The sequence below is a fragment of the Aerococcus sanguinicola genome (assembly GCF_008726925.1).
Lineage (GTDB): Bacteria > Bacillota > Bacilli > Lactobacillales > Aerococcaceae > Aerococcus.
Map to the genome: position 1 here is coordinate 57,672 of NZ_VYWO01000004.1, position 189,846 is coordinate 247,517.

156 protein-coding genes, 2 tRNA genes, 1 other RNA gene, 2 pseudogenes, 2 CRISPR repeat arrays, 1 riboswitch and 1 other annotated feature (1 of these 165 cut by a window edge) are annotated in these 189,846 nt (G+C 48.8%); of the genes and pseudogenes, 45 read left to right on the forward strand and 116 right to left on the reverse strand.

The genetic code is table 11. From position 1 onward, the window contains the following. Positions 1 to 143, forward strand: the 3' portion of a protein-coding gene (gene proB, locus F6I03_RS06695; RefSeq protein ID WP_070431358.1) for a glutamate 5-kinase. 685 nt of this gene lie to the left of the window's left edge; 143 of the gene's 828 nt are visible here — the last part of the coding sequence; its start codon lies beyond the left edge, outside the window; its stop codon occupies positions 141 to 143. Between the two features lies 1 nt (position 144). After that, entirely contained in the window at positions 145 to 1,398 is a 1,254-nt protein-coding gene (locus F6I03_RS06700) for a glutamate-5-semialdehyde dehydrogenase (RefSeq protein ID WP_070431359.1), read from the forward strand. Positions 1,399 to 1,483: 85 nt separating this feature from the next. Here F6I03_RS06700 and F6I03_RS06705 read toward each other — a convergent pair whose 3' ends face one another. Both F6I03_RS06705 and F6I03_RS06710 read right to left on the reverse strand, forming a co-directional pair. Then, positions 1,484 to 2,494, reverse strand: coding sequence for a bile acid:sodium symporter family protein (locus tag F6I03_RS06705; protein WP_070431360.1), 1,011 nt, complete (start codon positions 2,492 to 2,494; stop codon positions 1,484 to 1,486). A 185-nt stretch (positions 2,495 to 2,679) separates the two neighbouring features. Next, positions 2,680 to 3,513: a CPBP family intramembrane glutamic endopeptidase gene (locus tag F6I03_RS06710; RefSeq protein ID WP_070431361.1), complete on the reverse strand. Its 834-nt coding sequence runs from the start codon at positions 3,511 to 3,513 to the stop codon at positions 2,680 to 2,682. A gap of 167 nt (positions 3,514 to 3,680) precedes the next feature. Here F6I03_RS06710 and F6I03_RS06715 point away from each other — a divergent pair, with 167 nt between their 5' ends. Both F6I03_RS06715 and F6I03_RS06720 read left to right on the forward strand, forming a co-directional pair. Beyond that, complete coding sequence (locus F6I03_RS06715) at positions 3,681 to 4,499, forward strand: ZIP family metal transporter (protein ID WP_070431362.1); 819 nt, start codon at positions 3,681 to 3,683, stop codon at positions 4,497 to 4,499. Between the two features lie 106 nt (positions 4,500 to 4,605). After that, complete coding sequence (locus F6I03_RS06720) at positions 4,606 to 4,905, forward strand: rhodanese-like domain-containing protein (protein WP_070431363.1); 300 nt, start codon at positions 4,606 to 4,608, stop codon at positions 4,903 to 4,905. An 89-nt stretch (positions 4,906 to 4,994) separates the two neighbouring features. On the opposite strand, the gene F6I03_RS06725 is transcribed toward F6I03_RS06720, so the two are convergent. The 6 genes from F6I03_RS06725 to F6I03_RS06750 form a co-directional block, all read right to left on the reverse strand. Beyond that, the gene (locus F6I03_RS06725) at positions 4,995 to 5,558 is read right to left on the reverse strand and encodes an anthranilate synthase component II (RefSeq protein WP_070431364.1); all 564 of its coding nucleotides are present in this window, start codon (positions 5,556 to 5,558) and stop codon (positions 4,995 to 4,997) included. Further along, positions 5,555 to 7,021, reverse strand: coding sequence for an anthranilate synthase component I family protein (locus F6I03_RS06730; RefSeq protein ID WP_070431365.1), 1,467 nt, complete (start codon positions 7,019 to 7,021; stop codon positions 5,555 to 5,557). The genes F6I03_RS06725 and F6I03_RS06730 overlap by 4 nt, the downstream gene beginning before the upstream one ends. Positions 7,022 to 7,665: 644 nt before the next feature. Continuing rightward, entirely contained in the window at positions 7,666 to 8,811 is a 1,146-nt protein-coding gene (locus tag F6I03_RS06735; RefSeq protein ID WP_224788502.1) for a hypothetical protein, read from the reverse strand. Between the two features lie 121 nt (positions 8,812 to 8,932). Continuing rightward, complete coding sequence (locus F6I03_RS06740; RefSeq protein WP_224788503.1) at positions 8,933 to 9,508, reverse strand: hypothetical protein; 576 nt, start codon at positions 9,506 to 9,508, stop codon at positions 8,933 to 8,935. 27 nt (positions 9,509 to 9,535) lie between these two features. Then, positions 9,536 to 10,015 (reverse strand): GNAT family N-acetyltransferase, encoded by a 480-nt coding sequence (locus tag F6I03_RS06745; RefSeq protein WP_224788504.1) that lies wholly within the window; start codon positions 10,013 to 10,015, stop codon positions 9,536 to 9,538. Positions 10,016 to 10,136: 121 nt separating this feature from the next. Further along, entirely contained in the window at positions 10,137 to 11,321 is a 1,185-nt protein-coding gene (locus F6I03_RS06750) for a 5-methyltetrahydropteroyltriglutamate--homocysteine methyltransferase (protein ID WP_070431367.1), read from the reverse strand. Positions 11,322 to 11,445: 124 nt separating this feature from the next. Here F6I03_RS06750 and F6I03_RS06755 point away from each other — a divergent pair, with 124 nt between their 5' ends. Continuing rightward, on the forward strand, positions 11,446 to 12,372 hold the full coding sequence (locus F6I03_RS06755; RefSeq protein ID WP_070431368.1) for a LysR family transcriptional regulator: 927 nt from the start codon (positions 11,446 to 11,448) through the stop codon (positions 12,370 to 12,372). Positions 12,373 to 12,854: 482 nt separating this feature from the next. Here the strand turns inward: F6I03_RS06755 and F6I03_RS06760 are convergent, their stop codons facing one another. From F6I03_RS06760 to F6I03_RS06775, 4 genes are all read right to left on the reverse strand, one after another. Further along, positions 12,855 to 13,598, reverse strand: coding sequence for a cyclase family protein (locus F6I03_RS06760; RefSeq protein ID WP_070431369.1), 744 nt, complete (start codon positions 13,596 to 13,598; stop codon positions 12,855 to 12,857). After that, complete coding sequence (locus F6I03_RS06765; protein ID WP_070431370.1) at positions 13,598 to 14,161, reverse strand: DUF4256 domain-containing protein; 564 nt, start codon at positions 14,159 to 14,161, stop codon at positions 13,598 to 13,600. The genes F6I03_RS06760 and F6I03_RS06765 overlap by 1 nt, the downstream gene beginning before the upstream one ends. Positions 14,162 to 14,328: 167 nt before the next feature. Continuing rightward, positions 14,329 to 22,521: a G5 domain-containing protein gene (locus F6I03_RS06770; RefSeq protein WP_070626299.1), complete on the reverse strand. Its 8,193-nt coding sequence runs from the start codon at positions 22,519 to 22,521 to the stop codon at positions 14,329 to 14,331. 318 nt (positions 22,522 to 22,839) lie between these two features. Continuing rightward, positions 22,840 to 23,310 carry a nuclear transport factor 2 family protein gene (locus F6I03_RS06775; protein WP_070431372.1) on the reverse strand — a complete coding sequence of 157 codons (471 nt, stop codon included), beginning with the start codon at positions 23,308 to 23,310 and terminating at the stop codon, positions 22,840 to 22,842. 173 nt (positions 23,311 to 23,483) lie between these two features. Here F6I03_RS06775 and F6I03_RS06780 point away from each other — a divergent pair, with 173 nt between their 5' ends. Together F6I03_RS06780 and F6I03_RS06785 are read left to right on the forward strand one after the other, a co-directional pair. Continuing rightward, a complete protein-coding gene (locus F6I03_RS06780; RefSeq protein WP_150983093.1) occupies positions 23,484 to 24,458 on the forward strand; it encodes a rhodanese-related sulfurtransferase in 975 nt (324 codons plus the stop codon). A 375-nt stretch (positions 24,459 to 24,833) separates the two neighbouring features. Next, positions 24,834 to 24,907: transfer RNA gene (locus F6I03_RS06785), tRNA-Pro, on the forward strand. A gap of 317 nt (positions 24,908 to 25,224) precedes the next feature. Here F6I03_RS06785 and F6I03_RS06790 read toward each other — a convergent pair. From F6I03_RS06790 to F6I03_RS06810, 5 genes are all read right to left on the reverse strand, one after another. Next, positions 25,225 to 26,595: a DUF4767 domain-containing protein gene (locus F6I03_RS06790; RefSeq protein ID WP_070431374.1), complete on the reverse strand. Its 1,371-nt coding sequence runs from the start codon at positions 26,593 to 26,595 to the stop codon at positions 25,225 to 25,227. Positions 26,596 to 26,628: 33 nt separating this feature from the next. Further along, a complete protein-coding gene (locus tag F6I03_RS06795; RefSeq protein WP_070431375.1) occupies positions 26,629 to 27,084 on the reverse strand; it encodes a GNAT family N-acetyltransferase in 456 nt (151 codons plus the stop codon). A gap of 2 nt (positions 27,085 to 27,086) precedes the next feature. Continuing rightward, entirely contained in the window at positions 27,087 to 27,569 is a 483-nt protein-coding gene (locus F6I03_RS06800; protein ID WP_070431376.1) for a cupin domain-containing protein, read from the reverse strand. Positions 27,570 to 27,719: 150 nt separating this feature from the next. Next, positions 27,720 to 28,043 carry a hypothetical protein gene (locus tag F6I03_RS06805; protein ID WP_070431377.1) on the reverse strand — a complete coding sequence of 108 codons (324 nt, stop codon included), beginning with the start codon at positions 28,041 to 28,043 and terminating at the stop codon, positions 27,720 to 27,722. Positions 28,044 to 28,066: 23 nt separating this feature from the next. Next, positions 28,067 to 29,611 (reverse strand): hypothetical protein, encoded by a 1,545-nt coding sequence (locus F6I03_RS06810; RefSeq protein WP_070431378.1) that lies wholly within the window; start codon positions 29,609 to 29,611, stop codon positions 28,067 to 28,069. Positions 29,612 to 29,817: 206 nt separating this feature from the next. Here F6I03_RS06810 and F6I03_RS06815 point away from each other — a divergent pair, with 206 nt between their 5' ends. Both F6I03_RS06815 and brnQ read left to right on the forward strand, forming a co-directional pair. After that, a complete protein-coding gene (locus tag F6I03_RS06815; RefSeq protein ID WP_070431379.1) occupies positions 29,818 to 30,312 on the forward strand; it encodes a beta-class carbonic anhydrase in 495 nt (164 codons plus the stop codon). A 130-nt stretch (positions 30,313 to 30,442) separates the two neighbouring features. Beyond that, positions 30,443 to 30,670: a binding site (T-box leader), on the forward strand. Positions 30,671 to 30,751: 81 nt separating this feature from the next. Continuing rightward, positions 30,752 to 32,098 carry a branched-chain amino acid transport system II carrier protein gene (brnQ, locus tag F6I03_RS06820; RefSeq protein WP_070431380.1) on the forward strand — a complete coding sequence of 449 codons (1,347 nt, stop codon included), beginning with the start codon at positions 30,752 to 30,754 and terminating at the stop codon, positions 32,096 to 32,098. 366 nt (positions 32,099 to 32,464) lie between these two features. Here brnQ and F6I03_RS06825 read toward each other — a convergent pair whose 3' ends face one another. The 8 genes from F6I03_RS06825 to F6I03_RS06860 form a co-directional block, all read right to left on the reverse strand. Further along, entirely contained in the window at positions 32,465 to 33,823 is a 1,359-nt protein-coding gene (locus tag F6I03_RS06825) for an oligosaccharide flippase family protein (RefSeq protein WP_070626301.1), read from the reverse strand. A gap of 18 nt (positions 33,824 to 33,841) precedes the next feature. Next, on the reverse strand, positions 33,842 to 35,494 hold the full coding sequence (locus F6I03_RS06830) for an ArnT family glycosyltransferase (RefSeq protein ID WP_070431382.1): 1,653 nt from the start codon (positions 35,492 to 35,494) through the stop codon (positions 33,842 to 33,844). Positions 35,495 to 35,533: 39 nt separating this feature from the next. After that, positions 35,534 to 35,606 (reverse strand) — tRNA-Arg (locus F6I03_RS06835). 47 nt (positions 35,607 to 35,653) lie between these two features. After that, positions 35,654 to 36,409, reverse strand: a complete 756-nt coding sequence (locus F6I03_RS06840) for a glycosyltransferase family 2 protein (RefSeq protein WP_070431383.1) — start codon at positions 36,407 to 36,409, stop codon at positions 35,654 to 35,656. A 10-nt stretch (positions 36,410 to 36,419) separates the two neighbouring features. Continuing rightward, positions 36,420 to 37,487: a hypothetical protein gene (locus F6I03_RS06845; protein ID WP_070431384.1), complete on the reverse strand. Its 1,068-nt coding sequence runs from the start codon at positions 37,485 to 37,487 to the stop codon at positions 36,420 to 36,422. After that, positions 37,465 to 38,778, reverse strand: a complete 1,314-nt coding sequence (locus tag F6I03_RS06850; RefSeq protein ID WP_224788505.1) for an O-antigen ligase family protein — start codon at positions 38,776 to 38,778, stop codon at positions 37,465 to 37,467. Before F6I03_RS06850 ends, F6I03_RS06845 begins: the two co-directional genes overlap by 23 nt. Then, positions 38,765 to 39,958 (reverse strand): glycosyltransferase, encoded by a 1,194-nt coding sequence (locus F6I03_RS06855; RefSeq protein WP_070431385.1) that lies wholly within the window; start codon positions 39,956 to 39,958, stop codon positions 38,765 to 38,767. Before F6I03_RS06855 ends, F6I03_RS06850 begins: the two co-directional genes overlap by 14 nt. An 85-nt stretch (positions 39,959 to 40,043) precedes the next feature. Next, positions 40,044 to 41,210, reverse strand: coding sequence for a nucleotide sugar dehydrogenase (locus tag F6I03_RS06860; protein ID WP_070431386.1), 1,167 nt, complete (start codon positions 41,208 to 41,210; stop codon positions 40,044 to 40,046). 186 nt (positions 41,211 to 41,396) lie between these two features. Between F6I03_RS06860 and F6I03_RS06865 the strand changes: the two genes are divergently transcribed. After that, on the forward strand, positions 41,397 to 42,512 hold the full coding sequence (locus F6I03_RS06865; protein WP_070431387.1) for a glycosyltransferase family 4 protein: 1,116 nt from the start codon (positions 41,397 to 41,399) through the stop codon (positions 42,510 to 42,512). A 125-nt stretch (positions 42,513 to 42,637) separates the two neighbouring features. On the opposite strand, the gene F6I03_RS06870 is transcribed toward F6I03_RS06865, so the two are convergent. Beyond that, the gene (locus tag F6I03_RS06870) at positions 42,638 to 43,000 is read right to left on the reverse strand and encodes a hypothetical protein (protein WP_070431388.1); all 363 of its coding nucleotides are present in this window, start codon (positions 42,998 to 43,000) and stop codon (positions 42,638 to 42,640) included. Positions 43,001 to 43,125: 125 nt separating this feature from the next. Further along, complete coding sequence (locus F6I03_RS06875; protein WP_070431389.1) at positions 43,126 to 44,205, reverse strand: DUF6287 domain-containing protein; 1,080 nt, start codon at positions 44,203 to 44,205, stop codon at positions 43,126 to 43,128. Between the two features lie 127 nt (positions 44,206 to 44,332). Between F6I03_RS06875 and F6I03_RS06880 the strand changes: the two genes are divergently transcribed. Genes F6I03_RS06880 through arsB form a run of 4 tightly spaced genes read left to right on the forward strand, consistent with a single transcriptional unit; the run spans position 44,333 to position 47,844 of the window. Further along, positions 44,333 to 44,689, forward strand: a complete 357-nt coding sequence (locus tag F6I03_RS06880; protein WP_083290607.1) for an ArsR/SmtB family transcription factor — start codon at positions 44,333 to 44,335, stop codon at positions 44,687 to 44,689. A 6-nt stretch (positions 44,690 to 44,695) separates the two neighbouring features. After that, entirely contained in the window at positions 44,696 to 45,007 is a 312-nt protein-coding gene (gene arsD / locus F6I03_RS06885) for an arsenite efflux transporter metallochaperone ArsD (RefSeq protein ID WP_070431390.1), read from the forward strand. A 28-nt stretch (positions 45,008 to 45,035) separates the two neighbouring features. Next, positions 45,036 to 46,772, forward strand: a complete 1,737-nt coding sequence (arsA, locus tag F6I03_RS06890) for an arsenical pump-driving ATPase (RefSeq protein WP_070431391.1) — start codon at positions 45,036 to 45,038, stop codon at positions 46,770 to 46,772. A 22-nt stretch (positions 46,773 to 46,794) separates the two neighbouring features. Further along, positions 46,795 to 47,844, forward strand: a complete 1,050-nt coding sequence (arsB, locus tag F6I03_RS06895; RefSeq protein WP_070431392.1) for an ACR3 family arsenite efflux transporter — start codon at positions 46,795 to 46,797, stop codon at positions 47,842 to 47,844. 253 nt (positions 47,845 to 48,097) lie between these two features. On the opposite strand, the gene F6I03_RS06900 is transcribed toward arsB, so the two are convergent. The 5 genes from F6I03_RS06900 to rlmD all read right to left on the reverse strand — a co-directional run bounded on the left by F6I03_RS06900 (position 48,098) and on the right by rlmD (position 54,354). Next, positions 48,098 to 48,817, reverse strand: coding sequence for a DUF554 domain-containing protein (locus F6I03_RS06900; RefSeq protein WP_070431393.1), 720 nt, complete (start codon positions 48,815 to 48,817; stop codon positions 48,098 to 48,100). Between the two features lie 316 nt (positions 48,818 to 49,133). After that, positions 49,134 to 49,952: a TPM domain-containing protein gene (locus tag F6I03_RS06905; protein WP_168160480.1), complete on the reverse strand. Its 819-nt coding sequence runs from the start codon at positions 49,950 to 49,952 to the stop codon at positions 49,134 to 49,136. Between the two features lie 631 nt (positions 49,953 to 50,583). Beyond that, positions 50,584 to 51,309 carry a MerR family transcriptional regulator gene (locus tag F6I03_RS06910; protein ID WP_070431395.1) on the reverse strand — a complete coding sequence of 242 codons (726 nt, stop codon included), beginning with the start codon at positions 51,307 to 51,309 and terminating at the stop codon, positions 50,584 to 50,586. Between the two features lie 427 nt (positions 51,310 to 51,736). Then, a complete protein-coding gene (locus F6I03_RS06915) occupies positions 51,737 to 52,669 on the reverse strand; it encodes a DMT family transporter (protein ID WP_070431396.1) in 933 nt (310 codons plus the stop codon). A 299-nt stretch (positions 52,670 to 52,968) separates the two neighbouring features. Then, complete coding sequence (gene rlmD, locus F6I03_RS06920; RefSeq protein ID WP_318174217.1) at positions 52,969 to 54,354, reverse strand: 23S rRNA (uracil(1939)-C(5))-methyltransferase RlmD; 1,386 nt, start codon at positions 54,352 to 54,354, stop codon at positions 52,969 to 52,971. Positions 54,355 to 54,530: 176 nt separating this feature from the next. Here rlmD and F6I03_RS06925 point away from each other — a divergent pair, with 176 nt between their 5' ends. After that, the gene (locus tag F6I03_RS06925; protein ID WP_070431398.1) at positions 54,531 to 55,088 is read left to right on the forward strand and encodes a nitroreductase family protein; all 558 of its coding nucleotides are present in this window, start codon (positions 54,531 to 54,533) and stop codon (positions 55,086 to 55,088) included. 250 nt (positions 55,089 to 55,338) lie between these two features. Then, complete coding sequence (locus F6I03_RS06930) at positions 55,339 to 56,079, forward strand: alpha/beta fold hydrolase (RefSeq protein ID WP_070431399.1); 741 nt, start codon at positions 55,339 to 55,341, stop codon at positions 56,077 to 56,079. A 151-nt stretch (positions 56,080 to 56,230) separates the two neighbouring features. Here the strand turns inward: F6I03_RS06930 and F6I03_RS06935 are convergent, their stop codons facing one another. Then, entirely contained in the window at positions 56,231 to 56,713 is a 483-nt protein-coding gene (locus tag F6I03_RS06935; protein ID WP_070431400.1) for an S-ribosylhomocysteine lyase, read from the reverse strand. A 197-nt stretch (positions 56,714 to 56,910) separates the two neighbouring features. On the opposite strand from F6I03_RS06935, the gene F6I03_RS06940 reads away from it, so the two are divergent. The 4 genes from F6I03_RS06940 to F6I03_RS06955 all read left to right on the forward strand — a co-directional run bounded on the left by F6I03_RS06940 (position 56,911) and on the right by F6I03_RS06955 (position 60,225). After that, positions 56,911 to 57,753 carry an aldo/keto reductase gene (locus F6I03_RS06940; RefSeq protein WP_070431401.1) on the forward strand — a complete coding sequence of 281 codons (843 nt, stop codon included), beginning with the start codon at positions 56,911 to 56,913 and terminating at the stop codon, positions 57,751 to 57,753. Between the two features lie 180 nt (positions 57,754 to 57,933). Then, entirely contained in the window at positions 57,934 to 58,863 is a 930-nt protein-coding gene (locus F6I03_RS06945) for an AEC family transporter (RefSeq protein ID WP_070698493.1), read from the forward strand. Between the two features lie 24 nt (positions 58,864 to 58,887). Beyond that, positions 58,888 to 59,652, forward strand: coding sequence for a threonine/serine exporter family protein (locus F6I03_RS06950; protein ID WP_083290610.1), 765 nt, complete (start codon positions 58,888 to 58,890; stop codon positions 59,650 to 59,652). Positions 59,653 to 59,664: 12 nt separating this feature from the next. Then, positions 59,665 to 60,225: a threonine/serine exporter family protein gene (locus F6I03_RS06955; RefSeq protein ID WP_070431403.1), complete on the forward strand. Its 561-nt coding sequence runs from the start codon at positions 59,665 to 59,667 to the stop codon at positions 60,223 to 60,225. Between the two features lie 128 nt (positions 60,226 to 60,353). On the opposite strand, the gene thiT is transcribed toward F6I03_RS06955, so the two are convergent. From thiT to F6I03_RS06975, 4 genes are all read right to left on the reverse strand, one after another. Continuing rightward, entirely contained in the window at positions 60,354 to 60,914 is a 561-nt protein-coding gene (gene thiT, locus F6I03_RS06960) for an energy-coupled thiamine transporter ThiT (protein ID WP_070431404.1), read from the reverse strand. 105 nt (positions 60,915 to 61,019) lie between these two features. Continuing rightward, positions 61,020 to 61,116: riboswitch (TPP riboswitch) on the reverse strand. A gap of 37 nt (positions 61,117 to 61,153) precedes the next feature. Further along, positions 61,154 to 61,621, reverse strand: a complete 468-nt coding sequence (locus F6I03_RS06965; protein WP_070431405.1) for a hypothetical protein — start codon at positions 61,619 to 61,621, stop codon at positions 61,154 to 61,156. Positions 61,622 to 61,716: 95 nt separating this feature from the next. Next, positions 61,717 to 62,031, reverse strand: a complete 315-nt coding sequence (locus F6I03_RS06970) for a type II toxin-antitoxin system HicB family antitoxin (protein ID WP_070431406.1) — start codon at positions 62,029 to 62,031, stop codon at positions 61,717 to 61,719. Positions 62,032 to 62,131: 100 nt separating this feature from the next. Further along, positions 62,132 to 62,464: direct repeats of the CRISPR family, unit length 28 nt; unit sequence GGATCACCCCCGCGTGTGCGGGAAGAAG. Positions 62,465 to 62,609: 145 nt separating this feature from the next. After that, positions 62,610 to 62,993, reverse strand: a complete 384-nt coding sequence (locus F6I03_RS06975; RefSeq protein WP_070431407.1) for a GtrA family protein — start codon at positions 62,991 to 62,993, stop codon at positions 62,610 to 62,612. A 137-nt stretch (positions 62,994 to 63,130) separates the two neighbouring features. Between F6I03_RS06975 and F6I03_RS06980 the strand changes: the two genes are divergently transcribed. The 3 genes from F6I03_RS06980 (at position 63,131) to F6I03_RS06990 (ending at position 68,599) form a co-directional block, all read left to right on the forward strand. Beyond that, positions 63,131 to 65,698 carry a YfhO family protein gene (locus tag F6I03_RS06980; protein WP_070431408.1) on the forward strand — a complete coding sequence of 856 codons (2,568 nt, stop codon included), beginning with the start codon at positions 63,131 to 63,133 and terminating at the stop codon, positions 65,696 to 65,698. A 68-nt stretch (positions 65,699 to 65,766) separates the two neighbouring features. Continuing rightward, a complete protein-coding gene (locus F6I03_RS06985) occupies positions 65,767 to 66,840 on the forward strand; it encodes a bifunctional glycosyltransferase family 2/GtrA family protein (RefSeq protein WP_070431409.1) in 1,074 nt (357 codons plus the stop codon). Next, entirely contained in the window at positions 66,830 to 68,599 is a 1,770-nt protein-coding gene (locus tag F6I03_RS06990) for a hypothetical protein (RefSeq protein ID WP_070431410.1), read from the forward strand. The genes F6I03_RS06985 and F6I03_RS06990 overlap by 11 nt, the downstream gene beginning before the upstream one ends. Before the next feature lie 193 nt (positions 68,600 to 68,792). Here the strand turns inward: F6I03_RS06990 and rihC are convergent, their stop codons facing one another. Continuing rightward, a complete protein-coding gene (rihC, locus tag F6I03_RS06995) occupies positions 68,793 to 69,710 on the reverse strand; it encodes a ribonucleoside hydrolase RihC (protein WP_070431411.1) in 918 nt (305 codons plus the stop codon). Positions 69,711 to 69,835: 125 nt separating this feature from the next. Further along, positions 69,836 to 71,317, reverse strand: coding sequence for an aldehyde dehydrogenase family protein (locus tag F6I03_RS07000; RefSeq protein ID WP_070431412.1), 1,482 nt, complete (start codon positions 71,315 to 71,317; stop codon positions 69,836 to 69,838). Between the two features lie 417 nt (positions 71,318 to 71,734). Here F6I03_RS07000 and F6I03_RS07005 point away from each other — a divergent pair, with 417 nt between their 5' ends. Then, positions 71,735 to 73,240, forward strand: a complete 1,506-nt coding sequence (locus F6I03_RS07005) for an ABC transporter substrate-binding protein/permease (RefSeq protein WP_070431413.1) — start codon at positions 71,735 to 71,737, stop codon at positions 73,238 to 73,240. 362 nt (positions 73,241 to 73,602) lie between these two features. Here the strand turns inward: F6I03_RS07005 and secA are convergent, their stop codons facing one another. The 5 genes from secA to F6I03_RS07025 all read right to left on the reverse strand — a co-directional run bounded on the left by secA (position 73,603) and on the right by F6I03_RS07025 (position 81,241). Then, complete coding sequence (gene secA, locus F6I03_RS07010; protein WP_070431414.1) at positions 73,603 to 75,984, reverse strand: preprotein translocase subunit SecA; 2,382 nt, start codon at positions 75,982 to 75,984, stop codon at positions 73,603 to 73,605. 257 nt (positions 75,985 to 76,241) lie between these two features. Next, positions 76,242 to 76,466 (reverse strand): type II toxin-antitoxin system HicB family antitoxin, encoded by a 225-nt coding sequence (locus tag F6I03_RS07015; protein ID WP_141737874.1) that lies wholly within the window; start codon positions 76,464 to 76,466, stop codon positions 76,242 to 76,244. 180 nt (positions 76,467 to 76,646) lie between these two features. After that, on the reverse strand, positions 76,647 to 76,772 hold the full coding sequence (locus F6I03_RS09935) for a hypothetical protein (protein ID WP_256365978.1): 126 nt from the start codon (positions 76,770 to 76,772) through the stop codon (positions 76,647 to 76,649). 791 nt (positions 76,773 to 77,563) lie between these two features. Then, positions 77,564 to 78,628: a CRISPR direct-repeat array (repeat unit 28 nt; unit sequence GGATCACCCCCGCGTATGCGGGAAGAAG). Positions 78,629 to 78,800: 172 nt separating this feature from the next. After that, entirely contained in the window at positions 78,801 to 79,622 is an 822-nt protein-coding gene (gene purR, locus F6I03_RS07020; RefSeq protein ID WP_070431415.1) for a pur operon repressor, read from the reverse strand. A 74-nt stretch (positions 79,623 to 79,696) separates the two neighbouring features. Continuing rightward, entirely contained in the window at positions 79,697 to 81,241 is a 1,545-nt protein-coding gene (locus tag F6I03_RS07025; RefSeq protein WP_070431416.1) for a glycosyltransferase family 39 protein, read from the reverse strand. Between the two features lie 198 nt (positions 81,242 to 81,439). Between F6I03_RS07025 and rpiB the strand changes: the two genes are divergently transcribed. Further along, positions 81,440 to 81,889 carry a ribose 5-phosphate isomerase B gene (gene rpiB, locus F6I03_RS07030; RefSeq protein WP_070431417.1) on the forward strand — a complete coding sequence of 150 codons (450 nt, stop codon included), beginning with the start codon at positions 81,440 to 81,442 and terminating at the stop codon, positions 81,887 to 81,889. A 63-nt stretch (positions 81,890 to 81,952) separates the two neighbouring features. On the opposite strand, the gene F6I03_RS07035 is transcribed toward rpiB, so the two are convergent. The 3 genes and pseudogenes from F6I03_RS07035 to F6I03_RS07045 all read right to left on the reverse strand — a co-directional run bounded on the left by F6I03_RS07035 (position 81,953) and on the right by F6I03_RS07045 (position 86,032). Next, a complete protein-coding gene (locus tag F6I03_RS07035) occupies positions 81,953 to 82,777 on the reverse strand; it encodes an endonuclease/exonuclease/phosphatase family protein (RefSeq protein ID WP_070431418.1) in 825 nt (274 codons plus the stop codon). 76 nt (positions 82,778 to 82,853) lie between these two features. Further along, a pseudogene (locus tag F6I03_RS07040) lies at positions 82,854 to 84,536 on the reverse strand (PTS transporter subunit IIBC); the annotation flags it as partial. 491 nt (positions 84,537 to 85,027) lie between these two features. Beyond that, positions 85,028 to 86,032: a LacI family DNA-binding transcriptional regulator gene (locus tag F6I03_RS07045; RefSeq protein ID WP_070431419.1), complete on the reverse strand. Its 1,005-nt coding sequence runs from the start codon at positions 86,030 to 86,032 to the stop codon at positions 85,028 to 85,030. Between the two features lie 120 nt (positions 86,033 to 86,152). On the opposite strand from F6I03_RS07045, the gene malQ reads away from it, so the two are divergent. From malQ to F6I03_RS07065, 4 genes are all read left to right on the forward strand, one after another. Then, entirely contained in the window at positions 86,153 to 87,688 is a 1,536-nt protein-coding gene (gene malQ / locus F6I03_RS07050; RefSeq protein WP_070431420.1) for a 4-alpha-glucanotransferase, read from the forward strand. A 1-nt stretch (position 87,689) separates the two neighbouring features. After that, positions 87,690 to 89,957, forward strand: a complete 2,268-nt coding sequence (gene glgP / locus F6I03_RS07055; protein WP_070431421.1) for a glycogen/starch/alpha-glucan family phosphorylase — start codon at positions 87,690 to 87,692, stop codon at positions 89,955 to 89,957. A gap of 194 nt (positions 89,958 to 90,151) precedes the next feature. Continuing rightward, complete coding sequence (locus F6I03_RS07060) at positions 90,152 to 90,616, forward strand: LytTR family DNA-binding domain-containing protein (RefSeq protein WP_070431422.1); 465 nt, start codon at positions 90,152 to 90,154, stop codon at positions 90,614 to 90,616. A gap of 13 nt (positions 90,617 to 90,629) precedes the next feature. Continuing rightward, complete coding sequence (locus F6I03_RS07065; RefSeq protein WP_070431423.1) at positions 90,630 to 91,016, forward strand: DUF3021 domain-containing protein; 387 nt, start codon at positions 90,630 to 90,632, stop codon at positions 91,014 to 91,016. Between the two features lie 72 nt (positions 91,017 to 91,088). On the opposite strand, the gene nadE is transcribed toward F6I03_RS07065, so the two are convergent. The 11 genes from nadE to F6I03_RS07120 all read right to left on the reverse strand — a co-directional run bounded on the left by nadE (position 91,089) and on the right by F6I03_RS07120 (position 106,223). After that, positions 91,089 to 91,916, reverse strand: coding sequence for an ammonia-dependent NAD(+) synthetase (gene nadE / locus F6I03_RS07070; protein WP_070431424.1), 828 nt, complete (start codon positions 91,914 to 91,916; stop codon positions 91,089 to 91,091). After that, on the reverse strand, positions 91,916 to 93,394 hold the full coding sequence (locus F6I03_RS07075) for a nicotinate phosphoribosyltransferase (RefSeq protein ID WP_070431425.1): 1,479 nt from the start codon (positions 93,392 to 93,394) through the stop codon (positions 91,916 to 91,918). The genes nadE and F6I03_RS07075 overlap by 1 nt, the downstream gene beginning before the upstream one ends. Positions 93,395 to 93,870: 476 nt before the next feature. Beyond that, complete coding sequence (locus F6I03_RS07080; protein WP_070431426.1) at positions 93,871 to 95,265, reverse strand: sugar transferase; 1,395 nt, start codon at positions 95,263 to 95,265, stop codon at positions 93,871 to 93,873. A 131-nt stretch (positions 95,266 to 95,396) separates the two neighbouring features. Beyond that, complete coding sequence (locus F6I03_RS07085) at positions 95,397 to 96,749, reverse strand: hypothetical protein (RefSeq protein ID WP_070431427.1); 1,353 nt, start codon at positions 96,747 to 96,749, stop codon at positions 95,397 to 95,399. Between the two features lie 164 nt (positions 96,750 to 96,913). Continuing rightward, positions 96,914 to 98,425 (reverse strand): ABC transporter substrate-binding protein/permease, encoded by a 1,512-nt coding sequence (locus tag F6I03_RS07090; protein WP_070431428.1) that lies wholly within the window; start codon positions 98,423 to 98,425, stop codon positions 96,914 to 96,916. Continuing rightward, positions 98,425 to 99,663, reverse strand: a complete 1,239-nt coding sequence (locus tag F6I03_RS07095; protein ID WP_070431429.1) for an argininosuccinate synthase — start codon at positions 99,661 to 99,663, stop codon at positions 98,425 to 98,427. The genes F6I03_RS07090 and F6I03_RS07095 overlap by 1 nt, the downstream gene beginning before the upstream one ends. A gap of 322 nt (positions 99,664 to 99,985) precedes the next feature. Beyond that, the gene (gene argH / locus F6I03_RS07100; RefSeq protein WP_070431489.1) at positions 99,986 to 101,377 is read right to left on the reverse strand and encodes an argininosuccinate lyase; all 1,392 of its coding nucleotides are present in this window, start codon (positions 101,375 to 101,377) and stop codon (positions 99,986 to 99,988) included. Between the two features lie 586 nt (positions 101,378 to 101,963). Further along, a complete protein-coding gene (locus F6I03_RS07105; RefSeq protein WP_070431430.1) occupies positions 101,964 to 103,376 on the reverse strand; it encodes an aldehyde dehydrogenase family protein in 1,413 nt (470 codons plus the stop codon). 134 nt (positions 103,377 to 103,510) lie between these two features. Beyond that, positions 103,511 to 104,062, reverse strand: coding sequence for an NADPH-dependent FMN reductase (locus F6I03_RS07110; RefSeq protein ID WP_070431431.1), 552 nt, complete (start codon positions 104,060 to 104,062; stop codon positions 103,511 to 103,513). Positions 104,063 to 104,262: 200 nt separating this feature from the next. Further along, positions 104,263 to 105,891 carry a chaperonin GroEL gene (gene groL, locus F6I03_RS07115; protein ID WP_070431432.1) on the reverse strand — a complete coding sequence of 543 codons (1,629 nt, stop codon included), beginning with the start codon at positions 105,889 to 105,891 and terminating at the stop codon, positions 104,263 to 104,265. A gap of 59 nt (positions 105,892 to 105,950) precedes the next feature. Then, positions 105,951 to 106,223, reverse strand: a complete 273-nt coding sequence (locus F6I03_RS07120) for a co-chaperone GroES (RefSeq protein ID WP_070431433.1) — start codon at positions 106,221 to 106,223, stop codon at positions 105,951 to 105,953. 249 nt (positions 106,224 to 106,472) lie between these two features. Here F6I03_RS07120 and F6I03_RS07125 point away from each other — a divergent pair, with 249 nt between their 5' ends. Then, positions 106,473 to 106,673, forward strand: a complete 201-nt coding sequence (locus F6I03_RS07125; RefSeq protein WP_070431434.1) for a hypothetical protein — start codon at positions 106,473 to 106,475, stop codon at positions 106,671 to 106,673. A gap of 75 nt (positions 106,674 to 106,748) precedes the next feature. On the opposite strand, the gene F6I03_RS07130 is transcribed toward F6I03_RS07125, so the two are convergent. Together F6I03_RS07130 and F6I03_RS07135 are read right to left on the reverse strand one after the other, a co-directional pair. Continuing rightward, positions 106,749 to 107,375, reverse strand: a complete 627-nt coding sequence (locus F6I03_RS07130) for a redox-sensing transcriptional repressor Rex (RefSeq protein ID WP_141737876.1) — start codon at positions 107,373 to 107,375, stop codon at positions 106,749 to 106,751. A gap of 78 nt (positions 107,376 to 107,453) precedes the next feature. Next, on the reverse strand, positions 107,454 to 109,520 hold the full coding sequence (locus tag F6I03_RS07135) for a glycoside hydrolase family 3 protein (protein WP_070431436.1): 2,067 nt from the start codon (positions 109,518 to 109,520) through the stop codon (positions 107,454 to 107,456). A gap of 168 nt (positions 109,521 to 109,688) precedes the next feature. Here F6I03_RS07135 and F6I03_RS07140 point away from each other — a divergent pair, with 168 nt between their 5' ends. Next, positions 109,689 to 111,620, forward strand: coding sequence for an ABC-F family ATP-binding cassette domain-containing protein (locus tag F6I03_RS07140; RefSeq protein WP_070431437.1), 1,932 nt, complete (start codon positions 109,689 to 109,691; stop codon positions 111,618 to 111,620). 122 nt (positions 111,621 to 111,742) lie between these two features. Here F6I03_RS07140 and tsaD read toward each other — a convergent pair whose 3' ends face one another. From tsaD to F6I03_RS07175, 7 genes are all read right to left on the reverse strand, one after another. Further along, a complete protein-coding gene (gene tsaD, locus F6I03_RS07145; RefSeq protein WP_070431438.1) occupies positions 111,743 to 112,759 on the reverse strand; it encodes a tRNA (adenosine(37)-N6)-threonylcarbamoyltransferase complex transferase subunit TsaD in 1,017 nt (338 codons plus the stop codon). 17 nt (positions 112,760 to 112,776) lie between these two features. Then, positions 112,777 to 113,211, reverse strand: a complete 435-nt coding sequence (rimI, locus tag F6I03_RS07150) for a ribosomal protein S18-alanine N-acetyltransferase (RefSeq protein WP_070431439.1) — start codon at positions 113,209 to 113,211, stop codon at positions 112,777 to 112,779. After that, positions 113,204 to 113,809: a ribosomal protein S18-alanine N-acetyltransferase gene (gene rimI, locus F6I03_RS07155; protein WP_168163694.1), complete on the reverse strand. Its 606-nt coding sequence runs from the start codon at positions 113,807 to 113,809 to the stop codon at positions 113,204 to 113,206. The genes rimI (F6I03_RS07150) and rimI (F6I03_RS07155) overlap by 8 nt, the downstream gene beginning before the upstream one ends. Next, the gene (gene tsaB, locus F6I03_RS07160) at positions 113,775 to 114,509 is read right to left on the reverse strand and encodes a tRNA (adenosine(37)-N6)-threonylcarbamoyltransferase complex dimerization subunit type 1 TsaB (protein ID WP_070431441.1); all 735 of its coding nucleotides are present in this window, start codon (positions 114,507 to 114,509) and stop codon (positions 113,775 to 113,777) included. The genes rimI (F6I03_RS07155) and tsaB overlap by 35 nt, the downstream gene beginning before the upstream one ends. A gap of 577 nt (positions 114,510 to 115,086) precedes the next feature. Next, complete coding sequence (locus F6I03_RS07165; RefSeq protein ID WP_150983094.1) at positions 115,087 to 116,307, reverse strand: ABC transporter permease; 1,221 nt, start codon at positions 116,305 to 116,307, stop codon at positions 115,087 to 115,089. Beyond that, entirely contained in the window at positions 116,308 to 117,099 is a 792-nt protein-coding gene (locus tag F6I03_RS07170; RefSeq protein WP_070431443.1) for an ABC transporter ATP-binding protein, read from the reverse strand. It lies immediately after the preceding gene. Between the two features lie 12 nt (positions 117,100 to 117,111). Continuing rightward, complete coding sequence (locus F6I03_RS07175; protein ID WP_070431444.1) at positions 117,112 to 118,551, reverse strand: biotin/lipoyl-binding protein; 1,440 nt, start codon at positions 118,549 to 118,551, stop codon at positions 117,112 to 117,114. A 143-nt stretch (positions 118,552 to 118,694) separates the two neighbouring features. Between F6I03_RS07175 and F6I03_RS07180 the strand changes: the two genes are divergently transcribed. The 4 genes from F6I03_RS07180 to F6I03_RS07195 all read left to right on the forward strand — a co-directional run bounded on the left by F6I03_RS07180 (position 118,695) and on the right by F6I03_RS07195 (position 123,794). After that, the gene (locus F6I03_RS07180; protein ID WP_070431445.1) at positions 118,695 to 118,931 is read left to right on the forward strand and encodes a DUF896 domain-containing protein; all 237 of its coding nucleotides are present in this window, start codon (positions 118,695 to 118,697) and stop codon (positions 118,929 to 118,931) included. 622 nt (positions 118,932 to 119,553) lie between these two features. Next, positions 119,554 to 120,930, forward strand: a complete 1,377-nt coding sequence (locus F6I03_RS07185) for an MFS transporter (RefSeq protein ID WP_083290615.1) — start codon at positions 119,554 to 119,556, stop codon at positions 120,928 to 120,930. A 368-nt stretch (positions 120,931 to 121,298) separates the two neighbouring features. Continuing rightward, positions 121,299 to 122,678 carry an MFS transporter gene (locus tag F6I03_RS07190; RefSeq protein ID WP_210383797.1) on the forward strand — a complete coding sequence of 460 codons (1,380 nt, stop codon included), beginning with the start codon at positions 121,299 to 121,301 and terminating at the stop codon, positions 122,676 to 122,678. Positions 122,679 to 122,915: 237 nt separating this feature from the next. Then, positions 122,916 to 123,794, forward strand: a complete 879-nt coding sequence (locus F6I03_RS07195; RefSeq protein ID WP_168160482.1) for a MetQ/NlpA family ABC transporter substrate-binding protein — start codon at positions 122,916 to 122,918, stop codon at positions 123,792 to 123,794. A 94-nt stretch (positions 123,795 to 123,888) separates the two neighbouring features. Here the strand turns inward: F6I03_RS07195 and F6I03_RS07200 are convergent, their stop codons facing one another. From F6I03_RS07200 to F6I03_RS07250, 11 genes are all read right to left on the reverse strand, one after another. Next, a complete protein-coding gene (locus tag F6I03_RS07200; protein ID WP_070431447.1) occupies positions 123,889 to 124,395 on the reverse strand; it encodes a QueT transporter family protein in 507 nt (168 codons plus the stop codon). 145 nt (positions 124,396 to 124,540) lie between these two features. Continuing rightward, on the reverse strand, positions 124,541 to 125,161 hold the full coding sequence (locus F6I03_RS07205; RefSeq protein ID WP_070431448.1) for a DUF2179 domain-containing protein: 621 nt from the start codon (positions 125,159 to 125,161) through the stop codon (positions 124,541 to 124,543). 8 nt (positions 125,162 to 125,169) lie between these two features. Then, entirely contained in the window at positions 125,170 to 125,832 is a 663-nt protein-coding gene (locus F6I03_RS07210) for an ABC transporter permease (RefSeq protein ID WP_083290616.1), read from the reverse strand. Between the two features lies 1 nt (position 125,833). After that, positions 125,834 to 126,796, reverse strand: coding sequence for an osmoprotectant ABC transporter substrate-binding protein (locus F6I03_RS07215; RefSeq protein WP_070431449.1), 963 nt, complete (start codon positions 126,794 to 126,796; stop codon positions 125,834 to 125,836). Next, positions 126,789 to 127,436, reverse strand: coding sequence for an ABC transporter permease (locus F6I03_RS07220; RefSeq protein WP_070431450.1), 648 nt, complete (start codon positions 127,434 to 127,436; stop codon positions 126,789 to 126,791). Before F6I03_RS07220 ends, F6I03_RS07215 begins: the two co-directional genes overlap by 8 nt. After that, positions 127,436 to 128,578, reverse strand: a complete 1,143-nt coding sequence (locus F6I03_RS07225; RefSeq protein ID WP_070431451.1) for an ABC transporter ATP-binding protein — start codon at positions 128,576 to 128,578, stop codon at positions 127,436 to 127,438. Before F6I03_RS07225 ends, F6I03_RS07220 begins: the two co-directional genes overlap by 1 nt. A 203-nt stretch (positions 128,579 to 128,781) precedes the next feature. Next, positions 128,782 to 129,150, reverse strand: coding sequence for a holo-ACP synthase (gene acpS / locus F6I03_RS07230; protein WP_070431452.1), 369 nt, complete (start codon positions 129,148 to 129,150; stop codon positions 128,782 to 128,784). 12 nt (positions 129,151 to 129,162) lie between these two features. Continuing rightward, positions 129,163 to 130,644 (reverse strand): DEAD/DEAH box helicase, encoded by a 1,482-nt coding sequence (locus tag F6I03_RS07235; RefSeq protein WP_070431453.1) that lies wholly within the window; start codon positions 130,642 to 130,644, stop codon positions 129,163 to 129,165. Between the two features lie 139 nt (positions 130,645 to 130,783). Then, positions 130,784 to 132,214 (reverse strand): UDP-N-acetylmuramoyl-tripeptide--D-alanyl-D-alanine ligase, encoded by a 1,431-nt coding sequence (locus tag F6I03_RS07240; RefSeq protein ID WP_070431454.1) that lies wholly within the window; start codon positions 132,212 to 132,214, stop codon positions 130,784 to 130,786. Positions 132,215 to 132,224: 10 nt separating this feature from the next. Further along, positions 132,225 to 133,313: a D-alanine--D-alanine ligase gene (locus F6I03_RS07245; protein ID WP_070431455.1), complete on the reverse strand. Its 1,089-nt coding sequence runs from the start codon at positions 133,311 to 133,313 to the stop codon at positions 132,225 to 132,227. A 3-nt stretch (positions 133,314 to 133,316) separates the two neighbouring features. Further along, positions 133,317 to 134,105, reverse strand: a complete 789-nt coding sequence (locus tag F6I03_RS07250; protein ID WP_070431456.1) for a hypothetical protein — start codon at positions 134,103 to 134,105, stop codon at positions 133,317 to 133,319. 172 nt (positions 134,106 to 134,277) lie between these two features. Here F6I03_RS07250 and F6I03_RS07255 point away from each other — a divergent pair, with 172 nt between their 5' ends. After that, on the forward strand, positions 134,278 to 135,039 hold the full coding sequence (locus tag F6I03_RS07255) for an SMI1/KNR4 family protein (RefSeq protein ID WP_070431457.1): 762 nt from the start codon (positions 134,278 to 134,280) through the stop codon (positions 135,037 to 135,039). A gap of 430 nt (positions 135,040 to 135,469) precedes the next feature. On the opposite strand, the gene F6I03_RS07260 is transcribed toward F6I03_RS07255, so the two are convergent. Both F6I03_RS07260 and F6I03_RS07265 read right to left on the reverse strand, forming a co-directional pair. After that, positions 135,470 to 136,186 carry a class A sortase gene (locus F6I03_RS07260; protein WP_070431458.1) on the reverse strand — a complete coding sequence of 239 codons (717 nt, stop codon included), beginning with the start codon at positions 136,184 to 136,186 and terminating at the stop codon, positions 135,470 to 135,472. 89 nt (positions 136,187 to 136,275) lie between these two features. Then, positions 136,276 to 137,214 carry a LysR family transcriptional regulator gene (locus F6I03_RS07265; protein WP_083290617.1) on the reverse strand — a complete coding sequence of 313 codons (939 nt, stop codon included), beginning with the start codon at positions 137,212 to 137,214 and terminating at the stop codon, positions 136,276 to 136,278. Positions 137,215 to 137,697: 483 nt separating this feature from the next. Between F6I03_RS07265 and F6I03_RS07270 the strand changes: the two genes are divergently transcribed. Further along, on the forward strand, positions 137,698 to 138,618 hold the full coding sequence (locus tag F6I03_RS07270) for a LysR family transcriptional regulator (protein ID WP_070431459.1): 921 nt from the start codon (positions 137,698 to 137,700) through the stop codon (positions 138,616 to 138,618). A gap of 118 nt (positions 138,619 to 138,736) precedes the next feature. Here the strand turns inward: F6I03_RS07270 and F6I03_RS07275 are convergent, their stop codons facing one another. From F6I03_RS07275 to F6I03_RS07295, 5 genes are all read right to left on the reverse strand, one after another. Beyond that, on the reverse strand, positions 138,737 to 138,994 hold the full coding sequence (locus F6I03_RS07275) for a type B 50S ribosomal protein L31 (RefSeq protein ID WP_070431460.1): 258 nt from the start codon (positions 138,992 to 138,994) through the stop codon (positions 138,737 to 138,739). Positions 138,995 to 139,106: 112 nt separating this feature from the next. Then, the gene (locus tag F6I03_RS07280) at positions 139,107 to 140,366 is read right to left on the reverse strand and encodes a UDP-N-acetylglucosamine 1-carboxyvinyltransferase (RefSeq protein ID WP_070431461.1); all 1,260 of its coding nucleotides are present in this window, start codon (positions 140,364 to 140,366) and stop codon (positions 139,107 to 139,109) included. Positions 140,367 to 140,559: 193 nt separating this feature from the next. Further along, positions 140,560 to 142,170: a CTP synthase gene (locus F6I03_RS07285; RefSeq protein WP_070431462.1), complete on the reverse strand. Its 1,611-nt coding sequence runs from the start codon at positions 142,168 to 142,170 to the stop codon at positions 140,560 to 140,562. Positions 142,171 to 142,415: 245 nt separating this feature from the next. Further along, positions 142,416 to 143,012 carry a DNA-directed RNA polymerase subunit delta gene (gene rpoE, locus F6I03_RS07290; RefSeq protein WP_070431463.1) on the reverse strand — a complete coding sequence of 199 codons (597 nt, stop codon included), beginning with the start codon at positions 143,010 to 143,012 and terminating at the stop codon, positions 142,416 to 142,418. A 65-nt stretch (positions 143,013 to 143,077) separates the two neighbouring features. Continuing rightward, positions 143,078 to 143,518, reverse strand: a complete 441-nt coding sequence (locus F6I03_RS07295) for a DUF1934 domain-containing protein (protein WP_070431464.1) — start codon at positions 143,516 to 143,518, stop codon at positions 143,078 to 143,080. Positions 143,519 to 143,647: 129 nt separating this feature from the next. On the opposite strand from F6I03_RS07295, the gene F6I03_RS07300 reads away from it, so the two are divergent. Continuing rightward, positions 143,648 to 144,469 (forward strand): lipoate--protein ligase family protein, encoded by an 822-nt coding sequence (locus tag F6I03_RS07300; RefSeq protein ID WP_070431465.1) that lies wholly within the window; start codon positions 143,648 to 143,650, stop codon positions 144,467 to 144,469. Positions 144,470 to 144,487: 18 nt separating this feature from the next. Continuing rightward, positions 144,488 to 145,855, forward strand: coding sequence for an HD domain-containing protein (locus F6I03_RS07305; RefSeq protein WP_070431466.1), 1,368 nt, complete (start codon positions 144,488 to 144,490; stop codon positions 145,853 to 145,855). Positions 145,856 to 146,050: 195 nt separating this feature from the next. On the opposite strand, the gene F6I03_RS07310 is transcribed toward F6I03_RS07305, so the two are convergent. Together F6I03_RS07310 and F6I03_RS07315 are read right to left on the reverse strand one after the other, a co-directional pair. Continuing rightward, positions 146,051 to 147,517, reverse strand: coding sequence for an MFS transporter (locus tag F6I03_RS07310; protein WP_070431467.1), 1,467 nt, complete (start codon positions 147,515 to 147,517; stop codon positions 146,051 to 146,053). 426 nt (positions 147,518 to 147,943) lie between these two features. Beyond that, positions 147,944 to 149,092 (reverse strand): pyridoxal phosphate-dependent aminotransferase, encoded by a 1,149-nt coding sequence (locus F6I03_RS07315; protein WP_070431468.1) that lies wholly within the window; start codon positions 149,090 to 149,092, stop codon positions 147,944 to 147,946. A 169-nt stretch (positions 149,093 to 149,261) separates the two neighbouring features. On the opposite strand from F6I03_RS07315, the gene F6I03_RS07320 reads away from it, so the two are divergent. After that, a complete protein-coding gene (locus F6I03_RS07320) occupies positions 149,262 to 150,152 on the forward strand; it encodes a hypothetical protein (protein ID WP_070431469.1) in 891 nt (296 codons plus the stop codon). Further along, entirely contained in the window at positions 150,153 to 151,268 is a 1,116-nt protein-coding gene (locus tag F6I03_RS07325) for an NAD(P)/FAD-dependent oxidoreductase (protein WP_070431470.1), read from the forward strand. A 56-nt stretch (positions 151,269 to 151,324) separates the two neighbouring features. Here F6I03_RS07325 and mscL read toward each other — a convergent pair whose 3' ends face one another. The 6 genes from mscL to F6I03_RS07355 form a co-directional block, all read right to left on the reverse strand. Then, positions 151,325 to 151,714 (reverse strand): large conductance mechanosensitive channel protein MscL, encoded by a 390-nt coding sequence (gene mscL, locus F6I03_RS07330; RefSeq protein ID WP_070431471.1) that lies wholly within the window; start codon positions 151,712 to 151,714, stop codon positions 151,325 to 151,327. Positions 151,715 to 151,790: 76 nt separating this feature from the next. Next, positions 151,791 to 152,828: a YdcF family protein gene (locus F6I03_RS07335; RefSeq protein WP_070431472.1), complete on the reverse strand. Its 1,038-nt coding sequence runs from the start codon at positions 152,826 to 152,828 to the stop codon at positions 151,791 to 151,793. Then, positions 152,825 to 153,727, reverse strand: coding sequence for a 16S rRNA (cytidine(1402)-2'-O)-methyltransferase (rsmI, locus tag F6I03_RS07340; RefSeq protein WP_070431473.1), 903 nt, complete (start codon positions 153,725 to 153,727; stop codon positions 152,825 to 152,827). Before rsmI ends, F6I03_RS07335 begins: the two co-directional genes overlap by 4 nt. 11 nt (positions 153,728 to 153,738) lie before the next feature. After that, positions 153,739 to 154,047, reverse strand: a complete 309-nt coding sequence (locus F6I03_RS07345) for a GIY-YIG nuclease family protein (protein WP_070431474.1) — start codon at positions 154,045 to 154,047, stop codon at positions 153,739 to 153,741. Next, a complete protein-coding gene (locus tag F6I03_RS07350) occupies positions 154,040 to 154,783 on the reverse strand; it encodes a tRNA1(Val) (adenine(37)-N6)-methyltransferase (RefSeq protein ID WP_070431475.1) in 744 nt (247 codons plus the stop codon). Before F6I03_RS07350 ends, F6I03_RS07345 begins: the two co-directional genes overlap by 8 nt. A gap of 24 nt (positions 154,784 to 154,807) precedes the next feature. Continuing rightward, positions 154,808 to 155,170: a DNA replication initiation control protein YabA gene (locus F6I03_RS07355; protein WP_070431476.1), complete on the reverse strand. Its 363-nt coding sequence runs from the start codon at positions 155,168 to 155,170 to the stop codon at positions 154,808 to 154,810. A 606-nt stretch (positions 155,171 to 155,776) separates the two neighbouring features. Here F6I03_RS07355 and F6I03_RS07360 point away from each other — a divergent pair. Next, positions 155,777 to 156,529, forward strand: a complete 753-nt coding sequence (locus tag F6I03_RS07360; protein WP_070431477.1) for a GNAT family N-acetyltransferase — start codon at positions 155,777 to 155,779, stop codon at positions 156,527 to 156,529. Between the two features lie 117 nt (positions 156,530 to 156,646). Here F6I03_RS07360 and holB read toward each other — a convergent pair whose 3' ends face one another. From holB to nrdD, 7 genes are all read right to left on the reverse strand, one after another. Next, positions 156,647 to 157,621 (reverse strand): DNA polymerase III subunit delta', encoded by a 975-nt coding sequence (gene holB / locus F6I03_RS07365; RefSeq protein ID WP_168160483.1) that lies wholly within the window; start codon positions 157,619 to 157,621, stop codon positions 156,647 to 156,649. Positions 157,622 to 157,631: 10 nt separating this feature from the next. Continuing rightward, positions 157,632 to 158,282, reverse strand: a complete 651-nt coding sequence (gene tmk, locus F6I03_RS07370) for a dTMP kinase (RefSeq protein ID WP_070431479.1) — start codon at positions 158,280 to 158,282, stop codon at positions 157,632 to 157,634. Continuing rightward, positions 158,282 to 158,899: a recombination mediator RecR gene (recR, locus tag F6I03_RS07375; protein WP_070431480.1), complete on the reverse strand. Its 618-nt coding sequence runs from the start codon at positions 158,897 to 158,899 to the stop codon at positions 158,282 to 158,284. Before recR ends, tmk begins: the two co-directional genes overlap by 1 nt. Positions 158,900 to 158,979: 80 nt before the next feature. Continuing rightward, positions 158,980 to 159,288 (reverse strand): YbaB/EbfC family nucleoid-associated protein, encoded by a 309-nt coding sequence (locus F6I03_RS07380; protein WP_070431494.1) that lies wholly within the window; start codon positions 159,286 to 159,288, stop codon positions 158,980 to 158,982. A gap of 191 nt (positions 159,289 to 159,479) precedes the next feature. Continuing rightward, on the reverse strand, positions 159,480 to 161,279 hold the full coding sequence (gene dnaX / locus F6I03_RS07385; protein ID WP_070431481.1) for a DNA polymerase III subunit gamma/tau: 1,800 nt from the start codon (positions 161,277 to 161,279) through the stop codon (positions 159,480 to 159,482). Between the two features lie 286 nt (positions 161,280 to 161,565). After that, positions 161,566 to 162,135, reverse strand: coding sequence for an anaerobic ribonucleoside-triphosphate reductase activating protein (gene nrdG, locus F6I03_RS07390; protein WP_070431482.1), 570 nt, complete (start codon positions 162,133 to 162,135; stop codon positions 161,566 to 161,568). After that, positions 162,135 to 164,387, reverse strand: coding sequence for an anaerobic ribonucleoside-triphosphate reductase (nrdD, locus tag F6I03_RS07395; RefSeq protein WP_083290620.1), 2,253 nt, complete (start codon positions 164,385 to 164,387; stop codon positions 162,135 to 162,137). The genes nrdG and nrdD overlap by 1 nt, the downstream gene beginning before the upstream one ends. Positions 164,388 to 165,226: 839 nt before the next feature. Between nrdD and F6I03_RS07400 the strand changes: the two genes are divergently transcribed. Then, positions 165,227 to 166,120, forward strand: a complete 894-nt coding sequence (locus F6I03_RS07400; protein WP_070431483.1) for a nuclease-related domain-containing protein — start codon at positions 165,227 to 165,229, stop codon at positions 166,118 to 166,120. A 797-nt stretch (positions 166,121 to 166,917) separates the two neighbouring features. Here F6I03_RS07400 and gorA read toward each other — a convergent pair. The 5 genes from gorA to mprF all read right to left on the reverse strand — a co-directional run bounded on the left by gorA (position 166,918) and on the right by mprF (position 173,875). Continuing rightward, positions 166,918 to 168,267, reverse strand: a complete 1,350-nt coding sequence (gorA, locus tag F6I03_RS07405) for a glutathione-disulfide reductase (RefSeq protein ID WP_070430243.1) — start codon at positions 168,265 to 168,267, stop codon at positions 166,918 to 166,920. 218 nt (positions 168,268 to 168,485) lie between these two features. After that, positions 168,486 to 169,781, reverse strand: a complete 1,296-nt coding sequence (locus F6I03_RS07410) for an O-acetylhomoserine aminocarboxypropyltransferase/cysteine synthase family protein (RefSeq protein WP_070430244.1) — start codon at positions 169,779 to 169,781, stop codon at positions 168,486 to 168,488. Positions 169,782 to 169,899: 118 nt separating this feature from the next. Then, a complete protein-coding gene (locus F6I03_RS07415; protein WP_070430245.1) occupies positions 169,900 to 170,559 on the reverse strand; it encodes a YczE/YyaS/YitT family protein in 660 nt (219 codons plus the stop codon). Positions 170,560 to 170,882: 323 nt separating this feature from the next. Beyond that, positions 170,883 to 171,380 carry an LURP-one-related/scramblase family protein gene (locus F6I03_RS07420; RefSeq protein WP_070430246.1) on the reverse strand — a complete coding sequence of 166 codons (498 nt, stop codon included), beginning with the start codon at positions 171,378 to 171,380 and terminating at the stop codon, positions 170,883 to 170,885. A 2-nt stretch (positions 171,381 to 171,382) separates the two neighbouring features. Beyond that, entirely contained in the window at positions 171,383 to 173,875 is a 2,493-nt protein-coding gene (gene mprF / locus F6I03_RS07425) for a bifunctional lysylphosphatidylglycerol flippase/synthetase MprF (RefSeq protein ID WP_070430247.1), read from the reverse strand. 939 nt (positions 173,876 to 174,814) lie between these two features. Here mprF and F6I03_RS07430 point away from each other — a divergent pair. Next, positions 174,815 to 175,777 carry an ABC transporter substrate-binding protein gene (locus F6I03_RS07430; RefSeq protein WP_070430248.1) on the forward strand — a complete coding sequence of 321 codons (963 nt, stop codon included), beginning with the start codon at positions 174,815 to 174,817 and terminating at the stop codon, positions 175,775 to 175,777. A 186-nt stretch (positions 175,778 to 175,963) separates the two neighbouring features. Here F6I03_RS07430 and ffs read toward each other — a convergent pair. The 11 genes from ffs to F6I03_RS07485 all read right to left on the reverse strand — a co-directional run bounded on the left by ffs (position 175,964) and on the right by F6I03_RS07485 (position 189,530). Then, positions 175,964 to 176,060, reverse strand: an RNA gene (ffs, locus tag F6I03_RS07435) — signal recognition particle sRNA small type. 75 nt (positions 176,061 to 176,135) lie between these two features. Next, positions 176,136 to 177,137, reverse strand: a complete 1,002-nt coding sequence (gene argF / locus F6I03_RS07440) for an ornithine carbamoyltransferase (protein WP_070430249.1) — start codon at positions 177,135 to 177,137, stop codon at positions 176,136 to 176,138. Positions 177,138 to 178,008: 871 nt separating this feature from the next. Further along, positions 178,009 to 178,863, reverse strand: a complete 855-nt coding sequence (locus tag F6I03_RS07445) for a MetQ/NlpA family ABC transporter substrate-binding protein (protein WP_070431571.1) — start codon at positions 178,861 to 178,863, stop codon at positions 178,009 to 178,011. 156 nt (positions 178,864 to 179,019) lie between these two features. Then, the gene (locus tag F6I03_RS07450) at positions 179,020 to 179,928 is read right to left on the reverse strand and encodes a ZinT/AdcA family metal-binding protein (protein WP_070431572.1); all 909 of its coding nucleotides are present in this window, start codon (positions 179,926 to 179,928) and stop codon (positions 179,020 to 179,022) included. A gap of 126 nt (positions 179,929 to 180,054) precedes the next feature. Next, entirely contained in the window at positions 180,055 to 180,819 is a 765-nt protein-coding gene (locus tag F6I03_RS07455; protein ID WP_070431573.1) for an ATP-binding cassette domain-containing protein, read from the reverse strand. Continuing rightward, complete coding sequence (locus tag F6I03_RS07460) at positions 180,804 to 181,700, reverse strand: ABC transporter ATP-binding protein (RefSeq protein WP_070431574.1); 897 nt, start codon at positions 181,698 to 181,700, stop codon at positions 180,804 to 180,806. Before F6I03_RS07460 ends, F6I03_RS07455 begins: the two co-directional genes overlap by 16 nt. Position 181,701: 1 nt before the next feature. Further along, positions 181,702 to 182,529 (reverse strand): ABC transporter permease, encoded by an 828-nt coding sequence (locus tag F6I03_RS07465; protein ID WP_141737883.1) that lies wholly within the window; start codon positions 182,527 to 182,529, stop codon positions 181,702 to 181,704. Beyond that, complete coding sequence (locus F6I03_RS07470; RefSeq protein ID WP_070431575.1) at positions 182,526 to 183,485, reverse strand: ABC transporter permease; 960 nt, start codon at positions 183,483 to 183,485, stop codon at positions 182,526 to 182,528. The genes F6I03_RS07465 and F6I03_RS07470 overlap by 4 nt, the downstream gene beginning before the upstream one ends. Then, positions 183,478 to 185,055 carry an ABC transporter substrate-binding protein gene (locus tag F6I03_RS07475; RefSeq protein WP_150983095.1) on the reverse strand — a complete coding sequence of 526 codons (1,578 nt, stop codon included), beginning with the start codon at positions 185,053 to 185,055 and terminating at the stop codon, positions 183,478 to 183,480. The genes F6I03_RS07470 and F6I03_RS07475 overlap by 8 nt, the downstream gene beginning before the upstream one ends. A gap of 274 nt (positions 185,056 to 185,329) precedes the next feature. Then, a complete protein-coding gene (locus F6I03_RS07480) occupies positions 185,330 to 186,262 on the reverse strand; it encodes an Abi family protein (RefSeq protein WP_070431577.1) in 933 nt (310 codons plus the stop codon). A gap of 211 nt (positions 186,263 to 186,473) precedes the next feature. Then, the gene (locus F6I03_RS07485) at positions 186,474 to 189,530 is read right to left on the reverse strand and encodes a type I restriction endonuclease subunit R (protein WP_150983096.1); all 3,057 of its coding nucleotides are present in this window, start codon (positions 189,528 to 189,530) and stop codon (positions 186,474 to 186,476) included. Positions 189,531 to 189,631: 101 nt separating this feature from the next. Here F6I03_RS07485 and F6I03_RS07490 point away from each other — a divergent pair. After that, positions 189,632 to 189,846: pseudogene (locus tag F6I03_RS07490) on the forward strand (hypothetical protein); the annotation flags it as partial.

Sequence of the window (189,846 nt, forward strand, 5' to 3'; positions counted from 1 at the left end):
CCGGCAAACTGGTCCTCGACCAAGGCCGGAGCATGGTCATCATGGGCAGCCAGGAGCCAGCTGATATTTTCAAACTGCTAGCGGGGCAAGAGATCGGAAGCCTGGTCTCTGCCGCCACCGAATCCTTAAAGGAGGAAGAATAACATGGACATCAAAGAACTCGGACAGCTCTGCGAGCAAGCTAAAGCCGCTTCCCGCCACTTGGCCCAGGCCCATAGCCAGACCAAAGAAAAGGCCCTCTTCGCTATGGCCGACCAAATCCGCCAGGCCCAAGCCAGCATCCTCGAAGCCAATGCCCAAGACATTGCCCAAACCCGGGACCAAGGGCGTCCCGACAGCTTTATTGAGCGGATGACCTTAACCGAAGACCGGATAGAAGCCATGGCCCTGGGCTTAGAAGATGTGGCCCGGCAGCCCGACCCCATCAATGAAGTCATCACGGGTTGGACCAGCCCCCAAGGCCTCAATATCGTACAGAAACGGGTCCCACTAGGGGTTATCGGCATTATCTATGAATCCCGGCCCAATGTCACTGCGGACGCGGCTGGCCTCTGCTTCAAAGCGGGCAACAGCGCGATCCTCCGCGGAGGCAAGGAGACCCTCCAAACAAACCGGGCCATTGTCACAGCCCTCCAAGCCGGTCTAGCAGACGCTGACCTGCCCCAGGCTGCCATCCAATATATCGATGATCCCAACCGGGCCCTGGCTACTGCCTTTATGCAGATGGACCGCTATGTGGACTGCCTCATCCCCCGGGGAAGCGGCAATTTAATCCAAAGTGTGGTTCAAAATGCTACCATCCCGACCATCGAAACTGGAGTGGGTAACTGCCACCTCTATGTCCACCAATCCGCCGACTTAGACCAAGCTGTCCAACTCTTTATCAATGGCAAGGCCCAGCGCGTCTCTGTCTGCAATGCCCTGGAGACCCTGGTCCTCGACCAAGCCATTGCCAAGGACTTCCTGGACAAGGCCCGGCCTGAAATTGACCGCAATGGTATCCGCCTCCACGGTGACCAGCGGACCTGTGCTTTGGTCAAAGACGCCAGCCCAGCCGAAGAGCTCGACTATGCCGAGGAATACCTGGACTATGACATTGCTGTGAAGATTGTTGACTCCTACCAGGAAGCCATCGACCACATCCAGACCTATTCCAGCCAGCACTCCGAAGTCATTGCCACTGAGGACTACCGAGTGGCCCAAGACTTCATGAACGATATCGACGCGGCCTGCGTCTATGTCAATGCCTCCTCCCGCTTCTCAGATGGGGGAATCTTCGGTTTTGGTGGTGAGATCGGCATCTCCACCCAAAAACTCCACGCCCGCGGCCCCATGGGACTTGAGGCCCTCACCTCTTACAAGTACCTGATCCAAGGCCAAGGCCAGATCCGGGAATAAAGAATGATCAATCCAAACCATAACAAAAGGCATCACTTGACTAAAGTCGAGGTGATGCCTTTTTATCGATTAAACTTAATCCGTCTTAAATCTTTTCTTCGGCTAAGACTGTAGCTTCCTCTTCTGATTCCGCAGCTTGAGCATAGAATTCAGAGTCAGGAACCGGCGCTTTCTGGTCTTTGCGCTGGCAGGCACTGGCATAGAGGGTGCCGACCAGGGTATGGAGGACGGTGGTGGCGGCCCCAGCCAGGGCAACATTAGGGTTGAAGTGTTGGAGAGCCAGGGTCGAGGCCAGCCCCCCATTTTGCATACCGATCTCGATGGCAATGGCCCGGGTGGATGGGATGTCGTAGTGGCGGAACTTGCAGACCAAGTAACCCGCCAAGTAGCCGCTGATATTGTGAATCAAGACCGCAGCCACGATGACCCAACCGCTGGCCTTCAAAGTCTCCGCATTAATAGCGACAGACCCCGCTAAGACCAGGAGGACCGCTAAGGAGGACAGGCTAGGCAGGAAGTCCTGGGCCCCCTTCAAATGCTCACCGGCAAAATAATTAATCACAATCCCTAAGACAATCGGCAAGAGAACAATCCGAACAATGGAGAGGAACATGGGCCAAAAGGCGATATCAATATAGGCTCCCCCATAGGCCGCCAAGAGCAAGGGGGTCATAAAGGGTGATAAGAGGGTCGACACGGAGGTTGCGGACACCGATAAGGCCACATTACCGTTTGCCAGGAAGGTAATCACATTAGAAGAAGTTCCCCCTGGCGCACAGCCGACAAAGATCAGGCCCAAGGCAATTTCTTGGGGCAGGTTTAAGAGGTTGGCCACGACATAGGCAGCAGCCGGCATGAAGCCGAACTGGACCACAGCCACCAATAAGACTTGGAGGGGGTGTTTGAAGACCTCGGAGAAGTCATGGGGCTTCATCGTCAACCCCATGGTAAACATCACCAAGCCTAGAAAAATCGACGTATAAGCACTGGCCCAAACAAAGGCCTGGGGTGCAAGCAAGGCCCCCAAACCCACTAGCAGGACAATGACCGCCAAATAGCGGTTAAAATAGCCATTCAGCCGAGCAAAAAATCCCATCACTAAAACTTCCTTTCTTGTTTCTCATCTTTTTCTCATTTATTTATCATTGTTATCCAGTCTATACCTTCTCCCTTGATTTTTCAAGTCCTTTAGCGGAATATTCTGTCATTTTAAATAGAGGATAAAAAACCACCTGCCCCGGATAAGACCGCATCGGCAAGTGGCTAGCCAGCGGACCTGTCCTAGAATTTCCCCCGGGACTGGCCGCGCTTATAATAGTAGATGATCAGTAAGGCATAGAGGCAGCAGGCCCAACCGGAGCTGAGGATGCTGTAGCCCCCGCCCGTAAAGAAGAGGGGGCCGCCTTGGTAGACGTAATAAGCTGGTGCTAGGCTCAGTCCGCCCTCTTCCAAGGCAGGATCAACAAAGTAAAGCACCGAGGACAGGCCATTCAGGGCCACATGGAAGGCCATACTGGACCAGACATTCCCCTCCACATAGGCGACCAGGGAGAAGAGCACGCTCGCTAAGAAGCCCGCTAAGACTAAGATCAGCTGGGAAGGCCCATCCAAGGGCTTGTTGAGGAGGTGCATCAGGGCAAAGAGGCTGGCTGGCAGGAAGATCCCCCAATAGACCGACCTCGCGCGACCTAGCAGCTTCAAGGCAAGGGACCGGAAGACCAATTCCTCTTGGACCGCCCCATTGAGGCCATCCGCTAAGACCAGGTAGGCCAGACTATAAAAAGAGACTTCCCCGGCTTGGACCTGGCCCGGCAAGGCCAGGGCCGTTCCTAGAACCAGGACCAGGGGCAGGGCTAAGGCCAGAAGCCCCGTTGACTTAGCGACCGCCCGGGGCTTGAGTCCCAGACTCTCATCATCTAGGGCTAAGACCTTCACTTGGTAGGGTTTGAAGAAGCCCACAAAGATGACAAGGTCCAGCACCGGATTGACCAGGCTAGCCAGGCCCTCATAGGGGATTAAATTGGTCAAGAGCGTAGCCAGGATTTGGGCTAGGATCATTAGGCAGAAGGCCAGCAGGCTATAGATTAAGGCGAGGGGTAGAGATTTAGTTTTCATCCGATCAGCTCCTTGCTTAAGCAGTCATTTTATCGGAAAATTTTAGCATAAAAGTTCCCGCTAGGCAATAGCTTTTTAGGAGAGGGGCAGCTTATGATTAGGCATTCCTAATTGTTTGCGTTATACTGGGTATTGCTTGGATAAATTATTGAGATAAGGAGATTTTTATGTTTGATTGGTTTTTAAACTTACACCCTGTCGCGCAAGCTGGCCTAGCTGGAATCGTCACCTGGTTCTTCACCGCTCTCGGCTCCTCCTTGGTCTTCTTCATGGGGGAGATCAACCGTAAATTACTGGACGCCATGAACGGCTTCGCAGCGGGGGTCATGATTGCTGCCAGCTTCTGGTCCCTCCTGGCGCCTTCCATTGACTATGCGGAAGCGGGAGGTTACGGCAAGTGGGCCTTCTTCCCTGCCCTGGTAGGCTTTGTGGCAGGAGGGCTCTTCCTCAGCCTCTTGGACAAGATTATCCCCCACATGCACATGGACAAAAGCCGGTCTGAAGCAGAGGGGGTCCCCACCCAGCTCTCGTCAACCTTCCTCCTCTTCCTCGCCATCACCATCCACAATATCCCCGAAGGCCTCTCAGTCGGCGTGGCATACGGGGCCGTGGGGTCTGGGATAGCCAATGCCAGTATGGCTAGCGCCATCTCCCTGACCCTGGGGATTGCTCTCCAGAACTTCCCTGAAGGCTCAGCTCTGGCCATGCCCATCCGCGCCAATGGCAACAGCCGCTGGCGGGCCTTCAACCTCGGCCAGGCCTCGGCCTTAGTTGAGATCATCGGGGCTATCCTCGGGGCCTGGTTGGTCACCCAGATGACTATCATCCTCCCCTACGCCCTGGCCTTCGCTGCAGGTGCCATGATCTTTGTCTGCGTGGAAGAACTCATTCCCGAGTCCCAGAGCAATGGCAACGAAGACCTGGCGACCCTGGCTTTGATTGCTGGTTTTGCCGTGATGATGGTTCTCGACGTGGCCCTCGGCTAGCTTTTAGCCTCTCTTCCCCGAGTAAACGAAACTTGTAAACGCTTTGAGCATATAAGTTGTATCTGGCCTACTTTCTGTTATGATTAAGTCATAGGAGGTAGATATTATGAACCAAGTAACGATTGAAGAATTTTACGACATTGTAAAAGCAGACGAACCCGTTAACATTCTTGATGTTCGCCCACGTGACTTATACGAAGAAGGCCACGTCCCAGGCGCCGTTCACTTCCCTCTCTCACAGATCGAAGACCACTTAGATGAATTAGACAAGGACAAGGTCTACTATGTCATCTGCCATGACGGCAAAGGGTCCAAAAAAGGTACCGAAATCTTAGAAAAGAATGGTTTCAATGCCGTTAACGTTGAAAAAGGAACCCCTGACTACCCTGGCGAATTAGAAAAATAAGTCGTCTGACTTGACCAAAAGGCACCGTATCGATTGGAGATACGGTGCCTTTTTTTCTATTTAATATCATAAGCAAACGATGAGTTATTTTATTCAAGAAAGTTAGCCAGGATCTGCCGGCCGTCTGGGGTCATGATGGATTCAGGGTGGAATTGGACGCCGTAGATGGGGTAGTCCCGGTGCTCTAAAGCCATGATTTCCCCGCTAGCGGTCTGGCCAGTCACCCTGAGGCAGTCGGGCAGGCTCTCCGTCTCAGCAATCAAGGAGTGGTAGCGGGCCACGGGAAAGACTTCCGGGCAGCCAGTGAAGAGCCGACTAGCGGTATCGACCTTAATCTCTGACTGCTTGCCATGCATCATCCGGTCAGCATAAGTCACCACCCCACCAAAAGCCTGGCAGATGGCTTGGTGGCCCAGGCAGACCCCGAGGATGGGAATCTTTGGCCCCAGTTCGCGGACCAGGTCCACAATCACCCCGGCATCTTCTGGCCGACCGGGGCCGGGCGAGATTACAATGGCTGTTGGCGCTAGGGCTTCAATTTCTTCCAGGCTCAACTCATCATTGCGGATGACCTGGATGTCGGGATTCAATTCCCCAAGCAATTGATAGAGGTTATAAGAGAAACTATCGTAATTATCAATCATTAAAATCATTCGTCTACCTCCTGGGCGAGTTCAAGCGCGCTTAGGGATGCCTTGGCCTTGTTCAGGCATTCCTGGTATTCCTTATCGGCTTGGGAATCCGCAACAATCCCTGCCCCACTGCGGACAAAGACCTTGCCATTCTTGGCGTAGATCAAGCGGATACCGATACAGCTTTCCATATTACCGGTAAAGTCAATATAACCAATGGCCCCACCGTAGATCCCCCGCTTGCTTCCTTCCAATTCTGCAATCAACTGGCAGGCCCGAATCTTCGGCGCCCCTGACAAGGTCCCTGCTGGCAGAACCGAACCAATGGCATCCAGGGCATCACAGTCCGACCGCAATTGGCTGCCCACCACCGAACCAATATGCATGACATGGGAGAAGCGTTCGATCGCATGCAGTGCTTCCACCTCCACACTGCCGAATTCACTGATCCGACCCAGGTCATTGCGGCCCAGGTCCACTAGCATATTGTGCTCGGCCAATTCCTTACTATCCGAAAGCAGGTCTTCTTCCAAGGCCTGGTCTTCTTCAGGTGTTTTCCCCCGGGGCCGGGTCCCCGCCAGAGGGAAGGTGTGGAGCCGGCCATCTTTTAGCTTGACCAAGGTTTCGGGCGAAGCACCAGCTAATTCGACATCCGTTCCCGCGAAGTAGAACATATAAGGCGAGGGATTCACTGTCCGCAAGAGCCGGTAGGTGTTGAAGAGGCTGCCGGAGAAGGGGGCTGATAAATAATTCGAGAGGACAATCTGGAAGATATCCCCTTCCCGGATATAGGCCTTGGCCCGGTCCACGATGTCACAGAATTCCGCCTGGTTGAAGTAAGGGGTCACTGGGCCTTGGATCCTGCCGGCTTCTTCCTGAACCTTGTCGCCGTGGCGGAGGAGGTCCTCCATCGCATCCAGGGCCTGGACTGCTTCCCGGTAATTCTTTTCCACTTGGTCCAGGCGCACATTTACGATCAGAATGATTTTTTGTTTCAAATGATCGAAAGCAATCACCTGGTCAAAGAGCATCAGGTCCAGATCCTTGAAGTTCTCGTGGTCAGCGACGGGGCGCTTGGCTGCAGGCTCCACATAGTTGAAATAATCATAGGCGAAGTAACCCACCAGGCCCCCAGTAAAAGTCGGCAAGTCCGGCAAGCGTGGGCTCCGATAGTCCGCCAGTAATTGGCGGAGGTAGGCCGCGGGGTCTTCCGTCTCATAGACCTGGTCCCCGATTTCTAAACGGCCATCCTTACAGGTCACTTCCAACTTAGGCTCATAGCCAAGGAAGCTATAGCGGCCCCAGGTCTCATTAGCTTGAGCCGATTCCAGCATATAACAATGACTAGAAGCCTGCTTCAAGATCCGCATGGCTTCGATGGGTGTGATAAAGTCTGATAGAATTTCGCGCGCTAGGGGCACAATGGTATAGTCCGGGTCTTGGGCGAAGGCTTGGACCTCCTCCAGGCTTAGCTTTAACGGCATATTCTTTCCTCCAAATTCTAAAAACCGCCTGCCAAGAAAAAAAGTCCTTGACAGAAGTACACATCTGTCAAGGACGAATCGTTACTTTGAGTAAATAATCCGCGGTGCCACCTTGAATTTACGCTCGCGCGCACACTTGGCTAGGATACCAACATATCCCTGGTTCGTCACGCCAACCTTCACGTCGCAGGCTACTCGACTCCGTCTTTCACTGCGCCCTCTGCGGTCCATTTGACAACTTGTTTCTGGTCCGGCTCTCATCTCCCCGGGCTCTCTGTGCAGGCATCGTTGCCGTTATCTCCGCTTCATCGGTTTAATTGCAACTAGTCTAGCATGGCGGATCACACTTGTCAACAAGAAAAATACAAAAACCGGTCCCAGATCAGGACCGGCCGGAAATTCATATCAGTCATTGGGTCAGCTCTCGGTGTGCTTGCCCCTAGCCACCGGTCTCTTAGAACACCACTTGGCCCAAGGCGGGATGGTGCAAGGAAAATTTTTGATTAAAAAGCGGGACCGATTGTTTGAAAAATTTGAAGGGGCGTTTTGTGCATAGGCCGTTCGAAGGAAAATTGGAGAGCCCGTTTTGTGCTCAGAGCTGTCGACCGCAATTATCTGAGTCTAAACGCGCGCCCTCACACCCTTTACATGACCAAAATATAGATAAAGTGGGCGGCGGCTCCGGCGACTAGGCCGCCGATGGTGTGGCTGAGGAGGGCGTAGCCGGTGACTTCTTGGGTGTCTAGGGCATCCATCATGGCGATGTGGGTCGATAGGTAACCTGACCAACACATGCACATGGCGGTGAAGACAGCCAGGTCATTGCCATTGGCGAGGCCCGATTCGACCAGTTTGGCTGCCATCCCCACGGCAGCGCCCGCTGCTCCCAGGGCAGTGATGGGCACAGAGACGGCTTCAGGGTTGGAGAAGCCGAAGATTGGGGTCAGGATAAAGGATAGTTTCTCCCCTAACCAAGGCAAGAAGGGAACGCCCTGGCCGAGCTCTCCGGTGTAAGTTCCGTCTGGTCCGGGGCCGTGGGTCAAGAGCATCACCATGGTGCAGACCACCAGGACACCAGGAATAATGGCCAGACCCATTTCTACCCCGTTCTTGCCCCCATCTAGAAGAGAGCCCAGGATACGAGCACCGACTCCTCCCGAGCGGACCACTCGCGATCCTGTTGGCAGGTTTTCGCCATGTTCCGTCTCCACATAGTCTGTCGTCCCATAGACCTTCTTGGTGAAGTGCAGCATGAGGCGGACACTGACCACACTCCCAATTACTGCACCCGAGTTCCCGATCAAGGCTGCCATCGCCGCCCCCTCTAGCGGAATGGCGAGAACCGTTGCCGTCACAATCAAGCCCATCCCAAAAGACGTGCCGATATTGGTCAAGGCAGGCAACTGGTATTTCTTGAATAAACGTTTGAAATTATCTTCCTTGGCCAGGGTCAAGACCGCTGGATTATCTGACATGTAGCAGTTGAGCACGCCTAAGGAGGAAGCCCCCGGCATGTCATAGATGGGGCCAATCAAGCGGGACAAGAGCTTATCAATCAAAGCCACAAAACCAAATTCAGAGAAGAGGGAAGACAGGGCCCCCGTTATGACCGATATAGCCATCAAAAAGAAGCAGGTATTCATGAGGAGGTCATTAGCCGTTGCCATAATGGTCGACAGCATATTGACTACCCCCATCCGACTGCCAATCGCTCCAAATATCCCAAAGAAAACCACCACAAAAACAATAGGTTCGAGGCCAATTGCTTTTTTATATCGATATTGTTTCACCCAATCCACTCCTTAACACATCACTCATTCGATAAAACTTTTCCCATTATAGCACAAAAAGCAGCAAGCAATCGATAAGAAAAGGCGCCCCCTAGTTTCTGGCGCCCTTTTCCTTGACTACTTATTTATTAAAGAAGGAAACCACTCGGGCCTTGTCTAAGGCGCGTGCGGTTTGATAGCCTAGCTCAAAGTCCACCATGCCGTGGATAATCCCACCCAAACCGACGAAGACAAAGAGCGTGGTAAAGTAGCCCGCTGCTAAGTTGCCAGTGCCGAGCCCCGTCACCAGGTAGACCACAATCACTTCGGCCAAGGCATGGATAAAGGCAAGTACGAAGGAAAAAATAGTCCGTGTGCTCACTTTTTTGACCACGCTAGGATGTTTCTTAAAATAATAAGCCCCAAAAGTCGCAAAGAAGACGTGGCTGAGCCCGCGCAAGCCAATAACAAAGGGAAAGCCCGCCAAGAAAAAACCGATACCAGAAGCCAAGGCCACAAAGGCTGCTGACGCAGGCCCCATGAAGATGGCCAAGACAATGGGCAGATGGCTGGCCAGGGTATAGGAAGCCGGCCCGAGGACCACTTTGATGGGCATGACCATGGGAATCAAGATGGCCAAAGCCGTTAACAAGGCGGTTAAAGTTAAGCGTTGGATGGACTGTTTATTCTGACTGAGAGACATGGAATCACCTTTCATTTATTTTTTCTAATTATTACAAGCTATCTACAGGGGCCGGTACATGATATAGATATTGGAATAAGTCCCATTCTTCAAGAGGAAGCCATCAGGAATGGTGCCGACAATTTGGAAACCTTGCTGGGTATAGACCTTAATGGCAGCATAGTTGATGGCGACCACGGCATTGAACTGCATCCCCTTGAAACCTAATGATTTCGCTTCTTCCAGCGAGGCTTCCACCAGGCTAGCAAAAAGCCCCCGCCCGCGGAAGGCCTTGTTCATGCAGTAGGAAGCATTGGCCACATGCCCGCAACGGCCGATATTATTGGGTGATAGGGTATAAAAACCGGCTAGCTCGCCGTCAATCTTCATGCAGGTCACGCCCGCTTTATGGGCTAAATAATCAGCAAAGTCTTCCGGACTGTAGAGCGCCGTCCCTGGAAAGGCCAGACCATCTTCCAACACATCATTCCAGATCGCCGTCATTTGCTCAAGATCTTTCGGCTGATAGGTTAACAATTCCACTTTCTTACCTCTTTCTCATCTTTTACTCATTTATTATAGAGGAGAATGTGGCCTTTGCCTAGGGGGATTTTGACCCTTTCCATACAAAAAGCCCCCCTCACGAGGAGCTTGAAATGATTCCCTATTCACCAAAGAATTGGTAGGCAATCTCATGACCCTGGTCGATCTTGGCCCATTGCTGGTCTTCGGTCAATTCATTCCCACAGTCGCAAGAAGCGAAACCACATTGGTGGGAGAGGTATAAGTTGTCTTTTGAAACATAGTGGCTGGCTTCCTCTAAGAGGCGGAGGGCGCGGTCAGCGTCATCCAAACCAGCTGTCTTGGAAGATAGGGCACCGACAACGACTTCAACGTCTGGGCGGTCTTCGAAGACTTTGAGCGCAGACAAGCTCCCGGCCCGTTCGTCATCCCATTCTAAGTAGAAGCGGTCATAGTGTTGGCGGGCGAGGAAGTATTTAGCGACTTCGGTATAGGCCCCATCCGTGAAGGCGCGTGAGGCGTAGTTGCCGCGGCAGTTATGGCCGTAGACCTTGAGCCCCAATTCATGGGCATAGTCAGCCACTGCATTGTTCAAGTCAATCAATTGATTGGCCAGTTCTTCCTTGGAGAAGCTGGACCCGTCAAAGTCTAAGGAGTCGAGGCGGATCTCATCCTCATCACCGACAAAGCTGGCCCAGATGCAGTCATCAATCTGCAGGACGCTGGCACCGGCTGCCGCATATTCTTTGACGAATTCCTTATAGGCTTGGGTCAGGTCATGGCGGAATTCAGCTAGGTCAGAATAGAACTTGCCCTCGCCAATCTCACCTAAAGCCAAGAGCTCGAAGTAGAGGTGGCCCGGCGCAAAGATGGTGTGCTTCACAGCAACATCATCGGGCGCTAGAGACTTCACCAATTTGAAGTGGTCGACGAAGGGGTGGTTCTTGCCCGATAACTTACCGGTCACATGGAGACCAATATCGCGGCGGGTTTCATAGTCCTGCTTGTTGCCGTCCGCATCTTCTTCGTAGAAGTGGTAGCCAGAGTCATTGATGTAGCGGTCAATCCCGCTCAGGCCCCAGGCGAAGTCCAAGTGCCAGAGAGAGCGTTGGAATTCCCCGTCCGAGATCTCAGTCAAGCCATGGGCCACTTGCTTAGCCACGATGTCTTTAACCGCTGCTTCTTCGGCTTCCTTGTAGCCAGGCAGGTCATCGTAGAAGGGATAAGTAATGTCGTCACGTTTTTCAATTTCATTTTTATAAGTCAAGAGTTCTTTGGGGCGTAAGAGAGAGCCTACTGTTAAGAATCGTTTGGAAAAAGTTGTCATGTCAATCACTCGCTTTCTTGACTCTAACTATACGCGAAGGGCGGAAAAATTTGAAATATCTATTTACAAGAGCTAGCTATAGCGGTAGACTATAGCCAATCTTTTAGAAGAAAGGAGCCCAAGCATGCGCCTCGAAGACTTTAAATACTTCCAAACCATTGCCAGCGAGCTGTCACTCAGCCAGGCCGCTAACAAACTCTACATCTCCCAGCCCTCCCTGTCCAATGCCATGACCAAGCTCGAAAAGGAATTGGACGTGACCCTCTTCACCCGGAGTTCGCGGGGGATTTCCCTCACCACAGATGGCGAAGAATTCCTCCAATATGCCAACCAGATCCTGGAACAGATGCAGTTAGTCGAACGCCGCTACTTCGACAAGGAACCCCCTGCTCTCCCCATCTTCTCCGTGGTCTGCCACCACTATGCCTTCGTCGTCGACGCCTTCTCCCGCCTGCTCAAGCGCCACCAGGACAAAGCCTTCCAAGCCTCGGTGAAGGAGGTCCGAACCTATGAGGTCATCGAAGAGGTCTACCAATTGCGGAGCGAACTGGGCGTCATCTACCGCAGCCACTACAACCAGAAGATCATTGACCGGGTCCTCTCTGACAAGCACCTCAGCTTCACCCCCCTAGTCACCGCCAAGCCCCATATCTTCACCTACAAGGGCCACCCCCTGGCCAAGAAGAAACGCCTGACCTTCGAGGACCTGGCCCCCTACCCCCGGCTCAACTTCGACCAGGGCAAGCACAATTCCTTCTACTTCTGGGAAGAAGTCCACGCTGACCAAGGCGTCAAACAATCCATCGTCGTCAGCGACCGGGCCACCATCTTCAACCTCATGATCGGCCTCAACGGCTACACCATCTCCTCCGGCATCATCAACGCCAACCTCAACGGCGAAGACATCATCGCCATCCCCCTCGACTCCAGCGAAGAAATCGAAATCGGCTACCTCACCAACGACAGCCACACCCCCAACCCCATCGCCAAAGAATTCATCAGCATCTTAGAAGACTGCCTCAAAGAAGGAATAGAAAAACAAAGGGTGTGAGGGCGCGCGATCAGAAGTGGGCCTCTGGAGCAAAGAGCCAGAGAAGACTGAAAGTCTTCGAAGAATCTTTGTGAAGAGGAGCCACTTCTGCGCGACCGAACCCGACTACAAAGGGTGTGAGCAAAGGCGATTAGAAAGGGATGACTGGAGGCAACTTGCTAATGGTAGCCTTGTTCGCGAGTTGGTGCGACCCTACTTGCTAAGCAGAGGCCCATTTGCGAGTTGGCGCAGCACTACTTGCTAAGTAGAGCTCCGTTTGCGAGTTGACGCGACTCTACTTGCTAAGCAGAGCTCCGTTTGCGAGTTGGCACAGCGCTACTTGCTAATGGTAGCTCCGTTTGCGAGTTGGCACGACTCTACTTATAAACCGTGGAACCATTTGAAAGTTCGCCAAGCAACCAGCAGAAGAAGAAAAACCAGCAGAGCCCACATTCTGCTGGTTTTTTCATAGATTTAATTAGGGGCAACTCACCGTCTTCTAATTAGGCTTCCTCATCCAAAACCGCAATCACTTCAGCGGGGAAGGCTACAGCGTCCTTGATATGGGGCGCATTGATCATAATGATGCTGCCCGTTGCGGGTACTTGGTCCAAATTGGCCATAACTTCAATTTGAAATTTATTTTCATTGAGCCAGAAGCGTTGGGCGACCAGGTCTCCGGCTGCGGCGGCTTCAGGTCCGGCGTCGGTATTCAGGGTTTCGTGGCCAATGGCGGTAATCCCTCGGTTGCGGCTCAAGTATTCCAAAGCCTCAACGGACCAACCTGGCGTGACTTCTACCCCATCCGCATTGGTGTTGATGAAGGCTTCCTGGGAGTAGATCCGCTTGTACCAACCGGAAGAGAAGGCAACAAAGGCTTCAGCTGGAATTTGCCCATAGCGGTCTTCGAAGGCCTTGATGTCCTCTACCGTCACCGCATAGCCAGGATTAGCGGCCACCTTGTCTTCCAGGTGCAAAACATAGAGGGGCAGGTAGCGTTCCTTCTGGGGAATGTCTGCCATGATCCGTCCGCCTGCCATGAAGTGGGCAGGGGCATCAATATGAGTCCCGTGGGAAGTTCCCAGAGTGTACTCCCGGTTGTCCGAGCCCGTCTCCTCCAAGGTCGTCAACACCCGCTCCTGGAGGGGGTTAAAGGCCTGGTAGATGGCCATATCTTTGGTCACTTCATGGGTTAGGTTGACCCATTTCTTTGCTTTCAAATGAGCGAGTAGGTCCTGTGTTGTCATTAGTTTTCATCCTCCAAATCATCTAAATCGGGCAAGTAAAGAAAGGTCCGAAAGCCCCTCGACTTATAGTAGGCATCAGCTCCATTGTGGTAGACAAAGGGCTCCCCATAGCGGTAGTCGCCAAAGAGCGCGCCTCCTCGTTGCCGCATAGGCTCTGGCGTCTTCAACCAAGAAGAAGTCTTTGAGTCCAGGGGCCCTAGAAGCTGCAAAGTAAGGTACATATCGATAGGCATCAATTTGGTTCCCATGGCCTGGCACATCTCTTCAACACTGGTTTCAGGTGGAAACTTCTTGCGTCCCAAGCGCGCCTCCCGGTCATAGCAGACACTCCGCCGGCCTTCCGGACTCTCTGGACTCATATCGGCAAAGAAGGCCCTAGTGAAAGGCTCGCAATGAATCAAGTCCGGCTGTCCGCCAGTCTCCTCCATGGCAATGATACTGTCCAAAAAGTCGCTATCAGCTTCCAAATAAAGCAAGAGCTCGTCCCAGTCCCAATCCGAATGGCGGTCCGGGTGTGCCTTAAAACGCTCCTCCAATATCTGCAAGGCTTCTTTAGCTTCCATAGCCTCTCCTCCTTCTATAATTTAAGCTTAGCATAGCATGTTTTTTCTTGAACTTTTAATAATTCGCCCTCATCACCTCAAAAAAGCGCACCAAGAACATCTTGATGCGCTCTGACTTGCCTTCATTGAGCTAAACTACAGCTTAAAGACAGCTTTGGCTCAGCTCATTAAGCTTTTTTCTTCTTCGTAGAGAAGGTCAAGAGGCCGAGTCCTAGCATGAGGGTCAATACTGCCGGGTGGAAGCGGTTGGCGCTGTCTTCTGCCCCAGTCTGAGGTAATTGGGTCAGCGGGGTATAGGCCTTGGCTTGTCCAGCAGATGAATGGCCTGCTTTTAGAACTTTAACTTGGTCAAAGCTAGTCTCTTGACTTCTTTCTTCTGTCGAAGGTCGTTTCTCTACAGGACTTGGGTCTTTGTGACCTGGTGTCGGATCTTTAGAAATGATTGTCTGCTTGTCATGGTCCGCACTTTCTGGATCCTTAGACGGCAACTTATCCTGGTCCGAAGGTTGAGGATCCTTAGTTGGCAATTTATCCTTGTCTGAATGTTGAGGAGTTTTGTCAGTTTCTGGATCTTTCTCATTGGATTGAGGATCTTTATGGCCAGTTTCTGGATCTTTTGGATCTTTCGATTGGTCCTTATCGCCCTGTGGATCTTGAGGGTCCTTAGACTGGTCTTTAGCACCCTGTGGATCTTGAGGGTCCTTAGACTGGTCTTTAGCACCCTGTGGATCTTGAGGGTCCTTAGACTGGTCCTTGTCGCTTTCTGGATCGTTAGGGATGACAGCTGGTTTATCGGTCTTGGCACAGCCAACTTCAACGATCATCTTGCGGCCTTCCTGTTTGACCACCGTCTGGCCGTCCCGTGTTTCGGTGATGCGTTTCTCACCTGGATCGACCACTTTGACTTGGCCAGGTTTGAGATTTTTATTGTAGACCACTTCGATGCCTGGGCAGTCCTTGATGATTTCAACCGGAACTTCCTTGATCACTTCGACCGGAACTTCTTTGATGACCTCAACAGGAACTTCCTTGACCACTTCGACGACTTTTTCAACCGGAACTTCTTTGATGATCTCAACGATCTTCTCAACTGGTACTTCCTTGATCACTTCGACCGGAACTTCCTTGATAACCTCAACAGGGACTTCCTTGACCACTTCGACGACTTTCTCAACGGGAACTTCCTTGACGATTTCAACAATCTTCTCAACTGGAACTTCCTTGATCAATTGCTTGACGCCGACACGGAGGATGCGTTTTTGCGGTTCGCGGAGGACTTCCTGGTTGACTTGCTTGTCTTGGCGAACGCCGTTAACGATCGACTGGGTCACGGTTTCCTTGACTTGTCCTGGCTGACCGGCTTGGATTTCTTCGACCTTGCCTGAATCGAGCTGGTCGTCATAGATCACTTCTGTTGCAAAAGGCGTTTCATGGACACTTTCATGGTTGAACTGACCGTCATAGCCCTTGGTACCCACCTTCACAATATGCTTGGCTGGGGTCACCACTGGAACTTCTTCCGTGACTACCTGGCCATCAACCACCTTATTGACAATTTGAGTGGTCACATGGCCTGGTACAACTTGGACAGTTTCCACCTTGCCCTTGTCGAGACTTGGGTCATATTCAAAGATGGTTTCAACAGGAACATCCTTGTTGACTTCATGGGTGTTGCCTTGAACTGGCTTGGTGCCCACTTCAATAATCTGCGCTTTTGGTGCAGTGTAGGCGCCGTCTTGGCTGACTGGTGCGCCCTCAGCCTGGCCGTTCTTGATGGCTTGGGTGTAGTCCGTAGTCTTGGAACCCGGAACACCCTTTTGAATGACCTTGCTGGTGCCAGCTGCTAGATCAGAGTTTTCTCTAATTTCAACTGGGAATGGCACAGGACAGGTATTGGAGAACCTGTAGTCGCCGGTAAAGTCCTTAGAGCCAATGCGGACAATTTGTTTAGCAGGGGTCACTACCGTTTCTTCCGTATTGACTACCTTGCCGTCCACCACCTTGGAAACGACCTTGCTTTCCGTCTTGCCTGGGATTAATTGTCCCGTTTCGACTTGACCTTTTTCAAGGCTGTCATCAAAGACGTATTCAATTTCAACAGGAATTTCCTTGTTGATGGCTGTTTCGGTACCAGCAACAACCTGGGTGCCCACTTCAATGATGTGCGGTTTCGGTTCGACTGGATTAGAGATTGCACGTTCCAGTTCCCCATCGGCTTGGCCATTCTTGATGGCTTGAGTATAGGTCACGTCATAAGAACCAGGTTGACCTTGTTGAACCAGCTTGGTCTCGCCCGCCTTGAGATTTGGATTCTCACGGACTTCAACCTTGTAAGGGACTTCGAAGCGTTCAGTGTGGTTCACTTGACCGGTAAAGTCTTGGTTGCCAACTTTGATCACTTGAGTCACAGGTTCTTTGGTCACTTTGGACACGGGTTGGCCAACAATTTGAGAGTTTTCAATCGTAACGGTCGTTTCCTTAGTACCGGGTTGACCTGGTGTCAGCACTTGGTAGTCACCCTTAGGCAAGCTTGGATCAACTTCAACCTTGACATCAAATGGAATTTCTTCTGTAGACGTATGACTGCCATTCGTTTGGCCACCGATGCGAACGATCCGGTTTTCCGGCGCGATCACTTCTCGGGTCGCCCCAAAGACCTTATCTGCCATTGTGCCATTGGAGTATTTCTGACTAACATCGCGTTCAATTAAACCGAGTTTACCTTCTTTTTCAACGACCTCTTCACCTGCTTTCAGGCTTGGGTCGAGAATATATTCGGTCTTGAATGGTGCCAAGCTTTGTTCGGTATGCTTGAATTCACCAGAGAAGTCCTTGGTGCCCACCACAATGACTTGTTTGGCTGGGGTCACGACTTCTTCCGTAATGGTTTCAATCTTGCCGGTTTGAGGGTTGAAGACATTCTTAATCTTAGTCTCAACCTTACCTGGGGTGTAGGCACCCTTTTCAACGATGCCCTTGTCCTTAGTATTATCGTAAACATATTCAATCTCAGCTGGCACTTCCTTGACTCTGTTTTCAGTATTTTCCGGTGCCTTGGTGCCGACCTTGATGATATGAGTCTTCGGTTCCGTCCGCGCGATTTCTTCCGTCTTCAGCTGGCCATCAGCCGAACCATTCTTAATGGCTTGACTGTACTTGGTGGTCTTGGACCCGTTTTCACCCTTTTGAACTTCTTGAATTTCAAAGAGTGGGAGATTTGGATCTTCTTGGATGTCGACTGGGTAAGGAATACTTTCGGTAACATCGTGGGAAACTTCGCCGGTAAAGTCTTGGTCGCCGACTTCGATAATATGTTTGACCGGTGCCTTGGTCGTTGTCGTGCTTGGTGTGCCGACAACTTGAGAGTTCTCAATCGTGACAGTGGTTGTTTGTTCACCGGCTTGACCTTCTTGGGCCACTCTCGTTTCGCCCTTCTTGAGGTCCTTGACTTTCCGTACTTCCACTTCAAATGGGAGCTCTTCCTTGTGGGTGTAGGTACCGTCTGTCTTGGCCCCAATGCGGACAATCTTCTTGACTGGCGCCTTGGTTTGCTTGGTCTCACCTGGTGTGGATGCCGTCACTTGACCGTTGACGATCTTATGGGTGCTTGGAGTTTCTTCTTCACCGAGAACCCCTTCTTGGTCAACGACTTCCGTACCTGGCGCTAGACTTGGGTCGACCTTGTATTCCACTTCGAATGGAATTGGGTTCTTATCGACGGTTGTAAATGTGCCTTCAAAGTCCTTGTTGCCGACCTTGATGAGGGCATTTGTAGCCGGAGTCTCTTGGGTCACCTTGCCTTGGCCGACCACAGAGTTCGTAATTGGCCATTCGGTGGTCCGTGAACCTACTTTACCTGGGGTCACGATTTCGTACTTGCCGGCTTCGATGGCTGGGTCATATTCCACCGTGTAGGTAAATGGTAGCTCTTCGGTGTAAGTATGAACACCTTCTGTCTTGGCGCCGACTTTAAGCTTGCGATTAACCGGAGCCTTAGTTTGAACAGGATCAGAAACCACTTTTTCTCCTGGCACACCGTTCGTGATGGTTTGGGTTACCGTGGTGGTCGTTTCGCCTAACTGGCCTTTTTGTACTTCAACCACTTCGTTAGGTGCCAGGCTTGGGTCGACTTCGACTTCGGTTTCAAAAGGCAGGACATTGGTGTATTCATGGCTGAATTGGCCATTGTAGCCTTGGGTACCCACAATAATCTTCTTATTGACGGGTGCCTTGGTTTCCGTTGTCGTGGTGGCCCCTGCTGTCACCGTGCCATCTGCAGCAGTTACCGGTGTGGTCTGACTTTCTTCACCTGGGATACCTGTGTTCGGAACAATTTCTACCGTTCCGGCAGGCTTGGTGTTGTCGTATTCAATGTCCACATCGAATGGTTTTTGGTTGGTTGTTGTGACCGTCGTTGAACCAGCTAAAGGCTTCGTCCCCACACGGATGATCTGTTCTTTTGCTGGCGTTTCGGCTGTCACAGCTGACGTCATGGCCCCATCAGCGGCCCCATTCTTGATGGCTTGGGTGTAAGTGGTGGTCTTAGACCCAGGCACACCTTCTTGGGCCACATGGTAAGTGCCCTTGTCTAGGCTTGGGTCTTCAATGACCTTGACTGGGAATGGTACTTTCTCAGTGACCTCGTGGGAAACTGTACCCGTGAAGTCTTGGTCACCGACTAATACCACAGCGTTTCTTGCTTGTTCATTAATGGTTGGTTCAGAAGTGGCCGTGACTTGCGAGTTTTCGATGGTCAGGGTCTTGGTCTGGCTGCCTGCCTTACCCGGATTTTCAATCTTGTATTCACCCTTCTTAAGTGACGGATCTTTCTTGACTTCGACCACAAATGGGATGGGGGCGGTCACTTGGTGGGTGCCATTGGTTTTAGCCCCAATGCGGACGACGCGTTTAACCGGTTCTTTCGTTCGTGTGGCTTGCCCTGGTGTGGAGGCTGTCACTTGACCATTCTGGATGGTATGAGTGGTTGTTGTCGTTTGTTCACCAAGTTCCCCTGGATTTTCCACGACTTCAGCGCCTGGTTCTAAGGTCTTGTCCACGATATATTCGGTTTCATAAGGAATTGGATCCTTGTCTACTGTTTCAAAGCTGCCTTGGTAGTCTTTTTGACCGACCTTGATCACGGCATTAACTGGAGCGACTGTTTCAACGACAGGGTCGCCCACAATCTTGGAGTTTTCAATGGTCCAGGTCTTCTTGTTGGAACCGGCTTGGCCTGGTGTAACGACCTTGTAGTTTTCGGTCGCGTCCGGGTAATTGGTGTAGAAGTTCGGATCGAATTCCACGGTATAGTTAAATGGAATCGCGTCAGTATCGACTACCGTGCCGGTAGTCTTGGTTCCTACCTTAATGACTTGGTCTTGCTTAGGCTGCAGGGTCTTGGTCTGGACAGAAGATGGGATGAGGATGTCCCCAACATAAATATTCTTCGGATCCATTGGAATGATCTCATCGATTGGCACGCCGTTATAGAGATAGCTTGGCTCGCCGTATTCATCGACACCCTTCGTATAGAGGCTTCTGTCCCAATAGCCCTGGTTCACCATAAAGTCAACGACCTTATCGAAGTTCAGGCGTGAATCAATAAAGGCTGGGCCATCCCCATTTTGGAGGTAGTCGACTAGGGGCTTGGAATCAATCAGATAAGCCGGCACATACTTGCTTTGGGTCTTACCTACAACCCCTTCTTTGACCACTTGCTTGCTTCCGGATGGCAAGCTATCGTCAAATTCAACTGTGGTCTCATAAGGAATATCGTTGGTGTGCTCGTAACTCGCAATCTTGATCTTACGCGGCATCATCGGTGTGTCAACCGTCTTGTTTAAGCTAATGCCTCCAGTCTCAGCATTACGCGTGGACGTGATCGTCACATGACCATCCTGACCCTCTTCAACGATTTGATCCTGTCCCGGCTTCAGGCTAGGATCAAGGATGTATTCAGTGGTCATTGGAATATCCACACCCGTTTGAACGGGTTTAACACCAATCCGAATCTCAGCATCCTTCTTCGGTTTGAGGATGCTTTCTTCAATCTTAGAAATTACCGGTTGTTCCACCATCCGGCCATCACGGTTAACCCGTCTACGGTTGTCGAAGTTCCAGTCATAGACGGTGCGTTTAGAACCTAGTTCCCCATCCGTCTTCTTGATCACGCCCACATCGAGGGTGTCATCATAGACCACATGGGTGTCAAAAGGAATTTCTTCCACGACGGCATGCCCGCCTTGCGCCACGTTAGTTGGACGGGCAATAAATTGGGCCTTAACCGTCTCTGAACGCACTTCCTTAGTGACCGGGTCAATATAATTGGCCTTAACAGGGATGTAAACATTCTCGCCCCCTACGATATCCGCATCTTCAGGAACAACGGCGGTTACTTCACCCGTTGTAGGATTCACACTAACATCGGACCAGACATTGCCCCGGTCATCGGTATAGGTTCCCGGCACCAATTCAAAGGAGTCTGGCTTCAATTTATTGGGATCATCTGGGATCTCTGGTAATTGTTTTAGGGTGTCACCTTGGTAGCCGATTTCGGCGTGGTAGGCGGGGACATTATTATCAGAATCTTGAACCACGAAATAGAAGGCATGGGTATCCTTGGAGCCGTTGGTATAGGTGTACTCAATCGGCAAGTACATGGTATCCCCAGGTTGGGCATCGACTGGCGCCATCACTGTGAACTCGGACGGATTACCAGGGGTGGTTTCCACCTTCCAGCCCTTAGCTTCAGCCTTCTTCTTGAATTCTTCTACCAAGTCTCCATTGGTCCGCCCCTCAGCTTGGGCATTCTTCATGTCATCATAGGACTTAGAAGGGTTGGAGCCTACACCATGCGGTGAGTTAATCTTTAAGGTAATGGACTTACCGGGTCTCAGAGCATTGGAATAATCGGTATCCTTAGGCCCTTGGATACGGTTAAAGGTCTGGTCATAGTAACGGGTATCGTCCAAATTGATGGTGATTTCCCCGACCTTGTTGTAGTGGTCGTAGCGGGCAATCCCTTGCTTGTCGATGGTGACGGGTTGGCCATTGTGCGTGATGGTTTCAGTTCCCGCACCGGTTTCAACGTAATACTTATCTGTATAACCTTGATTAGTATTAATTTCATTAACTATGTTCTTAAATTCATCCGCCGTCCGCGGTCTGGCAAAGAAGCGTGCCCTTAGGTTTTGGATGCCTCTAAATTTATTATTATTAAAGATGGAATTAGGGTCTTGGAGAGCCCCCTCTGGCATCTTGAAGACAATCTCACCTGGCTTCACGGCTCCAACTTGAGCTGTGAGCTCCGCTTGATTGTCAGGCGTTACTAAAATGGCCCGAGCTTCCTTGGGATCAACGACGGTACCATCTGGATGGTAGACCTCGCTAGTAATCCGAGTGTAGTCTTCTGGCAGCAGGTTCTCAATCCGCGCTCCGGTCTTCAGGTATTGGCCTTTGACTGGAACTTTGGCAACATTTGTCTCCCCTACTACTGAAATAATGGATAAGTTCTTGTTCTCATTAGGATAGGGGTTGACGGAAAAACCTGTTGCAAAGTCTTTACCAGTAAACATCTTGGTATTAGGGTTATCCCGAGTGTATTCTGATTTCCAAGCGAAGGTCGTATTCTTATTGTCTACAGCATTGAGGTCTCTAAGAAATTCCTCCCCAGTACTAATGCCAATTTCAACTTGTCTACCAGTAGAGACCGTAGCATCGATTTTGCCCTCTTCTTCAGGCGACCTTGGATAGTTAACCCCTGCAAAATCTGGATCTTGACCAGGTTTTATGATTTCTCCGTTTCCACGCTTAACCTGAGCTCCTCTTTTATTGTCAGTCACATAGACATTGGTATAGGTACGGTCAGAATTGGCCCGATCAATTTCAACCTGGATCCCAAATTTTTTCTTATCCGTAGAGGTAGGGGATGGATTAAGGACGCTTGCGGTAACCCCTTCCCTAGTCGTGCCCACATCTTCTGTTGTGAAGCTTGAAGAAACCCCATTATTGGCCAAGTCCGAATCCCGGTAATGGCGGACCTGGTTCTCATCCGCTGACACCGAATTCTGGGTATCCGTTTTAACTTCTCCTGCATCAGTTTTAGCCACACCCTCACGTGGCTTAGCTTCTTCAGGCGCCGCCTGATAAGCAACTGGCGCTGGATTTACGGGCTCAGTAGCTTCTGGATTACTTTCATTACTGACAGCTGGCCCCGCAGGTTGGTTGACCGTGATAGCCGAGGGGTCAACTGCTTCTGCCGCTTCGACCCCCTGGACCTGACCAGCTAAAAAAGCTGCGATCGCCACACTTCCCACACCAAGCGTGGTCTTGCGGATCGCATAACGATAATTCTTCTCCATACAAATCCTCCTAGCTTAACGGCTTATCTCCAGGAAAAGAAGAGACAAGCCTTCCACTAAAGTGTTTATTTTTTTGTTTTATTCTAAATGATATTTTAATTAAATCAATATATTGTATCTTAGCATTTCCTTGCCAGACTGGCAATTTCTAAGTATTTTTTGCTTTTTAATAAAGTTTAAATGCAGACAAATACTTGATTTAACAAGCCTTTTTGCTTTTTCGCTTTTATTAAGAGGTACAAAATAAAAACTTTACTCTCTAAGATTTTAATGAAGAGAAAAGACTGAAATGTATTGTTTAGAGCATCCGCTTCTTGATTAATCTACAGAATCGACGATTAAGCGGTAGCGGTAGATCTTGGTCTTGACAATCAACCACTGGCCGTCAATCTTTTCAAATTTATCTTTATAATAACCATAGCCGTTAAAGGCCGCAAAGTCCTTAAAGAGGACCCGGTCCTCGAAAGGAAAATAGGCGCTGGCTGTCCGGTCCGATTCGATGCTGATCTCTGGAATGTGACCCATGTGGGCGCTCTGGGTACCTTCTCCCATAATCTTTCGGGCATTGCCCATCACTTCTGTCAGGGACCGGGAAGGCTCTTCTTTAGCTGGAAGCAAGGGGTGCTGGCCCTTGATGGGGTCCCAAGTCGACAGCGAGGTGTCGAAGACCACCTGTTCCGCCATAACAGTCGCTAAAAGGTCAAAGTCCTTACTGTCAATGGCGCGCCAGTAGCGGGCCTTGCACTGCTTAATGGCCTCAATCGCTTCTAATCTTTCCAATCTGTCCATAGTCTGTGCCTACTTTCTTTTTTGTCATCATTCTATACCCTGACTCCTATTTTGACTCGACCAATTTGCCAGAAACTAGCTCTGAGCATAAGATTCGCCCTCGCTAAGCTGTGCGCGTATAATGGCTAATGTAAGAATTTGTAGCTTGCAACTACAAAGGAGGAATAAAACTTATGTCAAAAGACTACCGCGTCTTATTATTTTATAAATACGAACACATTGAAGATCCTGAGGCTTTTGCCAAGGACCACCTCGCTTTCTGCAAGGGTATTGGCCTGAGAGGCCGGGTGCTTGTGGGCGAGGAAGGCATTAACGGGACGGTCTCTGGCACCATCGACCAGACCGACCAGTACATGGCTTACGTCCACAGCCTGCCTGGTTTTGAGGATGTCTGGTTCAAGATCGACGAGGCGGACGACTACGCCCACAAGAAGATGTTCGTCCGTCCCCGCAAGGAAATTGTCTCCCTCAACTTAAATGACGACCTGGATCCCCTAGAAACCACCGGCGACTACCTCAAACCAAAAGACTTCCGGGAAGCCCTTCTGGACGAGGACACCATTGTCTTGGACACCCGAAACGATTATGAGTACGACCTCGGCCACTTCCAGGGCGCCATCCGGCCAGATATCCGCAACTTCCGCGAACTGCCACAATGGGTCATCGACAACAAAGAAGAATTCATGGATAAGAAGGTTGTGGTCTACTGCACGGGCGGTATCCGCTGCGAAAAATTCTCTGGCTGGTTGGTCCGTGAAGGCATTGGGGAGAAAGTCGGTCAATTAGAAGGCGGCATCGACACCTACGGCAAGGATCCCGACACACAGGGTGACCTCTGGGAAGGCAAGATGTATGTCTTCGACGAACGGATCTCCGTTCCGATCAACCACGTCAACCCGAGCGTTGTCGGCCGCGACCACTTCGACGGCCAGCCTTGCGAACGCTATGTCAACTGCGCTAATCCTGAATGTAACGAACAAATCTTCGCTTCCGAAGCCAACGAAGCCAAGTACCTGCGTGGCTGTTCCCCTGAATGCCGCCGCCATCCCCGCAACCGCTATGTGGCTGAACACGGCCTCAGCAAGGCCCAGTGGGAAGAGCGCTTGAATGCTATTGGTGAAAGCCTGCAGGTTTCAGAAGGAATTTAAGCCATTCTAAAGAGCAAAACGAAAGTGAGCATCCGTTGCGTTTTTGAATTTGGGCCTTAAAAAGCCATGGCACCGGCTCGAGCCAATGTCTCTCGCCTAGCAAGAGTCAAACGGATCGTACGGCTAATGCCTACGATCCGTAATTCCCTTTGCTTGCTTATTCATGGCTAAGGCCCAACTTCAACACTCCACTCCTGCTCAGAATGATAGAGCAAAGTACATACATCTAAACTCTGCTTTAACCACCACTAGCATAAAAAATATGGTTTGTAATTGAAAAAGTAGCCTGTTTCATTCATGCAGGGACGGTTTTTCATAACTTCCCTAGCATCTTTCCCCAATCTGTGCTATAATACATTCTATCAGCACTGATATCGAGATGTAGCGCAGTCTGGTAGCGCACTAGCATGGGGTGCTAGGGGTCGCAGGTTCAATTCCTGTCATCTCGATCATTAAAAAAACGAGCGATGTATTAGCGTCGCTCGTTTTTTTATGCCTGCAGCCATTTAAAGTGAAGCCAGCAGTTAAAAAAGAAGAGTTTGGGACAAAAGTTCCGGCCTCTTTATCAAATACGAATTATTCTTTAAAAACGTGCTCCAAAAGTCAGCCCTGACATCCACTTCACGAATTATGGAAGATCCTTTGACAAGGTTCTTCCATAATTCGCTCCAGTGATTCAGGGCTAACCGACTTTTGTCACACTCTCTTCTTTTTGGCTTGTCTGTATCTGTCTGTGATGCTAGCTTACAGCCTTAAGAAGGATCAACTAGGCGCCATAAATCTCCAAGAAGCCCTGGCGGAGTTCCTGGTTGGCGGTGTCCTTGAAGTGGACCCGGCCCTCGCTATCTGGGCCCTCTTCTGCTACTAAGACCCGGGGACGCCCCTTGTCTTCCACAAAGAGATAGAAGTGGCGTTCCGAACTTGATTGTGTCTTGTCTTCGATATCACTATAGGCCGCCAGCAAGCGCAGATCGTCTGCCTCGCCTCCAGTTTGGACTTGGCGGGTCTGGCCATCCAAGGCAATGCCGAAGTCCTCCTGGGGTAGCTTGGCTCCATAGAAATCAGCTGGCTGGTCGGGCGTGTAGGCTTCATAGTCCTGATTCATCACTCTGCCCCAATTCTCCTTGATAAAGAAATCAAGACTTGACGCTCTATGGCCGGACCAAGCGCCGGCGTTTGAGCCATTAGCTGGCCGATCGGGATAGTGGTTGGTCACCGTGACACCGTAGCGGGCACTATAGTCGACGGCTGGTTTGGGCCCCATATCCCCTGTCAGTGGCACGCCGAACCAGATCTCACCCGTTGCTGGATCTTGGGCCTGGGCCCGGGTCGAGCCGATATCCGTCGAATAAGGCCAAACAATATGGGAATAAAGGTCTGCCTGGAAGGGAATTTCATCCTTAAAGTTGGGATAGTTAACCAGGGTCTGATAAGCTTCCATGGCGACGCCGGTATGGACAGCCAAGCGGTTGACCTCGTCAAAGGCTTCATCCGTCATCGCCGCCACATCCGCCATCTGCTTAGAAAAGTCCAAGTGATCTAAAACATACTGGCTCATCCGCCATTTAGCATCCAAGCGATTTTGGTACTCTTCATAAACCAAGCCCGTCAACCATTCCCGCATCTGATCCAGGGCTTCCTGGTCCGCTACATCGAGTTCTGGCAAGAGCATCTTCTCCAGGACAAAAGTATCCGAGTACAGGACCCGGTAGTTCTCTTGGTGGTCCTCCTTCGTCAGTTCTTGGTCCAATTTCTGATAGAGGGCGGCAATGGCCGGATGAACATCACCGGGATCACGATCGGCGGCTTGAACACTTTGGGCTGTGGGTAAGCCCGAGGCCAGTGCTTGGTCCAAACGCTTAGACCAGCGTGCATTGGCCTGGCGGAGGCCTTGAATATAGCTTGACCGGTCCTTATCTTTCGTCTCAGAAGCAGTCCCAAGGGATTCCTTGGTCAGGTCAGGGCTTGAACTCTCCACCTGACGGGACGCTTCACTCACTCGCGTCAACTGGTCGGCCGCCTGGCTCTGCCCCTGGTCTGGGCTTTGCTTGGGGCTAGCTACCTCCTGGCCACAAGCAGCCAAAGCCAACTGGCAAGCCAAGACCAAGCCCCCTAGTCTGATCCATCCTTTTCTCATCATCAGTCCTCCATCCTAATTCTTACACCATCTTTAACCGACATAGCGCATATAAAGCAAGGGATAGGGCCTGCCCGCCTCATCCTGCTCGGTCCGCCGGTAAGGCCTAAAGCCCATATGCTGGTAGAAGGCCACCGCCTGGGGATTCTGCTCGTTAACGGTGAGCTGGCGCAAGCCGTAAGCCGTCAAGCCTTCCTCGATTAGGGCCCTGCCGAGTCCCAGCCTCCAAGCATTCGGATGGAGGAAAAGCATCTCCAAGTTCTCCCCATCGATCCCCATAAAACCAACAAGTTCGCCCGCCGCTGACCAGGCCAAGACCAGCTGGGCTACCCCCATCAGACCACCAGGGACCTCTGCTTTGATGGCCTGGATAGCCGCTTCCGAGAGAAAATCGTGGCTGGCTCGGACCGACGCCTCCCAGATTCCCAGCAGGTCTGCTAGATAGTCTTCACGCTTAGTCAGTTCACGGATTTGAAAGTGTCTGGCCATGCTTAGACCTCATCTTCCCGCGTCAAACGCTCAATAATCGCCGCATGGTCCGGGTACTGGTCCAGCAAGTCCTGGCGGCTAAAGAGCTCGAAATCATCATACTCAAAACCAGGGGCACACAAGCAGCTCACCAGGGCATAGCCTTCTTCTACCGTCGAACCGAAGATAGTCCCCTGGGGCACCACATAAGATAAGCGTTGGCCCGCCTCAGGATCTAAGCCCAAGTCCACCCTTTCATAGCGACCATCCGGATAAATCATGTGAACCGTCAGAGGCTGGCCGGCATGGTAGTACCAGATCTCATCACAAGTCAAACGGTGGAAGTGGGACGGATTATCCGCTTCCAACACAAAATAAATCGATGTGTAGAGGGCCCGCTCGCCATCCCGAACCCTCTCCGAACTCTTGACCACTTGCCGGTAATAGCCCCCTTCAACATGGGGCTCTAGGTTGAGGGCCTTAGCCCATTCAGCACTTGTCTTCATTTACAAGACCTCCTTTGCCTCCAGTTTACCATCTTCCCTAGATGCCGCCTAGTCTTTCCAGTAAGGAAGTTTATTTCCGCACCAACAGACAAACAAAAAGCCTCCCGACAAAGCGATAAGCGTCGGAGGCTTTTGCATGCTAAAGGAAAGCTAAAAGAGGCCATGGTAGCGCTGGTTGGTCCGAATGACCCAAGCAAGGCCCAGGACAAAGCCCAGGATAAAGAAGGCCCAGGACCAGAGCGACTGGGTCAGGAGAAGGCCAAGACCTGTCAAGGCGAGGCCTCCTCCGATTAGTGCCAGGCCTTGGCCCATCCCCCGGGCAAAATAAGATCGCTTGTCAGCGCTCAGACGCCCAGGCTGATAGCCATTGAGCAGGTCCAAGCGCTCCTTATAGGCGATCAGCCAGGCCTGGTAAATAATCATCAGGCCGCAGAAGACCATGACTAGGGCCATAAAGCTAGCGATTTTGGGCATGGGAGGCTCCTTTCTCGATTGTTTTAATCCAATTGATAGAGTTCAAAGTGGCGGTTGCGCCCTAGCCAAGTATTCTGACTGAAGCCGAACTTGTCGTAGAGTGTGCTGAGAACTTCAGGGTTCTGGTTGAGGACATCACGGTGGATGAGGAGGATGGCTCGGTCCTCGACAGGGCCCCTTGCCATCTGCTGGATTTTATCCCCATAGTCCCCCTGGCGTGCCTCGATAGGATAGATAGCTGGGAAGTGGAGCAGTTCTTCCGTATGCCAAAGAATCCGTTGCGGTTCACTGGCCTGGGGAATGACGATGACTGGCGACTGACTATTGGCTGCCACTAATGCCGTGAAGTCATCTGCTTCAGGGTAGAGATAGTCGATGGAGTAGTCCCGCTGTCCGACATAAAGTAAAGTGCCCAAGACTCCAAGAGTCAAAACGAGCTTAGTCCCCCTTAAATGCGGGATAGGCCGCAGGAGATTTCGCCATAAGAGACCAGCACAGGCAATGACCAAGGGATAGAAAGCAAAGATGTACCGGGCAGAAGGGTAGGGCGAAACGAGTGCGATCAAAGCGACCCCTAAAGTCGTGGGCAAGGCTAGGAGGAGGAAGCTGGCCAGGGCGTCTCGATACCAGGCCAAAATAATGACCGCTAGAAGTGCTAAGCCAAGAACCACATGGCCATAGCCCGCAAAGAGCTGGTCCATGATAAGCTGGTAGAAGGCGCGCACTTGGTCTACTTGCTGGGCCCCTAGCAAGTTACCGACAACCTCATTCCCCCGGCCACTATTGAGCAGGTGGTCGAGCGTACTTGGGAAAATGGCGACACAGGCTAGGACGCTCAAAGCCTGGCCGAGCGCAAATTGCCAAGCCGCCTTCACTTCTTTGCCCAAGCTTTGTAAGGCAAAGAGACCCGCCGTCAGGATCCCAGCAAAAATATAATAATAGTACTGGGTGAGCCCTCCGAGGACAGTCGTCGCCATAGCCGCTAGCAGGAGCTTTCGGCTGGGTGCTTTCAGATACTTGTAAGCGACATAGGCGAAGACAAGTTGAAGAAGAGCCAATAAGAGATACATGCGAATATAGACAAAGGAGCTCAGGCCACCCACACTCAGGCCATAGAAGCTCGCAAAAGCAAGGGCCAGCCACTGGTTCGCTAATAAGTCCCTCAAGAAGAAATAAAGAACCAGCAAGATTAAAGTGTAGATAAGGAAATTAAGTCCCAAGCCCAACCACTTAGAGAAACTGCCTGGAAAGAAAGAAGACACCGTGTGGAGGAGCATATAGTAAAAGGGCGGATGGACATCCTGGGTCTGATTATAATAAACCGAGCCGTAGCTAAAGCGCTCCTCCTCTGACGTGGTTAAATAGTCCCTATAGTAATCAGGGCTCAGCCACTGGTTATAATCATCGGGGAAGGGCTTATAGTAAGAATTGGCCAAGCCATAGGAATAATACTCATCCACATGGTAGCCCCTCTTAGCTTGCCCCGTTCTAAAGGCCGCTAGTAAGCAGACAGCCAGGGCCACGACGGCGACCAGTTTAAAAGCTAGCGAATGTTTTGTCTCTGTCACAGCACATGTTCCTTTCAGTTAAATGACTTTTGCTTTATATTATAACAAAAAAACGGTGGCTTCTAGACCTAAGCCCTGCCTTCGTCAATTTCTTCCTCCTTCCCTACCCATCCTGACGCCAAGGCCAGTGACTGATCAAGGACAAGCCCCCTAAAAAGTGATAAGATAATTCCAACTTAATTGACAGCGCCAAGAGGAGGATACCCATGTCTTACTTTGAAAAATTCTTAAAAACCAACCAAGCCTATGCCGACCTGCATGAAGAGGCCCACCTGCCCCTCCCGCCAAAGACCCGGGTGGCTATTATCACTTGTATGGATTCCCGGCTCCATGTCGCCCAAGCCCTGGGACTCGCCCTGGGGGATGCCCATATCTTGCGCAATGCGGGCGGACGGGTGACTGAGGACATGATCCGCTCTCTGGTCATCTCCCAGCAACAACTCGGCACCCGTGAAATTATTGTCATCCACCATACCGACTGCGGGGCCCAGACCTTCACCAATGAAGGCTTCGCCCAACAATTGAAGGAGGACCTCGGTGTCGACGTTGAGGGCCAAGATTTCCTCCCCTTCACCGATGTGGAGGACAGCGTCCGCGAAGATATCCAGCGTCTCAAAGCCTCGCCCCTCATCCCAGAAGACATCATCATTTCCGGAGCCGTTTACGATGTGGATACCGGGCGGATGCAGCGGGTGGATTAGTATTTTTCCTTAGATGGCTTCATCCGACCAAGTTTTATGGGAGCTTAAATAAAATTTATTTAAGAAATCTGAGAAAAACATTTGACAATTATTAGAATCCGTCTTACAATAGGTTTAACTTTTAAAGACCAGAAAAAACATAGAAAAACGAGTAGACTTATGAAAGTTTATAGAGAGTAAGCGTTTGGTGGAAGCTTATAGCGGCAGTAAGTTCGAAAATCATTTTCTTGATTGCAAGGCTGAAGACAAGTAAGCTTTGTCGCAGTGGTGTGCGTTATCCTCCCCCGGCATTGTTGGATGCTTGAGCGCTTATTTCGATAAGAATAAAGGTGGTACCGCGGACTATTTCGCCCTTTGTCTATAGGACAAGGGGCGTTTTTTGGTTTTTAGAGTCGTTAATGTTGCTGGTTAAGTTATGGTAAATTAAGGAGGAATTATGATGAACAAGTTATCACGAAGTCAATTTTTACAAACTTCTATCATGCTGTTTGGTTTATTTTTTGGGGCTGGGAACTTAATTTTCCCTCCCTTGCTCGGTAATCAAGCGGGGAGCCAGACTTGGTTGGCCCTAGTCAGTTTTGCGGTGACAGCTGTCATCTTCCCTGTCTTAGGAACCATTGTTGTCGGTAAGTCAGAGGGCCTCTCCCAACTCGCTAACCGCGTCGGGCCTAAGTTTTCTATCATCTTCACCACAGCTATTTATTTATCCATCGGGCCTGGTTTAGGGATTCCCCGGGCAGGCTCTGTGCCCTTCGAGATGGCGGTCGCCCCTTATATCCCTGAAGCCATGAGCCTGGGTCTGGCACGCCTGGTCTATACCTTGGTCTTCTTCGCTTTGGCCCTCTGGCTCTGCCTCAAGCCCAACCAATTGGTCAAGCGCGTGGGCAAGTACCTCACGCCCATGCTGCTCCTAATGATCGTCCTCATGTTTGCCCGGGTCATGTTCATGCCTAAGGGCGTTGCGGAACCTGTCGATGCCTATGCCACAAGTCCTGTTGTCCAAGGCTTCCTCGAAGGCTACAATACTATGGACGCTGTCGCTGCCTTAAACTTTGGCTTCGTCATCTCCATGGCCATCCGCCGCTTTGGCGTCCAAGACAAGAAGGAAGTGGCCAAGTATACCATGAAGTCTGGCCTCCTCGCCGGTCTGGTCCTCTTCCTCGTCTATGCCATGCTGGCTGCCATCGGTATGGTCTCTTCGCAAAAACTCGCTGGAGCCGATAATGGGGCCTTCATCTTAACCCAAGCCGTCCAAGCCTCTCTTGGCAACTTCGGCCTCGTCTTCCTCGCCGGTATCTTCACCCTGGCCTGCCTCACCACCTGCGTAGGCCTCATCACTTCCGGCGCTGAATATTTCAACCAATTATTCAAAGAAAAACTTTCCTACCGGGCTTGGGTCTTCATCTGGGCAGGCTTCTCCTTCCTCGTTGCCAACTTCGGCTTAAACAACCTGCTTGCCTTCTCTGTCCCTGTTCTCACCGTGATCTACCCGGTTGCTCTGGTTCTCATCCTCATGGGCATCAGCCAGGAAGTCTTCAACTTCGGCTCCCTCTCCTATCTGGTCGCTGCGACTGTTTCTGTCACCCTCCCCTTCATCGACATGCTGCAAGCTAGCTTCAACGTCAGTCTGCCTGGCCTCACTCCCCTCGTCGCCAACCTCCCCTTGGCCAGTCAGGGCCTCGGCTGGTTGCTCCCCACCCTGGTCAGCCTCCTCATCAGTCTAAGCTGTGAGAAAGTTCTGCTCCACCGCTATGCCGGCAGCCCAGCTAACGAATGGACCCGTTAATTCTGCTGGAACACACTCCCCTGGAAACCCCAGGGGAGTTTTTTTGTCTCTTTATATCAGTCGACTTTAAGCATCCGCTCCGCTTTTGAATTTGGTCCTTAAAGAGCCATGGCACCGGCTCGAGCCACGGTCTCTCGCCTAGCAAGTCTCAAACGGCTAGTACGGCTAATCGCCTACTAGCCATAATTCGCTTTGCTTGCTTGTTCATGGCTAAGGACCAACTTCAACGCTCCACTCCTGCTTAAAGTCGACTGATACGAGGATGATTTTAAACAGAAAGATTTTAAAAAATTCTTTCAAAGAAAAAAGTGTTGGTTAGCATCGAAACACTAACCAACACCTATATAATATAAACTACTAGCAAAACTAATCCGCTAACAGGGCCTTGGCTTCAAAGAGCCAATCGCGGTAAAAGAAGAGTACAACTGCTAAATAGAGGAGGTAGACCAGAGCACCAGCGATAAAGGGCATGAAATTAGCCACCCCATAGAAGCACAGGGCATGGCTAAGCAAGAGGAAGACCTCCCGCCAATTGTTCTTCAGATAAGTAAAGCGGATTTGGCTGGTATAGAAGAACCAGCAGATATAGCACAGGGTCGTCGCTATGGCTACCGTTAGAGTATCATGCCAGACAAAGGAAAGCCCTGCGACAAAGACAAAAGAGAGGCCCGCATAAAGCACACTGTCGCGGAAGTACCGGCGCTCAGGCACCGTCGCCTTATAAATGTTGGCTACCAAGATCCGCGACAACATAATATAAGGAATGGCAATGAAGGTCACCGACAAGAGCACCGTCGCCGGTTCATACTTGGGCAGGAAGGTTAAGATAATCCATTTAAAGATAAAGAAGGCAAAACCACTCAAGATCCCCAAGAAAATGCAGGCTCTTTTGATAACATTCAAGAGCATCTGGTCCTTGCGCTTGGCAATCACATTGTAGAAGACCATACCCACCGCATTGACAATCAACAGAATAACATTGAGGACAGAATTCTGGAAGGAATATTGGGCGAATTCTTCAATCGCATACCACCACTTGGTCACCCAACCGCCAATCAGGCCAACAAAGGTCAGTGACATGTTGGCAAAGAGGATAAAGAAGCCGACCCGGAAGAGCCCCAGGTGTTTCTTCCAAGAAAAAATAAAGTTTAAGCCCTGGTTCTTGATAAAACGATATTCATAGAAGACCGTCAAGAAGAGATAGGACAAGATATTTAACACAATATAGAGGTAGTAATTATCACTCCGCATGAGGAAGATAGCGACCAGCAGGGTGATGATATAGAAGATACTCTTGGAAATATTGGCCCGGGAAAAGGTCGCAAACTGCCCCGTTGCCTGCAAGAAATTCTGGTGGTACATGTTAATCGTATCGAAGAGGGTAACGGTTGAGAAGAGGGCTAAGATCGGATTCTTAACGACTAAAGAGTAAGTCAGCATCAAGGCAAACACACAGAGCTGGTAGACCACAATGAAATTATGTTCAGAGCGGATTTCGATGGGGTCTAAGTCCTCCAGGCGCTTGCCCCCATACTTGATATAGATCCCATCATTATAACCGAAGTTAAACAAGTAGGTGATGGAGGTATACATAATATACTCCCGGTAGTTCCCATAATCTGCAACAGTTAGAATGGCTGGAAGAAGGAAATTAATAATGAAACTCGTTCCAAATCCAATGATATTTGACAAGGCGACGTTAAAGATATTCTTCAATAATTTCATTTCTAACTCCTTTCACGCTTAGTGCCCGGCCGGTAATTTCTTATAGAGACAGAACTCTCCGATCTGGTCAATTTCTTCATAGTTCTTCTGGATCCAAGCCAGGAAGTCTGTCTCCACTTGGGACCGGTCCAGGGGAGACCGCTCCTTCAGCTTATCTTCGATAACTAGCATCTGGGGTGGTCGCTGGGTCAAGTCCGAGCGAAACTCTTGAGCTACGGCTTCTGCCTGGTCTAAATCGACCGCCGGCAAGTTAAAGTAACGGCTGGGAGCTTGGCGGTCGGTCATAAGATAGAAGGCTCCGCCAATCCGGTGGCTATAGAGGGTCTCGTCCGGCTGGCTCTCAGCGACAATCAGCTGACTGGCTTCTTCGTATTTGTTCTCGGTCGAACTCCGCTTCAAGGCCCAGACATAGCGCTCATCCGTTCCAAGCTCCCATTGCCAGTCGCCAGGCCCTTTGAGCTGGCCATTGAAGTCAGGTCCCAACTGGTCGACTTTGGCCACTAGGGTCGGATGGTCCTCCGGCAGGTTCACACTGTAGACCCGGTTGTAGAAGATATCAGCCGGATATTTAAAAAGATAGGCAAGAAGAACGACCAGGCCCAAGTTAACCAGGCCCTGCCCCCGTTTGAGATCAAAAAGGCGGAGCGCTTGGATCACTAATAGACTAAAGAAGGGCACGAGAACCATAAAATAGTGGGGGTAGAAACGCCCCGATAAGAGCGTCGAATAGAAGGTCGCTCCAAAGGCTAGGAGGACACCCGCTAGACGCCAGTAAGTCTTCCTATGTCCCCTATCCTTGACCAGCCAAAGCAAGAGCCCGAAAATTCCTATGCTTGGAATATGGTAGAAGGCTAACTTCTCTTCCAGCTTCGTAAGGATTTCTTCTGTCGTGAGTTTGCTATCGCTAAGGTATTGGAGGTTGAAGCGAATCGAGAAATTAACCATCTCAGCAAAAGCCCCTTGGTAGAGCAAATATAAGGAAACTGGCAGGACAAAGCTAAGTATTCCTAGACTGGTCCAAGCCACTGCACGCTTCAGCTCTGCAAGATGCTTGTAGACCAGCAAATGAACAAAGATCAAAGCAATCAGGGGCAACCAGCTGATGATTAGGTTGGCCCTCAAGTTAAAAGCAAAAGCCCCAGACAAGCCGACCAAGAAGTAAGACCAAGCCGGTAAGCGGTTAGCTTCAAAATAACGCAGGTAAGCGCTCAGCGTCAGCATAATCCCAGCTAGGGCATAGACTTCCGTCAAATTGCCCGATTCAATCAGAGGGTCCAAAAGCAGTAAGCTCACAGCCACCGCTAAGAGAGCCCGCGGTCGGTCTAAGACCTGGCGACCCAAAGCATAGAGCACAGCCGTGAAGGCCAAGAGAGCCAGGAATTCAACAAAATAAATCCCCCCAAAAGGATTGACATGGGGCATCAGCCAGCCCAGGGCATTGGCTAGGATAATACTGATCCCCTTGTGGTCGGTAAAGTCCAGGTAGGGCACCCCTCCCCTAGCCATCTCCCGCCCCATATAAATAAACATGGAACTGTCGTGACCAGGAATGGCCTGGGCCCAAGGGCTTGATGTGAGCGACAGTGAGAAAATAAAAGTTAGACCGAGGACCAGGCAAGCACTTAAAGCCGCTAAGGCCCAGTCCCGGTAGTTTTTTTGACTGTTTTCCATCCAGCTTTCCTCTTTTCATAGATTTTAGGCATAAAAAAACGACCCCGAGAAGAATCGAACTTCCGACACATCGTTTAGGAAACGAATGCTCTATCCGCTGAGCTACGGGGCCATACAAGAATTTTAACATACTTGTTAAGCTTCTTGTAACTTTATTTGTTAAATTCGACGCTTAATGGCATTTAAGGCATAGGAAATAAACACCGAAGACGCCTTCCAGAGCGGGAGCCCTTCCAATACCCGGTAAGTATGCCAGGTCCGTTTGAGAGCTCCCAAGCGGTTACTGGATATGGAACCAGGCACTTGCCGGTAGTGGTTGAGGACCTCATCTAAGAGATAGGCCTGGCACCCCCGTTCCCGCATCAACATCAACCAAGTGGCCGTGTCCTGCCCCTTGCGCACTAGGGGCATGCGGAAGTCGCCGACCAGTTGACGGTCAATCATTACCGTAGAACAAGCAATGGCCGTGTTCCTCAATAGGCCATCATAGTCCAAGTGCTGGGGCAGGTCGGCCCTTGCTTTGAGCACTCTTCCCGTCTCATCCACCTGGGCAAAGTTGGTATAAGTAAAGCCGTAAGCCCGGTCTTGCATAAAGGCGAGCTGCTTGGTTAATTTATCACTTGTCCAATAATCATCACTATCCACGAAGGCAACATAGCGTCCCTGGGCAGCCTCCAAGCCGCGGTTGCGGGCGACAGCTGCTCCGCTATTTTCTTCTAATTTTAAGTATTTAATCCGCGCATCCTCTGCCTGGTAGGCCTTGATAATCTTCGCACTCTGGTCAGGGCTGCAGTCATCCACCAAGAGCATCTCCCAATTCGAATAGTCCTGGGCCTGGACGCTCTCAATGGTATGGGCCAAATACTTCTCTGCCTGGTAAACCGGTGTAATAATTGAAACCAAGTCGTCTTGCATGATTTCCTCCTTAAGCTTGAGTCAAGTGGACAATCTTAATCGGCACATGGTAAAGCTTAGCTAAGCGGTATTGGGCCTGGTACCAGTGCTTATGGCTCTGACCCGCTTTGAGAAGAATTACAATCTCATCCGCCTGGCCGCTAAAGCCTTCCAAAGTCTGCTGAGTTGCTAGGGGTAAGGCCTGGCCTTCTTCTTCAGTCAAGAGCAGGCGGTCCTTACCATAAGGCTGGTTAATAAAGTGTTGGACCCCTTCATCCAAGCCCTTAGCCAATAAGTGCTCATCTTCAAATGCCCACACATATTCAAAGGCATAGCGGATCTTCCTATCGAAGAGCCGCCAGATAAAGAGAAGGAAGGCCGTCATCAGGAGGGCCACAATATAGGCAGCCACTCCTAAGAGCCAGCCAGGAAGGGAGTTCCCCCCCACAATGCTCGCAATGGTATTCGGAGTCGCTACCATCTCATACTGAGACAAGTCCAAGCGCTCGCCAACTTCAGGTCGGCCCAACATAATCAGGTTAAGGTCGCGGGTAAAGGGCAAGGGCTCTTGGAGAATATCATAGTAAGCCTGGGCAATCTTCTGATTCTCTTCCGGAGTCTGGCCCAAGAGCACACGGAGGGTGATGACCCCACTCGAGGTATCACGGACAGCGGCCAATCCCCCGCGGAAGTCCCCATTCTTGTATAAGCCTAGGTTTTGTTCAGCTGCTAGGCTGTCTGCAAATTCTACACCACTCTTGGCTTCCGCCTCTTTGACCATGTCTGGGCGGGCCAAGTATTCATCAATTAAGAAGGAGTTGCTGAAGACATTCCCATCTTCGACTAAGGCGCTGAACTGGAACTCAGCAGGCTCTTGGCCATAGACCGTTTTAAGACGTTCCTTAGACGCTTCCAAGGTCGCCTTATCTGCTTGGACAGTCTGGTCCGCAGTCGCGGTCAGTGCCTCCTCCGGGTGGTCGGTCAGCAGGAGGCGTAAGCCGAAGATTAAGGCTGTCAGAACAGCTGCTCCCCCTATAATTTTTAATAGATTTTCTTTACAAAAACGCCACAATTCACTAATGATTGTTGCTAAGCTCATAAATCCTACCTCGTTCTTTCTCTATAATCCTTGGGGAGTTCTCGACTAAGGCTAGGTAGCTAATCAGTAAGCCAAAGAATACCCAGTGCCACTCAATATACATGTTGTTTGCGCTCGTTACACTCGCTGGAATAAATATGACCAGGAAGGCGATGACTTGGTTGCTGACTTGCCGCCACTTGGGATCCTGAACTAGGCGCACGCGGTTGAGCTTGTAGAGCATTAAAGCATAGGCCACAAGATAAGCGATAAAGACCAAGACCCCATAAGCTACCATAATCTCCAGCCACCAATTGTGCATGTTGACGATATTCTTAGTCGGTAACAAGGGAAAGTCAGCCATCCAAGTCTCGATGTTGCCTGCCCCAACCCCTAGGCCCAGGGTCGTTCCAAGGAAGATCAAGCCATTGCGCCAGAGGTTCACCCGGCCCGTATCGCCAGAGATATAGCCTTCCCTGCCCGTATAAATCAAGGCATCCAGAGCCTCTCGGACAGGAGGCACGCCCAAGTAAAGGACAAGCCCCCCGCCGATCAGGGCTAACAAGCCAATAACATAATAGCGCCGCTTCAAGTCCCACTTGAATTGCAGGATAAAGAGGGCAAGAAAATAAAGCAAGGAGCACAGGAGGCTCATCCGCGACCCGGACCTGAAGATAAGGTATTCTGCCAAGACCATGGCGCCAAGATAGGCAATTTTTTGCCAGCTGATACGCGATAGAACCATCAGAATGGCGCTGACTGCGAGATAGGCCAAGAGCATGGTCGCATAGTCGTTTTGATTCTCAAAGTGGGTAATCGGCAGACGGGTCAAAGGCTGGCTCGCAAAGGTCCCGTACTTATCCAGCTTGGCCATATCGGCAAAGAGGTAAATATTGCTGATGATTTCAAAGTAACCCCAAAGCATGAGGCCGGACATCATCCACCAGGCTGTCTGAACCAGGCGCTTCCACTGGCGCAAGCTATCCGTCCATAGATAGAGAGCCAGGGCACTGGAAATCCCAAGGGTTAAGAGAAACATGGCCTGGGCCCAAGGACCTAAAGCCCGGGCCCAGAGCACTGAAATCAGGGCCCAGAGCCACCAAAAGCCATAGACCCCGATCATCAAGAGGCCATAACCTGGACGCTTAATCTTTAGGCTAGGCCCTTTCAACGAACAGCGGTAAGCAATCAGCGGAAGGACTCCCAGGGCTAGGAGCCGGTAGAGGGTCATCTGGGCAAAGGGGGTTGGGATGGCCAGTAATTCCGTACCTAAGAAGACACTAGCGAGTAATACCAGACTATAGATGGCCATGGGACTGCCCCCCTTCAAAGTTAAAATGCTGGCGGTCACCTTCTAGGAATTCAACGAAGAGCCGGGCAGAGGCCTCATTGCTGAAAGCCTTGGCATGGACGGCTTGTTCACGTTGGCCTAGCTCAGGCCGGTCTTTAGCTGCCAAGCGGCAAAGGGCCTGGAGCCATTCTTCCGGTCCAGCTTGGAGGGACAGGGACTCGACTAAGCCTAAGCCCAAGTCCACCTCATCCGTCACACGGTTGGACATCAAGACAGGGATACCTAAAGCTTGGGCTTCAACGACCACTGTCGGCAAGCCTTCAGAATAGGACGGCAGGACCACCGCATCCAAGAGCGGATAAAAGGCTGAAATCGGGTTGATCCGGCCCGTAAAATCCACCACATCCTCTAAGTCCTGGGCGCGCACAGCCTCCTTGAGCTCCTGGTCTCGTTCCCCCGCCCCAATAATTAAGAGCTTGGCATCTAGTCCCTGGTCCTTAATCACTCGGGCAATGGCCAGGCTCTGCTCATGGTTCTTAACCGCTGTTAAGCGACCAATATGGCCAATCAAGAGGGTCTTCTCCCCATAAGCATAAGTTTGCCTTAACTGCTTCTTCTGGTCTTCAATCCAATCATTGGAACGTAGGTAGCGGTCGGTATGGATGCTGTTAGGGATGATCATCATCTCATCGAGAGCAACATTAGACCCAAAGATTGCCCAGATAGCCCGCTTACCACAACCCAGTGGGCAGTCAGACAAGCGACGGTTCAGGCGCTGAGACAGGGCGACTTGAGCGCGACTCCTCAGACTACTTCCTTGATTATCATTTGAATTATGGGCGTGGATATAGAAAGGCGCCTGACTCTGGCGCCGGCAGAGATAGTAATAAGGAAGCGCACGATAACCATTGATATGGCAGTAAAAGGCATCATAAGTGTGATGGTCGAGAGCCTGTCTTAAACTCGCTTCAAAAGCCTTGAATCCTTCTTTCTTCGGATTCTTAAGCGGATAAAGCTTACCCCCAGTCGCTTCAATGGCTTCACGGAAGTCAGCCGGACACTCGTCATAGGTCGTCACATCGAAGGCAATCCCATACTGTGGCATTTCCTTAGCCTTATTCTTTATAAATGATGAAATGCCACCGCCATAGCCACTCATCAAGTGGAGGACACGATGGACTTTGCCTGAGTCTTTTGGCATTCCCTATTTCCTCATTTCTCTTCCAAGCACACAAAGACTTCCAGCCAAGAAAAGAACGCTCAGCTTGGAAGTTATGTGGGCTTGCTTAATTTTCGTTATAGATGTCGCGGGTATAGACCTTGTCTGTGACATCTTCTAAGTCTTCAGCGCGTCGGTTGGAAATAATCAAATCTGACTGGTCTTTGAAGGCTTGCAGGTCATTCTCTAAGCGGTAACCTTGGAAGTCATCTCCATCCAGGCTCGGTTCATAGACGATCACTTCAACCCCTTCGCCGCGTAATTTCTTCATAACATCTTGGATCGCCGATTGACGGAAGTTATCAGAGGCCTGCTTCATAGTCAAGCGATAAACGCCAACGGTTTCAGGTTGCCGGCGTAAGACAGAATCCGCAATAAATTGCTTGCGGGTGTCATTGGCATCCACAATGGCCCGGATAATATTATTTGGAATATCTTCAAAGTTGGCCAACATCTGCTTGGTATCCTTAGGCAGGCAGTAACCGCCATAGCCAAAGGAAGGGTTGTTGTAGTGGAGACCAATCCGCGGATCGAGGCCAATCCCTTCGATAATTGACTTGGAGTCAAGCCCTCTCACTTCAGCATAGGTATCCAGTTCATTAAAGAAGGAGACACGCAGGGCCAAGTAAGTATTGGCAAACAATTTGACCGCTTCGGCCTCAGTCGGTGCCATGAAGCGAACCGGGATTTCTTCCTTTTCCGCTCCTTCAATTAAGAGTTCGGCGAAAAGATGACCTGCTTGCCCGTCATCCCCGACAATAATTCGGGAAGGATAGAGGTTATCATAGAGGGCCTTCCCTTCACGCAGGAATTCGGGCGAGAAGATAATCCGGTCGCACTGCTTTTCCTGGCGAATTTGTTCGGTATAGCCAACTGGTATGGTTGATTTAATCACAATCGGGCAGTCCGTATCGTGGGCCAAGATATCATCGAGAACTGACTCCACAGCTGAGGTATCGAAGGAATTTGTCACTTCATCATAATTAGTTGGTGCAGCAATAATAATGAGGTCTGGCTCTGCATAGGCTAAGTCAGTATCTGTTGTTGCTGTTAAATCCAAATCCTTATTGGCCATATATTCTTCCATCTCAGGATCCTTAATATGAGCTTTGCCTGAGTTGATAATATTAACCACATTCTCATTAATATCCAGTGCGGTCACTTGGTGGTTTTGTGCAAGCAAGATCGCATTCGCTAAACCCACATAGCCGACACCGACAACTGTTATTTTCATATGATTCGCTCTCCTCTTCCAGTTCAATTACTTCATATAGGGCTAATTATAGCATACTGCCCTCATAATTAAGCCCCCTCCCCTAGAAAAAAAGCAATTTTATAACTTTTTTATCTTCTGTTAGAGCGTTGTTCTTTTTGCTATAATGATAGGGAATGCCTGATTTCATAAGAAAGGAAGACCTTTGTGCACATCCTCCATATTAATTCCTATTATTCAACCACCCCCCTCTACCAAAACCTCTACGACCGGCAAGTGGCCGCGGGAATGGATCTCGATGTCTATGTCCCCATTGCCAAAGAATTCCCCAAAGATCGTCTAGCGGCTAAGGGAGACTACTGTCAGATTGTGGAAGCCTTCCACCAGATGGACCGCTATGTCTTCCACCTCAAACACTATAAGATCTGGCAAGACCTCAAGAAGCGCTACCCCTTCGAGCAAATCGACCTCGTCCATGCCCACTCCCTCTTCTCCAACGGCTGGCTAGCACACAAAGTCTATCTCAGTCATCAGATTCCTTATATTGTCGCCGTTCGAAGTGCCGATATCCGCACCTTCTTCCAGAAGATGCCCTGGCTCCGCCAACTGGGCTTGCGCATTCTTGCAGATGCTGACCAGGTTGTTTTTATCTCCGAGAACTCCAGGCAGGAAGTCTTTGCCAAGTATATCCCCCAAAATATGCAGGCTGAGCTTGCAGCCAAGACCCAAGTCATCGCTAATGGCATCGACGACTACTGGCACGCCAACCGCTACGTGGATAAAAGCCCCGACCTCCACCAGCCCCTGCGCTTCGTCTGTACAGCTAAGCTCCTAAAAGAAAAACAAATCCCCAAGCTCATCCGTCTCGTCGACCATTACCGCCAGCAGGTTCAAGAGGCTGAACTCCACCTCATCGGTCCTGCCTGGGATGAAAGCATCCTCGCCCAAGTCAAAGACCATCCCCTAGTGACCTACCACGGCCCCAAAGACAAGGACGGCATGCGCGACCTCTACCGGGAGATGGATATTTTTGCTTTGGTCTCGTCCAGAGAGACTTTCGGCCTGGTCTATGTGGAAGCCATGAGCCAGGGCCTGCCCGTTATCTATACCCAGGGCGAGGGCTTCGATAGCTACTATCCGAATTATGAAGTGGGTGTCAGCCTGAATCCTGACCAGCCCGAAGACTTTGCCCGTGCTGTCCAAGCTATTCTCGCCAACTATCCAAGCTTCTGCCAGCGCGCCCTTAAGCATTCCAAAGACTTCTCCTGGGACAAGATCAGTGGGCGGTATGACCAGCTTTACCAGGACATCTTGAATAGCTAAACAAGGCTAAGCGAACCTTATCTTCATTAGCTTAGATTACTTATCAAACCAATAAAAAAGGAAATCATTACGGCGTCCACCGCCTAATGATTTCCTTTTTAGTTTAATAAAGCTAACATTATTGACTAAGAGATATCGTCATAACCCAATTCCTTGAGGGACTGGGTAATCAGTTCCACCATCTCAAACAGCGTATCCACGGTCGACTGAACGAGGAAGGCTGTCCGGGCCTTGTAAGTGACCTGATCCCCTTCCACTCTGACATTCTGTAAGTTTTTATGCTTGGGCAGGTTGAGAATCAATTCCTGCCGGTCAGGCGCCTGGCCATCCTTGGTCAAGTGAAAAATAATATCATACTGCTGGCCAAAGTGCATCATATCCACTAGGAGCGTGTAGCCATTGACCCTGCCGTGGATTAAGCCCGTGTCCTTCTCCACCGTATAGTGTTCATCCTTGGCAATCCGCTTCAAAACCTTTCCTAAGCGCATAGAAAATCATCCTTTCAAGGCACAATCAATAAAAGTGACAGCGACGATGATCTCAAAAACTGCGTCCAAACTTTCCAGTTCTATTTTACCAAGAAAAGTTAGATTTATCTAAACAATGCACTTGATTAATTGACTTTATATAAAAAGGCATTAGGGTCCCTAAAGTCTAGACTCTGGCCGGCCCACAAGCGGTCTTGGCTCATATCAGAACCGTCATAAGCCTCTTCAAATATGGATTGGCCGTTAGGGGTCTGGCCAGCAGGAATAACGATGAGGAGGAAGCTGCCGCCCCGAACTTCATGTTTAGGCCCTACTCCTAGGCTCAATGTACCATCATCATTAGCATCGGCCCTAAAAACTCCTGTGTCATCAGACACAATCCCATCCGCATTAAATTCAATAGTCGTGCCATTGCCATCCTGCCAAGTCCCAGCCAGGCTAGAATAGTCGCCTTCCAGGATGGCGGATAGGTCAAAGCTGGTTGGCTGAGCAGTTTCTTCCTTTGCTGCTTGGTCGACAAAGACTTGGTCGATTCGCTGCCAGTCCAATTGCTCATAATCAATCGGAGTGCGGCCAGCGGTAAAGGCATCCAGTGTGCTCATATCCCCTACAGAATAGGCCCCTTCCTCGACCACTTCTTCCGTCTGGGTCTCAGGGTTGATACGGAGGATTTGGGCTTCGCCCTCTCCAGCTGTAGAGTAGTGGTAGGAATCCAGAACCGTGCCATCTTGGAAGATGTCACTAGCTTGGCGCAGACCGCCTCTTTCGGCTACATAATTTCTTGCTAGGAGAGTGGGCTCTTGGCCACCCTTTAGGTAATAGAGGTCGCTGTAGTGGAGCTTGCCATCGTAGTCCGTAGCCGTCAGCAATTCGTCCACGCCGTTGCCATCGATATCATAGAAGACAAAGTAGTCAGGACGATTCTCTTCGGCCTGGGCTAGTTCTTGGAGGACCGGGCCGTAAGCCGTCATATTGTCGACTTCTTGCTTAACCGGGGCTTGTTTTTGTTGAGAAGATGCGATTTGGCTAGAGTCTTTTTGACTGGAAGTTTTTTGCTTCTTGTCGCTTGACTCAGCCTTAGAAACTTCTTCCGAAGCCGGCGTAGAAGAGGCTTGGTCATTGTTTGACTGGTTCGTGTTATTTTGGCAGGCGGCGAGCACCAGGCCAGCGGATAGGGCGAGGGCCCATTGGCTAAATTTTTTCATAGCTAGACTCCTTTATGATATTAATTTGATTTTATTTTAGCAATAATTAATTTCTTGACTTCATATAGATATTCATCTATTATAAACGTATAATACATATAGATATGTATCTATATGTAAATTAAAAATGTTAAGAGAGGGGGGATTTGCTATAAATTATGATGAATTAGCTTTAGTGATGAAAGCAATGTCTGATCCCAATCGATTAAAAATTCTAGATTTGATTTCATGTGATGGAAAAAGAGCATGCGAAATATTATATTTTTTTAATTTTACTCAACCAACACTCTCCCATCATATGAAATCTTTGTGTGAAGCAAATTTAGTAGAAAAATCACGAGATGGTAAGTGGGTTTTTTACACACTTAACAGAAAAACTATCGGCCAAATTAATGAGCAAATAAGCAAACTACTTGCAGATGACGAGTCAGATTGTTTATGTCATTTAATGACAAATTATGATGAAATAGACGAAAGGAAGTAATAATTAATGAAACGAATTGAATTATATGAACCCGCTATGTGTTGTCAAACAGGAATTTGCGGACCGTCTGTAGACCCTCAACTGCTTGAAGTCTCCGGTATATATGAACGTATAAATAACTCTGATACTTGCGAGGCTGTACGCTATAATTTAGCACAAAATCCACAAGCTTTTGTTGATAACGGCACAGCAATTCAGTTAATTCATAAAAATGGAAAGAAAATTTTACCCATAACTTTAGTAGATGGAGAAATTGTAAAAACAGGTGACTATCCTTCACGTGAAGAATTCCGAGAATATACAGGTATCGAATTATAATGAAAGAATAATCATAAGGAGAGTTGGCATGAAAAAATATATTCCCAAAAATTTAAACCTTACGAAATATTTATTCTTTACCGGTAAAGGGGGAGTTGGTAAAACAACATTAGCTTCTGCTACAGCTACACATTTAGCAGATGAAGGATTCAAAGTAACGCTAGTTTCGACAGATCCCGCATCTAATCTGCAAGATGTTTTTGAAACCGAACTATCCAACAAACCAAAAGCCATATCCGGTATGGAAAACTTAAGAGTTGCTAACTTCGATCCCAATACTGCAGTAGCTGACTATATCCACAAAAGCGTTGACCCATATAGGGAACTGCTTCCGAAAGAAGCAATTGATAATATGATCGAGCAGTTATCAGGCTCTTGTACTCAGGAAGTAGCTTCTTTCAATGAATTTGCATATTTCCTAACAGATCCGGAAGAATCCGAAAATAATGATTATATTATATTTGATACTGCTCCTACCGGTCATACACTTCGTATGCTTGAATTACCTTCAGCCTGGACAAACTTTTTTGATGAAAACACAACTGGAGCATCTTGCATGGGCCAATTGTCCGGCCTAACAGACGAAAGAGACCGAATCAAAAAGGCTATGAAGCTGCTAACTGATACTAGTCTAACTACTTTATGTTTAGTGACCCGCCCTCAAGAAGCTGCTATTTTTGAAGCAAATAGAGCTGCCCTTGAGCTCAAAGATTTAGGAATTCGTAACCAATTGCTAATAGTCAACGGTATATTAGAACAAGCCACAGACCGACTTTCTCGACAATTCTTGAATCTTCAAATGGAAGCCTTGGAAAATATGTCCCCAGAATTAAAAGCTTATTCTAGCTATTTTGTTCCCCTAAGAGCTTATAATGTTACTGGCTTAGATAAATTACGAATTCTTTTAGAGGAATATCAACCCGTAATTAGTTCCCCTGCTATTCAGCCTAATGACCTACCAGATGCAAAGATCGATCAATTGATTGACGCACTCATCGATGCTGATAAGCATATCGTATTTACCATGGGTAAAGGAGGTGTCGGCAAAACTACTGTAGCAGTACAGATTGCACAAAAGCTCGCTGAAAGAGGTAAGGAAGTTCGATTGGCAACTACCGACCCAGCTGATCATTTACATCTTTTCCTACAAGAAGAACATGGCATCAAAGTTGACCATATTGATGAGAAAAAGGAATTAGAACGATACTCTAACAAAGTTCTTAACAATGCACGAAAAACAATGGAAGAAGAAGACCTAGAGTATATAAAAGAAGATTTAAGTTCACCTTGTACTCAAGAAATCGCTGTCTTTAGACGATTTGCCGAAATTGTGGATTACGCTAGTAAAGATGAAATAGTAGTAATTGATACGGCACCAACAGGACACACCTTACTACTACTCCATTCCTCAAACGCATACAATAAAGAGATTGAAAGATCTTCGGGGCAGGTTGAACAGGCCATTGAACAATTATTGCCAAGGCTTCAAGATAAAAATGAAACAGAAGTTGTAATGGTCACCTTAGCTGAAACTACTCCAGTCTATGAAACATTACGTCTAGCTGAGGATCTCGATCGAGCCGCAATCCCCCATAATTGGTGGCTAATTAATCAAGTTATCCTTACTTCAGAAACTTCGAACCCCATTTTGAAAGCAAGAGCACAATCAGAATCGCAATGGATAAATTACATCAATGAACTGAGTCATGGTCATTTTGTTATTAAAGAATGGGCTCCGAAAAATAGAAAAAATATTTCGTATTAGTATTGTGTGCAGGAGGTCTCTTATGTCAAAAACAAAAGCTCAACGACCAATGTCATTTTTCTCTCAGTACTTAACGTTTTGGGTATTAATCTGTATGGTGATAGGTATTATAATAGGCTATGGATTTCCAACAGTCCCTGAATTCCTTCGCCAATTTGAATTTTATAATGTATCTATCCCAACCACGATTCTTCTATGGATTATGATCTTCCCAATGTTTTTAACTATTGATTTCTCTAGTATTAAAAAAGTTAAAGAACACCCTAAAGGTCTTTGGATTACTTGGATAGTAAACTGGTTGATAAAACCTTTGACAATGTATGGTTTAGCCTACCTATTTTTCTTTATCTTTTATCAAGATATTCTGTCAACAAATGAAGCAGTGGAATACTTAGCAGGTGCTGTCTTATTAGGAGCTGCTCCATGCACAGCGATGACACTCGTATGGAGTAAATTATCTGGGGGGAATCCATCTTATACCTTAGTACAAGTAGCAACTAACGATTTAATTATCCTGATTGCTTATATTCCAATCGTATCTTTTCTACTTGGCTTTGGGGATATCCATATTCCATGGGAAACTTTACTACTCTCAATCACTTTGTTCATTATCACCCCCTTAATTGCTGCAATTCTAATAAGAAATGTTGTCATTAAGTCAAAAGGTCAATACTACTTGGATCAAAAATTGATTCCTAGCCTAGATAAATTTACAAATATTGGCTTACTATTGACCTTAATCTTTATATTTACAGTACAGGCTGAAAAAATTATCCAACAGCCTATGAGTGTTCTTCTTATCGCAATTCCCCTGATTTTACAAAATATTATGGTGTTTGCTCTAGCTTATTCTTGGGCTTATTTTGCCAATCTTCCTTACACGATAGCTGCTCCATGTGGATTGATTGGTTCTTCTAATTTCTTTGAACTTGCGGTTGCTGTAGCCATTTCAGTATTTGGTATCGAATCAGGTGCAACACTGACAACAGTTGTAGGCGTATTGGTCGAAGTTCCGGTAATGTTAATGTTAGTTCGTATCGCGAACTCTACAGAAAAATATTTCCAATATTAGAATGATTAACATGAACAATAAGATAATTCCTCTACTCTTATTACTAATGAATACGCTAATTAACTCATTAAGGAAAATAAAATTATTCCTCGCTCCAAAGTCTCAAAAAGAATACTTTGGAGCGTTTCTCATTTTATAAATGATTCACCAGATAAAATATTAGAATTGGCCACCAATTTTTTCTACCAAATCTTTATCCCTATACATTGAAACAAAGTCATTAACAACAGTAACAGCTTCATTTTTCATAACTTTAAACCGGCAAGAAAGCAGCTAGGACAGCTAGGACGACAGCCGGGAGCATATTGGCGACATTCAGCTTCTTCTCCCAGAGCAGGTTGATCCCGATGCAGAAGATGAGGATGGAGCCAATCAGGGAGAGATAGGCCAGGGCTAGGTCCGTCATGATGGGGGCTAGTAAGCGGGCTAACAGGGTCACCCCACCCTCCAGGACGAGGACCGGGATGACAGAGAAGACCGCTCCCTTGCCCATCGCTGACGTGAGAACCGCAATAATAATAGCATCCAAGACCGACTTCACAGCCAACATGGAATAGTCCCCCAGTAAGCCATCCTGGATGGCCCCGACAATCGCCATAGCTCCAATAGACACCGTCAGCGAAGCCGTAATAAAAGCCTCGACAAAGAGTGGATCCATCCCATTGCCCGTCTTCTGGTGGAGGAAGCGGCCGAGCTTCTCAAAGCCACGATCAATCCCTAGCACTTCCCCAATCAGGCTACCCAGAGCCAGGCAGAGAACGACCAGCATGGACCGGCCGCTGACTAGGTCCCCAGACGCAATGGACAGCATCCCTTCCATAGCGCCGGCAATGGCAATGAAGATCACACTTACTGCGCAAGCCTTCTGAAGGGCATCTTGTTGCTTAGCCGTAAATAAATGACCAGCCAAGCTGCCAACCAGTCCCCCCAATAGGATTCCCACACAATTAATCACAGTCCCAAGCCCAATCATCACGCATCCTCATTTCTTTCATATGTTTTCAATAGATTTATTCTAACATATTTTTAATCGAATACTCATTTTTTATTAAGCTTGATAGGATCTGGGTCAAAGCTAAGAGGACGGAAGCAAGTTTATAAAAGAAGTATAGCATTAAAATGCTTCCATTCGACCAATCCTACCTAAACAGTCGAATTGACCTCCTGAACTGCAAAAAATCGACTTCTTCCTAAGTTGACACCCTCCCTAGACGAGAAAAAATCCCAGCTAAATTGCTGAGCCTAGTCGCTCAAACAATCTAACTGGGATTTTTAATCGGATGTTGTTTTCAATCCAGGTCTTCATAGCCAAAGACTTTCCTAATAAAGTAATAGAGCATGCCAAGGCCAAATATGAGATAGTATAGAGCCATGCAGATGAGAAAGACGGCGACCAGTACGCCGACCGCAACCAGGAAGGCCTTGCCGAGCTGAATAGGCAGAGGCTCTGGGTTCAAACGGACCTCTGACTCGGCTTGCTTTAATTCAGTTTGCATCTGCTGACGCTTAAGCAAAGCTTGGTTCTCGGGGGCTTTAAGGGCTTCTTCATAAGGGAGAGTTAAAGATTCGGGCACCGGCAGTTGGTTCGCTTGGTAGAGCTCACGGGCCAGTGCATTGAAGCCGTCATAGGCGGCCTGGTCATAGTTATTCTGACCATCTTTAATATCGCCTGCGTAAGTCTCTATGGTCTGCCCAGCTTTTCCGGGAAGCTTTAAGCCACTCGCCAAATCCTCTGCCAGCTCCAGGTGCATGTAGGGGTCTTCATTTAGGTGGGGTTCGCTACTATAATGGCTGTTCGTCTTAAATAAGAGGAGGGCCCAACGACCGGGCTTGTCCTTGTCGATCCCCCACCGGTCCATCAGCTCTTGGCTATAGCGCTCCTTCCTTAGCTTCTCCGTTGTCGGCAGGCTAACCACCAGAACAGCCGTATCGGTCGCTTGGTCCAACTTCTCCCCTTCAGAGATAATGTGCGTCTTGGTGAAGTCACTCAAAGCATGGCTATAGTCCGACACATAATATTCCTGGCTGATCTCGGGATAAGCCGGTTCCTTGTAGGTCCGATCCCAAAAATAGAATTGGCCTGTTATAAAGGCTAATACTAAAGTCACAGCAAACACATCAAAGCAGCCAGACTTTTTACCCTTACCCACCATATGGCTCGCCCCGCCCTTTCTTTCATTCGATCAAAACTCAGTGATGCTTGACTGTAAATAAGAGCAAACTTTCACCGACTTAAACTCTTAACTTATTCCTATTATAGCAGCTAGCTTAAGAGTAAAGAATAGAAAAAAGCCCCTCTCTGGAGCTTCTTTCCTGGCCGGTAAAAAAACTAGAAAATCCCTTTAAAGAAACAGCGCTCGCTCCAGGAAGGACAGCTCTCCCTAGCCATCACCATGCCCACGTTTTTTCCGATTTAATCCAGCAATTCCTAGCCAAGGCCCCAGATAGTCTGGCTTACCTCCCCATCATGCCCCAGAAGCCCTTCCGCCAAGTCAGCCTCGTCTATCGGTCAGAAGCCTATCCCAATCCCGTCCTCTAGGATTTTCTAGACTTTATTAGCCAGTTAGCATTGGAAGAAAGTACGCCTAGCTTCCGGCCAATTGAGCGCTGATCACTCATCAAAAAAGCTTTAACAGAGACCTTTATTGCCCTGTCAAAGCCTTTTAATATTTCTTACTTTGTCTTAATTGGTCATTCAGGCGACAGCTTGCATCATCCAAATTCAAAGGAGCAAAACTACTACTGGCAGTAAAGCTCAATGGCCCGATTAACAAAGGCTGCCGTACCATCTCCTGCTTCTTTATCGATAGTAATGGAAATATCGCCGCCTCCCGCATAGAGCTGACCCAAATTTACCAACATATCATCTGAGCACTGATAGAAATGATTGGAAATAAAATCTTGCAGGTGTTCGATCAATAATTGAACATCAGCTGCCTGGGGATCAGCTTCCTTATGCTGACCAAATGCTTTAAAAATATCCATCATTTTTTCTTCTAATTCTTTACTTTCTTCCTGCGTACGGCCTCGGTTCTTAACTTCAAATTCTTTAAAGGCAGCTGTACTTCCCCAAAGCTCTTTGGCTTGACGCGCATAATCATCAATCGCCTGACGATTAAAAACTTCATCATTCATTGCTTTCACTCCTAACAATTTAACTTCCTTTGCAAAAAGAATTAATCGCTCCAAACGCTCTTTTTCGAGTTCTAACAGTTGGATCTGCTGGTCTAAAGCGAGTTGCTTATCGAAACTCGGATGATCGATAATGCCTTTAATTTCCTTCAAGGAGAAGCGCAATTCTCTGAAGAGAAGTATTTGCTGCAGGCGCTCTAAATCTTCATCGCTATATAAACGATAACCGGCCTCACTATATTGCGATGGCTTTAGCAGGCCAATCTTATCGTAATGATAGAGCGTCTTAGCGGTAACGCCAGCCAATTTACTCACTTCATTCACTGTTTTCATTTGATCACTCCCTTTCTCTATGACTTACTATAAAGCCTGCCCCAAGGTAAGGGTCAAGACAAAATCAAAAGGATTTTATTTATCGCTTCTTTTACTTATTTTAACAATCGACCGCTTTCTGAGGCCTTTATACATATTGACACTACTTGCCTTCCCCACAGAAAAAAGCCTCAATTCTGGAGCTTTTCTCAATTTCTTAAAATTTATAAAGCTTATTTTCAACTAACATACCTTCTAATAGATAGCCTGAGTGTCGTGATGGATACGCACTAATTAAAATGAAAGCTAATTCTCATCTTTGACAGACGAATTCATGCGAGATCACTATCTTGATGACTAGCTTGTACAGCAAGACTCAAAACAGCAACCAATACCACACAGTTGATCAATTGTTAGACTAATTACAATCTAAAATAAACTTGTCAAATCATATTTTCTGCTTACTTTCACCATCTCCGTGGTCTAATATATTGGCAATATAAACACCGCACAAAATAACTATCGCCCCAACGATTTGATAAAATGTCATATTTTCATGAAGAACGGTTGCTCCCACTATGATCGATGTAACCGTAGCAAGCCCAATAAAAGATGACGTTTTGTTTACCCCAATTTTTGAAATGGCAATATTCGATAAAAAGAAAGCTAGAACGGAACAGCCTATTCCTTGATATAGAATTGCTATTAGAAAATTAATTTCCTGGGTAGGAAGAAGCACTAATGTTTTGACATCTCCTTTTAAAACAGCCTCAATTAAAGCTAATGTCGTAAACAATATGAAGCCCGATAACAACATAGCATAAGTTATCTCAAAATCTGTATAGCTCGACGCCTTTTCCACACAAACACTATATAGTGCATAGGAAACAACAGCTAAAACTAAGAAAAAATATCCCAACCAAGAGAAAGTAGTTGTTTGTCCTACTGCAAATACTGTTAACATAACGCCAAAAAAAGTAACTAATATACCTGCCGTTTGAAATTTATTTGGCTTGTTCTTCAAAACAATAGTAGATGCTAACAACGAAGCAACAGGTATGCAAGCCAAAAAAATTCCACTTTCAGATGAGCTTGTTTCACTTATTCCTATAGTTTCTGCAATAAAATAAATGCATGGGCTAAATAAAGCAATGAGAATGAGCGGTTTTAGCGACCGACTCTTAAAATCGCCTTTTATGTTCCAAAATTTTGCAATCAATGTCATGACCAGAATAGCAACTAAAAAACGCCAACCTAGAAGAGCAAATGGGCTAGCTAGTTCAGTAGCTTGTTTAGTAAACATGTAACTTAATCCATATAAAATTTCACACGCCATAGCGCATAAGCTACCAACCATCAGTTCATTCTGTTTTCCCTTCATTACTTCTCTCCTCTTAAAATAGACTAATAACTAAATATGAAATAATAAACATTACCGAAGGATCACGTGAAGGTCATTATATTAACCTTTCAACGATCGATCAGTCCCCTCGTACGCCGTCATCATTCTAGCATACTCTACCTATTTTCTCCTCTAAAAAAAATAGAGAGGTTCCAAAGAAGGTGACACTTCTCAAGAACCCCGCTGTTAAGCTATCTATATCCCTTCTTTTTCAAGCAATAGGACCGCACTCAGCGGTTCGCTGTTACCGCATCACTTCGTCGCTTTGCTTCCAATGGCTATAGCATTCTTGTCATCAAAACGACTGATTCAACATGGGTCGTCTGCGGGAAGAGGTCAACCGGTTGGACGGATTGGATCTGGTAGCCAGCTGCTGTGTACTTGGCCAGGTCTCGGGCCAGGCTGGCTGGATTGCAGGAGACATAGACGATCCGGTCAGCGTCAAGTTCTAGGGAAGCTTCGATAAAAGCGTCGCTGAGCCCCTTGCGTGGGGGATCGACCACCAAGACGTCACAGGGAATGCCGGCCTTGACCCAGTTTGGCATCACCTCACCTGCATCCCCCGCTTGGAAGCTGGTATTCTCTAGACCGTTAGCAGCTGCATTCTCCCGGGCCATGTCAATAGCGTCTTCCACAATTTCCACCCCATAGACATGCTTGGCTTTTTGGGCCAGGCAGAGGGAGATAGACCCAATCCCGCAATAGGCGTCCATGACATACTCATGGCCCTGTAAGTCAGCTGCTTCTAGGGCAGCCTGGTAGAGTTTCTCGGCTTGGTTGGTATTGACCTGGAAGAAACTATGGCTTGAAATCGCAAAGTCCAGGCCCAGGATCTGGTCGTGGTAGCGGTCTTCACCATAGAGGATACGGTTCTCCTTGCCCATAATGACATTGGTCCGCTCTTCGTTGGAATTAAGGACCAGACTCACTAGACCGGGAACTTCTTCACGAATGGCGGCTACAATTTCTTCCTCATGGGGGAGGGCTTGGCCATTAATTATGAGAATCACCATCACTTCTCCCGTATGCTCACCTTGGCGGACGCAGAGGAAACGCAGGAGACCGCGGTGGGCCTGCTCCTGGTAGGCTGTTAGCTGGTAGCGGTTGAGGATCTCAATCACTGTCTGCAGGGTCTCATCGATCCTCTTGAGTTGGATCTGATAGTCCTTAACCGGTATAATCTCATGGGACCGGCGCTTGTAGAAGCCAGTATAGAGCTGACCCGGCTCCCCCGCTACCGGTACCTGGGCCTTGTTGCGGTAGGCCCAAGGCTCTTCCATGCCAATCGTGTCTTTAACCTCTAGATTTTGGTCCAGGCCAAATTTGTGGAGGGAGTTAATAACCTGCTGGCGCTTGAAGCTAAGTTGAGCAGGATAGGCCAGGTGTTGGAGGGGCATAGTCCCCGTCCGCAAGCCATCCTTATCGCGCAGGGGTACGCGGTCTGGTGAGCTCTGGTGACGCGCCTTAACAATGGCGAAGGCAAATTTTTTGAGGACCTTGACTACCCGGATCGCACAGGATTCACCCGGCAAGGCATCGTGAACGAAGACAGGGAAGCCATCCACTTTGGCCACCCCCAAGCCTTCATAGGTCAAGTCTTCAATCGTGACCTCATAATTCGCATTCTTTTTGACTGGTGCTTGTCGTTTTCCTTTTACCATCATCGTTTCCTTTCTTCATGGTTGTGGGATCATCTTTTTTATCATAGCATAATTTCGCCCATAACTCACAAGCTTGGCCGCTTTTTAGGGCAAAAGTTAAAAGCCTTAATTTTGCTTCTTCCGCTGCCCCTTGATACAATAAGTATAAACTCGACCAGAGACAAGAAAGGATGTTTAACATGACCTACCAAGACTTACTTCACAAGCGTCGGTCCCACCGCCAACTCAGTGCTGACCTTGACGTGTCTAATGACGCGATCAGCCAAGCCCTAAAGACTGCCCTTGACGCGAGTCCCATGGCCTTCGGTGAACAGACCCCACGTGTGGCGGTCCTCCTCGATGACGAAAGCCGGTCCTACTGGCAAGCGGTCACTGCGCTGAACCCAGACTATGCGGACCGCTATGAGCCATTAAGCCAGGCTAAGGGGACGGTCCTCTTCTTCGAAGACCGCAACCATGTCTACAGCCTGACCGATAAGTATGCCATTGACGAATCACTAGCTGACCGCTATTCCGGTGAAAACCACGCCATCGCGGCTGTCTTAAGCTGGCTCGCTCTAACCGACCTCGGACTGGACGCTAGCCTCCACCATCCCCGCCAACAAGATACCAGCAAGTGGGCCATTCCTGACCACTGGACCTTCAAAGGCGCCCTAGTCTTCGGCAAGGGCCAAGATGAGGTCTCAGAAGCTAAAGAAAGCCTCTATGATAAGAAGGGCTTCACCGTTTACCAATAAGAGCTTTCCTTCATTCACTGAATAAAAAAAGTGCCTGCACAGTCGCGGCACTTTTTCCATCTCTTCTCGATTTATAAGAAGGAGAGGTATGAAGAATATGGTTAGGTCAACTAACCTTTTGGGTATACTGATACTATAGACCTTAAATGTTAATTTTTTGTGAATTATAAGCAATTCTTTCAGTCTTTTTATGAATTTTTTGTTATTTCAAATCTTCCAACAAGCCACACCATAGAAAGGAGCCATCCAAGTGAAGATCAGCATTCGTCGTCGACTCCTCGGACAGATTCCTATCCTAGAGCTCGTCCAAGAAGACCAAAAGAACGACTGCTTACCGACAGTCATCTATTATCATGGCTGGCAGTCGCGTAAAGAGCTTAACTTGACAGCCGGCCGGCGTTTAGCTAAAGCTGGCTACCGGGCCCTCTTGCCCGATGCTGAAAACCACGGGGAGCGCTACCGCCCCTATTCCAAGATCCCTTCCATGACCTTCTGGCAGAGTATCCAGACCAATCTCTTTGAGTTTGGCTATATTGTGGACCACTTCCAGCAACTCGGCCTGGCTGACCAACGCCTGGCCGTGGCCGGTGTATCCATGGGAGGGATTAGCACCTGTGCCCTCCTCTGCCAACACCCTGAGATCCAAGCGGCGGCCTGCCTAATGGGGACACCCATGCCGGTCCACTATGCCCAACGGATTGGCCGACATGCCCGGGCGGCTGGACGTTACTTCCCTGCTGATGCGAAGACACTGCTCGGTTGGCTAGAGGCTTACGACCTCTCCCAGCAAGCCCAGGCTCTCGGCGGCCGGCCCCTCTTTATCTGGCACGGCCGGCAAGATGACCGCATTCCCTTCCAAGAAGCCGAAAGCTTCGTTCAAGCCAATCCCCAACTTTCCCTCCACTTCCAAGCTGCTGACGAAGGCCACCTGGTCCGGGTAGAAACCATCAAGACCATGGTCGACTTCTTCACCGAGTATTTTCCCATTTAATCACACCAGTGTCTGGAAGCCCCCAAAAGGCCTTCAGACTTTTTGTTTGCTACAAAAAGAAGCAGAGTCTTAGGCCCTGCTTCTTCCCTACTTGTATTAATTGTTAGATGAGGAGCTCCTCGTCAGACAGAGTCATCCAGCAAGTGGACACTTATTCCGCTACTTCAACCACTTGGCGGTCAAAGGGATCCTTGGAGAAACCTTGGGCTAAGACATGCTTGGCCCATTCTTGAGCCCCAAACAAGGAATGGTCCTTGTAATTGCCGCAGCCCTTACGTTCAACCCCTTGGACATCGTCCCAAGTGGAGTCCACAATATCTCTAAGCACCTTGGTATAGGCAATCGCAATCTCTTCGGGGGTCTTCTCTCCCCAAACGAGCAGGTAGAAGCCTGTCCGACAGCCCATGGGTGAAAGGTCAATCACTCCATCTACATAGTCGCGGATGAGACCGGCTGACATGTGTTCAATAGTATGTAAGGCTGCTGTTGGCACCGCTTCTTGGTTGGGTTGGGTCAAGCGGATATCAAATTTCGTGATGACATCCCCCTTGGCGCCTTCTTCACGGCCCGCTAGACGGACATAAGGTGCTTTGACTGCATCATGGTCGAGTTCAAAACTTTCAACTTTTGCCATTTTATTTCCTCCTTCGAAATACATCGTCGTCACTAGCATTATCCCATATTTGAAGGGCAGAAACAATATTTAGGACTTAGACAAAAAATACCAGCAGTGATCACCTTCTCCCCTTAACGGCTGAAGGGCTTTCACTACCTTTCAAGCCAGCTTCTTGGTATGATAGGCTTATACTGATAGCAGAGGAGTGACCCCAAATGGAAACTTATCAATTAGTCAATGGTCAAACAATTCCTAAAATCGGCTTTGGCACCTGGCAGCTGGAAGATGGTGAACCCGTCATCCAAGCCGTCAAGAATGCTCTCAATGCCGGCTACCGCCACATTGATACCGCCCAGACTTACGGTAATGAAGCGGGAGTAGGCCAGGCCATCCAAGCCAGTGATGTCCCCCGTGAGGAAATCTTTTTGACCACTAAAATCTGGAACGATAAGGGCACTTATGAAGATACCCTGGCTTCTTTCGAGGAATCCCTCAATAAGTTACAAACAAACTATGTGGACCTCTTACTGATCCACTGGCCCAATCCCAAGCCCTTCCGCCAAGAGCCGGGCTTCGAGGTTCGGAACCGGGAAGTTTGGCGGGCCTTAGAGACCCTCTATAAGGAAGGCAAGGCCAAGGCTATTGGTGTTTCGAACTTCCTTGAGAAACACCTCGAGCCCTTATTCCAGACGGCGGAAATCAAGCCCATGGTTAATCAAATTAAATTGGCCCCGGGACTGAGTCAGGACGAACTGGTGGCCTATTGCCGGGACCACGATATTCTAGTGGAAGCTTATAGTCCCTTAGGCAGTGGTCAGATCTTCGACAACCAAGAACTCCAAGCCATTGCCGACAAGCATGACCGCTCGCTTGCCCAGATTGCTTTGGCCTGGTCCTTGGCCCACGATTTCTTGCCCCTGCCTCGGTCTAAGACGCCTAAGCATATCCTCTCCAACTATGAGGTCTTCGATATCGACTTGACCCCAGAGGAAGTCCGCCAGATCGACCAAATCAAAGACTTGACCGAAGCTCCCGATCCAGATACCAAGGACTTCTAGGCAGCTTCATCAAAATAATTATCAAAAGCAGCGTATCCCCTGCCAAGTTGCTTGCCGGATGCGCTGCCTTCTTGTCCTCTAGGCTAATCGAAGCAGGCTGGAAAGCGAGCCCAGCCCGCATGATGTCTTCGATTATTTCATGCTATAATGGGGGCAAGTATACATTATGGAGGGATTTTATTGTCAGCTATTATACCCATGCTTATCCTACTGGCCACCCTATTTCTGGGTTATTGGGGCCAGAAGCGGCAACTTTTTACCCCAAATGCCCAGTATGATTTCTCAACCATGATTACCTATGTCTCCTCGCCTGCCCTGATCTTATCCACCATCAATAGTGCTGGCGAACTGGGAACTAAGGAAGAGGCTCTGACCTTCTTGGCCATTGCCTTTATTATTTACCTGTTTTACATGGCCTTTTCTTTTATTGTGCCTAAGTTTATTCCCGTTGATAAAGAATCTGAAGGGACCCTGCAGTTCTTGATGACCTTCCAGAACAACGGCTTCATGGGCCTGCCTGTCATCCAAGCCCTCTACGGCGCAGGGGCCATGTTCTATGCCTCGCTCATGAATGTGCCCTCCAATATCCTGGTTTATTCCTTCGGGGTCTGGGTTATGAGTCGCTACAGTCAGAAGGGCGAAGGCCAACTGAGCTTGCGCAAGATCTTCTTCTCGCCTGGCTTTGCAGCTTCCTTGATTGCCCTTGCCTTCTTTATCCTCGATTGGAAGATCCCCCAGGCAGCCGAATCCTTCCTCAGCATGGTTGGTAATATGACCACTCCCTTGGCTATGATTGTTATCGGGATGTCCATGACGGAGATCAAGTTCAGAGACTGCTTCAACGATTGGCGGATTTATCTCTTAATGCTGATTAAGATGGTCCTCCTGCCTATTATCATTTATTATCTCTTTGGATCCTTCCTCAGCCATCCAATTATCATTAGTGTCTTAGTAGTGACAGCCGCCATGCCGGGCCCCTCATCCGCCACCGCTTATGCGACGATCTTCGACGGGGATGTCACTTTGGCGACCCGCTATGTCTTTGTTTCTACGCTCTTTTCTGTGTTGATTATTCCACTGATTATTTCCCTACTTAACTTAGCTGGATAAGCCAGTAATTAAAGGAGGAATTCGATGTCAATGACTGAAGAAGAAAAGAACCACCTCTTGCTTTCCACCTGCCTCTTGGCGGGACGCATCATGATGGAGTCCGGGTCCGAATCTTACCGGGTGGAAGACACCATGCAGCGGATCGCCCAGAACACCCACCGCTTCGATACGGAGGCCTATGTCACCAATACCGCCATCTTCATGAGCCTCAACCAGCGGTCCAAGACCCAAATGACCCAGGTCCGCAAATTATCCACTAATCTCGCCAAGATTGACGAAACCAACGAACTCTCCCGGGCCTATGAAGCCGGCAAGCTAGACCTGGCTGGGCTCAAAAGCGAGCTCCAACGGGTGGATAAGGAACCCAAGAACTTTAGCTTCCCTATCCAGGTCATTGCCGCCGGTTTTGCGAGTGCGGCCTTCATGTTGCTCTTAGATAACAATAATTACCGGGACATTCTGCTGGCCTTCCTTATCGCGACTATTGGCTTCTCGGTTTCTGAATTATGCAAGGAAAAGTTCGAAGTGATCTTCCTCAGTGACTTCTTCGCTTCAACCGTTATCGGCGTCCTGGCCCTTTCCTTTAACCGTTTGGGCTGGGTCAGCCACCTGGACTCCATGATCACGGGCTGTATCATGCCCCTCCTACCTGGTCTGGCCATCACGGGCGCCCTGCGCGACCTCTTCGCCCGGCAACTGGTTTCCGGTATGGTGGAGGCCGTGAACGCCATCCTGATTGCCATTGTCCTCGGTATCGGTATTGCCCTCACCCTGCAGTGGTTGGGCTAGGAAGGAGGAAGTATGCTGATCAGTATCCTTGAGCAAGCTTTGTTAAGTTTCTTCGGCACCATCGCCTTCTCGACCATCCTGAACGTCCCCAAGCGCGCCCTCGTCTACTGTGGGCTAACAGGGACTAGCGGCTGGATGACCTATAAGTTCTTTATGTTCCTCTTCAATGAAATCATTGTGGCCAACTTCATGGCGGCTATCGTCATTGGGCTCATCTACATGCAGCTCTCCCGCCGGCTAAGGATTCCCGTGATTATCCTAAATACCCCGGCTATCCTGCCTCTGGTTCCAGGGAATGCTGCCTACCTCTTCGTCCGCTATGCCGTTGAGGGCGATTATGTAGCCAGCGTCCAGCACCTCATGACCGTCTTTAAGGTATCCGGTGCCATTGTCTTTGGCTTCATGTTCATCAGCTTGGCCGAGCAACAGATCCGCCGCCAGCGCCAAGAACGTGCCCGCCGCCTGCTCAAGAAGAAAGCCGCCAAAGCTGCCAAAGGTGAACAAGAGAAGAAACGCCTGCCCCTACCCAAGGCCCCTAAATTCAAAAGCAAAGCGAAGCCGCCGAAAAACTAAAAAATACGCTCACATCGACCGAATTTAGATCGAAGTGAGCGTATTTTTTAATGGCTAGGGCCCCAGAGAGTGAGGGCCCTCACCGCTTCCCAGTTGAGGGCTGGGGGAAGCGGATAGCCAGCCGGATATTAGGCCTTGACCCTTAACAAGTGGGGAGCCGCCCGGCAGATCAACATCACGAGAAGGCCGTCCACGATAAAGGTGGCCAGGGCACTCGACCCATTCACGAGGAAGGAATACCAGTAGATATTCATCCCATCTGGGGCATAGCTTGACCAATAAACCACCCCAGCAATGAAGTGGATAAAGTACTTCACAAAGACAGCTAGGCCCACACTCCAAGTGATGGTCGCATAGGGACTTGCTTTTTGGGCGAGCTTGCTCTGAATGGTCCGTGCGCCGAAGCCAGCCAAGCCCGTCACCGCAAAGGCGAAGACATATTCGACAAAGACTTGGAGGAAGGAGAGGACCACAATATCTCCTGAAACCAGTTTGAGGATCCCCCAGAGGAAGCCGGCCAGGATACCGAACTTAGGCCCCCTGCGGAAGGCAAAGACCATAATCGGAATCATACCGAGCTCAATCTCAAAAATATTCCCTAGGTCTAAGGGGATCAAGGCGATGATAAAGGCCAAGACAGCCATTAAAGCCGCCTCGATCATCCCTAATAATTGCTGACGTTGTGCCATTTCACATTTTCCTTTCTTTAACTAAGAAAGAAACAAAACCCGTTTGCATCACACAAACGGGCTTAAAACTTGTATTCAAGTAAGTTAAACAACTGGCCAGCTCAAAAGCTGCCATGTACACTTCCTTACGCTAGTCTTAACTAGTTCAAGTTTTAAGGGTCTACTGACGTATCTCAACCTTTTGGTTCCCCTAGTGTTCTATAGTATTATCTTAACTGCTTTATATCAAAAATGCAAGGCTAGTATTCCATGACGGTAACATCGCTGACCTCGAGCTCTAAATCGTTCAGGTTATAAGAAGGCTTGGTCGCCATCCCTTCCATTGGCACTTCATCAACAATCATAATAGCAATGTCGTTGGCCCAATTGCCTAAGAAATCACTATCAATCTCCCATTCGATAGGGGCAAAGTTCACATTGAAGTCAGAAACCTTGAGTTGTAAGTTAGCCTTCAATTCCGTGATGGTCTTCCCTGTGAGGTTGACTAAGGCAAAAGCCGTTTGGGCCGTCTTAGTCCGCCGATTAGGATAGGCTTCCAAAGCAAAAATGTTCAAGGAACCTTCCTCAAAGTAAGGCTCATACTGGTCAACAAAGTTCTGAAGCGTCGTCATCACTTCATTCACATCATTCTTAGCAAAGGGTACATCTAATTCTTGAAGTTGGGTATTCTGAGCATGGGTCAGGGCTGCACGTACTTTCTCGGCCATATTATCATCCTTCACTTACTTATTTTAATCTTATTGTATCAAAACTTGGACCGCTTTAAAATAAAAGCTCTTCACTTCCGAGAAGAAATCCTCTCTTAGCTCCTGTAGTCATCGAGGTCGACCAAAACCATGGAGACAAAGGAGCGGTCAGGATCAAAGCGAAAGCCCTCGTCGTCAGGCAAGAAGGCTTCTAAGGATAAGGTATTGATTGAAGTCGGCTCAGGTAAAGCTTGCCCACGATCTAAATAATCTACTAAATGAAGGCCCAGGCAGTCGCTCGCCATATAGAGCGCATCAGGAATATCCGCCCCTTGAGTGATCGCTCTGGGAATATCGGGAAATACAATTGAAAAGGGAATATTGCTTTCATCAGGACTATAGTAAAACAAGGCAGGATAGGCTCGTAACATATGGGCTCCCTTCTTAAACTTACAGGGTCAAATTTAATACATATAGCCGGTAAAGAGGGAAGAAGCTGGCAAAAATTTTCCACACTTTGTTAGCTGGTTAGGATCACCCCCGCGTATGCGGGAAGAAGCACCTTATCCGTTGAGCGGTAGTTGCCCAAAGAGGATCACCCCCGCGTGTGCGGGAAGAAGGTAAGAGTGGCAGTTTGAGAATCCAAACGATTGGGATCACCCCCGCGTGTGCGGGAAGAAGGCTGAAGGGTACTGCTCTACGATAGTCCGCACAGGATCACCCCCGCGTGTGCGGGAAGAAGGCTGAAGGGTACTGCTCTACGATAGTCCGCACAGGATCACCCCCGCGTGTGCGGGAAGAAGCTAGTTTTCTCATCGCTATTTCTCCTTCTTAAGGGATCACCCCCGCGTGTGCGGGAAGAAGACTAAAAGAAGTTGATAAAATCAAATTTTTTATTCGATCCCTGGACCGTTTTCATTCACTTTATCATTTCCCCTACACTTACTATAAGGCATTTCCCCACTTTTATCCAAGATAAGCCATGCCTAGTGACTGATTTCCTAGCGTCTTATTCGATCCACAATTTTCGGGAGATAAAGTTCCAGGCCATCACGAGGACAGTCGCAAGGACTTTGGCTAGGAGGTAGAAGAGGCCTAGTTTCTCAACGAAGGCCCACATAAAGACCTGGTTGAGGATGAGCCCGACAACTGACAAGGTCACAAACAAGACTAATTCCTGGATTCGCTCTTCCTTGGAAAACCGGCTCACGAAAACATAGCGCATGGAGGCCAAATAATTAAAGATCGTGGCGACCACGAAAGCAATCCCGGCTGATAGCAGGTAGTGGACATGGCCCCACTCGGTGAGGGCAGTTAACAAGGCAAAGTCGATCATCGTCGCGATGACACCGATCAAGCCAAAACGAATGATCTGTTGAATAATTTTTTGCACGTTAGATCCTCTTTTCTCAATCTTTTACAATAGAGCTATTTTAGCACAAAGGCCTGGGATTCTTATGGCTTTTAGGAAAGTTTAAAATAAAATTTGCTATACTTATTCTTATAGACTAAGTTGGAGGCCGAACGTTCATGATAATTTCTTCACTCAAAAAACATCAGACCCTTATCCTAAGTTTTCTTTTAGCCCTGCTGGTGCAAGTTGCGATTTACTACCGGCTAGACATCACCCCTTTTGGTGACCAGTCCCTGTTGGTCACGGATATGAATGGTCAGTATGTGGCTTACTTCGCCTATCTCAAGAATGCCTTGCTAGGCCAGGATAGCCTCCTCTATTCCTTCTCTAAAACTATGTCCGGGAATATGATTGGACTGACCAATTATTACCTGCTCAGTCCCTTTAACCTGGTCTTCCTCTTCTTTCCGCTTCAGGCCTTTCCTCTGGCTATTACAGTCGTCACTAGCCTGAAGCTCGCCACAGCCAGCGCCGCCATGACCTGGCTATTGACCAAGCGCAAGCTACAAGCTTGGGCGGCACTCGCCCTGGGACTGGCTTACGGCCTATCTGCCTATCTCATGGCCTACCAGCAAAATATTATGTGGCTAGAAGCTTGCATCCTCTTTCCTTTCTTAATTTTTGCCTTAGACCGCTTATTCAAGGAAGATAAATGGCAGGCTTACACCCTGGTCTTGGCCTTAGCCCTCCTCAACAATTATTATATGGGAGCTATCCTCTGCCTCTTCTCCCTCATCTACTTTATCTGCTGGTGCCTCAGCGCTTTCACCTGTCCTGGGTCTTGGCAGGCAATCAAGAGGGCTTTTAAAGCGTTCGTCCCTGCCTCCCTCCTTGCTGGCGCTATGGCCTGTCTAACACTCATCCCCAGTCTCCTCTCCCTCCAAGGGGGTAAGGCTGGCTTTGATCCAAGCCAACTGGTCGATTTTCATTCACAATTTTCTTTTTTAGATTTTTCCAGCAAGCTTGTGATTGGCGCCTTCCAAGCCGGGGATACCAAGTCCGGTTTGGCTAATATTTTTGTGCCGAGCCTCATTCTTTTAGTTAGCCTGGCGGGTCTCTTCAACCCCGCCATGAGCCGGGCAAAGAAAGTCAGAGGAGGGCTCCTCCTGCTCAGCCTCTACCTCTCGATGAAGTTTTTCAATCTCAATTTAATCTGGCATGGCTTCAATGAGCCCACCTGGTTTCCCTTCCGCTACAGCTTCCTCTTCAGTGGGCTTTTAGTCCTGATGGCAGGGGAAGAGCTAAAGGCCCGTCACTTCTCTTTGTGGTGCTATGGCCTGGCTTTCGCCCTCCTTACTGGCCTGGCATGGCGCATTGGCCAAGCCCACTATCCTTATTTGGGACGGACGGATATCCTAACGAGTCTCGCTTGTTTGGGCCTCGGCCTGGTCCTCCTCTCTGCTCGAAACTTGCTGCGCCAGCCTTCAAGCCAGCAGGTTTTCGGCCTCGGTCTGGTCCTTCTCGTCGCTTATGAGACCTTCACTAATGGCTACTACACCCTCAATAAGATGGGCTACCAACCAGCCCAGGCCTTTAGTCAATTTGTGAGTCGCTACCAGGCCCCCATCCAAGACTTGAAGGCCAAGCATCCTGGCCCCTACCGCCTGGAGAAGAACCAACACTATGCCAATAACGACCCCCTCCTCCTCAACTATCCGGGGCTTTCCCACTATAGTTCCAATGAAAGGGCTGAGGTCATCGAGGTCATGGGCAAGCTCGGCTTCCACGACAATGGGAACTGGGCCCGCTTTGCCTATGGGTCGACCTTAGCAGCCAACCAGTGGATGGGCCTGCGCTATCTCCTGAGCGACCACCCCCTCCTCGGCCTCAGCCTGGGCCAAAAGCAAGGAGACCTCTATCTCTATGAGAACCCCCTCGCCTTCCCCTTGGCTTATGAAATCACCCCAGACAGAAGCTTCCGCAACCCCAGTCAAAGCTTCGCCTTCCAGAATGAGCTCTTTGCCTATACCACTGGCCTTGAGGATTACTACCAGCCCTTAGCAGCCAATGCCTTGACGGTCCGCTTGGAAAATGTTCGCGCCAGTGAAAGCAAGGGCCAAATCCGCTACAGCCGCTTAGATCCCAAGAAGCCTGGGCGGATCCACTATCAGATCCGAAAGTCCCCCGACCAAATCGTCAATTACCAATTCCAAGCCAAGCCTGTTGGTCCAGGCCTAGAGATCTACCACGACCAGGTCTTTAGCCATATCAACCTAGGCAAGAAGAACCACACCCTCCACAGCTATGACCAGAATACGGACAGGGTGGACATCACGGTCAGCTTCCACGAAGACAAGCTGGCAGATCCCCAACCGAACTTCTACCTCTCCAGCCGGCAACAGACACAGGAAATGGCCCAGGTCGCCCAAGCCAATGCCCTAACTATTGAAGACTTCTCGCCGACCGCTATCCGAGGCCGGACCAAGGGGCAAGCCCAGGGATCCCGGCTCTTCTTCAGTCTCCCCTATGACAAGGGCTGGCATGCCTTTGTCGATGGGCGCTACACCCCCGTCCACCGTGAAGCCCAATACTTCTTGGGCCTTGACCTCGGCCCAGGCCCCCACCAGGTCCAATTGATCTTTATCCCCAGAGGGCTTATCTTAGGAGGAGCTATCAGCCTGGTCTCGATCTTTATCTTCCTAAAAAGCCTCAATAAGAAAAAAGGTCTTAAAAGCAGCAAATAATTAACCTATTTCAACCATTCATTGTATAATAGAACAAATTCACTGTACTTATGGAAGGAGATTTATTCATGGTAAATGCTCACGAGCAAGCAATTATCATTCCCTCGCTCGATCCCGACCAACGTTTATTAGACCTGGTGGCTAATATCCGCCAAGGCCACGATAGCCAGCTCTTTATTGTTGTCGTCAATGATGGGAGTGATCCGTCCTATGACACATACTTTGACCAGCTCAAAGCCTATCCCCGCCTTAAAATTTTAAAGCACGATCAAAACTACGGGAAGGGCCGGGCCCTTAAGACAGCCTTTCGTTATTTACTCGATGAACAAAAGCAAATCCAGTCAGCCGTCACCATCGATTCGGATGGCCAGCATACCTTTGAAGATATGATGGCCTGTCTGAAAAGAGCCCAAGAAGAACCTGAAGCCTTTATTTTTGGTGCGCGTCACTTTGGCGAAGATGTGCCCTTAAGAAGCAAGTTTGGCAACATTATGACCCGCAAGCTGCTCAAGTTCCTCACCGGCATGAATCTGGAAGACACCCAGACCGGTCTGCGCGTTATTCCTAGCCAGTATTTTGAGCCCTTGCTAGCAGTCGAAGGCGACCGTTTCGAATATGAGATGAACATGATCCTCTTCGCTAAGAAGCACCAGATTCCTATCATTGAGGTAGCCATTTCAACGATTTACCTGGACGACAATGCTTCGTCTCACTTTAAGGTGCTGAGAGATTCTTTTGCCATCTATTCGGTCTTTTTGAAGTATGTGGCAGCCTCCCTGGTCTCTTTTTTGATTGATCTGGCCTGCTTTGCTATCTGCTTAGCTCTAATTGGTAAGCAAGATTTCACTGCAATTACCACAGCGACCGTCATCGCCCGCTGTATCTCCGCCCTGGCAAATTATGTGATGAACCGACTGGTGGTTTTCCGTGCGAATTCGCGGCAGAGCCTGCTCAAGTACGGCCTTTTGGTAATGTTTCAAATGTTATCTTCCAGCTTACTGGTGACAGCCTTCACCCATTGGATCAGCTTCCTTCCCACCACGCTCATTAAGGTATTCGTCGACTCTTTCCTTTTTATCTTGAATTACTATATCCAGAAGCATTTTATTTTCCATACAAAGGAGCACTCAGATGGCCTTTAGTTTCTTTATCCTAGCAAGTTTTGGCGTGTGTTTAAGCCTGAAACGTTGGGCAGGTTTGGCCCTTGAGACGACGCTTATTCTAACCATTAGCCTAGAGACCTGCCTCTTATTTCTCCTGGCACTCGGCCAAGAGCTCAGTCTAGGCTTCTACCTGGTCAATGTTCTAGGCTGCCTCTTGTTATTGGTCCACTTGAGCCAATTCATCCTCAAGCCCTCATTCCATTGGCCCAAAAACCTGACCCCACAGTTTATCTTCTGGGGGCTTTTTCTTATGTATGCCATCGTCCTCATCGGGACCCACTTTACCCATTATGATAATTTCTCCCACTGGGCCCGCATCGTTAAGTTTTTGACCCTAGAAGGCCGGCTGGTCCAGGAGGGGGATTCCTTCATCAGCTTTACCTCCTATCCCCCTGGCAGCGCCCTCTATCTGAGCTATTGGATGCAGGGCCTCCCCCTCCGCGATGACCTCATGTTAATCGGACAGAACCTGATCAACTTTGCCTGTGTCTGGCCCCTGGTCGGCTTAGTCAAGGGCTCCCAGGCGAAGCAACACCTAGCAAGCGGCATGGCCCTCGTCTTTATCGGGATCCTGAACCTGCTCGATTATGGCGCAGGCAAGATCCTATACACTTCCCTCTTAGTGGACTTCCTCCTCCCCCTCCTGGCTTTGGCTGCTGTCACTTCCCTCTACCGCCACCGCCAGAACTTTGGCCAGCTGAGCTTTATTACGGCCGTGATGACCAGCTTTCTCATCCTTATCAAAAACAGCGGCATCTTCTTTGTGCTCCTTATTATCGGCTACTATGCTTATCTGGTCTGGACCAAGCACCGGTCCAGGTTTAAAGTCGGACTGCTGGCAGGCGCCTGCCCCTTGCTCACGCTCAGTCTATGGAACCAGTATGTGAGCCAGACCTTCAGCCAAGTCAGTAAGCACAGCATGAACCTGGCCTCCTATGAAAAAATCCTGGGCGAGAAGAGCCTAGCTGACATCCAGGCCATCAGCAGCCGCTTCCTCCAACATTTCTTAAAAGAAGACCTCCCAAGTAACCAAGCCCTCTATCTCTTCCTCGCCCTCTGCCTAGCTGGCTTCCTCCTTAACCACTTTGCCCAAGCAAAACGGGCAAAAGTAAGCCAGGGCCTTGCCATCATGTTAGGGATTCTTTTGGCTTATATCCTGAGTCTCTATGCCATGTACCTCTTCTCCATGCCCCTAAACGAGGCCCTGCGCCTGGCCAGCATCCACCGCTACATGGGAAGCATCCTCTGCTTCCTCTATGGCCTCCTCTGCCTCGGACTCCTGGTGGTCTGGGACCATCGCTTAGAGCCTCTGCCCAAGCGGCCGCTACAAGCTCTGACCCTCCTCTTAGCCCTCCTGACCCTCGCAAGCCACAGCTACAAGCTCAGCCAGGTCTATCACTGGGATGACCAGATAGTTGCGGAAACAGTGGCTGTGGTCGGTCAAGAGACCCACTACCATGACGGAAACTACCTCCTGGTAGATGACCGCCAGGATACCACCTATTTACAATTGATGATCTCTTATTATTTCTATTGTGATCAGACAAAGATTAAACGGCCCTATGACTATCCTGAACAAGTGACCCCCTTCATTCAAAGCGTGGAAGAAGCTGACGCAATGATCTACCTCACTAACCTGGATCAATTTGCTAAGAAATTCACGGCAATCTACGGTTTCTCACCCCAACCACAAATTTATTCCCGCCAAGAACTGATCCAAGCCCGCCAAGCGAGTTAACAAAGAAGAGAGTGTGACAAAAGTCGGTTAGCCCTGAATCACTGGAGCGAACTATGAAAGAACCTTGTCAAAGGTTCTTCCATAGTTCGTGAAGTGGATGTCAGGGCTGACTTTTGGAGCACGTTTTTAAAGAATAGTTCGTATTTTATAAAAAGGCCGGGACTTTTGTCCTAGCCGTTTTCTTTGTTAAGAATTAGCGACAAGCACGGATGCTGTCCTTAAACCAGGCTTTGAAACGGTCCCGGTCAATCCATGTCGGTACGGTGCAATTCACCGGTCGGTCCGTCTTATGGTCCAAGTCAACCACTGTTTGCCCATAAGTCAGAGGACTGGCCAATTCCACTTCTACATTGCAATCCACGGTCTCAAACATATCCGGGCAGACCAGGTAAGCCACTGCCGTAGGATCATACATGGCTAATTCCCCATCCCGCTCCTGTGACCGGTAGGCTTTTAACATGCCATAGACCATGCGCCCGGTTTCATTGACTTGGGCGAGTTCCTCGGCTTCCGCCACCCCAATCGTTGCGATATAGCCGATATCTAAGCCGACCATGGTCTTTTTAATCGGCGCATTGAAGACAATCTGGGCGGCTTCTGGGTCTGTCCCTATGTTGAATTCATCCATGACATGCTTGTTTCCCCGGGTGAAAGACCCGCCCATGATAATTAATTCAGCAATCTTATCGCGCACTTCAGGGAACATGGTCAAGAGCAGAGCGATATTCGTCTGCGGGCCCACAGCTACTATCGTCATAGGCTCCTCAGCTGCCAACAGGGTATCGCGCATGGCAAGAACCGCATGTTCCTCTAGCAGATCATCCAAGCTCACCTCAGGAAAGTCGTAACCGTCCATCCCGGACTCCCCGTGGACTTCCGAGGCGTCAGTGAAAGCTGTCAATAGGGGGCCCTTGTTGCCAGCTGCTACTGGAATCTGCCGGTCAAAGAAGTGAAGCAGCTTCAGGGCATTGCGGGCTGTCTTCTCCCAAGCCACATTCCCACCAACTGTCGTAATCAGGTCCACTTGAACAGCTTCGGCATTGAGCAGAATGGATAAAGCAATGGCATCATCAATCCCAGGGTCCGTATCAAAAATCACATGTTTAACCATAATAAACCTCCTCTTAACTAATGGTCAGCCCTATTATACCCCATACAGGAAGCGTTTTCATCGATTAGAGCAAAAAAAGCAGCCAAACTTAGGCTGAAGTTTAGCTGCTCCTTACTTACTGATTTCTAAAACATACCTGTCCGTCCTTGGCCCAGGTTGACATAAATATTCTTAGCCTGGGTATAGGCATTGAGGATCATCTTGTGGGTTTCGCGGCCAATCCCTGAATCCTTGTAGCCACCGAATGGCGCGCCGGCTTCGAAGGAGTTGTAAGTGTTCACCCAAACACGGCCGGTCCGAACACCGCGGGCCACCTTGAAGGCCGTATTGAGGTTAGTGGTGAAGACCCCACCGCCTAGGCCATAGTCCGAATCATTGGCGATTTGGATAGCTTCATCGACATCCTTAAATTTAATCACTGTCGCAACAGGCCCAAAGATCTCTTCTTGGGCTACCCGCATGTCATTCTTAGCTAGTAAAAGGGTAGGTTCATAATAGTAGCCCTTGTCTAAGTCACCTGTTGTCAAGGCTTGACCACCTGTTAAGAGCTCAGCCCCTTCATCTAAGCCGATTTGGACATATTCATCCACCTTCTTATGTTGGGAAGGATTGGCTTGGGCGCCCAATTGGGTCTCTTTCTCCCATGGTAAGCCAACTTTAACTTGTTTGAATTCTTCAATCAAGCGTTCAATGAATTCATCATAGATGCTCTCTTGGACTAGGATCCGTGAGCCTGCAGAGCAGACTTCCCCTTGGTTGAAGAGGATCCCTAATTGAGCCCCTTCTAAGGCTTGTTCCATATCCATGTCTTCAAAGAAGATATTGGCAGACTTGCCGCCAAGTTCGAGGGTTGCAGGGATCAAGTTTTCAGCTGCAGCAATGCCAATATCCCGGCCCACAGCAGTTGATCCTGTAAAGGCTAATTTATCTAAGCCCTTGTGGTGTTTGAGATAGTCCCCAGCCTTAGAGCCGCGGCCAGTGATGACATTCAAGACACCCTTAGGCAAGATCGGATTGACCAATTTAGCTAATTCTAATAAGCTGAGTGAGGTATCCGAAGCTGGTTTAATGACAACCACGCAGCCAGCTGCAAGAGCAGGAGCCAATTTCCAAGCGGCCATCAGGAAGGGGAAGTTCCAAGGAATAATCTGGCCTACCACACCAATCGGTTCGCGAATAATCATCGACATCGTGTCTTTGGTCAGGAATTTCACTTGGTCTTCCTCGCTGCGGATCACTGAAGCAAAGTAGCGGAAGTGGTCTGCAGCTAGTGGAATATCTGCAGCGGAAGTTTCACGGATAGGTTTCCCATTATCCAGAGTCTCGATCAAAGCTAAACGGTCTGCATTATCATCAATTAAATCAGCAATTTGATTCAAGATAGCTGCCCGTTCCTTAACATCGGTTTGGGACCAGGTCTTAAAGGCTTCTTGGGCGGCTTCGACAGCCCGGTCCACGTCTTCATTGACCGCATCTGTAATCGTAGCCAAATGTTCCCCATTCGCTGGACTGATGACATCGATTCGGTCAGAACCTGCCCCCTTTGTCCATTCGCCATTAATGAGTAAGCTATAATCTTTTTCTAAGTTTAAATCCTTAATCTCCATAAACTACCTCCATCTTCAAAATAAAAGCACGAGTTAATCTAAGTATAAAATAAGAGCGCTTTCTTTTCAATCTTTATGCTTCAACTTGGAATAGCTCTTAAATTTTTACCCAGCTAGGATTGACAAATGATAAAACAGCCCCTATAATATTAAAAAATAGTTACATTCTAATTATTTTATCATTTTAGGGAGAGTAGTTCTTTTCAAAGGTCCAAGCGAGCAGGAGTTGGTGGAAGTCCTGCCCTTTAGCAGAATGAACGCGCCTGAAATTACTGGCTCATAAGATAAAGAGCCCGCCCTAGAGCGTTATCTATTTAAGTTGGTTAGGCCGAGAACCTGACCAAGTAGAGTGGTACCGTGGATTAGCTCCGCCTCTTTTTAGAGGCGGTTTTTTTATTATACGAGGAGGAAGAAAGAATGAAGGATACCTATTATTGGCTCAAGTGGAGCCTGAAAGTCTGTCTGGCACTAGTCCTCTTAATGGGCCCCGTTTTTGCCCAAGAAGTAAGCCCTGTGCAAGCCAGCGAGAGCCAATCCAGCACAGTTGCGGACGATGCCTTACTCCAAGAGATCAAGGAACGTGGGGTCATCCGGATGGGTGTCAACCCCCACTACCCGCCTTTTGAATTCTTGACCCGGGAGAATGGACAGAATAAGACGGTTGGTGTCGATGTCTCCCTGGGTGAGAAGATTGCTGAAGATCTCGGCGTTAAACTCGAAGTCGTCAACATGGAATTCACCAGTCTGATGTCGTCATTGGAAGCGGGTAATATTGATATGATTATCTCAGGGATGACCTATACCGAAGAACGGGATAAGTCCGTGGACTTCTCTGAGCCCTATGAGAATGACCGCCAAGCGATTATGTTCCGTAAAGAAGACGAAGGCAAGATCAAGAATAAGGATAGCTTCACCGACCAAATGACAATCGGGGTCCAACAAGCCACCTATCAAGAAGACCTGGCCAAGGAATTCATGCCCCAAGCCAAGCTATTGACTATGCAGCGGGTCCCTGACCTGCTCGGTGCCCTGACCACCAAGCAAATTGACGGGATCTTAGTGGATGAATTAGTTGCCTATAGCCATGCCAATGCCCAATCCGATATTGCTTATGTCGATGCCGGCTTGCCCAGTGGAGACAAAGATGGCAAGGCCGTCGTCATCCCCGAGCGCCAACCCAGCCTTCAAAAGGCCATCAACCAAACAGTAGCAGAAGTTAAAGACCAACACTTAGTCGAAAAATGGGCCGATGACCTGGCCCCCCTCCTGATTGAAGGGGAATCCATCAACTGGCTATCTTACTGGCCCTTCTACTGGGATGGAATCAAGCTCACCTTCGTGATCTCCGCTGTTGCGATTATCTGTGGCCTCATCCTGGGCGCTATCCTGGCCCTCATGCGGCTTTCAAATATTGCCATACTTAGTTCCCTAGCAACCGCCTATGTCGAATTCCTCCGGGGCACCCCGCTGATGATCCAAGTCCTCTTTATCTTCTTAGGTATCGGCGGGCTCCTAGGAATCGGACCTCTGGCAGCTGGCCTAATCGCTGTCTCCCTCAATTCCGGCGCCTATATCTGCGAAATTATCCGGGGCGGCCTCCAGTCCGTTCCCAAGGGGCAAATGGAAGCCGCACGTTCCCTCGGTCTGAGCTACGGTACAACCATGAAGAAAGTGATCTTCCCCCAATCCTTGCGGGCAATTTGGCCTTCACTAGGCAATGAATTCATCACCTTGATCAAAGAGTCCTCGATTGTCTCAACTATTGGGGTCGCTGAGCTGACCTTCCAAACCCGGGCAGTCACCAGCCAAACCTACCAAGGGATCATCCCCCTCTTAATCTCCATGGTGATCTACTTCATCCTGACCTTTGCCCTGAGCAATCTGCTCAATTACTATGAAAAGAAAATGCAGGCTAAATATTAAGCTCTGCTAGTCAAAAAGCGTCTCCCAGCCTAATCCGGAGACGCTTTTTATCATCTTAAATTTTCAAATTAACGGGTGCTGGCAAAGTGGAACGGCTAGCTAAAGCTAGTCTTGCTTACACCCTTAGTTGGGTTCGACTTGGCAGACTCGGAGTGATTTCACAAGTCTGAAACGAGCGAATGCTTCGCTCTTATTCTGACTTGCTCCAATCATCCGAGTCTAATCGCCAAGTCTCACACCCTTATAGTCGGGTTCGAGGATGCAGAAAGGGCTCCTCTTCGTAAAATCCCATCGAAGTCCTTCAGCCTTCTCTGGTCTTTTACTCCAGAGGTCCCTTTCTCCCGCATCCTCTCACACCCTTACTACACTTGTTGGCGTTGGAGGTTTTGGCGGATTTGTGAGTTCATGAAGAGTAGGGTGGCATCGTATTCAATGCCTGCTACCATTTCATTGAAGCGTTCAAAGCCTTCTGTTTGGTATTCGACCAGTGGGTTATTTTGGGCATAAGCGCGTAGACCTACCCCTTGGCGCAATTGGTCCATGGCGTCAATGTGGTCGGTCCAGCGGCTATCGACGGCACGCAGGATAACCACCTTTTCGAATTCCAATATCAAGTCTGGATTTGAGATATCATTCAGTTTTCCTTGGAAGCGGTCTCGGGCCCGGTCCTTGAGCTCTTCTTTCATCTCATCAGGGTCCAATTCTTCTAGGTCACGTTGGGACATATCATTCTCAGTGAGAAGAACGGTATGGACAAAGTCAGTCAATGCTTCATAATTCCAATCGGATTCATCACCAGCGGTGTATTGGTCAACCACCCGGTCAATGGTCCGGTCGATCATTTGCCACATAATCTCATCGAGGGAATCTTCTTCCTCAATGATTTGTTGGCGTTGGTCGTAGATAATTTCCCGTTGTTCCCGCATGACCTCATCGTATTCCAAGACATTCTTCCGTGTATCGTAGTTGTTCCCTTCCACACGTTTTTGGGCTGATTCCACTTGTTTAGAGATCATCCGGCTTTCGATGGCGACATCATCCTCGCCGTCGCCGTCAATATTTAGACTTTCCCAAACAGCCTTCACCCGGTCGGAACCAAAGCGACGCATCAGGTCATCTTCTAAGGATAGGTAGAAGCGAGAATAGCCAGGGTCCCCTTGCCGGCCTGACCGACCCCGTAACTGGTCATCGATCCGGCGAGATTCGTGGCGTTCGGTCCCGATAACAGCCAAGCCACCAGCCTCTTTCACACCAGGCCCTAACTTAATGTCAGTCCCCCGGCCGGCCATGTTGGTTGCGATAGTTACCGCGCCTTTTTGCCCCGCTTGGGCGACGATTTCAGCTTCCTTAGCGTGGTTCTTGGCATTCAAGATATTGTGCGGAACACCCCGCTTAGTCAGCAAGTTAGATAAGAGTTCCGATGTCTCTACAGCCACCGTCCCGACAAGGACAGGTTGCCCATCTTGGTAGCGTTCCTGGATTTCATCCGCAACCGCCTCGAATTTAGATTCCAAGTTTGGATAAATAATGTCTGGCGCATCGATCCGTTGCACTGGTCGGTTGGTTGGGATTTGGACCACATTCATGTTGTAAATTTCACGGAATTCTTCTTCTTCCGTCTTGGCAGTCCCGGTCATTCCCGCTAATTTATCATACATACGGAAGTAGTTCTGGAAGGTGATGGTTGCCATTGTCTTCGATTCATTTTGAATTTCGACATTTTCCTTGGCTTCGATCGCTTGGTGGAGGCCATCAGAATAGCGGCGTCCATCCATAATCCGGCCAGTGAAGCCGTCAACAATCTTCACTTCACCCTCTTGGACCACATAGTCAATATCCAGGAGCATGATATAGTTAGCGCGTAAGGCGGTATCGATATGGTGGATCAAGCGACCATTCTCCACATCATAGAGGTTATCCAGGTGGAAGACTTCTTCTGCCTTCTCAATCCCTTCCTCCGTTAGGCTGATGGTTTTAGAACTCACATCAATCACATAGTCTTCATCTTCTTGTAAGCTCTTAACAAAATAATCGGCCCGTTGATAGAGTGCTGTGGACTGCTCAGCCTGACCTGAAATAATCAGAGGGGTCCGGGCTTCATCAATCAAGATGGAATCCACTTCATCGACAACGGCATAGTGGAGCGGACGTTGCACCATTTGACTCTTGTAGACCACCATATTATCCCGGAGGTAGTCGAAGCCCAGCTCATTATTGGTCGAATAAGTGATATCACAGTTGTAGGCCTCACGCTTCTGGTCAGAAGACATATCATTAGTGTTCAAACCAACTGTCAGACCTAGGAATTCATAGAGTTCACCCATCTCAACCGAGTCCCGGCGTGCCAAATAGTCATTGACTGTAACCACATGGACCCCCTTGCCGGATAGGGCGTTCAAATACACCGGCATGGTCTCCGTCAGGGTCTTCCCTTCCCCTGTCTTCATTTCGGCGATATTCCCGTAATGCAAGGCCAGGCCACCCATGATCTGTACATGGAAAGGATACAAGCCTAGAACCCGACGTGCCCCTTCGCGAACGGTCGCAAAGGCTTCAACCAACACATCTTCCTCGGTTTCACCATTCTGCAAACGTTCCTTGAAGGATTCCGTCTTGGCCCGTAATTGGTCATCTGAATACTCAGCGAACTTATCCCCTAAGGCCTCTACTTTCTTCGCTTGTTTATTGAAGCGACGTAATTCTTTTCGGTCATTTTCAAATATTTGTTTCAAAAGGCTAGCCATTCTATTCTCCTTATCTGGTCAATTGCGGCTATCACGTGTTAACCCAATTGATTATCTTCATATATCTCATAATTTTAGCATGCTTTATTCTAAAATTGAACCTTCTACCCTATTCTAAGAGGCAAAGGCACACTTATTTCTATTTTAACACAGTTAGCCACTTAAATGGAAGATAGTGGAAAATGGGCAGGTAAAATAGGAAAAAATTAAACAGTGACCCCTCTTTAAAGAGTCACTGCTTGATAGAAAGATGAAAATTAGCAATTAATAACAAGCTCACGCTTGCTTCCCTGCTGACAAATGTTTCCGCTTGGCTTGCTCAAGATCTCCTTAGCTATGATTAGCCAGCCTTCTAGAAGGTCTTTAGCCATATACAAGGCCTCCTCCATATCCTCCCCACAAGTGTAGGCCCCATCTAGGTCGGGAAAGTCAACCGCCCATATGCCGTCTGAAGGGGCAAAAATAGCATAGTAGCTAAACATCTTTCGACTTCCTTTCTTTTATTTAGTAGGATTGCCCCCTGCATATGCGAGAAGAAACATTATTTAGGTTATTTAGATTCATCTCGTTTTTCTTTCCAAGAGTCATAAGCAGTACTTCCAACAGTGAAGATAACTACCCCGACAAATAGAATTAACAAAACTAACGTGAGTGCTGACATATTAATTGTACCCCCTATAAGATCCTCCCACGTATGTGGAAAGAAGAATTCCAGCCTCTTTAGAAATTCGATACTCACTTTCAGTTGTAATAAGTTGATAAAGTTGTTCTTTTGATAAAACTTCCATAGTTGTCCCCTCCTACAAAAATAAATTAATGATATTTAATATAAGCATGATGATTAACAAAATGATTGTCAGGTTGTCTTTATTATTTTTATTCATTTGCTTTTCTTCGCCCTTTTTCATATAATAAAGGGGAAGGAAGATAAACTTTCCCAATTATTCTAGTTAGTCAGTGATTGGACTATTTGAATTATTAGAGAAATGATATTGAGTATTGTGAGTACGTCTTTTATCATTTCTCTTTTTTCGTGTTCTCGTATTGCTGAATGATATTCTTTTCTTGGAGTCTTCCCCGCTTGCGTGGGAAGAAGCTTGAACTTGTATCTGATCTTGTGCGCCTTGTGAGATCACCCGCGTATGCGGGAAGAAACCTGACGTCATATTTTCAACTTTACATTCTCTATTGGCAAGACGATTGATCAGAGCGGAGTAGCACCGATATTCTTCCCAATGCTAAATCCCATATTAGAGACGATAATGAATGGCAGGACTAAGATAAAGTTATTTTCTTCCATATTTCTTTTCATCTCTAATTGTTGAGTAAACGGTTAATCCTAAACCGACAACAGTAGCTAAAACCAATAATGCGAGTAAGACAATTGTAACTGCTGACATAATTTGAACCTCCTATGAATGTGCTATAATAGAAGTACCGAGGGGAGCTGTTACCTCCCCTGGTACAGAAGAAGCTTTAATCGTTGGATTGGGCTTCTTTTTCTTTTTGGTCGTTATCTAAGATCCCCCACGTATGCGAGAAGAAGGACAGGATCTTCGTAATCTTGAAAAATGCTTGAGGATCACCCCCGCGTATGCGGGAAAAAGATCATGGGGCAACTTGGAAAGCTCAACAAACCAGGATCACTCCCGCGTATGCGGGAAGAAGGCTGATGAGCTTTCGCTTGCTAAAGCGGATGTAGGATCACCCCCGCGTATGCGGGAAGAAGTACATGGCGGCCCAACCTTTTTTCACTTTCATGGGATCACCCCCGCGTATGCGGGAAGAAGGTACTCCTCAATCTCTCCGGCCATAGCTGACGAGGATCACCCCCGCGTATGCGGGAAGAAGTGCTTGACGTAGTCATTCAAGTCGCCGAAGCCGGGATCACCCCCGCGTATGCGGGAAGAAGCTATTTATTTGTCTTCTGATTTAGATACAACTGGGATCACCCCCGCGTATGCGGGAAGAAGAATAATATTTTATCCATTCAGTGCCGCCTGCAAGGATCACCCCCGCGTATGCGGGAAGAAGCACACAATAGATGTGCGTCTTTTGCATATCCTAGGATCACCCCCGCGTATGCGGGAAGAAGACGATAGCCTTCTCCGTACAGGTCATATATTGAGGATCACCCCCGCGTATGCGGGAAGAAGCTAGTGACTAAAGTATTAGTCGCACACTTAGAAGGATCACCCCCGCGTATGCGGGAAGAAGTTTCGTGTATTTTTTTATTGAAACACTTAATAAGGATCACCCCCGCGTATGCGGGAAGAAGATCTATGACAGAAATGCAAAAACACGTCTTAGGGGATCACCCCCGCGTATGCGGGAAGAAGAAGAAGTACGAAAAAGGTAAAGGGCAGCTCAGGGGATCACCCCCGCGTATGCGGGAAGAAGTTCTTTGGATAAGCTGATTCGACCATGCTCCCAGGATCACCCCCGCGTATGCGGGAAGAAGCTCGCACGATAAACATTTCCTTGTGGTCAATAAGGATCACCCCCGCGTATGCGGGAAGAAGCTGAGCGCTTCCACTGGCCATCACGAAACTCCAGGATCACCCCCGCGTATGCGGGAAGAAGACCAAGCTTGAAAAGCTTGTCGGCAAGTCCAAAGGATCACCCCCGCGTATGCGGGAAGAAGACTAAAAAAAGCTGATTAAATCAAGCTTCTTATTCGATCCCTCGGCCGTTTTCATTCACTTTGAAATAATTTGCTTGCTACAATCACTATAAATGATTCTTATCATTTTATCTAGGAAAAACCCTCAAAAAAACTCCTCAGTGCTTGCGACTCAGGAGCTTCGATTAATTTATTATTTATCATCAAAGATACTACCAGGTAGGACTTCGACGAGTTGGGTGTTATCTTGTGATTTGACGACTTGCATGAGGGATTGGTAGTCGAAGGGCACTTGTCGCTCAGGGTTTTGAACTTCAGCTAGGACACAAATGCCCACACAGGTCGCATTGAATTCTCTGGTCATGCTCAACATGCCTGTGATTGTCCCGCCACCATTCAAGAAATCATCAATAATTAAGACTTTCTCTCCTTCGCCTAAGCTGTTCTTAGTGAGTTCCATTTTCTCAACCCGGCTCTGACCTTGGCTGGCATAGTTGATTGAGACTGTGGCGCCTTCTGTCACTTTGGAATCCCGGCGCACCATCACGAAGGGAATATTTAAGTACATGGAGACAGCCTGGGCGAGTGGTACCCCCTTGGTCGCAATCGTCATGATAGCTGTCGCCCCGGCCTCCCGGTAGCGGCTGGCAATAATCTGCCCGATCAGCCGCAAGTGGTCAGGGTCTCCCAGGATGTCGGTTAGATAGAAGTAACCCCCCGGTAAGATACGGTCATTATCGGTTAATTCTTGGCAGAGGGCCTGGACTTGTTCCAAGGCCTGGTCAGGGGCGATGCTCGGACGGAAGATCACCCCTCCGCTCGCACCAGCAAGGGTCTCAATATGTCCGATATTAGAATTAGGGAATTCTTTCTTCAAAATGCTGACATCTTCTGAAATAGAAGAACGTGCGGCTTGGAAACGGTCAACAAAATAAGAGAAAGACACTAAAGTATGTGGGTGGGCAAGTAAGTAATGGGTCATCGCAATCAAGCGATGGCTTCGATTGAGTTTCATATCAACCCTCCTTTCCGGTCAAGTGAGCAGCTCGCTTTGGACTTCTTATTTTACCATAAACACGATCAGATTCGTTAAGATTTCAGAAAATATTTTTCCTGGAGCTTGTTGATGCCAACCCCTATTGCCTTAAAGATTTGCCCTAAAGAAGCAGCCAGGAGGGGCACAAGGAGGATGACATAGGGATAGACATACTGGCTCTTGCCTTCCCAGAAGGTATGGAAGAGCACCCCACCAATAAAGAATATAAGGACCACACTGGCCTGGGGATACCTGCGCAGGAAGAAGAGGACAAAGATTAGACTCCCCCCATAAATTAAGAAGAGCATGCCCTTCATATAGTGGAAGGAAGCAAAATATAGCTTGCCAAAGCGGTAAAGGGACAACATAGGACCCTTGGCTGTCGGCACTTGGTCATCTTTAATCTGCGGTCCTGACCAAATCCCCTGGAAAGTCGGTTCTGCCCAGATACTGATCCATTTGTAAGTAAAGAAAGTCTTCGCATAGTCGGGATGATTCTTAAAGTAGTCAAGATTAGCTTGGATCCTCTGCCGGCCAATCGCCTTGGTCTTCTCTTGGTTAAAACCTGTACGCTTGAATGGCTTGAGAGCATTATCATCATACCAACCCGGGGCTTTTTCCGTGTTCAAGGGATCGGTCCCCATAGCGAGCCATAATTCCGTTGGTGAGCCTGATCCCAAGTCGAAGCCGTGGACCTGGCGATAGTAAGTTGGAATCGCTTCTTGACCGACTGGGATACTCAGGGCTAAGACAGCGACTGCCAAGAGATAGCGCCAGTTTCTTTTCTTAAAGAAGAGAACGGTTTGGCCGAGGATGATAGCAATCACCCAAATTAAATAATTTAATCGTAAGATCAAGGCCAAGGCCGTGAAAATAAAGGTCAAAATTAAATAAAGCGGCTGTTTTTTCTCATAGTACTGGATAAGGGCCCAGTAGCCTGCCAATAAGCAGAAGAGACCAGGGATTTCGCCATAAGCAAAGCGGATAAAGAAAAGCTGGGGCAGAAACATAAAAGATAAGACCAAAGTCATCAGAACCATCCCTTGGTCCTGCTTAAAATAATAGGCGCTGATCCGGTAGATGCAGTAATTAATGCCCAGAACCTGGAATAAATTAGCCGCAAAGAGAAAAGTGACCTGGTTAGAGTAAGCCCCCAGAATTCGCTCATAAAGGGCTAGGCCCATCTGATAAGGGTAGGTATACATGTATGACCCGAGCATGGTGTAGGCATAGTTCTGGTCAGCCATCATTAAGCTCGCATCATAGACCGCTCGAGTATCTGCCCGCAGGTAGAGAGGGCCATTCAAGATTAAGTAAAAACCTAGGATTAAATAAATAATTGCGAGAAATTTAAAGACCTGTTCCGCCCGCAAGCGCTCTCTCAGTAGGTAAACAATTACGAGGATCACTAGGACTAGACCAATATAAGGCCAATAGAGCGGGCTAGCTGGATAGAAACGAACAATTTCACGATTGTACTCCTCTACCTGGGCACTGTATTGGCTATTCAAGAAGAAAATACCCAGCAATAAAAGACCGGCAATGAGCTGGAGACCTGACAGCGATAGTTGATAAATCATCTGACTCAATTTTTTCACAAAAGAACCACCCTTAGTTTCGTATTTCGCTAAGCAGCATAGACCTATTATAGCTAGTTTTCCCAGACCAAGCCTCCTTTTTTCTTTAAAAAACTTTAAAGTTAGAATTTTTACCAGATCCTTACAAAAAACTTGCATCTTCAAACAAAGTGCGTTATAAAAGAAGCAGATTATATCAGTAAAGGAGCTTTTCAAAAAATGAAAATTGCAATTGGTGCTGACCATGGCGGCGTAGAGCTCAAAGCTTTAATCACCGACCACTTAGAAGAACGCGGGATTGAAGTGGTGAATTACGGAACAGACAGTAGTGAATCTGTCGACTATCCTGACTTCGCCCATGCGGTCACCCATGCCGTCCAAGAAGAACGTGTAGACTATGGAATTCTGATCTGCGGTACCGGTATCGGGATGTCCATTACCGCTAACAAGGAAAAAGGTATCCGCGCTGCCCTCTGCGGCGATGTCTTCTCTGCCCAAGCTACCAAGGCTCATAACAATGCCAATGTGCTCTGCCTGGGTGCCCGCGTGGTTGGCCCTGGTCTCGCTCTCATGATCGTTGACGCTTGGTTAGATGCTAACTACGAAGGTGGCCGCCACCAAAAACGTCTCGACAAAATTGCAGCTATCGAAAATGCTCAAGATAACTAGATAGGGCAGATTGCCCAAACAAAACACCCACTGCTTGCAAGTAGCCAGTGGGTGTTTTCGTCTCTAATGGGGGTTAAGCACAGCGCTGACGCCATAATGGTCAGAAACAATGGGGCCCCTGACCCCATCGAATTGGCTCTGGTAGCTAGCCACCTCGAAATCATCCGTCATTAAGATCAGGTCAATACGTTGGGATTGGTCCGTCTCCGACCAACCGGCAATACCTGGCCCCATGCTGTAGTCCCCTTGGCAGACAGGGGCCAGATGGTAGGCATCTTGGAGGCCAGAAGCCCTAGCTAAGCTATAAGATTCCCCCTCAATATGGCTGGGAGCATTGAAGTCTCCCATGAGTAGGCTAGGACGGTCAAAGTCTTGGCAAACCGACCGGATGCGAGACCATTCATATTGGAAGCCTTCGTCAGCCTGGTCCGACCACCAAGACAGGTGGAGAGAAGCGGCTTGCAGGTTAATCTCTGGGAAGTCCGCCAAAATCATCGCCCGGGTCCGATAATCCTCAGGGGCATCTTTGGCTGAGAGCAGGCAACGTTGTGGGCTGAAAGGACGCTTAGACAGGAGGGCCACCCCCTCTTCATAGCGATCATAGCCAATATGGTTGAAGGCCCAGGCCCAAAAATAAGTCAAGCCCCGTTCCTCTAAGCCTTTCACAAGAAGGTAAGCAAAATTATCTGCTCGAATCGGGTACTGGTCTGAGCATGGGAAGAAGGTATCCCCCACTTGGTCCAGCAAGGGGCCCTCGCGCAACTGATTTACCTCCTGTAAGGCGACCAGGTCATAGCCAATCTCGGCAATATGGTCAATAATTTGTTCAATCTTAGCTTCTTGTTGGTCTTCTATCCAGGAATGGCAGTTAAGGCTGAGTAATTTCAAAACGATTTCCTCCTAACAAGAGCAGAAGGACTGGCTAAGCCAATCCTTAAGCATCCTATTCTTTGTCAATGGCATCCAGGTGGACATTGCGGTCAAGGGCATCTTGAACATCATTTTTGAGGTTATCAGCTTTTGGTCCATAAACCGCTTGAACCCCCTGTTCCTTGATAATCAGGCCCATTGCCCCGGCATCTTTCCATTGTTTTTCACTCCCTACTAAGTCTGTATCCTTAACCGAGACTCTCAACCGGGTCATGCAGGCATCCACATTATCAATATTATCCGATCCCCCTAGGAGGCGAATAACTTGGTCGATTTGTGCATCACCAGATCCCTTAGCGTCAGTAGTTGGTTCTTGCTCACTCGCTTTGTCCTCTTGGTTAGCATTTTCGTAGTTACCCATACGGCCTGGCGTTGCATAGCCGAAGCGCTTGATCATGAAGCTCGCGATAAAGTAAGTCAAAACGCCAAAGACCAAACAGCAGATGATGAAATTAACCAAGTCTCCTAAGAGACCCGCATTAATAATCAGCGGCGTCCGGGTGAGCAACTCAATGACCCCAAAAGAATGCACCCGCAGATTGATCAAGTCTGCCATAGCGAAGGCAGCCCCTTGGATCAGGGCATAAACAATATAGAGGGGCATCGCAGCAAACATGAACATGTATTCCAAGGGTTCAGTCACTCCAGTGAGGAAGACCGCAATAGCTGCTGATAGGAACATGGACTTATACTTGTCTCGTTTATCCTTATCCACATTGCGGTACATAGCAAAGGTGAGCCCCATCAAGATCCCCATCGATCCAATCATTTGGCCGACCTTGAAGCGAGCAGGCACAAAGTTTTCGAGGAGGTAGTGAATCTGAGACGTGTCCCCTGCCCGACGCAAGTTCATCAGGTCAGAGGCCCAGGCTAACCAGAGCGGGTCTTGGCCAAGAACTTCCTGTCCAGCTTGAGCACCAGTTAAGATCTCATAAGTCCCACCTAGTTGGGTATAGTTAATCGGAATGGTCAACATGTGGTGGAGACCAAATGGCAAGAGCAGACGTTCCAAGGTCCCAAAGAGGAAGGGAGCAAGGACTGGTGCCGTGTCTTGAGAATTGGCAATCCACTGACCAAATGAGTTAATCCCCGTTTGGATAACTGGCCAAATGAAGGCAAGGATAATCGAAACGATGGCTGACCAGAGAATCACCACAAAGGGAACAAAACGCTTCCCATTGAAGAAGGACAAGGCATCTGGTAACTTGCGGTAATTGTAGTACTTATTATAGGCATTAGCACCAAGGAAACCTGCGATAATGCCGACGAATACCCCTAAGTTAAGGGCAGGGGCGCCGAGGACATTAACAAAATAGCCATTCACCGGAATCTCTTGTCCAAATAAAGTGTGGGTGACTGCCTGGCTATTCGGATCCACCAGCATATCTGTCGTCACCCCAAAGATGGAACCCGTAATACGGTTGATCAGGATAAAAGCAGTGACGGCTGCAAAGGCTCCACCTGCCCGTTCCTTAGCCCAGGACCCACCAATCGCTACAGCGAACAAAAGGTGGAGGTTGGAAATAATCGCCCAACCAATATTCTCGACCACTCCACTCGTCGTCACCAACCAGGCCCAATCCGGATTGATTAAGGGCAATGCCTTACCCAAACTAATCATCAAGCCAGCAGCAGGCATCACGGCAATAACGACCATCAGCGCCTTACCAAATTGTTGCCAAAAATCAAAAGAGAAAATTCTCTTGATACGATTCATCATCATCCAACTCCTTATTTAAAATTTTTGCCAAGTAACGAAATCGTTTTCATTGTTCGACCAAAGTATAACACTCCCCTAAATTTTTGTAAAGTTCTTTTTAAAGCGATTACATAATAAGGGTGCGAGCAAAGGCGGTTAGAAGCTTACCACTGGAGCACGAACGAAAAAGGGCAAGCTCTGCTTGCACGTTCCCAACTTGCGAAAGCACTTCAAAGCTGCTCTTGCGAACCCGACTAAGGGTGCGAGAGGATGCGGGAGAAAGGGACCTCTGGAGCTAAAGGACAGAGAAGGCTGTAGGCCTTCGACGGACTTTTGCGAAGAGGAGCCCTTTCTGCATCCTCGAACCCGACTAAAGGGTGTGAGCAAGAGCGGTTAGACTTCCTTTGGCTAGGACAAGTCAGCAGCGCAATCTAACATGCATTTAAAGGCTCCGAGTGTGGGTTAACAGAGCAAAACTCCTCTATCAGCTGTAAGGCTTACCTCCTATTTTATTGCTTAGTCACAAAATCACTGGTCACGCATTGGTAGATATAGCGCTGAGACCTGGTCGCTTCAGACTGGGATAAGACTTCTAGGAGCACCTGCATGGCCTGGTAACCCAGTTCTTGACTGTGGAGGTCAAAGTAAGGGTAACCTTCGATTTGACCGAGTTCAGCATCACTATAAGCTTTGAAAGTTACCAGCCAGGAAGGGTCTCCCCCGGCTTGGCGTATCGCCTGGTAGGCGCCTTCCGCCAATAACTGGTCCGCAAAGACAAAGCCATCAAAGTCTTGTTTGAGCAAGTCCTCCTGGGCCAGCACATAACCTGCTGCTTGCAAGAAGGGCAAGTCATTGAAAATCGCCTCTTCTGCCAATTCCAAGCCTGCTTCTTCCAAAGCCTGTTTAAAGCCTGCCAAGCGCTCTTTAACGAATTGCTGCTTAGGATCCCCTCCAATAAAAGCCAGCCGACTTGCCCCCCGGTCGATCAAATGACGGGTCGCTTGGTAAGCAATCCTTGGATTGTCATTATCGACCCGGTTAACATCCAGACCCGGCAGATGACCAATTACAACGAGGGGACAATCTTGACTCATCGCGAACCGCAAGAGGGGATCTTCCCGGCTAGCATAAAGAAAGATCAGGCCCTCCACCTGCTTACCGAGAATCATATTTTGAAGGTGGTCTAAACGAGCCTGGTCCCCTTCTCCAGTTGACAGCAAGAGGGCATACTGGTCTTGACTTGCAGCTTCATTAATCCCCCTGAGAACAGTTGGAAAGAAGGGATTGCGATAAAAAGCATCGCTAGCAGCCGGAAGGACGATCCCTACCGTTCGCGACCTGCGACTTGCTAAACGCCGGGCATTATAATTGGGATAGTAATGGAGGTCAGCCATGACTTGGCGGACCTTCTCCTTGGTCGCTTGGCTAATAGAGGGGTTGTCTGCGATGACACGCGAAACCGTCGAGGGAGCAACCCCTGCCTCCTTGGCAACATCTTTAATGGTTACAGTCATAATGACCATCCTTTCTCTGATGATTTTATCTAAGAAAACGTTTGCGCTTATGTTATAATTTTACTATAATTAAATTGTAAACGCCATCATAATGATGAAAATAGATTTGGAGGCTCTTTTATGGAAAGAACAAGCGGGGTTTTACTACATATCACATCCTTAGCTAGCCCCTATGGCATCGGCACTTTTGGTCGAGCTGCCTATCAATTTGTCGATTTTTTAAGTGCATGCAAGCAGACCTATTGGCAAATCCTTCCTCTAACCACTACCAGCTATGGGGACTCGCCCTATCAATCCTTTTCCGCCTTCGCTGGAAATACCCATCTCATTGACTTTGACCGCTTGGTAGAAGCCGGTTACCTTAAAGCCTCTGATCTCGAAGGCCTAGATTTCGGCGAAGACCCTGAGAAGGTAGACTTCGGACGTATCTTCCAGGTCCGCCGTCCCCTCTTAGAGAAAGCAGTCACGGCCTTCAAAAAAAATAAAAAAGACCAAAGCAGAGACTTCAAGACTTTTGTCCAAGCCAACCAAGACTGGTTGGAAGCCTTCTGCCAATATATGACGGTTAAAGAATCCTTCGACCTCAAGGCCTGGTATGATTGGCCAGAAGCTTACCGGACCTACCAAGTAGACCAAGTGAAAGCGCTCTGCCGCGACCATGCCGACCGCTATGACTACCACCTCATCAGCCAGTACTTCTTCTTCAAGCAATGGGAAGCCCTCAAAGATTACGCCAACCAAAAAAACATCCAAATTATTGGGGACATGCCCATCTATGTGGCCCGGGACAGCGTTGAAATGTGGACCCAAGCTGAGATGTTTAAGGTGGACCGGGAGAAGAATCCCTTAACCGTTGCAGGAACGCCACCAGATAATTTCTCCGATACGGGCCAGTACTGGGGCAATCCAATTTATGACTGGGATTATATGTCAGACCAAGGCTATCAATGGTGGATTAAGCGCATGGCCAAGAGCTTTGAAATGTACGATATTGTTCGCATTGACCACTTCCGCGGTTTTGAGTCCTACTGGGAGGTGCCTTACGGTTCTGAGACAGCCGCCTCGGGTCATTGGACCAAGGGACCGGGCTTAGACCTCTTCAAAGCCTTAAAGGACGCCCTTGGTGAGCTCGCCATCATTGCGGAAGATTTAGGCTTTATGACGGATGAAGTGATTAACATGCGGGAAGCGACGGGCTATCCCGGAATGAAAATTTTACAATTTGCTTTTAACGGCAAAACAGACAGTTTAGACTTGCCACACCACTATTCTGCCAATACAATAGCTTATGTAGGAACCCACGATAATGAGACCGCCCGCGGTTGGTATGAAGAAAGTGCCAACCAAGCCCAGCGCGATCAAGTGGATGCTTACTTAAATCGAAGAAAAGGCGAAGCAGCCTCCCAAGCCCTCAACCGGGGAATTGCTGCTTCAAGCAGTCAAATCGCTATCTACACCATGCAGGACCTATTGAATCTGGGCAATCGGGCTCGGATGAATACGCCCTCTACCATCGGTTGCAATTGGCAATGGCGCATGGCAGAAGATGCCCTAACAGCTGATGTTTATGAACAATTGACAGACTTTACGGAAACCTACTTCCGTGCAAATCCCAAGTTTAAGTCAGGCACAAGTATTACAAATAAAGGAGACTAACATGCACGCATTAGAACAACACGCCAAAGAGCTCTTCAAGACCAATCTTGCTGACCTCTCAGACGCAGAAACTTACAAAGTCCTACTTGACTATGTTCAAGACCAAATGCTTGAATCCCCTGTTAATCAAGGGAAGAAGAAGCTCTACTATATCTCAGCTGAATTCCTGCTAGGCAAATTGCTGACGACTAACCTCATCAACCTTGGCCTCTACGATGAAGTCAGCCAAGTCCTCGAAGCCAATGGCAAATCCCTCCATGATGTAGAGAAAGCTGAAACAGAACCCTCCCTTGGTAACGGGGGACTGGGTCGTCTCGCCGCCTGCTTCCTCGATTCCATTGCCTCTTTAGGCATTAATGGTGACGGTGTGGGCCTGAACTATCACTTTGGCCTCTTCCGCCAGGTCTTCCGTGACAACCAACAAGGCTCTGTCCCTGACGAATGGCTCAACCATCCGAACTGGTTGGTAAAGACCGACAACTCTTATGAGATTCCTTTCCGTCATTTTAACTTCAAGTCGAGCCTCTACGAGATTGAAATTCCTGGCTTCCAACAAGAAGCCCACAACCGTCTCCGCCTCTTCGACTTAGAATCTGTCACTTCCGATATTATTGAAGCAGACAGCATCAACTTCGATAAGATGAATATCCCACAGAACCTCACTCTCTTCCTTTATCCGGATGACTCTGACTATGTGGGTAACCTCTTACGGATCTACCAACAATACTTCATGGTATCCAATGCCGCCCAGCTGATTATTGAAGAAGCCCAGGCTAAGGGGAGCGACTTGCACGACCTCTACGACTATGCTGTCGTTCAAATCAACGATACCCACCCTGCCTTCATTATCCCAGAATTCGTCCGTCTTTTAACCAACTACCATGGTTTTGACTTCAAAGAAGCTCTAGACGTTATCGAGAAAACAGTGGCCTTCACCAACCATACCATCCTGGCTGAAGCCCTAGAGAAGTGGCCCATGGCTTATATTGATGAAGTCGTCCCAGAAATCGCCAAAATCATTCGCCAACTAGACGAAGAGATTAAATCGCGCTATCCTGGCCAAGAAGCTGTTTATATCATTGACCAAGATGACCGCGCGCATATGGCTCATATTGCCATCCACTTCTCCTTCTCAACAAATGGCGTGGCCAAGCTTCATACGGAAATCTTGAAGAATTCTGAGCTCAAAGCCTTCTATGAGCTCTATCCCGACAAGTTCAATAACAAGACAAATGGGATTTCCTTCCGTCGCTGGATTATGGCAGCTAACCCTGAATTGACCCAATTATTGGATGAAAAGATTGGTGACGACTGGCATACCGATGCCGACCTGACGGCTTTTGCCCAAGAAATCGACCAGCCTGAGACCCTTGCGCGCTTACAAGAGATTAAGCACCATAATAAACTCCAGCTCCAAGAATACTTATCAGACCAACAAGGGATAACATTACACGATAATGCGATTATTGATGTTCAAATCAAGCGTCTCCATGAATACAAACGTCAACAGATGCTTGCCCTCTACATTATCCATAAATACCTGGATATCAAAGCCGGCAATGTGCCAAGTACCCCGATCACCATTCTCTTTGGCGGTAAGGCAGCACCTGCCTATACCATTGCCCAAGACATTATCCACTTAATTCTCTGCCTATCTGAACTCATCGCCAAGGATGATGACGTGAGCCCTCACCTCCAAGTCATCATGGTGGAGAACTACAATGTGACCTCTGCAGAGAAGCTCATCACAGCAGCTGATATTTCAGAACAAATCTCCCTCGCTTCTAAAGAAGCCAGTGGGACCGGTAATATGAAATTCATGCTGAACGGCGCCCTCACCATTTGTACTTTAGATGGAGCCAACGTGGAAATTGCTGAACGTGTAGGCGAAGAGAATATTTATATCTTCGGTCAAGACAGTGAAACCATCGTCAAGCTTTACGAAACAGGCGACTACCACCGCCACCTAGCTGACTACTACCACCGTGACCGCATCAAACCGCTAGTCGACTTCATTGTGAGCGATGACCTATTAGCACTCGGCAAACACGACCGCCTCTACCGTCTCCACGAAGACATCAAATATAAGGACTGGTTCATGGCCCTCATCGACCTTGAAGAATTCATCGACATCAAGGAAAAAGCCTATGCCGACTACGAAGACCAAGACAGCTGGACTAAGAAGGCCCTCATCAACATCGCCCAAGCCGGCTACTTCTCCTCCGACCGCACCATCCAAGACTATAACGAAGACATTTGGAAAATATAAGGGTGTGAGCAAGCCCCTATTTCAAAAGTCAAATAAGCAAAACCCCAAAGCTAAACTCCCCCAGGGCCATTTGTCCTGGGGGAGTTTAGTCGTTTTTTTGACCGGTCAGGCCCTAAAAACCACCGCTTAGCCAAAAAGAGGCGACATTTAGCCACTACTAGCCTATACTAGGGTCAGAAAGGAGGAACAGCCCAATGCCAAAAGAAAAATTGATCATCCAACGTATTCTTGATCAAGACGAAAGCAGTCACCAGGTCATCCTACGTGCCAATGATTCCAAATGGTTAGATCACACGGCAGACCTACTCTACAGGTTCGAAGGAAAGCGTCCGGCTGACCGTTTAACTATAAAAACTCAGGATAGTTACCAAGTCTTGACCATCCAAGACATCTTCTATGCCGAAATCAACCAAGGCCAACTGACCATCTGGACCAAGGACAAAAGCTATACTTGCCGGCTTAGTCTAAAGAAAATGGAAAGCCTCCTGCCAGAAGAGGATTATCTACGAGCCAGTCGCTATAGCCTCGTCCGCCTAGACGCTATTCAAAGCTTGGAACTGGCCTTCTCTGGCAATATGTATGCCAGACTCAGTAACCAGAAGAAAATTCTGATTAGTCGTCGCTTCCTCCATCAGTTTAAAGAAAGACTCGGTCTATGAAAGGAGTTCCATTATGAAAGATTTTATACGGCGAAGCTTCCAAGGCATCTGTCTCAGCATGCTTATTTTTGCTGTGATGGGGGCTATCTATTCCCCCTCGCCTGTCTACCTTAAACTATTGATCAGCTGGTCCCTTATCGGTTGTGTCTGTGGCGGTGGGTCGCTTCTCTATCAAGTAGACACGCTCAGTCCCATCCTGGCCGGTGCCTGCCATCTCACTCTGAGTCTTCTGACCTTCCTTGGTCTAGCCGCCTGGAATCAGTGGTTCCCCCTCACTTGGGGAATTATCCTCTCTGCCAGCCTGCAATTTAGCTTCATCTTTATCCTGATTGCCCTAGCTTACTATCTCTACTACAAGAAGCAAATTAAGGCAATCAACCGCAAACTAAAGCAAGAATAAGCTGAAACCCGCTAGGTCTAAGGACAGCCTAGCGGGTTTTATTTAATCGACAAATTCATTTTTAGCTTGACCTTAGCGCCACCACTGGTCATAGACATTGACCGGGAGTTCGCGTTTGTGTTGGCTGGCTTGGTAGAGGACTTCGATCCGTTCAGCATCAGCTTCTGGCACATCTTTTCCTTCCAGGTAATCATCAATGGCCTGGTAGGAGACTCCCAGGGCCTCTTCATCCGCTTGTCCCGGCTTATCATCTTCTAGGTCCGCCGTTGGTACTTTCTCATAGAGGCGGGGTTCAGCCCCCAGAGCTTGGAGCAAGGCCGCGCCCTGGCGTTTATTGAGCCGCCAGATAGGCATGATATCTGCTGCCCCATCGCCAAACTTGGTATAAAAACCTGTGACCGCTTCAGCTGCATGGTCCGAGCCAGCTACAATCCCACTATCCGCTCCCGCAATAGCGAACTGGCTGACCATCCGCTGCCGGGCCTTGATATTGCCTTTATTGAAGTCTGTGATGGCGACTCCCGCTGCCTCTAAGGCCTCCACTTGGCCATCTACAGCAGCTTTAATATTGACGGTGACAACCTGGTCTGCCTGGATAAATTTCAAAGCTTTCTGGGCGTCGTCTTCATCCAATTGTTTGCCATAGGGAAGGCGGACGGCAATGAAACGGAGGTCTTGCCGGCCCGTTTCCTCGCGTAATTCTTCCATGGCTAATTGGCAGAGACGCCCCACCAAAGTCGAATCCTGGCCCCCACTAATCCCTAGGACAAGAGTCTTAAAGAAAGGGTGTTGCTTGAAGTAATCCTTAATGAAGTCGATCGATTGACGGATCTCCGCGTCTACATCAATACTCGCTTTGACACAGAGCTGGTCAATAATATGTGCTTGTAAGGGACGCATTATGCTCCTCCTTTACCTGCTTCGATATCTGCTTTAATCTTTTCCTTGATTTCTTTAATGCTGTTCATCTTCAAGTCATAGAGCTCTTGGGAGAGGTCAACGGGATATTGCTCTGGGTTCAAAATTCGCTTGTACTCGTCCCATAGCGAATCCAGACGTCCCTTGGTATAATCCTTAATCTCATCTAATTCCGGTTGGTCATAGACCAATTCCCCCTTATCAAAAATTGTCTGCAAGAGTGGACGGGCCGTAAAATCAACGACCGTCTTATTGATATAAGGATAGGTGGGGTGGAACATAAAGAGCTCATCCAATTGATCAGGGCGTTCGTGTTTGAGGGCTACATAGTCCCCTTCCGACTTGCCATCAGCGTTCCGGGTAATCCGCCATACCTGCTTGTCGCCTGGTGTAGTCGTCTTCTCCGGTGAGCTCGAAATCTTCATCGTAGGAACTAGATGACCACTTTCGTCTTCCATGGAGCAGAGCTTGTAAACAGCTCCGAGCGCTGCTTGGTCGAAAGAAGTGATTAACTTGGTCCCCACACCCCAAGAATCAATCTTAGCGCCTTGCATCTTCAAGTTAAGGATTGTTTTTTCGTCTAAGTCGTTTGAAGCCACGATAATTGCATCTTCATAGCCGGCTGCATCCAGCATGGCCCGCACGCGCTTGGATTGGTAGGTTAAATCCCCACTATCTAAACGTACCCCGATGAAGTTGATTCGGTCTCCCATTTCATCAGCGACGCGGATGGCAGCTGGAACGCCTGAATTCATCACATCGTAGGTATCCACTAAGAAGACACAGTCCTTATGGGATTGAGCATAGGCCTTAAAAGCCTGGTAATCGCTCTGGAAGGACTGGACCATAGCGTGGGCATGGGTTCCTGAGATGGGCACACCCAAGGTCTTACCAGCGCGGACATTAGAGGTTGAGTCGAAGCCGCCAATATAGGCTGCCCGTGCGCCCCAAACGGAGGCATCCATTTCTTGGGCTCGTCGTGCGCCGAATTCAGCTAGGCCATCGTCCCCACAAACGGTACGGATACGGGAAGCTTTGGTCGCAATCAAAGTCTGGAAGTTCACAATATTCAAGAGGGCTGTTTCTACTAATTGGCAATCGACCAAGCGCCCTTCAATCTGCATCAAGGGTTCGTTGGCGAAGCAGAGTTCTCCTTCAACCATGGACCGGACTGTCGCTTGGAAGCGATAGTCTTTTAAATAATTTAAGAAGTCTTCTGGATAGTCCACTGTCTCCCTTAAATATTGAATGTCCGACTCGGTAAAACGTAAATTCTTGATATAATCAATCGCCCGTTCAAGACCGGCAAAGATAGCGTAGCCGTTACTGAAAGGATTCTTACGGAAATAAATTTCAAAAACCCCAAACTGTTCAGCCTTGCCACTTTCCCAATAGGTCTTCATCATATTGATCTCATAGAGGTCAGTATGTAGGGTTAAACTGTCATCTGGATAATTCATAAAGGCACCTCTGTTTTTCATTTTCTCCCATTATAACACTTCCCCCTAATTTTGTCGCAAAAAAGCCAATCTTAGGCTATTTAGCCAACTTATACAGAAAGTGAAAAAAGAGCCTGGAAGATATCTTCCAGACTCTTTTACGTCTTCCATACATTGAAGGCAACTTTTATTGCAGAAATTGTCATCGCGAGCTTGGGCTAACTGTTGTCTTAGCCTAACAGCGCGCTAGTTCACACCCTTAGTCGGGTTCGAGGATGCAGAAAGGGCTCCTCTTCGCAAAAAGTCTGCTGAAGTCTTTCAGACTTCCTCAGCCTTTTGCTCCAGAGCTCCCTTTCTCCCGCATCCTCTCACACCCTTTAGTCGGGTTCGGTTGCGCAGCTTCCTTGTCACTTCACAAGTCCCCGCCGCAGTCCTTCAGACTGCTCTGGTGACTTGCTCCAGTGAAAGGAAGCTAAACGCGCGCCCTCTCACCCTATTTAGTCAATGACTTGGATGTTCATTTTTTGGATGGTTTCGCGGTCCACATCTTTTTGGCTCTCTTCGTCGACGCCTGAAGAAGAGACCTTGTCAAAGAGGATCTTAATCGTTTGGAGCAGGATTTTGAAGTCCAAGATAATAGAATAGGTTTTGATATAGATCAAGTCAAAGTTGAGCTTACTATTGAAATCTGTCGCGTACTTACCGTAAACCTGGGCATAGCCTGTCAGGCCTGCTGGCACATTGTGGCGAAGATAGTAATGAGGATTTTGCTCCTGGAATTGGTCAACAAAGAAGGGGCGTTCTGGCCGCGGTCCAACTAATGACATGTCCCCATTCAAGATATTGAATAACTGAGGCAATTCATCAATCCGTAGCGAGCGCAAATACTTGCCAATCCCTGTAATACGGGCATCGTTCTTGGTTGCAATCACAGGGCCCGTACTCTCTTCGGCCGTTGCTGTCATGGTGCGGAACTTATAAATTTCAAATTCCCGGTTACCCTTAGTAATCCGAGTCTGCCGGTAAAAGACGGGGCCTTTAGACGTCAGTTTGACCAAGGCTGCCGTCACCAACATGATAGGAGAGGCAATGATCAATAGGACCAGGGACACGATAATATCCAGGAGTCGTTTGATCAAGGCTTGGTCTGCCGGGATCTTGAAATCAGAGGTTTCAATAATGGATTCATCCTCAAAGTTCATGATATTTGGATTCACCATGACTAAGTTTTCAAATTTCGAATTGAGAAAGAGTTTCTTATCCTCTGCCATAAGAAGGGAATAGAGACGGAGTTTCTCCTCCTCTTCAATCTGTGAAGCCAGGTAGACAATATCGAATTCATCCAAGCGGGCCTTCACATTGTCATAGTAGTGGTCGATCACCACATGGGTCACAATATGCCGGGTGGACTTGGATGACTTGAAATTGAAGATAGCGGGAAAGACTTCCTCTTCTTCACCGACAATCATCACCCGTTTATTGCTGGCATAGCGCCGGTACATACTGAAGACCAGGGCTCGGAAAGCATAGATCAAGAGCGTTGAAACAAAGAAGTCAATCAAAATGACAGAGCGTGGAAAAGCAAACCAACGCCCCACAAAACTCAAGACCATGGCCACAACAGCCAGCAGGGCCTGGATAATCAGGGTAATAAAGAAGATATCTCCCTTAGATTTATTGTATAAGACATAGATCCCAAATAATAAGTTAAAAACAATAAAGATAATTAAGATCCATGGAATTGCTCCCTGAAAGGCTTGAAAATTGCGCAAGGGAACATAACGGCCATAGCGGATAAAGAATGAAATGAAGTAAGATATCAGTAAGATTAAGGCCTCAGTTGCCCCGATAATGACCCGATACCAATTGGTCCATTCGCCGTTTCTTTGCATAATGATCCTCCTAAGAAAAAGGGACGGTTCAAACCGCCCCTTTAGCTGTTCTACTATATGGTATCTTAGCATAATTCCCATAGTTCAAGCAGCTATTTATCAAATTTTTTCCAAATTATTAAAGATTAAGCTTAGTTAGCAGCGCCTGCTTCAGCACTTCCGCTATTAGCTGCTCCGCCTTGGTCCGCCCCGCCAGTTGAGCCAGGATTAGCTGGTGTATCATTGTTAGCTGGTACTTCCGGTTGAGTTTCTGGTGCGGGTTGGGTTGTATTGTTGTCCCCTTGAGGTGCAGTAGACGAAGGTGCTGTCGATGGATTAGCTGAACTTTGCTTGTCATTCAGGGGTTTCGAAGAGACAGCAGACGACCCGGTACTTGGCTTCGTTTCGTCTTTCTTACCTGCATTATTGTTAGCGTTAGCATTGTTCTCTTGCTTATTAGATGGCTTGCTTTCCTCTGCCTTCTTGTCATCCTTCTTATCACTGTTACTTTGGTTTTGACGGTTGTTCGCATTGTTCGCGTTATTATTATTAGAAGCTGGACGTGAGCTTGGTGGGGTCACACGTTGACTTCCCCGGTTACCCACATTTTGGCTTTGGTTACGGTTAGTCCGAGTGGCTTGCTGACGGGCATCCTCTGCTTGTCTTTGCAGACGGTCGCTCCGTTCACGCGCTTGGTCTTGGGCCTTCTTGGCTTCATCTTCTAGCTTCTTAATTTGTTCTTGTGAAGCACCAGATTTACGGGCTTGGTCAATCTCAGCCTGACTGATGCGTTCCGTTAAGTCTTCATCAACTTGGCTGATCATTTCTAACATCTTGGCTGTGACATAAGGGTTTTCTTCCTTCTCAGCAGCCTCACGCAATTTGTCCAATTCTTTTTGTAGGTCTTCATGCTTCAAGTCTTTGTCAGATTTCAGGTCGTTGAGGGTCTTGCTAAACTTCTCGAACTGATCAGCTTGTTCCTCAGCGGTCTTCACCAAGTCGGCTAAGGTGCTATAAAGGCCATCTTCCTTAGCTTCCAAGGCCCCCTTGTATTGGTCCTTAACCTTATCAACATCCGCTTTCTTCAAACCGTCTTTGATGATCACCCATTTCTGCAAGGTGGCCCCATTGAGCGGTTGCTTATCCTTAGTTTTCTCAAAAAGATTATTAGTGGCATTTTGGACATCATAGCGTTTTTGGACATCTTCCAAGTCAGCCTGTAGTTGCCCCTTAACCCCTTCTTCATCCTTCAAGTTGGCGACATCTTCTTTAGCTGCTTCAATGTCTTCCTGGCTGATATCTTCAGCTAAGAACATTTTAGCTTCGTCAAAGTAGAGATCAGCAACAGCTTTTTCTGCCCCACTTTCCTTGTGGTCTTCAATGGCAGTCTGAACTGGTTCTTGCTGCAAGGCAGCATAGACGCCCACGCCCCCAATCAAGAAGAGAGAGACAGCAACGACTAGAACCCTTTGCCAGTTGAACTTTTTCTTCTTATTTTTCTTCAAGACAATCTCCTCCGTTAATATTTATCGCAATATTATGTCTACACTACGATAGCATGTTTCATTTTTCAATGCAAAAGTATTCCCGATTTGTAACCAATTTTTAAAGAAGTCAACAGATTTTTCCTATTAACTAGCAAAAAACTGGGACAAGGCCCAGTTTTTTATTAATTGTATTTAGCGTTCATTTGTTTTTCGTAGTGGTTCAAGAGCTTGGTTAAGGCATAGGTAATGATAAAGTAGATCACCATGGAGATAAAGAGTGGGATAATCCCTTGGTAGGTCTGACTGGTGACTGCCCGCGTTTGGAAGGTCAACTCGGCGACACCAATGGTCGATACAATGGACGATTCCTTGATCAGGGTGACGAACTCATTACCTAATGAAGGCCAGATGGAGCGTAAGGATTGTGGGAAGATAATCTTCCGCAGGGTCGTCTTGTAGTCCAAACCTAGGGACCGTGCAGCTTCGGCTTGGCCCTTGGGCACGGATTGGAGGCCCCCACGGATAATCTCACAAATATAAGCTCCCGAGTTGAGCGATACAGCGATCAAACCGGCCACTAGTGGGCTGATACCGAGTAGGCCCCCAACCCCTAAGAAGATAAAGAGGACTTGGATCATCAGAGGTGTCCCCCGAATAAATTCTACATAGGCCGTAGCCAAAGTAGATAGGAAGCCGAGATTAGAAATCCTCAACACGGCTAAGAGAGAGCCAAGGATCATCCCGAAGACAATCGATAGAAGAGAAATTAAGAGGGTCATCTTAATCCCGTCCCAGAAGAAGGGCCAGTAGGACATCCAATCGACTTTCTCTGTGTCAGCGAGCTGGTCTGCTGCTTCATCTGCCCATTGGTTGACTAAGCCTTTGTCAACTACTTCATCAATGGTATGGTTGATGGCTTCTGCTAGGCTGGGTTGGTTCTCAGGAATAACAACTGCCTTGCCGTCATTTTTCTCCCGAGGAATTTTGGCATCAACATAAGTCAACTGGTCATTGCCCTTAGTTGAAGTCCGAGCCATAATCTCATCAACCAAGACCCCATCGACCTGCTTGGTTCCTAGGGCACTGAGAAGGTCAGGCACCTGCTGCATGGTGAGCAATTTAGCCTTGGGCATGTGGGCCTTGGCTAGGTCTTCTTGGTAAGAGCCTTGTTGGACCCCCACGACGGTTCCTTCCACGAAGCTATCTTTATCCTTGAGCTTGTCTGCATCTTCTTGGCGGATAACCAGGGACTGGCCGGCATTCTCGTAAGGCTTGGTGAAGTCAACCGACTTATCCCTTTCCTCCGTATAGGTCATCCCTGAGATAATCATATCGATGGCCCCAGTCTCTAAGGAAGACATCAGGCTAGAGAATTCCATATTCACAATTTCCAGTTTAACCCCGAGATCATCGGCGATTTTTTCTGCTAGGGAGATATCAATCCCTTTCGTTTGGTTCTCGCCCCCTTCACGGGTCAAGAACTCAAAGGGAGGATAGTCGGGGCTAACGCCCAGCTTAATGACGCCCCGTTTCTTAATCTCATCGAGTAATTGGTCGTCGCCTGCCACTTGCCCCGATGCAGCGGGCTGGTCTTCAGCTGCCTGGACCAAGGCTCCTGCCCCCGCCAATAGCGGGCTAAAAGCAAGGACAAAGGTCATCAGGACCTGCAGGCTATACTTAAGTAGTTTTTTCATTAGATTTTGCCGTCCTTTTTCCATTCCTGTTCAGCAAGTACCCGCGCGGTTTGTGGTAGGCCGAAGAGCTTGATAAAGCCTTCTGCATCATTCTGATTGTAGATATCATCTTCATCGAAGGTTGCGAGGGCTTCATTATAGAGGGAATAAGGACTCGTCGTGCCCGCATCAATAATATTTCCCTTATAAAGTTCAAGCTTCACTTGACCGGTAACGTGTTTTTGCGTTTCATCCACAAATTGTTGGAGGGCCTTGCGCAGCGGTGAATTCCATAAGCCATTATACACTAACTCAGCATATTTATGGGCGAGAACTTGTTTAAACTGCAGGGTGTCGCGGTCTAAACACAATTCTTCTAATTTTTCATGGGCATGATAGATGATATGGCCACCTGGGGTTTCATACACGCCCCGTGACTTCATCCCTACCAGACGGTTTTCGACAATATCAAGAATGCCAATCCCATTAGCGCCACCTAGCGCGTTTAATTTTTCCACTAGAGCGATAGGTTCTAAGCGTTCGCCATCAACGGCTACAGGGTTCCCTGCTTCGAAATCGATCGTCACATAGCTACTTTCATCTGGGGCTTGTTGGGGAGAAACCCCTAGTTCTAAAATAGCATCCAGCTTGGGCTGTTGGCTAGGATCTTCCAAGTCCAGCCCTTCATGGGAGAGGTGCCAGAGGTTTTCATCCTTGGAATAATTGGTTTCGCGGGTAATCGGAAGGGGAACATTGTGGGCTTCCGCATAGTCGAAAGCATCTTCCCGGGATTGGATATCCCAAATCCGCCATGGGGCAATGATTTGAATAGTTGGGTCGAATTCGCGTAGGCCAAGCTCAAAACGTACTTGGTCGTTGCCCTTACCCGTACAGCCATGGACAATGGTGTCACAGCCTTCTGCATGGGCAATTTCAATCATCCGCTTGGCGATCAAAGGACGCGCATAAGCCGTTCCTAAGAGGTACTTGCCTTCATACTTCGCCCCAGCCCGCATGGCAGGATAGATATAGTCTGTAATGAATTCTTCGCGTAAATCTTCAACATATAATTTAGAAGCCCCGCAATTCACAGCCTTCTTCTTCAAATAATCGTAGTCTTCTTCCTGACCGACATTAGCTGTCATCCCGATAACTTCAACATCTTCACCATAAGTTTCCTTGATCCAAGGAATAATCACGGAGGTATCCAAACCACCTGAATAGGCCATCAAAACCTTCTTAACTTCCTTCGCTGCCATAATAAACTCCTCCTTAAATATAAAAAAACCGCCTCTTCCCAATTGAAGAGGCGGAGTTAACAATCATCCACGGTACCACTCTACTTGTTGGTTAAGCCAACATCTCTAGCCGATTAACGCTCGGATACGGACTAGTTTATCTTATCTAGTCGAGTTCATGCGGCGCGCTTCACAGAGTCTTCAGACAGGTCTTCCACCACCACCTGCTCGCTTTACTTAGGGACTTTGCTACTTTTCCGCAACCCTTTTATGAGAGTACTTTAATTTAATTGTTATTATATCACGGCTGACCTAAATGTCAACTGAACTTTTCAATTTTATTTTACGATTTAGACTGAGCGCGCTCCAGGGCCTGGCAGAGGGCTTGGGCATGTTCTTCCACCCGTTCAGGGGCTGGTCCCCCTAAGACATTCCGGCGGTAAACACAGGCCTTCAAGTCAATTGTCTCAAAGATATCCGCTTCAAAGCTATCCGCATAGCGCTGGTAATCTTCCAAGGACAAGTCTTCCAGAGTTAAGCCCTCCTGGCTACAATACTGGAGAATATTCCCCGTAATTTGATAGGCATCACGGAAGGGCATGCCCTTAGCTGCTAGGTAGTCTGCACAGTCTGTCGCGTTCAAGAAACCCTGGCCACAAGCCGCATACATGGCCTCTTCATCGACAATCGTTGCTTCTAACATAGCGGGTAAGAGGCTGACCATCATCTCCATGGTATCGATTGCGTCGAAGAGGGCTTCTTTTTCCTCCTGCATATCCTTGTTATAGGCTAGCGGCAGGCCCTTCATCAGCGTCAGGACCGTCATCAGATCACCATAGACCCGGCCCGTCTTACCCCGCATCAATTCATGAATATCCGCATTCTTCTTCTGTGGCATGATGGACGAGCCCGTAGAGAAGGAATCTTTCAAGTGGATAAAATGAAATTCCTGACTGGCCCAGAGGATGCTCTCCTCGGCATAGCGGCTCAAGTGCATGGCCAGAATCGACAAGGCGCTCAGCATTTCAATACTATAGTCACGGTCAGACACCGCATCCAGACTATTGGCGGATGGGGTCAAGAAGTCCAAAAGCTCGGTCGTTAAATCACGGTTCAGCGGGAAGGAAGACGTCGCCAAAGCCCCTGCTCCCAGGGGCATGGTTAAGTCAATCCGCTTGCCCACATCCTGCAAGCGGCCATAGTCGCGCAGGAGCATTTCCGCATAGGCCATAAGATAGTGGCCATAGGTAATCGGTTGGGCCCGCTGTAAATGGGTATAGCCCGGCATGATGCTTTCCGTATGCTGGAGGGCCTTCTGAGCGAAGGCTAGCATGGCATCCTCCAAGAGGCCACAGAGGGTCTCAATCTCATCTCGGACATAGATCTTTAAGGCAGTGGCAACCTGGTCATTCCGGCTCCGTCCCGTGTGAACCTTCTTCCCTGTATCGCCCAGACGGCGGGTTAATTCTGCCTCAATAAAACTATGGACATCTTCTTCTTGGTAGTCAATCGCTAACTCACCTTGGCGGTAGTCTTCCCGCATCTGCCCCAGCTCCTGGTAGAGGGCTTCCGCCTCCCCTTCATCAATAATCCCTTGGGCACCCAGCATCTTCGCATGGGCCATTGAGCCTTGTAAGTCAGCATCTAAGAGCCTATCGTCCACCTGAATTGATTGATTAAATTGATAAGCTGCCTCAGACATTGCATCATGAAAGTCATTCGACCAAATTGCCATCTTCGCCACTCCATTCTTTTCATTCTTATGCTTAATCATAAACAAAGAACGGCCAAGGTGCAAGATGGATTGGATAAACTTGCTTGAGCCAAGGGCCTTGTCAGCCTGCCACCTATCATCTGAGTGCTTTGAAAGCATAGCGTCTGATATATGAAAATTAAGAAAAGGCTCCAACTGTTCATTCAGTTAGAGCCTTGTGTTGAGCTACTGGTGCTTTGGGGGTTTAGTTGGGTTCGCAAAGGCAGAAAGGGAGTGACTTCAGCAAAGTGGAACGATCGGCTTTCAGCCGCTCTTTTCCTCTTTGCCTCCAGTCACCCCTTTCTAAACGCCTTTGCTCACACCCTGTTTAGTCGGGTTCGAGGATGCAGAAAGGGCTCCTCTTCGCAAAGATCCGCCGAAGACTTTCAGCCTTCTCTGGTTCTTTGCTCCAGAGGTCTATTTCTCCCGCTAGCCCTCACACCCTTTAGTCGGGTTCGACTTGGCAGGCTTGGAGTGATTTCACAAGTCCGAAACGAGCGAATACTTCGCTCTTATTCTGACTTGCTCCAATCATCCAAGCCTAACCGCCAAGTCTCACACCCTTACTTTATTCGTTTTCGAATATGGCTTTGATTTCGACATAATCTTCTAAGCCGTAGTAGCCTTTTTCGCGGCCTAGGCCGGACATCTTATAACCGCCGAAGGGTGCTTGGTCGCTGCCTGGGTTATCGTTGACAAAGACATTCCCGGTCCGCAATTGACGAGCGACTGCCTTGGCTTCTTCTTCTGGGCCAACCACAGCTCCGGAGAGGCCGTATGGGGAATCGTTGGCTTGTTTGATAGCATCTTCTGTATCCGTATAGGTCAAGACACAAAGCACAGGCCCGAAGATTTCTTCTTGGGCAATGGTCATATCATTCGTCACATTAACGAAAACAGTCGGATCCACATAATAGCCGGTCCGATCAATTTGGCCACCACCGACTAAGACCTCAGCGCCTTCTGCCTTACCCTTTTCGATATACTGTTCAACGGTTTGTTTTTGCTTGGCTGATACCATAGGGCCGACCTTTGTTTCTTCATCGGCTGGGTCGCCAATGACCACTTCTTTGTCGTAGAAGGCTTTAATCGCTGCCTTATAGTCTTCCAATTCATCTTCAGGGACGAAGAGCCGGGTCAGGGCAGCACAGGTTTGCCCTTGGTTATCGAGTACAGTATTCATGGCCTTAGCCACTGCCAACTCCTTGTCGCCACCTTTTAGTGCAAGGAGAGCAGACTTACCACCCAGTTCGAGCACCAGGCGTTTGATGGTGGCACTGGCCTTGTCATAGAGGCCCCGGCCTACTTCCGTGGAGCCTGTAAAGGAGATAATGGCCACATCGTCATGGCCAGCTAGGAGGTCTCCTGCCTCACTGCCGCGGCCAGTAATCAAGTTAACGACCCCTTTAGGCAGACCAGCTTCTTCAATAATTTCCATAAATTTAATAGCTGTGAGTGGTGTATCCGACGCTGGTTTGACCACAATAGTATTACCAGTTAAGAGCGCTGGGGTCAGCTTGCGTTGGATCTGGTTCAGTGGATAGTTCCAGGGCGTAATGCAGGCTACCACGCCAGCCCCTTCCTTAATAACGGTAGCGGTATCGTAACGCTCTTCGAAGTTAAAGCGGTCCAGGGCCTTCAAACTGCCTTCCAATTCGCCAATCGATTTGCGAACTTGGTTGTCTCGGGAAAAGGCCTTGCCTGCTCCCATCTCTTCAACCACAATATCCACTAATTCTTCCTTATGAGCCTTGAGTCCTTCTAACACCTTCTCTAAATAAGCCTTGCGTTCAGCCACAGCCAAGGCATTCCAGGAAGGGAAGGCAGCTTTAGCCGCCGCAACGGCATCATCCACATCTTCAGCATTGCTGGTTGGCACTTGGCCAATAACTTCTTCCGTTGTAGGGTTGATAACGTCTGTATACTGACCAGACTTGCTATCTACCCAATCACCATTGATATAATTTTGATATGTCTTCATCCAATAACCTCCTTCAACTGACTGTTAAGGGTCTACACTTCAATTATCAAGTAATCATCACTTAAATTCAAGCCAGAGCCTTTAAAAAAAGCCCCCTAATTAAAGGGAGCTTGAGCGTTTCATCGAGATCTAGCTTAGATAAATTTAGCTGCAAAGTCTGCGAAGGCTTTACCAGCACTTGCTAAGAATTCTTTGGTATCTTCTGCAGTAATTTCACCATTTTCGCCGATGTAGTCTGCAGAGTTCCCAATATAAAGTTCAGGTTGTTGCATAACAGGCATGTCTAAGAAGACTAAGGATTGACGGAGGGTGTGGTTGGCAATAGCGCCCCCGATACCTGCTGGTGATTGAGAAGCAACAAGAGCTGGCTTGCCTTCCCAAACGCTTGAGCCGTATGGACGAGAGCCTAAGTCAATAGCATTCTTCAAGCTAGCTGGAATACTGCGGTTATGTTCTGGTGTAACAAAGATGATTGCATCTTGTGCACGCACTTCATCACGGAAGCGAGTATATTCTGCAGGCTGTTCAGAGGCTTCATCATAGTCTTGGCTGTAAAGTGGAAGGTCAGCTGTTTCGATAAAGGTAACCTCAGCATCACTTGGTAAGCCAGCAACTAAGCCCTTTGCGATAGCTTCAGAGAATGAATTCTTACGGATTGAACCTAAAACAACACCATATTTTGTCATAAATTAAAACTCCTTCTTTCTTTAACTGCTATTTCTTAACAACTTATCTTATAAGCCTATGATAATAGTTCAGTTCCGAAATTTCAAGTGAAAGGCCTCAAATCCGAAATATTCTTTGAGATTTAAGACTAGCTGCCCTCCAAGCCTAAAAAAACAAGAACCCCCTTGCGAGAGTTCTTGTTTCTTCATGACTTAGTGGCTTAGTACATGCCACCCATAGCGCTTGGATCCATAGCTGGAGCAGCAGATTCAGGTTCTGGCTTGTCAGCGACAACACTTTCAGTTGAAAGGATGAGTCCTGCAACGGAACCAGCATTTTGAAGGGCTGAACGTGTGACCTTAGTTGGGTCAACGATCCCAGCTTCAATCATGTCTACCCATTCATTGTTTTGGGCATTGAAACCAATTCCTTGGTCTTTGCTGCGGAGGCGTTCCACGATCACAGAGCCTTCTAAGCCTGCGTTTTCAACGATTTGACGGAGAGGTTCTTCTAGGGCACGCGCTACAATCCGAGCACCAGTAGCGGCATCGCCTTCCAGGGCTTCCGTTGCTTTTTCAACTTTTTCTTGAACGTTCATGAGAGCGGTACCCCCACCAGCAACAATCCCTTCTTCAACCGCAGCACGGGTTGCATTCAAGGCATCTTCAATGCGGAGCTTACGTTCTTTTTGTTCAGATTCAGTAGCAGCACCGACTTTAACGACAGCCACCCCACCAGCTAATTTAGCTAGACGTTCTTGGAGTTTTTCACGGTCGTAGTCTGAAGTGCTTTCTTCAATTTGTTTACGGATTAGAGCAATACGTTGTTCTAATTGTTCCTTGTTACCGTCACCTTCCACAACAGTGGTGTGGTCTTTGGTTACAGTAACGCTACCAGCCTTACCTAAGTGGTTGATGGTGGCATCTTTCAGTTCTAAGCCGAGGTCTTCAGAAATCACTTGACCACCAGTTAAGATAGCCAGGTCTTCCAACATTTCTTTACGACGGTCACCAAAGCCTGGTGCTTTGACAGCTACCACATTCATGGTGCCACGTAATTTATTAAGTACCAATGTAGGAAGAGCTTCCCCATCCACATCATCAGCAATTAATAAGAGTGGGCTGCCTTGTTGTAAGATTTGTTCAAGGAGAGGTAGGATGTCTTGGATATTGGAGATCTTACGGTCTGTTAAGAGAATGTAAGGATTTTCCAAGTTAGCTTCCATCTTTTCATTATCGGTTACCATGTATTGGGAGAGGTAGCCACGGTCAAATTCCATCCCTTCCACTACATCTAATGTGGTATCGATGGACTTAGAATCTTCGATGGTAATAACCCCATCTTCGCCTACCTTACCCATAGCTTCTGCAATTAGGTCACCAACTTCTTGGTCACCTGATGAGATAGCAGCAACGTTAGCAATCGCATCTTGGGATTCCACTTGAACAGAGTTTTCTTTCAAACCTTCAACGGCTGCCCGGATGGCTTCATCGATCCCACGGCGTACACCGACAGGATTAGCCCCTGCTGTCACATTCTTCAAGCCTTCGCGGACAATCGCTTGGGTTAAGATAGTAGCTGTTGTGGTCCCATCCCCTGCGACATCATTGGTCTTAGAAGCCACTTCAGCGACTAATTTAGCCCCCATGTTTTCGAAATGATCTTCTAATTCGATGTCCTTAGCAATGGTTACCCCATCATTAGTGATCAATGGTGAGCCATAGCTTTGTTCGAGGACAACGTTACGCCCCTTAGGCCCTAAGGTAATCTTCACCGTATTCGCTAATTTGTCTACCCCTCGCACTAAAGATTGACGGGCATCTTCTGAAAATTTAATATCTTTTGCCATTAAAATTCATGCTCCTCTCGATAATTGATTAATGATTCTTTCTTAAATTCTGTCTTTACTTAGTCTTCGATAATAGCGACGATATCTTTAGCTTTTAAGATTAAGTATTTTTCACCAGCATATTCCACTTCATTGCCGGCATATTTTTCAAATAAGACAAGGTCATCTTTCTTAACTGGACTTGTGAAATCTTCTGTTTCATCAGCAACTGCAATCACACGTCCCACTTGGGATTTCTCTTGAGCTGCGGATGGTAGTAAAATACCAGACGTTGTTTTTTCTTCTTGTTCTTCGATCTGAACAATCACACGTTCATTTAAAGGTTTTAACATAATTCACATTCCTCCATCAGTTCCAAAAAAGCATTTCATTTTTGCTGTTAGCACTCAAGACTTCCAAGTGCTAACTTACAGTTATTATCTTAAAACATTTTATTTTAGAATGCAAGCTTTTTGTTGACTTTTTTTGACCTTTTAATATTTCTTTAAAGAATCCTGTCCCAATAGCTATTCTTACTTGTCTTTTCACTCGATTTTCGTTACATTACTTATTACCATGCAAGTTATTAAAGGAGTGTTGCTATGTCTTTACAAGCGCTAATCATGAATATTCTACTTAAAATTGTCCTTGCCGGCCTCTTCCTCTCCCTTGCCATCTCCATGGTCCGTGAGAATGGGTGGTCCTTTCTCCCCTTCATCAATATTCTCTTAGCCAGCCACGATATTTACCAGAGCATCAAGCTAGTTGGTGTCTACAAAAGAATTAATCATTACAAACGTTAAGCCCTCCGCTTAGCAGACAAAAAAGTGCCCCAAAGGAAGCTGGATCAGTCCTTTGAGGCACTTTTTCTAAGTCCACTAATGGTGGGTCACATAATAGATTAAAGTTTGCAATTCGTTAGCGAGGTCCACGGTTTGGACGAACATGTCTTTAGGAACATTGAGCCGGCTAGCTGAAAAGTTCAAAATCCCCTTAACACCAGCTTCTTCCAGCTGTGGAACCACACTTTGGGCGACATGGCCAGGCACGGCCAGGATGACAATATCGATTTGACGCGCTTCCAATTGGTCAACGATTTCATCCATACTATAGATTGGCACCCCTTCATGGATCTTTCCTATCTTATCTGGATCAATGTCGAACGCTGCATTGATATGGACATTATTGGACTGCTTAAAGTTATAGCTAATCAAAGCATTCCCCAAGTTGCCGACCCCAATCAGGGCTACCATCGTCAACTGGTCCTGGCTCAATAAGCGACTAAAAAAGTCAATGAGATGGTCCACCTCATAGCCGTAACCTCGTTTACCTAGGGTACCAAAATAAGAAAAATCGCGTCGAATGGTCGCACTATCTACTTTAACCGCATCAGAAATTTGCTCTGAGGAGACGCGTTCCATCCCCATCGCCTTAAAATTCTTTAAACATCTGTAATAAATGGATAATCGTTTGGCTGTTGCCTTTGGTATCTTTTTCACTTGAATCCCCCCTGTTTGTTCACTTGTGAAAAATAGAATAGAAATATTTTACCAGGATTTTGTTTTTGAAGCAAATCAAAATGATTAATTTAAGCTTAAACCAAATCCATAGCGGTAAGTATTTCCGGCACTGTCTTGATAGGCATAAGGCCGGTCCATGTACTTGTCCTTATCATAACCAGGGACATCGTTAGGCGAGGCACAGATTCCCTCATCATTGACCGCGATCACTTCATCACTCGCTGGTAGGGTTAGAGGTAATGTGCCCTTGGCTGGACAAGCCCCTGTATAGACATCCATAATGGCTTGGATAAAGCTATTGAAACTTACCGTTAAAGCCTCAGCTAAAGGCTCTACATTCTCCAAAATAAAGGGTAAGTCCAAGTTGACATTGATGATGGTATGGTCCACAGCTGCCTGGATGGCCTTCACCCGGTCGAGGTCCACATTCGTTGCTTGGTGGATCTGCAGGTCGAGATAACCCGAAGTAGCTTCGAAATAGGACCCTGAAATAGGTTCCAAGAAGAGCAAGGCAATATCTGCTTCCTTGTAGTCTGTCACCAGGTCAATCTGTGGGAAGGCTTGGCGGATCTGGTCAGGTAATTTGTGGTTGAGTTCATCCGTATTACCGAAGATCCCTTGCTTGCGGCGACTGGCCATCTCCTCTTCATTATAAACCTTAGTAAAGATCTCCGCATAGACCTTCCTCCCTGCTAATTTATCAGCTGTCAAGGGCAAGAGGTCTTGGTCATTCTTCAAGAGTACAACAGATTCTTGGTGGGCCTGGTAAGCGGTCTGACGACTCGCCTCACTATTGGTCACTGCTTCTGCTTGGTCAGCTTCTTGGTAAGGGTTCTCAAATAAACCTAAGGCAAAGAGTTCTTTTAGCGTCCCCTTAACCCGGTCATTGACCGTTGCTTCATCCACAAGCCCCTGGTCTACAGCTGCTTCAAAGGCTTCAACTTCTGTGGTTCCCGATACAATATTGGTGCCGGCCTTCAGTAGCTTGGCGACCCGTTCAGGCTTGGTCAGGTCTTCTACCCCCCAGGCACAGGCATCCAAGACCCCTGTATCCGAATTAATATAGCCTTCAAAGCCAAGCTCATCACGCAAGAGATCTTGGAGGAATTGCCGGTTGTAGGCAAAAGCTACATCTTCCTCGAAGCCTGCTGGGAAGGGCTCTTGGGGCAGGTTGGATTTCTCTTGGCTTGGAATCGCATAGTAAGGCATGATAGCGCTAGGATGATGTTTAATCGCTGCCTTAAATGGAGGGAGATGGTAGCTTTCCAAACTATTAGGCGTTGGATAAACATTATACTTCCCTTCTTCATAATGGGGGTCAAAGCCATTCTCTCGCGCACCGCCACCAGGGAAATGTTTAATAGTTAGCGCCACCCCTTGGTCATCCAGGTTTTCACCTTGGTAGATGGGAATAATGCTTTCAGCAATCTCTGAAATTTGTTCCGGATTCTCACCAAAAGTTCCCGAAGTTCTAAACCAGCGGGGATCGGTCGCTGTATCCACCATGTACATATAGCCCTTGCGGATGTTATTGTGCCAGAATTCCTGCTTACCGATCTGGGCAAAGGCCTTAATCAATGGTAAGTTGCGGCTTGCCGCTAGGCCTAAGGTGCCAGGAAATTGGGTGAAGCGGCCAATAGCTGATTCCGCATTGAAAGTCGCTTCATTGTTCTCATTCTTTGAATTGGATAGAACAACAAGAGGAATCCCTAAGCGGGTCTTTTCGACCATTTCCTGCATGGTATTAACCCAGCTGACGATTTCATTAGGCTTGGCATTCTCTCTTAAGATGATGTGACGGATTTGGAAATCCTCTAAGAGGGTTGACGTAGGGTATTCATGCTTCGGATGAGGGTATTGGATATCTTTATCCGCCTCATTAATCACTCCGTCGTGGCTGGTGGGCTCTCCCTCTTCAGCAGAGATCCCCATGGGCTTATCAATCAGCACCATCATCCCAGCCTTCTCCCGGAGGTTCATCCGCTCCACTAAGTCCTGGGCGCGTTCTTCTGGACTCAGGCGCCAGTCCTCGTAGGGATTGATTTGGCCGTCCTTATTATGGTCCTTGAAGTAGAGCCCATCGACCTCCAGTTCGTCTAAGTGACGACTGACTAATTTCTTTTGTTCCATTTCATCGCTCCTTATCGCTTTATCATTAATTTTAACCACAGTATAAGTCTATTTTAAGGGATAAAGTGTTTTTTGCAAAGCCTTTCACAAGGACAAAGGATTTTCCCAGTCGTCCCTATTCTAGAATTATGCTAAACTAGGACTAGTATTTTAGAAGGAGGCTAGACAATGATTCTTTTACAAGGTTCCAATTTAGCCCGACAATTTGGGGCAGAGACCCTGTTTGAAGACATTCAAATCACCGTTCAAGACACTAGTCGCATTGGTCTAGTCGGTAGAAATGGTACCGGTAAATCGACCCTACTCAAGATTCTCGCAGGTATTGAGAGTCCAGACCATGGGACGGTTTCCCAGCGCAAAGGCACGCGGATTGCCTATATGGACCAACATACGGCTGTCAATAGCGAACGGACCGTTTACGAAGAAATGAAGAGCGTTTTTGCGGAGAGCTTGGCCCTTATCGACCAAGCCAACCAAGCGGCTATGGTTCTCGCTGACCAGGCAGTGATCCAAGATCCTGACCGCTATGAACAAGCGCTTAAGACCTATGACCAGCTCCAAGAAGAGATCAACCGGCGCAATGCCTATAGCTATGATTCCGAGATCCGCATGGTCCTCCATGGTTTCCGCTTTCCAGAAGAAATGTACGACCAACCCATTGCACAAATGTCAGGTGGTCAGCGGACCCGCCTGGCCCTGGCCAAGGTCCTCCTCGAGAAGCGAGACATCCTGATCCTCGACGAACCGACCAACCACTTAGATATCGATACCCTCAATTGGCTGGAAGGCTACCTGCCCAAGTATCCAGGTGCCCTCTTGATCGTCAGCCACGACCGCTACTTCCTCGACCATGTCACCAACGAAACCTATGAAATGACCCACCATGGCATCGAACACTATGCCGGCAATTACAGCTTCTACCTAAAGGAGAAGGCCGTTCGCTTGGAAACGCAAATGAAGGCCTATGAAAAGCAACAAAAAGAAATCCATAAATTAGAAGACTATATTGCCCGCAACCTGGTCCGCGCCTCTACCACTAAGATGGCGCAGAGCCGGCGCAAGCAGCTCGAGCGAATGGACAAGTTGGAACGTCCCCAGCAGGATGAGCGGTCGGCCCGCATCCAATTCAGTACGGAGAAGTCCAGCGGTAATGTGGTTCTCACGGTGGATGACCTAGCTATCGGTTACGAAGACTGCCTGTCTTATCCCATCAATATTGACCTCCGCAAGCAGAAGGCCCTAGCCGTTGTCGGCCCCAATGGCGTGGGCAAGTCGACCCTGCTCAAGACCATCACAGGACAGATTCCAGCCTTAGAAGGTGATTACAAATTAGGGACCAATGTCAGTCTGGGCTACTACGACCAAGAACTGGGCAATCTCAATTCTAAAAAAGACGTTCTCCACGAACTCTGGGATGACCACCCCGCCATGAACGAACAAGACATCCGTACCATCCTCGGCAGCTTCCTCTTTAGCGGGAGCGACGTTGAAAAACCGGTCCACGGCCTCAGCGGTGGGGAAAAAGCCCGCCTAGAGCTGGCCAAACTCGCCCTCGACCACGACAACTTCCTGGTCCTAGACGAACCCACTAACCACTTGGACATCGACTCCAAGGAAGTCTTAGAGAACGCCCTCATCGACTATGACGGCACCCTTTTATTTGTTAGCCACGACCGCTACTTCATCAACCGCCTAGCGACCGAAGTTTTAGAAATTTCAGAAGACGGCAGCAAGCTTTACCTCGGTGACTACGACTATTACTTAGCCAAAAAAGCCGAAGAAGAAGCCCGCCAAGCGGCCCAAGCCAGCACGGAGGATCACGAAACAGTAGTGGAAGAAAAATCCTCTGGCAAGATCAGCTACGAAGCAAACAAACAAAAACAACGCGAACAGCGCCGTCAACAACGACTTATCGACCAGTGCGAAGAAGAAATTAGCCAAGTCGAAGAAGAAATTCAGGCCATCGAAAACGAAATGGCCAAACCCGAAGTCTACCAAGACAACGCCCAAATCCTCGACCTCAACGCCCAACTCGAACCCCTCAAACAACACCACCAAGACCTCATGGACCAATGGGAAGAGCTGCTTGAGAAACTATAGGATATAAAATATCGCGCGATCCTTCCCCCCTTGCAGCTATAACAGCTACAAAAACAGACAAAAAATCCACCATTTTCACATCAAATCAGTGAAGCTGGTGGATTTTTAATTTCTAATATTTTTTAAGAGTCACTAATATCCAAACCTGGAACAGCATCTAAGCTCAGGTCAGCAAATTCAGCTCTCTGATAGAGGGTATAGGCTGCTGCTCCAATCATCGCGGCATTATCACCACAATATTTAAGTGGCGGGAAGTAGAGGGCGACTTCTGGGTGGCGGTCAGCGAGAGCCGCTTGAAGTTCTTGGCGTAAGCCACTGTTGGCAGCTACCCCACCAGCGACTAAGAGCTGCTTGGCCGGATAGTCGTCCAGGGCCCGGCAAGTTTTCTCCACTAGAACTTCCACCGCCGCCGCTTGGAATGAACTTGCAACATTTTCTTTGACAAGCTTCTCCCCGCGTTGGTCGGCATTGTGGAGGTGGTTAATAACTGCTGACTTGAGCCCACTAAAGCTGAAATCGTAATTGTCTTCATCCAGCATGGGGCGCGGATAATCATAAGTATCTTGGCCGACTTGGGCGAGTTCATCCATCTTCTTACCTCCAGGATAGGGCAAGTCGAGTAGGCGCCCTACCTTATCATAGGCCTCACCCACGGCATCATCACGGGTATCCCCAAACTTCTCAAAAACCCCGTCCGCGGGCATGTAGATCAATTCCGTATGTCCCCCACTGACGACCAGTGACAATAGGGGAAAGTCCATGGCTTGGACTAGCTGGTTAGCATAAATATGGCCGGCAATATGGTTGACCCCAATCAAAGGTTTATCATGGGCAAAGGCCAGGGTCTTGGCAGCCGTAATCCCGATCAAGAGCGAGCCTACCAAACCAGGCCCCTTGGTCACCGCAATCCCATCAATGTCCTCCCAGCCTAAACCCGCTTCTTCAAAGGCTAAATCGACAATTTGAGTAATTTGTTCAACATGGTGGCGGCTCGCTATTTCCGGCACCACGCCACCAAAACGCATGTGGCTTTTGACCTGGGTGGCAACAATATTGGCCAAGCAGTCCTTGCCATCACGAATAATCGCTGCCCCTGTTTCGTCACAGCTCGATTCAATTGCTAATAGGGTTACTGACATCTTCTCACCTTTTCTAATTAAACCTGTAAACAATAAATCCAGGCATCTTCTCCATCCTGGTAATAATTTTGACGGATAGCTAATCGTTCAAATCCTAGCTTCCGATAGAGGGTCTGGGCGGGAAGATTCGTCGCCCGCACTTCCAAGAACATCCGCTCCATCCCTTGGCTCTTCAACTGGTCAATCGCTTCGCTCAGGAGTTTTTGACCCAAGCCTTGCCTTTGATGAGCAGGTAGAACAGCCAGGTTGAGGAGTTCCGCCTCGCCCGCTAGAACTTGAATCTGGGCCAGAGCCAGTAAGTTTCCCTGGTCCTCATAAGCAAAAACCTGGGCATGGGGCCGACTGAGGAAGTGGTCCAGAGCGTCAACTGTCCATGTTGGAGCTTGAGGATAAGCAGCGTCTAAGACCACCCACATCGCTTCTCCCAAGCCTGCTTCCAAACATTTAATCATCCTTATCCTCGCCCTCCTCCCAGCGCCAAGCCAATAAATCAGCATGTTCATGGTTATCATGATAATAAAAGCGCCGCGTCTTCAGTCGGCTAAAGCCCCGAGCCCGGTAAAAAGCTTGGGCCGCTGTATTCGATTGGCGGACTTCTAGCTGGATTTGCGTAAGGTCAAGCTGCTGGGCAATCTGTCTAGCTTCTTCGAGTAAATAGCTACCCAAGCCCTGCCCCTGCCAAGTCGGATCTACCATAAAATTAGACACATGCAGGTGGTCAGCTTCTTCCCGGCAAGCAATGAAGCCAAGCAAGCTGCCATTGATGAAAGCCTGGAGATAGCAAGTATCTGACCGGCCGACCATGTCTTGGTAGAAATCCTTTAACTGCCACATGACTTGACCATAGGCTAATTTTTCCAATTCAACCATCTGTTTGAGTGCAGTTTGGTCAGACAAGCGCAGGCTGACTACTAGACCAGAAGGCAAGACGCGCTCAGCTTGCTGGATATCAATTCGGTCCAATAGGTCTTCTTTACCTGGACTGAACCAATGATTCATCCAAGTCAAGTATCTGTTAATCCGCTCTTTCAACATAGCTGTCCCCATCATGACCGGGGTTCTTCGCCCGCCAATTCTCTTCAGCCTCAGCCAACTTGGCATAGTCGGGCAAGAAGGTATCCACATCTTCTAATTCTAGCGGGAGCTGAACCATCTTATGGGCATAGATTAGCCGGTCTTCCGGCGCTGCCAAGTGGCAATGGTCGTGCCGGTATAGGATGGGCGCCAAGTCTGCCTCATAACTTGCTAGGTCAGGACTTATAAAGTAAACCGCATCATAATCATCTAGGCGGTCTTCCCACTGGGCTAGCCAGTCTGAGAAGGGGCCATGCTTTACCTCTTCTAAAGCGGTCCAACTATTTCCGTCTTTCAAATAAGCGGCGGCAAAGACTGTCTGCCGGCGGGCATCGAAGAAGGGTAAGACCAAGGCCTTATGCGTTCGGATATTGGCAGCCAGGGCCAAGAGACTTGGGACCGAATACAGGGGAATCTCTAGGGTCGAAGCCAAAACTTTGGCTGCTGTTACTCCCATCCGCAGCCCCGTATAAGAACCTGGTCCCTTGGAAACAAGGATTCCTTCCAGGTCTTCAGCCTGCCAGCCTACCGTTTCCATCATGGTCTGGATTAGGGGCAGCAACTGGGTCGAATGTTTAATCTTGGTATTGGTGGTTATCTCACTAATCAAGGTCTGGTCTTCCAACAAGGCCAGGCTCAGGGATAGCGTTGCACTATCGATCGCTAAAATACGCATCTTAGCACCCTCTCTAATTTGACTATTCACAGCTCTTATTGTAGCAAATATCCGTAAGGTGAACAATGTGCAGACACGCTCTTAGGAAAAGCTGGTTTGAACTTTAGAGCAATCCTCTATTGGTAACAGCTTATTCTATAAGAACTGGGTGGTCAACTTGCTAACGGAGGCCTTGTTTGCAAGTTCCTCAACGGCTACTTGCTATTGAAGAGGCCATTCGCAAGTAGGCGAAGGCGAACTTGCTATCGAGAGCCCCGTTCGCAAGTAGCTAGCCACGAACTTGCTAATTGGACCTGTCTTCGCAAGTTCAACTGCCACAACTTGCTAATCGGGCCGTTATTCGCAAGTTGCTCGTTTAAAAATCTTATCCTCAATAATAAAACAAGCTAGCAAGAAAAGCTCTGCTTGCTAGCTTGTATGTTGGATAATTATTTGTTATTTGGTCTTGCTCTGACCCTGGGCAGTCGGGTTCGGTCTGGCAGCTTTCGTGTCACTTCACAAGTCCCCGCCGCAGTCCTTCAGACTGATCTGGTGACTTGTTCCAGTGAACGAAAGCTAAATGCTAGCCCTCACACCCTTATCTTAAGATATCGACGACGTTCTTTTGGGCGGCGGCGCGAGCTGGGAAGACGCTGAAGATAATACCGATGAGAACGGAAATCAGAACAGCTAGCAAGGCGGTGCCGAAGTCAACGGAGGCCCCGAATGGGAGGAAGCTGGCGATCGCATAAGCGAGAAGGATGCCTAGGATATAGCCAATGACGCCCCCAACCGTCGTGATCGCAATGCCTTCGAAGAGGAATTGCTTTTGGATATTGGACTGGGTGGCTCCGAGTGAGCGCCGAATCCCGATTTCCTGGGTTCGTTCAGAGACCGAGATATACATCATATTCATCACCCCAACCCCCGCAACCAGGAGGGAGATGCCGGCAACTGCTGAAATGAAGTAAGTTACCATATTCAGGGTTTGTCCGACCCCTTCCAACATCTTAGACATATCGAAGAACATATACTGCCCCTTCTGCATCTTACTTCCTTCAGCGTTCAGTTTCTTCACGATATTATCCATAATCTTCTTAGAGTCCGCTCCCTCGTCGAAATAAACCTTGAGGGTCAAGCTCCCGCGATCAATGAGATTGTAAATCTCCATGGTCTTCTCTGGCATCTTAAGCTCTGGCCCGCTGCTGATGGTGAAGGCCCCTGCGCTCCCATTAGTTGCTGGCCCCTCACTAGCAAAGACCCCTACTACCGTAAAGTTCTTCCCATTAATCGTCAGATTCTTATCCACAGCCTGGTCCGCTTGGCCAAAGTACTTTTTGGCTAGGTTTTCGCTAATCAAGACATTGCGCTCATAGCTTTCTGAGTCGCTAGTCTGTAAATTACGACCGGCGACCAAGTCATCGGAAGTTTCCTTGAAAGGTCGAGCAGGTTGGGACTCTGTCTCCTTGCCTACTTTAACCGTCACATTGGTGGGCATGCCATTGTCCTGGTCGTCTACCTTGGCCTCACTGACCCCTTCGAAGTCTTCCACTAATTGAATATCTTGAGGGGTATAGACCTTGGTTCGCGAAGGGTCAAAGTTCTGATCGCTCGGTTGGAAGAGTAAGTTCTGGCTCACCCGGCCTTCCTGGTCATCAGTGAGAGAGTCCATAGTTTCTTTCTGGAAACCATTCCCTAGACTCATAATGGTAATAACAGCTGCAATACCGATCACAATCCCAATCATAGTCAGGAAGGTGCGCCGACCATTCATCCGCATCGTGGCCAGAGAGGATTTTAGAATTTCACTTAAGCGCATCTAAGCCCCTCCTTCCGCTGGGTCCCCGCCAGCCATCAGCTGCTCGTAAGCCTTGGGCATGATGATCTCTGTCCCGTCCGAGTGAATGGCCCCGTCAACAATGGTAATGTGACGGTCAGCGTATTCCTGGAGGGTGGGATCGTGGGTTACCATGAGGATGGTCACGCCCTCTTGGCGGTGGAGGGAGGAAATAATATCCATAATCATGCGTGACGTCTTCGTATCGAGAGCCCCCGTGGGTTCATCAGCAATAATAAACTTAGGCCGATTAACCAGAGCCCGGGCAATGGCTACCCGCTGGCGCTGGCCCCCCGATAATTCATAGGGTTTCGATGGCCCCTTATCGCCCAAGCCAACCCGCTCTAAAGCTTCTTGGACCCGGTCATGGGTCTGACTGGCCCGCAAGCCATTATAGAGAAGAGGCAGACGCACATTATCCGCCACCGACATGTTCTGAATCAGGTTAAAGCTCTGGAAGATAAAGCCCACATAGCTATTCCGCAGGTGGGAGACTTCCTGGTCCGTCCGCTGCTTGAGCGGCTCATTATGGAAAAGATAGGTCCCTTCGAATTGGTTATCCAAGAAGCCAATCACATTGATTAACGTCGACTTCCCTGATCCAGAAGGTCCCATGACAGTAATAAACTCACCATCATAGACGGAGAGATTCACGTCTTTTAGAACATGAACCTGGTTCTCACCTTCGCCATAATACTTATTGATATTTTTTAGTTCAAATAAAGGCTCGGCCTGGCCTAAAGGCTGGCCAAGGCTTGGTCTTTCAACTACCATGACCTCTGCCCCCTAGTCTTTATTTTCTGATTCAGCATGCGCTTCTGCTTCAGCAAGGTCCACTTCTTGACCATCTTCGAGCCCCTCAGGATTCTTAATGACCTGGTCGCCTGCCTTAATATTCTTGGTCACCACTTCTTGGCGGCCTTGCTGCTTAGTTGTAACCTCAACCCTTTTCACCTTGCCATCACGGTAAACGAAGACATAAGACTTGCCCTTGTCTTCAACGATAGCTTCCTTGGGAAGAACGAAGCCAGGTAATTTGAAATGCACCTTAGTTGAGAAGCCCGGCTGGATCTTATCTTTAGGTTTGACCGTGAAAGGATATTGGCTCTCTCCCCCTTGGCCGCCAGCGGCTTGGGCTGCTTGCCCTGCCATCGCACCGGCATCTCCAGCTAAACTAGGAGCTCCTCCGCCAGCTGCAGGGAGGTTCTCATAATTAATGATCTCACCACTTGTCTTCTGGCCACTGGCAGGTACCGTCAAATCAACTTTGCGACCATCCTTGAGCAAGTAGAAGTCATACTCGCCAACCGTTCCTGTAACGGAAATATCATCGCTTACAATCCGCACCAGGGGCACAGACGAGTCTGTAATTCCCTTGGCATCATAGATTACTTTACCACTTGTCCGTGCCTTCACTTGGTTGTCTGTCTGAGCTTGGGCCCGGTTGAGTTGGATCTCTAAATCTTCAATTTGTTGGTTTAATTGACGGACTTGTTCGTCCACTCCTGCTTGGGCGCCAGCTCCAGGCGCTTCTCCTAAGCCAGCTCCTTGCCCTCCAGCTTCTAAGGCAGATGGATCGACACCTCCGGCTCCAAGACTCGGATCCACTTGACCAGCCGACCCTGGAGTCGTCACCGCTTGATTCGGGTTAGGGTTCGGATTCCCTGCTTGGCCGACTTGACCAGCTGTTGGCGGACAATTTGGATCGCCCTCGGCAGGATTTTGACCGGAAGTCAGCCCAGCCCCTGCTAGGTTAACCGGACTTGCTGTATAGACACCGAGTCCTGAAACCAAGGGCGTCGCCACTAGGGCCTGGTTGACACTAGCCATGGGACTCGCTGCCTGGTTCTGCAGGCGGTTGCGTTGGTCATAGAGACGGTTTAATTGCCGTTTGGTATCATCAATCTTGTACTGGGCTTCGGCTTGCTGGTAGGAGAAGAGCACATCCCCCTTGTTCACTCGTTGCCCATCAGCCACATTGACAATTCCCAAATCGCCTTTCTCGCGACTATAATAATAAGCATCATCCGTCTTTAACTGGGCCTTCCCGTCAACCGTTACAGGTTCTTGGTCTGTAACCTTGACCGTTTCATAGTTTGTCTCACTATCTCCCTTGCCAAAGCTCGCTGCATAAAAAACATTGTACACCAGTACGCCGAGAACTAAGAGCGCAGCCAAACCGCCTCCAATTCCCCACCACAGTTTCTTCGATTGGGTCATCGTCATCCCTCAACTTCCTTTTTTAATTTCTGAATTTATTCTACCATAATAGAAAGTTCATTTTTATCAGTTTTTTATTAAGCATAAGAATTGCAATTTAAGCGAAGACCTACTATATTGGAAGAAAGTCTAGTTAAGGAGGGCTCACTATGGACGAATTACTACCACGGATCAATGAATTAGCCAAAAAGAAAAAAGAAGGCACCATCACAGAAGCCGAATTAAGTGAACAAAAAGAATTACGTAGCCAGTATCTCAAACAATTCCGGGAAAATTTCCGCTCTGTCTTGATGAATACCAAGGTCGTCGATCCTGAAGGGACAGACGTCACCCCACAAAAATTAAAAGACGCCCAAGCCGAACGCCGGGGCGACACCCCCTCATAAAGTTAAAAAGGCTGAGACAATGGTCCAGCCTTTTTTAAATGGCGATTTTTTAAAGGCCTCTTCCAAAAGTCAGGGCTGATTAACTTTTGTCACACTCTAATGAATAAAAAAACATCTTTGCCAAAAAAGTTGGCAAAGATGAAAAAGGAAAAAACAAAAATGAAAGGATGATGCAATCTTTCGACTGCTCAATAAAAATTATAGCACAAGCTGATTTAAAATGAAAGGGCTTTTTTAAAAGCGTTTACAAATTTCTTCCGCCTTGTCGTCAGCCCTCATAAAAGACAATAATGTTCTCATCTTATGAGATTTTTATCAGATAGGGGCCCCGAAAAGTTGGCGATAAGCCCCTTTTCTCCACTTTTCTTCCCAGAAAGCTGGACGGGAAATGTTTTTTCCGTATTTTTTATCTAAAAGGGCTTTCATTTGTTAACTAAATTTTATATAATACTCTTACTGGCAATTAGCTAGTTCTATTTATTGACTTTTATCTATTAATGATAGCGCTTAAGCAACTGAGAAGGAGGCAGTTTTTACTTAGGAAAATATTATTATTCTTATACACTTGCCATTATTTATTCTTTAAGTGTATAGACTTGCTATGAAGAAAGGAATTATAAAAATGAATACAAATGCTAAACCATTTGGCATGCGTGATAAGATCGGTTACATGTTCGGGGACTTAGCCAATGACATGACCTTTATCTTACAAAGTATGTTCCTCATGGTCTTTTATACCGAAGTTTGGGGGATTAATCCAACTACAGTCGGAAACTTATTCTTGGCAGCTCGCTTTGTCGATGCTATCACCGACGTCACCATGGGCCGGATTGTTGACGTCTCCAAGCAAACTAGCGAAGGGAAGTTCAAACCTTGGATTCGCCGGATTGCGATCCCTGTAACCCTTGCCAGCTTTATGATGTACCAAACAGGTCTTCAAGACATGTCCATGACCTTCAAGATTGTCTACATGTACATCACTTACTTACTCTGGGGATCTTTCGCTTATACAGCCATTAACATCCCTTACGGCTCTATGGCTTCTGCCATCACTTCCGACCCTGACCATCGGGCTAGCCTATCGACCTTCCGGACTATTGGGGCGACCATTGCCCAATTAGCTATCGGAGCGGCGGTTCCACTGTTGATCTTTGAAAACAACGTCGTAAAAACAGATGCTACCTTCACCATCCTAGCTGGGGTCTTCTCCATCTTAGGGCTTGTCTTCTACTTCTTCTGCTACCGGATGACCACTGAACGGGTAGAAATTCCTTCCGACCCTGATAGCTCTCTAATGGGGACCCTCCGTACATTTGGTAAGGTCTTGAAGAGCCGCTCACTCTGGGGCATTATCTTCTCCGCCCTCTTCCTCATCTTCGCTCAGTTGGGGATTGGCCAAATGAACAACTACCTCTTTGCCAATTACTTTGAAAATGCGGATATGTTAGCAACTGTTAATATTATCTATCCCTTAGCTGTCCTCTTCTTAGCAGCACCGATTGCGCCATCCCTAGCTAAAGCCTTAGGGAAACGTGAAGTAGGGATTCTTGGGGTCTTGATTGGCTCTGCTGCCTTTGGTATTTTATACTTCATGCATACCGAAAGCATCTGGACTTACATCGTTATTTCTACCATTGGGTATATTGGTTTTGGGGTCTTCAACGCCATTATCTGGGCGATCATTACTGATGTTATCGATGATATCGAAGTTCAAACCCATACTCGGGATGACGGGACCGTCTATGCCTTCTACTCCTTCGCCCGTAAGATTGGCCAAGCCTTCGCTGGAGCCAGTGCAGGTTGGGTATTAGGCTTTATCGGTTACCAATCAGGAGCTGAAACCCAAGCTGCAGATGTCATCAATAACATCTACAGTGCCGCTACCTCAATTCCTGCGATTGCCTTCTTGTTATCAGGTCTTTCCCTGCTGATCATCTACCCATTAAGCAAGAAACGCGTGGAAAACAACTCAGCTATCTTGGCTGAACGTCGCGGTTAAATGATCTCAGTCAAATAAGCAGCTATTCAATAGATACAGGCACCCTCCTCTTGAGGGTGCTTTTTTTACTTGTTATTTGTAAGCGTTACGTTAGGGATAAGGAGGGCTTGTTGGCGTTTCCAAGATGATGAACAATATTGTTTATAGCTTATTTTTTCACAATCTTTTTTTGGAAGCCTTACCATAAGGAGCAGAAAAGTTTTTATTAAATGTGAAACAAATCTTTAAATTGCACCTTAATTAGCTTCAATTTCTTAAATTTGTTGGCAATTTCACATATTTAATCATATTTCCTTTTCAAGTTAATGTTTTTCCCCTATAATGACTAATGCTTTATTTTTTATTTCAAGTCTAAAGGAGGAATTATTGTGGCAGAAAGAACAGCCACCAAGCCGTTCGGGATGTCCGACAAACTGGGCTACATGTTTGGGGACTTCGGGAACGACTTTACATTTATTCTTTCATCAATGTTCTTGATGAAATTCTACACTGACGTTATGGGGGTCTCAAGCGGGATCGTCGGCGGTATTATGGCCGGTGCCCGGATTGTGGATGCCTTCACAGATATGACCATGGGGCAGATTGTTGACCGGACCAAACCAACTCCAGTGGGCAAATTCTTACCCTGGATCCGTCGCATGGCTGGACCAGTTGCTTTAGCTTCTTTCCTCATGTATGCGAGCTGGTTCCAAGATATGCCAATGTGGTTCAAGATCGGCTGGATGATCTTTACTTATATCCTATGGGGCTCTGTCTTCTATACGTCGATCAATATCCCATTTGGTTCGATGGCCTCTGCAATTTCGGCAGATCCTAAACACCGGGCTGAATTATCCACCTGGCGGACCATTGGCGCTACCCTGGCCCAAACCTTTATCGGGGTGGTCCTACCACTGGTTGTCTACTACAATGATAGCAGTGGTGCCCAAGTCCTCTCAGGTACTCGGATGACGATTGCCGCAGGGGTTTGTTCCATTCTCGCCGTTGTCTGCTATGCCCTCTGCTATAAGATGACAACAGAACGGGTCAAAATCGAACAAAAGACAGAACGCTTTGACTTCAAAGATATGGTTAAGCAATTAGCTTCTAATAAAGCCTTGATTGGGATCGTTGTTTCTTCAATCTGCTTACTCCTTACCCAATTAACCTTGAGCGCGATGCTTCCTTACGTCTTCCCTAACTATTTCGGCAATACCCAAGCCCAAGCTGCTGCAACCTTTGTTGGCTCTGCCGCCACACTGATCTTATCAACCTTTGTGGTCCAACTCTCCAGCAAACTAGGCCGTAAAGAATTGGGAATCTGTGCCGCCATCTTTACCGCTGTGGTATTGATTCTTGCCTATTTCCTACAAATTTCAAATGCCTGGGTCTTTGTTGCCTTCTATGGTTTAGCTTATTCTGGGATTGGCTGCTTCATGCTGATTACCTGGGCTATGATCACTGACGTTATCGACCATACAGAAGTCCAAACCAATGAACGGTCAGACGGGATGATTTATTCGGTCTACTCCTTCGCCCGGAAGATGGGCCAAGCAGCTTCATCTGGTCTAGCAGGTTGGCTCTTAACCCTAGTTGGTTATTCGACAGCAACTGCCTTCGACCCTGCAGTGACCCAAGGCATCTACAACATCACTTGCCTTGCTCCAGCAGTAGGAGCTATCTTGCTAGCTGTCTCCCTCTTCTTCCTCTACCCATTGAATAAGAAACAGGTCGAAGAGAACGCTGCTATCCTAGCCGAACGCCGGTAAAACTAAGCCCTATCACTTCAAGCTGCGCCCTTAACTGGCGCAGCTTTTTCTTGCAGCAATACATACACATTTTGTTCTTTTATATAAACAATTTTTGTTTTGTTCACCCAATAAAGCTTGATTTTATCCCTTTTTACTTAATTAGCCCTTATTGATTAGCCGGCAAAAGCTTGAAGCGACCTGTGAAAGGGCTTAAACTATAAAGCATAAAGATAATGACAAGAAAGGTCGATGGTGATGAAAAGAAAGAAGCTGTTAATCTGGAGCCTGGCTATCCTAGCCCTCTTCCTGGCCGCTTGTGGCCAACAGGGCAAGCCTGCAGAAAGCGAGAATAAGAAGGTCAGCCTAGCTGTTTCGAACCAACTCAGCCAGGAAGTCTGGCAGGATACCGCCCGCCGGCTCAAAGACAAGGAAGGCATTGATTTAGAAGTTAAGCTGATTGCAGACTGGGTGCAACCCAACATGGCGGTGGCTGAAAATGATATTGACCTCAACGTCTTCCAATACATCCCTTTTCTCGCTGAATTCAACCAATCCCATAAGACAGACCTGATTCCTATCGGCTACTCCTACATCCCACCTATCGGCATCTACAGCTCCAATCCCGAGGTCCAGTCCGTTGCTGACGTGCCCCAGGATGCCAAGTTCACCATTCCCGATGATCCGGTCAACCTGGACCACAGCCTCCTAGAAATCGAGCGCGCTGGTTTGATTAAACTAAAGGACACGCCAGGCCAAAAGACCCTAGACGATATTGCCGAGAACCCTAAGAATATTCAATTCATCCTGATGAAGGGAGACGGCATTGCGCGTAGCCTGGCCGATGCGGATCTCATGATTACAGGTGCTTCAGGGGCCCAAGATGCCGGTATCAGCCAAGACCAGGCGATCTATATCGAAGACCCCAAAACCACACCTAATATTTACAAGGTTTGTATCGTGTCCCAGCGCGACCGAGCCGATGACCCCCTCCTAAAGAAAGTCGTCGACGAATTTCAAAGCCAGGAAACTGCAGACTTCATCAAGACGGTTTCCAATGGCACCTATGTCCCTGCCTGGTCAGACCATGACCAAGCGACAAAGGACTACGATGACTTCGTCCAAAGCAAAAAATAAGTGCTTCCCTTTACCTGCGCACCCTTGCCTCGCGCAGCATCTCCAAAAATGCAAAAGACACGCCCAGCCAGCGTGTCTTTTGCATTTTTTATACTTATCTTTCAAAAATTTTAGCCAGGTTCAAACGTTGGTTGACCAGGTAAATCAAAGGAGCCGTCAGGGCTAGAATAATCACTTCGCTCACAAATAAGGAAGCGTAGGTCGCCCAGAAAGGCAGGTCAAAAGCTAAGTTGAGCTCAAAAGCAATAATAAAAATCATCGTTGAAAAAATTAAAGTCGTAGCAGCCAATTTCTGCTTGTCGGACTTTAAATAACGGTAGACCCAGTCACATAAAAAGAAGCTGACCAGGGTATGGGCTGTCCCAAAAACAATATCATACCAGCCTAGGCCCGTCATAAAGCCATAAAAATTCGACAAGAAGACGCCCAAGACGACGCCCCACTTGTAGTTCTTGTGGTAGACATTCAGATGGTTGAGTCCTTCTGACAAACGGAACTGGATGGGCCCATAAGCGAACTGCGGGGCCACAAAATAAATGGCAACATAGAGCGCAGCTAATAGCGCATTAATCACCAGTGCTTGATTGTGTTTACTTTGCATTATAATTCCTCCCATAGTTTTTTATTGTTGGCGGGTTTCGAACAACACAAAACTTATCATAGCTAAATTTATAGCATTTGACAAGGGTAAAAAAAGAGGCGGGAACTTTTGTCCCAACCTCTATCTCTGATCACAAGCTTTGGCTCTACTTGTTCTCATCGTTAACAAATTCGTCTTCACTAACCCTTTCCGTGCGCGGATCCAAGGGTTCTTGGTCTTCTAAAGCCTCATGGGCACGTTGGACACGCAGCTTGGTTACTCGTTTGGTCCAGAAACCGCCATGGATGTACTTGGCATCATAAGATATATAGAAGGCCCGGTCGTCGATCTCTTCAATCGTCCGACAGAGCTTGCGCTCCGTTGACCGCGGCGTCAGGATAGTCAGGATTAAGCGGTCGCCATCACGACCATAGCCCGACTGGACCGTCACCCCATAGCCGCGGTTCCGCAATTCTTCAGCCAGAGCATGGTTGTCACTGGCAATGAAGATTTGGATCACCGCATAACCCAGAGCAATCCGATCTTCTAAGAGCATCCCGCAGTAAATGCCTACCCCAAAACCTAGGGCATAGGCCAGCAAGTAGGCTGGTTGGTCTAAGTACTGCATCACCATCGATAAGCCAATGGCGTAGATGGTAATTTCAATCACTGCCAGAAAGGATGCCGGAAAGCGGTAGCCTCGCATCGACAGCAATAGACGCATGGTATTTAGCATGATATAAACTAAGTTAATGCTAAATATTTTGATTAATAAGTGGTAATCCATGGTAGCTCCTATCTTTGACTCGGATCGAGTCTCTTTTCAATACGGCCGAGGCCCCAGTCCGCCACAATTGACATCAGGGCAATGGGAATAACAGCGGCCAAGATAATACTGGTCCCGTCCGAGGCGTTAACCCCGCGGAAGAGAATATCGCCCAGGCCGCCTGCCCCCACGAAGGTGCCGATGGTGGCAATCCCAATCCCGGTAATGAAGGCATTGCGGACGCCCCCCATAATCACCGACATGGCGAGGGGAAGCTCGACTTTGTAGACAATCTGAAACTTAGTCATCCCCATCCCAATCCCTACGTCAATAATATCAGCATCTACATTACGGACACCCGTATAGGTATTGCGAAGAATTGGCAGTAAGGAATAGAGAAAGATGGTCAAAACCACCAAGTTACTCCCTAGGCCCATAGCCAGCATGAGAACCGACAGCATAGCTAAGGAAGGAACAGTTTGGATGAGGTTGGCTAAGCCAAGCACCCAGTCTGCCAAACGATGGTGGCGGGCAATATAGAAGCCGAGTGGAATGGCAAGCAGACAAGCGAATAAGACGCCATAGATAGCCATTAAGAAATGTTGGCCAAATTGTCCGATCACATAGCTCAGGTTTTCTTGGTAATAAACCGCCAATTGTTCCAAGAGGCTTAATTGTGTCATATCTGTCATCTTAGTCACCCCCCACACTTGCTTCAAGCGGTTTGAGTTCAGGCGCTTTATCTTCAAAGTAATTATGCGCCTTTAGCCAGTCATCGGCAACCACTTTCGGCTCCAAAAGATAATTATCTGCACGGTAGTTTAATTTCTGCATGGTTTCTTCGTCGATCGTTCCTTCTAACTTGTGCAAGACCTTATCTAATTCTGGATGAACCTCTAGAATATGGTGGGTCGCAACCGGGCTCGCATCATAGGGTGGGAAGAGCTGCTTATCATCCTCTAGGACAAAGAGGTCTTCAGAAATAATCCGCCCATCCGTTGAATAGCCTAAGATGACATCCACTTCATCATTAGCGACTGCCGAATAGGTTAAGCCAATCGACATGGGCAGGGTCTGCCCGAAGTCAAAGCCATAAATCCGTTTAAAGTCCTCATAGCCGTCCCCTTCCCGGCTCAGCCAAGAAGAGTCCACCCCCGCCTTCAAATCAGGGGCATATTGGGCCAGGTCCGAGACCTTTTCTAGGCCCAATTCTTCGGCCTTATCACGGCTAACCATGAAGGCATAGGTGTTTGCGAAGCCATAAGTTGGGTACCATTTCTGGTCGAACTCCCGGTCGAAGCCCTTGACAACCGTTTCTGCTGCTTTTTCAGGATCGGTGATAGCATCCATACCTAATTCGCCCGTTACGGATGTCCCCGTATAACGGACAGCGGACACATTGGCATCATCCTTCATCAAGGCCTGGTGGTTGAGGGAGGAGGATCCCAGGTTGGAAATCACCTTGGTCGGCACATCAATGTAGTGGTTGGACATGCCTTCAACAATATAGGCTAGGATCTGCATCTCGGTTGACATACCACCCGTAATCACAATTTCGTCTTCGGAAGTGGAGGCCCCGAGTCCTGGTAGACTACAGCCTGCAAGCAAGAAGAGGCTCAAGCCCAAGGTGAAGACAGTCTTCAGCCATTTACGCATCCTCACCAGCTCCTTTCGATGTCGTCCGTGGTTGGGTCACTTTCTCTAAGTAATTCATCAATAGGTCAGCCAGAATCGCAATCAGGGTAACTGGAATCGTGCCCCCAATAATTAAGTCTGGCTTGTAGAGGTTGAGGCCATTAAAGATCATCTCACCTAGGCCTCCGCCTCCGATATAAGCCGCTAGGGTCGCCCAAGCAATGACATAGACGGTCGACAAGCGGATGCCCGCCATAATGACCGGCATGGCGAGAGGCAATTGGACATCCTTAATCACCTGCCAAGCGGTCAAGCCCATGCCCTTAGCCGCATCTAAGAGGTCTGGATCTACGGAGGTCATCCCTAGATAGGTATTGCGGAGGATGGGGAGGAGGGAATAGATAAATAGAGCCACAATCGATGGCAAGCGTCCCACCCCAAAGATGGGGATCATCAAGGCCAAGAGGGCCAAGGTTGGAATCGTCTGGAGAACCCCGACGACACTAATCACACCCCCTGCAATCTTGGGGTGCTGGGACAGAAGGATGCCCAGAGGCACTGCAACCAAGATCCCCAAGGCGAGGGAAACTACGGACAAGAGCAAGTGTTGGATAGTTAAGTTAATGAGTTCTTGGCCGTTTTCAGCTAGGAAGTTTGCCATTAGATCTCAACTCCTTCAATTGCTTTTGTCTCGCCCCAGATCACTTCGTAGACAATATTGACCAGGTTGGACCGGGTCACAATACCCGTTAACTGGCCCGTGCGGTTCACGACAGCCACATTTTGCACTTTGGCTTTGAGGATACGCTGGATAGTATCTTGGACGAGAGCATCTTCTTGAACGCCCTGGCGTCTGACCATTTCATCGCTCACACTGGTCTCCATATCCTTGGCATTCATAATATTTTCGATACTGATTTGCCCCTTCAAGCGCTGACGGTCATCCACAACGAAGAGACTGTCGACATGGCTATCCCGCATGAGCGTTAGGGCATCGCTCAGGGACTGGCCCATGCTAATCGACAGGGGCTTATCATTCATAATATCTTTAACCTGGATATACTGGGTCTTGGCTTCAAAGAGCCGGTCTTCTCCTAGGAAGTTCTTCACATAGTCGTCAGCTGGATGGCGTAAGATCTCTTCCGGTGTATCATACTGGAGGAGCTTCCCCTTGTCCCAGATGGCTACCCGGTCGGCCAGGTTCATGGCTTCATCCATATCGTGGGTCACAAAGATAAAGGTATTATGGTATTCACGCTGGAGCTCTTTAACGAGTTCTTGCAGGGCATCCCGAGTAATCGGGTCCAAGGCCCCAAACGGTTCATCCATCAAGACAATTTTAGGATTGGCGACAAGGGCTCGGATAACCCCAATCCGCTGCTGCTGGCCACCCGATAACTCGCTCGGATAACGGTCCAAGTAGTCTAGGGGAAGCTCTACCCGCTTCATCAACTTCTCAGCCTCCGTCCGACAGCGGTCCTCGTCCCACTTTAAGAGCCGGGGCACGGTGACAATATTTTCATAAACGGTCATATGGGGCATGAGGCCAATGCGTTGGATCACATAACCAATCTTGCGGCGCATATCGACCGCATTCATGGACGTTGTGGCCTTGCCATCAATTAAGATCTCCCCTTCTGATGGATCGTGCATACGGTTGATCATCCGCAGAGCAGTGGTCTTTCCGCTCCCCGAGGTTCCGATAAAACAAACAAATTCCCCGTCTTGGATGGTTAAATTCGCATCTTTCAAGGCGTGAACATTGCCTGGGTACACCTTACTGACATTCTTAAATTCAATCATATTTTCGGTCCCTTCCGTTTTTTCTTAGTTTTATTGTAACAAACTAAGCGGAAAATACGACTAATCGGGCAGCTTAAGCCCGCATCTTTTGTTTTAGTTTTTATTAATCATAATAAAATAACGCATCGAATCCTATTCAGTTAAGGCTTTCGATACGTTATTTTTTCTCTCTTGCGATAAACAATAATTGTTTTTTATTGAACTTAGTGGTCAGGCTGCTCAATAATGACATAAGCACTGGCATAACGGTCTGTGTGGCTAATCGACAGGTGGATGGCATAGGGGATTTTCAAACAAAATAGCTGAGGTTGACCACTTTTATTTGACAAGATGCACATGTCCTGGAAGGAAAGTTGCTTAGATATCCCGCTTCCCCAAGCCTTGGCACAGGCTTCCTTGGCTGCCCAGCGTCCCGCTAGGAATTCTGCTTGCCGCTTAGGCGAGCTAAAGCCTTGGTAGCACGCCAATTCTTCTGCTGTCAGGACCCGGTGGACGAAGCGGTCCCCCTGCTTCTCCCTGGCTTGGTCAATCCGCTTGATTTCGACCAGGTCCGTGCCAATTCCAATAATCATCAAGCTTCCCTCCTAACGAATATCAAAGGATGCTTTATGGCGCGAGCCACGTTTCTTGCCATTTTGGCGGTCTTTGCCCCCTTGCTTAGATTTCTTGCCCTTCTTATCGTAAGACTTGTTGCGCGACTTATTGTGTCCCCGCTTAGAGCCCCGATGCTTGCGTCCCCCTGATTTCTTCCGCTGGGTCCGTTCGGGCGTAATCCGAACTTCTACTTCATTAGGGTCCTTGGTCAAGCTGCTGAGGACAGCGAGGGCCAATTGGTCGGTGCTATAGTGGGCTGACAGGTAGTCAATGGCTTCTTGATAATAAGAAGGATCGGCCTCTTCCGTTAGTTTCTTCACTTCTTCAAGGGCCTGGTTGATCCGACCACTGAAGGCCTCCTTTGCCGATGGTGGACGCAGGGGCATCATCTTTTTCTTGGTCAAGTCTTCAATGGTCCGCAAGTAACCCAGTTCATTGGGCCCAACAAAGGTGACAGAAACCCCCTGGCGTCCAGCCCGACCCGTCCGACCAATCCGGTGGACATAACTATCGGGATCTAAAGGAATATCAAAGTTATAGACATGGGTCACATTACTGATATCTAGACCCCGGGCAGCCACATCCGTCGCCACTAGGATGTCTAACTTTTCCTCCTTGAATTGACGGAGGAGCAGGGAGCGTTTGTCCTGGTTCAAGTCCCCATGAAGGCCTTCTGCCGTATAGCCCCGTTCAATCAAGGCACGAGAAATCTCATCTACCCGGCGCTTGGTCCGTGCAAAGACAATCGCTAGGACAGGGTCTTGGACATCGATGAAGCGGGTCAGAACATCAAACTTCTCGCTCTCCCGACAACGGGTAAAGTATTGGTCGATGAGGTCTGCCGTCATTTCCTGGGCCTTAATCTTCACTTGGATCGGGTCTTGCATGAATTGCTCCCCGATGCGCTGGATGGCCTTGGGCATAGTCGCTGAGAAAAGCAGGGTCTGCCGGTCTGCCGGTGTCTTAGCAATAATGGCTTCAATATCGTCGATAAAGCCCATGTTAAGCATTTCATCGGCTTCATCGAGGACCAGAGTCTGGATGTGGGATAAGTCTAACTTACCCCTGCGAATTAAATCGAGCAGGCGGCCAGGTGTTCCCACGATCACTTGCCGTTTCTTCTCCAGTTGGCGCAACTGCCGCTGGATGGAGCTCCCCCCATAGACGGTCAGGCATTGGACCCGTTTTTCTTCTCCTAATTGGTAGAGTTCCTGGCCGGTTTGAATCGCTAGTTCCCGCGTCGGCGAGATGACCAGGGCTTGGATTTCTTTGTAGTGGGGGTCGATTTTCTCCAAGAGGGGAAGGCCAAAAGCGGCCGTCTTCCCTGTCCCAGTCTGGGCCTGACCGAGAACGTCCCGGCCTTTTAAGGCATAGGGAATTGTTTCTGCCTGAATCGGTGTAGCTTCTTCAAAGCCCATCTTATCGACAGCTTGTAATAATTGTGGGCTTAAGCCCATTTCTTTAAATTTCATTCCATTCCTCCATATTCATTCTTAAGGGATTGTATCTTCAAGGGGCTCGGTTCCCTTTGATAAAAAAACAGCCGACCAGTCGACTGTTTTCTTTGGGCAGCTTGTCGAGGGCTGTATCGCGGAGACAGAGGCTGCTAACCTAATCTTCTTTAGCTTGGTTATCGGTATCTTTGCGGCGAAGGGCGTCCACGACTTCCAGAAGGCCCATGCCATGGCTTCCTTTCACCAGAATCTGGTCATAGTGGCGGGTCTGGTCTTCTAACCAGGCAACCAGCGCCCCTTTATCTTCTTTGAAATAATGGACTTGGTCGGGGCGGGCTTGGCCAGCAGCTAAGAGACGCTCATAGAGGGCCTGCATCTCCAAACCATAGAGTAGAACTTGGTCCTGGTCTTGGAGGGTCAAGGCATCAGCTACACTGGCATGGAGCTGGGCAGATTCTGGGCCTAGTTCTAGCATATCCGCGAGCACATAGAGCTTGCGTCCTTGCTGGGCATCCCCTGCCCGAGGGACCTGGACGAAGTTACTAATGACAGCCTTCATGGCGGAAGGGCTGGCATTATAGGTATCATCCAAGACTTGACTCTCATTGATACCGTCGACCCAGGCCGTGCGATTGGCCGTCATTTGGAAATGAGCCAGGGCTTCCTGGATCTGTTCAATCGATAGGCCTAAACGGTAAGAGACGGCACAGGCATCGAGGGCATTCACAACATTATACCGGCCCGAAACCGGTATTGTCAACTGGACAGCCGGCGAGAGGTTACTGCTAAAGTGGGTCTGGTACTGGTCCACAATAATATCCAGGGCATAGACATCCTGGTCTTCCGTCAGTCCCACTGAGAGGGTTTCAATATCTTCCCGGATGTCGTCTAATTGAGAAGTGATCAAGTCCTCCTCACCTGGATAGATAAAGGTCCCACCCTCTTTTAGGCCATCTAGAATTTCTAGCTTAGCCTTGGCAATATTGGCCTTGGTCTTCAAGAATTCCAGGTGGTCCTCGCCAATCATCGTGATCACAGCGAGGTCGGGCTTGGCCAGGAGGGAGAGGTCATGAATTTCACCGAAGTTACTCATCCCCATCTCCAAGACCAGGACTTCCGTTGTTTCGGGCATCTCTAGGATGGTAATGGGCACCCCAATTTCGTTATTGTAATTGCCCTGGGTCTTATGAACCCGGTAGGCAACGGCTAGACAGGCAGCCGTCATATCCTTAGTCGTCGTCTTACCCGATGACCCGGTAATGGCCACCAGCTTGGGTTGGACAAGGGACAGGTAATAGGCCGCCAGATCCTGGAGGGCAGCCAGGGTATCTGCCACCTGGATCAGGGCCAAACCGGCAGGAGCCTGGGCGGGATCCTTGGACCAGAAAGCAGCAACTGCCCCATTATCAAGAGCTTGTTGGGCGAAGTCATGCCCATCCCGCTGCCCCATCAAGGGAACAAAGAGACTTCCCGGTTGGGCCTGTCTGGCATCAAAAACAACATGCTGGATCAAGGGCGTCTCTAAATCTTCGGCTTGGAGTTCGCCCTGAACAGCTCGAGCAATTTCATTTAAGGCTAATTTTTTCATGACACACATCCTATTGGTTGGCTAGTCCTTGTTTCTTATTGAAGCGCTCTTGGGCGAGCTCTAATAATTTCTCAAGGAGGGCCTCATAAGTCAGTCCTGAAGCCGCCCATAGAGAAGGATACATACTGAATTGGGTGAAGCCGGGCATGGTGTTGACCTCATTGATATAGATATCCATATTGTGGGTCACAAAGAAGTCACAGCGGGTGAGACCCGATCCATCAATAGCTAGGTATGCTTTCTTGGCATAGTCTTGGATGGCCTGGGCGCTTTCCTCTGGCAGGTCAGCTGGAATGGCCATCTCAATGCTGTTATTAATGTACTTCTCTTCGTAATCATAGAAGCCTTGGTCCTTCACAATTTCACCCGGTTGGCTGACATGGATTTCTTCATTGCCTAGGACAGCCACTTCAATTTCTCGGGCTTCAATGCCTTGCTCAACCACAACCCGGGTATCATAGCGGAAGGCTGTTTCTAAGCCTTGGAGCAAGGCTTCGCGGTCTGGGGCTTGGGTAATCCCGACACTGGATCCCATATTGGCTGGCTTAATAAAGACCGGATAAACCAACTGTCCCTCAATACGGGCAATCACTTCGCTGCGTTCCGTCTCATATTGATAGCTCGTCAAGGCGACAAAAGGCACTTGAGGAATCTGAGCCTGTTGGAAGAGTTGCTTGGAGATGATCTTATCCATCCCAGCAGCTGAGGCCAGGACTCCCGCCCCTGTATAAGGAACATTCAGGCTTTCAAAGAGGCCTTGGATTGTACCATCTTCCCCATTCGGTCCATGCAGCGCAGGAAAAGCTAAGCAGCCCTCAGTCAGTACATCGGTTGGGACCACGGCTAAGCCCTGGGAAATGTCAGCTTCGCCTTGCCGGTAGAAGTGTTGTTGGTCACTGGCTTCCAGGTAGAGGATGCTATCCTCACTGAGCCGGTAGTCTTCAAGCAGTTCCCCAGCAATCCACTGCCCCTCCCGGTCAATAAAGACGGGCTGGACTTGGTGCTTGCTATAATCCAAATGTTTGAGGATGGAAGCAGCGGTTAGAACAGATATATCATGTTCCGCGCTGTCCCCACCATAAAGTAGTACAATTCTCATAATTTAACCTCCAAATAGGTTGGCATCCGCAATGCGCTCAAATGCCCATTTTTTATCTTTACTTGTATAGCTTAGCTTGGCCAAAAGAATCGTGCGCTTGTGTTGGAGAATATCGTCGACTTGGTCTTCAGCCAATAAGAGTGGTATCTCCATAGCCTGGTCTTCCCGCCAGACCAACTGGCTGAAGTCAAAAATAACTCCTTCGGTTAACAAAGGACGGATCTCCTGCATGACCTGCATCGGGGGCAAGGCTAGCTTGGCTTCTTCTCCCGCACTATAAGGGCGCCAGCCGAATAAGGAACGGCGCTCGGGACGTTGGGCCAGAACTTTGTCCCGTATCACACAAGCGAGCTGGAAGTAGAATTCCTTCACATCCCGGTAATAAGTCTTCAAGATCCCATTCGCCATCGGAAGGAAGACATAATTATTCTGCAACTTATAGAAGAAAGGCGAATGCAGGTGGCGGTTGACATGGCCCAGGTATAATAATTCCGCGATTTCACCTGGAGTCAGCTGGTGCAGAAGTTCTTGGGAATAATAATCTATCCATTTCGTATCTGGAAAAGGTAAGCGACTCTGACCAGCTAAGAAATCTTGCACACTCCGTTCACCACGGATAAGCTTGAAGTGCGTGTGCTCATCCACTTGGCCGTAGTCTTTTTGGCAGGATAGAATCAGCAAGTTTTGTGGTTTCTTCTTCATGCTGCCCTGCAGATAAGTGAGTCCCAAACCACGCGACAACACATGGTTGGATACCTCGTCCACTAAGATATAAATATAATTCTCAATCACGTCCCCACCTCCTTATCATACCCCTTAATAATAGCATATTCCCTCCACAAAAAACTATAAGCTTTGACTAAAAAGCCCAAAATCGCCGGCCTTAGCAAATCTCAAGCTTTACTTTCTTTGGCTGCTTGTATTAAGATGAGAGAGACTGTACCCATTTAAAGGAGCGAAGAATATGCATCTCATTGGCCTAGCCTTCCAAAAACAACAACTCACCTACCTGCCGACTAGCCCCCTCTACGGGGAAATTATGGTAGACGACCTGCCCCTGGGCTACCACCAATTGCTCACCCAACAGAACGGCGGTTATACCTCCAAATCCTATTATCCCACCAGTGCCCCTACCTCGGATTCACTGAGCGCCGTGTACATCCCCTATCTCGCTGGACTCCTCCCCCAAGCGGTTAAGCAAGATTACCTCATTCCTAGCCTGGCCTTCCAGGACCATTTCAAGCACCGGGATTGCTTGCCTGAAACTAGCTTGATTATCTACGAAGACGGTGACCGGATCGTCTTCTTGGACTATGATCCTCACGATAGCAGGACCCGTGACCGACGCGGCTTAGCCAAGGTCCCTAGTGTCCGCTACCACGACTTGGAAACCGACCAGTGGATGGACCTGGCCCCTAATTTCGATTATTTTATCCAACATTTCGAATCCCGGGGCTTTGCCCTACCTGCACCGCCCATGCGGACCTACCACCGGGCTAACGCTGCCTTCCTGGCCGTTAAACATCCCGACCAATTAGCCCGCCTTTTCGAAGAATTCCAGGGGCAAGCCGACAAGACCTGGTACTTCCACTGGCTCCGCCACTTCCTCCAGTCCCAAGACTTTCGCCTAGTAGAAGTCGCCAAAGAAGCTCTGACCTTCCAAACCGACTACTTCCGCCCTCTCCTTCCTCAAGGCTTCGATGACCTCATCGGCCAGGAAGGTTAGACAAAACAAAAGCAGCTCCAGTCAACCCATGCTATATCACAGCGTCGACTGGGGCTGTTTTTTTATTATTTTAGAACACAAAATTACAAAAGTATTTGGGACTTTCTTCATACAATAGCTCACTTCAAAAGCTGAGCACTTGGGCTTTCTGTTTGTATATCGATATATAGAAAGTAAAAATTCTATCATTTATTTTTGAGCAGGAGCGGAGCTTTGAATTTGATCATTAGCCGTGACCAAGCAAGGGTTGTGAATTACGGATAGTAGGGGATTAGCCATACTAGCCGTTTGAAGAACGCTAGGCGAGGGATCTTGGCCCGAACTGATGCCACGGCTTTTTAATGATCAAATTCAAAAGCGCAACGCATGCTCACTTGCACACTTTAATCCCAAACAAAAAGCCCCAGGCAAGCTGAGGCTAAAGTCTAATCTAATCCTTTTCAAAAAGTGCCAGTAAGTCAGGACTAGCCTGGCTAAAGTCTTGGGTCTCCACGAGACGGCCTTGGACAATCCGACGTTCCGTGGCATCGTCCGTACAGGTCATCAGGGTAATGATCGGCTGCTGGCTCTCCGGATCCAAGAGATCAGGATCCACCAGGTCGACCCGGGTTGGTGGCACATCTTCGACAAAGTAAGTGTCGTAGACGTAAATCTTCTCCAAGTCAGTCATATAAATCTTCTGACCCACTTGGGCCTTGTCGACAATCGGCGAGAGGAGGAGGCCTTTTTGGACCACATTCATATTATGGCTGGCCAGTGGATAGTTGCCTTCACCCATCTTCTGGTCAGGATAGAAGGTTCCTGCCCCTGACAGGAGGACATCCTCACTCAGCCCTTTCATAATAGAAACCTTGACATCAGCCTCTGGCATGGCCAAGGCCCCGATGACATTCACATCGGCATAACCATTCTTAATCCGCTCCCGTGATTCACGCACTTCTTTCTCGCTCACATTGCGGATTTCACTATGGTCAAAGACCGCGTCCTTAGTCTGGTTATCCTTCAATTGATCGGCCGTCATATTCTCAATGGCAACATCATTTTGGTTCTGTTTGATCTGGTAGCCACTGATATAGTGCTGGCCAAGGAAGAAAAGTCCAATCACAATCAGGACTACTCCCAGAAGACGTGTAAGATTTTGACGCATACTTGCCCCCCTAAATCGTTTACTATAGAGCTATTATCTTAGTTTTCCCTAGGGATGACAAGTCATATTACTTATAAAAAGTTTAAAAATTAATTAAACTGCAAGGCCGTAGAGAAGATTTTCTTAGCTAATTCGATGAAATCTTCCATATATTTCGGTAGGGGCATGCCCTTACGATAGGCGATGATCACATCGGACTTAGAACTTGGACAGGAGAAAGAAAAGAGACGGGGTGCATTCTCTTGCTTCAGGTTGAGATTGCGGTAGTGGTTCTCATAAACCAAGGAAACCCCGTAACCCCGGATGGTTAAATTAACAGCTGTTTGGATGTTATTCGTCTTGATTGTGCGGGCAGGATGGAAGTGTTCCTGGCTGAAGAGCTTGTCCATCTCCCGACTGATCTTGGTATCATTAGTCGAAACAATGAAGCGATCATCCTGTAAGTCTGCTAGATCAATCATCGGATACTTGGAATCAGGATTGTCGACAGCAGTGGCAACGGCAGGGTGGTCATGGGGAAGGGCAACCAAGATTTCTTCTGTGCCAATCTTGTCATAGGTCAGGTTGGCATTCTCGTTGCTGGCATTAATGATAATAATATCGCAGTCCCCGTTCATAATCCGGTCTTCCAAGATCGTTGCGGTTTCTTCCACCAACTGCACTTCCACCCGTGGGTAGAGCTTTTCGTATTCGGGAAGTACGGGTGGCATGAGATAGGAGCCGCGAATTAGAGGGATACCGATCCGGATACGCCCATAATTCTTATCCTTGATGGTCTGCATGGTCATCTCTAACTCATCACGCATGGTCAAGATATCATTGCCATACTTGACGAACTCTTCCCCAGCATAGTTGAGGACTAGACGTTTACCGACCCGTTGGAAGAGATGGTAGCCCAAACGCTCTTCCATATTCTTGATGTACATACTGAGGGAAGGCTGGGTAATGAATAAACTCTCCGCTGCCTTAGTCAGTATACTATGCTCATGGATTGCTTTTACGTATTCAATATCCTTCATTTCAATCATTAGTCAATACCTCTTCTATATTTATTCCACTTATAACTTTCTAGACTTATATCTAATCGATAATATAACACATTCCTCTTTTGATCATTCGTCAAGAATTTCTTCAAGAACGAAAAGTCTTACTGATAATTTTATCCAAGCTGCCCAATGATAGCCATTCTGAAAATCTATTCAATCGATTAAAAGAAGCGGTCAGCCCCTCTTTAACTAAGCAAAAATGTATCGCAAAAGTCTGCCTTCACGGCCTTTCGCCAACAGACCGCGGCGGTCTAGAAAATAAATAAACACAAGGAAAAAACAAGGTCAAAACTATATCAAGCTAGTGATTTGATTCTACTTTCAAGCATGTATCATCGAAAACTTTATCCATACTTAAGGCAAATTTATTATAGAATAAACCAATTTTTGTTCTTTATTTAAACTTTAATTCCCAGCCCCGGCTTCCTTTATAATGGACCAAAAGAGAAAGCGGAGGGATAATTTATGCGCATCGAACAATTACAATATCTTAGTAAGGTGGCCGAGACGGGATCCATTACCCAAGCCGCCAAGGCCCTCTACCTCTCCCAACCCTCCCTTTCCAACGCCATCAAAGAACTGGAGCAAGAGATGGAGGTCCAGCTCTTTAAGCGGAGCAAGAAGGGGGCTGTGCTGACAGAGGCAGGCGAAGACTTCCTAGTCTATGCCCAACAAATCCTCGCCCAGGTCGACCTCCTCAAGACCCGCTACCAGGAGAGCGAGCGCCCCCGTCGGATCTTCAGCGTATCGGCCCAGCACTACGCCTTCGTTGTCGATGCCTTCGTCCGCTTGCTCAAGGAGAATGCCTATCCCAAGTACCAAGCCACGCTCAAAGAATCGCGGACCTATGAAGTCATTGACGATGTGGCTAACCAGCGGTCTGAAATCGGTGTCCTCTACCGCAGCCGCTACAACCAGCAAGTCATCGCCAATGCCCTGGCTGAACGGGAGCTCAGCTTCACGCCTCTGATGCAAGCCCAGCCCCATGTCTTCATCTATGCCCAGCATCCCCTAGCTGAGCGGGACTGGCTGACGCTTGAGGACCTCGCCCCCTATCCCAAACTCAGCTATGAGCAAGGGGTCCACAATTCCTTCTATTATTGGGAAGAAGTCCTGGCCGACCATGTTGCGGACAAGTCCATTATTGTCTCCGACCGAGCGACCCTCTTCAATTTACTGATCGGTTTGGACGGCTATACCATCTGTTCAGGAATCATTAATTCAGACCTCAACGGCGGCGACATCCTGGCCAAGCCCTTAGACTGCGAGGAGGCCATTGAAATCGGCTATATCACCCATAACTACCAGCCGCTTAATCCAATTGCCCAAGCCTACATCCAACGGCTCAAGGAAGCCGTCAAACGCTCAGCCCCGGAAGAAAAGTGAAAGCCATAAATCATCGGTCCATCCGACAAGCTTCTTCCCCATACTAGCAGAGCCAGTCACGAAAGACAAAAAAAGAGCAGCTCCCATGAGCTGCTCACTTGGATCAATAGACCCTTCATTAAGCGTTCTTGTCGGTAAGACCGTATTTCTTGTTGAAGCGGTCCACACGACCATCGGCTTGTGTAAATTTTTGACGACCGGTATAGAATGGGTGTGAATCTGATGAGATTTCAACACGGATTAATGGGTAAGTATTCCCATCTTCCCATTCAACGGTTTCGTTTGAACCACGAGTTGAACCAGATAAGAATTTAAAACCTGTTGTTGTATCCATAAATACAACGGGTTGGTAGTCTGGATGGATGCCTTGTTTCATTATTCTTTCTCTCCTTTGCGCCCTGACTATCTGCTAGCCAGAGATTATTTTGACATAACAGTAGTATACTATCACATCACATGGCGAAATGCAATGTGATTTTTTATTTTTTCTAGTCTTCAACGAGTTCGATATCTGCCCCTAGCTGTTGAAGCTTGTCAGCAATCTTGTCATAACCTCTAAGGATATGTTCAGCCCCATAGAGTTCGGTCCGTCCTTCTGCCATTAAGGCGGCATTAATCAGGCAAGCCCCAGCCCGTAAGTCAGAAGCTGTCACTTCTGCCCCCCGCAAAGCACTTGGTCCTGTCAGATGGATTTGGTCATTGATCACCTTGGCCTGGGCTCCCATGCGCACCAATTCAGGAATGTGCTTGATACGCTTAGGATAGATGGTATCTTCAATCGTCCCTTCCCCCTGGGCCTTGAGCAAGAGGGGGGTAATGGGCTGCTGGAGGTCAGTCGCAAAACCTGGATAAGGCATGGTCTTAGTACTTACCATGTTGAGGTCATCTTGGGCTGGGTGGACATAGATCTCATCTTCATAGATATCCATCTGTACCCCCATCTCTCCCATCTTGGCCACAAAGCCTTCGATGTGTTCAAAGATGACATTCTTCACGGTTACCCCTTGACCAACGGCAGCAGCTGCCGTGAGATAGGTGCCCGCTTCAATCCGGTCGGGGATAATCTGATGGTTGGTGCCCGTCAGCTCATCGACCCCTTCAATACGGATGGTCGACGTCCCGGCGCCCTTGATCTTAGCCCCCATCTTATTGAGCAGGGAGACAACATCGATAATCTCTGGTTCGCGGGCAGCATTCTCGATAGTCGTCTTGCCCTCTGCCATGGTAGCCGCCAACATCACATTGATGGTCGCTCCCACGCTGACCACATCCATGTAGATCTCTGCCCCATGGAGGCCATTTGGCGTAGAGAAGTGGATGGCGCCTTGTTGGTTCTCAATCACTGCCCCCAAGGCTTCGAAGCCCTTGATGTGAAGGTCGATAGGCCGTGGACCGATGGAACAGCCTCCTGGCAAGCCAACCACACCTTCCCCATACTTGGCCAAAAGCGCGCCCATAAAATAATAGGATGCCCGAAGACTCTGAATCTTACCTTCCGGCATGGGAATATTGACCATATGCTCCGGGTCAATGACGAGATGGTTGTTCTCAAATGATACGTCACAGTTAAAATCTTCTAAAATCTCAATCAGGGCTTTGACGTCAGCAATATCTGGCACACCGTCTAGACTGACTGGGCTATTCCCCATAATAGCAGCAGGAATCAAAGCGACCGTACTATTCTTAGCACCGCTAACTAAAACTTCTCCCTTTAACGGTTTACCACCATTTATGATAAACTTTTTCATTTTGCATTCCTTTCGTCCCCAAGCAAAATCGCTAAGTGGGTTTTGGCTTGGGCGCAAGTATTCTCTCGATAACATAAAAAAATTACTATCTTCTCAAGTTAACATTATAACGGATATTTATTCCTTTGACAGCCCCAATCGAAGTTTTTAAGAAAAGTTTAAAGTTGAAAGCTTTTCATAGATAAAAGCACAATTAATGCTTCTTAGCGGCACGGACCAAGGCTAAGAAGAGGGGGTGGGGCCGGTCTGGACGGGACAAGAATTCGGGATGGAATTGGCTAGCGATGAAGAAGGGATGGTCCGGTAATTCAACAATTTCAACCAGCTGGCCATCGGGAGACAAGCCTGAGAATTTAAGCCCGGCTTCTTCCAATTGACTGCGATAAGCATTGTTGAATTCATAACGGTGGCGGTGGCGCTCAGAGATCTCTACTTGACCATAGACTGACCGAACCAGGCTGCTTTCAAGTAAGCGGCAAGGATAGGCCCCCAAGCGCTGGCTTCCGCCCAATTCACGTTGGGCCACTTGGTCCGCCATCAAACTAATAATCGGGTCCGGCGTCTGGGGCTGGATTTCTGCAGAATGGGCAGCTTCCAGTCCACACACATGGCGAGCAAATTCCACACAAGCCAGCTGCATCCCCAGGCAGATCCCTAGGAAAGGCCGGCCTTCTTCGCGGGCGTATTGAATTGCTCTTATCTTGCCTTCAATCCCCCGGCTACCGAAGCCCCCGGGTACGAGAATACCATCCGCACCAGCCAAGACTTGGGCGGCCTGGTCAGGGCTGGTCAAGCTTTCTGCATCGACCCAATCAATGGCAAGTTCCAGGCCTTCCTGGTAACCCGCATGGCGGAGGGCTTCCGCCACCGATAAGTAAGCATCGGGTAAGGCCACATATTTACCGACCACAGCAATCCGGAGCTTGCGCTTGGCCCGATGAATGCGGTCAACCAGTTGAGTCCAGCTGGCCATATCCGCTTCTGGAAGGCCGGTTAGCCCCAGGGCCTGGCAGACCTTGTCATCGAGCCCCTGAGCTTTAAGAGCCAGGGGTAAGGCATAGATGGTATCCACATCACGGTTCTCAATGATGTGGTCCTCTTCAACATCACAGAAGCCTGAGAGTTTCGCCCGCATCCCCTCCGGCAGGGCCAGCTGGCTGCGGACAATTAAGAAGTCCGCCTGGATCCCCAAGCTCCGTAATTCTTTAACCGAGTGCTGGGTGGGTTTGGTCTTCAGCTCTCCGGCAGCCTCCAAGTAAGGGAGGAGGGTCGTGTGGAGATAGCAGGTATTCCCGGGGCCGAGGTCTTTTTTCAACTGGCGGATGGCCTCCATGAAGGGCTGGGACTCCATATCCCCCACGGTTCCGCCAATCTCCGTAATGACCACATCCGCCTGGGTCGACTCCCCTGCCCGGAGGACCTTCTCCTTAATAGCGTCCGTAATGTGGGGAATCACCTGGACCGTTGCCCCCAGATAGTCGCCCCGACGCTCCTTGGCGATGACCTCCGAATAGATCTTGCCCGTTGTCACATTGGAATACTGGTTCAAGGGGCTATCAGTCAGGCGTTCATAGTGGCCTAGGTCCAGGTCCGTCTCCGTCCCATCGTCGAGCACATAAACTTCCCCATGCTGGTAGGGGCTCATGGTGCCTGGGTCGACATTAATATAGGGATCGAATTTTTGTAGGGTCAGCTTCAGGCCCTTATTCTTTAAGAGCCGGCCTAAGGAAGCCGCCAACAAGCCCTTACCGATCGATGAGACGACCCCTCCCGTTACGAAAATATACTTCGTTTCTTTAGTCATTTTTTTGTCCAACCTTTCCTAGAATTGAGGCAAACACTCCAGGACAAAAAATAAAAAAGCTCCCATTCCTCATTTGGAATAGGAGCTCACTCACTATCGTTCTTAAAGTGCCCAAATAAAATTCTAAGGCAAAGCCAGTCCAAAGTCAAGCCAGATTTATGATTTTATAATATTAGATAGTTCGTACTAATGATTGAAGCTAGCTTCTAACTTATGAAAAAGAAAGTCTTAGCTTGGACTAGAAACTAGAGGTCATCGTCCTCGTCTTCATCGTCTTCATCCAAATCATCATCATCAATGATTCCCAGGTCGCCCTCTAAGCCATCTTCTAACTCATCTTCGGGATCATCATCCCCTAATTCGTCGAGGTCTGCCCGGTAGTCATTTAATTCCCGGCTTTCATCTTCTTCGTCCTCGTCTTCATCATCGTAATCGTAGTCGTCTTCTTCCCCTTCATGGTCTTCCGGGTCATCATCCGAATAGTCGATAACATCTTCATCCAAGGCTGTGAGGACATTCTTCGAGCGTTTGTGCTTCTTCTTAATGTCATCATCATCAATAGTTGAGATAATCTCTTCATCAATGGAGTCCACGGGGTACCAAGCCCGGAGCCCCCAACGGTTTTCCCCTAGGGAGATAAAAGAGCCATCCGCATTCATTTGGGTATAGAAAAGGACCATCCGCTGCTCTAATTCGTCAGTTGTCAGTCCCATATATTCTTGGACTTCTTCTAATAAGTGGTTAAATTCATAGACTTGGTTGCTTTCTCTTAAGATTTCGTGGGCCACTTCAATCATTGAGAGCTCTGATTTATTTTGATGATCTAAACGTTCTAATTTCACTGATTATTCATCCTTTCAAGCTTCCTCTATTACTAGGTATCAAAAAATATCCATTCCTTATAATTTTACACTATTTCAGCGTGGTAATGCAATTTTAATTCATGGCGGATGGGTTGGTCATCAAGGTCTGAGATCTCATAGACCAGGCGCAGGCTCCCCTTATCCGCTGCCAGATCGTGGCTCAGGCTCTTTAGTTCGACCGTCATTGGAATCCGGTAGGGGCCGACCTGGTAGTGGCTAGGGACAGCCTGTCCAGGCACCAGGGGAAGGCGCATGGCAGCATCAGCGGTCTTTCTTTGGATAAGGGCCCGGCCTGCCTTCAGATCGACCTTGACCCGGACCTGGGCAGGTCCTTGGTCCGCCACTTCCTCCTGGTATTCCAGGTAGTGCTTGTCTCCTAAACGGAAATAGGCTCCTTGGCTGTTGACTTGCAGGTCTTCTTTGGACCCCGCTTGACTGATTCGATTCCTTAAATTCACATGGACTGCTTGTTTTCCCTTAGGCATCTGGCCACCTCCACTTGTCTTCCCCTAATCCTACACGAAATACAGGGAAAAGAAAAGGCCTCAAGCATTTTGTCCAGGCCTAATTTAGGTTATACTTAGGGTAAATTAAGTATAGAAAGTGTGACTGCTGTGATTATTAGTGCCCTCTATTCAGAAAGCCCCCGCTTGGCCATTGTCGATGAATTCGTGCCTACTGACCAAGCCCTCCGTCCTTTCGCAGTTGATGATTACCTCCTCCGCTGCCTGAGTAAGGAAGACCTCCAAGCGGATGCTGTCCTCCATTTCTGGCCGGGGGACCCCGCTGTCTACCTCGGTATGGTGGATACCCGGCTTCCTGACTTCCAAGCTGGGGTCAACTTCCTCAAGCACTCTGCTTACACGCCTGTCATCCGTCCCTCCGGTGGCCTCGCTGTGGTAAGTGACCCGGGCATCCTCAACTTCAGCCTCCTCATCAAGCCAGAAGACGGCCGGCTCAGTATCGATGACGGCTACGAAGTCCTCGTCCGCTTAATGAACCAAATCTTTGCTCCCTACCAAGAAGAAGTCCAAGCAGGTGAAATTACCCGGTCCTACTGTCCAGGTAGCTATGACCTCAGCCTCCAGGGCAAAAAAATCGCTGGCCTGGCCCAGCGCCGCATCGGGTCGGCCATCGGCATCTCAGCCTATGTCTCCCTCGAAGGCGACCAGATCCGCCGCGGCCAATTAATCCGTGACTTCTACCAGGCCAGTCACGTCCAAGAGGCTAAGCGTGACGACTACCCTGATGTCCTCCCTGAGAGCATGCACAATGTTTCCGATGTTGTGCCGGAATTAGGGCAGCTAAGTCGCTTCAAGGCTGCCATCCAAGAGGCCCTAAGCGCTGATACAGCTAGCCAAAGCCCCCTTGCCCTGGACCAATTAGACCTCAGCAAGGACTTGGCTAAGATGACCAAACGCAACCAAGATATTTAAGAGGAAAGGAGCCCAGCCATGTCCCTTAGTCGCCAACAAGATATCCGCGAAAAAATTTTCCTCGATCCGGTCCACTCTGAGATCCGGGTCCAGCACCAGGTGATCCTAGACCTGATCAATACACCGGAATTCCAGCGGCTGCGCCGGATCAAGCAGCTGGGAACGGCCCACCTCACCTTCCACGGCGCGGTCCACAACCGCTTCAGCCACTGCCTGGGGGTCTATGATATTGCCCGGCGTATTTGCGACCGTTTCGTCCGCAACTATCCCTCCCAACAAGCAGGGGACGGCCTCTGGGATGATAGCGAGCGCCTGGTTGTCCTCTGTGCAGCCCTCCTCCATGATATCGGTCACGGGGCCTTCTCCCACACCTTCGAGAAGCTCTTCGATACCGACCACGAGGCCATCACCCGGCAAATTATCCTCAGCCCAGAAACCCAGGTCCACCAGATTCTCTCGGCCATCAGCGACGATTTTCCGCAAAAAGTAGCGGCTGTCATCGACCACTCCTACCCCAACCCCCAGGTGGTCCAGCTGATTTCGAGCCAGTGCGACGCCGACCGGATGGACTATCTCCTGCGCGACTCTTACTTTACAGGAACCAATTACGGGACCTTCGACCTCAACCGCATCCTGCGCGTCATGCGCCCCGCTAAGACAGGTATCATCTTCAATGAGGCCGGCATGCATGCGGTGGAAGACTATGTGGTCAGCCGCTATCAAATGTATATGCAAGTCTACTTCCACCCCGTCTCCCGGGGCATGGAAGTCCTCCTCAGCCGCCTCCTAGCCCGGGCTCAGGCCCTCTATCAGACAAATCCTAAGTACTTCGTGAAGACCTCCCCCTTCCTCCTCCCCTTCTTCAGAGGGAACTGGGAACTCAGCGACTACCTCCACTTAGATGATGGGGTCTTAGAGACCTACTTCCAGCACTGGCTAGCCACGAGTGATGACCCTATCCTCACCGACCTCTCCCACCGCTACATCAACCGCAAGCCCTTCAAGTCCGTCACTTATGAACCAGAAGACCAGGCCCTAGTAAACGAGGTCAAAGAAAAGATCCAGGCATTGGGCTACGACACCAGCTACTATACCGCCCAGAACAGCAACTTCGACCTCCCCTATGACTTCTACCGGCCCAATGCCAAGAAGCCGCGGACCCAGTTAGAAATTATCAGCAAGGATGGGACCACCACCGAGCTCTCCCAGGCCAGCCAGCTCATCCGTGCCGTCACCGGCCAGGAAATTGGAGACCAGCGCCTCTACTTCCCTAGCGAACTCTATGCCGGTAAGAACCCGGACAAGCTCAACCTCTTCCAGCCCCTCCTGGACGACCTCCACCAAATGACTGGGACGGGCAAACTCAAGCCCAGCCAGACTTCCTAGTCGAGGGGCCGAATAAAGTTTTGATAGCAGCTTTAAAAAGCGACCGAGACACTTAGTCCCGGTCGCTTTTTTGGCTGACAGGCTTTATTCAGAAAGGCGCGAAGAGCTAATAAAAAATCCTCGGACAATACAAAAAACAGGAGAGTATCGAGTCACTCTCCTGGCAAAAATTAATTCATAAGTTTTTGACTTTAATTAAGCTGTTTCATTAGCTTTTTGTGCCTTCTTAGCGGCGATCTTAGCTTGAACTTCTTCCATGGTTTCAGGATCCAGTGGGTAGAAGTGAATCAAAATAGCTGTTAGTACAAAGACTGCAACGATGATTCCTAAGAGGATGTAGCCTCCTTGCATCAGGGCTGGGTTTAGGGGTTCGTTAGGTTGTGGGAAGCCATCAACATAGCCGATCCCTGCAAAAACTAAACCAAGAGCGATAGGTGAAAGAGAGGATGCAATAGAGTCTGTTAGGGAGAAGATCGTCCCGATAACCCCAGCCGCATACTTACCCGTACGGGAGGTTTCATAGTCTGTGATATCAGCTGACATGGTAAGAACAGTTGATGTAGGATAAGTTGTAAAGATCTTTGCAGCAATCCAAAGGCCCAAGAAGCAGTAGGCCAAGAAGCCAGCTGGTGAGAAGAGTTGGGTGGTATCTGGAGTTACTGCCAGTAGAACAGTCATCAAGATCCATGACACTAAGCCCAGAATAATAGATGTCGAATAGGTGAACTTCAGACCCTTCTTACCCGCAATCCGTGTAAAGATAGCGATCATAATGAATTGTGGAATGATGAGGTAGAGGGAGACTTGACCGACTAACTGCATGTCAGCCAGAATAATCCCGAAGAGGAGGACGAGGAAGGTCTGGTCCCCGATCAATTGGGCAACAAACTTCACGAGGCCCCCGCAGAGCGCCAGGATTTGTAAAGGACGGTTGCCTTTAATAATGCTCCAGACATCACGTAGGGAGAGCTTCTGGTCTGCTTCATGGCCCAGACCGAAGTAGCGGGTCTGGTCCTTACGGGATAAACCAATCATAGCGAGAATCGTTAAGACAAGAGAAACTACACAGATACCAGGAATGAAGACGCTAAAGAAGTCGCCGTTATACTCATTCTGATATTGTGGTAAAAGTAAGTTTGATACGACATATTGTCCAACAGCGAAGACCCCAATAGATGAGAAAGCCGTATCGAATAAAGTAAAGAGCGGCCGTTGCTCAGGGTCATTAGTTAAGGCTGATTGGGCTGCCTTAGTAACCGTTTGCTGGAAGGAGTAGACAATTTTATGGAAAACTAAAGAAATAAATAGCATGACTGTCTGTGTCGTTCCAGATAAATTATGCAGGTTGAAAATCATTAAGAAAGATAAGATCAGACCAATATTTGATACCAGCATAATGGGACGATATTTCCCCCAGCGGCTGTTGAAGTTATCAATAATAAAACCAATCGTCGGGTCAATGATCCCATCAAATAAGCGGGCCATGCCCAGAACCGAAGAAACTAAGAGTGTGGTCAGACCAGCCACCCCAGTTGCATAATAAGTGAGGAAACCAAAAGCGAAAAGATACAGGTTAGATGCCGAGTTGTTCATCGAGAACAGGGCAATTTCCCATTTTTTCGCGCGATGGTATTTCGCATCCTCTAATTCAAACTTTGCCATATATATACCTCCAATATTTTAGGGCGTTTTCCCTTAAATTTTGCTCCGAAGCTCCATTAAACCGTTTTCATTTTAGGCTAAAAAAAGAGAGCTAGTGACCGAATTCACAGCTTAGCCAACTTTCTTTTTAACCGAATCGCTTCAAGGAAGGCTTCGGCCCGTAGACCTTATCAGCCCAACTTTTTACCAAGTTATAAGCTTGCAAAAAGATTCAGAGCACCGATCTACAAGCACTAGAATAGCATACTCCTCTCCAAAATGGAAGCGGTTTTATGTGAATTTGTTATATTTTTCTTATTTTTGACTAATAAAGGCTTAACAATCCCTTAATAACGGGCTTTTTAGGGCAAAGTATTTTATGAAAATAAAAATCGGCTTCAAACAAAAAAGGACAAGCACAAAACTTGTCCTTTTCAAGAGATGGGATTAAATATTTTTGACGAACTTTTCCACGCGATCCATGGCTTCTACTAAGTCCTCGTAACTTGCAGCATAGGAGAGGCGGTAGTAGCCCTTACCCCCGGGACCGAAGACTGAACCGGGAACCACGCCGACCTTGGCCTGGCTGATCAGATCTTCCACAAAGCGGAAGTCGTCATCCCCATAGGCTGGGTGGATCCGACCAAAGAGGTAGAAGGCACCGTCTGGCTGAACGAAATCGAGTCCCATAGCAGGCAAGCGGTCCAGTAAGACCTGACGCCGGCTCTTAAAGGCTGAAAGATTGCTAGCGACCACATCATCACAGTCGCGGTAGGCAGCCAAGGCAGCATACTGGTCAGGTGTGGAAACACAGGTAACCAAGGCTTGATGGTAGATAAAGAAGTGGCCATAATAGGCGGCAGGCAGGTGGAGGAAACCAATCCGGAAACCTGTCATGGCATAGGTCTTGGACACCCCAGCCATCAGAATGGTTTGGTCTGGAATCTCTTGGTAGATTGAATAATGGCCACCGTCATAGACCAAGTCCGCATAAATTTCGTCACTGAGGACAAGGACATCATAGTCCCGAATCACTTCCGCTAGGGCTTGGATCTCTGCCTTGCTATAACTAACTCCCGTTGGATTATTGGGATAGTTCAGGATGATTAAGCGAATCTCGGGCTGGGCTTCCAATTCCTGGCGGAGTCGATCAGCTGTCAATTTAAAGCCTGTGTCAGAAGTATCGACAGCGACCACCTGGCCCCCAGCTAAATCCGTGCAGAGTTCATAAGAAGGAAAGAAGGGAGAAGGAATGAGCACCTTGTCGCCTTCGTTAAGCAGGCAGTGGGTGGCCAGGGCAATCCCTTCTGAGGCACCATTAGTAATTAAGACCTGGTCTTGGAAGAGTGTCATCCCATGGGCTCTCTCATAATAAGCCACAATTGCTGCCTTAAGCTCTGGAATCCCATCCGAAGGGGCATAGTGGGTCTGACCGGCTTGAACGGCCTGGGTCATGGCCTCTTGAATCCGAGGATCCGTTGCAAGGTCCGGTTCACCGATTGTGAAGTTCAAGGCCCCTTCTGTTTCTGCCACTTGTTTAGCAATCTGACGAATCGCAGATGGTTGGGGTTTATTTAAACGTTGGTTGTAATACATGGTCATCCCTCATTTTCTTATCGTTTTATCATTTTTCTTATTTCTTATATTAACATACTATTTATGAAAAAGTTAGCGGATTCCATGACTTTTGCTAGCTATTTGCTGGCTACTTCGGTAAGATGATAGAGAGTTCTGTTAAGTTTTTTCGCTAAAGGAGGCGTACCTTGTGACAGAAGAAAGTATCGAAAAAGAGGGCGTCCGCCCACTTTATGAATTAAACCAAGAGCGGGCCCAAGCGCTCAAACAGCCCTGGCAGCTCTACTACTATGCCGTCAAGGGCTATGTCATCACTGAAGTTGAGATTCAGGCCCCTGTCGACCAAATGCTCAGCGAGCTCCTGGACCAATTAGAGCGGGCCCAAAGACTTAAGCAAGCGCCCAAGGAGGCCCTGGGCAAGCCAGCCCATGCCTACGCCCGCCAGGAACTCCGCCAGCTCGACCTGCCCCGCTATGTGGAGAACTTCTCGCGCTACGCCTATTATCTGGTCATCTACCTGGCTATCACTTACGGGCTCTTTGCCCTCTTCCAGTTCGGCTATGGCCTCTATTACTATGGCGACCTCAACAGCGCCTGGAATATGCCGGTCCCCATCTCACTCCTCGGTTTACCCCTGCAGTTCCTGATGCTAGCGACCAGCGTGTTCTTTCTCTTTAAATTTATCCGCCAGAGCGCTTGTGGCCATCTCTGGCAGAAGCGCCACCATATCATGTACCTGTCGGCAGCCATCCTGTCGGCCCTGGCCTTCCTAGTTATCCCCTTCTTCTCCCTGGCCTACCATGTCTTGATCATCCGCATCCCCGTCTTCCTCCTGGCCCTCTGCCTGGTCCTCGCTGGCGCCTACTATTTCAGCAGCCGCCACCTCCACCTCGACCAGCATATTGACCGCCTCTTTGAAGAACAGGTGCGCAAGGCCAAGCAGAAGTCGATCGAACAGAATATGGACATCCATGTGGCCAAGGACCTACCCAAGAAGTGGACGACTTTGAAGCTCAAGCGGCCACTCATCAACCGCTCGACTGTCAAAAGAGCCAAAGAAGAACAAAAGGAGGATAAATAAATGAAAATTGCCGTTATCGGCGGCGGCATCGTGGGATCGACCGCTGCCTTCTATCTCAGCCAAAACCCTGACATTGAGCTCAGCCTCTACGACTATGGCCTAGGCCAAGCCTCTAAGGCAGCCGCTGGCATCATCTGCCCCTGGTTCTCCCAACGCCGCAACAAGGCCTGGTACCGCCTGGCCAATGCTGGGGCCCATTTCTACCCTGAGATGCTTGAAGACCTGGCAGCTGCTGGTCAGGAGAGCCATGCCTATCAGACTAAAGAAACCTGGCTCCTCAAGAAGCGTCCCAGCACCCGGGAGGATGTCTACCAGATTGCCCTATCGCGCCGGCCTGAAGCCCCTCTGATTGGGGATATTGACATTCTCACTCCTGCTGAGCAGAGAGCCCAGCTCGACCAGTGGACCTATGACCAGGACCTGGTCGCCATCCGCCAAGGGGCTGCCATTGTCGACGGGCAAGAGCTCTGCCAGGACCTCCAAGCCGCTGCCAAGCGCCAGGGCATGACTTACCAGCAAGCCAAGGTCAGCCTGGACTTCCAGGGCGAACAAATCGCCGTTGTCACTGAAGACGGACAGAGCCAGGTCTTCGACCAAGTCATCCTGGCCACCGGGGCTTGGCTGGGAGACTTGCTTGAACCCCACGGCTACCAAGTCGATATCCGCCCTCAAAAGGGGATGTTAACCGTCTATGACCGGGATGTAACCGACTGGCCCCTCATCATGCCGGAAGGCGAAGCCGATATCATCCCCCATGGCCAAGACACCCTCTACCTCGGGGCAACCCACGAGAATGATAAGGGCTTTGACCTAAGCATCGACATGGACAGCATGGCCAACATCTTCGATACCTGCCGGACCATCCTCCCCGCCCTCGACCCCGAGACCTACCGAGACGTAAAGGTCGGCACCCGGGCTTATACCAGTGACTACGCCCCCTTCTACGGCCCCGTTCCCGGCCAAGGCCATCTCTATGCCGCCTCAGGACTCGGGTCAAGCGGGCTCACTACCGGTCCCATCATCGGCTACCAGCTGGCCCAAGCCTGCCAAGGCAAAGACCAGCGCCTCAACCCCGCTGACTACGACCCCAGCCCTTACCTCGTCAAAGAAGACTAAAAGAAAACACCGCTCTTTTTCAAAAGGCGGTGTTTTCTTTATTCAATAAGTCGCGACTACTTATTCTTCAATAAGTCGCGGATTTCGGTCAAGAGAATTTCTTCTTGGCTTGGTTTTGCTTCCTCTTCTTCATCATCCACTTTTTCTTCTTTCATGAAGGTGTTCTTCAAGGTAGCCACACCCTTCATCACAAAGAAGAGAACCAGGGCAATGATCAAGAAGGAGACAATGGATTGGATAAAGTTCCCTACCATCAACTTGGTATTGCCGATCTGTAGGACAATATCTGTAAAATCAGTCGATCCGGTAAAGAAAGCAACAATCGGCATAATAATATCTTCAACTAAGGAATTAACAATTGCGGTGAAAGCTGTCGCCATCACAACCCCAATTGCCATATCCATTACATTACCTTTTGCGATAAAATCGCGGAATTCTTTTAACATAAGTGCCTCCTTAATGCATCAGTTTTCCTATGAGACTATTAAAGCACAAATTAAGAACAACTTAAAGTCTTTCTTTCTAAAAATGTACAAAATTAATGATACCAAAGCCGAGCAGGATTAGGCTGACACTAAAGTGTAAGCGCCGGTGCATAAAGAGGATGGCGATATACTCGCGAAAGCTGTCGATCGTCCATTCCTTCAAGGTAGAGGGCGCTCCGATCCCACTCACCTGGTAGAGTTTCTCCAGGTTGGCATACAATTGGCTACGGTAGAGGTGGTAGGAAGAGGTAATAAAGACTGCAGAGACAGCTTCAATAATCGGTTGGCGTTCTTGAATCAAGCACTTGCTGTAGTAGAAGTTGCCATGGGTATTGGCGGCTTGGTCTTCTAAGAGGATCTTGTCCGCTGCCACACCCCGGGCCTGCAAATAATCACGCATCACTTCCGCCTCCGTATAAGGCAATTCAGAGCCCGTCAAACCACCTGAGACGATGGTCACCGGCTGCTTGCCGTGGATATAGGTATGCCAGTTTAGATAAGACAAGGTCCGGTCTAACCGCCGCTCCAATACCCCACTGGGCGAGCCATCCGACCTGAGTGAAGCCCCTAGGACAATCACATAGTCCTGGGCTTTTTGACTCTCAAGGAAGGACAAGCGGGCCGACATGATCAAATAATTAATAAATAAGAGCACATAATAGGCCATCACAAAGTCTGGAATCCTAAGCCAATCCTGCTTATCCGAGAGTTCCACTGTGAAGATCAACCAATAATGAGCAAGGGAGATCCCAATCAAGAGGCCACTCAGGCAGAGGCCCACCAGTAATTGACTGTAGGAATATTCCTTGGTAAAGAGATTGAGGGCGAGCGAGAACATGCAGACCCCAAAGATCATCAAGAGCAGGGGCGCAATATAGTCCGTCAAGGCTTGGGCCCAGCGAAAGGCCTGGTGGACCCAATAATAACGCGGGAAGTTTTGGTCATTGATCACCGCAACAAAGAGGCAAACCAAGCCCGCTATCAAGATCAGATTATCCCAAACATTGCGCGGGGCTAGGATAAAAATCACTATAGCCACGGCAATCAGGGTAAAGGCTGTCACATAAATGATCACCCCTGGCCACCTTCAATCTGGTGGTAGGCAGCATAGACGACTTGCTTAGCCAGTCCCTGGTCCTTGGCAACTGCCTTGATAGCCGCCTTGGAGGTCAGGCCCTCTGCCGCCATCCGTCCGAGGACCTGGTCACGCAGGCTCAGGTCCTCGTCAAGAGCCTCTGCTGCTTGATCAGCCTGGGCTTCTTCCTCTGACTGGCCCGCCAGGAGGAAGCAGATTTCCCCCTTAAGCTCGGGATTCTCGTCATAGTAAGCCAAGACTTCAGCTAAAGTCCCCCGGCGAAACTCCTCGAAGCGCTTGGTCAATTCCCGGACGACAACCACTTGCCGGTCACCACCGAAGACCTCGGCACAGACTTTGAGGGTCTGGCGGAGCCTGTAGGGGGATTCATAGAAGATCAGCGTGGCTGGCTCAGTCCGCAAGTCTTCCAAGCTCTCCTTGAGGGCTTTTTTCTTTCTAGGTGGGAAGCCAACAAAGAGGAAGCGCTGGGTATCGAGACCCGACGCCATGAGGGCGGTCAAGGCTGCATTGGGACCCGGCAGAGGGATAACGGGATAGCCAGCTTGGATAACCGCCTGGACCAGGTCTGCCCCAGGATCTGAAATAGCCGGCATGCCTGCATCCGATACCTGGGCGAGGACCTGGCCCTCCCCTAGACGTTGGAGGATAGTGTCCAGGCGCTCCTGGTGGTTGAATTTATGATAGCTCAGTTGCTTGGTCGAAATATCAAAGTGGTTGAGTAATTTTTGCGTATTGCGAGTATCTTCCGATAGGATCAAGTCCGCTTCCTTGAGAATCGTCACTGCACGGAAGGTCATATCCTCCAAATTACCAATGGGGGTGGGAACAAGATAGAGACTCGCTCGGTCTGACGCTTGAAAACTTTTTTGTTCTTGCATGCTGGACCTCCTTAGGGCGTGTGATCGAGGATAAATTGTGGGGCCAAGGCTTGGTCAAAGTCAATCCCCCGCTGGGTCAGATAGGCTTCCTTGGCGGATCGCTTCTGGTGCTTAAAGGCATACTCAGCAGACATGGCTGCAGACTTATCGGCATAGGCCTTGGCATAGATCATATGGCAGGGCCGGCGAGAAGCAGGCCGGGTGTATTTGGCCCCCTTGCCTGACTGATGGGCCTTCTCTCTTTTCTTAAGATCTGTGGTATAGCCTGTGTAGAGGGTATGGTCAGCACAGGCCAAGACATACATGTAGTGCTTAGCCATAGAGAACCGCCGCCACTTCCTTAGAATACTGGCCCTCCTGATCATGGATGTAGAGGGGAGGGTCGGCCCGCAAGCCTTTTGCCTGGCCATTCTTAATGAATTCCAGAAGCACGATATGGGCCTCCCGCTCCGGCATGGGATAGACCAAGCGAAGCCGCTTCAATTGAAGTCGGTGCTTGTCAGCTAGAAGCAAGAGTTCAGACAGACGCTCCACCTGGTGGACCAAGTAGAGCTTGCCCCGGGACTTCAAGAGAATCTTGGCCTGTTGGAAGATATCCTCTGCCGTCATCAAGAGCTCGTGGCGGGCCACCGCCTTGCTATCGTTAGGATTCAGGGGAGACTGGGGGTAGACCTTAAAATAAGGCGGGTTGCAAGTAATCAGATCCACACTATCATGGGCAAAATACTCCCGGGCCTGGCGGATATTCCCCTGGATAATCTGAACCTGGTCCGCTAGCTGATTGTGTTGAACCGAACGTTGGGCCATATCAGCAACATCCGCCTGCCATTCAATCCCGTAGACCAGGCCCTGGGTCCTTTTGGCTAAGACCAGGGGCAGGACCCCATTGCCCGTACAGAAATCAACCGTGACCGACCGGGCTCCCGCCTTCATCTGGGCAAAATCGGCTAATAAGAGGGCATCGATAGAGAAGGCAAAATGATCCGCACTCTGAATAATATCCAAATCTTCCCGCATCAAGCGATCCCAACGTTCCCCCGGTCTCAATTCGGTCATTTGCTCTCCCCTCCCTATCCTTTCTTAACGGTCGCTGTAGAGGATGTCCAGGCAGAACATGCACTGCTCGTCATTAGCCCGGCGCTGGCCATAAGAAATATTACAGATATGGTAGCCATCCTCATAGATATTCATTAGATTCTTCAAGGCCGGAGACAAGCCAGACACGTCTTCAGGACTATGGCCCGCTTCCTCGCCTTGACCCGCTTGACCAGGTGCCGTCAACTCTTGGAGGCGCTCACGTAAATACTGGTTCTCCATCTGCAAGTCATGGTTCTGCATAACCGCCTCCGACCAACGTTCCTCCAAGCGGTCCAAGTTCTCCAACAAAGTCGTCAGCTGACCTTTCATCCCCTCAAACTCCTCAACCATCTCACGATTATCCATCGAATCCCTCCTTTATCAAGCTAGCTCAACCCGCCAAGCTCAGTTTCAAAAACGCAGTCATTCAAAAGAAAATGTATCCCGGTCAGTCCCAGGCCAGCCCTCAAGCCAACAAGACAAGCTAGATCCAGCTCATCAAAGCCATCAGACCCTTGTACACCCTCTTCTCCTAGTCATCCATTTTAGCATATTTTACCCCAACATGCTCATAAAGAGGAAAAAAGTTAATAAAGGGTGTGAGACTTGGCGCTTAGGCTTGGATGATTGGAGCAAGTCAGAATAAGAGCGAAGTAGTCGCTCGTTTCAGACTTGTGAAATCACTCCAAGCCTGCCAAGTCAAACCCGACTATAGGGTGTGAGGGCGCGCGGGTAGGAGTGGACCTCTGGAGCAAAAGATCAGAGAAGGCTGGAAGCCTTCGACGAGCTTTTGGGAAGAGGAGCCACTTCTACGCGACCGAACCCGACTAGGAAGGGTGTGAGCAAGCCAGGTTTGCACGCTTCTTAGCTCATAAAAGCCATTTATCCTTCAGACCCAAAAGCCCTTTTCTAAGGCCAGGGATTTCCCGTATAATAATTGAGAAGTCTCTTACTAGAGAAAGGATGACCCCCATGTTCCATTTTTCAGATTTATATAGCTATGCTAGCCACTATGAGCCCACCGATGTCTTTGACTTCCTAGGCAATCCCCAGCTAGCCGATGATTATGAAACCAATTGCCTGCAGTTAGCCTTCATGCCTGGCGCCGAAGAGCTCGCTATTCTTGAAGACATCTTCTTAGATTATGCGGAAGAAGTCGGCCTGACCTATTACAGTTTCTACCTGCCCGAAAACCACGGCATCCCTAATGAACTCATGGCTGCCCTCGAAGCTAAAAATTACCAGCTGGCCAGCTACCAAGTCTTCCAGAGTCCAGCTGGCCAGATTCAGCTAGATAATCAACTCCTCAACTGGGAAAAAGTCAGCCAGGCAGAGAACTTGCAAGCTTACCTAGACTTTCAAAAACCTTTTGACCAAGTGATTGATCCCGCCCTTAGACGCAGCCGGCCCTTACGCTATCAAATGGCCGCTGGCAATCCCTGGATCAGCCAATTTCTGGCCTACCAAGACGGCCGCGTTGTCGCCACTTGGGACCTGATTGACCAAGGGCAATTCCTTGAGATCGACAACCTGACCGTTGGCCCCGACTATCGCCGGCAAGGTCTGGCCTCCCAGATCATCCAGCTCAGCCAACAAAAGGCCCAGCAAGCCGCTAAGCCCCTCCTTGCCCTAGCGGATATCGAGAATCCTTCCATGGCTGTCTTTGAGGGACTCGGCTTTAAGGCCCTGAGCTTACTTAGCCGAATCCACCGCCCCATAAGCTAAGCTGACCTCCTAGATAAATAAAAAAGCGGTTCCGAAGCTCCGGCCTCCCCATGATTAAGGGAGCACGGAAAGCTTCGGACCGCTTTTTATCGTTAAGAGCTAAAGTTGCTGCTTCAGCTAGGCTTGCCAGCTGGCTAGGACAAAGTATTCCAAGGCTGCCTGGGGGCTGACATTGGCCTGGATCATCCGCTGTGCCTTGAGGGCCAATTGGACCTGGCTTTGAAGGCGGCGCGGATTGACCTGGCGGCGCAAGTCTTGGTAGCCTGAAGCGCGAGAGGGGAGGATCAGTTGGTCGGTCTCCTGATAATTAAACAAGAGCAAGTCGCGCAAGTAGGCCAAGATCAGCTCCAGAAGGCGTTGGTTACTCTCTCGTCCCTTATCCTGCTTGATCCAATCCGTCTGCACCATGGTGAAAGCCCGGGGATCCTGCTTGACCAAGGCTTCCAACCAAGTCCAAGAGCGCTTGGTCTGGTCTTGGAAAACCTCATCCTCAGCCAGCTCTTGAGCTAGGCTGAGGTCCGAGGTTAAAGCCGCCAAGTATTCGGACATGTGGCGGCTGATGCCAGCCTCCTGGTAAGTCAGACGGACCTGGTCCAGGGGCAGGCTCTTGAAGTGGATCACCTGGCAGCGCGACTGGATAGTCGCTAGGAGCCGGTCCTTTTGGCTAGTCAGAAGGAAGATATAGACCTCTGGATTGGGTTCTTCGAGAAATTTAAGCAGGCTATTGGCCGCACTATTGGTCATCTTCTCCGCCTCATGGATAATAAAGACCTTCTGTCCCCCACCCATGGCTGTTAGCGAGAGCTCCTGCTTGAGTTCCCGCATCTGGTCAATCTTCAGACTTTGGCCCTCAGGCTTAACATGGACCAAGTCAGCTAAGTCGCCCTGGGCTACCAAGCGACAATTCCGGCACTGGCCGCAGGGTTTATCCGCTTCCTGGCAAAAAAGAGCTGCCGCTAAGTAATCCGCCAGATCTGCCTGACCAGCACCGGCTTCCCCTTCAAAAATATAGGCATGGCCCAAGCGTCCTTGGCGGAGGACCCGGTCCATTAGTGCTGTCAATTCTGGCTGCTTGGCTTGGATTCGAAACATCATATCCCCCCTAATTCAAACGAAAGGCTTCTGGATAGGCCGCTTGTAAAATTGCCCAGGCCTGGTCCAGACAAGCCGCTGGGGATTGGCTCGCGTCGATGACTTTAATCCGCTGGCCCTGGTCCTGGTCTAGGAGGGCTTGGTAGCCCGCTACCACCCGCTTATGGAAGGCGATGCTTTCTTGGTCCAAGCGGTTGTATTCATCGGGGCGCTGGCTTTGGATGCGGTCGATGCCCTCTTCCGCTGACAGGTCGAGGTAGAGGGTAAGGTCAGGCGCCTGGCCTTCTGTAGCAAAGTCATTGATGGCCTGAATGCCAGCGACCCCGATCTCCCGGCCCCAAGCCTGGTAGGCAATGGATGAATCGACAAAACGGTCGCAGACCACCCACTTGCCTGCTGCTAGCGCCGGTTGGATCTTATGGACCAGGTGCTGGCGGCGGCTCGCCGCATAGAGCAAGGCCTCCGCTCGCGCATCTAAGTCGGTATGGGTCGGATCCAAGATCAGGTCACGGATTTTCTCCGCTAGCGGCTCGCCACCTGGTTCCCGCGTAGCGACAAGGTCCGGTAATAAGTTAGCTTCTAAGCGGGCAAGCAGGCCTTGGATCAGGGTTGTCTTACCTGAGCCGTCCGGTCCTTCCACTGTGATAAAACGTCCCTGCATCAGTCTTTCTCCTTCCCTTGATTCATGGTCCGCCGCCCCTCTAAGGCACGGAGGAGGGTCATCTCGTCCACATACTCAATATCGGAACCCACCGATAAGCCATAAGCAATCCGGCTCACCTTAATCCCTGCTGGTTGGATTAAACGGGACAAGTAAGTCGCCGTGGCTTCCCCCTCAGCCGTCGCATTGGTGGCAATAATCACTTCCTGGATGGTCTCATCCTGGAGCCGGGTCAGGAGGCTGGTAATATTCAGGTCTTCCGGTCCTGTCCCTTCCATGGGCGAAAGAACGCCGTGGAGGACATGGTAGAGCCCCCGGTATTCCTGCATCCTTTCCATAGACATAACGTCACGGGCCTGTTCTACCACCATGACCTGGGACCGGTCACGACTCTGGTCCGCGCAGAGCACACAAGGGTCTTCCTCAGTGATATTGCCGCAGATACTACAATAGACCAAGTTGCGCTTCACATCGACCAAGGCTTTGGCGAAGTCTACCACATCCGCTTCCGGCATATCTAAGACAAAGAAAGCTAAGCGCGCCGCCGTCTTGGCCCCAATCCCCGGCAACTTCTGGAAGCTATCAATCAACTTAGCAATCGGTTCTGGATACTGCATCGAATCCTCCTTACAAATCTTTAAACATAAAGAAGAGGCCCAGCAAAGCTCGGCCAGGCCCCATACACACATACTCCTTATTAAAACCCTAAACCAGATAGCCCCTTAGAGATCCCACCAAAGGATTTTTCTTGGGCAGCATCTACCTGGCTCAAGGCATCATTTGTTGCTTCCAATAAGAGGTCTTGGAGCATATCGATATCATCTGGATCGACCACATCTGGCTTGAGGTCAATCTTTTCCACCTTCTTATCTCCCGTTACGGTTACCTTAATCATGCCGGATGGCTCGGTCCCCGTGAAGGTTGTCGCTGCCAGTTCCTTCTGCGAAGCCTCCATCTGGGCTTGCATCTTCTGTGCTTGCTTCATCATCTTCTGCATATTCATCATATTGTTGGCCATCTTGAATCTCCTTTAATCGTAGTCTGGGCCCGCCTGATCAAGCCGAGCCCTATAGCGCTTAGTATCTCCATAGAGATGCTTCCACCCTATTATAAGGGAAAAGACCTGAGGGGTAAAATGCTTTGCTGAATTTTAGGACAAAAGCTTTGGATCAAAATATGAAAAAGCTAGTCTGCCACTTAATCATCCACCACCGTCACATTATCAGCCCCAAAGAGCTTGATAGCTTCTTCCGCCAAAGGATTATCTTCCTTAGCTTGGACTCCTTCCAGCAGGCTTTGGTCAGAGTCAGCCTTTTGGGCGTCATCTGCCTTAGCTTCTTCCTTAGTCGGATCTGGTGCTTGGTCGCCCAGGAGTTCGTCCAATTTGCCCGCTTTGTGGGCGGTGACATAGTTCTGCCGGGCCTCATTCCACTGCTCGCTGGTCAGGATGAGCATCTTGCCCGGATGACCCACCCCTTCTTGGAGGCGCTTGGCCACTGTATCTTTGATGGCCTGGTCGTCGGCAACTTTTTGGCAGAGGATAGCATAGTCGAAGCGGAGGACGAAATATTCAGCAGAAGCAGCGGCCGGATAGGTCTGCTTGAGCAGGGCTTGTTGGATATTGGGCAGGGATTCCACCAAGTCCGGCCAGATACTCTCAATCTTATGGCGGTCGGTGTTGGTAGCTTCTGACAGGGTCTTATAGATGAGCCCATAATTAGGTTTATAGTGCACCGACCCTGTAGCTTGACGCTTGGGACTGGCCTTGGCTTGATTCTTGGCTGGGCTGGCGGGGCCACCTTGGGCAACTTGGGCTTGGAGGGCCTTGACTTGAGCGGTCAAGGCGTCCAATTGGGCTTGGCTTTCCTGGTCCATTTGCGGACTCGCACTAGTTTCTGCTGGCGTCGAAGCCTGGTTCAGACTTTGGCTCAAACGAATCGTGAGGACTTCCAGGTAGATTTCCGGCTGGCTGGTAAAGCGGAGCTCGGACTGGGCCTCTTGGAAGTGGTCCATCATAAAGTAGAGGGCCTGGTCTGGAAAGTCCTTGGCTAAATCAAAGAAGGCCTGGGAGAAGTGCCGGGTCAGTTCCGATTCTTGACCGGCCAATTCCTTAGCCATGAGCAGGTCCCGGATAAAGGCCAGCATTTCCTCCACGAACCGGTTGGCTTCCTGACCCTGGTTCAAGATTTGATGGAGAGTATCCAGGGCTTGGCGGGCATCCTGGTCGAGCAGGGCCTGGCTGTAGGCCAACATCTGGTCCTCGCTCAGCGTCCCTGTCACCAGGCGAGCCGTTTTGGCGTCGAGGCTCCCCTCTGCAAAAGACAGGCTCTGGTCTAAAAGACTGAGGGCATCCCGCATCCCTCCGTTAGCTGCCCGGGCAATAATCTTTAAGCTGGCTTCTTCGTAGTCCTGGTCGTTACTTTTGAGGATATAGGCCAGGCGCTCTTCAATATCACTGTTGCGGATACGGCGGAAGTCGAAGCGCTGGGTCCGAGAGATAATCGTAGCGGGGATCTTATGAGGCTCCGTCGTCGCTAGGATGAAGACCACATGGGAAGGCGGCTCTTCCAGGGTCTTGAGCAGGGCATTGAAGGCCCCCGTCGACAACATATGGACCTCGTCAATAATATAGACCTTATACTGGGCTTCAGTCGGGGTATAGCGGACCTTGTCGCGGATATCGCGGATCTCCTCCACCCCATTGTTAGAAGCCGCATCGATCTCAATCACATCAGCCAGGGTCCCTTCCGTAATAGCCTGGCAGATGGCACAATCATTGCAAGGCTCCCCGTCCGTCTGATTTGGGCAGTTAATCGCCTTGGCAAAAATTTTGGCGGCCGAGGTCTTCCCCGTCCCCCGGGGCCCTGTAAAGAGATAGGCATGGCTGGTCTTGCCCTCGCGGATAGCATTGCGCAAGGTCCGCGAAACGGCCACCTGTCCCACAATATCATCAAATCGCTGGGGCCGCCAGACCCGGTATAAAGCCTGATAACTCATAGATAACGCTCCTTTACTCGTGGTCGATTGGGGAGGCAGCTTCCTCCCACTGTCCTATGTATTATAACAAAACTTTCCGAGCTTGGCCCGAGTGATCTTTCGAACTAAAACTATTAGAAACGAATTGCTGACATCAGATGAGAAGGATCCCTTCATATAATAACAACCCCTAAATAGTCAAGGACCAGATCAAAAGCCAAGCGCTTCCTTCCTAGCAAAAAAGCAGCTGACCCTCCCTCGTACAGGATGGTCAGCTGTGTTTTTAGTATTGAAGATTAGTCATTCATTATATGTCATCATATTTACCATCTAGCCAGAGCACCATTTCCCCCTGGGCCAGGGATTTTTTGACATCGATGATCCGCTGATTGGAGCTACCACGAAAGCGCAAGTTCAAGTCGAGCTTGTCCAGTTCGAAGCGGCCGTCGACTAGGACATCGATATGGTGGAGGAGCCAGAGTTTATCTTCGGTTTCTTGAAGGAGTTCCTCCCAGTAATAACCGCTCCAACTCCAAATATCCTTGCTGTCCCCAAAGCGTTCCCGCACCTTGGCCACTAAGCGATTGAGCACAGGGGTATTGAGGAAGGGCTCCCCGCCTAAGAGGGTGAGGCCTTGGACATAGGGTTGGGCGAGGTCATTGAGGATCCGCTCCTCCAATTCATCCGTATAGTCCACCCCATAGTTGAAGTCCTGGACAATCTTATTGTAGCAGCCCTTGCAAGCGAAGGGACAGCCACTGACATAGATGGAGCAACGGACGCCATCCCCATCCACGAAGTTAAAAGGCTTGTAATCGGCAATCTTAGCTTTGCTGAACTTTTCAGCGGTCCACTCTTTGGGCTTAGGGTTGCGCATTAACCATCAGCCTTTCTTTGGGCATCCTGGTTCAAGAGGTCGATGGTATCTGCCTTGGAATCCTTGACCAGGGCATTGTCCGCCGACATGTGTTTCACCCGAGCACTGATTTCCTTGTGGCGGCCTTTTGCCATGGGACGGATATTAGGGTTGCCCAAGTAGCCGCAAGTCCGTTTCACCACATCACAGCTCTCGGGATCATTGTTGCCGCATTGGGGGCATTCGAAGCCACGTTCTGTTGGCTTGAAGTCGCCGCTGAAGTTGCAGGCATAGCAGTGGTCGATAGGGGTATTGGTCCCTAAGTAGCCCACCCGGTCATAGGCATAGTCCCAAACCGCTTCTAGGGCCTTAGGATTTTGCCGCATATTCGGGTATTCGCAGTAGTGGATGAAGCCCCCGCTACAATATTTCGGATAATCTTTTTCGAAGTCTAACTTCTCAAAAGGTGTGGGGTTCTTGCGGACATCGTAGTGGAAACTATTGGTGTAGTAATCCTTATCTGTAATATCAGGGATCTGACCAAATTTGTCTTGATCCAAGCGGCAGAAGCGGTCCGTCAGACTCTCACTCGGGGTGGAATAGATACTGAAGTGATAACCGTAGTCATCTCCCCACTGGTCGGCCACTTCCTTCATGTGTTTGACAATCTCCAAGGTGAAGGCCTTAGCTTCCGCATTATGCTCCCAATCTGGGCCATAGAAATACGTAGCGGCTTCATAGAGGCCGATATAGCCCATCGAAACAGTGGCCCGGCGGTTCTTGAAAAGCTCATCCACATCGCCATCTTCGCTGAGGCGCTTGCCGAAAGCACCGTATTGGTAGAGGATCGGTGCATTCTCTGGCTTAGCTTCCTTGGTCCGTTCCACCCGGTAGAGGAGGGCCTCCTTCAAGACAGCCAAACGTTCATCAAAGATTTGCCAGAATTGGTCCTTACTATGGTCAGACTCTAAGGCAATCCGTGGAATGTTCAGGGTCACCACCCCTAAGTTCATCCGGCCGCTATTGACCTCACGTCCCTGGTCATCCTTCCAACCTTGGAGGAAGGACCGGCAACCCATGGGCGCCTTGAAGGAACCGGTTAATTCAACAATCTTATCGTACATGAGGACATCGGGATACATCCGTTTGGTGGCACATTCGATAGCCTTTTGCTTGATATCATAGTTAGGATCGCCCTGGTCTAAGTTGGTCCCCCGGCGAATGGTGAAGACCAGTTTAGGGAAGATGGCGGTCCGTTTTTCCCGGCCGAGACCGTCGATACGGACATTGAGGATGGCCAGCTGGATCTCGCGGGCAAACCAGTCCGTCCCCAGCCCAAAGCCAAGGGTGGTAAAAGGCGTTTGCCCATTGGAAGAATAGAGGGTATTGATCTCATACTCTAGACTCTGCATGGCATCGTAGATATCCTTCTTGGTCCGCGCATAGGCAAATTCGCGCTGGCGGTTCTCACCCTCGATCCACTCTTTGGCCGTCTTCAGATGCTTATCAAAGTTCAACTTGGCATAAGGGGCCAGGACCTCGTCGATCCGGTCAGCTGAACAGCCCCCATACTGGGAAGAGGCCACATTAGCAATGATTTGGGCAATTTGGGCGCAGGCCGTATTAATGGACTTTGGCGATTCCACTTCAGCATTCCCGATATGGAAGCCATTGGATAACATTTCCTGGAAGTCAATCAAGCAGCAATTCGTCATCGGGGAATAAGGCGAATAATCTAAGTCGTGGAAGTGAATATCCCCCTTCAGATGGGCATTGGCCACTTCCTTAGGCATCATGGAAAGCCCGATTGCCTTAGCCGAAACCCCGGCCGTTAAATCGCGGGTCGTATTGAAGACCCGGGAGTCCTTGTTGGCATTCTCATTGAGGACCAACTTGTCCCCCGCTGCAAATTCTTGGAGCTTGGTGGATACATCATACTGTTTATCATTGTATTGCATCTTATCGCGGCGGAAGGCCTGGTAGCGTTGGCTGGCTTCAGTGTAACCAAATTCCTCCAGTGCCCGAACTACCGCTTGGGCAATTTCTGCTGTCTCGAGGGATTGCTCCGTATCCTGCTGGAAAATTTCCGCTAGGGTCGCTTGGAAGAGCTTATCCAGCACATCCTCATCCTTCACATCCAGAGCCTTAGCGAGTGAATGCTTAACAGCAGAGAGCCGGAAATGAACCTTGTGCCCATCCCGTTTTTCAACCATCAAATCCTCCAAATTAATATTTCGGATCTTTATTTCTGGTGTCGTTTGCTTATTAAACATCCCAATCCCTCTTTCTAACTTGTATCTCCTTATTCCTTCAGACACAAGATATAGGGGGTTCTCCTGGAACATCCACCCCATATCTTGAGCTCACTAACTATCATAACCGACTACATATAGATTTTCAAGCTTATTCTGCCACAATATCTAGTGCCCCTCAGATTGTTTTTCTTCCGATAGCCTAGAAAGCCCCCCAAGCCGGGAAGCCCGGAAAACAATCTGGACAAAAAAATTGCTTCGGCTTGGCAGAAAATACAGAAATGGATATTTGGGGGAGGGGGTGTGGGTTTTAAATAAGGTCTTGATTGAAATTGATAAAATATGGGAGTTCAAGATGCATTTAGGATAGGTGAATATGGGAATAGAGACAAAAACAGATGAGCAACTTGCTAATCGAAGCGCCATTCGCTAATTGATGTGATCCTATTTGCTAACGGTGCCTTTGTTCGCTAGTCAGTACGACCCTACTTGCTAATCAAGCCTCCATTCGCTAGTCGGCCCAATCTTACTTGCTAATCGAAGCAGCATTCGCTAATTAATGTGATCCTATTTGCTAACGGTGCCCTTGTTCGCTAGTCAGTACAAAGCTACTTGCTAACAAGATAGCTATTAACTAGTTGATGTAATGCTAACTTAAAATAGAGACTGCTTTTCCCTATTAATATTCAAGTTGACACTAAACTATCGACTTCTAGTAAGACATTTTATAAATAAATTTATTTTATTTGAATTTTCTCCTAAATTCTTCATCGAATTAAACACAGTTAATTTTTTTAAAGAAAATATTTATTCGTGAATTTCAAGATTTTTCGTGTATATATCTAATAGGAGGGATAAAAATGACTAGAAAAGAATCCTTGACGCTACAATATTTTCGTACTTTGAAGAAGTATCAACAACTAACACCTGAAGGCCACAAAAAACTGGACCATTTCGAACGAGGGTTTGAGGGAGAATTAGCTTTCGACCACATGCTGGAGCAGATAGATGTTCACCCCCTCGCCCACTATCGCAACTGGCAATATCAGGATGCTTATATTGAGATCGATTCACTCCTGGTATTTCCTTCAACCCTTTGTTTAATCGAAGTGAAAAATTATCGCGCCCAAGTCAGCTGCCGAGACCGCCGCTGGAGCTTTAACAACTACCCTGGAGAGCGCGATATTTGCCAACAGTTACTCAAATCACAGCTCTTCTTGGAAAATTTATTAGCAGAGCATCAATTCTCAATAAATCTAGAGGCCAAAATATATTTTGCCAACCCCTATAACTATCCTGATTTGGATGATTCGGTAACTAAGAATGTGCTGCTCCCCCACCAGACTAAGGATTTTTTTCAATCCTTAAGCCAAGAAAAGTTCAACCCGGAAATAAATTCTCTTTGCCGATTATTAGAAGAAATTCAAAGTCAATCTTGTTTAAAAGAAGAAATAGCGTTAAAAAAGTTCAATCCAGGCTTTCATTGCAAAGACTGCGGTGACCAGGTTCAGATTTTCCATTATTATATGATATGCTCTTGTGGTCGGAAAATTTCAAAAGATGAAGCTATTATTGAACTTATTAATGACTATGCTCTTCTTTTCCCAAGCTGTACACTTAATGCTTTTGCGATTTATTGTTTTGCCTGTAAAGAGGTGGGTTATCATAAAATTGAAGAAATTCTTCAGCATAATTTTATCTATATAAAAGGAAAAAATCCAAGAGAGTTTCTCAATCCATACAAGTCTAAATAAGCTAAGTTATAAGGAAAATTAGTATTTAGTATAAATAAGAAATTCTTGCACTTCAAAGTTTATGGAGACTCTACATATTTTTATGAGAGTGTGACAAAAGTCGGTTAGCCCTGAATCAGCTAACGCATACTATATCTGTAACTCGCTTCGCTTCGAACAGCTATAGCAACTGTCCGCGAATTATGGAAGAACCTTGCCAAAGGATCTTCCATAATTCGTAGTTGGGTTCACAAAGGCAAAAAGGGAATGACTTCAGCAAAGTGGAACGATCGGCTAAAGCCGCTCTTATCCTCTTTGCCTCCAGTCATCCCTTTTTGGACGCCTTTGCTCACACCCTGTACGAAGTGGATGTCAGGACTGACTTTTGGAGCACGTTTTTAAAGAATAGTTCGTATTCTATAAAGAGGCCGGAACTTTTGTCCCAGCCTGATTTTTATAGGCCTTCTTATTTATCATTTTTGCTGCAAATGCTAGTGAAGGTCTCATTAGATAGTTGATGCGAGCCTACTTGCTAATCGAAGTACCATTCGCTAGTTCGCTCGATTCTATTTGCTAATCAGAGTGCTATTCGCAAGTTCACGAGTGCCTACTCGCTAATCGAAGCAGCATTCGCTAGTTGATACGATCCTACTTGCTAACGGTGTCCTTGTTCGCTAGTTAGTACAACCCTACTTGCTAACCGAAGCACCATTCGCTAGTTCATGCCCCAGTTTGTGGCCTGAACTACCACCACCCCCACAAAAAAGACCCCGAGCGTGAGGCTCGGGATCCATCTGTCAGATATTCAGATATTCTAATTAACGCAGGGTAACAAATTCTTCGGCACTGGTTGGGTGGATGGCAACGACGCTGTCGAGGTCGGCTTTAGTGGCGCCCATTTGGATGGCGACGCCGAAGCCTTGGAGGATTTCGTCCATGCCTTCACCAGTTCCGTGGAGGCCGACGACTTTTTCTTCGGGGCCTGCGCACACGACCTTATAATGGCAGGCCTCACGTTCACCGGCAGCTGAGGTGTACATAGAGTAGAAGTTGCTGGTATAGACCTTAATCGCCTCTTCACCATATGCTTCGATGGCAGCTTTTTCACTCAAACCGATAGAACCGAGAGCGGGGTGGCTGAAGACAACGGTTGGGACATTGTTGTAATTGATGGCCCCTGAAGCAGCTCCGTTATAGAGGTATTCCGCAACTTGGCGGCCGGCGCGGATGGCAACGGGGGTGAGGTTGACCTTGTTGATATTGTCACCCACAGCATAAATATTAGCAACCGAAGTCTGGTGGTTGTCATCTACCAAGATCGCTCCAGTCTTCTCGTCAGTTTCAAGGCCAATCGCTTCCAGGTTCAAGTCATCAGTATTAACGGCACGGCCGATCGCCATCAGCACCTTGTCTGCACTGGCGACTTTTTCCCCTCCAGCATAGCAGGCAATCTGGCCATCTTCTTCAGCAAATTTCTCCAAAGCTTGGCCGCCGTGGAAGCCGATGCCTTGGTCTTCAAAGGATTCCAATACAGTGTCCACTAACATTTGGTCGAAGCCAGCTAGGGGTTGGTCCTGGAATTCAAAGACATCCACCTTGACCCCTAGACCGTTTAAAACGCCCGCAATTTCAACGCCGATGTAGCCCGCACCCACAATCACTACGGATTCAGGCAGGGCTTCCCAGGCAAAGAAGTCATCGGAAGTCGACAGGAGCTCGCGACCTTCAACATTAGGGACTTTAGGCCGGCCCCCAGTCGCAATGACGATCTTATCTGCCGTATAGGTCTGGCCATCTACTTCCAGCGTATGGCTGTCGGCAAAGCGACCATAACCCTCAATTAAAGTAATTTGATTCTTCTCAAATTGCCGGGTATAGGACTGGCGGGACCGGTCGATATAAGCATCCCGAGATTGCTTGAAGGTCTGATAGTCAAAGTCGACCCCTTCCACACTGAAACCGTAGCCGGGACCGTAAGTTTCGATGGCATCACGGACGCGGGAGGCATACCAAGAAATCTTCTTTGGCACGCAGCCAATATTGACACAGGTCCCCCCCAGGCGCTTGGCTTCAATCAGCCCTACCTTAGCCCCATGCTCGGCTGCCCGGTTAGCTGTGGCAATCCCACCACTACCGCCACCAAGAACTAATAAATCAAAATCTGCCAAAAGAACCACTCCTTCATCATTAAACACTAAGTTACTAAAGCTATCATAACAAATTCTAAGCCCTGCCGCCCCCTATCTGCTCAGAAAAACGCCCAGCTTTCAGACGAATAATTGGAGATTGCAATAATTCACACCTATGATAGAGGCCCTCATCGATCGAGGAGACCCCCAGTCATCAAAAAAAGAGCGGACTGGCCGCTCTTCATTCATTAATTAATCTAAGCTTGGTCTAAGGCTTGGTCGAGGTCTGCAATCAAGTCATCCACATCTTCGATCCCGATTGAGAGACGGATCAAGTCTTGGCCAACGCCCGCTTCCTTGAGTTCTTCATCGGACAATTGGGCATGGGTGGTTGACGCTGGGTGGACAACCAGTGACCGGACATCGGCCACATTGGCCAGGTTGGAGAAGATTTCAAGGGCATCGACGAAGCGGATTCCTGCTTCTTTGCCGCCTTTTACCCCAAAGGAGAAGATCGAACCGACCCCGTTCGGGAAGTCACGCTCAGCGAGTTCATGGTAAGGCGAGCTTTCCAGGCCAGGATAAGCTACCCAGTCGACCTTAGGATGGTCTTCCAAGTGTTTGGCAATCTTTTCCGCATTGGCCACATGGCGTTCCACACGCAGGGACAGGGTCTCTACCCCATTGATAATCAGGAAGGCATCTTGGGCACTCAGGCAGGCCCCAGTATCGCGGAGGACTTGGGCGCGGATCTTGGTCGTAAAGGCTGCTGGCGCTAAGTCACCAAAGACTAGGCCATTGTAGTGGGAATCAGGCGTTGAGAAGCCAGGGAAGCGGTCATTATTCTTCCAATCGAATTGGCCATTTTCAACCACGATACCTGCTAGCGTTGTCCCGTGCCCCCCGAGGAATTTGGTCGCCGAATGCACCACCACATCTGCCCCATGATCTAAAGGCCGGTAGAGATAAGGGGTCGCGAAGGTATTGTCAACAATAACAGGTAGGCCGTGCTTGTGGGCAAATTCACTGACCTTATCGATATCAATCAGATTGGTCTTTGGATTGCCGATCGTTTCTAAATAAATCGCCCGGGTCTTGTCATCGATCAATTCTTCTACGGCATCGAAGTCTTCAATATCATTGACGAAGCGGGTCTCAATTCCTAAGTCAGGCAGGGTCACGCTAAAGAGGTTGAAGGTCCCCCCGTACAGGCTCGTCGCAGAGATAATATTGTCCCCGGTCTTTGCAATATTCAGGATAGCGTAGGTAATCGCTGCGGACCCTGAAGCTACAGCAATGCCAGCTGTCCCATTCTCAAGGGCTGCCACACGGGCTTCAAGCACGCCGACAGTCGGGTTGGTAATACGGGAATAAATCCCACCCGCATCGGTGAGGGCAAAACGGTTAGCCGCCTGCTCCGCATCCTCGAAGACATAGGAAGTGGTTTGGTAGATAGGTACCGCCCGCGCTCCCGTCTCATCGAGATTATGGCCGGCATGGACTTGCTTGGTGTTAAAACCAGTATATTTTTCACTTGGATTTGGCTTAGTCATCTGAATCGCTCCTTTAACTTATTAAAAATAAGCGCTGCTTTCTATGTGAATATACTAGCACAACTTAGCCGCAAATACTATAGGACCGCTGATACCGCTTCTTGATGAGAGGTGTTCGTTAAATACGATCACGTTCTTTCCAAGCCGCAATCTGGGCTAGGACAGGCAAATTTTTCTGGTAAAAAGCCACGAAACGACCGATCAAGAAGGCGGAAATCAAGGTTCCCCAGCCGACTCCCTCTAAGCCGCCGAGCAGGAGGAAGGAGAAGACCACGGCCAAGCCCGTAATGGTCCCATCGAAAGTGATCTTCACCCGACCGAACGGCCAAGCAAAGCAGGTCGAAATGGCCTGGACAATCCCCTCAGCAGAGACATAGAGCCAGTCTACAGCCACCTCCAAGGCGATCCCGAAAGCTAGAACGGCACAACCGAGAACCAGGCAGAGGATTTGCGACCAGAGCTGGCCAGGTTGGAGCCAGGATAAAGCCGCTGAAGACCAGTCCGTCACCAGACTAAGAATGAGGTTAACCCCCAACTGCAACCACTGCCAGGCCTGGAAGTCCCGCCGGTAGAGGGCCATCTGCCCCACAATATAGAGCGAGTTGAAGATAAAAAGCAGGGTCCCCAAGCTCAGTGGCGTGGCTAAACTCAAGACCAAGGGCAAACTCGAGACCGCTGTTGTCCCCAAATTAGCCTTGGTGATCAGCACAATCCCTAAAGCATTGATGGCAATCCCCAGAGTCAAGACCAAGGCTCGTTTCCAAGTATATCGTGTCATAAACTTCCTCCATTCATCTTATGCATCTTATGCCTATCTTAGCGAAACTTAGGAAGAAAGCAAAGGAATATCAAGAATGGACTGCTAGCTTAGGATGAACGCGAGTCTGACAACTAGTCTGGCAAGGCGTCAGCCCCTCCAATTAAGATTTGGCCTGGTCCAACCCAAAAACCAAACTCCCATTTGAAAGTTGACGCGTCCCAACCCACAAACTTGATCCTCATTTGAAAGGTGCCACTCTTTCCAGTCTCCACTATCAAAATAAAGGCCATACTAAAAAAACCCGCCAGCCCAATCTTTCCGGCTAGCGGGGTCTAAATCATTTAGTCGTCATCTTCCTCGTCGTCTTCTCGGTCCATCAAGTTATCGATGGCGATAGTGATAGCTACCAGGACTTGTTCATAGTTTGGGTCCTTGACTTGGATTTCAAAACTGTCGCCAATGCTGATCAGTTTCTTGCGGATGGTCCCAATGTCTTCTCCACTTTCGCTCACGGTGAATTTGTGGTCGATCAAATTACCGCGCACTTTGAGCTGGAAGTCATCGGAACTTACCTTGACCTTGCGGCGCATGAAGGACAACTGGCTGCGCACCTTGAGCGACTGGCCGTCCGCAAATTCTACCGTGTAGGTAGGGAAGAGCCGGATCAGCTTGCGCTTAACGGTGAAGAGCTTGTCCCCATTCGGCGCGGTCACATGGATTTTGTCGCCAATTAGCTTGAAGTCCTGGTCCACCTGGTAGCAGACCTTCCCTTGATCATCTTTAATCGGATAATTGTCAGTGATTTTGAAGATACGTTGCTTAATATAGAGGGTATGCATGATCATTTCTCCTTCTTTTTATAGCTATGGTTGACTGCTTCATAGAGACCCAGAAGGATCTGAGGCAGGGCCGAGGCTTCGGCATAGATCAGGTAGCGGTTCTCCCAGTGGGGGCGGAACTTATCCTTATAGGCGCGTAGCCCCTTGAAACCATAGACCCGGTTGCCGTACTCATAGACCAAGCGGATCACCCGGTCGCGCGAGCGAGAATAGGTCTGGTCGCCCACATTCGCTAGTGGGGCCATCCCCAGGTCAAAGCTCTCGTAGCCTGCCTCCTTGGCCCAAGCTAGAATCTGTAACAAAAGCATCTGCATGGCGTTATCTACAGTATCCCCCCTAAAGCGCATTAAATCAATTGATACGCTCGTCGCACTAATCGGCATCAGATTGGCAAAGGCTTCAATCCGCTCATCCGAACGCAGGACAAAGAGGGGACTCGTCTGTAGGTAGTCTTCCTGGAAAGCACCCAAGGAATAAGCCATCTCACTCCGCCCTTCCAACCAGGCATCCGAAATTCCCTTCAATTCAGCTAAGAGCTCCGGAGCATGTGGGGGATTAAGGACCTCAAAACGAAGACCAGCCTTCTCCATGGCATTGCGGATCTGCCGGCGGTTGCGGTTCTTTTTGCCTTCAAAAGTAAAGTCAGCCAGGGAAATGATGGCGGCCTCCCCAATCTTAACCGTCAGATAGCCCATATTACAGAAATTATCTAAGTAACGCGGACTGACTTCATAATAGGCCAACTGCATCCCGGCATTGTGGGCATAGGAGGCAAAAGCTTGGAGTAAGCCGTCAAAAGCTTCCGGCTGGCCAACCGGGTCGCCGAGGACTAACATATTCCGGCCCACCGCCCGGTAGAGCAAGGCCGCCTCCCGGTCCGGACTAAAGAAAATCTGCTTGTCTAAGAGGCGCACAAGGTGGCTGTACTCCGTCCCCCCATACTGAGCCACAAGTTCCAGATAGGCCGCAAGCTCATCTGGGCCAGGCGCTTGGAAGCGGAGTTTTTTGGACTGGCTAAAGAGAAGGAGGAGGGCCAAGCCTACAACAATAAGCACACTCATCATTAAATGAACCAGGTTGACGGTAATCACCAGTTCGCCCTTGAGACGGAGAATGTGCCAGGCCACAGCGACACTTGTCACGCCCAGAACAAGCAAGGTCAGAAGACTGGCTCCCATAATATTGCGCCGGGTCAGGGGCACGCTCGCCCGGATAAACTGTTGGCGGTTGGCATAGAGCAAGATCCAAACGATGAGGACAAGGAGGGCCTCCCGGTAAGAGAAGCCGCGGACCAGGCAAAGCCCTGCCCCTAATGGTAGGAGGACCATAGCAGTCTGGTAGACCCGGCGGACCCGGGCATTGATCCCAAGCGAAAGCAGGAGGGTCACAATCCCGATGATTAGGGTAATGAAGGCCGATAACTGTTCAAAGAGCCGGGGCACCAGATGGTTGAGGAAGCGGATCCGGTCAAAAAGTTCCGGCGCCAGGGCCGTTGACACTAAGAGGGCCCCACCGATGAACATGACCAGGGCCAAGCCTTTGACCAGGACATCCGACCAGAAAGTCAGGTGGAAGTCCTCGGTCTTCTCCCGGTACCAGCGCCCAAAGACATAGGCAGAAGCCAGGAGCCAGGGAATAATGTAGTAGCATACCCTGAGAACCACCAGACCCGCCAGAACATTGGCGGTCTCATAGCCCGCCTTCTGCATCAGGAGAAGGACCGTCACGTCGAAGGCCCCCACTCCCCCGGGCACAAAACTAAAGAGCCCGACCACAATACTAACCACATAGACCAAGAGGCCGTCGCTTAAAGCAAAGTTTGGGTTAAAAAGAGACATGACAAAGAGAAAATAAGCCAGGGCTGCCGACCAATCCAGGATGGAGACAGCCACGTAGCCCCACTTTTTGCGCCAGGAAATCCTCTGCAGCTGGTAGCGGTCAAAGAGTCGCTGGACCCAAGCTAGGCGGTCAGCCACAAGAAAGGCCGGCAGGTAGAGGGTGAAGACCAGGGCCAGGACCAAGGGCCAACCCAAATCCCGCCCCCAAGCCAGGGGCAAGGCCAAGAAGATCAAAAAGACCAAACCCAGAAAGCTCGCTGCCCAATTCATCACGGACAACTGGAGGGCCGATTCAGCGGGCAGCCCCGCCTTCTTGTAGAATTTGGCCCGCAAGGTTCCCCCCGTCAGGCCACCAAAATCAATAAACTCATTGAAGGCCTGACTGATCCAGCCGATTTTTAGAATATCTAGGGGCGGAACCGTCAAGGGATAATCCCGGGTCGCGTTCAAATCATAGAGGCCATTCACCGAAAAACCCAGGAGGCCCGTCAAGAGGAGACCAATTTGCACCCACAGACTCTTCTCCCCCAAGGACTGTCGAAATAAGCGCCAGTCAATCCCTTGTAATTCATGGTGGATAAAATAGCCCAGAAGACCAAAAATCAAAACATAAAAAAAGATTTGGATGATGCGCTTGTGCCGCCTAATAAATTCCATCCTACTCATTCCTTCTCTCTACTTGCAAAAGCCACACCCAAGAGAATGACATCTCGCGATTATTTTTTACCTATATTCTATTTGTAAAATAAATAAAATACTAGCAGATCTTGGCCATCTTAGACTTTCTTTAACAAAATAAAAGCAAGAATGAATGGGCGACCGGTTCCACTCACAAACAAAGGGGAGGTTTGAAAGTCGACGCAGTCCTAGTCGCAAACTAAAGAGCTTTTCGAAAGTTAACGCGATTCTACTTGCGAATCGGGGCTCCATTTGAAAGTTGACCCGAATCTACTTGCGAACCGGGGCTCCATTCGAAAGTTGACTCGAATCTACTTGCGAACCGGGGCTCCATTCGAAAGTTGACTCGATTCTACTTGCGAACCGGGGCTCCATTCGAAAGTTGTCACGGCACTAGTCGCCAAACGACGCCCCCCGTTTCCGAGCCAAAACGAATCCACTTGCTAACGCAGCCTCCTCTGCGAGTCAAAGTGTCCGAGAAGCCCGCGACCTATCCCTTCCAATCATTTTCCTCACATTAAATTAAAATTCCGTAAGAATACAGTTGACATCTTCTTACTTTTGTCTTATGATAGAGGCATCACTTGAGAAAGGAGCATGGACTCATGCTAAGAACGGAATCAACTCACTGCCTGGGCGCATGCTCGGCTCAACCGAATACTTTCTTCTTTAGCTTCTTTAGATAGTGTTTGTAGCTATGCAAGTCATGGGTACAAACACGGACCAAGCGTTTGTATCTATGAGGCTAGAGATTTTTACCATGCTTAGGCCCCATAGAATAGATTGGATATTCTAAGAGGCCGAGCCTATATTTTTGCTTTACCGCCGTCTTAGACTATCTAAGGCGGTTTTTCTATTGTAAGGAAGAAAGTTTAGTCACTTGTCGACACCAGGAGAAATTATAAGGAGGAAGTCATCATGAAAATCAAGCAATTAGTTAAGGTATTAGGTCTCGGTGCCCTCGCGCTAACTTTAGGCGCCTGCGGGGAAGCTTCCGGCAATGCGGAAAAAGCTGAAGCCTCAGTAGGTGTCCTCCAATTTATGGAACACGAGTCCCTCGATCGGGCACGGGAAGGCTTCACGGACGCCCTCAAGGAAGCCGGCTATGAAGAAGGCAAGAGCTTAACCCTCAACTATCAAAACGCCCAGGGGGATCAATCGAACCTACAGAGTATCACCCAACAATTAGCAGGCAAAAACGACCTCATCCTCTCTATCGCCACCCCAGCTGCCCAAGCCATGCTGAACACCGATAAGAAAACCCCTCAACTCTTCACGGCCGTCACTGATCCTGTCAGCGCCAAGCTCGTCGAAAGCGCCGAAAAACCTGGGGCCAACATGACCGGTACTAGCGATGGAGCGCCAACGGACAAGGTGGTTGACCTCTTGCTCAAGGCGGACCCTTCCATCCAAACCATCGGCATCCTCTACAACTCCAGCGAGGTCAACTCTGAGATGCAGTATAAAGAAGCCAAGGACTATATTGAATCCAAGGGGCTCAAGGTGGAAAGCATGACCGTCACCACCACCAACGAAATCCAACAAGCAACCAAGGCCCTAGCGAAGAAAGTCGATGGCATCTACCTGCCGACTGACAATACGGTAGCCAACACCATCCAAACCATCGGCCAAGTGCTCAAAGAAGAGAAAGTTCCATCAGTTGCTGCCTTCGATGCCGGTGTGGAAGGTACCCTCTGCGCTTACGGGGTCGACTACTATGAACTCGGCAAGCAGACCGGTCAGATGGCCATTGATATCCTCAAGAACGGCAAGAACCCTGCCGACATGCCCGTCCAAAAATCTGAAAAACTCGTGGTCAAAGTCAACGAAGACATGGCCAAGGCACTCGGTATCGACCCAAAGTCCTTAACGGAAGAATAATCCTTAGCTACTACCGGGACCTCGATGACCTGACCCGTTCCCTAGACCACTTGACATGCCAACATTAACAAGGTCATCAAGTAAAAAAGAGGCTCTGATCGCACGATCAGGCCTCTTTTTAAATACCTCCAAAATAATTGAAAAGCCGGCCGCTAAATCCTAGCGCGCCGGCTCATTTTATAAACAAAATAAAAAACTTACAGCACAAGATGGAAAATGCTTAGGGCTGCTTCGTTCCCGATCTGACCCGGTTCACATCTCCATCCTCGCCATAAGGTCTTTCGACAAAGATTATTATAACATGTTTTAGCTAAAGAGGCAAGGGGGAGGGGGGAAAAGAGGTTTTTGGACCCTTGTCCTATCCCCCCGGCACAAACAAATGCCCATTAGTCGCTGCTAGAATTGCCTTGACCGAATGGAGGCGGTTCTCGGCCTGTTGGAATTGCCAAGCGGCATCAGACTGGAAGACCTCTTCTGTCACTTCCGTGGCTCCCTCGCCGTACTGGTCAATCAGGGCCCGCCCCTTATGGCTGTCTCGATTGTGGTAGGCGGGCAGGCAGTGCATGAAGATGGTCGGCTTAGCCGTTTGGGCCATGACCTCTGCATTGACTTGGTAGGGGCGCAGGAGGTCTAAGCGGGCATCGAGCTGGTCCTCCTCCCCCATAGAGACCCAGACATCGGTATAGATGGCGTCCGCGCCTTGGACCCCGCTCGCTACATCTTCCGTCAGCCGGTAAGGCGTCCCATAACGATCACTCACTTGGTCAGCTAGCGCGCAAAGTTCAGGGCTGGGTTGGAGGGCTTTAGGCGCGACAATGGCGACTTCAACCCCAAGGATCAAACCCGCCAAGAGCAGGGAATTCGCCACATTATTGCGCCCGTCCCCTAGATAGGCCAACTTGAGCCCAGCTAGCTTACCATAAGCTTCCTTGAGGGTCATATAATCCCCCACCATCTGCATGGGATGGGCCAAGTCCGTCAAAGCATTCCAGACCGGGACCCCCGCTTCCGCAGCTAGACAGTCTACATCCTCCTGGGCTGCCCCGCGAAAGCCAATGCCGTCAAACATCCGCCCCATGACACGCGCCGTGTCCGCCACAGATTCCTTGCTGCCTAGCTGCATATCCCCCATGGCAAAATATTCCAGATTGGCCCCCAAGTCTGAGGCCGCAACCGTGAAAGCCGCCCGTGTCCGGGTGGAAGCCTTGTCAAAAATCAGGGCGAGATTTTGCCCCTGCAAGTAAGGATGGGGAATCCCACGTGCCTTAAGATCCTTCAGATGCAAAGCAAAATCAACCAAATTCTGCAAGTCTGCCTGAGTAAAATCACTCACCCTCAAAAAACTTCGTCCTTGTAACATGCTTATCACTCCTTAATAGACTGATTCCCTCCCAGTCTGTCACGAATCAAAAAAATAAGCAAATATAAGGGTGTGAGCAAAGGCGTCCAGAAAGGGATGACTGGAGGCAAAGAGGATAAGAGCGGCTGCAAGCCGATCGTTCCACTTTGCTGAAGTCACTCCCTTTCTGCCTTTGCGAACCCGACTAAAGGGTGTGAGGGCTGGCGCTTAGCTTTCCTTCACTGGAGCAAGTCACCAGAGCAGTCCCACAGACTGCGGCGGAGACTTGTGAAGTGACAGGAAAGCTGCCAGACCGAACCCGACTATAAGGGTGCGAGAGGATGTGGGAGAAAGGGACCTCTGGAGCAAAAGACCAGAGAAGGCTGAAGGCCTTCGACGGGATTTTGCGAAGAGGAGCCCTTTCTGCATCCTCGAACCCGACTATAGGGTGTGAGAGCTGGCGGGGAGAAAGGGACCTCTTCTATTTGCGCACAACACTGCCATGCGCAATTTGATTCCCCTTATTTGCGAACAGCGCTCCGGAACGCAAATGGACACGCCCTATTTGTGCACAGAACCGCTGTATAAAATTAGGTCTCCGCTATTTGCCCATAGACCCTCGGAATGCCAATCAATCCCCATTTTACTAACAGCCCATTCATTCCAAAACACAAAAAAAGACCAGCGCAATGACTGGTCTCGACATGTCGCAATCTGCCTTCTTGCTTGTGGGGAGCGTGAAAGCAAGGCTCTGACATTGAGCCTAACGAATGAGTATATGCTTCGATTGCTTTTAAAGGAAAATTTATGCATGTCTGCTTCCCAACAGACAAGTTCATTATAGCTAAACATTATTGAAATCATGTTAAAAACCTGTAAATCTTATGTAAATTTATGGGATAAAGTCCACTTTTTGCCCCCAAACGGGATAGTATTGGCCAGGACTTACTTCATTCATCTTATCTGCCACATCTTGGGCTTGGTAAAGTTGGACAATCTTTTGGAGTGTGGGGTTATTTTGGTCTTCCTTACGGGCCACGATCAGGTTATAGCGGTCGTTAGGGATCTGGTCCAGATGGTCGGCATCGGTAAAGATATTGTCTTCAATCTTCATGCCCGCATCTTCAGCGAAAGAGCCATTCACGACCGCTGCATCCACGTCTTTAACCAGGCGGGGTGCTTGGGCGGATTCCACTTCAACCAGTTCAATATTCTTCGGATTCTCAACCACATCACTGACCTGGGAGAGGGTTGATCCCCCATCGCGGAGCTTAAGCACGCCCGCTGTCTGTAGGGCCAAGAGTGCCCGCCCCTGGATCGAGGTCTCCTGGGGAATGATGACCTGGCCGCCTTCCGGTAAATCCTTCAAGTCATCAACTTTATCGGAGAAGATATAGAGTGGCGTGATGAAGGTTAGCCCAATCGGCGTCAAGTCTTCATTGTGGTCCTCATTCCACTGCTTGAGGAAGGCATAGTGCTGGAAGGCATTGATATCGACATCCCCATTAGCCAGGGCCTGGTTGGGCTGGTTGTAGTCCGTTAATTCCGTCACTTCCAGGTCGATCCCCTCTGCCTTGGCCTTGTCTGCCACGAATTCCCAGATCTCCTTCTCACTCGAGCCGACCACCGCGACCCGCACCTTGTCCTTAGCCGCCTGGTCGCCAGAAGCTGACTCCTCCTGCTTACCGCAAGCTCCTAAGACTAAAATTGCTATTAAAACAAATAAAAACTTCCCAAATCGCTTCATACAATCACCTTTCCCTTCTGTAAAGGCTACTATAGCAAAGATCTATGACAGAATAAATGAGGAGATTAAGAACATAAGTGATCGCTTATTGAGATCACTCCGTCCTAGCCTGGGCAAGGAAAAAGAAAAACCAGCCGCAGCTGGTTGTCAGGTCGTCTAGTGGTGGAGCTGGTCTTCGCGGATTTGCTCGCCGGTCCAAGCTTTGGGATAGAAGGTGGGCCAGTTAGCCATCTGTTCAAAGAGGGCTTGGTGGGAGTCATTGCCGACAAAGATATGGAAGTGGTTGACCCCTTCACTCGGCGCAACATGGTGGTCGGAGAATTGGACATAATTATAGGCTTCATCGTCCCCAGAGACCTTGGTGAAGAGTGGACGAACGCCCCGGTTGCCCTTCTCATAGTCGAGGATCTTGGACCCCTCTGCCCGGTAGGTCCCGGTCGCGGTCGATCCATCCTTCTTAATGAAGGTAATCTGGTCGCCATCGATTTGAATGGCCTTGAGGTCGGTCTTGTAACCCTCCTGGTAGTATTTCTTGTAGTCTTCCGCAGACTTCTCACCTTCGGACTTGACCGCCTTCAATTCCATCACGGGATCCAGGGTCCCATCCGCTAAGTAAGCTTCCACCGACTGCCAATCCCCCTGCCAGTCTGCTAGAGTCCGATCAGCCACATCTGCATCGTCAAAATAGCCGGCCTGGACCTGGAGCGCCTTCTCATGGTCGGCCTTGAGATTGGGATGGGCAGCCAGGTAGTCATCGAAGTCCTTGCGCTCCTCCTCCGTCAACTGGTCAGCAGGCACTTGGTGGTAGTGGTCACCGTGCGCCATGAGGTAGTCGTCCCCTTCCTTACCGACCAAATTCTCCTTGGTCACTTCAAATTCATGATCGTGGCCCTCGTGATCATGCCCGTGATCGTGGTCATGATTGTGACCGTCATGTCCATGCTGAGCCTCTGCTGCTTGCTCAGTCTGACTCGAAGATGCTTCCTTGGCTGGCGCTTCCGCAGGCTGGCAAGCCCCCAAGGCCAAGGCACTCAATAATGTCACCGTCAATAATTCGCGTTTCAAAAAATCCCTCTTTCTTCTTTTCTTTTTTAAATCGTAATCGTTACGATTAATAGTCTAGCGAATATTTAACGGACTGTCAACAGGAAAAAGAAAAAGCCCCAGCCAAAAAGACTGGAGCCCTGTCATTTAAAGTTTCAATGAGGGAATCGCGGCAAGCAAGTCGCGGGTATAATCAGCTTGGGGATGGGCGAACAAGGCCTCGGTCTCTTGGATCTCGACCAGCTGTCCCTCCTTCATCACTGCAATCCGGTCCGAGATGACCCGGGCGATGGACAGGTCGTGGGTGATGAAGAGGTAGGTCAGCTGCTTGGCTTCCTGGAGGTCCATCAAGAGGTTGATGATGGAAGCTTGGACGGAAACATCCAGCGCCGAGACCGGTTCATCCAAGACCATGAAGTTCGGTTGGTCAGCTAGGGCCCGGGCAATGTTGATCCGCTGGAGCTGGCCGCCTGAGAAGGACCGGGGGCGGTGGGTCCACTTATCCGAGGGAATCCCCACCTGGTCCAGATAGTCCGCTGCCTGCTCACGAGCCGCTGCCTTGGACTGCTTGCGCAGCAGGGGCTCTGCCACAATATCCAAGACCGAGAGTTGAGGATTCAGGGCCGCATAATTGTTTTGGAAGACAATCTGGGGTCTAAAGTCCGCCTGCCTCCCCTCTTGGTCGGGGAAATAAGTAATTTGACCCGAACTTGGACGCTCAAAACCTAACAAGAGCCGGCCCAAGGTGGACTTGCCTGAGCCCGATTCCCCCACCAAGCCGAGGACTTCACCCTGGTAGATCTCAAGATCAATCCCTCGGTTGGCGTATTTGGCTTCCCCCTTTGACTGGAAGAAGGACTTAGGAGCGTAAGCTTTGTCCAAGTCTCTAACTGTAATTAAGCGTTCGACCATGTATCAACACCTCCTAAGACCTTGTGCTGGTCGGACAGAACCCGGAGTTGGCTCTGGGCCTTGTCTGCTTGACTTAAGTGGACAGGCTGCATTTCATGGAGCCGCTCCTTATGGTGACCCGCTGGCACGGACCGGATCAGCTCTTGGGTATAAGGATGGGCGGGATGGTCGAAGAGATGGGCTGCGGGAGCTTCTTCGACAATCTTCCCATCATACATCACCTTAACCTCCTGGCAGAGGTCGCGGATCACAGCCAGGTCATGGGAAACAAAGACAATGGTCAAGCCCTCTTCCTGGTTCAATTGACGGAGAATCTCCAGGATCTGGGCCTGGATGGTCACGTCCAGGGCCGTGGTGGGTTCATCAGCAATCAAGATCTGAGGCTTTTTGAGCAGGGCCAGGCAGATCATAATCCGCTGAATCATCCCGCCTGACAGCTCATGGGGGTAAAGGCCCAGGACCTGGCGCCCATTCGCGATACCGACCTTATCCAGGTAAGTTAGCATCAGTTCCTGGCGGCTGGCCTGGTCCAAGTCGTAGAAGCGTTCAATCACTTCATTCAGGTGGTAGGCCACGGTCCGCAAGGGATTCAAGGAAGACAGGGGATCTTGGAAGATCATGCTGAAGGGCAAGGGAGCACCAGGCTTTAGCTCTTGGCCCTGCCAGCTAATCCGCCCTTCAGATTGGAAAACACCCTGGGGCAAGAGCTGCATCACGGCCTTCATCAGCATGGTCTTCCCCGAGCCCGATTCCCCCACTAGGCCGGTAATCCGACCTTGGCTGAAGCTAGTCGTCACCCGGTGGATCAGAGCTTTTTGGGGGCGAAAGCGAGGCTTGCTGACAATCGTTAAGTCTTGTATTTCTAAGGGTTCATTGGCCATATTATCGCTCCTCCAAATCATAACTATCACGAATTAAGTTGCCCAGACCATTAAAGGAAATAATAGTCAGAATAATCAAGACCCCTGGCAAGACCGCCATATAGGGGGCAAGTTGCAGGTAGGACTGGGCATTCTGCAAGAGAGAGCCCCAGGACGATTCAGGGGGCTGGATGCCTAGGCCTAGGAAGGACAGGGTCGATTCCATCATAATGGCCGAGGCTACTACAGAGGTCGCCCCTACAATAATGGTTGGAATAACCTGGGGCAGGATGTGCCGGCGAATAATGGTCAGGGGCTTAAAGCCTAGGAACTGGGCATACTTGACATAGTCCCGCTCCTTAAGCGACAGGGTCTCTGCCCGGACCAAGCGCGCAATGGACATCCAGGTAAAGAAAGCAATAATGATAATAATCGTAAAGAGGCCCGGCTTCAACAAGGCCGCTAAGACCGTCGTCAGTACCAGGGAAGGGACGGACGAAATCAGGTCAATCAAGCGCATCAAGACCGCGTCCAGGCGTCCCCCGATATAGGCCGAAAGAAAACCAATCAAGCTCCCAATTAGCGTCGCCATCACCATGCTGGCTAGGCCGACCAAGAGGGAAACCCGGGCCCCGTATAGGATCCGGCTGAAGTAGTCCCGGCCCAGCTCATCCGTTCCGAAAGGGTGGGCCCACTGGGGAGCCTGCAAGCGGTTTGGAATATCCGTTGCCACCGGGTCGAAGGGAAAGAGCGGGGCTAGGAGGGCGAGAAGCCCCAAGACTAAGAGGAAAATGACGAAGATCAAATAATAGGGTTTGAGCCGAAGCATGCGTTGAATCTTTGAAATCATGAGGTCGCCTCCAATCGAATCCGTGGGTCCACCTTGTAGTATAAGAGGTCAGCCAGGAGATTACCGAGAATGGTCAGGCTGGCCGTCAGTAGAAGGACCGCCATCACTACGGGATAATCCAGCTGCTTGGCCCCTTCCACAAAGTAGGACCCAACCCCTGGCCATTGGAAAATCGACTCTGTCACCACGGCCCCTGTTACTAGAGATGGCAGGGACTGGCCGAGCAGGGTCACCAAGGGCAGGAGGACATTCCGACTGACATGGTGGAAGAAGATCTCCCGCTTAGAAGCCCCCAGCGACCGCTGGACGGTAATATAATTAGCTTCCACCTGGGAGATGGCTGCTGACCGGACATAGCGGGTCAGGTTGGGCGTAATCGCCACGATCAAGACCCCAATCGGCAGGATGGCATGGTGGAGGAGGTCCCAGGGGTTCCCTTCCGCCCCAATCCGGTACATGCCGGTGCTAGGGAAGAGGGGCCACTTGAGGGAGAAAAAGTAAATCACCAAGAGCCCCAACCAGAAAGGCGGCACCGCTAGACCCAGGGAAGCCCCTAAGTCCACCAAGCGGTCTCCCGCCCGGTCCTTGTGGGCTCCCGCGAAGAGACCCGAGAAGAAGGCAATCAGGCTCCCGATGGCATAGGCTGGAAGCATAAGAATCAGGGTATTAGGAATCCGCTCTGCCAGCTGGCTACCAATCTCCTGCTGGTTAATCAGGGAATGCCCGAAGTCCCCCTGGAGGACATTCTTGAGCCAGGTCAGGTATTGGACAATGAAGGGATCATTTAAGCCATTCTGTTCGCGGATAATCTCCACCTGGGCCTCAGTCATGTTAGGGGTCGTGATGGCATCAATAGCATCGAAGGGCGCAATATAAATCAGGCTAAAAACAATCAAAGAAATCAATAAAAGAAGCGGAATCGCCTGTAGGATTCGTTTCAAAGCATAGTTAATCATGAGCAGCCTCCTTTGTCGCTTGGATCTCGAGCTGGGACGCGTCGCCAAATTGGTAGATAGGGACCAAGTTAGCGGCCTCCGCCCCACTAATTCGCTTATTGACAGCCATAATCTTCTTGTTGTCAACATAGGGGTAGAAGATGGCATTGGACATCACTTCGGACTGGGCCTGGTTGTAGATGTCCTTGCGGCGGTCAGGGTCGACTTCTACCTCGCCCGCTTGGAAGAGCCGGTCTGCTTCAGGAGTAGAATACTTAAAGTAATTCTTGCTTCCTCCAGAAGTATAGAAAGGCGCGTAGGCAGAAGGATCTAGGCCCATAATATAGCCCCCGATAAAGAGGTCATAGGCCGTGCTCTCAGGGTCGTGGTTGGCCGCAGAGAGAGCCGCCGAGTCCATGGGCTTGAGCTCTGTCTCAATGCCGACCTTACCTAATTGTTCCTGGACCATGGTCACAATGGTCTGCTCCAATTGACTCTCGCCATTGTAGGCTAGACGAACCCGGGGATTCTCAACCCCTGATTGGTCCAGATAAGCCTTCGCCCGGTCTAAGTCGGTCTGGTACTTATCAATTTCTTCATAATAATAAGGATTAGAAGGCGGCAAGATGGAATGGGCCGAGATATAGTAGGCCTCATCGAAGTAGGCTGCCTGGTTGATCTCCTCCCGGTCCAAGGCATAGAAGATGGCCTTGCGGAAGTCCATATTATCCAGGGTATTGGTATTCACTCCAATATAGCCGACCCGCCCCTCTGAATAAGGATAGAGCTGGATAGCGTCCGAATCGATAGACAAGACATCCAGGGGTTCCAGGAGGGTCGCATCAATCTCCCCGCTCAAGAGGGCCGCCTTGGTCGTTTGGGCATTCTTGATAATCTGGAAGATCACCTTATCAATATTAGCCTTGCCCTTGTAATAATGCGGGTTGGCCGTGAAGCGGAAGTCCTGGCCTTGGTGGTAGGCCTCCAGTTGATAAGGCCCACTCCCCACCGGATCCACTCCTTCAATCTTGTTGCCAGAGAAGTCTTCCACATCCTGATAGACATGCTTGGGCAGGATATAATTCTCAAAGACAATATTATTGACCAGGGCACCCGAGGGCTGGGGCGCGATAAAACGCACCGTCCGCTCATCCAGCTGTTCAATCCGGATGGGCTCCCCTCCGACCTTAAACTTGTCCGCCTGGCCATTGGCAGGATCCAACATAGTCTCATAAGTGAAGACCACATCCTCCGCTGTCACTGGTTGGCCGTCAGAGAACTTGGCATCCGGGCGCAGGGTCACTGTCACCGTCTGCCCATCCTCGGACTGGTCGACAGACTCGGCCAATTCCATCTCCAAGTTCCCCTCCGCATCCATCCGGGCCAAGGGAGAAAAGATCATATTCGTCACCGTTAACCCCCAACGGTCCGAAGTCGATAAGGGGTTCATCGAAATCGGATCCCCCGCAATCGCATAGACAAAACTATCCTCGCGACGGTCCGCCTGGCTGGAATCATTCACCCGGGCCGAACATGCCCCAATCACCCCAATCGCCAGCACAAGAGACAAGACTGCAAGAAACTTTCTCATAATGAACCTCCTATCGTCCAAGAAAATCAAGTAAGCAAGTCCCCTGCTAAATATAGTCGGAACGCTTACAATTAGTTAGCTACCTCATTATAAAAGACAAGCTAGCCCCATGCAATCAAAAACACTTATAAATAATAAGTTATTTTCGGTCAAGGGTGGTTGGATTTGGGTGTGGTGAGGTTTGAGGACGCAAAAAAGGCAAGCCGGTGGGGGGCTTGCCTACTGTCTTTTATACTGTTCTGCAGTTTTGTCCAAGTTTATCTTTGACTAGTTTCTATTTCCTAAATAATTCATGGACTGCTTTTTTACTTGCAAATCCATAATATTGTGCTTCTTTATCAGTCTTTATCAAATTGAAAAGCACTCTCTTGATTGAGTCAAATCGATAATTATAATTAATTTGATTCATGAAATGCTTAATAATGATTATAGGAATTGAAATTCTATCAGTAAATAAATGATCATCTTTCATAAACAGGAATTGTCGCCATTCATCACGAATAGGAGGTGATGTAATAAATTTCATGTCAATAAAATTAGAATTATGTGCCGATTTGTTTCGTACTAAGTTAAGTATTCTCATCCATGAATAAAGTTCTGCTGTTGAACAATCAAAATAATTTGCTATAGGCTTCTTATTTCTATTATTCATTACTTCAAGCATGTAAACTAAATTACCAAACATTAAAAGGTTAATCCCTAGCCAAATAGGAGGATAGTCATTTTCCTCGTTAGTTTGTAATTTATTAATCAGTTCTTTGTAATTATCTGGATTTGATCTAGCAATTCGTACCTGCTCTTTAATTCTACTTTTAATCTTTTCTTGTCTTTTAGTTAGCTTTTTTCGAGAAAAATTATTGAAATCTGCCCAGTTATTAATCCTTAAGTAACCATAGGCACCTGTATTTTTCCCTAAATTATAGGCAATTTGAGTTTGTAAGGCTACCTCAATATCCTCAATGGCATGTAATATATGAAGGCGTAAATTTTTGTCGCGATAATATCTTTCAATAACCTCTTCAAAGGTTATTTCTTGATAGACTTTTTTTCCATCAACTACCTTAACAAAAGGTTCTGCAAATTCTTTTATCTTATAATAAGAAATATAATGCAAGGTATTCTCTGCCTTATCAGGCTTCTTAAATTCCATACCTCTTTCGCGTAATAAGGCAATCTGATCTTTAAAGTCCTTAGACTCAAACTCCAATTATTTCAACTCCTTACACACCTTCACTATCGTCTCAGGAAAAATAATAATAAAAAAAGCCCCCCGGCAGACGTATCTGTAGTTTGAATCTAAGATCCAAACTATGGGGGACGATTGAACTTTCATATATACTATACAAAATTTTTCTTAACTAGTCAATACTAATCGTCTAAAACATTAGCTTGCAATCATGTAACACCTTTTTATCCCCTTAAATCTCATAAGGCAGAATTTCTTCTTGGATCATATCCTTATACTCATTGCGTAAACGTGACCGGTATTTCAATTTACTTTTATCTGGGTTCTCTGTGCTAGCCTTGTAGCCTTCATAATCAGCACCTTCAATCAAATCCACTTCCCCTATCTGGGGTGTTTCACGGTTGGGATCATAGTTAGCGACCACATATTTCAACATGTCCTCATCCAAGTGTTCTTTACGCGCATAGTCCTCCACTACCTGTTCGGTATATTGGTGAATACGATTAGACAGGATTTCATGGGTAGATTGCTTGTCGAAGGCTTCAGGATGATCAATAATTTCGATGAAGATTTCTTGGATCTTTTGTCCTAATTCAGGTTTTTGACGACCATATTCTTGAATCGTCTTCTCTGCTTCTGCTTTGAATTTTTCTTTTTCAGCCTCTCGGTGAGCTTCGCGGTAGCGGTCAATCAAGAGAACTAGGTAGTCATAGTCGATCTGCTCTGTGCGGACAGATTCAATCTCATATTCAATATCGATATCTAACACGTCCTCAACGTCAAGCTCATCCTCTACTGCCATCTCTTCCTTGATCGCTGCAATCAGATTATTATAGGAACCTGTATAGTGTTCGAATTCTTCTCGGCCAAAACCATAATCTGCGACAAATTCTTTCTCATCAAAAGCTGAGTAGACTTCGATGGTCCGGTAAATCTTATCAAAACGCTGAAAGGCCTTAGCTGCCTTCTTCATCTCAGCTAGATCGGTCAACCCTCTAAAGGAGTCTGGATGAGGAGCAATAGCTCTCAGCTCCTGCACAGCTTCCTTCAATTCTTCCCTAGACTCTTCGAAAGTCGGCGCCTGGATCTCATTCTCCCCACCATTGGAGTAGAGAATGAAGGCTTCCTTGACCGCTTCTTCGTAAAGTGCGGGCGTTTGGAAGGTAGTGATCTGCCCATACTTCTTATGGTTATCAAAAAGCCGATTAGTCCGTGAGAAGGCCTGGATCAAATGATGGGGCTTCATAGGGGCGCGGTCCATAAATAAAGTCGACAGACAAGGGGCGTCAAAGCCCGTCAGCAAGCGGTCTACTACAATTACTAAGTCCAGTTGCTCAGAACGTGCCTTATAGGTATCCGACTTACGGGCCAGTCGGCTGTTCAAGTTTTGATTATAACCGTTAATCGTTTCTAAGTTAAAGTTGGTACCGAACATCTGATTATAATCATCCAAGGCTTCCTTCATAGCCTCCTTGTGGGATAAGGTGTCTTCCTCATTATCAGAGACTGAGAAGGTAATGGCAACTTTAGGAAAGTCAACCACTGCCCGCTTAGTAGTTTCACTTATCTTAAATTTCGGATCAGTCCCTGCCTTGATTTCTTTAAAAAGGCGATAGTAAGCAATGGCTTTGTCAATCGAATTCGTGGTTAGGATCGCATCGTAAGTTTGCCCTACCCCATTATGAAAACCAAACTTATTCTGAAACTTATTGACAATCGAAGCTACAACCTCTTTCATATGGTCGGGCTGTTCGAAACGGATAGGATCGAGCTTAGCTTCCTTCTCTTTCTGATCAATCGCTGCCAAATCGACACGTGGAAACTCTGCCGCAACAATTCGGTCTAAGTCATATTCATTAATCGTATTTTTATATTCGATTTGGAAACCTAAGACCGCTTTGTCGTGCATGGCTTCTTGAACAGTATATTTGTGGAGACACTGGCCATACTGTTCCTCCGTCGTCCGCGCCAGGTCACCGAAGGCATCCCGGGCATTCTCAGCGAATAAAGGTGTCCCTGTAAAGCCATACCAGAGCGAATAACGGAAGAACTTCTCTAGCTCTTGCTGTTTCTGAGGGGTAACCGCCCGGTGGCATTCATCCACTACAACCGCAAGACGTAGCTCTCTTAACTTCTTCAAGCGCGGATTGTCCGGATCCTGCCGGTAGCGTTTCATGACATAGTTTAACTTTTGAATGGTCGTGACGACCATGCTCCGGTCGGGAGAGGCCAGGCGCTTAATCAACCCATTTACATTCTCCGTCTTATCAACTGAGACAAAATCATCATTGGCATAAGACTTGAAAGCAGCTGTGGTCTGCTGGTCTAGGTCCCGGCGGTCGATAATGAAGATCGTCTTATCGATGGAAGGAATCTTCAATAAATTTCGTGCGACCTTGTAAGAAGTTAAGGTCTTGCCCGACCCTGTAGTATGCCAGATATAGCCACCGATCTGTTCACGGCTAGCTTGGCGAATCGCCTTAATGGCATGAATTTGATAAGGACGTAAAAGGATCACCGCCTTACTCTCATTATCCAGAACAGAGTAATTGGCAATCATCTCATGGGCCTCAGGAATGGATAAGACAGATTTGGCGAAGTCTTCTAAATTCGTCACAGCTTGGTTGTTCGCGTCCACCCAGCCAGTTAAGAAACGCGCATTCAATCGCGTATTGGCTGCAATGTATTTAGTATCCACACCATTAGAGACGACAAACATCTGCAGCATCGAGAAAATACCATGGTACTTGCCTGTCTTCAAGTAATTTTCAATCTGCTTGAAGGCTTGCTTATAGCCATCCGTCGCCTGTGAGTTCTTAAGTTCAATTTGGATCAGAGGGATTCCATTGATCATCAAGGTCACATCAAAACGCCCATCCTGATCACGGAAGTCGCGTTTATTACTTTGGAACTGGTTGATCACTTCATAAGTCGAATGGCCTCCTGCAATCTCATTGCCGTTAATTACCATTAACTGGCAGGATCCGAGACTAGCATCCTCCCGGTCAAGGCGAACCTGGGCCACTCCATTCTCACCGGCTAGCCAAACCCCCGCTGCATAGAAGCTGGAGAAATCGAGTTCCGCTTTGATGGATAACTTCTCCCGTTCCGTTAAAGGGACACCATCTAACTTGGCTGTATTATTGGCTTCTAACTGCTGGAAGAAATTTGCCCACAAGTCATCCGCCGTCTTCAGATCTTCCCGGTAAGTCCACTGCGACTCGCCCTGTTCCAGGAGCTGGATCAGCCGTTCTTCCATTTGCTGCTCTTGAGTAAAAATCTTTACCATATTATCACTTATCCTATTGCTATTCTGCGCTTGCTACGATTATTTATTGGGTCTATAACTTGCTAATACTTCCAGTATATCAGAGACCAGAAGAGCTTTCATTGGTATTTTTACAAAGGAAGGGTGTATGGGTAAAAATAGGAAGTTTTAGGATAGGATTGCTACTTACTCTGCCTAAAAGGAAAAATAATTGGATTCAGTGTGAAGTCGGAGACTACTATGAATTTAAAAATGGCATTAATAAGGGGAAAGATTTTTTTGGAAAAGGTACGCCTATAGTAAATTTTAAAGATGTTTTTCATCATAGAGGCTTAAC

Excerpts from the sequence above, each read along its gene's own strand:
- F6I03_RS07360 (WP_070431477.1), top strand. The coding sequence starts at position 155,777 with ATGTTCCATTTTTCAGATTTATATAGCTATGCTAGCCACTATGAGCCC.
- tmk (WP_070431479.1), bottom strand. The coding sequence starts at position 158,282 with ATGCAGGGACGTTTTATCACAGTGGAAGGACCGGACGGCTCAGGTAAG.
- F6I03_RS06805 (WP_070431377.1), bottom strand. The coding sequence starts at position 28,043 with ATGCCCAAAATCGCTAGCTTTATGGCCCTAGTCATGGTCTTCTGCGGC.
- F6I03_RS07410 (WP_070430244.1), bottom strand. The coding sequence starts at position 169,781 with ATGACTAAGCCAAATCCAAGTGAAAAATATACTGGTTTTAACACCAAG.
- F6I03_RS06910 (WP_070431395.1), bottom strand. The coding sequence starts at position 51,309 with ATGAAAACAGTGAATGAAGTGAGTAAATTGGCTGGCGTTACCGCTAAG.
- F6I03_RS07310 (WP_070431467.1), bottom strand. The coding sequence starts at position 147,517 with ATGGCAAAGTTTGAATTAGAGGATGCGAAATACCATCGCGCGAAAAAA.
- arsD (WP_070431390.1), top strand. The coding sequence starts at position 44,696 with ATGAAACGAATTGAATTATATGAACCCGCTATGTGTTGTCAAACAGGA.
- F6I03_RS07175 (WP_070431444.1), bottom strand. The coding sequence starts at position 118,551 with ATGACGATGACCCAATCGAAGAAACTGTGGTGGGGAATTGGAGGCGGT.
- mscL (WP_070431471.1), bottom strand. The coding sequence starts at position 151,714 with ATGTTAAAAGAATTCCGCGATTTTATCGCAAAAGGTAATGTAATGGAT.
- nrdD (WP_083290620.1), bottom strand. The coding sequence starts at position 164,387 with ATGTTTAATAAGCAAACGACACCAGAAATAAAGATCCGAAATATTAAT.
- F6I03_RS07205 (WP_070431448.1), bottom strand. The coding sequence starts at position 125,161 with ATGGATTACCACTTATTAATCAAAATATTTAGCATTAACTTAGTTTAT.
- F6I03_RS06830 (WP_070431382.1), bottom strand. The coding sequence starts at position 35,494 with ATGGAAAACAGTCAAAAAAACTACCGGGACTGGGCCTTAGCGGCTTTA.
- F6I03_RS06955 (WP_070431403.1), top strand. The coding sequence starts at position 59,665 with ATGCTGATCAGTATCCTTGAGCAAGCTTTGTTAAGTTTCTTCGGCACC.
- F6I03_RS06840 (WP_070431383.1), bottom strand. The coding sequence starts at position 36,409 with ATGCAAGACGACTTGGTTTCAATTATTACACCGGTTTACCAGGCAGAG.
- nrdG (WP_070431482.1), bottom strand. The coding sequence starts at position 162,135 with ATGCGCAACCCTAAGCCCAAAGAGTGGACCGCTGAAAAGTTCAGCAAA.
- F6I03_RS07015 (WP_141737874.1), bottom strand. The coding sequence starts at position 76,466 with ATGTTTAGCTACTATGCTATTTTTGCCCCTTCAGACGGCATATGGGCG.
- F6I03_RS06800 (WP_070431376.1), bottom strand. The coding sequence starts at position 27,569 with ATGAAGACAAGTGCTGAATGGGCTAAGGCCCTCAACCTAGAGCCCCAT.
- F6I03_RS07120 (WP_070431433.1), bottom strand. The coding sequence starts at position 106,223 with ATGTTAAAACCTTTAAATGAACGTGTGATTGTTCAGATCGAAGAACAA.
- F6I03_RS06915 (WP_070431396.1), bottom strand. The coding sequence starts at position 52,669 with ATGAAGGGAAAACAGAATGAACTGATGGTTGGTAGCTTATGCGCTATG.
- F6I03_RS07240 (WP_070431454.1), bottom strand. The coding sequence starts at position 132,214 with ATGAAAAAATTAGCCTTAAATGAAATTGCTCGAGCTGTTCAGGGCGAA.
- F6I03_RS07325 (WP_070431470.1), top strand. The coding sequence starts at position 150,153 with ATGAAAATTGCCGTTATCGGCGGCGGCATCGTGGGATCGACCGCTGCC.
- F6I03_RS06870 (WP_070431388.1), bottom strand. The coding sequence starts at position 43,000 with ATGCGCTTAGGAAAGGTTTTGAAGCGGATTGCCAAGGATGAACACTAT.
- F6I03_RS07225 (WP_070431451.1), bottom strand. The coding sequence starts at position 128,578 with ATGATTGAATTTAAGAATGTCAGTAAGGTGTACCCAGGCAATGTTCAC.
- F6I03_RS07420 (WP_070430246.1), bottom strand. The coding sequence starts at position 171,380 with ATGCATACCCTCTATATTAAGCAACGTATCTTCAAAATCACTGACAAT.
- F6I03_RS06760 (WP_070431369.1), bottom strand. The coding sequence starts at position 13,598 with ATGACAACACAGGACCTACTCGCTCATTTGAAAGCAAAGAAATGGGTC.
- F6I03_RS06845 (WP_070431384.1), bottom strand. The coding sequence starts at position 37,487 with ATGAGCTTAGCAACAATCATTAGTGAATTGTGGCGTTTTTGTAAAGAA.
- dnaX (WP_070431481.1), bottom strand. The coding sequence starts at position 161,279 with ATGAGTTATCAGGCTTTATACCGGGTCTGGCGGCCCCAGCGATTTGAT.
- F6I03_RS07485 (WP_150983096.1), bottom strand. The coding sequence starts at position 189,530 with ATGGTAAAGATTTTTACTCAAGAGCAGCAAATGGAAGAACGGCTGATC.
- F6I03_RS06970 (WP_070431406.1), bottom strand. The coding sequence starts at position 62,031 with ATGTTACGAGCCTATCCTGCCTTGTTTTACTATAGTCCTGATGAAAGC.
- rsmI (WP_070431473.1), bottom strand. The coding sequence starts at position 153,727 with ATGCAAGAACAAAAAAGTTTTCAAGCGTCAGACCGAGCGAGTCTCTAT.
- F6I03_RS07355 (WP_070431476.1), bottom strand. The coding sequence starts at position 155,170 with ATGGATAATCGTGAGATGGTTGAGGAGTTTGAGGGGATGAAAGGTCAG.
- F6I03_RS06750 (WP_070431367.1), bottom strand. The coding sequence starts at position 11,321 with ATGACAACTTTTTCCAAACGATTCTTAACAGTAGGCTCTCTCTTACGC.
- F6I03_RS06875 (WP_070431389.1), bottom strand. The coding sequence starts at position 44,205 with ATGAAAAAATTTAGCCAATGGGCCCTCGCCCTATCCGCTGGCCTGGTG.
- F6I03_RS07265 (WP_083290617.1), bottom strand. The coding sequence starts at position 137,214 with ATGATTGAAATGAAGGATATTGAATACGTAAAAGCAATCCATGAGCAT.
- F6I03_RS07470 (WP_070431575.1), bottom strand. The coding sequence starts at position 183,485 with ATGATTAACTATGCTTTGAAACGAATCCTACAGGCGATTCCGCTTCTT.
- F6I03_RS07065 (WP_070431423.1), top strand. The coding sequence starts at position 90,630 with ATGAAAGATTTTATACGGCGAAGCTTCCAAGGCATCTGTCTCAGCATG.
- tsaD (WP_070431438.1), bottom strand. The coding sequence starts at position 112,759 with ATGTCAGTAACCCTATTAGCAATTGAATCGAGCTGTGACGAAACAGGG.
- F6I03_RS07380 (WP_070431494.1), bottom strand. The coding sequence starts at position 159,288 with ATGATGAATATGCAGAAGATGATGAAGCAAGCACAGAAGATGCAAGCC.
- F6I03_RS06980 (WP_070431408.1), top strand. The coding sequence starts at position 63,131 with ATGATAATTTCTTCACTCAAAAAACATCAGACCCTTATCCTAAGTTTT.
- F6I03_RS06790 (WP_070431374.1), bottom strand. The coding sequence starts at position 26,595 with ATGAGAAAAGGATGGATCAGACTAGGGGGCTTGGTCTTGGCTTGCCAG.
- rpiB (WP_070431417.1), top strand. The coding sequence starts at position 81,440 with ATGAAAATTGCAATTGGTGCTGACCATGGCGGCGTAGAGCTCAAAGCT.
- argH (WP_070431489.1), bottom strand. The coding sequence starts at position 101,377 with ATGGCAATTTGGTCGAATGACTTTCATGATGCAATGTCTGAGGCAGCT.
- F6I03_RS06780 (WP_150983093.1), top strand. The coding sequence starts at position 23,484 with ATGTCAAAAGACTACCGCGTCTTATTATTTTATAAATACGAACACATT.
- F6I03_RS06765 (WP_070431370.1), bottom strand. The coding sequence starts at position 14,161 with ATGGAAGCTAAAGAAGCCTTGCAGATATTGGAGGAGCGTTTTAAGGCA.
- F6I03_RS06965 (WP_070431405.1), bottom strand. The coding sequence starts at position 61,621 with ATGGCCGAGAAAGTACGTGCAGCCCTGACCCATGCTCAGAATACCCAA.
- F6I03_RS06720 (WP_070431363.1), top strand. The coding sequence starts at position 4,606 with ATGAACCAAGTAACGATTGAAGAATTTTACGACATTGTAAAAGCAGAC.
- F6I03_RS06710 (WP_070431361.1), bottom strand. The coding sequence starts at position 3,513 with ATGAAAACTAAATCTCTACCCCTCGCCTTAATCTATAGCCTGCTGGCC.
- F6I03_RS07430 (WP_070430248.1), top strand. The coding sequence starts at position 174,815 with ATGAAAATCAAGCAATTAGTTAAGGTATTAGGTCTCGGTGCCCTCGCG.
- F6I03_RS06900 (WP_070431393.1), bottom strand. The coding sequence starts at position 48,817 with ATGATTGGGCTTGGGACTGTGATTAATTGTGTGGGAATCCTATTGGGG.
- F6I03_RS09935 (WP_256365978.1), bottom strand. The coding sequence starts at position 76,772 with ATGGAAGTTTTATCAAAAGAACAACTTTATCAACTTATTACAACTGAA.
- F6I03_RS07285 (WP_070431462.1), bottom strand. The coding sequence starts at position 142,170 with ATGACTAAAGAAACGAAGTATATTTTCGTAACGGGAGGGGTCGTCTCA.
- F6I03_RS07275 (WP_070431460.1), bottom strand. The coding sequence starts at position 138,994 with ATGAAACAAGGCATCCATCCAGACTACCAACCCGTTGTATTTATGGAT.
- F6I03_RS06775 (WP_070431372.1), bottom strand. The coding sequence starts at position 23,310 with ATGGACAGATTGGAAAGATTAGAAGCGATTGAGGCCATTAAGCAGTGC.
- F6I03_RS07060 (WP_070431422.1), top strand. The coding sequence starts at position 90,152 with ATGCCAAAAGAAAAATTGATCATCCAACGTATTCTTGATCAAGACGAA.
- F6I03_RS06815 (WP_070431379.1), top strand. The coding sequence starts at position 29,818 with ATGTCTTACTTTGAAAAATTCTTAAAAACCAACCAAGCCTATGCCGAC.
- thiT (WP_070431404.1), bottom strand. The coding sequence starts at position 60,914 with ATGGCACAACGTCAGCAATTATTAGGGATGATCGAGGCGGCTTTAATG.
- F6I03_RS07195 (WP_168160482.1), top strand. The coding sequence starts at position 122,916 with ATGAAAAGAAAGAAGCTGTTAATCTGGAGCCTGGCTATCCTAGCCCTC.
- F6I03_RS07465 (WP_141737883.1), bottom strand. The coding sequence starts at position 182,529 with ATGATTTCAAAGATTCAACGCATGCTTCGGCTCAAACCCTATTATTTG.
- F6I03_RS07135 (WP_070431436.1), bottom strand. The coding sequence starts at position 109,520 with ATGGAACAAAAGAAATTAGTCAGTCGTCACTTAGACGAACTGGAGGTC.
- brnQ (WP_070431380.1), top strand. The coding sequence starts at position 30,752 with ATGAACAAGTTATCACGAAGTCAATTTTTACAAACTTCTATCATGCTG.
- F6I03_RS06740 (WP_224788503.1), bottom strand. The coding sequence starts at position 9,508 with ATGAAAGGTGATTCCATGTCTCTCAGTCAGAATAAACAGTCCATCCAA.
- F6I03_RS07005 (WP_070431413.1), top strand. The coding sequence starts at position 71,735 with ATGAAGGATACCTATTATTGGCTCAAGTGGAGCCTGAAAGTCTGTCTG.
- F6I03_RS07200 (WP_070431447.1), bottom strand. The coding sequence starts at position 124,395 with ATGCAAAGTAAACACAATCAAGCACTGGTGATTAATGCGCTATTAGCT.
- F6I03_RS07075 (WP_070431425.1), bottom strand. The coding sequence starts at position 93,394 with ATGAATTATCCAGATGACAGTTTAACCCTACATACTGACCTCTATGAG.
- F6I03_RS07000 (WP_070431412.1), bottom strand. The coding sequence starts at position 71,317 with ATGGAGATTAAGGATTTAAACTTAGAAAAAGATTATAGCTTACTCATT.
- F6I03_RS07185 (WP_083290615.1), top strand. The coding sequence starts at position 119,554 with ATGAATACAAATGCTAAACCATTTGGCATGCGTGATAAGATCGGTTAC.
- tsaB (WP_070431441.1), bottom strand. The coding sequence starts at position 114,509 with ATGCGTATTTTAGCGATCGATAGTGCAACGCTATCCCTGAGCCTGGCC.
- F6I03_RS07215 (WP_070431449.1), bottom strand. The coding sequence starts at position 126,796 with ATGCGTAAATGGCTGAAGACTGTCTTCACCTTGGGCTTGAGCCTCTTC.
- F6I03_RS07245 (WP_070431455.1), bottom strand. The coding sequence starts at position 133,313 with ATGAGAATTGTACTACTTTATGGTGGGGACAGCGCGGAACATGATATA.
- secA (WP_070431414.1), bottom strand. The coding sequence starts at position 75,984 with ATGGCTAGCCTTTTGAAACAAATATTTGAAAATGACCGAAAAGAATTA.
- F6I03_RS07460 (WP_070431574.1), bottom strand. The coding sequence starts at position 181,700 with ATGGCCAATGAACCCTTAGAAATACAAGACTTAACGATTGTCAGCAAG.
- F6I03_RS07445 (WP_070431571.1), bottom strand. The coding sequence starts at position 178,863 with ATGAAGCGATTTGGGAAGTTTTTATTTGTTTTAATAGCAATTTTAGTC.
- rimI (WP_168163694.1), bottom strand. The coding sequence starts at position 113,809 with ATGATGGGGACAGCTATGTTGAAAGAGCGGATTAACAGATACTTGACT.
- F6I03_RS07090 (WP_070431428.1), bottom strand. The coding sequence starts at position 98,425 with ATGAAAAAACTACTTAAGTATAGCCTGCAGGTCCTGATGACCTTTGTC.
- F6I03_RS07350 (WP_070431475.1), bottom strand. The coding sequence starts at position 154,783 with ATGACCGAATTGAGACCGGGGGAACGTTGGGATCGCTTGATGCGGGAA.
- F6I03_RS06715 (WP_070431362.1), top strand. The coding sequence starts at position 3,681 with ATGTTTGATTGGTTTTTAAACTTACACCCTGTCGCGCAAGCTGGCCTA.
- malQ (WP_070431420.1), top strand. The coding sequence starts at position 86,153 with ATGGAAAGAACAAGCGGGGTTTTACTACATATCACATCCTTAGCTAGC.
- mprF (WP_070430247.1), bottom strand. The coding sequence starts at position 173,875 with ATGGAATTTATTAGGCGGCACAAGCGCATCATCCAAATCTTTTTTTAT.
- F6I03_RS07170 (WP_070431443.1), bottom strand. The coding sequence starts at position 117,099 with ATGGTAGTTGAAAGACCAAGCCTTGGCCAGCCTTTAGGCCAGGCCGAG.
- F6I03_RS06990 (WP_070431410.1), top strand. The coding sequence starts at position 66,830 with ATGGCCTTTAGTTTCTTTATCCTAGCAAGTTTTGGCGTGTGTTTAAGC.
- F6I03_RS06880 (WP_083290607.1), top strand. The coding sequence starts at position 44,333 with ATGTTAAGAGAGGGGGGATTTGCTATAAATTATGATGAATTAGCTTTA.
- F6I03_RS06700 (WP_070431359.1), top strand. The coding sequence starts at position 145 with ATGGACATCAAAGAACTCGGACAGCTCTGCGAGCAAGCTAAAGCCGCT.
- groL (WP_070431432.1), bottom strand. The coding sequence starts at position 105,891 with ATGGCAAAAGATATTAAATTTTCAGAAGATGCCCGTCAATCTTTAGTG.
- F6I03_RS06855 (WP_070431385.1), bottom strand. The coding sequence starts at position 39,958 with ATGCCAAAAGACTCAGGCAAAGTCCATCGTGTCCTCCACTTGATGAGT.
- F6I03_RS06850 (WP_224788505.1), bottom strand. The coding sequence starts at position 38,778 with ATGGCCATCTATAGTCTGGTATTACTCGCTAGTGTCTTCTTAGGTACG.
- F6I03_RS07415 (WP_070430245.1), bottom strand. The coding sequence starts at position 170,559 with ATGACACGATATACTTGGAAACGAGCCTTGGTCTTGACTCTGGGGATT.
- F6I03_RS07210 (WP_083290616.1), bottom strand. The coding sequence starts at position 125,832 with ATGACAGATATGACACAATTAAGCCTCTTGGAACAATTGGCGGTTTAT.
- F6I03_RS07105 (WP_070431430.1), bottom strand. The coding sequence starts at position 103,376 with ATGAAGACATATCAAAATTATATCAATGGTGATTGGGTAGATAGCAAG.
- F6I03_RS06825 (WP_070626301.1), bottom strand. The coding sequence starts at position 33,823 with ATGAAATTATTGAAGAATATCTTTAACGTCGCCTTGTCAAATATCATT.
- F6I03_RS06940 (WP_070431401.1), top strand. The coding sequence starts at position 56,911 with ATGGAAACTTATCAATTAGTCAATGGTCAAACAATTCCTAAAATCGGC.
- F6I03_RS07295 (WP_070431464.1), bottom strand. The coding sequence starts at position 143,518 with ATGCCTAAGGGAAAACAAGCAGTCCATGTGAATTTAAGGAATCGAATC.
- F6I03_RS07280 (WP_070431461.1), bottom strand. The coding sequence starts at position 140,366 with ATGAAAAAGTTTATCATAAATGGTGGTAAACCGTTAAAGGGAGAAGTT.
- rlmD (WP_318174217.1), bottom strand. The coding sequence starts at position 54,354 with ATGATGGTAAAAGGAAAACGACAAGCACCAGTCAAAAAGAATGCGAAT.
- F6I03_RS06985 (WP_070431409.1), top strand. The coding sequence starts at position 65,767 with ATGGTAAATGCTCACGAGCAAGCAATTATCATTCCCTCGCTCGATCCC.
- F6I03_RS07475 (WP_150983095.1), bottom strand. The coding sequence starts at position 185,055 with ATGAGAAAGTTTCTTGCAGTCTTGTCTCTTGTGCTGGCGATTGGGGTG.
- glgP (WP_070431421.1), top strand. The coding sequence starts at position 87,690 with ATGCACGCATTAGAACAACACGCCAAAGAGCTCTTCAAGACCAATCTT.
- F6I03_RS07080 (WP_070431426.1), bottom strand. The coding sequence starts at position 95,265 with ATGCAAAGAAACGGCGAATGGACCAATTGGTATCGGGTCATTATCGGG.
- F6I03_RS07315 (WP_070431468.1), bottom strand. The coding sequence starts at position 149,092 with ATGTATTACAACCAACGTTTAAATAAACCCCAACCATCTGCGATTCGT.
- F6I03_RS07305 (WP_070431466.1), top strand. The coding sequence starts at position 144,488 with ATGTCCCTTAGTCGCCAACAAGATATCCGCGAAAAAATTTTCCTCGAT.
- F6I03_RS07140 (WP_070431437.1), top strand. The coding sequence starts at position 109,689 with ATGATTCTTTTACAAGGTTCCAATTTAGCCCGACAATTTGGGGCAGAG.
- rimI (WP_070431439.1), bottom strand. The coding sequence starts at position 113,211 with ATGATTAAATGTTTGGAAGCAGGCTTGGGAGAAGCGATGTGGGTGGTC.
- F6I03_RS06705 (WP_070431360.1), bottom strand. The coding sequence starts at position 2,494 with ATGGGATTTTTTGCTCGGCTGAATGGCTATTTTAACCGCTATTTGGCG.
- purR (WP_070431415.1), bottom strand. The coding sequence starts at position 79,622 with ATGAAACTCAATCGAAGCCATCGCTTGATTGCGATGACCCATTACTTA.
- F6I03_RS06770 (WP_070626299.1), bottom strand. The coding sequence starts at position 22,521 with ATGGAGAAGAATTATCGTTATGCGATCCGCAAGACCACGCTTGGTGTG.
- acpS (WP_070431452.1), bottom strand. The coding sequence starts at position 129,150 with ATGATTATTGGAATTGGCACGGACCTGGTCGAAATCAAGCGGATTGAC.
- F6I03_RS07125 (WP_070431434.1), top strand. The coding sequence starts at position 106,473 with ATGTCTTTACAAGCGCTAATCATGAATATTCTACTTAAAATTGTCCTT.
- F6I03_RS07235 (WP_070431453.1), bottom strand. The coding sequence starts at position 130,644 with ATGAAATTTAAAGAAATGGGCTTAAGCCCACAATTATTACAAGCTGTC.
- F6I03_RS06925 (WP_070431398.1), top strand. The coding sequence starts at position 54,531 with ATGACCTACCAAGACTTACTTCACAAGCGTCGGTCCCACCGCCAACTC.
- F6I03_RS07260 (WP_070431458.1), bottom strand. The coding sequence starts at position 136,186 with ATGCGTCAAAATCTTACACGTCTTCTGGGAGTAGTCCTGATTGTGATT.
- F6I03_RS06860 (WP_070431386.1), bottom strand. The coding sequence starts at position 41,210 with ATGAAAATAACAGTTGTCGGTGTCGGCTATGTGGGTTTAGCGAATGCG.
- F6I03_RS07220 (WP_070431450.1), bottom strand. The coding sequence starts at position 127,436 with ATGGCAAACTTCCTAGCTGAAAACGGCCAAGAACTCATTAACTTAACT.
- F6I03_RS07455 (WP_070431573.1), bottom strand. The coding sequence starts at position 180,819 with ATGGTCGAACGCTTAATTACAGTTAGAGACTTGGACAAAGCTTACGCT.
- F6I03_RS06795 (WP_070431375.1), bottom strand. The coding sequence starts at position 27,084 with ATGGCCAGACACTTTCAAATCCGTGAACTGACTAAGCGTGAAGACTAT.
- F6I03_RS06730 (WP_070431365.1), bottom strand. The coding sequence starts at position 7,021 with ATGCCGTTAAAGCTAAGCCTGGAGGAGGTCCAAGCCTTCGCCCAAGAC.
- F6I03_RS07045 (WP_070431419.1), bottom strand. The coding sequence starts at position 86,032 with ATGACTGTAACCATTAAAGATGTTGCCAAGGAGGCAGGGGTTGCTCCC.
- F6I03_RS07110 (WP_070431431.1), bottom strand. The coding sequence starts at position 104,062 with ATGACAAAATATGGTGTTGTTTTAGGTTCAATCCGTAAGAATTCATTC.
- F6I03_RS06950 (WP_083290610.1), top strand. The coding sequence starts at position 58,888 with ATGTCAATGACTGAAGAAGAAAAGAACCACCTCTTGCTTTCCACCTGC.
- F6I03_RS06935 (WP_070431400.1), bottom strand. The coding sequence starts at position 56,713 with ATGGCAAAAGTTGAAAGTTTTGAACTCGACCATGATGCAGTCAAAGCA.
- arsB (WP_070431392.1), top strand. The coding sequence starts at position 46,795 with ATGTCAAAAACAAAAGCTCAACGACCAATGTCATTTTTCTCTCAGTAC.
- F6I03_RS07180 (WP_070431445.1), top strand. The coding sequence starts at position 118,695 with ATGGACGAATTACTACCACGGATCAATGAATTAGCCAAAAAGAAAAAA.
- rihC (WP_070431411.1), bottom strand. The coding sequence starts at position 69,710 with ATGGTTAAACATGTGATTTTTGATACGGACCCTGGGATTGATGATGCC.
- F6I03_RS07095 (WP_070431429.1), bottom strand. The coding sequence starts at position 99,663 with ATGGCAGCGAAGGAAGTTAAGAAGGTTTTGATGGCCTATTCAGGTGGT.
- F6I03_RS07400 (WP_070431483.1), top strand. The coding sequence starts at position 165,227 with ATGACTAGAAAAGAATCCTTGACGCTACAATATTTTCGTACTTTGAAG.
- F6I03_RS07165 (WP_150983094.1), bottom strand. The coding sequence starts at position 116,307 with ATGCGCTTAAGTGAAATTCTAAAATCCTCTCTGGCCACGATGCGGATG.
- F6I03_RS07345 (WP_070431474.1), bottom strand. The coding sequence starts at position 154,047 with ATGGCTAAGCACTACATGTATGTCTTGGCCTGTGCTGACCATACCCTC.
- F6I03_RS07255 (WP_070431457.1), top strand. The coding sequence starts at position 134,278 with ATGCATCTCATTGGCCTAGCCTTCCAAAAACAACAACTCACCTACCTG.
- F6I03_RS06725 (WP_070431364.1), bottom strand. The coding sequence starts at position 5,558 with ATGATTTTAATGATTGATAATTACGATAGTTTCTCTTATAACCTCTAT.
- holB (WP_168160483.1), bottom strand. The coding sequence starts at position 157,621 with ATGTTTCGAATCCAAGCCAAGCAGCCAGAATTGACAGCACTAATGGAC.
- F6I03_RS07270 (WP_070431459.1), top strand. The coding sequence starts at position 137,698 with ATGCGCATCGAACAATTACAATATCTTAGTAAGGTGGCCGAGACGGGA.
- F6I03_RS06755 (WP_070431368.1), top strand. The coding sequence starts at position 11,446 with ATGCGCCTCGAAGACTTTAAATACTTCCAAACCATTGCCAGCGAGCTG.
- argF (WP_070430249.1), bottom strand. The coding sequence starts at position 177,137 with ATGTTACAAGGACGAAGTTTTTTGAGGGTGAGTGATTTTACTCAGGCA.
- recR (WP_070431480.1), bottom strand. The coding sequence starts at position 158,899 with ATGCAGTATCCAGAACCGATTGCTAAGTTGATTGATAGCTTCCAGAAG.
- arsA (WP_070431391.1), top strand. The coding sequence starts at position 45,036 with ATGAAAAAATATATTCCCAAAAATTTAAACCTTACGAAATATTTATTC.
- nadE (WP_070431424.1), bottom strand. The coding sequence starts at position 91,916 with ATGCGTCCCTTACAAGCACATATTATTGACCAGCTCTGTGTCAAAGCG.